Origin of the sequence: Capnocytophaga sp. H4358 (assembly GCF_002302515.1) — a bacterium.
Taxonomy (GTDB): domain Bacteria; phylum Bacteroidota; class Bacteroidia; order Flavobacteriales; family Flavobacteriaceae; genus Capnocytophaga; species Capnocytophaga canis.
Genome location: NZ_CP022380.1, coordinates 1172499 through 1403184, shown reverse-complemented (window position 1 = coordinate 1403184; position 230686 = coordinate 1172499). Strand labels below are relative to the sequence as shown.

190 protein-coding genes, 6 tRNA genes and 2 pseudogenes (2 of these 198 only partly in view) are annotated in these 230686 nt (G+C 36.6%); 92 read left to right on the top strand and 106 right to left on the bottom strand.

Features of this window, described 5'->3' with window-relative positions; genetic code table 11:
* From CGC49_RS06010 to CGC49_RS05970, 9 genes and pseudogenes are all read right to left on the bottom strand, one after another.
* Positions 1–984, bottom strand: partial view of an ISL3 family transposase gene (locus CGC49_RS06010; RefSeq protein WP_095912110.1) — the 5' portion only. Its footprint begins 222 nt before the window's first position; the window shows 984 of its 1206 coding nt (coding positions 1–984); its start codon is at positions 982–984; its stop codon lies beyond the left edge, outside the window.
* Positions 985–1196: 212 nt separating this feature from the next.
* Complete coding sequence (locus CGC49_RS06005) at positions 1197–3497, bottom strand: glycoside hydrolase family 65 protein (protein WP_095912109.1); 2301 nt, start codon at positions 3495–3497, stop codon at positions 1197–1199.
* Positions 3498–3609: 112 nt separating this feature from the next.
* On the bottom strand, positions 3610–4092 hold the full coding sequence (locus CGC49_RS06000; RefSeq protein WP_197721952.1) for a GNAT family N-acetyltransferase: 483 nt from the start codon (positions 4090–4092) through the stop codon (positions 3610–3612).
* 276 nt (positions 4093–4368) lie between these two features.
* A complete protein-coding gene (gene pgmB, locus CGC49_RS05995) occupies positions 4369–4995 on the bottom strand; it encodes a beta-phosphoglucomutase (protein ID WP_095912108.1) in 627 nt (208 codons plus the stop codon).
* A gap of 181 nt (positions 4996–5176) precedes the next feature.
* Positions 5177–6670, bottom strand: a complete 1494-nt coding sequence (locus CGC49_RS05990) for an MFS transporter (RefSeq protein ID WP_041913695.1) — start codon at positions 6668–6670, stop codon at positions 5177–5179.
* Between the two features lie 585 nt (positions 6671–7255).
* Entirely contained in the window at positions 7256–8170 is a 915-nt protein-coding gene (locus CGC49_RS05985; protein WP_095912107.1) for a hypothetical protein, read from the bottom strand.
* A 5-nt stretch (positions 8171–8175) separates the two neighbouring features.
* The gene (locus CGC49_RS05980; protein ID WP_095912106.1) at positions 8176–9018 is read right to left on the bottom strand and encodes a hypothetical protein; all 843 of its coding nucleotides are present in this window, start codon (positions 9016–9018) and stop codon (positions 8176–8178) included.
* Between the two features lie 21 nt (positions 9019–9039).
* Positions 9040–10443, bottom strand: a complete 1404-nt coding sequence (locus CGC49_RS05975) for a TlpA disulfide reductase family protein (RefSeq protein ID WP_095912105.1) — start codon at positions 10441–10443, stop codon at positions 9040–9042.
* Positions 10444–10492: 49 nt separating this feature from the next.
* Positions 10493–11320: pseudogene (locus CGC49_RS05970) on the bottom strand (IS1595 family transposase).
* A gap of 395 nt (positions 11321–11715) precedes the next feature.
* Here CGC49_RS05970 and CGC49_RS05965 point away from each other — a divergent pair.
* The 3 genes from CGC49_RS05965 to CGC49_RS05955 are packed head-to-tail and all read left to right on the top strand — an operon-like array spanning position 11716 to position 17292.
* Positions 11716–14652 (top strand): TonB-dependent receptor, encoded by a 2937-nt coding sequence (locus CGC49_RS05965; RefSeq protein WP_095912104.1) that lies wholly within the window; start codon positions 11716–11718, stop codon positions 14650–14652.
* Positions 14653–14682: 30 nt separating this feature from the next.
* Positions 14683–16263, top strand: a complete 1581-nt coding sequence (locus tag CGC49_RS05960) for a RagB/SusD family nutrient uptake outer membrane protein (RefSeq protein ID WP_095912103.1) — start codon at positions 14683–14685, stop codon at positions 16261–16263.
* Between the two features lie 18 nt (positions 16264–16281).
* The gene (locus CGC49_RS05955) at positions 16282–17292 is read left to right on the top strand and encodes a SusE domain-containing protein (RefSeq protein ID WP_198540619.1); all 1011 of its coding nucleotides are present in this window, start codon (positions 16282–16284) and stop codon (positions 17290–17292) included.
* Positions 17293–17392: 100 nt separating this feature from the next.
* On the opposite strand, the gene CGC49_RS05950 is transcribed toward CGC49_RS05955, so the two are convergent.
* Complete coding sequence (locus CGC49_RS05950; protein WP_095912101.1) at positions 17393–17638, bottom strand: hypothetical protein; 246 nt, start codon at positions 17636–17638, stop codon at positions 17393–17395.
* 131 nt (positions 17639–17769) lie between these two features.
* Here CGC49_RS05950 and CGC49_RS05945 point away from each other — a divergent pair, with 131 nt between their 5' ends.
* The 4 genes from CGC49_RS05945 (at position 17770) to CGC49_RS05925 (ending at position 22860) form a co-directional block, all read left to right on the top strand.
* Positions 17770–18447 carry a DUF6261 family protein gene (locus CGC49_RS05945; protein ID WP_232745154.1) on the top strand — a complete coding sequence of 226 codons (678 nt, stop codon included), beginning with the start codon at positions 17770–17772 and terminating at the stop codon, positions 18445–18447.
* Between the two features lie 248 nt (positions 18448–18695).
* Positions 18696–20108: an alpha-amylase gene (locus tag CGC49_RS05935; RefSeq protein WP_042344035.1), complete on the top strand. Its 1413-nt coding sequence runs from the start codon at positions 18696–18698 to the stop codon at positions 20106–20108.
* 101 nt (positions 20109–20209) lie between these two features.
* The gene (locus tag CGC49_RS05930; RefSeq protein WP_095912100.1) at positions 20210–20572 is read left to right on the top strand and encodes a four helix bundle protein; all 363 of its coding nucleotides are present in this window, start codon (positions 20210–20212) and stop codon (positions 20570–20572) included.
* A gap of 179 nt (positions 20573–20751) precedes the next feature.
* A complete protein-coding gene (locus CGC49_RS05925; RefSeq protein WP_095912099.1) occupies positions 20752–22860 on the top strand; it encodes a glycoside hydrolase family 97 protein in 2109 nt (702 codons plus the stop codon).
* Positions 22861–23169: 309 nt separating this feature from the next.
* Here the strand turns inward: CGC49_RS05925 and recA are convergent, their stop codons facing one another.
* The 3 genes from recA to dut all read right to left on the bottom strand — a co-directional run bounded on the left by recA (position 23170) and on the right by dut (position 25704).
* Positions 23170–24309 carry a recombinase RecA gene (gene recA / locus CGC49_RS05920; protein ID WP_095912098.1) on the bottom strand — a complete coding sequence of 380 codons (1140 nt, stop codon included), beginning with the start codon at positions 24307–24309 and terminating at the stop codon, positions 23170–23172.
* 177 nt (positions 24310–24486) lie between these two features.
* Entirely contained in the window at positions 24487–25263 is a 777-nt protein-coding gene (locus CGC49_RS05915) for a DUF4292 domain-containing protein (RefSeq protein ID WP_095912097.1), read from the bottom strand.
* A 6-nt stretch (positions 25264–25269) separates the two neighbouring features.
* On the bottom strand, positions 25270–25704 hold the full coding sequence (dut, locus tag CGC49_RS05910) for a dUTP diphosphatase (protein ID WP_095912096.1): 435 nt from the start codon (positions 25702–25704) through the stop codon (positions 25270–25272).
* A 239-nt stretch (positions 25705–25943) separates the two neighbouring features.
* On the opposite strand from dut, the gene CGC49_RS05905 reads away from it, so the two are divergent.
* From CGC49_RS05905 to CGC49_RS05830, 16 genes are all read left to right on the top strand, one after another.
* Entirely contained in the window at positions 25944–29069 is a 3126-nt protein-coding gene (locus CGC49_RS05905; protein ID WP_095893693.1) for a SusC/RagA family TonB-linked outer membrane protein, read from the top strand.
* A 19-nt stretch (positions 29070–29088) separates the two neighbouring features.
* Positions 29089–31005, top strand: a complete 1917-nt coding sequence (locus tag CGC49_RS05900; RefSeq protein WP_095912095.1) for a SusD/RagB family nutrient-binding outer membrane lipoprotein — start codon at positions 29089–29091, stop codon at positions 31003–31005.
* A 323-nt stretch (positions 31006–31328) separates the two neighbouring features.
* Positions 31329–33467 carry a prolyl oligopeptidase family protein gene (locus CGC49_RS05895; protein WP_042346642.1) on the top strand — a complete coding sequence of 713 codons (2139 nt, stop codon included), beginning with the start codon at positions 31329–31331 and terminating at the stop codon, positions 33465–33467.
* 388 nt (positions 33468–33855) lie between these two features.
* Entirely contained in the window at positions 33856–35232 is a 1377-nt protein-coding gene (gene gldK / locus CGC49_RS05890; RefSeq protein WP_042344029.1) for a gliding motility lipoprotein GldK, read from the top strand.
* Positions 35233–35286: 54 nt separating this feature from the next.
* Positions 35287–35949, top strand: coding sequence for a gliding motility protein GldL (gene gldL, locus CGC49_RS05885; protein WP_042007222.1), 663 nt, complete (start codon positions 35287–35289; stop codon positions 35947–35949).
* Positions 35950–35981: 32 nt separating this feature from the next.
* Entirely contained in the window at positions 35982–37556 is a 1575-nt protein-coding gene (gene gldM / locus CGC49_RS05880; RefSeq protein ID WP_042007223.1) for a gliding motility protein GldM, read from the top strand.
* An 11-nt stretch (positions 37557–37567) separates the two neighbouring features.
* Positions 37568–38467 (top strand): gliding motility protein GldN, encoded by a 900-nt coding sequence (gldN, locus tag CGC49_RS05875; RefSeq protein WP_042007225.1) that lies wholly within the window; start codon positions 37568–37570, stop codon positions 38465–38467.
* 90 nt (positions 38468–38557) lie between these two features.
* Positions 38558–39607, top strand: a complete 1050-nt coding sequence (locus CGC49_RS05870) for an FAD-binding oxidoreductase (RefSeq protein ID WP_095912094.1) — start codon at positions 38558–38560, stop codon at positions 39605–39607.
* 174 nt (positions 39608–39781) lie between these two features.
* Complete coding sequence (locus tag CGC49_RS05865) at positions 39782–40192, top strand: polymer-forming cytoskeletal protein (RefSeq protein WP_042007230.1); 411 nt, start codon at positions 39782–39784, stop codon at positions 40190–40192.
* A complete protein-coding gene (locus CGC49_RS05860; protein ID WP_095912093.1) occupies positions 40158–40382 on the top strand; it encodes an AtpZ/AtpI family protein in 225 nt (74 codons plus the stop codon). The genes CGC49_RS05865 and CGC49_RS05860 overlap by 35 nt, the downstream gene beginning before the upstream one ends.
* A gap of 66 nt (positions 40383–40448) precedes the next feature.
* On the top strand, positions 40449–40766 hold the full coding sequence (locus tag CGC49_RS05855) for a hypothetical protein (protein ID WP_042007233.1): 318 nt from the start codon (positions 40449–40451) through the stop codon (positions 40764–40766).
* Between the two features lie 97 nt (positions 40767–40863).
* On the top strand, positions 40864–42414 hold the full coding sequence (locus CGC49_RS05850; protein ID WP_232745153.1) for a beta-N-acetylhexosaminidase: 1551 nt from the start codon (positions 40864–40866) through the stop codon (positions 42412–42414).
* Between the two features lie 131 nt (positions 42415–42545).
* On the top strand, positions 42546–43739 hold the full coding sequence (gene kbl, locus CGC49_RS05845) for a glycine C-acetyltransferase (RefSeq protein ID WP_042007234.1): 1194 nt from the start codon (positions 42546–42548) through the stop codon (positions 43737–43739).
* 103 nt (positions 43740–43842) lie between these two features.
* A complete protein-coding gene (locus tag CGC49_RS05840; protein WP_095912091.1) occupies positions 43843–45204 on the top strand; it encodes an OmpA family protein in 1362 nt (453 codons plus the stop codon).
* Between the two features lie 448 nt (positions 45205–45652).
* On the top strand, positions 45653–49315 hold the full coding sequence (purL, locus tag CGC49_RS05835) for a phosphoribosylformylglycinamidine synthase (RefSeq protein ID WP_095912090.1): 3663 nt from the start codon (positions 45653–45655) through the stop codon (positions 49313–49315).
* A 102-nt stretch (positions 49316–49417) separates the two neighbouring features.
* Entirely contained in the window at positions 49418–49933 is a 516-nt protein-coding gene (locus CGC49_RS05830; protein WP_042007237.1) for a DUF4431 domain-containing protein, read from the top strand.
* A gap of 294 nt (positions 49934–50227) precedes the next feature.
* Here CGC49_RS05830 and CGC49_RS05825 read toward each other — a convergent pair whose 3' ends face one another.
* From CGC49_RS05825 to CGC49_RS05785, 9 genes are all read right to left on the bottom strand, one after another.
* Positions 50228–50551, bottom strand: coding sequence for a DUF3784 domain-containing protein (locus CGC49_RS05825; RefSeq protein WP_095893687.1), 324 nt, complete (start codon positions 50549–50551; stop codon positions 50228–50230).
* Positions 50552–50615: 64 nt separating this feature from the next.
* Positions 50616–51806, bottom strand: coding sequence for a glycoside hydrolase family 57 protein (locus CGC49_RS05820; protein WP_095912710.1), 1191 nt, complete (start codon positions 51804–51806; stop codon positions 50616–50618).
* 89 nt (positions 51807–51895) lie between these two features.
* Positions 51896–53188 (bottom strand): glycosyltransferase family 4 protein, encoded by a 1293-nt coding sequence (locus CGC49_RS05815; protein ID WP_095912089.1) that lies wholly within the window; start codon positions 53186–53188, stop codon positions 51896–51898.
* 108 nt (positions 53189–53296) lie between these two features.
* A complete protein-coding gene (locus CGC49_RS05810) occupies positions 53297–54316 on the bottom strand; it encodes a YhcG family protein (RefSeq protein WP_095895986.1) in 1020 nt (339 codons plus the stop codon).
* A gap of 170 nt (positions 54317–54486) precedes the next feature.
* Positions 54487–54798: a hypothetical protein gene (locus tag CGC49_RS05805; RefSeq protein ID WP_013996524.1), complete on the bottom strand. Its 312-nt coding sequence runs from the start codon at positions 54796–54798 to the stop codon at positions 54487–54489.
* Positions 54799–55133: 335 nt separating this feature from the next.
* Positions 55134–56150 (bottom strand): YhcG family protein, encoded by a 1017-nt coding sequence (locus CGC49_RS05800; protein WP_198540618.1) that lies wholly within the window; start codon positions 56148–56150, stop codon positions 55134–55136.
* Between the two features lie 59 nt (positions 56151–56209).
* Positions 56210–58159 carry a glycogen debranching enzyme N-terminal domain-containing protein gene (locus CGC49_RS05795; protein ID WP_095912088.1) on the bottom strand — a complete coding sequence of 650 codons (1950 nt, stop codon included), beginning with the start codon at positions 58157–58159 and terminating at the stop codon, positions 56210–56212.
* A 16-nt stretch (positions 58160–58175) separates the two neighbouring features.
* A complete protein-coding gene (gene rhuM, locus CGC49_RS05790) occupies positions 58176–59162 on the bottom strand; it encodes a RhuM family protein (protein ID WP_095912087.1) in 987 nt (328 codons plus the stop codon).
* A gap of 56 nt (positions 59163–59218) precedes the next feature.
* Entirely contained in the window at positions 59219–61195 is a 1977-nt protein-coding gene (locus tag CGC49_RS05785) for an alpha amylase C-terminal domain-containing protein (RefSeq protein ID WP_095912086.1), read from the bottom strand.
* Positions 61196–61548: 353 nt separating this feature from the next.
* Between CGC49_RS05785 and CGC49_RS05780 the strand changes: the two genes are divergently transcribed.
* The 4 genes from CGC49_RS05780 to CGC49_RS05765 all read left to right on the top strand — a co-directional run bounded on the left by CGC49_RS05780 (position 61549) and on the right by CGC49_RS05765 (position 65102).
* Entirely contained in the window at positions 61549–62334 is a 786-nt protein-coding gene (locus CGC49_RS05780; protein WP_095912085.1) for a DUF3108 domain-containing protein, read from the top strand.
* A gap of 119 nt (positions 62335–62453) precedes the next feature.
* Positions 62454–63266, top strand: coding sequence for an RHS repeat domain-containing protein (locus CGC49_RS05775; protein ID WP_042344016.1), 813 nt, complete (start codon positions 62454–62456; stop codon positions 63264–63266).
* Between the two features lie 22 nt (positions 63267–63288).
* The gene (locus CGC49_RS05770) at positions 63289–63645 is read left to right on the top strand and encodes an SPOR domain-containing protein (RefSeq protein WP_042008335.1); all 357 of its coding nucleotides are present in this window, start codon (positions 63289–63291) and stop codon (positions 63643–63645) included.
* A 17-nt stretch (positions 63646–63662) separates the two neighbouring features.
* Entirely contained in the window at positions 63663–65102 is a 1440-nt protein-coding gene (locus tag CGC49_RS05765; protein ID WP_095912084.1) for a PAS domain-containing sensor histidine kinase, read from the top strand.
* 112 nt (positions 65103–65214) lie between these two features.
* Here the strand turns inward: CGC49_RS05765 and CGC49_RS05760 are convergent, their stop codons facing one another.
* Positions 65215–65796, bottom strand: a complete 582-nt coding sequence (locus CGC49_RS05760; protein WP_369801116.1) for a peptidoglycan-binding protein LysM — start codon at positions 65794–65796, stop codon at positions 65215–65217.
* A 478-nt stretch (positions 65797–66274) separates the two neighbouring features.
* Between CGC49_RS05760 and CGC49_RS05755 the strand changes: the two genes are divergently transcribed.
* The 4 genes from CGC49_RS05755 (at position 66275) to CGC49_RS05740 (ending at position 70613) form a co-directional block, all read left to right on the top strand.
* A complete protein-coding gene (locus CGC49_RS05755) occupies positions 66275–68224 on the top strand; it encodes an OmpA family protein (RefSeq protein WP_095912082.1) in 1950 nt (649 codons plus the stop codon).
* 301 nt (positions 68225–68525) lie between these two features.
* Entirely contained in the window at positions 68526–70313 is a 1788-nt protein-coding gene (argS, locus tag CGC49_RS05750) for an arginine--tRNA ligase (protein WP_095912081.1), read from the top strand.
* Between the two features lie 120 nt (positions 70314–70433).
* Positions 70434–70506 (top strand) — tRNA-Gly (locus tag CGC49_RS05745).
* Positions 70507–70527: 21 nt separating this feature from the next.
* A tRNA-Leu gene (locus CGC49_RS05740) sits at positions 70528–70613 on the top strand.
* Positions 70614–70784: 171 nt separating this feature from the next.
* Here CGC49_RS05740 and CGC49_RS05735 read toward each other — a convergent pair.
* The 7 genes from CGC49_RS05735 to CGC49_RS05705 form a co-directional block, all read right to left on the bottom strand.
* A complete protein-coding gene (locus CGC49_RS05735) occupies positions 70785–70967 on the bottom strand; it encodes a hypothetical protein (RefSeq protein ID WP_095912080.1) in 183 nt (60 codons plus the stop codon).
* Positions 70964–71260, bottom strand: coding sequence for a hypothetical protein (locus tag CGC49_RS05730; RefSeq protein ID WP_095893677.1), 297 nt, complete (start codon positions 71258–71260; stop codon positions 70964–70966). The genes CGC49_RS05735 and CGC49_RS05730 overlap by 4 nt, the downstream gene beginning before the upstream one ends.
* Positions 71261–71490: 230 nt before the next feature.
* The gene (locus CGC49_RS05725; protein ID WP_095893676.1) at positions 71491–71817 is read right to left on the bottom strand and encodes a helix-turn-helix domain-containing protein; all 327 of its coding nucleotides are present in this window, start codon (positions 71815–71817) and stop codon (positions 71491–71493) included.
* 105 nt (positions 71818–71922) lie between these two features.
* Positions 71923–72135, bottom strand: a complete 213-nt coding sequence (locus CGC49_RS05720; RefSeq protein WP_095912079.1) for a DUF6722 family protein — start codon at positions 72133–72135, stop codon at positions 71923–71925.
* Positions 72136–72760: 625 nt separating this feature from the next.
* Entirely contained in the window at positions 72761–74248 is a 1488-nt protein-coding gene (locus CGC49_RS05715; protein WP_095912078.1) for a hypothetical protein, read from the bottom strand.
* A 46-nt stretch (positions 74249–74294) separates the two neighbouring features.
* Positions 74295–74753: a hypothetical protein gene (locus CGC49_RS05710; protein WP_095912077.1), complete on the bottom strand. Its 459-nt coding sequence runs from the start codon at positions 74751–74753 to the stop codon at positions 74295–74297.
* A gap of 210 nt (positions 74754–74963) precedes the next feature.
* Positions 74964–75467 carry a hypothetical protein gene (locus CGC49_RS05705; protein ID WP_095912076.1) on the bottom strand — a complete coding sequence of 168 codons (504 nt, stop codon included), beginning with the start codon at positions 75465–75467 and terminating at the stop codon, positions 74964–74966.
* A 201-nt stretch (positions 75468–75668) separates the two neighbouring features.
* Between CGC49_RS05705 and CGC49_RS05700 the strand changes: the two genes are divergently transcribed.
* Positions 75669–75935: a helix-turn-helix domain-containing protein gene (locus CGC49_RS05700; RefSeq protein ID WP_232745151.1), complete on the top strand. Its 267-nt coding sequence runs from the start codon at positions 75669–75671 to the stop codon at positions 75933–75935.
* A gap of 150 nt (positions 75936–76085) precedes the next feature.
* Here CGC49_RS05700 and CGC49_RS05695 read toward each other — a convergent pair whose 3' ends face one another.
* The 5 genes from CGC49_RS05695 to CGC49_RS05675 all read right to left on the bottom strand — a co-directional run bounded on the left by CGC49_RS05695 (position 76086) and on the right by CGC49_RS05675 (position 80677).
* The gene (locus tag CGC49_RS05695) at positions 76086–76784 is read right to left on the bottom strand and encodes a hypothetical protein (protein WP_095912075.1); all 699 of its coding nucleotides are present in this window, start codon (positions 76782–76784) and stop codon (positions 76086–76088) included.
* A gap of 6 nt (positions 76785–76790) precedes the next feature.
* Complete coding sequence (locus CGC49_RS05690; protein ID WP_369801073.1) at positions 76791–77072, bottom strand: helix-turn-helix domain-containing protein; 282 nt, start codon at positions 77070–77072, stop codon at positions 76791–76793.
* Positions 77073–77171: 99 nt separating this feature from the next.
* The gene (locus tag CGC49_RS05685) at positions 77172–77972 is read right to left on the bottom strand and encodes a hypothetical protein (RefSeq protein WP_095912074.1); all 801 of its coding nucleotides are present in this window, start codon (positions 77970–77972) and stop codon (positions 77172–77174) included.
* Between the two features lie 225 nt (positions 77973–78197).
* Complete coding sequence (locus CGC49_RS05680) at positions 78198–79307, bottom strand: Fic family protein (RefSeq protein WP_042008322.1); 1110 nt, start codon at positions 79305–79307, stop codon at positions 78198–78200.
* A 2-nt stretch (positions 79308–79309) separates the two neighbouring features.
* Positions 79310–80677: a phage integrase SAM-like domain-containing protein gene (locus CGC49_RS05675; protein WP_095912073.1), complete on the bottom strand. Its 1368-nt coding sequence runs from the start codon at positions 80675–80677 to the stop codon at positions 79310–79312.
* Positions 80678–81293: 616 nt separating this feature from the next.
* On the opposite strand from CGC49_RS05675, the gene CGC49_RS05670 reads away from it, so the two are divergent.
* The 4 genes from CGC49_RS05670 to CGC49_RS05655 are packed head-to-tail and all read left to right on the top strand — an operon-like array spanning position 81294 to position 83431.
* Positions 81294–81716 (top strand): SufE family protein, encoded by a 423-nt coding sequence (locus tag CGC49_RS05670; protein WP_095912072.1) that lies wholly within the window; start codon positions 81294–81296, stop codon positions 81714–81716.
* Positions 81717–81718: 2 nt separating this feature from the next.
* Positions 81719–82042: a DUF59 domain-containing protein gene (locus CGC49_RS05665; protein ID WP_042008329.1), complete on the top strand. Its 324-nt coding sequence runs from the start codon at positions 81719–81721 to the stop codon at positions 82040–82042.
* Between the two features lie 3 nt (positions 82043–82045).
* Complete coding sequence (locus CGC49_RS05660) at positions 82046–82558, top strand: DUF2480 family protein (protein WP_095912071.1); 513 nt, start codon at positions 82046–82048, stop codon at positions 82556–82558.
* Positions 82559–82585: 27 nt separating this feature from the next.
* Positions 82586–83431 carry a DUF3078 domain-containing protein gene (locus tag CGC49_RS05655; RefSeq protein WP_042005384.1) on the top strand — a complete coding sequence of 282 codons (846 nt, stop codon included), beginning with the start codon at positions 82586–82588 and terminating at the stop codon, positions 83429–83431.
* A gap of 71 nt (positions 83432–83502) precedes the next feature.
* Here the strand turns inward: CGC49_RS05655 and CGC49_RS05650 are convergent, their stop codons facing one another.
* The 3 genes from CGC49_RS05650 to CGC49_RS05640 all read right to left on the bottom strand — a co-directional run bounded on the left by CGC49_RS05650 (position 83503) and on the right by CGC49_RS05640 (position 86729).
* Positions 83503–84645, bottom strand: a complete 1143-nt coding sequence (locus CGC49_RS05650) for a pyridoxal phosphate-dependent aminotransferase family protein (RefSeq protein ID WP_095912070.1) — start codon at positions 84643–84645, stop codon at positions 83503–83505.
* A 94-nt stretch (positions 84646–84739) separates the two neighbouring features.
* Positions 84740–85276, bottom strand: coding sequence for a vancomycin high temperature exclusion protein (locus tag CGC49_RS05645; protein WP_241694076.1), 537 nt, complete (start codon positions 85274–85276; stop codon positions 84740–84742).
* A gap of 289 nt (positions 85277–85565) precedes the next feature.
* The gene (locus CGC49_RS05640; RefSeq protein WP_042005387.1) at positions 85566–86729 is read right to left on the bottom strand and encodes a sigma-54 dependent transcriptional regulator; all 1164 of its coding nucleotides are present in this window, start codon (positions 86727–86729) and stop codon (positions 85566–85568) included.
* A gap of 209 nt (positions 86730–86938) precedes the next feature.
* On the opposite strand from CGC49_RS05640, the gene CGC49_RS05635 reads away from it, so the two are divergent.
* The 10 genes from CGC49_RS05635 (at position 86939) to ddpX (ending at position 97966) form a co-directional block, all read left to right on the top strand.
* On the top strand, positions 86939–87400 hold the full coding sequence (locus CGC49_RS05635; protein WP_042005388.1) for a septal ring lytic transglycosylase RlpA family protein: 462 nt from the start codon (positions 86939–86941) through the stop codon (positions 87398–87400).
* 92 nt (positions 87401–87492) lie between these two features.
* Positions 87493–89346, top strand: coding sequence for a hypothetical protein (locus CGC49_RS05630; protein WP_095912069.1), 1854 nt, complete (start codon positions 87493–87495; stop codon positions 89344–89346).
* On the top strand, positions 89343–90011 hold the full coding sequence (gene rsmI / locus CGC49_RS05625; RefSeq protein WP_095912068.1) for a 16S rRNA (cytidine(1402)-2'-O)-methyltransferase: 669 nt from the start codon (positions 89343–89345) through the stop codon (positions 90009–90011). The genes CGC49_RS05630 and rsmI overlap by 4 nt, the downstream gene beginning before the upstream one ends.
* A gap of 452 nt (positions 90012–90463) precedes the next feature.
* Entirely contained in the window at positions 90464–91087 is a 624-nt protein-coding gene (gene nrfH, locus CGC49_RS05620) for a cytochrome c nitrite reductase small subunit (RefSeq protein WP_042005392.1), read from the top strand.
* A 20-nt stretch (positions 91088–91107) separates the two neighbouring features.
* Positions 91108–92580: an ammonia-forming cytochrome c nitrite reductase gene (nrfA, locus tag CGC49_RS05615; protein WP_095893661.1), complete on the top strand. Its 1473-nt coding sequence runs from the start codon at positions 91108–91110 to the stop codon at positions 92578–92580.
* 93 nt (positions 92581–92673) lie between these two features.
* On the top strand, positions 92674–93633 hold the full coding sequence (locus CGC49_RS05610; protein WP_095912067.1) for a YheT family hydrolase: 960 nt from the start codon (positions 92674–92676) through the stop codon (positions 93631–93633).
* Between the two features lie 438 nt (positions 93634–94071).
* A tRNA-Asp gene (locus CGC49_RS05605) sits at positions 94072–94145 on the top strand.
* Between the two features lie 453 nt (positions 94146–94598).
* Positions 94599–95948: a lytic transglycosylase domain-containing protein gene (locus CGC49_RS05600; protein WP_095912066.1), complete on the top strand. Its 1350-nt coding sequence runs from the start codon at positions 94599–94601 to the stop codon at positions 95946–95948.
* A gap of 61 nt (positions 95949–96009) precedes the next feature.
* Positions 96010–97122, top strand: coding sequence for a TlpA disulfide reductase family protein (locus CGC49_RS05595; protein ID WP_095912065.1), 1113 nt, complete (start codon positions 96010–96012; stop codon positions 97120–97122).
* A gap of 280 nt (positions 97123–97402) precedes the next feature.
* A complete protein-coding gene (ddpX, locus tag CGC49_RS05590) occupies positions 97403–97966 on the top strand; it encodes a D-alanyl-D-alanine dipeptidase (protein WP_095912706.1) in 564 nt (187 codons plus the stop codon).
* A 325-nt stretch (positions 97967–98291) separates the two neighbouring features.
* Here ddpX and gldC read toward each other — a convergent pair whose 3' ends face one another.
* From gldC to CGC49_RS05575, 3 genes are all read right to left on the bottom strand, one after another.
* Entirely contained in the window at positions 98292–98618 is a 327-nt protein-coding gene (gene gldC / locus CGC49_RS05585) for a gliding motility protein GldC (RefSeq protein ID WP_095912064.1), read from the bottom strand.
* The gene (gene gldB / locus CGC49_RS05580) at positions 98618–99571 is read right to left on the bottom strand and encodes a gliding motility lipoprotein GldB (protein ID WP_095912063.1); all 954 of its coding nucleotides are present in this window, start codon (positions 99569–99571) and stop codon (positions 98618–98620) included. Before gldB ends, gldC begins: the two co-directional genes overlap by 1 nt.
* Positions 99572–99695: 124 nt before the next feature.
* Complete coding sequence (locus CGC49_RS05575; RefSeq protein WP_095912062.1) at positions 99696–100100, bottom strand: hypothetical protein; 405 nt, start codon at positions 100098–100100, stop codon at positions 99696–99698.
* Between the two features lie 371 nt (positions 100101–100471).
* Between CGC49_RS05575 and CGC49_RS11280 the strand changes: the two genes are divergently transcribed.
* Entirely contained in the window at positions 100472–100777 is a 306-nt protein-coding gene (locus CGC49_RS11280; protein ID WP_232745206.1) for a hypothetical protein, read from the top strand.
* Between the two features lie 482 nt (positions 100778–101259).
* Here CGC49_RS11280 and CGC49_RS11275 read toward each other — a convergent pair.
* The 15 genes and pseudogenes from CGC49_RS11275 to CGC49_RS05505 all read right to left on the bottom strand — a co-directional run.
* A pseudogene (locus CGC49_RS11275) lies at positions 101260–101451 on the bottom strand (IS256 family transposase); the annotation flags it as partial.
* Positions 101447–101668, bottom strand: a complete 222-nt coding sequence (locus CGC49_RS05565) for a transposase (protein WP_232745205.1) — start codon at positions 101666–101668, stop codon at positions 101447–101449. The gene CGC49_RS05565 and the pseudogene CGC49_RS11275, both read right to left, overlap by 5 nt.
* A gap of 69 nt (positions 101669–101737) precedes the next feature.
* The gene (locus CGC49_RS11200) at positions 101738–101881 is read right to left on the bottom strand and encodes a hypothetical protein (protein WP_157909006.1); all 144 of its coding nucleotides are present in this window, start codon (positions 101879–101881) and stop codon (positions 101738–101740) included.
* Between the two features lie 201 nt (positions 101882–102082).
* A complete protein-coding gene (locus CGC49_RS05560; RefSeq protein WP_095912061.1) occupies positions 102083–105316 on the bottom strand; it encodes a hypothetical protein in 3234 nt (1077 codons plus the stop codon).
* Positions 105317–105360: 44 nt separating this feature from the next.
* Positions 105361–106281 (bottom strand): hypothetical protein, encoded by a 921-nt coding sequence (locus CGC49_RS05555; protein WP_188111545.1) that lies wholly within the window; start codon positions 106279–106281, stop codon positions 105361–105363.
* A gap of 20 nt (positions 106282–106301) precedes the next feature.
* Positions 106302–107384: a fibronectin type III domain-containing protein gene (locus tag CGC49_RS05550; protein WP_095912060.1), complete on the bottom strand. Its 1083-nt coding sequence runs from the start codon at positions 107382–107384 to the stop codon at positions 106302–106304.
* Positions 107385–107625: 241 nt separating this feature from the next.
* Positions 107626–108801 carry a DUF4856 domain-containing protein gene (locus CGC49_RS05545; RefSeq protein WP_095912704.1) on the bottom strand — a complete coding sequence of 392 codons (1176 nt, stop codon included), beginning with the start codon at positions 108799–108801 and terminating at the stop codon, positions 107626–107628.
* Between the two features lie 49 nt (positions 108802–108850).
* Positions 108851–109444 (bottom strand): hypothetical protein, encoded by a 594-nt coding sequence (locus CGC49_RS05540; protein ID WP_095896743.1) that lies wholly within the window; start codon positions 109442–109444, stop codon positions 108851–108853.
* 393 nt (positions 109445–109837) lie between these two features.
* Positions 109838–110134 (bottom strand): GIY-YIG nuclease family protein, encoded by a 297-nt coding sequence (locus CGC49_RS05535; RefSeq protein ID WP_095912059.1) that lies wholly within the window; start codon positions 110132–110134, stop codon positions 109838–109840.
* 915 nt (positions 110135–111049) lie between these two features.
* Positions 111050–112093, bottom strand: a complete 1044-nt coding sequence (locus CGC49_RS05530) for a DUF4302 domain-containing protein (RefSeq protein WP_095912058.1) — start codon at positions 112091–112093, stop codon at positions 111050–111052.
* 530 nt (positions 112094–112623) lie between these two features.
* The gene (locus CGC49_RS05525; protein ID WP_157909108.1) at positions 112624–113727 is read right to left on the bottom strand and encodes a putative zinc-binding metallopeptidase; all 1104 of its coding nucleotides are present in this window, start codon (positions 113725–113727) and stop codon (positions 112624–112626) included.
* A 57-nt stretch (positions 113728–113784) separates the two neighbouring features.
* Positions 113785–115296, bottom strand: coding sequence for a RagB/SusD family nutrient uptake outer membrane protein (locus CGC49_RS05520; RefSeq protein WP_095912057.1), 1512 nt, complete (start codon positions 115294–115296; stop codon positions 113785–113787).
* Positions 115297–115464: 168 nt separating this feature from the next.
* Positions 115465–118827 (bottom strand): SusC/RagA family TonB-linked outer membrane protein, encoded by a 3363-nt coding sequence (locus tag CGC49_RS05515; protein ID WP_095912056.1) that lies wholly within the window; start codon positions 118825–118827, stop codon positions 115465–115467.
* 628 nt (positions 118828–119455) lie between these two features.
* The gene (locus CGC49_RS05510; RefSeq protein WP_095912055.1) at positions 119456–119782 is read right to left on the bottom strand and encodes a GIY-YIG nuclease family protein; all 327 of its coding nucleotides are present in this window, start codon (positions 119780–119782) and stop codon (positions 119456–119458) included.
* Positions 119783–119936: 154 nt separating this feature from the next.
* Positions 119937–122168 (bottom strand): TonB-dependent receptor domain-containing protein, encoded by a 2232-nt coding sequence (locus tag CGC49_RS05505; protein WP_095912703.1) that lies wholly within the window; start codon positions 122166–122168, stop codon positions 119937–119939.
* Positions 122169–122717: 549 nt separating this feature from the next.
* Between CGC49_RS05505 and CGC49_RS05500 the strand changes: the two genes are divergently transcribed.
* A complete protein-coding gene (locus tag CGC49_RS05500; RefSeq protein WP_232745208.1) occupies positions 122718–123401 on the top strand; it encodes a hypothetical protein in 684 nt (227 codons plus the stop codon).
* A 291-nt stretch (positions 123402–123692) separates the two neighbouring features.
* On the opposite strand, the gene CGC49_RS05495 is transcribed toward CGC49_RS05500, so the two are convergent.
* Complete coding sequence (locus CGC49_RS05495; RefSeq protein ID WP_095912053.1) at positions 123693–126002, bottom strand: TonB-dependent receptor; 2310 nt, start codon at positions 126000–126002, stop codon at positions 123693–123695.
* Positions 126003–126199: 197 nt separating this feature from the next.
* Positions 126200–126898: a DUF4198 domain-containing protein gene (locus tag CGC49_RS05490; RefSeq protein WP_042005419.1), complete on the bottom strand. Its 699-nt coding sequence runs from the start codon at positions 126896–126898 to the stop codon at positions 126200–126202.
* 408 nt (positions 126899–127306) lie between these two features.
* Between CGC49_RS05490 and CGC49_RS05485 the strand changes: the two genes are divergently transcribed.
* Together CGC49_RS05485 and CGC49_RS05480 are read left to right on the top strand one after the other, a co-directional pair.
* Entirely contained in the window at positions 127307–128698 is a 1392-nt protein-coding gene (locus CGC49_RS05485) for an exonuclease domain-containing protein (protein ID WP_095912052.1), read from the top strand.
* Positions 128691–129215, top strand: a complete 525-nt coding sequence (locus CGC49_RS05480) for a hydrolase (protein ID WP_095912051.1) — start codon at positions 128691–128693, stop codon at positions 129213–129215. The genes CGC49_RS05485 and CGC49_RS05480 overlap by 8 nt, the downstream gene beginning before the upstream one ends.
* A 10-nt stretch (positions 129216–129225) precedes the next feature.
* Here CGC49_RS05480 and CGC49_RS05475 read toward each other — a convergent pair whose 3' ends face one another.
* The 4 genes from CGC49_RS05475 to CGC49_RS05460 all read right to left on the bottom strand — a co-directional run bounded on the left by CGC49_RS05475 (position 129226) and on the right by CGC49_RS05460 (position 132594).
* The gene (locus CGC49_RS05475; RefSeq protein WP_095893641.1) at positions 129226–130257 is read right to left on the bottom strand and encodes an RluA family pseudouridine synthase; all 1032 of its coding nucleotides are present in this window, start codon (positions 130255–130257) and stop codon (positions 129226–129228) included.
* Positions 130257–130856: a PASTA domain-containing protein gene (locus CGC49_RS05470; protein ID WP_095912050.1), complete on the bottom strand. Its 600-nt coding sequence runs from the start codon at positions 130854–130856 to the stop codon at positions 130257–130259. Before CGC49_RS05470 ends, CGC49_RS05475 begins: the two co-directional genes overlap by 1 nt.
* Before the next feature lie 73 nt (positions 130857–130929).
* Positions 130930–131283 (bottom strand): phage holin family protein, encoded by a 354-nt coding sequence (locus CGC49_RS05465; RefSeq protein ID WP_095912049.1) that lies wholly within the window; start codon positions 131281–131283, stop codon positions 130930–130932.
* Between the two features lie 60 nt (positions 131284–131343).
* Complete coding sequence (locus tag CGC49_RS05460) at positions 131344–132594, bottom strand: hemolysin family protein (protein ID WP_095912048.1); 1251 nt, start codon at positions 132592–132594, stop codon at positions 131344–131346.
* A gap of 670 nt (positions 132595–133264) precedes the next feature.
* Between CGC49_RS05460 and CGC49_RS05455 the strand changes: the two genes are divergently transcribed.
* Positions 133265–133999, top strand: coding sequence for a TlpA disulfide reductase family protein (locus CGC49_RS05455; RefSeq protein WP_095893637.1), 735 nt, complete (start codon positions 133265–133267; stop codon positions 133997–133999).
* Between the two features lie 303 nt (positions 134000–134302).
* Positions 134303–134635, top strand: a complete 333-nt coding sequence (locus CGC49_RS05450) for a hypothetical protein (RefSeq protein WP_157909005.1) — start codon at positions 134303–134305, stop codon at positions 134633–134635.
* Between the two features lie 23 nt (positions 134636–134658).
* Here CGC49_RS05450 and CGC49_RS05445 read toward each other — a convergent pair whose 3' ends face one another.
* The 6 genes from CGC49_RS05445 to CGC49_RS05420 form a co-directional block, all read right to left on the bottom strand.
* Entirely contained in the window at positions 134659–135861 is a 1203-nt protein-coding gene (locus tag CGC49_RS05445) for an IS256 family transposase (protein ID WP_095893597.1), read from the bottom strand.
* A gap of 316 nt (positions 135862–136177) precedes the next feature.
* The gene (locus CGC49_RS05440; protein ID WP_095912046.1) at positions 136178–140188 is read right to left on the bottom strand and encodes a glycoside hydrolase family 2 TIM barrel-domain containing protein; all 4011 of its coding nucleotides are present in this window, start codon (positions 140186–140188) and stop codon (positions 136178–136180) included.
* Between the two features lie 101 nt (positions 140189–140289).
* The gene (locus tag CGC49_RS05435) at positions 140290–141576 is read right to left on the bottom strand and encodes a M56 family metallopeptidase (RefSeq protein WP_095912045.1); all 1287 of its coding nucleotides are present in this window, start codon (positions 141574–141576) and stop codon (positions 140290–140292) included.
* Complete coding sequence (locus CGC49_RS05430; protein WP_018278204.1) at positions 141576–141947, bottom strand: BlaI/MecI/CopY family transcriptional regulator; 372 nt, start codon at positions 141945–141947, stop codon at positions 141576–141578. The genes CGC49_RS05435 and CGC49_RS05430 overlap by 1 nt, the downstream gene beginning before the upstream one ends.
* Before the next feature lie 165 nt (positions 141948–142112).
* Positions 142113–142976 (bottom strand): pirin family protein, encoded by an 864-nt coding sequence (locus CGC49_RS05425; protein WP_095912044.1) that lies wholly within the window; start codon positions 142974–142976, stop codon positions 142113–142115.
* A gap of 66 nt (positions 142977–143042) precedes the next feature.
* A complete protein-coding gene (locus CGC49_RS05420; protein WP_095912043.1) occupies positions 143043–143438 on the bottom strand; it encodes a hypothetical protein in 396 nt (131 codons plus the stop codon).
* Positions 143439–143631: 193 nt separating this feature from the next.
* Here CGC49_RS05420 and CGC49_RS05415 point away from each other — a divergent pair, with 193 nt between their 5' ends.
* The 4 genes from CGC49_RS05415 to CGC49_RS05400 all read left to right on the top strand — a co-directional run bounded on the left by CGC49_RS05415 (position 143632) and on the right by CGC49_RS05400 (position 153206).
* Positions 143632–143988 (top strand): helix-turn-helix domain-containing protein, encoded by a 357-nt coding sequence (locus tag CGC49_RS05415; RefSeq protein ID WP_042347632.1) that lies wholly within the window; start codon positions 143632–143634, stop codon positions 143986–143988.
* Between the two features lie 341 nt (positions 143989–144329).
* Positions 144330–146024, top strand: coding sequence for a single-stranded-DNA-specific exonuclease RecJ (recJ, locus tag CGC49_RS05410; RefSeq protein WP_095912042.1), 1695 nt, complete (start codon positions 144330–144332; stop codon positions 146022–146024).
* A gap of 302 nt (positions 146025–146326) precedes the next feature.
* The gene (gene glgP, locus CGC49_RS05405; RefSeq protein ID WP_095912041.1) at positions 146327–150577 is read left to right on the top strand and encodes an alpha-glucan family phosphorylase; all 4251 of its coding nucleotides are present in this window, start codon (positions 146327–146329) and stop codon (positions 150575–150577) included.
* Positions 150578–150821: 244 nt separating this feature from the next.
* On the top strand, positions 150822–153206 hold the full coding sequence (locus CGC49_RS05400; protein WP_157909004.1) for a TonB-dependent receptor domain-containing protein: 2385 nt from the start codon (positions 150822–150824) through the stop codon (positions 153204–153206).
* Between the two features lie 582 nt (positions 153207–153788).
* Here CGC49_RS05400 and CGC49_RS05395 read toward each other — a convergent pair.
* The 11 genes from CGC49_RS05395 to CGC49_RS05345 form a co-directional block, all read right to left on the bottom strand.
* Positions 153789–154145, bottom strand: coding sequence for an arsenate reductase family protein (locus CGC49_RS05395; protein WP_095912702.1), 357 nt, complete (start codon positions 154143–154145; stop codon positions 153789–153791).
* Positions 154146–154149: 4 nt separating this feature from the next.
* Positions 154150–155160 carry a 3-oxoacyl-ACP synthase III family protein gene (locus CGC49_RS05390; protein ID WP_095912039.1) on the bottom strand — a complete coding sequence of 337 codons (1011 nt, stop codon included), beginning with the start codon at positions 155158–155160 and terminating at the stop codon, positions 154150–154152.
* 129 nt (positions 155161–155289) lie between these two features.
* Positions 155290–156027 carry a DUF6048 family protein gene (locus CGC49_RS05385; protein WP_042006872.1) on the bottom strand — a complete coding sequence of 246 codons (738 nt, stop codon included), beginning with the start codon at positions 156025–156027 and terminating at the stop codon, positions 155290–155292.
* Positions 155993–156505 carry a DUF6452 family protein gene (locus CGC49_RS05380; protein WP_042006871.1) on the bottom strand — a complete coding sequence of 171 codons (513 nt, stop codon included), beginning with the start codon at positions 156503–156505 and terminating at the stop codon, positions 155993–155995. Before CGC49_RS05380 ends, CGC49_RS05385 begins: the two co-directional genes overlap by 35 nt.
* Positions 156506–156694: 189 nt before the next feature.
* Positions 156695–159259, bottom strand: a complete 2565-nt coding sequence (gene mutS, locus CGC49_RS05375) for a DNA mismatch repair protein MutS (RefSeq protein ID WP_082024926.1) — start codon at positions 159257–159259, stop codon at positions 156695–156697.
* A 37-nt stretch (positions 159260–159296) separates the two neighbouring features.
* A complete protein-coding gene (locus CGC49_RS05370; protein WP_172919731.1) occupies positions 159297–160445 on the bottom strand; it encodes a glycosyltransferase family 4 protein in 1149 nt (382 codons plus the stop codon).
* Positions 160446–160744: 299 nt separating this feature from the next.
* The gene (locus CGC49_RS05365; protein ID WP_095912038.1) at positions 160745–162742 is read right to left on the bottom strand and encodes a family 20 glycosylhydrolase; all 1998 of its coding nucleotides are present in this window, start codon (positions 162740–162742) and stop codon (positions 160745–160747) included.
* A 37-nt stretch (positions 162743–162779) separates the two neighbouring features.
* A complete protein-coding gene (locus CGC49_RS05360; RefSeq protein ID WP_232745204.1) occupies positions 162780–163898 on the bottom strand; it encodes a metallophosphoesterase in 1119 nt (372 codons plus the stop codon).
* Between the two features lie 116 nt (positions 163899–164014).
* Complete coding sequence (locus CGC49_RS05355) at positions 164015–164893, bottom strand: M23 family metallopeptidase (protein ID WP_042006867.1); 879 nt, start codon at positions 164891–164893, stop codon at positions 164015–164017.
* Between the two features lie 87 nt (positions 164894–164980).
* Positions 164981–165220, bottom strand: coding sequence for a NifU family protein (locus CGC49_RS05350; RefSeq protein ID WP_042006893.1), 240 nt, complete (start codon positions 165218–165220; stop codon positions 164981–164983).
* Positions 165221–165336: 116 nt separating this feature from the next.
* A complete protein-coding gene (locus tag CGC49_RS05345; RefSeq protein ID WP_188111525.1) occupies positions 165337–166458 on the bottom strand; it encodes an Mrp/NBP35 family ATP-binding protein in 1122 nt (373 codons plus the stop codon).
* A 337-nt stretch (positions 166459–166795) separates the two neighbouring features.
* Between CGC49_RS05345 and CGC49_RS05340 the strand changes: the two genes are divergently transcribed.
* Positions 166796–167701 (top strand): geranylgeranylglycerol-phosphate geranylgeranyltransferase, encoded by a 906-nt coding sequence (locus tag CGC49_RS05340; protein WP_172914260.1) that lies wholly within the window; start codon positions 166796–166798, stop codon positions 167699–167701.
* A 6-nt stretch (positions 167702–167707) separates the two neighbouring features.
* Here the strand turns inward: CGC49_RS05340 and CGC49_RS05335 are convergent, their stop codons facing one another.
* The 3 genes from CGC49_RS05335 to CGC49_RS05325 form a co-directional block, all read right to left on the bottom strand.
* Positions 167708–168226: a GNAT family N-acetyltransferase gene (locus tag CGC49_RS05335; RefSeq protein ID WP_095912036.1), complete on the bottom strand. Its 519-nt coding sequence runs from the start codon at positions 168224–168226 to the stop codon at positions 167708–167710.
* Between the two features lie 11 nt (positions 168227–168237).
* Complete coding sequence (gene msrB / locus CGC49_RS05330; protein WP_095912035.1) at positions 168238–169206, bottom strand: peptide-methionine (R)-S-oxide reductase MsrB; 969 nt, start codon at positions 169204–169206, stop codon at positions 168238–168240.
* Positions 169207–169355: 149 nt separating this feature from the next.
* A complete protein-coding gene (locus CGC49_RS05325; protein WP_369801113.1) occupies positions 169356–170948 on the bottom strand; it encodes a DNA mismatch repair protein in 1593 nt (530 codons plus the stop codon).
* A gap of 512 nt (positions 170949–171460) precedes the next feature.
* On the opposite strand from CGC49_RS05325, the gene CGC49_RS05320 reads away from it, so the two are divergent.
* Together CGC49_RS05320 and CGC49_RS05315 are read left to right on the top strand one after the other, a co-directional pair.
* The gene (locus tag CGC49_RS05320; protein WP_042347646.1) at positions 171461–172402 is read left to right on the top strand and encodes an NAD-dependent epimerase/dehydratase family protein; all 942 of its coding nucleotides are present in this window, start codon (positions 171461–171463) and stop codon (positions 172400–172402) included.
* Positions 172403–172599: 197 nt separating this feature from the next.
* On the top strand, positions 172600–173679 hold the full coding sequence (locus CGC49_RS05315; RefSeq protein WP_095912700.1) for a DNA replication/repair protein RecF: 1080 nt from the start codon (positions 172600–172602) through the stop codon (positions 173677–173679).
* A 178-nt stretch (positions 173680–173857) separates the two neighbouring features.
* Here CGC49_RS05315 and CGC49_RS05310 read toward each other — a convergent pair whose 3' ends face one another.
* The 6 genes from CGC49_RS05310 to CGC49_RS05285 form a co-directional block, all read right to left on the bottom strand.
* Positions 173858–174181, bottom strand: a complete 324-nt coding sequence (locus CGC49_RS05310; RefSeq protein WP_042006857.1) for an HIRAN domain-containing protein — start codon at positions 174179–174181, stop codon at positions 173858–173860.
* Between the two features lie 97 nt (positions 174182–174278).
* Positions 174279–175292 carry a YafY family protein gene (locus CGC49_RS05305; RefSeq protein ID WP_095912033.1) on the bottom strand — a complete coding sequence of 338 codons (1014 nt, stop codon included), beginning with the start codon at positions 175290–175292 and terminating at the stop codon, positions 174279–174281.
* A 4-nt stretch (positions 175293–175296) separates the two neighbouring features.
* On the bottom strand, positions 175297–175530 hold the full coding sequence (locus CGC49_RS05300; protein WP_095893622.1) for a hypothetical protein: 234 nt from the start codon (positions 175528–175530) through the stop codon (positions 175297–175299).
* A 155-nt stretch (positions 175531–175685) separates the two neighbouring features.
* Complete coding sequence (locus CGC49_RS05295; RefSeq protein WP_042006851.1) at positions 175686–175958, bottom strand: twin-arginine translocase TatA/TatE family subunit; 273 nt, start codon at positions 175956–175958, stop codon at positions 175686–175688.
* 105 nt (positions 175959–176063) lie between these two features.
* Positions 176064–177011 (bottom strand): nitronate monooxygenase family protein, encoded by a 948-nt coding sequence (locus tag CGC49_RS05290; RefSeq protein ID WP_095893621.1) that lies wholly within the window; start codon positions 177009–177011, stop codon positions 176064–176066.
* A 108-nt stretch (positions 177012–177119) separates the two neighbouring features.
* A complete protein-coding gene (locus CGC49_RS05285; protein WP_042347654.1) occupies positions 177120–178085 on the bottom strand; it encodes a phosphoribosylaminoimidazolesuccinocarboxamide synthase in 966 nt (321 codons plus the stop codon).
* A 426-nt stretch (positions 178086–178511) separates the two neighbouring features.
* On the opposite strand from CGC49_RS05285, the gene CGC49_RS05280 reads away from it, so the two are divergent.
* From CGC49_RS05280 to CGC49_RS05260, 5 genes are all read left to right on the top strand, one after another.
* Positions 178512–179990, top strand: coding sequence for a right-handed parallel beta-helix repeat-containing protein (locus CGC49_RS05280; protein ID WP_232745203.1), 1479 nt, complete (start codon positions 178512–178514; stop codon positions 179988–179990).
* Between the two features lie 111 nt (positions 179991–180101).
* The gene (locus tag CGC49_RS05275) at positions 180102–181004 is read left to right on the top strand and encodes a hypothetical protein (protein ID WP_095912032.1); all 903 of its coding nucleotides are present in this window, start codon (positions 180102–180104) and stop codon (positions 181002–181004) included.
* A gap of 18 nt (positions 181005–181022) precedes the next feature.
* A complete protein-coding gene (locus CGC49_RS05270; protein WP_095912031.1) occupies positions 181023–181703 on the top strand; it encodes a hypothetical protein in 681 nt (226 codons plus the stop codon).
* A 29-nt stretch (positions 181704–181732) separates the two neighbouring features.
* Positions 181733–182308 (top strand): hypothetical protein, encoded by a 576-nt coding sequence (locus CGC49_RS05265; RefSeq protein ID WP_042006835.1) that lies wholly within the window; start codon positions 181733–181735, stop codon positions 182306–182308.
* Positions 182309–182365: 57 nt separating this feature from the next.
* Positions 182366–183232: a right-handed parallel beta-helix repeat-containing protein gene (locus CGC49_RS05260; RefSeq protein ID WP_095893618.1), complete on the top strand. Its 867-nt coding sequence runs from the start codon at positions 182366–182368 to the stop codon at positions 183230–183232.
* 195 nt (positions 183233–183427) lie between these two features.
* Here the strand turns inward: CGC49_RS05260 and CGC49_RS05255 are convergent, their stop codons facing one another.
* The 14 genes from CGC49_RS05255 to CGC49_RS05195 all read right to left on the bottom strand — a co-directional run bounded on the left by CGC49_RS05255 (position 183428) and on the right by CGC49_RS05195 (position 196760).
* Positions 183428–184027 carry an SCO family protein gene (locus tag CGC49_RS05255; protein ID WP_231549982.1) on the bottom strand — a complete coding sequence of 200 codons (600 nt, stop codon included), beginning with the start codon at positions 184025–184027 and terminating at the stop codon, positions 183428–183430.
* A gap of 326 nt (positions 184028–184353) precedes the next feature.
* Positions 184354–184731 (bottom strand): methylglyoxal synthase, encoded by a 378-nt coding sequence (locus CGC49_RS05250; RefSeq protein WP_042006831.1) that lies wholly within the window; start codon positions 184729–184731, stop codon positions 184354–184356.
* 117 nt (positions 184732–184848) lie between these two features.
* Positions 184849–186069: a GTPase HflX gene (hflX, locus tag CGC49_RS05245; RefSeq protein WP_042347659.1), complete on the bottom strand. Its 1221-nt coding sequence runs from the start codon at positions 186067–186069 to the stop codon at positions 184849–184851.
* 112 nt (positions 186070–186181) lie between these two features.
* On the bottom strand, positions 186182–187081 hold the full coding sequence (locus tag CGC49_RS05240) for a TIGR01777 family oxidoreductase (RefSeq protein WP_095912030.1): 900 nt from the start codon (positions 187079–187081) through the stop codon (positions 186182–186184).
* Positions 187082–187194: 113 nt separating this feature from the next.
* Positions 187195–187267, bottom strand: a tRNA-Phe gene (locus tag CGC49_RS05235).
* Between the two features lie 133 nt (positions 187268–187400).
* Positions 187401–188030 (bottom strand): TatD family hydrolase, encoded by a 630-nt coding sequence (locus CGC49_RS05230; RefSeq protein WP_095912698.1) that lies wholly within the window; start codon positions 188028–188030, stop codon positions 187401–187403.
* Between the two features lie 36 nt (positions 188031–188066).
* On the bottom strand, positions 188067–188519 hold the full coding sequence (gene dtd / locus CGC49_RS05225) for a D-aminoacyl-tRNA deacylase (RefSeq protein ID WP_042006824.1): 453 nt from the start codon (positions 188517–188519) through the stop codon (positions 188067–188069).
* A 127-nt stretch (positions 188520–188646) separates the two neighbouring features.
* Positions 188647–189207 carry a hypothetical protein gene (locus CGC49_RS05220; protein WP_095912029.1) on the bottom strand — a complete coding sequence of 187 codons (561 nt, stop codon included), beginning with the start codon at positions 189205–189207 and terminating at the stop codon, positions 188647–188649.
* 60 nt (positions 189208–189267) lie between these two features.
* Positions 189268–190521 (bottom strand): TlpA disulfide reductase family protein, encoded by a 1254-nt coding sequence (locus CGC49_RS05215; protein ID WP_198540638.1) that lies wholly within the window; start codon positions 190519–190521, stop codon positions 189268–189270.
* Positions 190522–190622: 101 nt separating this feature from the next.
* On the bottom strand, positions 190623–192371 hold the full coding sequence (gene aspS / locus CGC49_RS05210) for an aspartate--tRNA ligase (protein WP_095912027.1): 1749 nt from the start codon (positions 192369–192371) through the stop codon (positions 190623–190625).
* A 73-nt stretch (positions 192372–192444) separates the two neighbouring features.
* Complete coding sequence (locus CGC49_RS05205) at positions 192445–194184, bottom strand: hypothetical protein (RefSeq protein ID WP_157909003.1); 1740 nt, start codon at positions 194182–194184, stop codon at positions 192445–192447.
* A 281-nt stretch (positions 194185–194465) separates the two neighbouring features.
* Entirely contained in the window at positions 194466–194663 is a 198-nt protein-coding gene (locus tag CGC49_RS11195; protein WP_157909002.1) for a hypothetical protein, read from the bottom strand.
* 5 nt (positions 194664–194668) lie between these two features.
* On the bottom strand, positions 194669–194902 hold the full coding sequence (locus tag CGC49_RS11190; RefSeq protein ID WP_157909001.1) for a hypothetical protein: 234 nt from the start codon (positions 194900–194902) through the stop codon (positions 194669–194671).
* 304 nt (positions 194903–195206) lie between these two features.
* Complete coding sequence (locus CGC49_RS05195) at positions 195207–196760, bottom strand: O-antigen ligase family protein (RefSeq protein ID WP_157909000.1); 1554 nt, start codon at positions 196758–196760, stop codon at positions 195207–195209.
* Positions 196761–197144: 384 nt separating this feature from the next.
* Here CGC49_RS05195 and CGC49_RS05190 point away from each other — a divergent pair, with 384 nt between their 5' ends.
* The 7 genes from CGC49_RS05190 to CGC49_RS05160 all read left to right on the top strand — a co-directional run bounded on the left by CGC49_RS05190 (position 197145) and on the right by CGC49_RS05160 (position 202908).
* On the top strand, positions 197145–197993 hold the full coding sequence (locus CGC49_RS05190; protein WP_095912025.1) for a mechanosensitive ion channel family protein: 849 nt from the start codon (positions 197145–197147) through the stop codon (positions 197991–197993).
* 177 nt (positions 197994–198170) lie between these two features.
* A complete protein-coding gene (galE, locus tag CGC49_RS05185; RefSeq protein ID WP_042006809.1) occupies positions 198171–199193 on the top strand; it encodes a UDP-glucose 4-epimerase GalE in 1023 nt (340 codons plus the stop codon).
* Positions 199194–199484: 291 nt separating this feature from the next.
* Positions 199485–200441: a type IX secretion system membrane protein PorP/SprF gene (locus tag CGC49_RS05180; RefSeq protein ID WP_042343096.1), complete on the top strand. Its 957-nt coding sequence runs from the start codon at positions 199485–199487 to the stop codon at positions 200439–200441.
* 4 nt (positions 200442–200445) lie between these two features.
* Entirely contained in the window at positions 200446–200808 is a 363-nt protein-coding gene (gene folB / locus CGC49_RS05175) for a dihydroneopterin aldolase (protein WP_042343064.1), read from the top strand.
* A 40-nt stretch (positions 200809–200848) separates the two neighbouring features.
* Positions 200849–200919: transfer RNA gene (locus tag CGC49_RS05170), tRNA-Cys, on the top strand.
* 47 nt (positions 200920–200966) lie between these two features.
* Complete coding sequence (locus tag CGC49_RS05165) at positions 200967–201347, top strand: hypothetical protein (protein WP_042006804.1); 381 nt, start codon at positions 200967–200969, stop codon at positions 201345–201347.
* Positions 201348–201645: 298 nt separating this feature from the next.
* Positions 201646–202908, top strand: a complete 1263-nt coding sequence (locus CGC49_RS05160; protein ID WP_095912024.1) for a hypothetical protein — start codon at positions 201646–201648, stop codon at positions 202906–202908.
* A 167-nt stretch (positions 202909–203075) separates the two neighbouring features.
* Here CGC49_RS05160 and CGC49_RS05155 read toward each other — a convergent pair whose 3' ends face one another.
* A complete protein-coding gene (locus CGC49_RS05155; RefSeq protein WP_095912023.1) occupies positions 203076–204704 on the bottom strand; it encodes an acyl-CoA carboxylase subunit beta in 1629 nt (542 codons plus the stop codon).
* A 164-nt stretch (positions 204705–204868) separates the two neighbouring features.
* Between CGC49_RS05155 and CGC49_RS05150 the strand changes: the two genes are divergently transcribed.
* From CGC49_RS05150 to pdxA, 4 genes are all read left to right on the top strand, one after another.
* Positions 204869–206554, top strand: coding sequence for a glutamine--tRNA ligase/YqeY domain fusion protein (locus CGC49_RS05150; protein WP_095912022.1), 1686 nt, complete (start codon positions 204869–204871; stop codon positions 206552–206554).
* Positions 206555–206684: 130 nt separating this feature from the next.
* Positions 206685–207983 carry an erythromycin esterase family protein gene (locus CGC49_RS05145; protein WP_095912021.1) on the top strand — a complete coding sequence of 433 codons (1299 nt, stop codon included), beginning with the start codon at positions 206685–206687 and terminating at the stop codon, positions 207981–207983.
* Positions 207980–208210, top strand: a complete 231-nt coding sequence (locus tag CGC49_RS05140; protein ID WP_095912020.1) for a hypothetical protein — start codon at positions 207980–207982, stop codon at positions 208208–208210. Before CGC49_RS05145 ends, CGC49_RS05140 begins: the two co-directional genes overlap by 4 nt.
* Before the next feature lie 156 nt (positions 208211–208366).
* A complete protein-coding gene (pdxA, locus tag CGC49_RS05135; protein ID WP_095893606.1) occupies positions 208367–209416 on the top strand; it encodes a 4-hydroxythreonine-4-phosphate dehydrogenase PdxA in 1050 nt (349 codons plus the stop codon).
* A 117-nt stretch (positions 209417–209533) separates the two neighbouring features.
* Here the strand turns inward: pdxA and CGC49_RS05130 are convergent, their stop codons facing one another.
* Complete coding sequence (locus CGC49_RS05130; RefSeq protein WP_095912019.1) at positions 209534–209989, bottom strand: hypothetical protein; 456 nt, start codon at positions 209987–209989, stop codon at positions 209534–209536.
* A gap of 461 nt (positions 209990–210450) precedes the next feature.
* On the opposite strand from CGC49_RS05130, the gene atpB reads away from it, so the two are divergent.
* The 16 genes from atpB (at position 210451) to CGC49_RS05050 (ending at position 225018) form a co-directional block, all read left to right on the top strand.
* The gene (atpB, locus tag CGC49_RS05125; RefSeq protein ID WP_042006782.1) at positions 210451–211527 is read left to right on the top strand and encodes a F0F1 ATP synthase subunit A; all 1077 of its coding nucleotides are present in this window, start codon (positions 210451–210453) and stop codon (positions 211525–211527) included.
* Between the two features lie 79 nt (positions 211528–211606).
* A complete protein-coding gene (gene atpE / locus CGC49_RS05120; protein ID WP_042347689.1) occupies positions 211607–211807 on the top strand; it encodes an ATP synthase F0 subunit C in 201 nt (66 codons plus the stop codon).
* Positions 211808–211897: 90 nt separating this feature from the next.
* Positions 211898–212389 carry a F0F1 ATP synthase subunit B gene (locus CGC49_RS05115; RefSeq protein WP_042008542.1) on the top strand — a complete coding sequence of 164 codons (492 nt, stop codon included), beginning with the start codon at positions 211898–211900 and terminating at the stop codon, positions 212387–212389.
* Between the two features lie 6 nt (positions 212390–212395).
* On the top strand, positions 212396–212944 hold the full coding sequence (gene atpH, locus CGC49_RS05110) for an ATP synthase F1 subunit delta (RefSeq protein WP_095912018.1): 549 nt from the start codon (positions 212396–212398) through the stop codon (positions 212942–212944).
* 53 nt (positions 212945–212997) lie between these two features.
* Complete coding sequence (locus CGC49_RS05105; RefSeq protein ID WP_095912017.1) at positions 212998–214266, top strand: C10 family peptidase; 1269 nt, start codon at positions 212998–213000, stop codon at positions 214264–214266.
* Positions 214267–214268: 2 nt separating this feature from the next.
* Complete coding sequence (locus CGC49_RS05100) at positions 214269–214775, top strand: hypothetical protein (RefSeq protein ID WP_042008536.1); 507 nt, start codon at positions 214269–214271, stop codon at positions 214773–214775.
* 44 nt (positions 214776–214819) lie between these two features.
* Entirely contained in the window at positions 214820–216400 is a 1581-nt protein-coding gene (atpA, locus tag CGC49_RS05095; RefSeq protein ID WP_095912016.1) for a F0F1 ATP synthase subunit alpha, read from the top strand.
* An 88-nt stretch (positions 216401–216488) separates the two neighbouring features.
* On the top strand, positions 216489–216893 hold the full coding sequence (locus CGC49_RS05090) for a hypothetical protein (RefSeq protein ID WP_095912015.1): 405 nt from the start codon (positions 216489–216491) through the stop codon (positions 216891–216893).
* 39 nt (positions 216894–216932) lie between these two features.
* On the top strand, positions 216933–217787 hold the full coding sequence (atpG, locus tag CGC49_RS05085) for an ATP synthase F1 subunit gamma (protein WP_095912014.1): 855 nt from the start codon (positions 216933–216935) through the stop codon (positions 217785–217787).
* A 125-nt stretch (positions 217788–217912) separates the two neighbouring features.
* Positions 217913–217986, top strand: a tRNA-Asp gene (locus CGC49_RS05080).
* Positions 217987–218318: 332 nt separating this feature from the next.
* On the top strand, positions 218319–219167 hold the full coding sequence (locus tag CGC49_RS05075; RefSeq protein ID WP_095912697.1) for a metallophosphoesterase: 849 nt from the start codon (positions 218319–218321) through the stop codon (positions 219165–219167).
* 76 nt (positions 219168–219243) lie between these two features.
* Positions 219244–219924 carry a hypothetical protein gene (locus CGC49_RS05070; RefSeq protein WP_095912696.1) on the top strand — a complete coding sequence of 227 codons (681 nt, stop codon included), beginning with the start codon at positions 219244–219246 and terminating at the stop codon, positions 219922–219924.
* Between the two features lie 224 nt (positions 219925–220148).
* Positions 220149–221657, top strand: coding sequence for a F0F1 ATP synthase subunit beta (atpD, locus tag CGC49_RS05065; RefSeq protein ID WP_042008529.1), 1509 nt, complete (start codon positions 220149–220151; stop codon positions 221655–221657).
* 21 nt (positions 221658–221678) lie between these two features.
* Positions 221679–221960 carry a F0F1 ATP synthase subunit epsilon gene (locus CGC49_RS05060; RefSeq protein WP_042008526.1) on the top strand — a complete coding sequence of 94 codons (282 nt, stop codon included), beginning with the start codon at positions 221679–221681 and terminating at the stop codon, positions 221958–221960.
* A 375-nt stretch (positions 221961–222335) separates the two neighbouring features.
* Positions 222336–222716: a fluoride efflux transporter CrcB gene (crcB, locus tag CGC49_RS05055; protein ID WP_095912013.1), complete on the top strand. Its 381-nt coding sequence runs from the start codon at positions 222336–222338 to the stop codon at positions 222714–222716.
* Between the two features lie 25 nt (positions 222717–222741).
* On the top strand, positions 222742–225018 hold the full coding sequence (locus CGC49_RS05050; protein ID WP_095912012.1) for a GH92 family glycosyl hydrolase: 2277 nt from the start codon (positions 222742–222744) through the stop codon (positions 225016–225018).
* 105 nt (positions 225019–225123) lie between these two features.
* Here CGC49_RS05050 and CGC49_RS05045 read toward each other — a convergent pair whose 3' ends face one another.
* Together CGC49_RS05045 and CGC49_RS05040 are read right to left on the bottom strand one after the other, a co-directional pair.
* Positions 225124–226326 carry an IS256 family transposase gene (locus tag CGC49_RS05045; RefSeq protein ID WP_095893597.1) on the bottom strand — a complete coding sequence of 401 codons (1203 nt, stop codon included), beginning with the start codon at positions 226324–226326 and terminating at the stop codon, positions 225124–225126.
* Positions 226327–226901: 575 nt separating this feature from the next.
* Positions 226902–229286 carry an outer membrane beta-barrel family protein gene (locus CGC49_RS05040; protein ID WP_095912011.1) on the bottom strand — a complete coding sequence of 795 codons (2385 nt, stop codon included), beginning with the start codon at positions 229284–229286 and terminating at the stop codon, positions 226902–226904.
* A gap of 703 nt (positions 229287–229989) precedes the next feature.
* Between CGC49_RS05040 and CGC49_RS05030 the strand changes: the two genes are divergently transcribed.
* Positions 229990–230686, top strand: the 5' portion of a protein-coding gene (locus tag CGC49_RS05030) for a TQO small subunit DoxD (protein ID WP_095912009.1). The gene runs 317 nt beyond the window's last position; 697 of the gene's 1014 nt are visible here — the first part of the coding sequence; it begins with the start codon at positions 229990–229992; the stop codon falls past the right edge of the window.

The window sequence follows — 230686 nt, the reverse complement described above, 5'->3', positions numbered from 1 at the left end:
TTGACTTATTGCATTATTTTTCCATAGCTCGTAATTGATTGCTATACCATCTTTTAAACTAAACAAATACTTGAAATTCTCTCGTATTTGCCACGCCTTTGCCGTAAGTAAATTCTCACTAAGCATTTGCTCAAAGGCTCTTTGTTGCTCTTCTGTGCGATTTTCTTCGTTCTTTAATACGGTGTATTTCTGTCCTTTAAGCAATTCGGTTTCTTTTACCTCTTTTCTCCTGGTCTTGTCAATGGCTTCGGATAACTTCTTGAATAGATGAAACTTATCGTGTACAATCATCGCTTGGGGAGCTATATCCTTAATGGCGTTCATATAAGGTTTCCACATATCCATATTTACCCTTTTCAGGGAGGGCTGTTTTTCTTGTGAATTAACACTGAAAAACAAGGCTTTTACATTTTTTTCTTTTCTACCTTCGATCATTTCTACTACACAATTTTTATCGCTATCAATAAGAATTGTGGCGTATTTATGCCCATAGGTATATGCTTTTTCGTCTAAGCTAATATCTTCTAAATCATTTACTTCACCTCGTTCCAAAAGTGCTTTTTCTACGACTGATTCCATAATGCTTCTTATTACATATGGGGTGGTGTGCATCAGTTCTGCAACGGTGTTTTGTACCTTTACTTTCTGTAAAGTCTCTATGACTTTGGCGGCGAATAAATGCGTGTATCCCTTGTATTTAGGTGCGAAATGGATGTCGATAACCTTAGGCTTACCATCCTCAGAAAGGTAACGAGGTAGACTGCAAACCAAGTAACACCGATAGTCAAACCAATTTAAATGTTGCCACTCTCGCTCGGGGGTGGTATCATACAGTTTGTAACGCTTTCCTTCTTTAACAAAATGGGTATTAAGGTATTTCAAGTGAATTTTAATGATTTTATTTTCTTCGTCTTTTACTATCGAAGTGATCGCAAAATCATCTGTAATACCTAACATCTCTCTCAAAAAATCTACAAAGTCCATTCTTTTTTCGCAAAGTTAATCATAAAAATTTTACTAATGCCTTAAAATAGAATTAACTATATTTGTGACACTAAAATATAGTTAAAATCTATTTTTATATCATGATAGGGTGAACAATTTTTCAGTCTGTTAGGTTTATGTCTTTTGGTACTTTGCCAAAGTCTTAAAAACTTTGGCAAAGTACTTTTGAAAATAATCTTAGGACGAGACAATCAGTTCTTAATTGTTAATTCATCATTAACAACCACTTCTTTTCCGTTGATGTTCAGTTGTAAAGATGTTCCTTCGAGCGAAAGTTTTGTTTCTTTTGGTGACACTGAAACTTTAAGGATTTGTCCTCGAAAATTCACTTTAAACGAATAACTTTTCCATTGCGATGGAATTTGCGGATTCAGGTGTAACATTCCGTTTCGCATACGCAAACCGCCAAAACCTTCCACGATACTCATCCACGTTCCTGCCATCGAGGTAATATGCAATCCTTCGTGAACTTCTTTGTTGTAATCGTCCAAATCGAGGCGAGAAGTACGCAAATAGAACGTGTAAGCGTGTTCCATTCTTCCTAGTGAAGCTGCCAAAATGCTATGTACACACGGAGAAAGTGACGATTCGTGTACCGTGAAAGGTTCGTAAAAATCGTAATGACGAGCCAATTCTTCCTTCGTAAAATGGTCTTCGAAGAAATAGAAACCTTGCAATGTATCCGCTTGTTTGATGTAAGGCGAACGCAAAATCCTGTCCCACGACCAATGCTGATTGATAGGACGTTCTTTTTTATCCAACTCTGCCACTGTGATGAGTTCCTTATCTAAAAAGCCATCTTGTTGCAGATAAATATTCAATTCTTCCGAATACGGATAATACATATTTTCAGCAACCGCTAACCATTGCTCTATTTCGTTTTCGGAAAGATTGGTTTTCTTCCAAACTCGCTCAAAATCATCACTATAAGAAGTTTTCACTTTATCCAAACATTCCTTAGCATATTTGATACACCACTGAGCGATGTAGTTCGTATAGAAATTGTTATTGATATTATTTTCGTATTCGTTAGGACCTGTTACTCCGAGAATTACGTATTTATTCTTATCCTTTGAAAAAGTCGCTCTTTGATGCCAAAAACGTGCAATTCCGATGAGCACCTCCAAGCCCATTTCAGGAACGTACGCAAAATCATTCGTGTAACGCACATAATTGTAAATCGCAAACGCAATAGCTCCGTTACGGTGAATTTCCTCAAAGGTAATTTCCCATTCGTTGTGGCATTCCTCGCCGTTCATCGTTACCATCGGGTAGAGTGCTGCCCCGTTTTTAAAGCCTAATTTTTCGGCATTTTCGATGGCTTTCCCGAGTTGGTTGTATCGGTATTTCAGCAGGTTACGAGCTACTTGGGCATTTTTGGTTGCCATATAGAACGGCAAGCAATAGGCTTCGGTATCCCAATAGGTACTTCCGCCATATTTTTCACCTGTAAATCCCTTCGGACCAATATTCAAACGAGCATCTTTACCCGAATACGTTTGATTGAGTTGGAAAATATTAAAACGAATTGCTTGTTGTGCTTTGACATCACCTTCGATAGTGATATCCGCCATTTGCCAAACCTCAGCCCAATCTTCTTTCTGTTTTTTCAATAATTCGTTGAAGCCCAAAGCAGTAATTTTCAGCAATAATTGCTCCGTTTCTTCAATCAATTTTTCTTTCGGGTGATTGAATGAAGTTACATATCCTGCGTACTTTTCAAATTGAGCGGTTTGATTCTTCTCTGCCGAAGTTTCATATACGAAACCGATGTAGTTCTCTTTTTGATTTACCTTTTGAATGTTAGAAACTACGCCATTTACTTCCAACCGATTTTCCATAAAGGTACAAACACGAAAGGCTGTCTTCTTGGTTTCCGCTACGATAAAACCTCTGTTTCCTACTTGCTTGACATCGAGTGTATTCCAGAATTTTTCTTCCCAGTTTGTATCGTGATTTTCAATAGAGCTATCCAAATACGACTCAAACGTAATAGTAGCTTTTTCGGTAAGAGAAGTAACCTCATAACGAATTACACCCACTTCATCGTATTGCAATGAAAGAAAACGAGTTACGTTGACCTGAATTTCCATTCCGCTTGGGAGTGTCGCCACAAACGAACGCGTGTAAACACCCTCTTTCATATTTAGTACGCGTTTGAAATTTCTGACCGATTTGCACGTATTCAAATCCAATTCTTCTCCATTGACTTTCACACGGATACCTATCCAACTTGGAGCGTTTAACACTTTGGCAAAATACTCCGGATAGCCGTTTTTCCACCAACCTACTTTGGTTTTGTCGGGATAATAGACCCCTCCGATATAACTTCCTTGAAAGGTTTTTCCTGAGTAATGTTCCTCGAAATTAGCACGTTGCCCCATCGCTCCGTTACCCAAACTGAACAAACTCTCGGACTGCATTACGCGGTCTTTTTCAAATCCTTCTTCTATGATGCACCAATTATCCGGCACGATATAATCTTGATTCATTCTATGTATGATTTTATTTTTTTAATATTGTAAAAAAGATGACTATAATTTATTATTTTCCACTACTTCTATCAATTATGGAATGATAATTTTTTGAGAAATAAATCTGTGTTTATCCCAAATCAAATACCATAATGTATTCCTCCTCGTTTTCTTTAACAATACGAAAACCCATTTTTAAGTACATTTGGGAGGCATAATTAGCCTTTTGTACCGAAAGAGAGGCTTTCTTGTAACCTTCGTTTGCGAGTTTATCCAACAAATATCTAAACAATTTTGTTCCAATTCCTTGACTTCGATATTCCGAATAAAGCGAAATAGAAAGTGAGGGAGTTTGGTCGTCAATATGTCCGTAATCGTTGATAATTCTTGCCCACGCTGCACCAATTATCCGTTCCGAAGCTGTCGCTACTACGGCTACATCACCTTTTTGTGAGCCAAAATCAGCAAAATAGATGCGTAGTTCGGGGTGAAAGACAATGTCACGCGGTGGCGGTGCAACGCCTTCAGGTAAAAATATGGCTTCGTACAAAAAATCCTGCAATAACGAATACTCGCTCGGAAATATTTCCCGTATATTTATTACTTCTTCCATAAAAATAAGTATTTTGTTATTTTCCATTTAGAAATAATCATCACGAACGTACATTCACAAAATTTCTAAACAAAACTCATTAAGCACGATGTTATTTTTTATCAGTTATGAAGTCATAATTTGTTAAACGATGTTACTTTCTATCAATTATGAACTCATAACTTACCAAACGATGCGACTTTCTATCTGTTATGAACTCATAATTTGCTAAACGACGTTACTTTCTACCGATTATGAAATCATTATTTAGCACAAGGAAAAGAAACTTACATTTCCTTATTGATTTAAAATCGCATCAAAACCGGAAAAAACCTCATCGGCTTGATGTAGCACGTCTGCACTTCCAATTCCGATAGCTTTCATTCCTGCCGTTTTGGCTGCTTGAACTCCTGCTTCCGAATCTTCAAAAACCACGCAATCTTCATTTTGAACACCTAATTTTTGAGCTGCAATCACAAAAACTTCGGGGTCGGGTTTGGCTTTGCTAACGTCATTTCCATCAACAATGGCATCAAAATACGAAATAATTCCGAGTTTTTGCAAAATCGGACGAGCATTTTTACTTGCCGAACCCAAAGCAATCTTTATATTTTTTTGCTTTGCCTGTTCCAAAAATGTTTTTACCCCAGGTAAGATATCGTTTTCGTTCATTTGAGCCACATAGCTTAAATAATCTTCATTTTTACGTGTTGCTAACTCGTTAAATTTTTCTTCGGAAACAGAAACACCTGCCCAATTCAATATTTTTTGAAGCGAATCAACACGGCTTACGCCCTTAAGCTGTTCGTTGAGTTCGTGTGTAAGTTCAAACCCAAATTCTTGTCCAATTTTCTTCCACGCTATAAAGTGAAATTTTGCTGTATCGACGATAACGCCATCTAAATCAAATATGTATGCTTTCATTTTAAGTATAAATTTAAAAGTTTTAAGAAACAAATACCAAGTTGCAAGGATAAAGGATAAAGTAAAAAGGAACAAGTTACAAGTACCAAGCTACAAGGATAGGATAAAGTACAAAAAAACAAGTTACAAGTACCAAGTTGCAAGTGCTAACCACTAATTACTAATCCCTATTTTCTATTACCTACTTTATAGAATCTTTCACTCCAAGAGTCAAAAATCCTGATAAAATCATCGCTACACCTCCTACAACTAACGCATATACAGGTTCGTTGTTAAACAAATTGTGTACGAGAACTCCCAAAATTGTTGCGGCAACTATCTGTGGAAGTACAATAAAGAAGTTAAATACGCCCATATAATAACCCATTTTATCCGAAGGCAATGCCCCAGAAAGAATTGCGTACGGCATCGAAAGGATACTCGCCCAAGCAATTCCTACACCAACCATCGAAACGATAAGCATATTCGGGTCACTTATAAAATATACCGAAATAAGCCCTAATCCTCCCAATAACAAACAGATAAAGTGAGTAACCTTACGGCTAGTAGCTTTTGCCAAAACAGGAAGCAAGAATGCCACCAATGCTGCTACCCCATTGTACACAGCGAAAAGCAATGTAACCCAATCTGCTCCCTCGTTATACAAAGGAGAGGAAGTATCCGTAGTTCCATAGATACGTCCCGTTACCGTTGCCGTAGTGTAAATCCACATTGCAAAAAGCGAAAACCACGAAAAGAACTGAACCAAAGCCAATTGCTTCATAGTTTTGGGCATATAAAGCATATCGGTAGTGATAGAAATAAAGCCATTCTCTTTCACTTTTCTTTTATGCAGATAAGACGTAAACAAGAACGAAAATCCTAACATTGCCAGTCCGATAGCCAAAATGTACAACTCTTTTTCCATTTTGAAAAAATAAAGAAAAACTGTTGAAATAACCCCCACAACAGCAAAAATTGCTCCGTAAAAGTTTAGTTTTTTTGCTTTTTCTTCGGAAGAAACTTCGTTTTTGTAGGTATTGACATCTTTCTTTTCAAAGGCTTCCAACTCGGCAGGAGAATATTCTTTGGAAGAGAAAACCGTCCATAGTACAGCTACCAGAAAAACGATAGCTCCTGCATAGAATGACCATTTTACCGAATCGGGAATGACCCCTTCGGGAGCTGTATTGCTGATTCCCAGATAATTCGTATAAATATAAGGCAAGGCTGAACCTACCACCGCTCCCACTCCGATGAAGAAACTTTGCATTGCAAATCCAGTAGTACGTTGTTCATCGGGCAGATTATCACCTACGAAAGCACGGAAAGGTTCCATTGAAATATTGATGGAGGCATCCATAATCCAGAGTGTTCCAGCGGCAATCCACAGTGAAGGTGAATTCGGCATAATACACAATGCGATAGAAGAGAGAATCGCACCGATTAAAAAATACGGACGACGGCGACCCAATCGCGTCCACGTTCGGTCGCTCATATATCCAATAATAGGCTGAATAATTAGCCCAGTAACAGGAGCAGCAATCCACAGAATTGGGATATCTTCAACTTTGGCTCCTAATGTTTCAAAAATACGAGATGTATTGGCATTCTGCAAGGCAAAACCAAATTGGATACCCAAAAAACCAAAACTCATATTCCATATTTCCCAAAAACTTAATCTTCGTTTTTCCATTGTGAAAAAAATGTTTACTTATGAAGTCAATTACGGAGATAATTACAAATTACGAATTTAAAATTACGATTTACGAATATTTCCCGTAATTTGTAATTAAACTCTTACAGAGTCAATTACGAATTTGAAATTACGATTTACAAACATCTCTCGTAATTCGTAATTAATCATCGTAATTTGTAATTAAACTCTTACAGAGTCAATTACGAATTTAAAATTACGATTTACGAACATTCCCCGTAATTCGTAATTAATCATCGTAATTTGTAATTAAACTCTTACAGAGTCAATTACGAATTTGAAATTACGATTTACAAACATCTCTCGTAATTCGTAATTAATCATCGTAATTTGTAATTAAACTCTAATATAGTTTTTTTGAGAAGTATGAATTGTTGAGGCAAATGTAATGTTTTTTTATGGATACACAAAAATAAACCACATTTTTTCTTTCAAAAGTTGTATTTCACTAATGTGCCTATTTTTTTCGTTTAAAAAGAATGATTATTCGGTGTAATTTTTCAGAAAGTATAGCACTACATCTTGTTTATAAAAAGGGAATTTTGACATTTGATTTTATACGGTTTAATCTTGATATTCTACTTCAATTCCAAAGTTAAAGCATTGTTCACGGATTTCGCTATAAAACATCTCTCTCCACGTATTACAATATTTGTCGAAATCATAACTGTATTCACGAAATTTAGATGATTTTCTAATAGCAACCGCATCAAATCGTGGAGGGTTCATTCGTTTTGCTATATAAAATTCGGTAGCATAGACCGAAACCATCACACAAATTCCTTCATCTGGAAATTCGACAACCATTGATTTATCCACTTCAATTTCAACTCGTTCACCAACTCGTTTACCTACCACCCAATCTTCTGTTCGGATTTTTTCATTTGGTAGATTAGCTATTGTATCATAACTCATTAAATTAACACGAAATGGAATATATAGCGTATCTCCTTCTATTTGTTTATCACGAGATTCTAAAATAATTTTTTTTATAAAGGCTTTTTTATTAGGTTTTTCATTTGGTATATATACAGCTTTCGATTCATATACAGTAGGAGAAAGTGCATATTGCATTCTATTTGCTCCGTTAGTATAAATAAGCTGTATATCTGATTTTTCCATTATTAAATTAAAAAGGGATTTTTCAGGTAACAATGTCTTTCGCTTTCGCTTTTTTGGACTTGAAACTTCCACTTCACTCAATTCAAAAGTATTCTCTTCTAATACGATTTGTTTATTTTCTGGGAGTTCATTTCTTTTTATGGTTTTTGTTTGAAAAGAAATATGCTGAATTTCTAATTTTTCAAATGGTTTTTGTGGTATATTAAACTTCCCTTTTTCATCTGAATAAGCAAAAAATATATCATCTAAGAATAAATGAGCATAAGAAACAGCAATCCCTTGTTTGTCCAAAAGCGTGTATTCTTGTGAAAAACTGATGTTTACGAAAATTAAAAACAAAAGATAGATTTTTTTCATACGGTTTATTTTTCGGTTTCTATATCCATACAGAAAATGTAAGGTTGTTTTTCCCAACGTACCTTGCTATGGATATTCCTGCTTAGGAATGATTTTTTTCCACCTTTGGAAGGTTCCATTTTTAGTGTTGGTACAGGCTCTATTACCGAACCGCTACGGGTGTAATACAAATTTTTGTCATAATATGATTTGTCCAAAGTTTCCAAAACCACATAAAATCCCTCTTTTGGCATTGTGATGTTTTCGTTGCTAATGTCAATAACTGTCCATTTTTTGTTATCTTTCCTACGGATGACCTCACTTTGGAAAATGACTTTATCGGGCAAACTCGTTAGCGTATCTACTGAATGTAAATTGGCTTTAAAAGGTTGATATTTTAATCCTTTAACTCCATTAAAATCAGCTAATCTGTATTTTAATTTTGTGATTTTCTTTCTTTTATTTTTAAAGGTCGCAGGAATGAACGTTACCGCATAGCTATTCATGTTGAGGTTTGTGCGAAATCCAAATGGTAGCCATTCTTTTTTTTCTTTGTGAGTTACCGTAACATCATCTAATTTGTAAACTTTTCTTTCCAAAAAATATTTCTTTTTTGACACATTTTCGGTTTGAAAATCAATATACCCTAAATGGGTGAAAATCAACTTGGTTTTGGATAAACTACTTGGAATCTGCAAGTTAAAATATCCATTTTCATCGGTTTTGGTGGTGGCGATGTTTTTTCCATCGACTTGAAGCAATACATAAGTATCGGCTATTGGTTGCCCATTTTCCTTGTCCAACACTTGAGTTTGAGCGTTAATATTTGGAAAAATAGCGATTAGAAAAATTGTTAATATATATTTCATTGTTAAACTTCTTATTTTTACTTATTCCAACAATTCCTCCAACTCTTTTTGAATTTCTTGTGAATCAGGTTGTGGAGCGTTTTTGTGTACTAACTTTCCTTGTTTGTCGAAAAGCAAATAACGTGGTATGGAACGCAGATTCAACTCTTTATAAAAATTTGCTTTTGGATAATTCACTGCAAACAGATTATTTCCGTCTATTGCCAATTGTTCTTGGGCTACTGCTTTTTGCCATTTGTCAAAATCTGTGTCAATGGAAATGTAAACAAAAACCACTTTATCACCATATTTGTGATGCAATTTTTTAGAAAAAGGCATTTGTTTTCGACAGGGGATACACCAACTCGCCCAAAAATCCACGTACACTACTTTCCCTTGATTGGCTTCTAAAAGTTTAGATAGAGTGGTTGTTTGTTTTTGATAATCAATGAAATGTATGTTATTTTTATCTGTAATTAACTCATCAAAATCAAGTAAAAAACTATTTTTTAATTCTGTGATTAGCAACGAATCTTTTGTGACCTTATTGAATTTATCCAATCGAAGTTTAACGTCAGTAAATGAGGTTTTATGTTGCATATTTTTTAAAGACTCATAAAGCAAAAACTCTTTTACGTTTTCTCCATAGAAATTAGAATCGTAAACCGCATCAAACATAGACAAAGGTTCATAGAACACTTCATAATCACTTGATGTGAGTTTAATGGTAAATTTCTTTGCTGTAAAAGATTTTACATAAGATTGGTAAGCTCTAATTCCTATAATTGAATCGTGTTTTAGATGACTTTCATCATTGATGTCAATATTTTTTGTTTTACGTGAATAGAAATAAGACAATTTTCTTGCATCATAAATAAAAGAGGTTACCAGATTTTGAGCAAATAAAGAATCTAATTTTCGTTCGTTTTCTACTAAGCGTAAACTATCCTTTAAGTGATTTGCTTTTCTTTGTTGTTTATCATTTGAAAACATTACTTGTATGTCAATAGAATCTTTAACATAAATCGGTTCTATATCACCTTGTAAGGCATTTTTGCTTTGATAATATTCCTTGATGTTACGTAAATCTGAAAAATCAACAACAAGTGTATCTCCTGCTTTTAAGTAATAGGTATTACTTATAAAAGGTGAATGTGTTACCTTAGCAATCATTACTTTACTTTCGTTAGTTATTGATATTGTATCTGAATTACCTTTAAAATTTGTATATTTTTGCCTGATAAATGAATTAGGATTAATCACTTCAACAGGAGCATCCAAAGTCAATGTGTAATGGTATTTACTAAAATAATATTTTTCTGTTGGATGAAATTTTTTTAGAATTAAAACTGAACTATTTGTTTTAATTTGTTCCGCAATGGAATTGTTTTGATCACTACAAGAAATTAATATTATTAACGAAATAAATACAATAAATTTTTTCATAAATATAAATTTTAGGAAAAAGCTATTTATATTTTTTTGAGTTCCATACTTAACTACATATCAAATTTCTATGATAGACAGGCTCGGTGTCAATCATTCGTTTGATGAGGTTGTTGAATATATTATTTTTGGATTCAGAACGATTAATTTGGTATGAAAATTCAGTCAAATATCTACTCATATTGAAATCTGAAACTCGGCAATAAATGGCTCTCAACCAACTTTTTACTTGGTATATTATGGTATGTAAAATCGGGAAATTCATCCCTTTATTACTCGGTATTTGTTTGATATTGAAATCTTTAATAGGTCTGTAACCTTTCCAATCATCAGTGGTTACTTGGGCTGATTTGTCAATATATTTATTAAAAATAGTTCGCAATAATTTAGCAGAATAATCTTCTATTTTGTTGGCATATAATCGTTTAACCTTTCTGTCATCGGTCAGTTCGATCCCACAAACTATCTTCTTTTTCTTTGAGTCGTAGCTTTGTCCTTGTTTGCCTTCTTCTTTTCCTCCACTTGAACTTTACGTTTCATTTTATGTAATTCATTGGATTTCATCGATTCACGAACTTTGTGCATAAACAATTGAGCCGTATATTCGGTAATTGCGTAACGAACAGACATTTGTAAGACAGTGGTTGCACACATTTGACTTCGTCGAATCTTCGATTTCAAAACAAATAAAAAAAGCATTACGAGGTTCGAATTTTACTTTGTGAAAAAGTGTTCCTGCCGTAGGGCTTTCTGTATCAGAACAAATGTTACAAGTTCTTGAAAAATCCTTACGAATTTAGCTTTTTGTATGCCCACATCTGCGACATACGAAGCCTTTTTCTCACTTGCAATGAGCTAAATATTTTTCACAATCCAAGTCAGTTTTGAAGCGTTAAGGGAATTCTAAAAGATTTTGACCTTTAAAAATTTCCATAACTAACTGATTTTATGAGTTACAAAAATATGAAAATATAGAGGAACTCAAAAAGTTTTTTGAAAAAAACCTTAAATTTGATTGTCCAAGAAACATTTCAAATTAAAAAGCGAAATCCTTGTTGAGTTTATTTTGAGAAAATAAAAACAAAATATTTCCATAAAAAACATCTGATTTTACTGACTTTTGTCAGTAAATTTCGAAAAGTTATCCACACTCCATCGTTTTCGTTTCGGTTTATTTCGTCAAGAAATTTTTCGTAACAAAAAAAGTTGTAGTTTTACAGCCGAGAAGTAAAAATTGTTATATAAAATCGTTTAACTATTAAAGAAATATTTATGAAATCGTTAAAACTACGTATTTTGCTTTTGTTTCTTTTCGTTTCTGTAGGGATGTATGCTCAACAAATCGTAAAAGGAACTGTCAAAGACGCAACCACAGGCGATCCGCTGTTGGGAGTTACGGTAGTCGTTAAAGGGACTTCACGTGGAACAGCTACCGACTTTGACGGAAATTATGAATTGAAAGCCGATCGTGGCGAAGTATTGGTCTTCTCCTCCATAGGTTTTAGAAGTCGAGAAATTACCGTGAACGGAACTGTTTTAAACGTAACGCTCCAAGAAGATGCTCAACAACTCGATGACGTTGTAGTTATTGGTTACGGTGTTGCTAAGAAAAAAGATGTTACCGGTTCGGTAAATTTGGTAAATGAGAAAGATTTTAACAAAGCACCGGCGGTAAATGCCGATCAATTGTTGCAGGGTAAAGTAGCAGGAGTACAGATGACCTCAGCAGGGGGTGCTGTAGGTGAGGGGCAAACCATCCGTGTACGTGGTAATGGTTCGTTATCCTTATCTTCAAATCCGCTTATTGTAATTGATGGTGTGCCTATGAACGACGGAGGCGTTGGAGGATCACGTAGTATCTTTAATTTGGTAAACCCTGAAGATATCGAAAGTATGACGGTACTTAAAGACGCTTCATCAACAGCTATTTTCGGATCACGTGCTGCCAATGGGGTAATTATGATTACCACCAAAAAAGGAAAAGCGGGTCAGGATATGAAAATCAATTTCAATACGAGCTTATCTTTACAAAACGTAAGTGATTATGTAGATGTGATGAGCGCTTCTCAGTACAGAGACCTCATTACAAGCACCGGAAAAGCCAATCTGATAGCTCGTTTAGGAACGGCTGATACCCATTGGCAAAAACAAATCTATCAGACAGCACCAATGAGTAACAGCACATTGAGTGTTTCAGCAGGTGGGGTAGTGCCTTACCGTGTTTCTGTTGGGCATTCGTATGCCGATGGTGTACTTCGTACCGATAACTTCCAACGTACTACTGCCAAAGTAACATTGACGCCAAGTTTGTTGGACAATCACCTAAAATTAGAGCTGAATGCTAACGGAACATTTATGAAAAACCGCTTTGCTGAAAAGGGTGCTATTGGTGCAGCCGTAGGCTATGACCCAACCAAACCGGTTTATGACCCAACTTCACGTTATGCAGGTTATAGTGCGTGGTCAGACTCGGCAACAGGGCTTCTCGGAGGTTTAGCCCCGCTTAACCCAATGGCGATGTTATTCCTTACTGATGACAACTCCAAAGTGTATAACTTCATCGGAAATTTAAAAGCCGATTACAAATTACCTTTCTTTCCTGAGGTAATCGCTACGGTGAATGTAGGGTTAGACCACAGTAATGGTAAAGGAGATAGAATTATCGACCCTCGCTACCCCAATTCGTCAAGCAACTTTGCAGGAAATCATAAAGTTTATGATAACAAAACCACTAACAAGTTATTCGATGCTTACTTGAATTACAACAAGGAGGTAAACAATCACAACATCGGTTTGATGGTAGGGCATTCTTACCAATCTTTTGAATTTGACAATCACGAAACCTTTTATGAAACCTTTATAAATCCGGGGGATAATAAAGAAACACCAAAAATTGATAAAAGCAAAAACGTGTTGATGTCTTTCTTTGGTCGTGCCAATTACAGCTACAAAGATAAATATTTGCTCACAGCAACACTTCGTGCTGATGCCTCATCTAAATTAGCAAAAGAGCATCGTTGGGGATATTTCCCATCGGTAGCATTGGCGTGGAACATCGCTAATGAGAATTTCCTAAAAGAAAATGAAACGGTTAATGAGTTGAAATTACGTTTAGGATATGGTGAAGTGGGTAACGTTAACGGATTAGGAGATTATATTTTCTTAACCAACTATACACGTAGTACAAACGGAGCTTCTTATCAGTTTGGCGATAGTTTCTACCAAACTTACCGACCAAGTGTAGTAAACACCGACTTGCGTTGGGAAATCGGTAATACGATCAATGCAGGTATTGATTTTGGTTTTTGGCAAAATCGCTTAACAGGAACTATTGATGTATATCGTAAACTAACCAAAGATTTGATTGCACCAAGCACTGTGGATACCTTTACCAACTTTGGTAATGAAGTAAATGCTAATATTGGTAATATGGAAAACAGAGGTATTGAGTTCGGACTTAGTTACACTCCTTTCCGTACCGATGATTTCCGTTGGACAATCAATTACAATGTTGCCTACAACGAAAATAAATTGACGAAACTTCCGAAAGTACAAGATGTAGGAGGCATTGGAGGTGGTACGGGTAACAATATACAACGCCACCAAGAGGGTCAAATTCCGTTTGCGTTCTTCGTATTCCAACAAGTGTATGATGCTAATGGTAAGCCTATTGAAAACGTATTCGTTGATAGAAACAGCGATGGAGTTATCAATGACGACGACCGCTACTTCTACAAATCACCATTTGCTCCTGTAACAATGGGATTAACGATGGATTTCAACTACAAAAATTGGGATTTGAACATTATTACACGTGCCAATATCGGTAATTATGTGTACAACAACACGCAATCTTCTTTAAGTCAGTTTGAAACAGCTGTTGATGGACAATACTTGCGTAACTTAATATCAAATTATAACGACACCAAGTTCACAAAACTTAGCGGATTGGGCGTAATAAGTGATTATTTTGTAGAGAATGCTTCCTTCTTTAAGTTGGATAACATCACCTTAGGATATACATTCCCAACTACAAAATACAATATTCGCCTGTACGGAACAATGCAAAATGTATTGACCCTTACTAAGTACAAAGGCTTAGACCCTGAGGTTCTTGTACCTGATATTATAGGAGTTAAGCACGGTATTGATACAAACTTCTATCCTCGTCCGAAAACCTATTTGGTAGGTTTGAGCGTGAATTTTTAGTCAAAATACAACGAATAAAATTTTTGAAAAATGAAAAGATATACCACATATAAGATATTCGGATTAGCTTTAGCCTTGTCGCTAACGGGCTGTATGAAAGACCTTGATCAGTCGCCTATTGACCCCGATAGCTTTACACAAGTGCAAGTGTTTGCCAACCCAACAGAAGCCAAAAGTGCTTTGGCTAAGGTCTATGCTTCCTATGCCTTAACCGGACAACAAGGACCTCAAGGACAGAGTGATATAACAGGAATAGATGAAGGATATTCACAATTTTCTCGGCTTTATTTCGCCGCTCAAGAGCTTACCACAGAAACCGCTTTAGTAGGGTGGGCTGACCAAACCATTAAGGATTTCCACGCGTTATCTTGGTCTTCTTCCGATGTGTTTCTTAACGGATTGTACAACCGCTTGGGGCAACAAATTTCCTTTGCCAATTCATTTATCACCAATGCAGAAGCGTTAAGCTCCGATGCTCAGGTGAGAACATTCATTGCTGAGGCTCGTTTCTTACGTGCCTATTCGTACTATTGCTTGATGGATTTGTTTGCCAACGTGCCATTAGCTACCAAAGTACAAGCTACTTTACCTACGCAAAGCAACCGTCAGGAAATATTCCAATTTGTAGAAAGCGAATTGAAAGCCATTGAGGGCGAGTTGAAAGCTGCCAAATCCAACGAGTACGGTCGTGTAGATGCTGCCGCTGCACAAGCACTATTGAGCCGTTTGTATCTGAATGCAAAAACGTGGGTAGGCACCGAGCGTTATGCTGATTGTGTGGCGTATGCCGAAAAAGTAATCAACTCAGGATATGCCTTGCATAATGATTACAGACAATTGTTTATGGCAGATAATGATACCAACGGAGCTCAAAACGAATTTATTTTTGTGTTGAACTACGATGGCATCCAAGCCAATACGTGGGGAGGTGTTACTAACTTGTTGCTTGGGTCTATCGGAGGCTCAATGAAACCGGAGAATTACGGAGTTGTCGAGGGTTGGTACGGATACAGAACAACCAAAGAATTTGTATCTAAATTCGAGACCAAAACTACCAATGCTAACGGAGAGCCAACAGCGTGGAACGACCAACGAGCAATGTTTTATACCGATGGACAGTCCTACGAAATCAACAATATTAGTGAATTCACCGAAGGCTATGCACTGCCTAAGTTTACCAATCGTACTTCAAAAGGAGGCAAAGGAAAAGACCCGTCAGGGAAACACCCTGATACAGATTTGCCTATCATTCGTTTGGCAGAGATTTATTTGAACTATGCTGAGGCTGTAGTACGTGGCGGAGGTGGAAGCAAAGCAACTGCGGTAGGTTATGTAAATCAACTACGCACACGTGCAGGAGCAACCCCTATTACCGAAGCAGAACTTACCGCCGATTTTATCTTAGATGAACGTGCTCGTGAGTTGTATTGGGAAGGATTGCGTCGTACTGATTTGATTCGCTACGGAAAATTCACCACAGCCGACTATCTATGGACATTCAAAGGAGGTGCCATCACAGGGGTAGGTACAAGTGAGCACAGAAATATCTTCCCCATACCGGCAAGTGTACTATTGGCAAATCCGAACTTAAAACAAAACACGGGATATTAATTGTAAAAATAAATGGGTATGAAAAATATATTCAAAGCAGGGACATTATTCGGGCTGCTATTTGTCGCCACATCGTGTGAGAAAGATGAAGAGAAAGCGGTGCTTAATGCCGAAGCTAAAATAGAAATGAGCTTGTCTGCCAATACGTTGGCTTTGGACAAAGAGAAAGGAAGTGAAACAGCACTTAGCGTTTCGTGGGAAACGCAACAGCTGAACCTAAATTTGGGGCATTCGTACAGCATTTTGTTGGAAAGCAACGGAAAAAGCAAAGAGGTATCCGTAACCAAATCGCCATATAGTTTTTCTCACGTTGAACTTAACAAAATTTTACTTGCCAACTTAGAGCTTGCCGCAGGAACAGAGGCAGAAGTAAAAGTAACGCTTAAAGATGCCGTTAGTAGTACGTATAGTATTCCTACCCAAGCAAAAACCATTAAAATAACACCTTATGCTGACCTTATCGAGCCCACTGAATGGGGTATTGTAGGACACGCAACACCTAATGGGTGGGACGGTCCCGATCTTCCATTTTGGAAAAACCCCACCAATAGCAATGAAAGGATAGCTTATGTGGCTTTGAAAGACGGCGAAATCAAATTCCGTAAAAACAATGCTTGGGCAGAAAATTATGGTGATGACGGGAAAAATGGAAGTCTTGAAAACGGAGGGGCTAACATTCCTGTTACGGCAGGGATATACAAAATCGTTTGGAACATTAACGAAAACACCTACACCATTGAGAAATACTCGTGGAGCATCATTGGAGATGGAGCTAAAGGATGGGGAGATAATGATGATATTCTATTAGAGTATGATGGGCCTACCAATACTTGGAAAGCCACAGGCGTTAACTTGAAAAACGGAGGTATCAAATTCCGATTCAACAAGGCTTGGGCAGTCAGTTGGGGAGATAAAAATGCGGACGGTGTGTTAGACCAAGAAGATGATAATAACATTCCCGTTACCGCAGGAACATATACCATTACGGTTGATTTCTCAGTAACACCGCCTACATATTCCATCAAATAGGTTTTATAATGACAAACTTCGACTCTTAGGCTAAGCAATTTTGTTAATACGCAGGGCAGAGAGTCGAAGTTTTTTTATACGATGAGGAAGAGGTAATATGTTAAAAATCAGGTAAATGTTTGCTTTGTGTTTTAAAAATATGTAACTTCGGGGTCTGTATGTAATGTTTATGTCTTTCTAAATCCTGAGTTTTTATCCTCTTGTAAGGATACAAATCTATAAAATCAGACAGATTTGCATTTTTGTAAGGGTACAAAAGCACAAAATCGGTGGGTTTTACTCTGTTGTAAGCCAACAAGGATATAAAATCGGGCAGATTTCCACTTTTGTAAGGGTACAAAAACATAAAATCGGTGGGTTTTGTACTATTGTAATAAATAAAAAGAGAAAAATTACTTTAAAAAGAACAGAAGTAGAAGACAAATTATATAAACTTACCTATAAACATCAAGTAAAAACATAAAAAAATATAAAAATATGATTTCGAAGCATAATTTATCAAGAGTTCGCCTGATGGAATTTGCCCAAGTGATGGCGAATGTAAAAAACTTTTTAGAGAAAGAAGATCTTGCTAATTTGGAACTTACGGCTATTAAAACGGATTTTGACCGAGATTTTAATGCCTTTGAAGCCTCGTTAAAGCCCGTACGAAAGAGCGAGTACACGCAACGAATCACCGAATTGGACAATCAGCGCGATATACTACTGATGGGCTACATTGGGCATTGTAAGTTATTTGTGAATTTTCCGGTGAAAGAGAAAGCTGAAGCTGCTAAAAAATTGGTACTAATCAACGAAAAATATGGTAAATCACCACAGAAGCAATCCTTCCGTGAAGAAACGGCTATCATTCGTAATCTGCTCGATGATTTAGCCGCTACTCAAGTAAAAGCTATGGTAACGCTCATCGGAGCCGAGCAATGGATTGAGCAACTTGCACAAGTTAATGAAGCCTTTGCTTCACTTCACACCGACCGCACCCAAGAGCAAGGAGCCGTTGAGGTGGGCAAAACTCAAACCACTCGTGCCCAAATGCAAACAACATTTACCAAACTTATTACTCTAATCAATGGTTTGACCATCGTAAAAGGAATACAAGCATATCAAAATTTGGTAAATTCTATCAATGAAGAGATAAAAAAAGTAACTCAATAGTCAAGGGAAAAGTTTCAAGAATCAAGGATAAAGGATAAAGGATAAAGGATAAAGTTTCAAGTTCCAAGTTTCAAGTTTCAAGAAACAAGGATAAAGTAACAAGGGGCAAGAACCGTAATTCGTAATTTGTAACTCGTAATTGATTCTCGTAATTCGTAATTGATTCCGTAATTCGTAATTTGTAACTCGTAATTCGTAACTCGTAATTCGTAATTTGTAACTCGTAATTCGTAATTGATTTCATACTTATGAAAAAAAATATTTTAACAATGGTTTTCGTTAGTCTGCTACTGTTTCAATGCGGTAAAAAGGATAATAACGATGCTCCCACACCGCCACAGGAGGTTACTCCGCTGAATCTCTCGGCAATGGATAACGGCAATCGGGTAATGATGCAGACTTTTTATTGGGATGTAGAACCTCGTGGCGATTGGTGGAATTTGACAGCTACCAAACTCACCGATTGGAAAGCTAATGGCGTAAACCGAATTTGGTTGCCACCTGCCACCAAGGGGCAATCAGGAGGGTATTCAATGGGGTATGACCCGTCGGATTACTTTGATTTTGGCGAATATAACCAACACGGCACCGTAGAGACCCGTTTTGGCTCGCGTGCCGAATTGGAAAATCTAATAAAAAAAGCCCACGACAACGGCTTAGAAGTTATCGCCGATATGGTATTGGGGCACAATTCGGGGGGTGGATTGGAACATAACATCACGCGTGGGAAAGACACTTACACGATGTTCAACGAGCAACACGGCAATGCTTCGGGAAAATTCAACCGCAGTCATTTGGACTTCCATCCGAATGATTACCATTGTTGTGATGAAGCTGCTGATTTCTTTTCAGAACAAGACCTCTGCCATCATAAGGAATATGTACAGAATTGGCTTTGGAAATCGGATGAGTCTGTAGCCAAATATTACAAAAACACAATGAAATTTGACGGATGGCGTTTCGATTATGTCAAAAGTTTTGGCGCTTGGGTAGTGAAAGATTGGATGGCTTCGGTAGGGGGCTTTGCCGTAGGAGAATATTGGGACGGCGATGCTCAAAAGCTCAAAAATTGGGTAGATGAAAGCGGAGGAGTTCCGGCTTTTGACTTTGCGTGTTTCTATAAATTGGAACAGGCTTTGGACAAAAATGATATGCGACACTTAATGGGCAACCAAATGCTTCGAACCATCTATCCTGATAAGGCGGTTACTTTCGTTGCTAATCACGATACCGAGAAAGACAAAAATCTTGATAATGTAATCAGTAAAGAACGAAAACTCTTGGCGTATGCCTATATGCTCACCCATAGCGGCTACCCAACTATTTTTATTTCGGATTACGAAAATGATGAATTCAAAGCCAAAATACAGAATCTGTTACTCATTCACCGTAGTTTAGCCGTAGGCGAGGAGAAATTCTATTTGGCTTCCGATACCGAATTTATTGATTTTCGTTTAGGCGATGAAAACAGCCCCGGATTGATGCTTTTCCTCAACAGTGGAAATGCCCCTGCTACGCGTACCATTCCTACACATTGGAAAAACAAAACTTTGATAGATTATACCCAACAGAGTGCCACACGTCCTGTCACCGATGCTAACGGAAAGGTAACCATCACGGTGGGAGCAAATAGCTATGGGGTTTGGTCAATTTCAAAATAATTACGAATTTCGATTTTTAAATTACAAATTTCGAATTACAAATTACGAAAGTTAGAGCCGTAATTCGTAATTGATTCTCGTAATTGATTTTAAGTGTTAAGATGAGGAAAGACAATATCATTCAAGAGAAAACATTTGCTTTTGCAGTTCGGATTGTGAATGTATATCGTTATATAGTTTCAGAGTATAACGAACGGGTTTTGTCGAAGCAGTTGCTGAGGTGTGGCACATCAATTGGGGCAAATGTTGAAGAAGCTATTGGAGCACAATCGGATAAAGATTTTTTATCAAAGGTAAGTATTGCTTATAAAGAAACTCGAGAAACGATATATTGGCTACGATTATTAGAAGCAACCGATTTTCTCACAGAAGAACAAAGTATCAGTTTGCTAAACGACGCCAAAGAAATAGCTAAAATCATTGGAAAAATACAAATAACAATCAAAAATAAACTAAAAACATAATAATGAATTGCGAATTTTAAATTACGAATTACAAATTACGGAAATTAGAGCCGTAATTCGTAATTGAATCTCGTAATTCGTAATTGGTTCCGTAATTCGTAATTGATTCTGTAATTCGTAATTGATTCTGTAATTCGTAATTAAATCTCGTAATTCGTAATTAAATAAAAAAAGTTGTAATGAAAAAAATATCGATTATTCTTTGTTGCCTTTTGGGGTGGCAATCTCAAGCACAAAACACACAAATTTCGCCTGATGGTAATGTAAAAGTTACCTTTGAGCTAAATCCGTCAGGAAAACCTTTTTATAAGGTTTGGTACAAGAATCAGGAAGTAATCAAGCAAAGTTATATGGGCTTGGAACTTAAAAATACTACTGATTTAATTGCTGATTTTAAAGTTATTAAGGAAGAAAAATCTACTTTTGATGAAACATGGCAACCTGTTTGGGGCGAAGAAAGCCATATTCGTAATCATTATAACGAGCTTTTGGTGTCGCTTCATCAAAAGACTTCAGATCGTTTTATGAATATTCGTTTTCGAGTGTATAATGATGGTGTAGGTTTCCGTTATGAGTTTCCTGAGCAGAAGCATCTGACCTATTTTACGGTGGTAGAGGAATGGACGGAGTTTGCAATGACGGGCGACCACACAGCGTGGTGGATAGTAGGTGACTACGATACCCAAGAGTACGACTATACCGAGTCAAAACTCTCTCAGATACGCCTATTAAATCAAGGAGCCATCAATCATAACGCCTCACAAACACCGTTTTCACGCACAGGAGTGCAAACTTCTCTAATGATGAAAACTGATAGCGGACTTTATATCAATCTACACGAAGCAGCTTTGGTAGATTACTCGTGTATGCACTTGAACCTCAATGATTCTAATTTCGTGTTCCAATCGCATTTGACTCCCGATGCTACGGGCGATAAAGCGCATCTACAAGCTCCTTGCCACACCCCTTGGCGTACCATTATGGTTAGTGATGATGCTCGTAATATTTTGGCTTCACGACTGATTTTGAATCTAAATGACCCTTGTGCGTACGAAGACACTTCGTGGATAAAACCTGTGAAATACATCGGTGTTTGGTGGGAAATGATTTCAGGAAAATCTTCGTGGGCATACACCGATGAGTTACCTTCTATTCAACTTGATAAAGTAGATTATACAAAATTAAAGACTAACGGAAAACACGCCGCAAATAACCAAAACGTACGTAAGTACATCGACTTTGCAGCACAACACGGCTTCGACCAAGTGTTAGTAGAAGGTTGGAATGTAGGTTGGGAAGATTGGTTTGGACATAAAAAGGATTATGTGTTTGATTTTGTAACTCCTTATCCTGATTTTGACCTCAAAGCCTTGAACGAATATGCCCATTCCAAAGGAGTAAAACTGATGATGCATCACGAAACCTCTTCTTCTGTAAGAAATTACGAACGACATATGCATAAAGCGTATCAGCTTATGAATGACTACGGTTATAATGCTGTAAAGAGTGGCTATGTAGGTGATATTGTGCCACGAGGCGAACATCATTATGGGCAATGGCTTGTAAATCATTATTTGTATGCCGTAACCGAGGCAGCTAAATACAAAATTATGGTTAATGCACACGAGGCAGTGCGTCCTACGGGGCTTTGTCGTACCTATCCGAACCTTATCGGAAATGAGTCGGCTCGTGGAACCGAATTTGAATCTTTCGGAGGAAATAAACCCTTCCATACCACCGTACTTCCGTTTACACGTTTGCAAGGCGGGCCAATGGATTACACTCCAGGAATTTTTGAAACCCAAATTTGGAACGTAAATCCTGACAACGGAAGCTATGCACGTAGTACCTTGGCAAAGCAATTGGCTCTATACCTCACAATGTATAGTCCGTTACAAATGGCAGCTGATTTGCCTGAAAATTACAGTAAATATTTAGATGCCTTTCAATTTATTAAAGACGTTCCTGTAGATTGGCAAAAAAGTATCTATTTAGAGGCAGAACCTGGCAGATATATTACCGTGGCTCGTAAAGATAAGCATAGTAACGATTGGTATATCGGTTGCACAGCCAATGAAAACGGACATACATCGAAACTAAAACTCAATTTCTTAGATAAAAACAAGAAATATGAAGCCACCATCTATGCCGATGCCAAAAACGCACACTATAAAAACAATCCTAAAGCGTACACTATTACCAAAAGAAAAGTAGATGCCAACACCACTCTTACCCTCGTAGCTAAAGAAGGCGGTGGGTATGCTGTGAGTATCAAGGAAATCAAATAGACTTACTACCAAGTATGAATTACGAATTTCAAATTACGAATTAGAAAGACGTGATGACATAAAAAACAATCGGGGCAATATAATTCTGCTGAATGTAAAATCCATAGAATTGTAGGTTGTGTTATAAAAAGTATGATGGTAGTTTTGATTGTCAGGCTGAGCGTAGTCGAAGCCTCGTAATTACAGGGCTTCGACTACGCTCAGCCTGACAGAAATATCCACTTTATTAAAGGTATCATACTTTTCACAACACTTCCGAATTGTATTGTCCCGATTGTATATAAAAGAACGTAAGTTGTTTAAAATCAACTATTCTTCTTCGTTTAATTCATCTTCATCAAAAGAGTCATCATCGGAGTTTTGAGTTTCTATATCTGCTTTTGATTTCCCCTTTTTTCCTTTTTTAGGAGTGGTATCATCATCGTTGTTTTTTAGGAACTCCTTGATTTTATTCTCCAGTTCTTCGGTAAGTTCAGGATTATCTTTCAATAGAGCTTTTACGGTATCTCGTCCTTGTCCAAGTTTCGTTCCCTGGTAACTGAACCACGACCCGCTTTTGGTGATGATGTCAGCATCTACACCAATATCAATAATTTCCCCTATTTTCGAAATACCTTCGCCGAAAATGATGTCAAATTCTGCGGACTTAAATGGAGGAGCAACTTTGTTTTTAACTACCTTAACGCGGGTACGATTCCCGATAACCTCACCACTTGAATCCTTGATACTTCCCCCACCTGCTTTACGGATGTCCAAACGAACAGAAGCATAAAACTTCAATGCATTACCTCCTGTGGTGGTTTCTGGGTTTCCGAATGTGATTCCAATTTTGTCACGTAATTGATTGATAAATATTACAATACAATTTGCTTTATTAATACTTCCTGTAATTTTTCGCAATGCCTGTGACATCAATCGAGCGTGAACTCCCATCTTAGAGTCTCCCATATCGCCTTCGATCTCACTTTTCGGTGTTAAAGCAGCGACTGAATCCACTACGATCAGGTCTACCGCATTCGAACGAATTAACGCATCGGCTATTTCCAAAGCCTGTTCACCGTGGTCAGGCTGTGAAACAATCAGATTATTGATGTCTACTCCCAATTTCTGAGCGTAAATACGATCAAAAGCGTGTTCTGCATCAATAAATGCAGCTGTTCCCCCAGCTTTCTGTACTTCTGCAATAGCGTGTAGGGTTAAGGTTGTTTTACCAGATGATTCGGGCCCGAAAATTTCAATGACCCTTCCTTTTGGATATCCTCCAACACCTAAAGCAACATCCAAACCTACAGATCCTGTAGAGAAAGTTTCAATTTCTTCAATTGGAGCATTTCCCAATTGCATTACAGCTCCTTTACCGAAGGTTTTATCTAATTTTTCGAGTGTCAGTTTCAAAGCATTTGCTTTTGCTTCTGCTGCACTCAATTCCTTTGTATCTTTCTTTGCCATATTTATATATTTTCTTACAAACTGCTAATATACGTTTTATTTTTATTACGCAAAAACATATTAAAAAAAATTACGAATTTCAAATTACGAATTACAAATTATGAAAGCTATAAGCGTAATTCGTAATTTAGAATTATTTCCTCAAGAGTATTCGTAATTTGAAATTGGTAATTTTATTTACAAGATTGATTTCGTTCCTGATGGAATTTTAAAAGGAAAATTTACTTTTTCATTCAAACGAATGCTTTTGAATGATAATTCTATTTCGGTTTTTTGTAATTCTCCATCCACCATTCTTTGTACATTGATTTTAATAGTATCAGGAAACAAGACATTGTCTACTTTCTGATATGTATAAGTCACTTCAGATTTTTCTTTTGGATTCTCAGTATTTGTAATTTCAAGGAAACCAATGCGATATGTTTTCGGAGTGATTCCGTAAATGGTTTTTAGGGTGTTTATGTTTTCGGACTGTAAAATATAGTTTTGAGAATCAATAAGTATTATTTTAGTGTTTGAAGTATCTTGATCATAGATATATTGTCCCAATAGCAATCGTTGTAAGTTTTCAAAATTCACTTCAAAACCTAACAAATCGCTGATATGTGAAAAATCGCCATCAAAGTGTGTATTTTCTAAGCGGTTGTAGTAACTCGCTTTTTCGGGAGTGACAAAAACTTTAGCAACTCCCAAAGGAGCTGAAAACCAAATAGCTTTATCTTTTTGCATACGAAAACTCAAAGCGGGGAGCGATGACATATTTCCTTCACTACCGTGAGCCAAAGAAATACTGCCGTTCACTGTAACGAATTTAGGAAAGGCATTACTATGATGTTGAATCAGGGTTCCGACCTTCATTTTTCGGTCAACTTCACCTGCTGAAACGGTACTTTTCTTTGATTTACAAGCAAAAGTCAATAGACCTAATGCTACTAAAAAAACTATTTTTCTCATTCGTATTTATTTTTTACCGGTACTTCCGAAGCCTCCTGTACCACGAATTGTTTCCGAAAGTTCTTGAACCTGAGTAAGTGTTGCTTTTTCATATTTAGCAAAAACCATTTGTGCAATGCGTTCGCCGTTTTCAATTACGAAAGGCTCATTGGAAAGATTTACCAAGATAACTCCAATTTCTCCTCGATAATCTGAATCAATGGTTCCTGGAGCGTTCAAAACCGTGATACCGTGTTTGGCGGCAAGTCCGCTTCGTGGCCTTATTTGTGCCTCGTATCCTTTTGGAAGCTCCAAAAATAAACCTGTTTTTACAATCACTCTTTCCAGTGGAAGTATTGTGATAGGAGTGGTTACAAAAGCGTGAATGTCCATTCCTGCAGCTTCTTCCGTCTGATAATTTGGCAATGGATTGTTTGATATGTTTTTTATGTTTACATTCATGTGGTTTAATGTTTTAAACTAAAGGCAAAGGTACAGTTTTATTTTGATTACTCATACAAAGAATCGTTACTAAAAACACATACTTTGTTAAAAACGCGTATTTCTTTCGATTCATAATCAACAGATATTCTATTTTTTATAGATAATTTTGGAATAAAAGAAAAAAAGGGAAATAGTTTTGTATCAAAACGAAAAAAGTTGTACCTTTACGCCTCGAATTATAATTAATCAAACAGCTTATGAAATTAAAATTTTTAACATTGTTCGCGTTTGTGTTCAGTTGGTGTTTAACACTTTCTGCACAAATGGTGTCAGTAAAAGGAACCGTTACTGACGAGGGTAAAGTGCCACTACCAGGCGTAAGTGTTTTGATCAAAAACACTACTCGTGGAGTAGCTACCGATTTTGATGGTAAGTACGAAATCAAAGCAAATCGAGGAGATGTGCTTGTATTCAGTTACTTAGGCTTCGTAACACAAGAAAAAATTATAGGGGGGGGTAATTCTCTGACAATCAATGTTTTACTTGTTGAAGAAGCAGAGCAGCTTGGCGAAGTTGTAGTTACAGCGTTGGGAATAAAAAGAGAGAAAAAATCTCTGGGATACGCTTTACAGGAAGTGAAAGGAGACGCCTTAGTAGAAGCAAAAGAAACGAACTTAGCTAATGCTTTTTCTGGTAAAGTAGCAGGTTTACAGATTGTTAGAGGAAGTAACGGACCTGCTGCATCTTCTAAAATAGTACTTCGTGGTAACAACTCTTTGACAGGTGATAACCAGCCGTTGATTGTTGTTGACGGTGTGCCGATGGATAACTTTACAGGGGCTTCAAACAACGACTTTTGGAATCCAACCAATGACATGGGAAATGGTTTGGGTGATTTGAATCCAAACGACATTGAAAGTATGTCAGTTTTGAAAGGACCTGCCGCTGCTGCTTTGTATGGTTCACGAGCAGGTAACGGGGTAATCTTGATTACTACCAAATCAGGGAAAGCCCGTGAAGGGTTAGGAATTACCTATTCTTCTTCAATTGGTTTTGAAAATGTATTTATGAAACCCGATGTTCAAAATGTTTTTGGTCAAGGAGCTGACGGAAACTATGATCCACTTTCAGCTTCAAGCTGGGGGCCAAAAATTGAAGGACAAATGGTAGAAGATTGGAAAGGAGCTCGTATTCCGTTAAGAGTACATGATAATGTAGAAGGATTTTTAAACACGGGTGTGGATGTTCAACATTCAGTGTCTTTCCAACAACAGGTTACCAATGGAACGTCTATCTATTCTTCATTAACGCACGTTGATAATCAAAGTAGTATTCCTGGGGCTACATTGGAGCGTTTAAATTTAATCAGTAGAGCGATTTCTCGTTTTGGAAAAGATGAAAAATGGACAACTGACTTCAAGGTGCAATATATCAACTCGAAAGTTAAAAACCGCCCAATCGGAGGACAACGAGATATAAATGTCTTCAATTCTATGTTAAATCTTCCTGTAACAGTTGATGTCACAGAATTTTCAAGGGCTATAGATGATTACGGCAACCACATTTGGTATAACACAAGTGGTTTGAATCCTTTTTGGTTGGCAAAATACAATACCAATGAGGATTCTCGAGATCGTTTTATGATGAACGGTTCGGTTAAATATCAGTTTACCGATTGGTTAAATGCTGAGGTAAAAGGAGGTACGGATTTATACACTACAAACGTAGAAAATAAAACCTATGGAAAAAGCTCATTAACGACAACAGGTCGTTACAGTTTAGGAAAAGATACTTTTAATGAGACAAACTTAAGTTTCTTGTTTAGTGCTCAAAAGAACGACTTGTTTGGGAAAGTAGGTATGGCTGCAACTTTTGGAGGTAATTTGATGAAACGTCATAGTTCAGGGTTATCCATTGATGCTGGAGAGCTTGAAGTGCCAAATTTGTTTGTAGTAACTAACTCTAAAGGAAATCCCGGAGTGAGCCAACATTACAGAATGCACAAAATCAATTCATTCTATGGAACATACCAAATCAATTACAATCAATATGCATTCTTAGATATCACAGGGCGTAACGATTGGTCTTCTACTTTGAGCAAAGCAAATCGTTCATTCTTCTATCCTTCGGTGAGTACTTCCTTAGTATTTTCTGAAATGCTTGAAAAAGAGTACGATATTAAACCAGAATGGTTTAACTATGGTAAGATAAGAGCATCTTACGCAGTGGTAGGGAATGATATGGGGCCTTACCAATTGTATAACTTTTACAAAATAGGTAAAGATCCTAATGGAAATACTACAGCAACTACCAACGATGTTCTATATAACTCAAACGTAAAAAATGAGTTGATCAAGTCATGGGAGATCGGTGTGGATGCTAAATTCTTTAACAATCGTTTAGGGATTGATCTTTCATTCTATAAATCAAACGCAACCAATCAGTTGTTGAATATTCCATTGAACTCCATGAGTGGTTACAAAGCCATGAAAGTAAATGCTGGAGACATTGAAAATAAAGGTTTTGAGTTAATGCTTACAGGTCAACCAATCCGTGGTGAAAAATTCTCTTGGGACATGGTTGTGAATGCTTCAAAAAATATCAATACCGTTAATTCTTTAGTAGAGGGTTCTGAACCTGTAACCCAGTATGGATTAGGTACTTTTGATAATATTCAAATTTTGGCAATGTCAGGTGAGCGTTATGGAGTAATTTACGGAACTAAATTTGTTAGAGTTGAAGACATAGCGAGCCCTCATTACGGACGTATCATTGTGGATGAACACGGTGCTCCTAAAGGAACTGGAGAAAAATATATCTTAGGAAATCAACAACCGGATTTCTTGTTAGGTTTTACAAATACTTTCACATACAAGAACCTATCATTAAGTATCCTTGTTGATGGTCGTTTTGGAGGAAAAATATTCTCAGGAACTAACCATGGTTTAAAAACAAGCGGACGTTCAGCGGCTACTGTAGTAAATGGAGAGCGTGCTGACATTGTCTATAATGGTGTTGTAGAAAGCGGAAATGGTTATCAAGAAAACACCAAAGCGATTTCGCCTCAAGATTTTTGGGTAAATCGTATGGCATCAAGAACAGGAAACTTAGGTATTACAGAAGAAAACTTGTTTGATGCAACAAATATTCGTATCCGTAATCTACAATTGAATTATCGTTTACCTGATGATTGGGTGAAAGGATTAGGAGCCCAAAGTGCAAAGGTTGGAATGTCTGTAAATAACGTAGTGATGCTAAAAAGTTACTTGAACGGTGTTGACCCAGAGTCTGTGTTTGCTACGGGAACTAATGCAGTTGGATATGAAAACTTCTCTTCTCCAACAATGCGTTCTTATTATTTCAATGTAACGGTAAGTTTTTAATATAAAAATAAGGGATAAAATGAAAAATAAATATATTTTAATTGGATTGTTGGGAGCGTTTTCCTTGTCTTCTTGTGATGATTTTGAAGAAATTAACGTGGATCCAACAGCTGTTGGGGTGGAGCAAGTACAGGTGGAGTATCTAATTAACAATTCCATCATAGGAGCTCAGCAAAATCCTCACGTATCGGAAAGGGCATTTGTTCTGTATTGGAAAGCAGCAGGTCGTATGGACAGAATTAGTGGATTGCCAACAGGTTCATACAATAATGATTGGTCAACTGATTATTATAATTCTTTGTCTGATTGGTTAAAAAATATCAATACAGCGATACAAGTAGCCGAAGAGAAGAAAGCATTAGGCAAAAATGAACCTTATTCTGATAACTTGCTTCAAGTAGCTCGTATTTGGAGAGTTTATTTGATGAGTGAGGCTACCGATAATTTTGGTCCAATGCCCCTAAAAGGATTCCAAGGGGTAAATCCTGATTTCAATAGCGTTGAGGAAATTTATGGATTTATGCTCAAGGAATTAGAAGAGGCAACTGCGAAATTAAACATGGGTGTAACAGGATTATCTCAAAACGTTAAAAAGCAAGACCCTGCGTACAAATATGACTTTGCAAAATGGAAAAAATACGGAAATTCAATGCGTATGCGTTTATCAATGAGATTGTCGGAAGTAGCACCATCGGTAGCAAAAGTTGAATTTGAAAAAGCTGTTAAAGAGGGTTATATCGCTGAGTTAAGCGAAGACTTTGAAGTACAAGAGCAGCCTGGTTGGAATGATTTAACAGGAGTAATGACTCGTGAGTGGAATATGCAGTACATATCCACTACACTAAATAACTTGTATGTTGGTTTAGGAGGTGTAAAGTCATCTGTTCAGTTGGCTGAAAAACCAAAGGCTCTTGCTAAAATCAAACCAGCAGACTGGTTAGGAGTTCATTACGAGCATCATATCGCAACGAAGACTAATAACCCTGTAGCAGGTTATTGGTTTGACGGATTGCCTCATGCAATTGATCCACGAGCTTATGCTTTGTATCCAATTCCAGGAGATTTAGATAATCCCCAGTATAATTTATATCCCTCTTGGTCAGTGGATGTTGTAAAGACATTTGAACGTAAGTTGATGCCAAAAAAAGACCATGTAGCGGATACTATTACCATCAATGGAGCCTATACTTGGAATGCTCATTCATTGGGTGAATGGGGAGATAAAGGAAGTTTGAATCAAGTATATTCTTGGCCAGGTATGACCCCTCGTTTGCGTAACAATTTACGCAATAGTACAGCGAAACGCTTGTTTTTTGGTGCTTGGGAGTCTTACTTTTTGATAGCCGAAGCTGCTGTAAGGGGCTGGAACGTACCAATGTCTGCTCAGGAAGCATATGAAAAAGGTATTAAAATGAGTTTTGATTATTGGGGAGTCTCTAATCATTACAATGCTTATATTTCTTCAGAAGAGTACAATCGCGTGGGAACTTCTGTAAAATGGTCACATACGGTGGAACCTACATCCGTTACTATGAAATACAAAAACGGATATACAGGAGCTGAATCAACTGTATCGTACAATTATCCTGTAAATAATTTATATCAAAACGGAACTGTGAAAAATGATGCTTTGACAAAAATTATCACCCAGAAATTTATCGCACAAGTGCCTTGGCTTCCGTTAGAAGGATGGAGTGACCATCGTCGTTTAGGGCTTCCGTTCTTCGAGAATCCAGCAATAGAAAAACCTTTAGAAAAAATGCCTGCATTAACCGATGCAAACTATATGGAAAGCAAAGTAGCATTTTTCCCACAACGTTTGCCTTATCCTGCTAACTTACAAGCAAATGTAAAAGAAGGATATCAACAAGCGGTTCGCCATTTGGGAGGTGAAGATACCGTTTTTACACCTCTTTGGTGGGCTAAAAAACAATAATTTTTTGGTCGTGTTGTAAAAAGTATGATGGAAGTTCTGATTGTCAGGCTGAGCGAAGTCGAAGCCTTATCATTACAGGGCTTCGACTTCGCTCAGCCTGACAGAAATGTCCTCTTTTTTTAAGGTATCATACTTTTTACATCACTTCCAATTTTTTAAAACATAATTGCAAAAAACTGTCCGATTTTTTCGGACAGTTTTTTTGTTGGGCAATAATGACACAAACCAAATCAAAAACGTTAAAAATTGGCTTTGCAGAAAAAAATTTGGAAGAAAACGAAAAAATAACTACCTTTCGCCTGTCTATTAGTAAATTCAAAAATATGTATAAAAGAATCATTCCCTTAGGATGTGTGCTTTTGGCAGTATCTTGTTCTGAAAAGGTTAAAGAACAAGAAGTTAAGATTAACTATCCACAAACCAAAAAGGTAGATACCGTTGATGTTTATTTCGATACAAAAATTGAGGATCCTTACCGTTGGCTCGAAGATGATCGCAGTGAAGAGACTGCCAATTGGGTAAAGGCTCAGAATGAGGTTACCTTTGGTTATTTAGAGAAAATACCATATAGAAAAACGATTAAGCAACGTTTAGAAAAACTTTGGAACTATGAGAAAGTTGGAGCTCCGTTCCAAGAGGGAGATTATATCTATTACTACAAAAATGACGGACTTCAAAACCAAAGTGTTCTTTATCGCAAGGATAAAGACGGCAAAGAAGAAGTTTTCTTGAATCCTAATGAGTTTTCAAAAGATGGAACAACTTCTTTGGCAAATCTTAGTTTTACTGAAGATGGAACACTTCTAGCGTACCAAATTTCCGAAGGAGGTAGTGATTGGCGAAAACTTATCGTCATGAATGCTGTAACTCGGGAAATTATTGGTGACACCTTGGTGGATGTAAAATTCAGTGGCATTTCTTGGAATGGAAAAGAGGGATTCTATTATTCAAGTTATGACAAACCCAAAGGAAGTGAGCTCTCAGCGAAGACCGATACACATAAACTGTTTTACCATAAACTAAATACACCACAAAAGGAAGATAAACTTATTTTTGGTGGCACTGCAGACCAAAAATACCGTTATATTTCTGGCTATGTGTCTGATGATGGGAACTATTTGTTCGTGTCTGGAGCAAATTCAACTTCAGGGAACAAATTGTTTGTTAAAGATTTAAAAAATCCAAAATCGACTTTTGTAGCAATTACTGAAAATTTCGATAATGATACCCAAGTAATTAACAACAAGGGTTCAAAACTTTATTTGGTTACAAACTTAAATGCTCCTAACAAACGTTTGGTAAGTGTGGATATTTCTGATCCAAAACCTGAGAATTGGAAAGATATCATCCCAGAAATTGATAATGTACTATCAGTTTCATTAGCAGGAGATTATATCTTCGCTCGTTATATTGTAGATGCAGTTTCTAAAGTAAAACAATATGATTATGAAGGAAAACTTATCCGTGAGATAAAATTGCCAGGTGTGGGTTCAGCAGGAGGATTCAACGCTAAAAAAGATGAAAAAGAAACTTATTTTTCTTTCACAAACTACAACACACCAGGTAAAATTTATAAAATGAATTTAGATTCAGGAGATTATCAATTATACTGGGAGCCTAAAATAGACTTTAATTCCGATAATTTCGAATCCAAGCAAGTGTTTTATATCTCCAAAGATGGTACAAAAGTTCCGATGATTATCACCTATAAGAAAGGAATCAAACTTGACGGGAAAAATCCTACCATACTGTACGGTTACGGAGGATTCAATGTAAGTTTAACACCTAATTTCAATATTTCCAATGCCGTATGGCTTGAAAATGGAGGAGTTTATGCTGTTGCCAATTTGCGTGGAGGTGGTGAATATGGAAAAAAATGGCATGATGCAGGAACCAAAATGCAGAAACAAAATGTGTTTGACGATTTTATAGCTGCAGCTAACTATTTAATTACCGAGCAGTATACATCAGCTAATCATTTAGCAATCAGTGGAGGTTCAAACGGAGGGTTGCTAGTAGGAGCAACCATGACTCAACGTCCAGATTTGTTTCGAGTAGCATTACCAGCGGTAGGTGTGTTAGATATGTTGCGTTACCATACCTTTACTGCAGGGGCAGGTTGGGCATATGATTATGGAACAGCAAATGACAGCAAAGAAATGTTTGATTATTTAAGAAGCTATTCACCAGTGCATAACGTTAAATCAGGAGTGGAATATCCAGCCACTATGGTCACTACCGGTGATCATGATGATCGCGTGGTACCAGCACACAGCTACAAGTTCGCAGCAGAGCTACAAGCTAAACAAAAAGGGACAAACCCGGTACTTATTCGCATTGAAACCAACGCAGGACATGGTGCGGGAACTCCTGTTAGTAAAATCATTGAACAAGCAGCTGATGTACAGTCGTTCATTCTGTGGAATGTTGGAGTGAAAGATATTAAATCAGTGGGGAATTAACTCTAAATATAATACTAGAGAACCATAAAACTTCCTCTTTAGGATCGTTTTTAGAAGATTTTTTTCTGAAAAGGGAGTTTTATCCTAATGGATAAATAGTTAAAAAACAATTTTTGAATCTGTAAAAATAACGTATTTTTTTCGTATAAATACAATATAAAAAAAATATATTTTTTTTGAAAATAGATATTATAATTGGTGATTTGACTAAAGAAAATATGATATTTCTTAAATAAATACTTTTTTTTGATGTAAAGTAGAAATTACTAAACATTTGTAAATATAGTGTTAAACTTCAAATTCAACATTCAATAAACTAGAAATAATGTTGTGAGTTTGAAAATTATTGTCTACGTTTGCAGTCCAAACTGTAAAGTTAATTTAAACAATGTTTATGGCAAGAAGATTATTAATAATGTTAACGATACTCACCTTAGTCTATTCCTGCAAACGTGGGGGAGGAGATCATAAAGGGGAGCTTGTTGGCGTTAAAGGAAAAAGTTGGAAACAACCGAGACCTTATGGAATGACCTTGGTTCCAAGTGGTTCTTTTATTATGGGTAGCTCTGACGATGATAAAACAGGTAGTCTAAATGCACCTGTTAAGACTGTGAGTGTTGGGTCTTTCTATATGGACGAAACTGAGATTACAAATAGTGAATATCGTCAGTTTGTCAATTGGGTTCGCGATTCTATCATTAGAACAAATCTCGCCGAATTAGCAGATCAAGTAGGTCAAACGCAAGGTAATGGGGGTGTTGGTGAGTACGCATATCTAAATACAAATACAGAAAACATGAATGCGTATCAGCAATATATGTATAACACATATGGAGACCAGCAGACAAAGAAACTTAATAGAAAAGTACAATTGATTTGGGATACAAACAAGTTTCCCGATGAGTACTATTCAGAAGTTATGGATAAAATGTACCTCCCGATAGAGGAGTCTTATAACGGAAAGCGTATCATGGATGTTGAGAAATTCGTATTCAAATATCAATGGTTGGATATGGAAAAATCAGCTCGTGCAAAAGGAAATCGTAAAGATTTTGTCAAGGAAGAACTAGTCAAGGTATATCCTGACACAACAGTTTGGATTCGAGACTTTGCGTACTCTTATAATGAACCAATGCACAATCAATATTTTTGGCATGAAGCCTACGGAGAATATCCAGTTGTTGGGGTTACATGGATGCAAGCAAAGGCTTTTTGCGAATGGAGAACCCTTAATAAAAACTCATATTTAAAAGCTAAAGGAGATGATGAGATAAATTCATTTCGTTTACCCATTGAGTCAGAGTGGGAATACGCTGCTCGTGGAGGTCTGGAAGGAGCTACTTATCCTTGGGGAGGTCCTTATACAACGGACGATAGAGCATGTTTCTTAGCGAACTTTAAGCCATTACGAGGTGACTATGCATCCGATAACGCACTTTATACAGTCGAGGCAAGGTCATATGAGCCTAATGGATACAATCTCTACAACATGGCAGGAAACGTTTCGGAGTGGACAAACACCACTTATGATCCCAATTCCTATGAGTATATGTCAACCATGAACCCCAACGTAATTGATGAGAAGAATAGACGTAAAGTTATCAGAGGAGGTTCTTGGAAAGATACTGCCTACATGTTGCAAGTAAACACACGCGATTTTGAATATCAAGATTCTGCTCGTAGTTACATAGGTTTCAGAACAGTGCAGGATTTTATGGGTGTTTCTGAAGGGCAACAAGCTAAAACAGCTCGTGGATTTAGATAGGAATCAATAAATTATCAATAAAACAAACTAATCAACATTTAAAAATTTTATCTTATGGCAAAAGGAAATTCAACTAGAAAAAAAATCTTTAATATGGTTTACAGCTTAGGTGCTGCTGTCGTGATCATCGGAGCGTTGTTTAAGTTGACACACTGGACGATAGGTCCACTTAATGGTACCATATTATTGGCACTTGGATTAGGTACAGAGGCTTTAATTTTCTTCATAGCGGCATTTGAGCCTGTTGAGGAGGAGGTGGATTGGTCTTTGGTTTATCCTGAATTGTCAGGGGGAGCTCCTCGTCAAAACTTAGCTACTGCTCAAGTAGTCACTAAAGAAGATAAGGCTTTGAAAGAATCTCTTTCTGAGAAACTAGATGGTATTTTGGCAGAGGCTAAAATTGATGCGAATTTGATGCAATCATTAGGTAAATCAATTGAAAATTTCGCGGGTGCAGCTAAAGAAATAGCTCCTGTAACTACTTCAATGACAGCTACTCATAAATATGGTGAAGAGCTTTCAATTGCTGCATCTCATTTGGAATCATTAAACAGTTTATACAAATTACAATTAGAAAGAACAGAGAATCAGGTAGCAGCTCAGGCTGGTGTTGTTGATAATCTCAATTCATTGAATCAACAAATGGTATCATTCCAAGATAATTTGAAATCCTTGAATAAAGTTTATGGAGGAATGTTATCTGCTATGGGTAAATAATTGTTAACTAACTAATTAAAAATTAATAACTTATGGCAGGAGGAAAATTAACCCCCAGACAAAGGATGATTAACCTTATGTATTTAGTTTTCATAGCTATGTTGGCATTGAACATGGGTAAGGAAGTTTTAAATGCATTTGGATTAGTTAACGAGAAATTTGAGGCATCGAATGTTAGAGCAAATGCAGCCAATATTGCAGCTATAGAGACGCTAGGAAATAGTGCAAGAGAAAATCCTGAGCAGTACGGAGAAGTGTACGAAAAAGCAAAACAAATGCGTGAATTGTCTGACGAATTGTACAGTTTTGTTCAAGAAATTAAAGACGGATTGAACAAAGAGATTGGACAAGAGGACAAGGGTGTTATGGAGAAAGATTATCAAGCAATGGATAAATCCGAGTACACGGACGATTTGTTTTTCAAAGGCGAGGGTTATAATGCTAAGGGACAGGAATTTGTTGATAAAATTGACAGTTACAGAGAAAAAGCCTTGGCTCTTTTAGGAGATGATCCTCGATACGCTGAACTTGTTGCAAAAATTAAAGCAAATTTTAATACCGAAAGCGTTAAAAAAGCAGATGGAACGATAGAAAAATGGTTGGATTACCATTATAAAGGGTTTCCTTATATCGCAACATTAGCAAAACTTTCGATGATGCAATCTGATATCAGATCTAATGGACAAGAGTTCTATGGTATGATGTTAGAAGGTAATTTGAAAGCTCAGATTTCGATGACTAACTATACCACTTTACTGGAACAAGGAAAAGGGGCGTACTATCAAGGAGAAACTTTTGATGGAGCTATTGTTTTGGGAAGAAAAGATGCTTCAACAAAGCCAAATGAAGTAGAGTTGTCATTGGATGGTAGAAAATTATCAGCAAATGAGTTTGATATTCAGGATGGAAAAGTGAAGTTGAAAGTGAATGCAGGAAATGCTGGAGAACATAGAATTACAGGTAATTTACACTTTGATCAAGATGGAAAACGTATTTCTGTTCCTGTAGATCAAACATTTTCAACAATTCCAAAACCTAATGCAGCTGTAATTTCTGCTGATAAGATGAACGTAGTGTATCGTCCGTTGGAGAATCCAATTACAATTTCAATGCCTGGGGTTGCTGATAACAAAGTTACGGCTTCGGCACCTGGATTATCTAGAAAGTCAGGTACAAGTTACGTTTTGAAACCAGGACAAGGACGGGAGGTAACAATTAATGTAGTAGGAGAAATAGATGGACAAAAATTCTCTTCATCACGTCAGTTCAGAATTAAAGACGTTCCTCGTGCGGTAACCGTACTTGCTGGACAATCAGGAACTGTTAAAATGCCTAAGGCGAACTTAGCAGCAATGCCTGTGGGAGCAACCATTGAGGATTTTGATTTTGAATTGAAGTATACGGTTACGTCATTTAAAGTTTCTGTTCCAGGACAACCTTCTGTTCAAGTGAATGGAGATAGAATGAATGAACAAGCTAGGGCTGCAATCGGTAGAGCAAGAAAAGGAGATATTATTCAAATTTTTGATGTTAAGGCAAATATTCAAGGTGCAGCTGGATATGTACCACGACCACCAGCTCCGATTTCAGTTGAAATAACAAACTAAAATAACAATTAATGAAATTTCAATCAAAAAACGTAGTTCTTTTTGTAGCGTTTGTTTTAATTGCTAATCTTTCTTCAGCTCAGGCGAATTTGCTTAATGCTAAAAAGGTGGAAGATATTGGTAAGAAAACAGAAGCTCAAATTGATGCAGACAATGATAAACCATTACCTTACGGGTATGTCGATGAGAGAGATATTCTTTGGTCTGTGGAAACTTGGGAAATTATAGACCTGAACGAACGAGTAAATTTTCCGTTACTTTTCCCAATAGATACCTTGGATGTAAGTACTTATCGCCGTCCGTTGTTTGATGTTATTATGAAAAACGTTAAGAATGGTAAGTTAGACATCTACAGAGATTCTCATTTTGCTGAGAGGATAACCTTAGAGAGTATCAAAGCCAGTTTAACTAAAGAGGATTTGATGGATGCGGGTTACGACCAATTGAACGCAGGTGAACAGGTTTCTGAGGAGTATAAAATTCGTCGTGATTTAACTGCGGGTGATATTGCTCAATACCGCGTGAGAGGTTGGTGGTACTTTGACAAACGTCAAGGAGAGCTCAAATATCGGATTTTAGCAATTGCACCAGTGGCTCCGGATGTCAACTTTATTGATTCAGAAGATGCTCAGGCTTCTTTGATTGAATTGTTTTGGATATTCTACCCACAAGCAAGAGAGATTCTGCATGAGGCTAAGACTTTCAACAGAAAGAATGATGCTAAACCAATTTCCTTTGATCATTTGCTAAATGCAAGAATGTTTAGCGGAGTTATTTATAAGGAAGCAAACGTTTATGGTGACAGACCAATCAACGAGTATTTACCGGGTAATTCGTTATTCCAGCTCTTAGAATCTGATAAAATAAAAGAGAAAATCAGAAGTAGAGAGCACGATATGTGGGCAAATTAATATTAAAAAATAAATTTTATAAAAAACTGTTTTGAAGCACTGAGTTGTTTCGGAACAGTTTTTTCTATTGAGGATAAATTCGATTATTGTATGTTTGATTTTATTATTGTTGGAGCTGGGTTGGCAGGTGTTTCTTTTGCCCATATGTTAGAAAATGAGAACAAGACGTTTTGTATTATCAACAATCATTCACAATTGGCGAGTTTGGTGGCAGCAGGGGTGTATAATCCAGTTGTTTTAAAGCGCTTTACTCCTATATGGAAAGCCGATGAACAGGTAGATTTGTTACATAACTTTTATGACCAAATGGAACAAAAATTGAGCAAAAAAATACGTATTGAGCAATCTATACTTAGAAAATTTAATTCAATTGAAGAACAAAATAATTGGTTTCACGCTTCTGATAAACCAATTTTGTCAAGATATTTGAATCCAAGTATTTTACCAGAGAATAATACACATATTAAAGCTCCCTTTGGGTTTGGAAAGGTTCAATACACGGGAAGGCTTGATGTGAAAACATATTTGACTGAATCTATCAATCGATGGAGGGATGAAAATATATATCATCATAGAAATTTTTTCTATGAGGATTTACATATTGAGGACGATGTTGTTTACTATCAAACCATTTCGGCAAGGCATATTGTTTTTTGTGAGGGTTATGGAGTACTTAAAAATCCGTTTTTTCAATATTTACCTATGAAACCATGTAAAGGAGAAACTTTGACTTTTTACGCCCCTGATTTGGATTTGAATGAAATTCTAAAAGGAGATGGTGTAATTATACCAATGGGGGAGGGGGTCTACAAAATAGGAGCTACATACGAATGGGATGACCTGAGTGATACTATCACTGAAAAAGGTCGTAAGGAATTGGTTGATAAATTAGAAAAACTGATTTCGTGTAGTTATGAAATTATTGAACAGGAAGCCTCCGTACGTCCGACAGTTTCGGACAGAAGACCTTTAGTAGGAAAGCATCCAAAGTATGACAATATGTGGATTCTCAATGGACTTGGCACACGCGGAGTAATGAACGCTCCGTATGTAGCGAAAGCACTTTATCAAACCGTTTTTGAACAAACTGAATTGCTCAAAGAAATGGACGTAGTCCGTTATCGGAAGTTTTGGAAATAAATAATTAAAAATCAAATATTTATCTATATCAATACTTTTGATAAAATAAGAACTTCTTTTTTTGAGCAATTTTCTTGAGCCTATGACTTAAAAAATTGAGTAAAACATTTTGTATGTAATAAAAAAGCATTAACTTTGGGAAGTGATTTTTTAATCTTTTAAAAGAAATAGATTATGTTCAAAGAAAATAAGAAGGTTATGGCAGAGAATACAGCAGCAAGTAGTAACAGAATAGTTACGGATACAAAATTTAAAGGAGAGATAGTATCTAAAACCGATTTTAGAATTGACGGGGAGGTGGAAGGAAATTTCCAAACCAGTGGAAAATTGGTAGTAGGAAAAACGGGAATAATCAAAGGTACAGTGATTTGTGAAAATGCAGATGTTGAGGGAAGAATAGAAGGAACGCTTCGAGTGAATAGTGTTTTAACTTTAAAATCAACTGCTGTTATTGAAGGAGATGTAACCGTTGACAAACTTTCCATAGAGCCTGGAGCAGTGTTTAATGTATCATGCACCATGAAAGGAAGTAATAGACCAACTAGTTTAAATGAAAAACCGACTACCGACAAAGCAATTAAATAAGTGGATACGATTCTCCCAAATGGGGTTGCAAATGGCAGTAACTATTGTTGCTTGTTGTTTTTTAGGAGTTTGGTTGGATGAAAAGTACGTGAGTTTACAACCTCTTTTTACTGTGTTTTTCTCTCTTTTGGGAGTTTTTGTTGCTATTTATTCTGTGATTAGGCAAGTGAAGAATTTTTCTGAAGACTAACCTATGAAGAATTTTGTACGTTTTTTTCTGACAGTCTGTGTAGTAATCGCACTGACCCAGTTTCTTATGGATTTACTGATCAAGCAGTATGCTTTGAATCTTTTTTCTTCTGTTGAGAAAATTTGTTTGTTTCATTTGATATTATCATTAGGGGTATTAACCATTATTTATACTGTACACAGGCTACGTCCAAAATATACTTCTTTTGCTTTTTTGGGGACAGCTTTTCTGCGTATGGGAACCATGGTTGTTTTCGTATTACCTTTAGCTAAAGCTGTGGAGCAAACTCCAATCACAGATGTTATATTTCTTATGGTACCATATTTTATTCTAACCACCATTGAAGCTATTTTTACCGTAAAACTTATTCGAAACGCAACCTAAAATAGTTGTAATAAATTCATAAAGTAAAATAACGAAGTTGTCACTTGTTTTTATAAAACTGATAATCAGAGTATTGTATATGAAAAATATCTATATAATGAAGTTATTTGGTCTATTCTTTTTTGTATTTATGGCAGGAGCAAATGCTCAACAGATTTCAGTAGTTCCCCAACCAAACGAGGTTTTTTTTCGAAAAGAGAAGTGTCGTTTGGATAGGACTGTCATTTTTGAAATCGACAAGGCTTTTGATTCATTACAAGAAGAACTATCTCTTCTTTTCCCAACAGATGATAATTCTTCTAAATCTACTCTAAAAATTTCTGTTAAGCAAGATCATTCTATCAACAATCAAGAAGGTTATATTCTTGATATTCAACCTAAAGTGATTATTATTAAGTCCAAAGAAAAGGCAGGTGCTTTCTATGCAATTCAGACTTTGAAGCAATTGGTAGCACAGTCAAAATACAATTGGTCAAATTTCATAACCTGTATGAAAATCAATGACGCACCTCGTTTTGCTTATCGAGCATTGATGGTTGATCCTGCACGACATTATTGGAAGATGGAAGATCTGAAAAAATACATTGATGCAATGGCTCAATACAAATTTAATTTTCTGCATTTACATCTTACGGATGATCAAGGGTGGCGTATTGAAATTAAAAAATATCCGAAATTGACAGAGATTGGATCTAAAAGAACAGATTTCGAGGGAGATAAACGCAATAACGAAGGGTATTACACACAAGATCAAATGAGAGAATTAGTGCAATATGCATTGCAACGCAATGTTCAAATTATCCCAGAATTTGACGTTCCAGGTCATAGTGATGCCGCTATTGCAGCCTATCCGGAGTTAAGCTGTAATGATACGATCATTAAAGTACGTAACGTTGCAGGGGTTTCTAAAAATCTGCTTTGTGTGTCCAAAGAAAACGTTTTTAGGTTTATTGATGATGTGATTACGGAACTTTCGGATGTGTTTCCGTGTCCGTATTTCCACATTGGAGGGGATGAAGCACCGCTTGATAAATGGATTGAAACCCCATCGGTACAAGAGTTAAAGAAAAGATTACAAGTTACAGATAACCACCAATTGGTTAGCTATTTCTTTTCAAGAGTCAATGAGTCATTAGTCAAAAATGAAAAACAACCTTTAGTATGGTTAGAGTTAGAAATACCTGAATATCCAAAAAACAGCATTATGTATTTATGGCGTTATAACACAACACCTGAAGTTTTAGAAAGAGCTAAAAAAGATGGCTTCAAAGTCATTTGCTCCCCTGGTGAATATGCATATTTCGATTATCCACAATGGAAAAATGACCTGCCTAATGTTGGTTGGATGCCTACTTTGACTTTGCAACGCGTATATGAGTTCAATCCGTCATTTTCTTTAAATAAAGAGGAAGAAAAGCAGTACATCTTTGGTGTGGAAGCCACCCTTTGGGGAGAAAGTGTAAAGGATTTGTTCAGAGCGTTTTATATGACATTCCCCCGAGCATTTGCTATGGCAGAAGCAGGTTGGACAGAAATGCCAAATCGTAGCTGGGAAAATTTTGTCAAAAAATTAGATTTTCAACTGGACTATCTGTTGAAGCAAGGAGTGAATTATCGTCCCCCTGTGGAATTGTATAAAGATAGGTAGTGATACAAAGAGAATAAAAACCATAATTTCATGACACAATCTGCCCACGTATTTTTACAAGAATATTTTTGTAGTCAATGAATAAATAACTACCTTTGTAGTCTAAAGAACAATCAAACCATTTTTCAATTATGTACGGAGAAATAAAAAAGCATTTACAAGCTGAAATAGAATCAATTAAAGAAGCGGGTCTTTACAAGAAAGAACGCATTATTACATCAAAACAAGGTGCTGAAATCAAGATTTCAACGGGAGAGGAAGTGATTAACTTTTGTGCTAATAACTATTTAGGACTTTCCTCACATCCCGAAGTAATTCAAGCTGCCAAAGATGCTTTAGATTCACATGGCTTTGGTATGTCTTCCGTCCGTTTCATTTGTGGAACTCAGGATATCCACAAAGAATTAGAAAAAAAAATAGCAGACTTTTACGGAACTGAAGATACCATATTGTATGCTGCAGCTTTCGATGCTAACGGGGGGGTGTTTGAACCCTTATTCACCGAAGAAGATGCAATTATTTCCGATGCCTTAAATCACGCATCTATCATTGATGGTGTTCGCTTGTGCAAAGCAAAACGTTTCCGTTACGAAAATAGTAACATGCAAGATTTAGAAGCTAAACTTCAGGAAGCAAATGCAGCAGGAGCGAGATTTAAAATTATAGTTACCGATGGGGTTTTTTCGATGGATGGTGTGGTTGCACCTCTAAATGAGATTTGTGATTTGGCTGATAAATACGATGCTTTGGTAATGGTAGATGAATGTCATGCAGCAGGTTTTATCGGAGCTACAGGGAAAGGAACTATGGAAGCTAAAAACGCTTTAGGTAGAGTGGATATTATTACAGGTACGTTAGGAAAAGCCTTAGGCGGTGCGATGGGAGGTTACACCACAGGTAAAAAAGAAATTATTGAAATTTTACGTCAACGTTCGCGTCCGTATTTATTTTCCAACTCATTAGCACCAGCTATTGTGGGAGCTTCTATCAAGGTTTTTGATTTGATTTCTAAAGATACATCGCTTCGCGATAAGTTGGAATGGAATACTAACTATTTCAAAAAAGGGATGAAAGCAGCAGGATTCGACATTGTGGAAGGCGACAGTGCAATAGTACCAGTGATGCTTTACGATGCTCAAGTGTCTCAAATTATGGCAGATGAATTGCTAAAAAAAGGAATTTATGTGATTGGATTTTTCTATCCGGTAGTTCCAAAAGGAAAGGCTCGTATACGTGTACAACTCTCAGCAGCACACTCTAAATCACACTTAGACAAAGCAATAGAGGCCTTTACAGAGGTAGGGAAGTCTTTGGGAGTAATTTAAATATCGAAAAAAGCAAAAAAAATTCGTGAAAAGCATAAAAAATAAAAAAATATAGTTATATTTGCACCCAAAATAAAGTAGTAATCAAAATTCATTTTTAAGTATGAAGAAAATCAAAGTAACTTTAATTGCCTTAGCAGCTGTTTTTTCGGTAGGTGTTCAGGCACAAGATGAAAGCAATCCTTGGCAAATAGGATTTGGAGTTAACTCAGTAGATATCCGTACACCAAGTACTTTTGGAGAACTATTGAAAGATTGGGCAGGACCAAGCGACATCAACGTTCTTCCAGCTGTATCTCGCCTTTCAGTAGGTAGATATATCGGAAGTGGTGTTTCTGTTGAAGTTTCAGGATCTTTGAACAAAATCGAAAAAGGTTTCGGATATCACAAAGGAGGACAAAAAGTAGACAAGTCTTTCTGGGCTATCGACGCAAGAGGTAAATATCACATAAATACGTTGTGGGAAGGAGCAAGATGGTTTGATCCTTATGCACAAGTAGGGGTAGGTTACGCTAACATCGACAAAGAAGGAGAATTCAAATTTTTAGGAGGTGCTGGAGCTAACTTCTGGTTTACTCAAAATATCGGTTTGAATGCTCAGACTACTTACAACCACATGCCAAAAGGTGAAGTAGGTTTAGACTATGCTCAACACTCTTTAGGTGTTACTATCAAATTTGGTAGCAAAGACACTGACGGAGACGGAATCATTGATGAGAAAGATGAGTGTCCAGAAGTAGCTGGTCCAAAAGAATTAAACGGATGTCCTGATTCAGACGGAGACGGAATCGCTGATAAAGATGACGCTTGTCCAAACGATGCAGGTTCAAAAGATTTCAATGGATGTCCTGATTCAGACGGAGACGGAATCGCCGATAAAGATGACGCTTGTCCAAATCAAGCTGGTCCAAGATCATTGAACGGATGTCCTGACTCAGACGGGGATGGTGTAGCTGATAAAGATGACGCTTGTCCAAAAGTAGCTGGTCCAAAAGAAAACAAAGGTTGTCCTTGGCCAGACACTGATAAAGATGGTGTTTATGACAAAGATGATGAGTGTCCGCAAGTAGCTGGTCCTGCATCTAACAAAGGTTGCCCAGAGGTTACTGAAGAAGTACAAAAAACATTGAATGAGTATGCTAAAACTATCTTGTTCGAAACAGGTAAAGCTTCTATCAAACCTCAGTCAGCTGCAGTATTAGAGCAAATCGTTAGCGTATTGAATCAATATCCTAACTCTAAATTTACAATTGAAGGACATACTGACAGTACAGGTAACAAAGCTAAAAACCTTACACTTTCACAAGAAAGAGCTGATTCAGTAAAACTTTACTTGGTTCAAAGAGGTATTTCTGATACACGTTTATCTTCAAAAGGATACGGAGTTGAGAAACCAATCGCAAGCAACAAAAATGCTAAAGGAAGAGCTTTAAACCGTCGTGTTGAAATCAACTTAGTAAAATAATTTGATAAAATAGACTATAAAAAAGGTTGCCAAATGGCAGCCTTTTTTGTTTCTTTATAGGAAGGTTGGTTATCAGGTAGAAACTTCGGAAATTAGTATTAAAACATATCTCCGTTTAATAATACGTTTGATAGAAATATTAAAAATACCACTTCCTAAGCTTTTTGGTTCAACATTTTCCGACGTTATAAAAATCGAATAAATAAACAATTGTTTTGAGCTATATTTTAATAAAACAACTCTTATTACACCAGGCAAATATTTTGATTAACTTTTGGTTTTAAAAACGATTCTGTAATTTACTTCTAAAAAGATCACCTATCACAAATTTTTAACAGAAGTATTTCTTTGTAATGTGAATTACGAATATTGGCACAAATTTTTCATTCTCCCTCGTTTCGCAATTCGTTTTTTTTGTCTAAATTTGTCGCTTAAATCCATAAATCAAATGATACATTTCTTTAAAAATCCGAAGCAGAATTTATATGTGGTGCAAACTACCGAAAACTTATCCGAACAAACGATTTCTAAACTAAATTGGCTTTTTGGTGGAGCTAAGAAAATTGAGCAGGAAGTTCTTAAAGGATTTTTTGTAGGTCCTCGTGCAGCAATGATTACCCCTTGGAGTACAAACGCTGTCGAAATTACCCAAAATATGGATATCCAAGGAATTATTCGTATAGAAGAATTTAACGAAGTATCCAAGGATTTTACTGATTTTGACCCAATGCTATTTCAGAAATACAATGGGCTGTATCAAGATATTTTTACCATAAATATTACACCCGAACCTGTTTTAGAAATTGATGATATTGAGGAATATAATCAAAAAGAAGGCTTATCATTAAGCGTCGAGGAAGTAGAATATCTTAACAATTTATCAAAGAAGTTAGATAGAAAACTCACTGATTCTGAGGTTTTTGGATTTTCTCAAATCAACTCGGAACATTGTCGCCATAAGATTTTTAACGGAACTTTTATCATTGATGGTGAAGAAAAACCAAGTTCTCTTTTCAAGCTAATTAAGAAAACTTCTGAAACAAATCCTAACGAAATTGTTTCTGCTTACAAAGATAATGTTGCTTTCATTCAAGGTCCTGTGGTAGAGCAATTTGCTCCCAAAACTGCTGATAAACCTGACTTTTTTGAAACTAAAAAATTTGAGTCTGTTATTTCGCTCAAAGCAGAAACGCATAATTTTCCAACGACCGTTGAACCCTTTAATGGAGCTGCGACAGGTTCTGGTGGGGAAATTCGCGACCGATTGGCAGGAGGGCAAGGCTCATTGCCACTTGCAGGAACAGCGGTGTATATGACTTCGTATTCTCGATTGGAAGAAAATCGCCCGTGGGAAAAGGCGATGGATGAACGAAAATGGCTGTATCAAACTCCGATGGATATTCTTATCAAAGCTTCAAACGGAGCTTCAGATTTTGGAAATAAATTCGGACAGCCACTCATCGCAGGTTCGCTCCTAACCTTTGAACACGAGGAAGATGCGAAAAAGTTGGGATTTGATAAGGTAATTATGTTAGCCGGTGGTGTGGGATATGGAAAGAAATCACAAGCTATAAAACATCAGCCAAAAGAAGGAGATAAAATCGTAATTTTAGGTGGAGAAAACTATCGTATTGGTATGGGAGGGGCCGCTGTTTCAAGTGCTGATACAGGAGCGTTTGGCTCTGGAATTGAACTAAATGCAATTCAGCGTTCCAATCCTGAAATGCAAAAACGAGCCGCCAATGCTATCCGAGCAATGGTAGAGGCTGATGAAAATCCGATTGTTTCTATTCACGACCACGGGGCAGGTGGACATCTGAATTGCCTTTCTGAGCTTATTGAAGAAACAGGTGGAAAAATTAATTTGGACAAACTTCCTGTGGGCGACCCAACGCTTTCTGATAAGGAAATCATCGGGAACGAATCGCAGGAACGTATGGGGTTGGTTATTGGAAACAAGCATATTGAAAAATTAAAAACCATAGCCGAACGTGAACGAAGCCCGATGTATGAGGTAGGAGAGGTAACTTCTGATAAGCGTTTTTCAATAACTTCTAAAAAGAAAAACACGAAGCCTTTGGATTTTCATCTGTCGGATATGTTTGGAAGTTCTCCAAAAACCATAATGGAGGACACTTCTGTCAAAACAGAATATGAAGATTTAGTGTACTATCAAAGTAATATAAAGTCATATTTAGAACAAGTTTTACAACTTGAAGCTGTTGCTTGTAAAGATTGGCTTACTAATAAAGTTGACCGATGCGTGGGCGGACGTGTAGCGAAGCAACAATGTGTAGGGGCTTTGCAGTTACCACTTAATAATGTGGGAGTTATGGCTCTTGATTATCAAGGCAAAGAGGGGATTGCGACAACCATAGGGCATTCGCCTCTTACAGCATTGATTGACCCTGTTGCAGGAAGCCGAAATGCAGTTGCGGAGGCTCTGTCTAATATTGTGTGGGCACCGCTTAAAAGCGGAATCAAAGGAGTTTCACTTTCAGCCAATTGGATGTGGGCTTGTAAAAATAAGGGAGAAGACGCTCGTCTGTACGAAGCTGTAAAGGGCTGTTCGGATTTTGCTATTGAATTGGAAATCAATATTCCAACAGGAAAAGATTCTCTCTCAATGAAGCAAAAATATCCTGATGGAGACGTGATTGCCCCTGGTACGGTAATCATTTCATCTGTTGCGAATTGCACGGATATTACCAAAGTAGTAGAGCCTGTTTTAAAGCGAAACGGCGGAGCGATTTATTATATCAATCTCTCACGAGATAAATTCAAATTAGGAGGTTCTTCATTTGCTCAAATTTTAAATAAAATTGGAAAAGAAGCTCCGACTATTAAAGATGCTGAATATTTCAAAAAGGCATTCAGTGCTATTCAATATCTTGTAAATCAGGGTAAAATACAAGCGGGACACGATATAGGAAGTGGCGGACTCATTACTACTCTGTTAGAAATGTGTTTTGCTGAAAATGATTTGGGAGCTGATTTTGATTTTTCAGTTTTTAAAGAAGAAGACACAGCGAAATTATTATTTAATGAAAATATTGGTCTTGTTTTTCAGGCAAATACAGAAGCAGAAAATTATCTGAAATCAGAAGGGATTGAAGTTTTCAAAATTGGAACAGTAACAAATTCTGATATCCTGAATATTAAGAATTTTGATACAGAATTGACATTTAATATTTCGGAATTACGTGATATTTGGTTTTTAACTTCTTATTTGTTAGACAAAAAACAAACTAAAAACGATAAAGCAACAGAAAGATATCAAAATTACTCGGAGCAACCGTTAAATTTTGTATTTCCGAAGCATTTTACAGGTCAAAAACCTAAACTTTCGAGTGGAAAACGACCAAAAGCGGCTGTAATTCGTGAAAAAGGAAGTAATTCCGAACGTGAAATGGCAAATGCGATGTATTTAGCAGGTTTTGATGTGAAAGATGTGCATATGACTGACCTTATTTCAGGAAGAGAAACGTTGGAAGATGTGCAATTCATCGGAGCTGTAGGTGGATTTTCAAATTCGGACGTGTTGGGAAGTGCCAAAGGTTGGACAGGAGCTTTTCTCTATAACGAAAAAGCAAAAACGGCTTTGGAGAATTTCTTCAAGAGAGAAGATACGCTTTCGGTAGGAATTTGTAATGGTTGTCAGTTGTTTATGGAGTTAGAAGTGATTAATCCTGAGCACGAAATACACGGAAAAATGTTACACAATGATAGCGGAAAACACGAAAGTGGGTTTACTTCGGTAACTGTTCAGAAAAATAATTCGGTGATGCTTTCTTCATTGGAAGGAGCAACATTAGGCGTTTGGATTTCTCACGGGGAAGGAAAATTCCACCTGCCAATGGCTGAAAATGAATATAATATCGTTGCAAAATACGCTTATGAAGGTTATCCTGCCAATCCTAATGGCTCAGATTATAATACGGCAATGCTTTGTGATAAAACGGGTCGCCATTTGGTAATGATGCCACATATCGAACGTTCTATTTTTCAATGGAATTGGGCAAATTACCCCGAAAATCGACACGATGAAGTTTCACCTTGGTTAGAGGCTTTTGTAAATGCACGAAATTGGATTGAGGAAAGGAGTAAATAATGTTTTAAGGTGCGTAAACACGCACCTTTTTTCATATTTTCAACTTAATAATTATTTTGTAACTTTGTGCTGATTTTCAGCAAAAACTAAAAATATTGTATTATGAAAAGTAATAATCTAATTTTTCTGGGACTTATCGGACTGGTGCTTTCCTTTGTAGGTTGTAAAGACAACTCGAAGCAACAAGCTACCCAACAGAATGTACAAAGCAATATTGCATCCGACTTTCATAAACCGGATGAAAATATCAAAAAAAATGCGGAAGGTTACAAGGAATATTTCTATGAACCCTCTATATCGGTAATTTCTGGTATTATAAAGATCAAAACATTTTTCGGACCTCCGGGGTATGGTGAAAGTCCAGAGGTAGATGCAAAGGAGGAGGTATTTATATTAGAACTCAGAAACCCTATAAATCTTGTTGCAGACGAAGAAGATGACGGGTTTAATCCTGCACAAACTAATATTTTAGAAGTTCAATTAACCTCAACTTCGGATATTAAATTTACAAATTATATTGACAAAAACGTCCGCTTGACGGGAAGTTTCTTCGGAGCACATACAGGACATCATTTCACTGATGTTTTGATGGATGTTGCACAAATTAAGAAAGAATAGATTGATTTATAAAAAATACTTCAAATAAAGTTGTTTGTCATTTTGTTTTTAGAAGTAAAAATGGAACGTCTAAATTTTATTTTTGTCAGCAAAATAAAATTGCTAATTATTAAATAAAATCTTAATATTCTCAAAAAATAGACAGCGAAAACGTTTATCAGGTAATAAACTTTTGTTAAAGTTGAAATTAACTATTGTGTATTGAAAATTATTTGTACCTTTGCAATGCAATGAGGGTGGTAGCTCATTGCAAAACTTCAAATAATAGTTTTCATAATTTAAAGTTTTGGTTGGTTAATGGAAAAGTCCGGTATTATTATCGGACTTTTTTCCTTTCCAAATAAAATAAGGGTAAATGACAAGAGGGTAAAATACAGTGAAAAGGACACCCCAATGTTCGTTTATAAAATAAAGAATCATTGTTCCACCAATGAACGATGAAATTCCCAAAAACAGATGAAATCTCTTAAAAAATGGAATATAAGTCCTTATATCCACTCTTTTGCGTTCTTCTTCTGACATTGTATTGTAGCCTGAAAGGGTTTGTTCAGCATTCTTTTCTGTAACTAAAAAAGCTACGACAATATAGCATAAACTTAAAATAACTATCGCGATCATTAGTATATAAATTTATTGTAAAAAAAAACTGCCATAGCGTTCACAACCACAGCAGTTCATTATATTACTTTTCTTCCAAACGTACCTCAAAATCACTCAAAACGTTCATATAGTTGATAAACGCCTCGTAAGGAGAATCATACGGAGTGAAATACTTATGATAATCCGAAGTAGAGAAGAGTTTAGTCCGCATATGATAGAAATGTTCACTACCTTGCAAACGGCTGTAATCATCTGAAAGTTCGGAATTTTTTTTCTTTTTAACCAAGGGCTGAATTTTAAATAGCTGATTGAATGCTTCTTGCTGCAATTCGTTTCCGAGCCAAGAGGTGGTGTCGCGTTCTTCGTCCGTCCACGAAATTGGGTAAGGAACGTACAATACATCTTTCGGGCTGTGTTTTTTTACGACTTCTTTCGGAAGAAGAAACTGATAATCATCATCTTCCATCATATTTTTTACGAAATGTTCCAAAAAGTCGAAAATGCCACTTTCTTTGCGATTATAATGACCGATTACGTCGTAATTCATAAACAAATTGACCACTTCGGTTTCTGCCAAACTGTGTTTTACCCACGAAGCGTATTTCTCGGACGTAAGCGGATATTCGCCCCATTGTGTGTTGGAAAACCGAATGGCGATATCGTCGCTTAACTTGCTGTTTTTGAGTAGTAAGTTTAAGTTTTCGTCCACAGGATTTTTATACACGAAGTTCGGGCTTTTCCATCCCAAGACGTGTTTTGCTCCGTCGGTAAGCATTGTTTTGAAGCCAAGTTTAGCCACTCGCTCCCCGATTTTGTCAGAATAAATCAAAGACGTATTGCGGAAAGTTACAGGCTTCTTCCCGAAAAGACTTTTCACCGTGTTTACGTGGCGTTTCACTTGTTGTTCAAACTCGTCCGAATCCTCTGAAAGAGAAGCCAAAGAATGCGAATAGGTTTCCGCCAAGAATTCCACATTGCCCGTCTCGGCAAGCTCTTGGAACGAACGGATTACCTCAGGGGTGTGCATATTTAATTGGTCGATTGCCGAACCCGAAATCGAGAAAGCCACCTTGAACTTTCCGTTGTACTTCTTAATCAAATCCAACAACAGTGCGTTGGCAGGGAGATAACAATTTTCGGCAAGGTCTTCTAATTCAGAACGATTGGCGTAATTATCAAAATAGTTATGTTTCTTTCCTATATCAAAGAAATGATATTTTCTAAGTCGTTCGGGGTGGTGTATTTGAAAATAAATACAAACTGATTTCTTCATATCGTTATCTGTTTTTATGTTGATATTTCTTGATTCTTTTTTATTTTCTGCCATCTTATAGTTTTTATAATTTACTGATTGGTCATTCTTTACTTACTCACAAGCATCTCATAAATGGTTTTGAGCTTTAAGGAAGCATTTTCCCATTTGAGTTGATTTACCTCGTCGTAGCCTTCCCGCGACATAAATTCGGCGAGCGTAGGGTAGGAGAGAATGCCGTGAATAGCGTCAGCCAGTGCGTCAATGTCCCAATAATCAACTTTAATGGCGTGATTCAATACTTCGGCTACGCCCGACTGTTTTGAAATGATGGTAGGCACGCCCGAACGCATCGCTTCCAAAGGCGAAATCCCGAAAGGCTCCGAAACCGAAGGCATTACATACACATCGCTATAACGGAACATCCGTTGCACTTCGCCTCCTTTGAGGAAGCCCGTGAAATGAAATTTCGTTCCGATACCCAATTGTGCCACACGTCGCACCAACGGATTCATCTTCTCGCCACTTCCTGCCATTACAAAACGAACGTTGGGAGTCCGTTTGAGTACCTTAGCTGCGGCTTCAACAAAGTATTCCGGACCTTTTTGCAGGGTAATTCTTCCTAAGAAAGTTACGATTTTCTCCTTAACGCCTCGTTCTTCCTTTTCGGTAGTGTCAGCAGAAAAATCAACCGCATTATGCACCGTGATAACCTTTTCCGGATTGATGCCGTACTTCTCCACCACGATGTTACGCGTCCAATTACTCACTGTAACCACAACGTCAGCAGCTTCCATTCCGCGTTTTTCGATATCGTACACCAATGTATTACGATTGTGTTCCCCGCCTCGGTCGTACTCGGTAGCGTGTACGTGAACCACCAATGGTTTTCCCGATAGTTTCTTGGCAACAATTCCTGCACTGTACGTGAGCCAATCGTGGGCGTGGATAACATCAAATTGGTGATTTTTAGCCACCGTTCCGGCAACCAACGCATATCGATACACTTCCTCCATCAGATTGGCACCATACTTGCCCGAAAATTGGAATTTATTTCTGAAAGAAATGGTTTCTTTGTTTTCGCCCGTTTTCAGATAGGCTTCGCGTTCACGAGCAAAAGTTTCGGGGTCTAAATACGGAACTAAATTCGAACCGATTTCCATAAAGTTGATGTTCTTCCAAAACTCCTCAATATTTTCCATATTTTGGAGCATTTCCACATCACTTGCGTTTATAATCTGTGCGACGGAACTATCCTCATCACCCCCTGCTTTTGGCATCACGAACAAAACATTTACGTTGTGCTTTGCTAATCCTTTGGTGATTCCATAACAGGCTGTGCCAAGCCCTCCACTGATGTGGGGCGGAAACTCCCAACCGAACATTAGTACTTTTACACTCATATCATTCTTACTTATTTGGCGTTTCTATTTAAAATTCTATTGATTTTGCTAATTTTCTCTATTTTCAAGCTGAATTAATCTGTTTTTATTGTTTATGATGAAAGATTTTTATTGTACTTCATCAGGTTTTTCATCTTCTTCATTTATTTCAAAATTTTCAATTTCTTTACGTATTTCATCTAAAAGTTGTTTTTCTGTTGGCAAATACAATTGGTATTTACTTGTTATAATATGCTTTTGATTCTCAGGAAGGGTATATTTTACCACAGCGTCATTTTTGTCGGCACAGAGCAAAATACCAATGGTTGGGTTTTCGTGGCTGAGTTTCTGTGTGCGGTCATAATAATTGACGTACATTTGTAGCTGCCCTATATCCTGATGGGTAAGTTTATCGGTTTTGATTTCGATAATCACAAAACTTTGCAATAAACGATTGTAAAACACTAAATCTACAAAAAACTCATCTCCCTCAATATGAATGCGTTTTTGCCGAGCTACAAACGAAAATCCGTTGCCTAATTCCAACAAAAATTCTTGTAAATGAGAAAGCATTTTAGTTTCTAAATCCTTTTCATAATAGGTACTTTGTTGTTTCAAACCCAAAAATTCCAAAACCATAGGGTCTTTGATTATTTCCTTTGGGTCAGAAGGTTGCCTTTCATTTCGAGCAACGGCAAGCACGCTTTCTTTATCGTTCGAAAGCAAAAGTCTTTCGTACAAAGAAGCGTTTATTTGTCGTTCCAACTGCCGAGAAGTCCAATTATTTTTTGTTGTTTCGGCGATGTAAAACTCTCGTTTATGTTGGTCATCTATTCGCATAAGTATCTTATACTGAGTCCAATTCAATTGTGAATGCAGTGCGTTCACAATTGGGAAAGTTTTGTAAAATTGCCTATATAAGTTCAGTTGTCGAAATGAACAAAGACTCCCGAAGTCGGGTTCTAACTTGGCAGAAAGCTCCTTAATGAGGTAACTTCCGTAATCTGCTCGTTTTTTACCTTGCTGTTCTTCCTCAAAAATACGTTTACCAATATGCCAATACATCAGCGTACGTGCGTTATTGACTGAGCGTACCGCCTTTTCACGAGCCTGTAAAATAATGTCTTTTATATCGGTAAATAACTTCATTGTTTAATAACTTCATCTTATTGAATTTCAGTGCTATTACTGAAAATACCTATTACTTGTGATTCATTTCGAAAATATTACAATAACAACTTCACACACGCCCTCACATTGATACGTTTCGTAACTGCGGAAGGGATATATCCCCTCCCTACATTGTGCAATCTTACCGCCTATCGTTTATCCTCAAAACCAAATTCTCGCCAACGTTCTTGCGGTTCGCCCATTTTGATGTATTTTTTCAAAAAGGCATATACCTCTTCCGTTTCGGCAATATGTTTTTCTAACTCGGCGGTTTTTTCTTTGAGTTGGGCTTTGAGTTTTTCCTGTTCTACATTGACTTCTGCTGCTTTTTGGTAGGCAGTGTTTAGTTTGTCACGCATTTGAGCGGTAACACCCACAGGCAAATTTTCACCTCGTTCGGTGAGGGCTTTTACTAATAGTTGTGCCGATGTGATGATTTCGGCAAATGACCTTTTTCTCATCTTAATTTGTCTTTTATATTATAAAAATAGTTATTCTTATTGATTTTACAATAAAACAGATGTAGAATTAAAATCTTCTTTAGTAGAACTTTTATATTCTAATGAAGAATTAAATAATTCATCAGTAGCATTATATTATCCATAAGAAGAAACATTTTCTTCATCAGAAGATTTTGTTTCTTCACGTGTAGAAGTATTTTCTTCTTATGAAGATAAAGATTCTACGTTTTATCTGTTTTATTCTTTATTATTATCATTTATATTTACTTATAAAAAGGTTTTCTTTTGAACATTTACACGCTTTTTCGTAACGTACATATTCACCGATTTCGTTTTTATTTATTCAATAACCCCTTGTTTTCAAACTGCTCACGTGCTTCAATGAAGGCTTCGTGTAATTTTTTTTCCAATTGTTTTTTAGGAGGTAACTCTGTCCAATACTCGGCAACCATAATACCATCTTTATGAATTTCCAAAAGCTCTACTTGTTCCTTGCTATTTTCAGCACACAAAATCAGTCCGATAGGAGCTTCTTCGCCCTCCTGACGTTCGTATTTATTTAACCATTTGAGGTAAAGTTCCATTTGTCCTTTGTGTTTGGCTTGGAATTTACCGATTTTTAGCTCAATGGCAATCAATCGCTTTAATTTTCTATGGAAAAACAAAAGGTCTAAATAGAAATCTTCTCCATCAATAATCATTCGTTTTTGGCGTTCTACAAAGGCAAATCCTCTTCCAAGTTCTAAAATAAAGGACTCTAATTTATGTAAAATAGCCGTTTCAATGTCTTTTTCCAAATAATCACTTCGAAGTCCTAAAAAATCCAATAGATAGGGGTCTTTGAAAGTATTTATAGGAATAATTTCCGATTGTTGAACCTGTAAATTAGCAATTTGCATTCTCTCAAAGGCTTTGGTAGTGATTTGCTTACGAAGTTCTCGTTTTCCTAAATTTTCAGATACTGCCAACTCAGCATAAAACATTCTTGCTTCGTGATTTTTAAGGGGGATAAGTATCAAAAAATGCGACCAACTCAATTGTCGTGCCAGTGGAACGACAATTTGAAAATCAGGAAATACCTCTGCAAACTGCATCATTCTTCGGATATTTTTTTCCGTAAAATTACGTCCGTATTTAGATTCCAACTCATTGGCAATCATTGGTACAATCCGTTTTCCGTAAGTAGCTCGTTCATTATTTAATACATCTTCATTGATACGCTTTCCAACCTGCCAAAAGACAAGGGTAAGGGTGCTGTTGGCATAAAAAACTATCTGTTGCTGACCGTTTTCTATTAAGACGGAAAGCTCCGAAAGTAAATTTTTGTTCAATGGTCTCGTATCTTTTTTCATTTCTAATCGTTTATGGATTGTATTTTCCGCAGGGACGAAAAATATTTCACCCTTACATTTTACAACTCATAACTCATTGTCAGTTGTTTGGCTCGAAGGATTTCGGCTACATTTCGGGCTTTGGAAATGCAACCTCGCGAACGAAATGGCGGATTTCCGTCATAAATAGCCGAAATGGTACTTACGCCGTGTCCGCTTAATTCTTCCTCGAAATCAGCTAAAATTGCTTCTGCATCAGGGATATAGGTTTTTCCGTAAATTTTTAAATGAGCTTCTATATAAAATCCTATAAACCAAGGATGTACCGACCCGTTAAACGTAGCTCGGTCGCGGTCGTACACGTTGCCAATACTTACGCTTTCGTAACTTTTATTTTTAGGTGACAACGAACGTAATCCTCTTGGAGTGAGCAATTCTTGTCTGACAATGTCCAAAACGCGTTTCTTACTTCGCTCATCAAGAGGAGAATATGCCAACGCACAAGGTATCAACTGATTGGGGCGAACATCCCGATTTTGATGAGCATAATTCACATAATCTGCCAAGTATTTTTTGTCAGCAATCCAAAAGGTTTGATTGAAATTTTCAGCAATCATCGTAGGTAAATCGCTCCATTCTTTCAGAAAATCTTTATCCTTTGAGGCTTCTGCCAAAGCAAGTGCATAACATACAGCATTGTACCACAACGCATTAACTTCCACCACATAACCATTTCGCGGAACAATGGCTCCGCCATCAAATTGAGCATCGACCCACGTTAACGGACGGCTAATATCTTCCGACCAAATCAATCCGTTGTTATCCATTCGTATGGATTTATGCTGTCCGTTTTTGTAAGTTTCCAAAATGGTTCGCATCATTTCACCAAATTCTTTCCAAAGCTGTTTTGGCGTCTTTTTGGTGTATTTTTCATATTGCTGAATTGTCCAAAAAAACCAAAGTGAGGTGTCGGCATCGTATTGAGGTTCAGCTACGTGCGTACTTACTGTTTTTTCAAAAAGCCCATTGGAAAAATATTTTTTAACTGATGTAAGTACCTCATCGAACGTCTTTTGAGTATTTTCTGCCAAAGCAATTCCCGGCAAGGCGATGAACGTATCCCTTGTATTGCTATTGTACCAATGATAACCTTCTTTCACGCGAATTTCTCCTGCTTTCTGAATTAAAAATTGTGTAGCAGAATAGTTAAGGCATTCCTCAAACGAGTTTCGCTCGCGACGCTGATTGATAAGTCGGGTGAATTTCTGCTTGAGTTGTTTGCTGTTGTTTTCCTCTGTACTTGCCGAAAATACAACGCTTTCGCCTTTTTTGATATTCAATTCGAAATAACCAAGCGTGAGCAAATCTTCCGTATAATCGTATCCGCGTTCTTTTTCTTTTTTATAAAATATATTACAATTCCAATTGGGTTGGTATTCAAAATCAGTATCTTGGCTTAATTGCAAATGCAAATACGGAAAATCAGGATAGAGTTTGGTTTTGATTCCGCCTTCAATTTTCTCAATATTTTTGTTTGCTAAATCATTGACTTTACTTAACGAATGAATATCACGAAATGCCAATAACGGATTCAACCTCAACTTAGTAGGGGAGTGGGCTTCGAGCAAGGTGTAACGCACCAAAACCTGAGGTTCGTTATGCACCATCAGAATTTCTTTTTTGAGCGTTACGCCTCCTACCTGATAGATAACGGTAAAGGCTTTTTCGTAGGAAACGTCCACAATGTATTTATGTCCGCGAGGTTCGTACGTTTCGGGATATTGATGCACGGCAAAGTTGAAATCGCGTCCGTGTTGAATGATGGTTTCATCGAGCGAAGAGAGCAAAACGTGATTCAATCCTCTGCAATTTTCAAGCGGAACGACTAAAAGTCCGTGATATTTTCGTGTATTGCAAAAAACAAGGGTAGAAGAGCTGTATCCGCCCCCGCGATTGGTGCCAAGAAACTCTCTGTCAAGAGAATATTCCAAATTGATTAATTCTTTCTTTTTGAATGTTAAATAACTCATTATCTTATTTTTTTATTCAGACGTTAATGAAATGTTCTGTTAAACGTATTATTAATTCTTTTTGTTCAGGTTTACTTTCAGCAACTAATAAAGCTAAAGCAACCAATGTATTGTCGTTGATTAAGTTTTCCACAGGTTTTTGCAAAAGATGTTGATTGATACGCAAATACCACAAAAACAAAAATGCTCCCGTACGTTTGTTTCCATCGGCAAACGGATGATTTTTTATGATGAAATAGAGTAAATGGGCCGCTCTACTTGCTACATTGGGGTAAAAATATTCCTCACCGAAACCTTGCTCAATGGTAGCCAATGCTGACTCAAGTCCGCTACTGCGCATTTGTCCGAAAAGTTCACTAGCCTCACCCTTTTCAACGAGTGATTTTTTGAGTTGGTCAATGGCTTTTAAAACGTCTTCATACGGCAAAGCGTTCATTTCTTGGTTCTTTAAAGAACTTTTAGGTAGGCTCTGTTGGTCGTAAGCTTGTAATAAACTCCAACTTTTTGCATATTCTTGCACAACTTTCAGTACCGCAATACCTTCATCGTTTATCAAAGTTTGATTTTCCAAAGTGGAACTCAACAACGAAAGGACCTCATTAAATTCGATACCTCGCTCTTTTAAGCGTTGCTCATTAATGGTATAACCTTGAACCAAGTGTTGTTTTAGGGTTTGTGTCGCCCATTTGCGGAATTGAGTTGCTCTCTTAGAGCTAACTCTATATCCGACAGACAAAATTGCGTCAAGATTATAATGTTTTAATGTTCTCTTAACCTGCCTTTTTCCTTCTTGACGAACTACCGAGAAATCCTCGGTAGTTGAAAATTCATCTAATTCCTCTTCTAAAAAAATATTCTTTAAATGCAAACCGATATTGTCCGTACTTGTATCAAATAAAAAAGACATTTGCAACTGCGTAAGCCACACTGTTTCCTTTTCCAAGGAAACCTGCAATGAAATTTTTTCGTCGTCAGTGGTAAATATTTTTATTTCATTTATCATTTAATTTTGATTATTCATTATCTTTTTAATTGTATAATAACTCTACAATTAAAAAACTACTCATTCATTTTCAAAACAATAGCTAACCTTGACGGAATATACAAACTGATTAAATTCTTCTCGTGTTTGTACTGCGTAAAATGCTCGACATTTTCATCGATACGATTTTGACCTCCAAAGTTCGGATTGTCCGAATTTAAAACATAGGTGTATTTTCCTGCTTCTACCTCAAATTCATAATTATTGAACGACTCGGACGGATTGAAATTAAACACAAACAAAAATCCACCTCGCTCAAAAGCTAAAATCTGACGTTCGTTATCGCGAACCAAAACGTTAGGTATTTCTTCGAGTAAATTGTTCTTTTTCACAAAATGAATCATCTCCCTATCAAAATTATTCAAGTATTTGAAATTCAGGTTTTCATCATCAAGCAAACTCCACAAACGACGAGCGTGGTTGTAGCTCCAACCATTTCCTTCACGCGGAAAATCAATCCATTCAGGGTGTCCCCATTCGTTCCCCATAAATGCCAAATAGCCATTTCCTGCTGTGGCAATGGTTACCAAACGAATCATTTTATGTAAAGCGATGGCTCTGTCAATCACCAAATTTTGGTCGAAAACGCTCATTCCTGAATAAATTTCCTTATCCGCCAAACGGAAGAAAATCGTTTTATCGCCTACTAAGGCTTGATCGTGGCTTTCGGCGTAACTGATAGTTTTTTCTTCTAAACGTTTGTTAGTCAGTTCGTAATAAATGTCTCCCACGTGCCAATCTTCATCTTTGTAATCTTCCAAAAGTTTAATCCAATAATCGGGAACGCCCATATGCATTTTATAATCAAAGCCCATTCCGCCTCCTTCAATAGGAAACGCCAAACCTGGGATTCCGCTCATTTCTTCGGCAACTGTGATGGCCTGTGGATATACTTCGTGAATTACCCGATTTGCCAACGTAAGATAGGTTATCGCATCAACATCTTGATTTCCATCGTAATATAAAGAATATTCGGTAAAAGCCTTGCCCAATCCGTGGTCGAGGTAAATCATACTGGTAACGCCATCAAATCGGAAGCCGTCAAACTGAAATTCTTCCAACCAATATTTGCAGTTAGAAAGCAGAAAATTAAGTACTTGCGGTTTTCCATAGTCGAACAAACGCGAATCCCACTGCGGATGTTTTCCTCTTTCTCCCGAATGAAAATACAGATAATCCGTGCCGTCGAAAAAGCCCAATCCTTCGGCTTCGTTGCTCACCGAATGAGAATGCACGATGTCCAAAATTACTTTTATGCCCAATCCGTGAGCCGTGTCTATCAGCTCTTTAAGTTCTTCGGGCGTTCCAAAACGAGAACTCACCGCGAAAAAATTCGCCACCTGATAACCGAACGAACCGTAATACGGATGCTCCTGAATTGCCATTAGCTGAATGGTGTTGTAGCCCAACTCGGCGATGCGAGGCAGTACAAACAATCGGAATTCGGTAAAGGTAGCCACTTTGCGAAGTTCAGACGACATACCGATATGAGCTTCATAAATCAAGGGCGGTTGGTTATGGCTCGGACGGGTATTTTTCCATTTATAAGGAGTTGGTTTCCATATTTGTGCCGAAAAAACTTTGGTGTATTCGTCCTGAACCACACGTCGCACGTGCGAAGGAAGCCTTTCCGCTCCACCACCCTGCCACTGCACATATAATTTGTACAAATTACCGTGCGAAAGTTCTGATTTTGGCAAACGAATTTCCCAATTTTCGTGGTCTATTTTTGTAAAAGCATATTTTTCAGTTGGTTGCCAATCGTTTTTGTCAAAAAGTAGATATATTTTTGTGGCATTCGGAGCCCATTCTCTTAAAATCCATTCATTTTCCGTAAAATGCAATCCGTAAAACAAGTGAGAATTTATATTATCAGACAAGCGGACGCAATTTCCTCGCATTTTTTGGCAAATTTTCAAAAAATATGAATGTCGAGCTTGAATTTTGTCGGCAAATCGTTGTAACAAAGAGTCTGTTTTTAGGATCGGAAGCATAGGCGGTTAATGGGTTAATATTTATTCTATGTTTGTTGGTTTTCAATGTTTTAAATAAAAAACACTTTCGCGGATAAAATTAATATTTTTTTAGGAAAAAAGCAATTATTTTATAATAAAAATAACGATGAATTTCAAAACCTTCATTGAAAAGAGATAAAATTCTTCCAAAATTTACGTATTATAAAGGATTTCGTAAGCTAAATGGGACTAAAAGTTTTTTGCTTATCAGGGGGTACGTGGTGAGTTAATATATTTTTCTATCTTTGCAAATGAAGTAATTTATGGCATAATGATTGTTAAAGGTTCATGAGTCGAGAATAAATTTACATAAAACTAAAAAAACATACAATATGAAAAGAATAATTTTATATATCCTTTTTTTATTTCCTGTTTTTGGAACACAGGTGATTGCACAAGATAATGATTTGCCTTTCAAAGGAGGTGAATGGCTAAAATTTAAGGTGAAATACGGAATTTTTAACGCCAGTGAGGCTACTCTGTTGCTTAAAGAAGCTGATTACAACGGAGAAAAGGTATTTCATTCTGTAGGGAAAGGAGCTACAACGGGTTTGGCAAGAGTGTTTTTTAAGGTTGATGATACCTACGAAAGCTATTTTGGTATCAGTGATGGAAAACCTCGTCATTTCATTCGTAATATTTATGAAGGAGGGTACACTAAGCACCTAAAAATGGATTTTAATCACGATGTTAATAAAGTGAAAATCAAAAATATGGAGAATGGAGAATTGTCTGAAATTTTAGTTCCAATACATATTCAAGATGTTATTTCAGCTTTTTATCAGTTGCGAAGTAATCCAAAGATTAGTAATATCCAAAAGGGAGAGGAAATTGCGATGGATTTGATTTTTGATGATGATGAGGTGTTCAAATTCAAGTTACGTTACTTAGGTAAAGAAAAGATAAAAACTAAATTTGGAACTCAAAATACTATGATTTTTAGACCGTTAGTTCAAGATGGGCGTGTGTTTAAAGAAGAAGAGAGTATCACAATGTGGATTTCGGATGACAAAAATCGCGTTCCATTGCGCATCAAAGCTACTTTACGTGTAGGATCTTTAGTGGCTGATTTAGATTCTTTTAACGGGTTGAAACATCCACACCAATTGGAAAAATAGAGAATTAAAATTTCATTTGCTTAATGAAATTTTAAGAATATTTATTCTCTGAAGATTTATAAAAAAACAATCTCAAATTTGAAAATAATTTGTATTTTTGCCTAAAATACTAAAAAACTATGAAAAAAATCACGCTTCTATTGGTGTTTCTCGTCAACGGAATTGCTTTAGCGTTAGCACAACCTAAAGAAACTCATTGGCAGACTGCGAAACTTAAAGGTAAAGTGAAATCGGTTATTTCCATTGAACGTTCTATAGAAAACAGTCAGGCTTCTTCTTCGTTCAAAACATCATTCACAAACGAGGGTTTTGTGACGGAAATTAATGCATTTGACGCACAAAATAAACAGATGATGCGAGTAGAGTTTGATTATGATTCGAAAAAGAATCAGACTGAAATTCGCAGTTTTTCCGAAGAAGGAAAAATGTACATGAAGTTAGTTGCTGTGTTTGACGCCAAAGGAAACAAGATTGAAGATACTACTTTTGAAGGAGAACAGCCTGTACAATATGGCAAATACCTGTATGATGAAAAGAGAAATTTGGTAGAGAAAAATTTATGTCTAACAGATGAAATGTGTGTTGAAAAACAAACATATGTGTACGATTCTAAAGGAAACAAAACCGAAGAAATTATTTTAAATCCTGAAGGAGATATAGTGTACAAAACACTATTTTCTTACGATAAAAAAGGAAATGTTACTGAGGTACGTCAATTCGAAGGAGGAAGTAAATTTGTTGCTAAGATAAACTACACCTATGACAAACATGATAACCCAACGTCCTCTTTGTCTTATGATGCTGAAAATAAATTGGTTGAGCAGACAAACTCTTCCTATATTTATGACAAAAAAGGAAATTGGATAAAGAAAACTATCTCGAAAGAGGGACGTGAAATTTACGTATCAGAACAAAAAATTGAATATTACTAGAGGAAAATATATTACAGAAATTATGAATCAGAAAAGAAATATTTTAGGGTTTGTTTTTGCATTTTTTGTATCGTTTGCTTATTCGCAAGTAGTTGTAAATCAAAATGATAATATTACTGAAATAATGGAATTGAAAAAAGACGTCGCAAAAAACGAAGTTCTTTTCCAAATTCAAATCTATAACGGCACTATTTCAGGAGCTAACGAAACGATGAAGTCCGCTAAAGAGCAATACAAGATGCCACTTTTCTTAGTTTTTGAAACTCCAAACTACAAAGTACGTTTAGGAAGTTTCAGAACTCGTTTAGAAGCAGAAAAAAACTTAATTGAGATAAGGAAGGTATATCCCGCAGCCTTTGTTATGTCTCCTAAAAAATAGGTAACTCCTTTTTAGGCATGTTAAAAAAAGATTCGCTTCGATTTCGTATATTTTTGAGTATGACCTTTTTGGTTGTAATTGCTTTTGCTGCCATTGCGGTTGTAATGGTGTTCCAATACCGAAAACAGGCGGAAGAATATCATATTGAGCGGCTTATAGACAAAGAAAATCAAATTAAAACGCAAATCCAATATGTACTTTCACAAACCACTTATCCGGTGGAAACAGCTTATGTTCCGTTGATTTTTAGGGAATCTATATACAACATTGCCAATATTTTAAATGTTAATTTTGACTTATACGACCTTAATGGAAGTCTTTTGAAAAGTTCCCGTGCTGTAATTGATAGTAAGGATACGCTCATTATTCCCACTCCTGTTTTGAAACAGTTAGCCTCCACTTTGAATAAACGACTTTCCGAACATCATTATCTTGAAGATGGGAGGGGATACCAAAATTCCTACACCTATGTAACGGATCTCCAATTCAAACCCATTGCAGTACTCAGCATTCCTCATTTTGAAGACGACACCTTTAATGAAAAAGCTCTCCAAGGCTCACTTTATAATATATCTTTAGTCTATTTTTCTTTATTGGTGTTAGCTTTGGGATTTGCTTATTTCATTTCGAGTTATATTACCAAATCCCTAAAAACGATTGAGAATCGTTTGGAGAAGACTCGATTACTGGAGCGTAATGAAAAAATCATACTGAAATCACCGAGTACTGAAATTGGACAGTTGGTGGGGGCTTATAATAGTATGATTGACGAAATTGAACGTAGTAAGGTATTGTTGGCAAAATCCGAACGGGAACAAGCATGGCGTGAAATGGCGAAACAGGTTGCCCACGAAATCAAGAATCCGCTGACTCCCATGCGACTCTCCGTACAGAGTTTTCAACGTCGATTTGATCCTAATGACCCCGAAGTAAGGGATAAAACCAATGAGTTTTGCGAATCACTCGTTCAACAAGTTGATATTCTGAGTAATATTTCTTCGGCATTTTCAGCCTTAACTAATATGCCTGCGAAGCAAGAGGAGTTTTTCAATGCTGTTCCTGTGGTAAAACGAACCTTAGATATTTTTGATTCGAAACATATTTCTTTCATTACCACCGATGAGCATATTTCTTTATTATTTGATAAAGATCAATTGGTTCGTGTGGTAACTAATTTAGTCAAAAATGCTATTCAAGCTACTGAAAACAAAGAAAATCCAAGGATTGTTGTTTCTCTGAGTAAAAAAGAATTTCAAGTAGAACTTACGGTGAGTGACAATGGTGTAGGCATTCCAACCGCTGACCAAGAAAAAATTTTTGAACCTCAATTTACTACCAAAACAGGAGGTACAGGTTTAGGCTTAGCCATGGTCAAAAGTATCATCACAGCTGCAAATGGCTCTATCAAAATTCAATCACAGGTAGGTAAGGGGAGTACGTTTATTGTTCATCTTTAAGTGTTTTCTTGTACCTTATGTTGTTTTTATAAATGGTTGTAACTCAACTTCAAATTGATATAATTACTATTGAACCCTAAAATAGGATGGTTCTATTTTTAGCAGACATGTATCAGAATCTGGGTCTTTCCTCTGGAATTATATCTGTCACATCATAATCGGCAAAATTTCGTAAATAGTTTTGTAGCGTTGTACCGTTAGCATCGGCGAAGGAGTAATTACCTTTACGTTTAAAGTATTGTTTCACACTTTGCGCTCCTGCTAAATGGGCAGCCGCTAAAATCCCAGATTCTGTGATGTTTATCCCATTTATTTTCTTACCCACAAAAAGATCTATTTCTTCGCGTAAAACCCATTTGTTTCTTTTTATACTCAATGTGAACAATCGTTCTTGTTGCTCAGGAGAATTCAAAAACTCATAAGTATCTGTAACTCCGTAGAATCGTAATGCAGATTTCCCGAATTGGTATTTACCCATATACCCAAACGGATTTACTACAAAATAATTGCCTCTTGACTCTCTGTAAGCTAAAGCCTCTTTGAATCCGACAAATGTTCTACCAATGAAAGGAGGGTTTACTTGCTCTTTGAGCTCCGACTCAGGGGGAATAACAACCAATAAAGGTTCTTTCACTATAAAATCCTTGTGGATACTAATTTTTTTAGTACTAACTTCTATGATGGTGAGGGTCATTAGTAAAACGCTCAACATCCCCAATAACATAAATAAATACTTCTTTTTACTTTGTATCATTCTGTCTATTTTATTTAAGACTTATCGTGAATTTGTAGTAAAATTACACTGCTTAAAATTTTCAGGCGGCAAAATTACATCTTTTGTATTGATACACAAGTTTATATGTTATCGAAAAGTTAAACTAAAAAGAAAACGATAACAAACTTTAACACGCTTATTCAGCTACCAAGCATAATTTTATACGTCTGTTAAGATTTCTGACACTGAATGTTAATTTATTTTCTGAGCAATCTCAGTAAATAGGGGCAGTTTCTTGTGTTTTTAGCATACTTAGTAGTCATTTGTATGTAAAAAATCGTATATTTGCGGGTGATTCTCAAGTTACTTAATGCGAGAGTTGGGAGAAGATAAAGAATAGCATTACATATCCATTGCTATTTCCTGAGAGTTATGGAATAAATTTGTGAGGAGTACTATGAAGATGAAATTTTTAAAAACCCTTTTGGTGTTTTTTGGTGCACTGTTTTTTGGGTTTTCGCAGACAAAAGAGTTAATAAAAGCTCATAAACTCTATAAAAACTATGATTACGTAGGAGCGATAAAGGCATATGAAAGCATTGCTAAAAAGGGGTTTGTCAACCAAGATTTATTACAAAATTTAGGCAATTCTTACTACTATAATGCTGATTATGAGAGTGCTAATATTTGGTATGAACAACTTTTCTCTAAGGAGGAATATAAGAAATCATCGGAATATTATTATCGATATGCCCAAACACTAAAGTCTGTTGGAAAGTTAGAAGATTCGGACAAGATAATGGATAAATTTGTAGCTATGGTTGGTAAAAGTGACGCTAGAGCTGTCATTTTTAACAAAAATAGGAGCTATCGAAAAGACATAGAGCTTAACTCTAATCGACTCGAATTACAACCATTGAAAATAAATTCCCCAAATTCAGAATATGGAACGGCTTTCTACGGTAAGAAGATTGTATTTTCAAAAAGTTCAGGCCTTTTCAAAGGAAAATCGACATGGACGGGTGATGCTTACTACGATTTATATGAGGCCAAGAGGGATTGTATGAATGTTTCCAAGGTTTCAAAAATGAACAAAATAAACACCCGATTCAATGAATCTACAGCCGTTTTTACCAAAGATGGAAATACAATCTATTTCACACGAAACAACTTCCTCAACAACAAGATAAAAACCAACGGCGATGATACGGTCTTACTCAAAATCTTCAAATCCACAAAAGACAAAAACGGAAAATGGAGTAAGGAAAAGGAAATGCCATTCAACAGCAATATTCACAATGTAGCACATCCTGCATTGAGTCCTGATGAGAAATATCTCTATTTTGCTTCGGATATGCGAGGTTCGTTCGGCGCTTCGGATATCTACCGAGTAGAACGCCTTGAAAAAGGAGGCTATGGAAAACCTGAAAATTTAGGCAATGTAGTAAACACTGCTGGTCGGGAATCCTTTCCTTTTGTAAGTAAGGATAACATTCTTTATTATTCATCTGATGGATATCCTGGATTAGGAGGGTTAGACATCTTTGCTGTAAAAATAAACGAAGATGGGTCTTTTTCAAAACCCGTAAACATAGGTGCACCAGCAAATAGCTCTAAGGATGATTTCTGTTTTGTTATTGATAGTGATACAAAAGTGGGATTCTTGACATCCAATCGGGTAGGAGGGAAAGGAAAAGATGATATTTATGCTTTTCAAGAACATAGACCTGTGTCTTTCAGTTGCACAAAAAATATTTCAGGAATCGTAAGAAATGCTACTACACGTGAAATTATCAAAGATGCAGGGCTAGTTTTACGAAATGCTGATGGTAAACCGATTGAAACTAAGCTTTCTGATGTTGACGGGAATTTCTCTTTTGCATATGAGATTGATTGTACAAATGGAAGTACGTTTAATATAAACGCTGAAAAACAAGGTTTTATACCTAAGAAACAGGAAGTTATCATTAAGGAAAAAGACGAGCTATTCTACGAAATTGCATTAACACCTATTGAACGCCGAAAAATAGAAAAAGGAACAGACTTGGCAAAAGTTTTGAAGATTGACAATATTTACTTCAATTACGATAAAGCAGATATTCGCCCCGATGCTGCAGAACAATTGGCAAAAATCGTGGATGTAATGAAGGAGTATCCTACGATGAAAATTGATGTTCGTTTGCATACGGATAGTCGTGGTTCAGATAAGTATAATTTGGCACTCTCCGACCGACGAGCCAAATCAACCATCAAATGGTTGGTGAAGCACGGTATCAAAAAATCACGTATAACTGGTAAAGGCTATGGAGAAACTCAATTGACCAATCACTGTGGTAATGGTGTTAAATGTTCAGAAGAAGAACATCAGGCAAACCGAAGAAGTGAATTTATTATCATTTCAATGTAATAATAGAGAAGAAAAAAATATATGATTATTAATTCATTGTGTTTGTAGTGATTTAAACACCTGTTACTTTTATACGGAGTTATCTATGCGTTTTGGAATATACAGAATTTTAAAAATTCCGTATCTTAGTTTCTTCGTTTAAGCATCCAAAATATACAAAAATGATCCTTGTCAGTCAGAAATAGTGAAAAAAATGCTTTTGAGCATTCAGTCTACCGATTGTAATTTTTATAAATATGGCAAAGCATCATATCTTAAAAATCATTACCTTTGCCTCCATAATTAATTTTTGTTTACACCCATGCTAGATCTACAAGATATTTTAAAACAACATACACAAAAGGCTGTTGAGCAACTTTTTAGTGTTCAACTCGAAAACATTGAACTTCAACAGACTAAAAAAGAGTTTGAGGGAGACATTACCGTTGTAATTTTCCCGATGTTACGTCAGATTAAAGGAAATCCTGAACAAATTGGACAACAAATCGGAACTTTTTTACAAGAAAAAGTAAAAGAGGTAGAGAGCTTCAATGTAATCAAAGGATTTTTGAATTTAGTAATTTCGGATTCTTATTACATTGATTTTCTGAAAAGTATAGAAAATGAAACCAATTTTGGTTTGGCTCAGCCCAATTCCAAAAAGACCATAATGGTTGAATATTCGTCGCCTAACACCAACAAACCCTTGCACTTAGGGCATATTCGCAACAACTTGTTAGGATATTCAGTCGCCGAAATTCTAAAAGCAGCGGGACATAAAGTATATAAAACTCAGATAATCAACGACCGAGGAATACACATCTGCAAGTCAATGATTGCTTGGCAACGTTTTGGCAATGGCGAAACACCTGAAAATTCAGGACTTAAAGGCGATAAACTTGTCGGGAATTACTATGTAGCTTTCGATAAAGCGTATAAATCTGAAATTGAGCAACTTATTTCAGAAGGAAAAACCAAAGAAGAAGCTGAAAAACAAGCTCCTATATTTTTGGAAGCACAAGAAATGCTTCGAAAATGGGAGGCCGGAGACGAGCAAGTTATTTCCCTTTGGAAAGAAATGAATCAGTGGGTTTACAACGGATTTTCAACTACTTACAAAAATTTAGGTGTCGATTTCGATTCATACTACTACGAAAGTGATACGTATTTATTAGGAAAAGACATCATCGAAGAAGGCTTACAAAAAGGCGTTTTCTTCAAGAAAGAAGACGGCTCGGTTTGGTGTGATTTAACCGCTGATGGTTTGGACGAAAAATTAGTACTTCGCTCCGACGGAACTTCCGTGTATATTACCCAAGATATTGGTACCGCAACGCAACGTGTGAAAGATTATCCTGACGTAAAAGGAATGGTTTATACCGTTGGAAATGAGCAAGATTATCATTTCAAGGTTTTGTTTTTAATTCTGAAAAAATTAGGTTTTGATTGGGCTGAAAATCTATATCATTTAAGTTATGGAATGGTAGATTTACCGAGCGGAAAGATGAAAAGTCGTGAAGGAACTGTGGTCGATGCCGACGATTTAATTGCCGAAATGGAGCAAACAGCTGAAGAAATTTCGCAAGAATTAGGCAAATTGGACGGATACGATGATAATCAGAAAAAGGAATTGTATCACACCATCGGTTTGGGAGCTTTGAAGTACTATATTTTGAAAGTTGACCCCAAAAAACGTATTCTTTTTGATCCGAAAGAATCTATTGACTTCCAAGGGAATACAGGTCCTTTTGTGCAATACACTTATGCACGAATTAAATCTATCTTACGAAAATACAACGAAATAGAAATCTCAAAATCAGAAAATCTTTCAATTTCAGAATTACACCCTAAGGAGAAAACACTTCTTAAAAATGTGGCACTTTTCCCCGAAGTGGTGCAAAACGCAGCAGATTCGTACAGCCCTGCGGTCATTGCCAATTATGTGTATGATTTGGTAAAAGATTTCAATTCTTTCTATCAGAATGTATCCATTTTGGGAGAGGAAAATGTAGCAAAAAGAGAGCTTCGGGTGTTGCTTTGTAAAAAAATAAGTGAGATTATTGCATCGGCTTTTGCAATGCTCGGGATACAAGTTCCTGAGAGAATGTAAAATGCTTTTCAGACAGAAAAATATTTTTCAAAAAAAAGAAAAAATATTTGCCAAGTAAAAAAATGTTATTATCTTTGCACTCGCAATCGGTTAGGGGTTGCTTTTGGAAAATATTGTTTTGCGAAAATAGCTCAGTTGGTAGAGCGCAACCTTGCCAAGGTTGAGGTCGCGGGTTCGAACCCCGTTTTTCGCTCTTTTATTGCCTTAATAAAGGGCTCGGATGGTGGAATCGGTAGACACGCTGGACTTAAAATCCAGTGGGCAGCAATGCCTGTGCGGGTTCAAGTCCCGCTCCGAGTACAACAAAAAATCGTAATGCTTTTATAGTGAAAGTGTTGCGATTTTTTATTTTGTGATTTAGCCGACATTTAGCCGACATTTTCAAAAATGCTATTTTGTCAGGTGTTTTTTTTAGGTGTTGGAGCATATAAAAAAAGCCCCCTGTTTTGGGGCTTCCTGCCGGTCAAAAAATTATCTTTTGATATAGTCAGGTTGTACTTGTTCTCTTTTGTCGATTACTTCTATTCGCAACGACGGTAAATGTATTTTTTGCTCTAATTCTTTCAAATTTTCGGGGCTTATGTATCCCTGTTTTAAAATTTTCAAAAGTAATATTTTGGCTTCCTTGTCTAATGGCTTTGCTTCGTTATTCATTCCTTTAAAATATTTTCAGTTAGGTTTTCAATAATCAAATTTAAACTATCATCTGAAAGGGCTTCTAATTCAATATTAGCCCCAAAGGTTTGCATTTTTGGCAAGGTATATTGTAAAAGCCTTTCAAATGCTTGTATGCGTTCTTTTGGTTCAAGTGCCTTAAAATCTTTTTCAATCTGCTCCTGATTTTGGTCTAAAAACGACCTCAACCATTTACGCATATCGTTTGTGGCTTTGTTAGGTGTGCCTTTTTGCCGTCCTCCTGTTTTTGTTGTTCCTTTGGGTCGTGCCATTATATTTTTTTTGCAAACATACAAAATATTTCTATTTCAATCTATTATAGATATAAATTTAAAGTAATAGTTTAATTTTATGTATGATTATTTTTACCGAAGTTTACCCACCCTTTACCGAAGTTTACAAAACAAAATAGAGTGTGTGTTTTAGGGCCTTTTTTTGTCGGGATTTTATGCAATTTGTGCATTTTCAAAAACAATAAAGGGACTGAATTAGCCCCTTTTGTTTACTGATACATTAACCCAAACTTCAACCCCAACGCCTCTGCAATACTTATGAAAGTGGATAACTGCATATCGGTTTCCCCACGTTCAAGGCTTGCGATGTATTCCCGTTTTTTGCCTATCTTTTCGGCTAATTCTTTTTGTGTTATCTTGCGTTGTTTGCGTTCCTCTTTCAGAAGTTCAGCAAAATACCACGCCTTTGCTTTGGCGGTAAACTCCTTGCGGGTGGGTGTACCGACTGCTCCGTACATTTCGGCTAACAATTCCCGCCCCGTTGTGAGTTTTGCGATTTTTTCGGGGTCTATTTTTGTGCGGTCTATCTTATTCATTGTCGTGCGTGTGTTTTTGTTTTTTATCACGAATGTAAAAATAAAAATAACCTACCACCGCAACAAGTGAAATATAAATCATCATATAAATTGCTCCACTCATATTTATTTTCGTTTTTTAGGTTTATTTTTTTGCGTTCTCTCTTCTTTTGGGTCTCTTACAAGTAATAGACCGAAAATAAGCAATATTGTTGTTGTAATACTTGCGGTTATGTACAGTTCCAATCCTTCAACCTCTGTAAAAATATCCGAAACTATAACCGCCGTAACTACATACTTCACTATGTCAAGTAATAATTTTCCTAATTCTTTTCTCATTGATTAAAACTAAAAAATTATCATTCTGCAAAGGTAAGATATTTATATCAAACTAACAACAAAAAAATGTATTTTTTTTCGTACTTTCAAAGGTCGGTAAAGTAGTAACATTATTTGCCCGTGTGGTGGTTGTTTTTTTTGGTTATATCTTGGTTATCTTCGGTTATCTTCGGTTATCTTTGCTCTAAATACTGCCACAAATACTAAAATTTTTTAAGCATTTATTTTAGGGCTGATGAGGTTTTCCATAATTTTATGGAATACCAAAAACTTCAAACATCGAATTTAAGGCGGTTTTTTGCCTGTTTTACGTGGGTTTTATGGTGTCTGCTTGTGTTTGTATAGTTGAGGTCTTTTTAATCGGTTTTTGTCTATTAAAAATCGTTTTTAAGGGTTCGGGGTTTAAAATTCAACGTTTGAAGGCGTTTTTTCGGGGTTTCTTTGCTTCGGGTGGGTGTTTATAACCTCAACGGCAAAAACACAAAAAAACACCCTTTGTTGAGGTTTAGGGGCGTTTGGTTGCTTGGTTCTTGCTTTCTTGCTTTCTTGAAACTTGGTACTTGGTTTTTGATACTTGGTTTTTGATACTTGGTTCTTTGAAACTTTAAACTTTAAACTTTGAACTTTAAAACAATTCCAACTGATTTTTAAAATACTTCTGCAAAGGCGGTTTATTTGGCTTTTTGTCCCTGTTCGGGTTGTTGTATCGGTTTCTAACTTGCTTACACAAGTGCATAATGATATTTTTTTCTCGTACGGGTTGGTATCCAGTATTGGGCAAAAGATACGAACAAAGTAAAATATATTTTTCGGGGTCGTGTTCTTTCAAGTACAAAAAAGTTGCAGTCCTGATGTATTTTGCACCCTCCTTTTCGTGGGTCAATTCTATACCCGTAACCGCACAAACTTTTTTAGTTTTTTTGCCCTCATTTTTTGATGAGTTTTCAACTTCATTTTTTAATCCAAAATCAGTACTTTTTTTGGCTAAATTTTCAACCTCGTTTTTTGCATTTTCAGAGACTAAATTTTTGCCTTTTTCTGAAAGGGCGTTTTGTAACCAGTTTACCCTATACTTAAAGTGTAAAGTAGTATACATTTGCCCTTTTTCGGAGGTCGGTAAAGTAGTATACATTTCTGTATTTTCAGGGTCGGTAAAGTTGTGTACATTTTTACCACTTTCAAGGGTCGGTAAAGTAGTATACATTTCTGTATTTTCAGTGCCTAAAACTTGCTTAAAAACTTCGTTCATTTTTGACTGAATTTGCCCTTTTAAATTTTCCGAAAATTCAAGTACCATTTTTTCTAATTGCTTTCTTTTTCTGCCTCTTTGTATCTTATTTAAACCCCTCCAATATTCTTTATTTTGGAATAGTACCGCCTTTGCTTGGCCTTTGTCGTTGAGGTCGTGCGTGCGGGTGGTCTTGTCAAAGTATACCAACTCTTCAAACTCCTTGTAAAGCACTTCAAAGGTTTGCGACAACGTAAGGGAGTTTATATCCTCCAACGTCTTTAATTCAATTCCTGCCGTGTGTAGTTTTTGCATTTTACGAACCTTTATCTCTACACGGATAACGTGTGTATCCATTTGATACTGACGGCTTTTGTTGTAGAGTTTTAAATAATATTGGTTGTGGTCAAACTGCACGTAATTACCCTCGTGTTTTACGATATAATCGTAATTGTTGCGGTGGTATAATATGCCCGTTAAAAACTCCTTTGGGTCAAAGGAAACGGGGTTATTCAGCCCGATTTCGATGTTTTGCAACTTACACACGGAGGGGCAAACGTCCAACGCCTCGCAAAGGGTGTCAATGGTTTGCGTAATTTCGTCCAATGTAAACAAGTCGCCGTTAAACCCGCCGTGCTTTGCGATTTGCTCGGGGGTTGCGATATTGTGTATTTGACTTCGGAACTTATGCAAACTTCCATAGAGTAAAACCCCGCCCGTTTGCGGTTCAATGACCATATTTTTAAATAAATACGTCTCTTTGGTAACCTCCGCCGTTGCGGTTTCTGTTTCGGTGGTCGCAACTGCAAAAGTGCCGTTATTTACCAGTTCTTTAAACTTGGCGGGGTTGGAGTAACTGATACGGGTTTTAAAATAATCTACCATAGTTTTATTGCTTTATGTTTTATGCCTTATGCTTATGGCTTACAACCTATTGCAATCCAAAATATCTTTTTATTTGAACTGAAATCATAGTTATTGCTAATGTTGTATCCATTGGGTAATAATTCGGATACTCCAAAATTGCCAATTTGGTGCGGTCGGTATTGAATACGAAAAATAACAAGGTATGTTTTTTGTAACGCCCGTAATGGTCTTTGCTCGATATATCGCCGTAATAGATTTGCGGGTGTGCGGTTCTGAAAAGCCCCGTGAGTACTTCGCCCCACTTGGCACGTGTGCCGTCTGCTTTACGTGGTGCGGGTTTGTACCAAAAGGCTACGTTTTCCGAACGATTGAAGTTGCGTTGTACAGATATATTGGCAAAGTCCAAAATATACGGGCTTTGGGCGGTTTGATGTATCTTTTCAAAGTGCGTAACTTCTTTGTATTTGTCTGATGTTTCTATTTTGGCAAACTGATGTATGTTTGCTCCGTTTAGGTTATTCATATTTATTTAATGATTAAAAGATTAAAAAAATTACTTGGATTTTGTTACTTGTTACTTGGTTCTTTGAACTTTATACTTTATCCTTGTTCCTTTTTTTAAGACAAAAGACCCCCACGCCCCTAAACTTGGGGGCTTTGCCTACTTGTTATTTTTTGAATGATTATTTAACGAATTAGGGGCGGTAATTTTGTAACATTTTGCCCTTTGTGGTTACTTGGTGGGGTGCTGTTCTTTGAACTTTTGTATAAATTCGGTATAGGTTATTTCATCGTTCATAAATGAATAGTTGAGGTGTGCGTATTCGTCTGTAGGGTCTTTAAACCAACCTAATAAATAGCAATCTAACTCATAATCAGGTGTGAAGTACAAATCGTCGTGTACGTAATAAAACGGCTCAGAAAGTTTGTACAATTGCTTAGCCACTTCAAAATATTGCTTTTGGTCGTCTTCTGTAAAGTCTTTGCCACTTTCTAATATCGAAGCCAAAAGGCGGTAAAAAATGCCTGTATCAATTGGCTTTCTGTCAAACTCTTTCAGGAAAAGGTTAAGGCGGTTCGTGACTTCGATAGCATCTAATGCCAATAACGAATATTTGAGGGCGTCTTTTTGGGTATGCATTCCAAAATCATTCATAGGTATAAACGTACCGAATTCCTCATTTGTTTTGCCGTTGCGGTCTTTGATTGTCAAGGTTTGTCTTTCTAAAACTCTCATATTATTATTTTTAAATAGTTACTTAATTACTTTGGTTCTGAAACTTTGTATAACGTCAAACTATTATTTTATATTTATAATGCAAATATAAAATTATATTTTTATATACGCAAATATTTTTTCAAATTATTTTTTTATTTTTTTACTCATTTATAAAACTATAATTTTATTTTATTATCTTTGCCTAAAATATCTTGGATTATGGTAAGAATTAAAGAAATTGCAAAAAGTAAAGGTGTTTCATTAACTGAATTAGCCCAAAAGTTAGGCATTACTTATCAGGCTTTAAATGCCCGTATAATTGGAAACCCCTCTTTAAAGGCGTTAATTGAAATCGCCAATGTTTTAGAAGTTGATGTAAGGGACTTAATCGAACCCACGACCTCAACGGCAACCACGCCACTATATATCAAAGACGATAACGGCAACTTAGTTGAAGTGGGAAGTCTTAACAAGGATAAAGAGTAAAGGATAAAGTAACAAGTAATCAAAATCCAAGTAACAAGAACTTGAAACCTTGAACCTTGTAACTTTGAACTTTATACTTTTTTTCGTATCTTTGTCACGTTCGTACGCAAAAAACTTTTCTAAAACACTTGGGGGCTTTTGCCCTCTTTTTTATGCTTTATTGTAGTTTTCAATCACTTTTAACAACTGACTTTCAGAGGTAATCAATTTTTGTTCAATCACTTGGGTTACAAACTTTTCAATATCTGAAATACGTTGTAGTTGTCCACGTGTGGCAGTGTCTCTAATACCTTTTTCGTGTCTTCCAAATACTTTATTATTGATTTCACGGCTGTACAAGGCATAATTAGGCTCTTCGATAATAGTTGCGATTGCTCTATTCATCGGGGCAAACTCCGAACCTGCCAATATGCGGTTAAAAATAAGGCTGTCGGTTAGCCAAATTACCACCTTTGCGTAAATCAACGGGTTTAATTCCATTGCTAAAAGTACCCATATATAAGGGTCGGCATAGGTAGATTTGTTTTCGCCCCTGCCTGTAGTTTTCCAAACTTTAAGACCTTTGAGGGTTTTTATAACACCTTCTTTTTCAATAAACTGCATAAAACTGATTATATTCATTTTTATGATACCTCTCTCATTTAAAAGATGATATACTCTTTCTTGAAAAGGTTTGGTTTTTACTATATCTTCTACTTGTCTATTAGACCACCCGTACTCAAATCTTGCTGTTTCATAGGCTTTCATCAGGTCGGTAACGGATAGGCTTTGCCCGTGCTTTGTGTTTTGCTTGATAATCACGCCGAATAAATTGCGGTCGGCACTTTTCATTATTACATTTGTTTTCATAATTCATTAGTTTTTAAGTTCAATAACGGCACTTTCTACCTCGTGGCGTTTGTAGTACACACGTCCACCAATTCCGTATGATTTTAGTATGCCTTTGCGTGTCCAATTGTTTAGGGTGGTAAGGTTCACGCCTAACAAGTTAGCCACTTCACGACGGGTTAAATACTCGGTTGGGGCTTTAGGCTGAAAATGTTTTTTGAGTTCGTTAATTTGGGATTGTACCACCTGCGAAAATTGCTCTTTGAGTTGCTCAGGGGTAATCTGAATAAATTGTACTGCTTCCATCATTGAATAATTTTAAATATTTCGATGGTGCAAAGGAAGTGTGTGTAAGATGTATGAGTAAAAAGTGTGTAAAGAAAACTCTACACACTTTTTATTTTGAAGTTATTTAAAGGGGTATTTATTTACGAAGTCTTTTATTTCTTCTTCGTTTGTTTTGGTCTTATATTGTCCTGTCATTATTAGTCTTGCGTTGGTTTCATTGCACCCTAATACAAGGGCTAACAACTTGTAACGTTCTTTTTCCGAAACGTTTAGTGCGTATAATGCTTTTTCAAGGTTTAGGGTTTTATCAGCAATTAGGTAACGTTCTAATAAATTGGGTGTGCGTCCGTTAATAAGTATGGTTTTTGATTGTTTGGGGTTTTCGGGTTGCGGTTCTTCTGAAACAATGGGGGCGGGTTCTAATTTTTGTCTATATTTTTCGGGTAACATTACACTGAAAGCCTGATAATTTGAGTTTTTGAGTTCGGGGCGTAGTTCCTTTATCTTCTCAACTACCAATTTTTTAAACCTATAAACGTCATAAAATTCATAAGGAAATAATAGAGCCTCCATATCTACTATGGGTTCAAAGTTGTATCCTTTGGCTTTCATTTTATCCCTATGAGCCTTGCCTTTTTCTGTTAATTTTTCATACGGAGTTGGGTATATGTAAGGTACTTTCAACCCTCTTTTTTCTCTTTCTTCGATTGCATTAAATACATCTTCGGGGGTAAAATTTGTCTCGTATTCTTCTTTTTCCTGAAACAAATAAAACCCTATATCGTAGCATAAACGTTTTAACAAATCAATATCATAATTTTCAGTGTATTTTTTTATAATTTTAAGCATATCCGTTTCGCCCATATCATTTTCACGAATGTAATCGCATATATCATAACAATTTAAGTGTTCTATATCCATACCTCAACTTTTCTAAAACATTCTTATTTTCAAAGGATTTACCTTAACTTATTGGTTTTTACGCCCTAAAATCATCGGAGGGCGGTTTTTTAAGGAGTTTCCGTAACAGAAACCTCGTTAATGTTGCATTTATGTAGTCATTTATACTTTCATTTATACGAAATGCCGTTTTTGTATAAACGTGGTTACGAACGTGGTAAATTTTAGCCTTTTTTTTCCACGTGGTTACGAACGTGGTAAAAATTCAGTATTTTTTTCCACGTTGTTTTTTTCCCTCATCAGCACACTTATTAACGTTTCATTGATGTAATAGTTTGATTTTCCTATTTTTATTTTAGTCATAAATCCTGCCTGTGAAATCGTATCTAAATAGTTCAACGCTGTACGTTTGGAAACCCCTAAATCATTTTGCAAAAACTCTATTTTGGTATATGGGTTTTTGAATAGGTTATTTAATAAATCTTGGCTGTATAGTTTTGGAAATTCGGTGCGTAGCCGTTGTTTGGTGCTTTGCATTACTTGTTTTATTTCCTGTACTAATTCAATGGTTTGTATGGCTGTAACCTCAACGCCTTTAAGCAAATACATTACGAGGCTTTCCCAATCATTACGGGTGCGTACCCCTTGCAATACTTGGTAATATTGTGTTTTGTTCTGAATGATGTAACGACTTAAGTACAATACGGGCAAATCCAAAAGCCCTTGTAATACCAAATACAAAATATTGATAATTCGCCCCGTACGCCCGTTGCCGTCATAAAAAGGGTGTATACTTTCAAACTGATAATGTATAACCGCCATTTTAGTAAGGGGGTCAAGTTCCGAAAATTCATCATCATTGACAAACCTTTCAAGGTTCGCCATTAGGTTTAAAATTTCGTCCTTGTCTTGCGGTGGGGTGTAGATAGTTTCGCCGAGTGAGTTCATTAATTTTGTACCCGCCTGCGTTCTGAACCCTGCCTTGTTTTGCTCTAATGTTTCCTGAATTTGTAAAATATGTTTGTTAAGTAGTAGTTTTTCAGTTCGTACGATTTGAAACCCCAATTTTAACCCTTGTGCGTAATTAACCACCTCTTTGCTGGCGGGGTTTTTGGTTTCAATCAAAATATTTTCCTTATATAAATCGTCGTGTGTGGTTACGATATTTTCTATTTCACTACTGCTCTTGGCTTCTTGTAGAGCAAGGGTGTTTATTAAAATTTGCTCGTTCGGAATGGTTTTTACCACGCCTTTAAGTTCTGCCAAGTGGCGGTGTGATTTTGCCAATTGTCGTAATACTGAGGCGGTTTCTATTTCGGTTGCTGGAGGTAAAAATGGTATTTTGAAGTTATTCATAACTATTTAATATTCAATTTATTCAGTTCTTGGATTAGTTCGGGTTTGGAAGTTAAGAAATCGACCATTTGTAAGGCAGTTTCGGCTTCATTTTTACCGATGTATTTTAGTAACATTACTTCGGTGGAATGCCCCGTAACGTTCTTAATTATCGTAGTGGGTAATTTTCCGTATAGGTTGGTCGCAAACGACCGCCTACATACGTGCGAGGTTATAAACTCGTATTTTGGTAAGGTTACTTTTATGGTTCGTTTGTTGCCTTTGCCCTCGTAATTACCTTTATCGTCTTTCTCTATGGCGTTGCCGTTGCGGTCAATCAGCACCGACCTTGTGTGTGTTATTGGAATATCAATACCCGCCAACTTACATACTTCTTTAATGTATTCGTTAAGACGTTGGATACTGATAGGATAAGGAAGCCCCGCATTTTTTATTTCTAATATTTCAGAGTTAAGCCCCTCGATGATAGGAACGATAACTATTTTGCCTGTTTTTTGTTGTCTTATCCTAACTGCAGGAGTACCATTGTCCAAATAGGCAAAGTTTGAAAGGTCTATTTTTAAAAGGTCGCCCCCACGTTGTCCCAAATGACAACCCAACAAAAGCCACTTACGGGCGTTGTGCAGTTGTAAGTTTGTTATTTTGCAGTCTCTTATTTGTTGGAGTTCCTGAGGATTGAGGTATATAGGTAACTCTTTTTCGGGTGTCCCTTTGGCTAATTTAGGCAGTTGGGGGCTTGTCTCAATGCCTAATGTATTTGCTTCGTTGCATACGGCTTTGAGGTTGTCCATTAGTTTGAGGGCGTAACTATCTTTATGCTGTCTCGTATTTATTAGCCAATCCAAAAAAAAGCGTTCAAACTTTAAATCTATATCCTTTGCCTTGTAATGTTTTCGGGTTTTGGATTGATAGGCGTTGAAAATAGTTTTTAATGTTTGATAAGATTTTACCCTACTTTGAGAAAGTCCCAATGTACCCCGTCCGTTTTTGCGTGTGTGTGCGGTTTGTATGATGTAATCGATAAGGTCAAGGATAAACGCACTTTGCCCCGTGTTGGGGTCGTCTATTCGTTTGAAAAAAATATCGATTTGCGTTTGTAGCCAATCGGCATTGATAGGGTTGCCGTCCCTTTCAGCAATATTTACACTTTCACGAATGAATGCCCGTAGTTGTTCAAGGGTTACAATGGTGTTTTTGTTTTCGGGGTTGTTGGCTTTGGGTAGCCCCTTTGTTTTGTTCCAATATTCGGAATTGACAAAAAGCCCTGTTTTGCGTTTTATATCTTTGCCTTTACCTCGACCTAAAACCATTCGTAGGTAAATAGGGATATTTTCCCCTTGACTTTGGAGTATAAAATTTAACGTTGCCATTATGTTACTTTTCTAAAACAAAGCAAAGGTACGAAAAAAAATACACCCTAAAAATTTAGCCGACATTTAGCCGACATTTTCTGTTTTGCTTTCAACTTTATTGTATTGTTTTGTATTATTTGCAACAAATTTTTTAAGGCTAATTAGTTGAATTACAGAACAATAATGCTGATTTTAAAGAGAATACGAAAAGAGTTAAAATACAGGTGTCTTGTCCCGCTCCGAGTACATCAAAAAATCGTAATACTTTTATAGTGAAAGTGTTGCGATTTTTTTATTTTCATTTTTGCTGATATCCATCAAAAAATCAATCATTAAATTTGTAGAACAAGTGAAACAGGGGATGTTTACCAATCCTTGTAAGACGTGATTTATCATTAGTAAAGATGAATCAGAACTTCAAGATATAACTATAATGATTCATAATTTGTTTTTCAAAATCACCAACATAAAAAGTAAAAAATGCTTTAATCTTGAATATTATAAAAAGATTTTTATTGCAGTAAATTAAAAAACAAATGGGTATTACTTACAATTTCTGTATGAAAAGAAAAAATTAAGATTTTTTTAGAATAAAATAAAGATACATTTCTTACATTTGCCCAAATTTTAAAATATGACGATTCAGCAAGTTCAGAATGAGATTATAGAAGAATTTTCATTTTTCGATGATTGGATGCAACGTTATGAATATATGATTGAGCTTGGAAAGTCGCTCCCTTTAATTGATGAGAAATATAAAACGGATGATTATCTGATTAAAGGATGTCAAAGCAAAGTGTGGCTGTTTGCTGATTTTGAGGATAGTAAAGTAAAATTCACAGCCGACAGTGATGCAATCATTACTAAAGGAATCATAGCATTGTTAATACGTGTTCTTTCAAATCAGAAACCGAAAGATATTGTTGAGGCTCCGTTGGATTTTATTGAAAAAATTGGATTAAAAGAGCATCTTTCGCCAACACGAGCTAATGGATTGGTTAGTATGCTTGAGCAAATGAAACGATATGCTTTTGTATATCAACTAAAAGAATCATAATTATGTCAAATACTATAAATACCGAAGACTTAGGCGAAAAAATCGTTGATATGCTCAAAACGATTTATGATCCAGAGATTCCTGTTGATATCTATGAATTGGGACTCATATATGACGTTTTTGTCAATGAGAATTACGATGTAAAAATATTGATGACCCTCACGACTCCTAATTGTCCTGTGGCAGAAGTATTACCTCAGGAGGTACAAGAAAAAGTTAAGAGTATAGATGAAATCAATGAGGTGGAGGTGGAAATTACTTTTGATCCACCTTGGCATCAGGATATGATGAGTGAGGTTGCAAAATTAGAACTAGGATTTTTGTAAGATTTGACACAAGAAATCGTAAATAGAGTAACTAAAAGTGCGTTGGAAATCTTCGACTTGGAAGATTATTACCCAAATGAAAGACGTTTACTGCTTGACATTAAGGAATTCCTTCATGAGGGATTTATTCTCAGAGAAAAGGAATTTAGAGAGGCTTTGGACAACTACTCGTGGGAAACGTATGAAAACGCTTATGTAGCGATATATTGCTCCACCGAAGCTATTTTACCGGCGTGGACGTTTATCCTTATCGCATCAAAGTTACAGCCTTATGCAAAGAAAATTGTACAAGGTGATTTGCAGAGTTTGGAGGTAGCTATTTTTCAGGATATTATAGCAGGGGTGGATATCTCCTATTTAATCGACAAGCCTGTGATAGTGAAGGGTTGTTCAAAAAAACCTATCCCCGAAGAGGCATATGTCATGGCGGTGCAACGTATTCAGCCCATAGCTCGAAGCGTCATGTTCGGGGAAGCGTGTTCAGCAGTGCCTATTTACAAGAGAAAAAATATGTAACATTTTTAAAATTAATTATAACAAACAATGAAAAAACTTTTATTATCGGTTTTATGCTTATCTTCATTAAGCATTTTTGCACAAAACGAAGAGTCAAATTGGAAAAGGGGAGGTAATGCTTCTTTGATGTTTAACCAAGCTGCATTCAATAACGAATGGACAGGAGGAGGAACAAGCAACGTTGCGGCAAATTTGGCTATCAGCTATGCTGTTAACTACAAAAAAGATGCATGGACATGGGATAACAACTTCTTCATTGACTACGGTATCACAAAGTTGAAAAATGATGAATTTGCAAGAAAAATCAATGACCGTTTTGAAATTAATTCATTATTAGGTAGACAAGCATCAGAGTTTTGGTATTATTCACTTTTTATGAATTTTAAAACACAGTTGAGTAATGGATATAAGTATTCTGCTTCTGACAAAACACTTATAAACAGATTTTTATCTCCTGGTTACTTCCAGTTAGGGCCTGGTATGTTGTGGAAAAAAAGCGATAATTTAAAAGTGAATCTTGCTCCTGCAACATTAAAAGTGACTTCTGCAAGAAAGCAATTTACAAATTATGTTGATAGTTTTTACGGGGTGAAAAGAGGTAAAAATTTCAATTACGAGCTGGGTCTTGCTGTTGGAGGATATGCTAAATTCAATTTAATGGATAACGTTTCTATGGAGAATATCTTGAATTTGTATAGCAACTATTTAGACAAACCACAAAATATAGACATAGACTACACTGCTAATTTGGTGATGACTATTAATAAATATTTATCGGCGAACTTTACTTTCCAAGCGATTTATGATGATAACGCTGTAAAAGGATTCCAAGTTCGTGAAGTATTAGGTTTAGGAGTTAACTACAAGTTATAATATTCTATTAAAAGATTTGCAAAATGAGGCACTCGAATTCGATTTGCCTCATTTTCATTTTACTAGGAACCCTAACACGATTCATTTAAGTATAAGATGTTGTTTACGAGATTCAGAATTTGTTCCTCTGTGTTAAAACTATGTAGGCAAATTCGTAGGCGTTCCTCTCCTTTTGGAATGGTAGGGGAGAGTATAGGCATCACGCCAAAACCTTTATTTTGAAGTTGTTCAGCTACCGATTTCACAAAATCATTCCCTGATACAATCATCGCTTGGATTGAAGAATTAGAATGAATAAATGAATAATTTTTTTTGTGTTTTTCCAAGGTATTTTTGAAAAGAGAAATGTTTTCCTGTAATTTTTTAATATGTGTTGTTTTTTTTAATTGCCTATATCCTGCTACAATATGAGCAACACTCTGTGGAGGCATTGCTGTAGTATAAATCAGTGAACGGGCGAAATTTATTAAATAATCTTTTACCACCCCAGAGGAAAGTATAGCAGCTCCGTGACATCCTAAGGCTTTTCCATAGGTTACAATACGAGCGAATACTCGATTCTCCAACCCCAGATGTTGTACCAAGCCACAACCAAATTGACCGAAAACTCCTAAAGCATGAGCCTCATCCACAATTAGGAAGGCTCCATACTGCTCACATAGTTCTGTCATTTTTAATAAATCAGGAGAATCTCCATCCATTGAAAAAACAGATTCGGTGGCTACAAAAGTAGTTTGTTTGGAAGAAGAAAATTTCTTGAGGAGTTTTTCCAAATCGGATAAATCATTATGTTTAAATTTGTATGATTTTGTCAATCCCAACGAAATTCCATCACGAATGGAAGCGTGTATATAACTGTCATACAACATAATATCATTCCGTTGAGGAATACATGAGAAAAAACCAACATTAGCATCATAACCCGAATTAAATAACAAAGCACTTTCCGAATTGTGAAATTTAGTAATCTCATTTTCAGCAACTTCATACAATGAATGATTCCCTGACAGTAAGCGAGACCCTGTTGCCCCGTGTTGCCATTTTTGTTCAGCTAATATTTTTTCTACTTCGGCATGAATTGCTTTTGACGAGGCAAAGCCAATGTAGTCATTGGAGAAAAAATCTATTGTGAACAAATTGTTTTTAAGTGTCCGAAAGGCATTATCTGCTTTTCTATCCGCTATTTTTTTATGTATATGCTCAGGAATACGCATCTAATTAAGTTGAATATGAATGTAACACCATTAATTTTTGAATGGACAACAAAAGTAAGCGAAAAGTTTAATTTCTACAATTGCTTGTAAATTTTTATGGTATTTCAATTTTTTCTCCTAAAAATTTTGGTGTAACACCAAACAAAAGATCTATGAAGAGTTTTGTTCTGGCTAAATATTCACGAATTTGGGTTTTAAAGCCTAAATGTGTAGGCAAATCTTTGGCATTAAATCCAATGGCATCTATATTATTTTTCAGAGCGATATAAATAGCCCGTTCATTATGAAATTTTTGTGAAATAATGGTAATTTTTTCTTGTCCAAAGATAATCTTGGCTCTTACTACTGAATCTAAGGTTCTGAAACCAGCATAATCCAAAAAAATACGTTCTTCGGGAATTCCTCTTTTAATCAATGCTTCTTTAAAAGCCTGTGGTTCATTGTAATTACTATTGTTGTTATCACCACTTACCAAGACATAATCAATTTTCTTAGCTTCAAATAAGGCTAGTGTAGCGTCAATCCGATATGTAAAATAAGGGTTCTCGGCTCCGTTAGAAAGTTTTGGGATTGTTCCTAAAACTAACCCTACTTTATTGTGTGGAATCTCATCTAAGTTATTGTATGTCATGTTTTTAGTTCTTTTTACAATAGTTGTATTACACATGAGAATACCTAAAAAAAGTAGTAAAGCTGAAAAAACAACCCATTCGAGTACTTTTTTTATTTTGAAAGAAGAAAAGTATGTAGAAAATGTTTTTTTCATGATTGATAGACGTTTTATCATAGGCGTTCCTACACTAATGATTCAAAAAATACAATTCACCTACAGCCAGATATAACTCAACTGTTAACATCTATGAAGATTAGAGATAACGGATCACATCATCAACTTAGATTCTCTTATATTGGGTTTGTTGCTACTTTCCTGCAAAAATTTTGACATCCGTTTCTGAGATTTCTTTGCCTCCTAAAATAATAAGTCGTTCTACCACATTTCTCAATTCACGTATGTTTCCTGTCCAATCTTGTTCTTTGAGTAAATTGATGGCTTTTGTACTGAATTTTTTAGGTGAAATTCCCTGTTCTTCGGCAATTTTTTGAGAAAAATGCTCTACCAGCAGAGGGATGTCATCACGACGTTCGTTCAATGACGGTACTCTGATCAGGATTACTGCCAATCGATGGTACAAATCCTCGCGGAAGCGACCTTCGGCAATTTCTTTTTTCAAATCTTTGTTTGTGGCAGCAATGATACGAACATCCACATTGATATCCTTGTCGCTCCCCACGCGTGAAATTTTGTTTTCTTGCAATGCACGTAGCACTTTTGCTTGAGCTGAAAGACTCATATCACCAATTTCATCTAGAAAAATAGTTCCATTATGGGCAGCCTCAAATTTTCCAGCACGATCCTTTACCGCAGATGTGAAAGCTCCCTTTATATGTCCAAAAAGTTCACTTTCAATAAGTTCTGAAGGTATGGCAGCGCAGTTTACTTCCACCATTGGCGCTTCGCTTCTTTCGCTTTTTTCATGTAGAGCATGAGCTACAAGTTCTTTTCCTGTTCCGTTGGATCCAGTGATCAGAACCCGAGCTTCAGTGGGTGCTACCTTGTCGATAATCTGGCGGATTTGTTCTAAGGCATCACTCTTGCCAATCATCTCGTAGTTTTTATTAATTTTTTTCTTCAGGCGTTTGTTTTCAATTACTAACTCCTTTTTGTCTAAAGCATTTCGAACAGTGTTAAGTAGGCGATTTAAATCGGGAGGCTTGGAAATATAGTCATAAGCCCCCAACTTCATTGCATTTACGGCGGTTTCCAAATCTCCATGGCCTGAAATCATTACAAAAGGGATTTCAGGTTTTATTTTTTTAGCTTCGGTCAGCACCTCCATACCATCGAATTTTGGCATCTTAATGTCGCATAAGACCAAATCAAAATCGTCTTTTTTTATTTTTTCAAGTCCTTCCAATCCGTCGGGAGCTTCTTCAATTTCATAGTCTTTACTTTCCTCCATGAGTATTTTTCCAAGCACTCGACGGATGGCAGCTTCATCTTCAATGATTAATATTTTAGACATAAGGTCAATATTTTTTGCGAAAGATACGTTTTTATTCGTAAAAAGCAACGGTTTTTAGAATTTTTAATATTCGTAAAAAGGAAAATTGGAAAATAATATAAGTTTGTTTTTCAGTGAAATATGTATAATAAACAGATGTTTTATTGATTTTTATTTATGATAAATTTAGTATTTTCTTATCTTTGCGATAATAATCAAATTAATCAATAATGAAAAATAAACGTATTTTAGTTATTTTAGGCAGTTTACTTCTAGTGGCCTTTTTGTTTCAATCTTGTGGAGGAACCAAGAGAGCTAAGCACTCGTCTCATGCATCACAACGTAAAACAATTTCGCACACTCCAAAGTCAAAAACTTCTGTGGAGACAGGAATTTACAAACGGAATGTGGTGGCTGCATACTATCACGACAAGTTCAATGGTCGAAAAACAGCAAGTGGAGCTATTTTTGACAATAATAAACAAACTACAGCACATCGAAATTTGCCTTTTGGGACGCAATTGAAAGTTACCAATCGAGTGAATGGAAAATGGGTGTATGTAGTAGTTAATGACCGAGGTCCTTTTACAAAAGGAAGAGAACTTGATATGTCAAAAAAGGCGTGGATGAGTATTACACATGACACAAAAATAGGATTATTAGATGTTGATATAGAGATAGTTAAAAATTGATTAACGGACATTTAAGAATATATTATTTGATAATGACACATATTATTTGTACCTTTGAAGCAAGTTTTTTAAATTGATCAAAAATATACGCCATGAAGGAGCAATTAGAAAGAGAGATACGCATACTCGCTCAAAATATCGTTAATTCCGTGGGAAGTTGGGATTTAGTTTTTTTAAAGAAAGAAGCTGAGAAGTTGCATGAAAAGATAACGATATTGAGTTTTGTTGAAAAATATTACGTTACCTTAGGTGTTACAGAAGGTAGAATGGATTATACGATGCGAAAAGTCGCTAATTTCATTGAGGAACACCAAGATGACGAAGATATTTTCGCTGTTCCTCCTCAATATTCTGAGCCTATAGCTACTCCTGCTTCATCGAAAGTGGAGAGAACTCAACCCACCGAAGACCCCGTTCAAGTTCAGTCTGATTCTACCGTGACAGAACATGCCATACAACCTCAAGAAAATAAATTTGCAGAACCTGTTTGGAGTAAGAATCTTGAGTGGGCGAAACCTGAACCAAATGAACAACCCGCAGAGAATCAATCGTACGCTACCGAAATAGTACAATCATCTGAAAAACAAGAGGTTCTTCCAGAGGAATCTGTTAAAGATCATTATGCAGATTGGACAAAACGCTTTCAAGAAGACGAACCTACGAATGTTCAATCACATGAGACTGAGACAGTGCAACCTGTTCAAACACAAGAGATTCTTCCCGAGGAGCCTGTACGTGATCATTATGCAGATTGGGGAAAACGTTTTCAAGAGGACGAACCTAAGGACGCTCACCCTCATGAAACAGAGGTAGTAGAGCCTGTTGAATCACAAGAAGTTCTTCCAGAGGAACCTGTACGGGATCATTATGCGGATTGGGGAAAACGCTTTCAAGAGGACGAACCTACACATGTTCAATCGCACGTGACAGAGGCACCACAGCCTGTTGAGAAACAAGAATTTGCTCCTGAAGAGCCTGTACGTGATCATTATGCAGATTGGGGAAAACGCTTTCAAGAAGATGAGTCTACGGATGTTCAGTCACATATGACAGAGGTGCCACAGCCTGTTGAAAAACAGGAGTTTACTCCTGAAGAACCTGTGCGAGACCATCATATCGAATGGGCACCCCCCCCACAATTGCAACAATCCGTTGAGGAAGAAGAGCAGTATACAGGATTTCAATCGCAGTTTCCTGAAACAGAATCCGTTGCCGAAACAAAAGAAGTTCCTTCGGAAGAGCCTGTACGAGATCATTATTCTGATTGGGCAAAACCCGTAGAAACAGCACAACAATCAGATGTTCAGCTGAATCCTACAACGATGGAGCAATCAACAGAAGTTCCGTTTGAAGAATCTCCACAGGATTACCATATTGAATGGGCAACACCAGCGCAGGAAGAACAACAGGTTGATTTTCAGTCCTATTTTGTGCAACAAGAGCAACAGGAGCGACAAGAGGAAATTCAGCAAATTTTAGAAACTCCTGTGGTGCAAGAGCCTGTATTACCAACAGTGAATGAAACGAACGAGAGTAAAAACGAGTCTGTCATAGATTCCATATTCTCTCAAACTCAACAATTAGAATTTGAGAAAAAGGAAGAAAAACCGCGAGAATTGATATTCGAAACACCACCTACGCAATCATTTGTTGTTGAAAAACGAGAGGATACAGAGGCAAAAACTCCGCCATCGTTGAATGACCATCTCGGAAAGAATATGCCAATCGGTTTAAACGACCGCCTAGCATTTATCCGCTATTTGTTTTTAGGCAGTGAAAGTGAGTACAATGCTGTTTTGCAACGATTGAATGAAATGAATAGTATGTCAGAGATCGTACTCTATTTAGAGCAAAATGTCAAACCAATTTACAATCATTGGAAGGGTAAGGATGAGTATGAAGAGCGATTCTTGAAATTGATTCTTAAACGGTTCGAAATCCAATGAGTAAACTATATCTGATTCCTACGCCTATCGGAAATTTGGAGGACATTACTTTACGTGCATTGCGATTACTCAAAGAGGTTGATATGATTTTAGCAGAGGATACTCGTACGAGTTCTAAACTGTTAAAACACTATGATATAGCAACTCCAATGCAGAGCTATCACATGCATAATGAACACAAAGTGGTAGACTATTGGGTACAGCGAATCAAAAACGGCGAAATAGTAGGCCTCATCACTGACGCTGGAACGCCAGGGATTTCTGATCCGGGTTTTCTCCTGACAAGGGCTTGTTTGGAGCAGTGTATTGAAGTTGAATGTTTACCGGGAGCTACAGCTTTTGTCCCTGCTTTGGTTAATAGCGGATTACCGAACGATCGTTTTATTTTTGAAGGGTTTCTGCCCGATAAAAAAGGAAGACAAACTCGATTACAAGCACTTATAGAAGAGAAAAGAACTATGGTCTTCTACGTATCTCCGCATAAGTTATTGAAAACCATTGATGACTTTATTTCTGTTTTCGGAGAAAGTCGAAAGGCAAGTATTTCGAGGGAACTAACTAAATTACATGAGGAGACTCAACGAGGCACTTTGTCAGAATTGAAATCGTACTACGAGAAGAAATCTCCAAAAGGTGAAATCGTGATGATTGTTCAAGGGAAATAGAATTTTATAGACAACGAAAGTTCACAACCACATCTATTTGATAATGGATGTGGTTTTTTGTTTTTCATAGGATTTGGAACATGATTTATTCCCTTTTTTAAAATATATCTTATACCAATGAGTTAAATAAATATAAAAATATTGTTAAATGGATGTTTTTCATGTTTTGAAAATATTAAACAGGATTTTTTTTGTTTTAAAATGATTTTATTAGTGAAATAATCATGCTGTTTTGCTTTAAAGTGTATGAAATTCTATGAAGTAAAAAATCATGGAAAACTATTCTTACTGATAAAAGTCAGTTTTTTGTCATATACGCAAAACTACAACGTTTTCGTTTAACATATGTATATTTAGATTGGGTATAAATTGATTATTTAATACAAAAAGCTCTTTTTTATTACGAGTTAATGTTGTAATTTAGTCCTCGAAAAACAAGATAATGTAGTGATATGGCAACTGGAAGTAAAGAAAAAAAGAAGTTTTCGCTAATCCCACCACCCCAGTGGCGATTGCCAGCATTGATTGTTATAGGAGCGATGTTTGGTTTAGGGTTCTATGCATTGTATCTCAGTAGGGCTACATCCTATATGTCAGATGATCCCAAAGCCTGTATCAACTGCCATGTGATGACACCTCATTATATGACTTGGAATAAAAGTTCTCACCGAGAAGTAGCTAGTTGCAACGATTGTCATGTTCCGCAAGACAATATGTTTAGCAAATACTACTTTAAAGCAAAAGATGGGCTTTGGCACTCTTATGTCTTTACAACGAGAAACGAACCAGAGGTCATTCGAGCTAAAGATGCTTCAGTGGAGGTTATTCATCAGAATTGTGTGCGTTGTCACATTGATCAAGTAACCGATGCTAAGCTGGAAAGCGATGTAGCTAATCATATTCACAGTCGCACTGACCGACTCTGTTGGGAGTGCCATCGTGAAGTGCCTCACGGAGCAGTCAAAAGTCTGTCGTCCATTGGATTTCAGATTGAACCTACTCAGTTTGATAACGGAAGAGATAGTGTTCGCGTGATGGAGTGGATTAAAAAGAGTAACGAAAGTAAAAGCAAATAAACATTTTAAAACTGACAACAATGAAAAATTGGGTATTTTTTATCGTAACAATAATTGTAGTGTTTGGACTGGGATGGTTAATCTCAAACATCACTGACAGAAAGGCAGAGGCAAAGTTTGCCTATAAGCCAAAAGTAGAAATTAGAACGGACAAAATTGAGCCACGAGACTCTATTTGGGGATTGAATTATCCACGCCAGTATCAATCATATATGAAAACAGCAGATACTACCTATAGAAGTCCATTCCGTTCAAGTGGTCATTTAGATGCACTTGAACACGAACCAGATTTGGTGATTCTTTGGGCAGGATATGCGTTTAGTAAAGACTATAATCAACCTCGTGGACATGCTTATGCAATTCAAGATTTAAGAAAAACCTTGCGTACGGCTTCTCCTAAATTTGATGGAGATGGTCCGATGCCTTCAGCTTGTTGGGATTGTAAAGGGCCAGATGTGCCTCGTATGATGCAAGAGCTTGGTCTACCAGAATATTACAGCAAAAAATGGTCTGATTTGGGTAGTGAAATGGTTAACTCTATAGGTTGTGCAGATTGTCACGATCCTAAAACAATGAATTTGACGATTACCCGTCCAGCGTTGGTGGAAGCGTTCAAAGTGCAGGGATTTGACATCAACAAACAATCTCATCAAGAGATGCGTAATTTAGTGTGTGCTCAATGCCACGTAGAGTATTATTTCGATAAGAATAAGGTGGAAGGCTCTATGTTTGTGGTGTTCCCTTGGCACAATGGTATGACAATGGAAGGAGCTGAAGAGTATTATGACAAAATCGGTTTCTATGATTGGGTTCACCCGCTGAGCAAAGCTAAAATGTTAAAAGCTCAACATCCTGATTATGAAATATATAAGACAAGTGTTCACGCAAAACGTGGGGTTTCTTGTGCCGACTGTCATATGCCTTACAAATCAGAAGGAGGACAAAAATTTACAGATCACCATATAGGTTCACCGTTGGCTAATGTTGAAAATTCTTGTTTTGTTTGTCACAGAGAGAATGCCAATGATTTGATAGGAGATGTTTATGAGCGTCAAGCAAAAGTACAAGAAGGAACGTCACAATTAGCTCGTCAAGTGGCAATCGCTCATATTGAAGCTAAAAAAGCATGGGATTTGGGTGCAACAGAGGCACAAATGGCTCCAATTTTAGCCAATATCCGTAAAGCACAATGGCGTTGGGATTATTCAGTAGCTTCGCATGGAGGTTCTTTCCACGCTCCTGTGGAAACACAACGTATTGTAAATAGTGGTTTAGGATATGCCCGTGATGCCCGTTTAGGACTTTCTAAAGTGCTTTCTAAGCTTGGATTTGAAGGCGAGGTGCCTCTACCTGAATTCAAAAAAGAAGTACTACAGGCTTACATCGGGTTGGATATGGAAAAAGAACGTGCTAATAAAAAAGAATTCTTGAATACTTTAGTTCCTGAGTGGATCAAAAAAGCTAAAGAAAGAGAAGCTAAAATGAGTAATTAATTTTGTTAGGACTCCATAGCTGGACTATCCGTAGGATTGCGTATCTTTGCTCCTTGTCAGCGAAATAGGTAATTTTACGGATAGTTTTTTAGTATGCCTCTCATCACATCAGTTTATAATCCTCCTTTGTTATTCCGTCAAGCGGATATTTCAACGATTTATTCGGGCAAAATACGCCAAGTAAAAGGCGTTTTTCAGTCCAGAGAGCGTATCGAACTTCCCGATGGTGATTTTTTAGATTTGGATTGGAGCTATGCCTTTGAAAAAACTAATCGGTGTATTGTTATCCTTCACGGATTGGAGGGTTCAGCAAAGCGTCCTTACGTTTTAGCAACAGCTAAGTTATTCAATCAAAATGGATATGATGCCTGTGCGATGAATTTTCGCGGGTGCGGTGGCGAACCTAATCGTTTGTTTTCAACGTATCATTCAGGAAAAACAGATGATTTAGAAGCAGTCATACTAAAAGTACTTCAACTCGGATACTCCCAAGTTGTCATAAAAGGATTCAGTATGGGAGGAAATATTGCATTGAAATATGCAGGAACGCATTCGCTTCCGACGGAGGTAAAAGCCGTTGTTGGGGTGTCCGTGCCTTGTGACTTGAAAGGGGCTTCGCTTAGGTTGTTAAGTAGTCGTAATTGGCTTTATGCCAATCGGTTTCTTAGGACACTTATTGTAAAAATTAAAGAAAAACAACAGCGATTCCCTACAAGAATAACCCTTGATGAAATACAATCTATCAGAAATTTACGAGATTTTGACAATGTGTATACTTCAAAAGCCCATGGTTTTAAGGATGCGGATGATTATTACGAACAATGTAGTTCTTTACCTAATTTAGGAAACATTCAAGTACCTACGTTGTTGCTTAACGCTAAAAATGATTCGTTTCTTTCGCTAAGTTGTTTTCCATACGATATTGCTAAAAATCATCAATTTTTGTGTTTAGAGACTCCAAATTACGGAGGGCATGTGGCTTTTTATGACGCTCAGAACATCTATTATAATGAGAAAAAAGCGTTACAATTTTGTGAAAGTCATTGTTCCTAAAACGACAAAACGTGTATTCATTCCAAATTCGACTTGATAACATTTGTTACAAATCGGAGATTCGCTATAGAGATAATTTTTTATGTTTAGTTCTGATGATCATAGTTCAAGTAAGGCGTTTTGCAATATAATACCCATATTTAGGGGGAGTATTGACACTTACAATATCATGTCATTTGAATGGTTAATACATTCAAAATAGGATGCACTAAACGTGGTGTTTCTCAATTCAGTACCACATCGAAATGACATGACTAATAACAATTGCTGCTAGTTTTTTTATCGAAATATCTTTACAGTAATAGCTATTTAATTTCCTTGATTATCAGTAATTTAACTTTGTATCTAAACAAAATAAATGGTATGTTTACTTGTTTTTTTATAGAAAACTTGCATGATAAAAAAAATATACATACATTTGCAACGCATTCACATTAAGGTTTGGTAGTTCAGTTGGTTAGAATACCTGCCTGTCACGCAGGGGGTCGCGGGTTCGAGTCCCGTCCAGACCGCAATTAAAATTTAGTTGTGTTGTTTTGTGTAAAAACTTTTTACACAGGTTTATGGTAATAAACCAATGGAGGCTTTCCTAGTTTAGGAAGGCTTTTTTTGTGATATGAAACACCTTTTCTTTTAAAAATCAAAGATTTAAAAGTAAATCACATAACGCGCTACATAGTTTTTCTACACATCTATCGTGATTTTTTGCTTAACTCTTCACAGATCAGTAATTATGGATAATGAATGTAAATTCTGATTAAAAACGAAAAATTGACGTTTTTAAGTTTTATGTACTTCTTACTCATAATGGATTTTGATATACATGAATCTTCTCAACATACGACTGTTTAGGAGTGCTACGTTTTTTGTTTTTATACTTCTTTTAACATCAGAAATTTGTTTCTTTTCATGTAAATATAGATTTTTGTAGCTTGAAATGGTATGCGTATTAAAAATATAAATTTATGAAGAGATATAGCTTAAGTGTTTTATTTGGTCTGTTAGTAGGAAATCTGGAGGCTCAAACACCTCAAAACGTGCCGAATGACACTATCAACAAAATAGAACAAAAATCTGATGAGATTTTTGACAATTCGCAAGAAACCCCCATCTACATACGTGAAGAAACAACAACTCTTAAAGATCATCCGAAGGCCGAAAGTTATGACAAAAAATGGTTGAAAGAGCTATCTAATTCCGATCTCTTTTTTCAGATGAGCGAGGTCATTCACAATGAACCTATTGAAGATGTGATGTTCGAGGAACTTTCTACCGAAGTATTGAAACAACGCTTAGAAAAACTTAATCAGAAAACGCCTTTTAACGTGGAATACAATCCTATTTTGGAACGAGTTATTAAATCATTCCTAAAAAATAGACGCAGTTCGTTGGAGCGATTAATGAGTTTGAGTGACTACTACTTTCCTATGTTTGAACAGGAAATGAGTAACCACAAAATCCCTTTGGAAATGAAATACTTGGCAATTGTAGAGTCGGCGTTAAATCCTAAAGCACGTTCCCGAATGGGAGCGACTGGTTTGTGGCAATTCATGTTTACAACGGGAAAAGTATATGGTTTGGAAGTGAGCAACTATGTGGATGAGCGTAGTGACCCAGTACGTTCCACCAAAGCGGCAGCTCGTTTCTTGAGCGAACTCTACAAGATTTTTGGTGATTGGGATTTGGTGTTGGCGGCATACAATTCGGGGCCAGGCAACGTAACCAAAGCAATGCGACGCTCAGGAGGCAAGAAAAATTATTGGAATTTACGTCCTTATCTGCCACAGGAAACCGCTGGTTATGTACCCGCATTTTTGGCGACACTATATATTTTTGAGTACGCCAAAGAACACGGATTCAGACCACAAAAACGGGCAAACCATCATTTTGTGACAGATACTGTGCGAGTGAAACAGGCTGTTCCGTTCAAAAATATCGCTGAATTGACAGGAATGGACATCCAAGAGATTCAATTTTTCAACCCTTCTTATCAATTAGATGTGGTGCCGTATGTGGAAGGTCGAAATTATGCGTTGCGTTTGCCAATTGAAGAAATAGGTAAATTCGTAGCAAATGAGGATATGATCTATTCCTACATCAGTGAGGAAATTTCCAAACGTGAAAAACCGCTTCCCGCATTGTTGAAAGGGGATTACGTACGTGGAGGTAAAAAAACGACCTATATAGTCAAAAAAGGAGATGTGTTAGGGAAAATTGCATCCCGACACGGTGTTACAGTTTCAAACCTTAAAAATTGGAATAAAATTAAGGGAAATAACATCAGAGTAGGGCAAAAATTAGTGATTTACAAGTAGTTTAGGAAATCGTTTGTTTTGGTAAGCTTTTTGATAAGCTATTTGAATTAAAATATTTTTTATGAAACGATTGTTTTTCACTTGTGCGTTTTTTATATATTTGTTAGGCTCTGCTCAGATGACTTTCTCGGAACGAGTTGAGTATTCTGAATTAGCTACTTCGAAGGACAAACAACTTTTTTTTGTTGATTTTTGGGCGACATGGTGTGTGCCATGCATTCATGTGTCTACCTATTTGAATACTGTACAAGAACAATTTCGCGAAGAGCTTTACATTGTTTCTGTTACTCAGGAAAATTCAGATGTTGTACGTCCGTTTTTGATAAAGCATCCGACAAAATTGGCGGTAAGTATTGATTATGATGGTCAGAATTTTAAAAAACACAATGTTCGTGCGTTGCCTTACGGGGTGTTGTTCAATGCTGAAGGAAAAATCTTATGGAAGGGAAATCCCGCTGATTTCACTCCCAAAATAATCCGTGAACAATTGGCAAAAAACAAGAAAACTACTCCGATTTATGATTTCCTAAAGTACGCTTCTTATCAAAATGAAGTAGAAACAACGCTTGATTTTAACGGAGATTACAAGATCCAACGAGCAAATAACCCGTGGGGGTCGTCGCCCGTAGTGGAACGTAATGGAGATATTACAATAATCAAAGGCTCTATCACTCAAATCATAGGATATTTGCTTAAAGTTAGTAGTCGCCAAGTGACGATGAAAGGTGAAAATGCCCAATATGAGCTATTGATAAAGAAAACAGTAAACAAAGCAAGGCAAGAAAGGCAGATAGCCGAGTCTATCGTCAAAGAATTGGGGTATAAACTTCGAAAGGAAGAGCGGTCGGGACAAATTTTAGAAGTGCGTTTGCCCGAATCTACCGCCAACTATTGGAATACTGACCAGATTGATTGGGGAACAAAAAATTCTAAATTTTTAGTGGATGATAATCAGTTTTCTGCTGATAATATCTCAGTATATGATTTTCTGTATAAATTGTCGGAAGTGGTGGGTAAACCCATCTCAGTCAAAAATTCACATTACGCAAATGACCAGTTGTTTGACTGGCAAATGCATTATTGGTTTCGAGATTTAATGGTTGACAATCTATCTCAATTGGGAATCCAAGCTCAAGAGACATCTGGAAATTTTACGAGATATTTTTTGGAGTAAATTACGGTTTTATAATTCACCAATTTTAAGGCATATAATCAATATGAAGCATTCAAAACAAAAAATCACGGTTCTTTTGCAATTGTTTTTTATAGGATTCGGACTTGTTTCATGTAAAAACAATCAACATCCCGAAAAAAATACAATCGTCTTCGAACAGAAAGTGCTTTCTGCTCCTGAGGAGGTTGCAAAAACAGAGGGTATTGAAGACAATAGATTTGATATTGTCGAAGTAAAAACCACTCCAGAGGGTGTTACCACTGAAAAAGACTCTTTAGAAATAGAAAAACAAGCTATTTACGATGATTTTATAAACATCAAAAGCCTCTCTGGAGATTTTGTTTTAGATATAAAATATGCTACTGAGGATAATTTTTTAGGACAAGCCGTATACGATTGCCCTGAGTGTTTTCTACGTAGAGCAACAGCTCAGTCGTTACACAATGCTAATGAAGAGTTTAAAACTTTGGGCTATCGTATTAAAATCTTCGATTGTTACCGACCTCTTTCTGTTCAAAAAAAAATGTGGAACATACTTCCTGGAACGAACTATGTTGCTAATCCAGCAAAGGGTTCAAAACACAATCGAGGAGCAGCAGTGGATCTGACATTGGTTGACAGTGAGGGCAATGAACTGGATATGGGTACACCTTTTGACTTCTTTGGAAAAGAAGCACATCACACCTATACTAAGCTCCCGAAAGAAGTTTTACAAAATCGTAACTTACTAAAAACCACGCTTAATAAACACAACTTCAAGTCTATTTCCTCCGAATGGTGGCACTATGAATATCGTCCTGAAATGGAATCAAAAGTAGAAGATTTCGTGTGGGAATGCAATTAGCCCCATTCGTAAAGCATTCGGTTTTTCCAAAGGTTAAATTTTGCTTTCCTAAAACCTAAATGAGCCAATGGGTTTTATCCAATAAAGAGTCCGATGAATACTTTTTAAATAGCTTTAGAAAAAATTCCTCTTGAAAATTTCAAATTTTCCTCAGGAAAGGCTAAAAAATAGTTTGTCAGGTCGAGACTTTTGTGTTTATAGCAATTAATACTTTTAATATAAACTCTTTATTTTGATATTTTCACCAAATATTGAGGCTTGTTTATAGTCAGCGTACGAACTACTTATTTGAAATAAAAATAGTTTAGAAGTTTTATTAAAGTACTTATTTGAGTTCCATTTTTTCGGCAAAATACTCACAAAAATCGCGTATCGTATCACGCATTTTTTCATCTTCCGTAGCACGGTAAAACGTTTCGGCCATCGATGAAAGCGTTTGATAAAAGAAAAGTTTCATTTCATCAACAGGCATTTCTTTCGTCCATAAATCAATGCGTAGTGCTTCTTTATTTTTAGAATCCCAAACCGACAAGAAGATGGCTTTTGCCTCCTCATTGTAAATTCCTCCATCTTGAGCATTCCAAAAAAGTTTTTCGGGAATTTTATTTTCGTCCAACGCTACGGTTAATTCAATTTTTGATGTGTTTGCCATTATTTTTTAGGTTTATAAAATGATTGTTTAAAAATTTCATCTGCATCCATTGCTAATAGCTCAATGAGCGATTTACCGTTATTTTTTTGAGCATAACTTTTTACGATTTGCAACCCGATGTATCGTCCGATTTGACCCGGGGATTCATTGTCAAGCTCTAAATAGAATTTGGAGAATGGAGCTGGATAAATGAATCGGTTGAGTAGCTGTTTGTTAGTTTGGTAAAGCAATTCGTTTTCAATGAAGTAACGCCATATTTGACTTTCATTTTCTGTAGCCCATTTTGTTTTTTCCGAATCGTACTTCAACAAATCACCATCCGATTTCTTTGGGAGTAATTGTGATAGTAAGTAGAGCTTCTTACCTTCGTAAATCATATGATCTAAAAAAGAAAGGTGTTGATTCCGAGGGACTAATTTTTCAGCGAAAGTTTCGGCTATATCTGTAACAATATGTTCTTTTTTGAGCTCCGAACGTATGTATTTCTGAATATTTTCGTAAAAATAGTGTTCTTCGCCTAAATAGTTATCCAGCTGAATAAATAAAAGAGAATCGGCATAAATGACTCTGGAGTGATAGTCCACCTCCGATGTCACTGTAATTACCTTAGGAGCTACAAACTTCGGAAAATAGTATTTTACGTGTTGGAACAGGTGTTTTATTGCTGTTTTTTCATTGGAGAAATTACCAAAAATCTTGTTGATTTCTCTTACAATCTCTTGATTAAGAGTGTCTTTTTGGTATTCTTCCCATTTTTCGTCCTCTGTATAGGCAGAAAACAAATAAGGGTATTCTTTTTTTAATTCGGATAATTTCCCAACGGGTGATAAAAAGAACAAAGAATCGAAGCGGATGGTTTCAAACTCCATAGGAATCTGAGCGATTTCTCGTTCTTTTTTATCACCGCAGGAAATAAAAAATAAAATAACGACAGCGAATAAGATTTTTTTCATGGAGGATACCTTTTGTTCGTGCAAAGATATATTTTTTAGGAAATAAACGCAAAAGAAATGCACTCACTAATAGAACTATAACTAAAGTAGCTCAAGAAAAAGTTCCTGTCATGATAATAAAATCCTAAATTGCATCATTTTTTGGGAAAGCTACGATATAATTCCCTTTCTCTCTGAAAGCTAACTCTACGTCATTAAAGTAAATTTCTTTCAGTTTTCCCACAAAACCACAATGATTTTCAATATAACCTTTAATTCTCAAAGTGTCTGTCTTTTCAGCTTGTCTGATTAAAAAACGCACTTCTTTCCCTGTGTATATATATTCCACTACATTTTTTTCCCAAGCAAATACCACTATATTACCTTTATAAAGAGCTACCTCTGCAATATCTTTGATAAGAAGACTGTCTTTTTGAAGAAAAATCGAAATATCCTTCTCAAAATTACTATGGGCAAGGTCATAAAAGCTGGAAGGAAGGTTTTCATTTTCTTGGATGATTAGTCTCAAGTCAGCAGGAGGGGGGAACATCTTTTCTTTTTCTCTTCGAGAGAAGAATCTTTCTTACAGGCAACAAAGCCAATTAAAGCTAAAAAAATATATAATTTTGATTTCATATGTTTGTATTTAAATGTTAAATAGTTCATTGAGAATCAACGATTATAAAGAAATATTCTTTACCATACGTTTTAATAGAAGTAATTATTACTCTTTTTATTTTTGTTCTTATTGTATCCCTTTGATAATAGCCAGATCAGTATCAAATTTCATACTATACATACTGGAAGGTTCTTTCTCACTGCCTGGCTATTGTATGCGATGGAAGGAAGGGGCTTATTCAATCATTTAACGGAATTCCAGTTCAGATGTGCCAATTTAGCTCATTAGATTTTTATTTTTTTATGGAATTCGCTGATTTAAAAATTCATCAGTCAGCTATTATAAGAAGATATTTGACCAAAAAGCCAAAATTACAAACAGCAAAGGAACTAATGAAAGTAGTTGATTTGATGATAATTACTGATAAAGAATCTTTTGAAGGGGCTTTGAGTTTATGGCTTGAAAAGTGGGAAGATTTTCTAAATGAAAGAACTATTAATCCTTTGACAAACAAAAGTTTCTATACATATAAAAAACTCAGAAGTGCTTACAGAAGTTTAAAAACAATCTGCCTTGGTTGTTTACTTGGTATGATAATTATGAATTAGGTATTCCCAATACAACTAATGCTATTGACGGTCATTTTGCTGATTTAAAGAATAAATTACGCAATCATAATGGATTGTCCTTAAAGCGTAAAATGAGGTTTATAGATGAGTTTTTAAAGGCATAGAAGCTCTCTAAAAATATCAATCAGACAAAGAAAATGCTATTTAAATTCAAATCAAAATTTAGAATCTATCTCTACTTATTTAAAAAAAATAATCATTAAAAAGTAAATAAAATTAAATATAATGATTCTTTCGTTAAAAATCCATAAAAAGATTTATGCAAGAGATTTAACTTAATGAATTTCATATTTTTGGTACTTTGCCAAAGTCTTAAAAACTTTGGCAAAGTGCTTTGAGATAGTAATTTAAGCAAAATAAAAAGTCAAGACGAGTTCTTAGTAAAAAATTAGAGCCTAAAAAATGTCCATTAGAAACAATCGTCTAAAAAACAGCCTAATTTTTGTCCATTATACCAGTTTTTATAACTTGAGCCTTTCTGCAAATATAAGCATAAATTGGTTTAAAACAATACCCCAATTTTGGATAGGCATACTCCATTTTTTGGTAGCTTCCCTCAGTGCTAAGAAAACCGACTTTTGAACGGCTTCATCTGTTGGGAAAGACGGCTTGTTTTTGGTGTATTTTCTAATCTAACCATTCAGATTCTCAATAGCCTTGATGAATGATGATCCTATGTTTTTCCAACTGATGATTGATTTCAGAAAGCAAAGAATCAAAGGCATTCTTTTCGGTAAGCTCGGTGCGAAATTGACTTAAAACACTGTAGCTCGGTACAGAATCTTCCAACTGCATACCGCAGAATTTCATCGCCGATAGGCTATCATTTACATGCTCTTCTACCTTGACATCCGAGAGGTTGTTCCACATCCCGATAAGTAGCATTTTGAACAGCAAGAGTCCATCGTAAGGTTTTTCACCCGAGGCGGAAAGTCCTTTTTAATAGTGTTCGTCGATGATAGCGGAAATAGGTTTCCAATCGATAATGGTATCGACTTGTGCATAAAAAGAGCCTTTTCGGGTGCGTCTTTCTACATCGTAAGCAGCAAAGGACATAGCGGATAGGGTTTTGGTGCGTTTCATGAAGCAAATATATAAAATAATCAACTAAGAATCAATTGGTTAAATGATTTCTTCTCATTTTTTACCGTGCAAAGGGCTCGATTTTTTATAGTATCATACTTTTTGCTGAACGATCAAAAACTTTAGGAAAACCACCAAATAAAAAGGGAAGCTGTCCGAAAAGGCAGCTTCCTCTTTTCAGTATTTTTACGATTAAAATTCCTAATCAAAATCTTCTATGATTTTAACGGTCAGAACGTCAGATTTGCCACTATGTTTATCTTTTATGGTAACCTGGGTTTCTCCAAGCTCAAGAGCTGTAATATAAAGATATATAACTCCATTTACATCCAATTCTTCAGTTCTTGTAAAATTAATTTTTCCTGGTTCTGAAACAGTAATCTCAAAATCACCACTTCCTTGTATTTCCACGGAAGAGTTTTCGCCTTTAAACATTATTAATCTTGTCAAATCCAAATTGAAATCAGGTAGCTTTTTTACTTCTACGTCAACCTGATGAGAAGTAATACCATCAGAAATGGTAACATTCGTTCTACCAACATTTACAGCTTTTATATATATTGTTTCGGATTCTTCTACTCTGTCGAATACAGCAATATTTGGATCTTCCGAAACACAGTGTTCCTTAATAGGCATCCCCTTAAGGAGAGCCGTAGTTCCGTATTTACCAACAAATACGCTTATTTTTGTACGACCTATTTCTAATACTTCTGCTTTCTTAACTTTTACACTAATTGTCTTATTTTTATTAGATTGCGTGTCAGTTACAGTGATAACTGCATCTCCTTCTGAAACTCCGTTGATGGTTAATGTTGTGCCCGAAACATTTACAGTTGCCACACTTTCTGCATTAGAAGTGACTGTAAATTCTCCAGAGCCTCCGGTGATAGTAACTTGCTGATTTTGATTTTCATTAAGTGTAACATTACTTGTAGATAACTGGAAGTCAGTATTTTTCTCTCTTACAGTAACCTGTATCACTCCTGAACTTTTTGTTACATTATCTGTTATTGTAACTTGAGTTGTCCCTGCTTTTTTACCCTCAATACCAAAAAAGTAAGTATCGCCTCCTCCATAATTATTAGGTTCTGAAACTGTTACAAGATCAGAATTTTGAATACTTATGGAAAAATTACCACTTCCTTGTACTCCTGCACCAATGGAGGATTTACCCTCTTTTATGTCTATTATATTTTTAAGTAATTTGAATTCAGGTACCTTAGTTACTATCGCCGTAACCTGAAACGAGGTTACACCATCAGAAATCGTTACTTTTGTAGTCCCTTTACCTACTCCTCTTATGTAGGCATAAGTCTCCCCAAACGTATTGGTTTCTACTCGGTCAAACACCGCTATACTCGGATTTTCTGACGTACAATGTTCCTTCACAGGCATTCCACTAATAACCTGCGTATCTCCAAAACCTCCTACAATCAGCTCAACTCTTTTTCGAACTATGTCCAATTTTCCAGTTGCTGCCTTAACTTTCACATTGATGGTTTTAGTTTTGTTAGATTGTGTGTCAGTTACGGTAATAACAGCATCTCCTCCTGAGGCTCCATTAATAGTCAATGTCGTTCCCGAAACATTTACAGTTGCCACACTTTCTGCATTAGAAGTGGCTGAAAATTTCCCAGAACCTCCAGTGATTGCAACTTGTTGATTTTGATTTACACTAAGCGTAGCTTCATTTGTAGATAGTTTAAAATCAGCGTACTGTGAAGTTACTGAGATTTTTACCGATTTTCCTGTCTGTGGATTGCTAATCGTAATTTCAGATTTTCCTCCTTTTTTAGCCTCAATTCTTATATTTTGATTTTCTAAAGTAGCTGTAATAAAGTCATTATTTACAGATAATTGGAAAGGACCCTCGCCAGAAGTAATTACAACATTTGTAACTTCTCCTATATTCAAAGAAATCGCTTCTTTGCTTACCTCAATATTTTCTAAAGCTGTTACTTCCACCTCAAGATTTGTTGACTTTTTAGAAACCGCATCCGTTACAGTAATTGTTGATTTTCCTGCTTTTACACCTGTGATTTTTATGGTTTTTCCTTCCAGCATAACTGTAACATTTTGATTATCAGAAGATATATCAAATTTATTTCCTTCAGAAGTTATATTCACAGAAGTGGTCGCTTTTTCTTTCAAAACTACTTTATTTTGGGATAAATTTACGAATGTAAATACTAATACATTGATAACTGATTTTTCTTGTGTTTTTACATCAGTAACCGTAATTTGAGTTCTACCTGTTTTTTTTGCAGAAATTTTAATCCCTTTTCCATTAGATGTAGCAGTTGCTATTTCAGTATTTTCCGAACTTGCCATAAAAGGTCCTACCCCCGAAATAGCAAGAATAGTGTGTTCCGCATTAGGATGTAACTCTATATCCGTTTTTTCCAATTGCAGAGACTCATTAACAACGACCTCAACAGCAAAAGTGCGATTTGTTTTAGTATCTAAAACTGTAATGATGGATTTACCACCTTTCAACGCACTTATTTTTACATTGGTTTCCTTTACAGTAGCACGTACCACATCGTTGCTTGATGTTACCTCATAAGGACCTTCTCCTTGTGAAATAGCGATGTTTTTTTCTTCTCCCTTTTTCATCTGTACCTTATCTGTTTCCACTTCAATTGACTTGAAAACAGTAATTTCAACAGTTGCTGTCTGATTGGTTTTTGTGTCAATAACGCTAACAACAGACTTGCCAGGTTTCAATGCGGTTATTTTCAGCTCTTTATCTTCTTCAAATGCTTTTACCCCATCATTATCTGTCTCAATATTGAAAGGACCTTCTCCTGTCAAAAGTTTTATAACCTCTTCTTCGTTTACGCGAAGTTCTATTTTATTTTTTTCTAAAGAGACTGTTTTATAAACGGTTACATCAACTTTTGTTGAGCGGTTGATCTTGGTATTAGTTACCGAAACAATTGTTTTCCCTGCCTTTTTTCCTGTTATTTTGATGGTTTTTCCCTCCAAAGTGGCGGTCGCTATCTCTTCATTTTCAACATCTACGGAAAAAGTGCTTTCGTCAGCTATGGTTACCATTGTTTCAGAATTCTCTCCTAAACCGACCTCGTTTTCTGACAGGTTTACTGCCTGAGAAACCGTTAGCTCCACAGTCGTTTTTTTATGTTGAGCATCGGTCAAAGTTATCACAGTTTTCCCTGATTTTAAAACATTTATGGTGATTAAATTTTCATTAACAGAAACTTTAGCAACCCCCACATCAGAGGATTGTACTTTATATTTTCCGTTTCCTGTAAGAATTTTTAAGGTTTTATTATCTCCCTCAAATAAGGAAAGCATTTTCTCCTCCAGGGTAAGCTCTACTGGAATATTGGACATTTTATCGTCTTTCTCACAAGACCACAAAAATGCTAATCCAAAGACGATTAGCCCTAAAATAAAAGGTATTTTTTTCATTTCGATATTATTTTAATATTATAAAGTGATTGTTTTATATTTTATTACTCTTTAGGAATCACCAACTTAAACCCTTTCCCGCGAAGTAAGATACTTTCTCCGCGAACTTTCTCAACATATAGTCGGTTTGTTCCGTTGGTTATTCCAAAATAACTGCTCTCCACAGGATATATTTCCATCTGAACATCAATATGTCGCCCTTGTTTCGGATTCAGAATAGATGAAATTTTCAAAGCTCGTTGAGTGGATTGTGGCTGTACCTCTCCGTACGGATTAACTCCTGTTGCCATCCACACCCCTACTCCTTTGCGTTTGACTATCATTTTGGGAGTAATTTGGCGAGAAAGCGTTCGCCTTGTATTGTCATAATACCCATAAACTCGTGAATCTCCATCGGACTTGACAATTACTTTTAACTGCTTAGTTTCAACTCCTTGGGCAGAAATCCGAACAACGGCTTCCCCTTCATAATGGGCGAACAACTCCAAAATTTTGGTATTTCCGTTCCATTTGTAAAGCAAAATTCCGTCGGGGTCATCAACTTCCAACGTAGGTTCATCACCCCCACCGTCTATACTCACAAACTTGCTTTCTTCATTGGGGTAAATTCGAACCACCTCCTGACTAATACTCACCTGAGGGGGAACTACATTGATTTTCAAATGTGCTTTCTTGTCGTGCGAAATTACCGTTGCAAAGGTTTCTCCCTCAAACAACCCTTTGATTTTGAGCGTATCCTGATGTACGGAGGCTTGTGCCACTTTGGAATTTTCGATGTTCACGGCAAACTTCTCATTTCCGCCCGAAAGCAAAATATATCGCGTGGTTTGTTTATTGACCGAAACCTCACGGAGCGACTGCTCGTCCTGCCCTATTTTTATTTCAGGAATTGCATTGTGATTTTCCTTCTCGCACGAAGCAAAAAGACTTAAAATGGCAATACTTATGATAATCGTATATTTCATAACTCTCTTATTTTCATTTATTACTGAACTTCCAAATCATATTCTATTTCCCATTGACGGTCAACGGCTTCAATTATAATGATTTTCAACTTCTGTTTTCCTTTTTGGGGGAAGGTAAGCTGGTCGCCGTTGGGTTGTACTTCTTTTCCGTTTACAAAATAGGTAATTCTGGCAGAAGCATCAGCCAAATCATTGTAAAACAAATCAATCGTTTGCTTACAAATACCATCATCGTTAAGCGTACGCAAGTGCGGAACACGCCTAATGTCATTGATACCGTACTGCATTGATTGTGTTCCTTTGGTAATGTGGTTGGTATATTCGGACGCATTGGCTCCCTTCACAGCTCTTACTTTGAACGTGTAGTTGGTTTCTGGTTCCAAACCTCTTACTAAAAACGAATTGGTAACGACACGTTGCGGAGCTTGTGCATCTACCACAACTTCCCATTGCAATTGGGGGTCAGCTTCCTTATCCCACGACAGAAGAGCTTCCCGCTGGAAGGTCTGAACCTGAAAACGAGTTGGAGCGGATAATTGCGTATTTCCTCCTCCTGCCTCGCCCTTATATACCAACGATACATCATCAATCAGAATGTAACCGCTTCCACTGGAACGACTCATTACAAAAGCCACTCCCATTTTGGTAATCCCAATAGGTACAGTAAGTTCCACCTCGCGTTTTGTCCATTCTGAGGCTTTGGGAGTTACTTTTCCTTTGGAATCTCTTTTTATAGGAGAAGCACTGGAACTGTTATACCAACTTACTACAAGTTCCATATTCTCACGATTTATTGTGCCTTTGTACCAATACGTTAGCAGATAAGTTGCTCCCTCTTGAACATCAATCGCTGCCGAACTGTAATTGTCATCAATCACATAAAATTGACCTGCATTGGCATACAATTTAGGACAATACTGCCCCGAACGAGCTTGTTCATTCCCAAAATCATCATTTCTAAAAAATATATTGTTTGAAAAACTCCAATTTTTGGGTTTTTTCCCCGGAGTATATTCCTCAAATCCTCCGTTAGGGATTAAATTTTCCTGTGCTTGGGCAATCCACGAAAGCCCCAAAAGCAATGTTATAAGTATTCGTTTCATATTTATCGTATTTCTGTAATTTCTGTTACACGTCACTTCGAGTGAATTTTATCGCAGTGCCAACGAAGATAAAGTTTGTATCGAGAAGTGATTTTATTCCCTGAAAGTTCTCGATACATTTTTCTTTCGCTAACGCTACAGAAAAACACTCGAACTGACGAGCCACGTCCTAACTGATTATCAATCAGTTATAATACCTATACTAATTTACCTTACAAATCATTTGAATTTACACTATCTTTTACCTCTTAATCTGCTCAATTGAAATGCCAAAAGGTTTGCCCACTTCCGTAGCGATGTGCTTTAACGAGCCTTGTGTTTGAGCGTTAGAAAGTAAACGCTGTTTGTCCCACAATCCGTTTCCGAGTAGAAACTGTTGCAAAAGTTGTTGCACCTGTTCTCGCGAAAAATAAGGTTTTCCTTCAGGATTTCGGGTGAATTGCAAAGCGTAAATCAGTCCGTAAGCTCGCGAAATAAACGGAAAAGCATATCCCCCGCTTTCGTCTAAATTGGCAATTGTGTTTTCTCCAATCAAAATATTCATCGTGCGAATAGCAATGGCTCGCGAGAGTTCTTCTCGAATGATATGAAGATGCTGTTTCATATCCTCATAACGGTATCGCTCCAATTCAATGCGTCCCTGTACAAAGGCATTAAAAATACGTACTTCGCTGTTTTTGAGCAAGGGAATTCCTTCGGCTCGCACCAACGGACGCAAAAAGGTGTAATATCCGTACGCCAAATCCCAATGATGCTCCAACTCAGTGTAATTTCGCCCAGGAGGAAGCACAACATCTTCGTGTTTCTTGCGAAGCGTCTCATCGCTGAGAAAACTTTCATTAAGATGATAATTTAGCACCTTATCCAAATAAATTGCCCCAAAAACGGCATAACGAAACGCTTCCGCCACCACAATTCCTTTTTCATCGGCAAAAGCTAAGTTTACATCGCCGATATTGTTGCCAATGTAGCCCGTTCGCCCTTGTCGCAATGCTTGTCGCCGAATATCAGAAGGATTTTCTGTGCCGTAGCCCCCGATTCGGGCAGAAGTTTCGATAAAATCGGTCAAATCTTTTTGAATCGCTTCCCGATTGGCTCGATGCAATTCCGATTTGGCAACTTCCTCTTTGGGTTTTAAATGGCTGTAAATCCCGTCGTTATAGTATCTGAAAACTACTTGATAATCTACCTGATTCATTATTCTTGCTTCTTTCAAATAACTGTTGTACAACACGTCCAACGGTTCTTTAAGCAAACTGCATTCAAGCAAATCCACACTGCTACTTCCGTTACGGGAAAAGCTGTATTTATATTCAGGCGGAAGCGGTTCCAAATATGCCGATTCCACCGTTTCGCCTTCGCCCTTATTACAAGCGACGAGCATCAAAAGCATTGTAAATAATGTATATTTTCGCATTTCGTTTTGTTTTTCCTCCGTTACACAAATCAAACTAAAAATCAATCAACTACGGCAGAATAATATACTCGCAATAAGGTTGCGGAATTCTGTTAGGTCCTTCGCTATTTTGGTTCTGTTCAACGCTTAACACAGGAACGACCACCAATCCGTCATCAGAAACCGCCGTAATACTGGCGTTTACCCCCGACCCTCTGTCGCCAATCCCATTCACCGAAAGATACATCGGAAAACCAGACTTCACTTTGTAAGTAAACACAAATTCTTTATCTTTTTCCATAGTGAAATTCAACGAGTTATCAGAAGCATCACTCCCAACGGTTTGTATGCTTTTATCCGCTGCAACAAACCGCACCACGTAACGCGATTTTGTAGCAGCCCGTTCTTCACGATACCTGCATTTGAGGGTAATTTCGTACTCCCGCTGATTTTCAAGCGTTACCCCTGGATATCGGTAATTTTGCAATGCCTCATCAGGATTGCAAATGCGTATCCTCATATCTTCATAGGCGTTTTCGGGCTTTTCAATGGGTTTGAGGGGAAACAACTTTTCGTAATCCTCCTCCACAGGGTCACTGTCTTTTACGTTACAGGAAAAAAATCCGAGTAAACCTGCCAACAATACATATTTTACATTTTTCATTTATCTAAAAATTTCTTTTTTTTGGTGTAATATTCATTTTAAGTTGATTCCGTCACTTCGAGTGAATTTTATCGTAATGTAATGGAGATAAAATTTGTATCGAGAAGTGGTTTTACCCTTCTAAAAGTTCTCGATACGATTTGCTCCGCTCCGCAAATCACTCGAACTGACAAACTCAATACTACTTCATTTTTTACATAAATATACTTTTAAATCCGTCATTTATACTTGCTCTCCGTCACTTCAAGTGAATTTTATCGCAATGTAATGGAGATAAAATTTGTATCGAGAAGTAATTACACTTCCAAAAGTTCTCTATACGATTTGCTACGTTACACTTCGCAAATCACTCGAACTGACAAGCTCGATTCTATCACTCTGTCAATACAAAACCTAATTTTCTTTATTAAAATTTTTCTTGGCTAAATTAGGTAAATCTTCATAATTTCCTTCTATCAATGCTTGTTTTTTCTTTTGCGACCATTTCTTAATTTTCTTTTCAAATTCAATAGCTTGATTTATATCCGTAAAAGTTGCATAGTAAACCAATTCTACGGGTAATCTGCTTGCCGTGTACGAATTAGGATACTTACCCGATTGATGCTCTTTTAACCTTTCACCCAAATTGGAAGTAACTCCCGTATAAAAAGTTTTATCCGAACATAATAAAATGTACACAAACGACTCCATATTTTACCAATTTTAAAAGTTCTTAAACCGACATCATTTACACCTACTCTCCGTCACTTCGAGTGAATTTTATCGCAATGCAATGGAGATAAAATTTGTGTCGAGAAACGATTTCCTATATCCTAAAAAGTTCTCGATACGATTTGCTACGCTACGCTTCGCAAATCACTCGAACTGACGAGTTACATTCTGCTTTACTTTTTTTATACATTCTCCATAAATGTATTTCTTTATTTGAATCAACAATGTATTTAACTAATTATTCTATACTCTTACTTCCGTCACTTCGAGTGAATTTTATCGCAATGCAATGGAGATAAAATTTGTGTCGAGAAACGATTTCCTATATCCTAAAAAGTTCTCGATACGATTTGCTACGCTACGCTTCGCAAATCACTCGAACTGACGAGTTACATTCTGCTTTACTTTTTTTATACATTCTCCATAAATGTATTTCTTTATTTGAATCAACAATGTATTTAACTAATTATTCTATACTCTTACTTCCGTCACTTCGAGTGAATTTTATCGCAATGCAATGGAGATAAAATTTGTGTCGAGAAACGATTTCCTATATCCTAAAAAGTTCTCGATACGATTTGCTACGCTACGCTTCGCAAATCACTCGAACTGACGAGTTACATTCTGCTTTACTTTTTTTATACATTCTCCATAAATGTATTTCTTTATTTGAATCAACAATGTATTTAACTAATTATTCTATACTCTTACTTCCGTCACTTCGAGTGAATTTTATCGTAATGCAATGGAGATAAAATTTGTGTCGAGAAACGATTTCCTATATCCTAAAAAGTTCTCGATACGATTTGCTACGTTCCACTCCGCAAATCACTCGAACTGACGAGCAGTATTCTACTTTTCCTTTACAGTACCTCTTTATTTTTCCAAACACCCCTACATTCCTTCATCGGTGATTTCCGCTATAAAATAGGTGGGTTCGCCATCGGGATAAAGATGTTTGCTCACATACATTTCCCGTTTAAGAATCGCGTCATACACTTTCACCAATTCGCATACAAATTTATCACCCCGACGTTCAAAATCGCGAAAAATATACTTCTCCGTATAACGAAGCCCCGTGCGGAAGGTCAGCCCCTGCTCCGTTCCCACGTATCCCGACCCTAATCCGGTACTTTCTTTGGCTATTCGCGGATTTACAAGGTCTGGTTTTTTATTGAAGCGAAACAAATAGTACCGTTTTTCGATGATTTCTCTCAGAAATTGGTTATACTGAGGCGTTCCACGTGTACTACGAACAATCATATCGCTTTGAAAGAAAATACGACTTCCTTTGCGGATTACCACCTGCGGATTTTTCATCTGTTCGAAAATCTTTCGGTTTTTGTAAGATTCCGTAAGTGCATTATCGGTTGTATTGCGAGTATCTTCCCAATCAATTGGCGACTTCAATTTTTCAAAAACGACATACTCCCGAGCTGGTTCAATGTACGAAGCTGTTTTGAAAACCAAATTATTTTCAAAATCTCTTCCTGCGTACATAAAATCAGAATTTCCTGAAAATCGGTCGTTTACCAATCGATGAATGTAATTAAAGGTGGTGAAACTAAGCTGTGTAAAGGTGTTTTGCTTGATTTCAAACTCACTTTCTTTGGTTTCCACCATTGATTTACTGTCATAATCGGCACGCATTTGCACGGTTCCTTTATCATCAAATTTCATCAGGAAATAAAATCCGCCATAGCCGTAACGCTCACGAAACAAAGGGTCTTTTTCCAAAATTTCATCTTTGTTAGCAAACAACAGCGAATCGGTTTTCGGAAAATAAAGCACCTTCCAACCATACGGAGCTTCGGTCAGTTCTTTACGTAACGCCTTGATGTTCTGCAAATTTCTGTCAGAAGGCGATACTTCCGAAGGCTCCTCTTTCTTACAGGAAATCATTCCCACCAAAACTATCAAAAATAAATATCTTTTCATTAAAACTTAACTTTAAAATTCAATAAACATTTTCAGGTTGTGTTATAAAAAGTATGATGCTGGTTTTGATTGTCAGGCTGAGCAAAGTCAGCGAAGACTTGGAGCTGAGTATGTGCATTGAAGCCCTGTAATGATAAGGCTTCGTCACATACTCCGTTTTCACGGACTTTGCTCAGCCTGACAAAAACACTTCTTTTTTTAAGGGCATCATACTTTTTACATCACCTTCCATTTTCAAATCCTCAAAAAACGTCATACTATTTATTTTTTATTCCATACGGTCGCCTTTTTACTCCGTACTGACTTCTTTTTGCTTCGTACCGACATCTTTTTACTTCATACGGTCGCCTTTTTACTCCGTACCGACATCTTTTTACTCCGTACCGACTTCTTTTTGCTTCGTACCGACATCTTTTTACTTCATACGGTCGCCTTTTTACTCCGTACCGACTTCTTTTTGCTTCGTACCGACATCTTTTTACTTCATACGGTCGCTTTTTTACTTCCTTTCTTTCAAAAATATCAAAAAATTATCTGTTTACGAATGATTTGATACGTTGTACACTCAAAAGCTGCATCCGTTTGAGGTTGATTTTTACTTCTTTTTTAAAATATTCCTCTACAAACGCCTGTTTTTTAAGCAATTGTTCTTTGGCTACACGAACCTCTTGCTCTTCGTCTGCCGTACCACTAATGGAAGTACCTCCGAGAGTAATGGCATCGGTAATTTCCTTAGAACTATGTGTGAGATAAGCACTTACAATTTCAGCAAAATCATCTTCGGGGGAAAGCATTGAGTGAATGGTAAAAAATCCGCGGCGATTGGCTATTGCTCCTTCGGTTAGGATAACATCGGAAGTACGTGCCACCTCACAATCAGAGCTATACAACTTTTCGTTGGTTCGGATGGATTTCCCTACGCTGAAAAACCCCAAACGTGCTTGTTGGTAATCCTGCTCGGACGAAATCACGTAAGTGAACCCTGTATTGTCTTTATCACGACTACAATCGGATATTTTTTTGATATACCTTCCGATAGGCTCTTTACTTGGAAGATCCTTGGAATCAGACACATATCCACTGCTAATCAATGCGAACTTATCCCGCTCATACGGAAGCAATTCCATCAATCGTTTGGCAAACTGATGATGTACGCTACGCATCAGCACATACACTTTTTCGTAATCCTTCGGGTCGAAATCATTGACGTTGTACAGAAACATCTCGGCGGTAGTACCCGTGTGATTCGCAAGTAGTTCCACACCGTGAGCGTCCAAATTTTTTCCGCCGTACATATAAATCTTAATCGGGTTTTTCTCCTTCATAAAATGGCTTCCTCCCACATTGTTGAGCGTGTAGGTTTCGAGCCACAAAAACTTAATGGCTTCCAACATCTTTTGAACATTTTCAGCCTCAGGCGGATAGGTATAACTTCCTTTCTGAGCAGTGTTTCCGTTCCATCGATAATCCACCTCAATGCCATACGGTAGCGTGAGTTCATTGCGTATCCACGTATCCAATTCGGTGTAGTTGCGTTGCACAATATTGGCTTCCACCACACTTTGGTCGGAAAGTTTTTCTTGGGAACACCCCAACAACGCCATTGATATTACGATATATATTTTTTTCATCATATGTTTGTTATTCATTTATGTTTTCAAACGGAAAAGATATATCTTTTCCCTACAATATTATCTTGGATTGGGCTCTAACCCTCGATTGATGGCTTCGGCAGGGATTTGCAACAATTTACGCGGGTCTTCCTTTTCAAGCGGACGATATATTGCGTTTTTACTACTTCGGCTCACGGGAATGTAAAACCTGCGAATATCGAACCAACGCAACCCCTCGTGCAGAAACTCCTTCTGACGGAAATCCACAATGATTTTGATCAGTGCCAATTGTTTTAGCGTCATACCATAAAAAGGCGTGTAAGTCTCGTAATATTTACTATCTACGGTAGTGTAAGCATCTCTGGGACAGGACAAAGACGCTCCCCCGTATTTCCCTCTCCAATAGTCGAGCAGGTCATCTATGGATTTGTCGTACTCGCGTTTCATTGCGTAGGCCTCCATTCGGTTTAGTAACACTTCATCGGTGGAAAACAGCACGTTAGTTACGTACAATCCTTTCGGACGCGTTCCCGTGCTTCCGAACAATGACAATTCATCAAACTTAGCGATGTACAATCCGTTAGTAATGGCATCTTCCGACGATGAAAATAAATACGTAGTTATAAGATTCAGGTTTTTACCCGCCTCACCACAACCGTCAATTCCTTTGGAATAGAAAATATTACGTACCGTAGCTCCTGTTACTCCGTATTTTTCGTTTAATATATTGCGTTGTATTCTTGATTCGGTAGCGGTAAGCAACAGATTGGCAGGGTCTTCCGTGTGCGTGTATTCTTTGTAGAGTGCCTTGCGATTGAATCGTATTTTTCGCTCATAAGCTGCCCAATTACGAAGCACCTGCTTGGAGTCGGCACCCAGCACATAGTTAGCGTATTCGATGACCAAATCCCATTCTCCCTTTATCAGATAAAACCTTGAAGCAAAGGCATATGCTGCTTTTTTATTAAAGTGAAATTTCGGATTTTTGTAATAATCGTCATTGACCAACGATACGCCCAATTTCAAATCTTTCTCGATTTTTTCATATACCTCAGCCACCGTGCCTCGTTTGTAATCCACCAAAGCGTGTTTTTCGGGTTTGGTCAAATACGGAATACCAGGACTTTGCTGTGCTTTCTGCGTTCCGTAGGGTTCTGCCCAGATATTGACCAACATAAAATGCAAGTACGCCCGAAGCAAAAACGCCTCTCCGTACAAAGCCTTTACCCTTTCTGTTTTGGGGTACGAAGCCAACAATTCCAGAGCCTTGTTCGCCTGTGCAATCCCTGCGTAACAAGCATTCCAGTAGTTCAGAGGCGTGTCCAAATCTTCTTGGTCATAATCTTCCCAAAAATACATCGCTTCATTCAGTCGAGAATGTACACCATTGACGCGTTCTGCCACATTGTCGGTTCGGGCTTCGAGGAAAGCAAAATAACTTGCCTCAGGATAAGCCCCCGCCAACAATTCGGCAATTTTCTCCTCCGAATCAATAGCCACATTGAGCGACGAATCGGGGTCTTTGTCCAAAAAACCCTGACACGATGCCAAAAGCATACTTACTAATGTTATTTTTATGATTGATTTCATAGTATTGTTTTTATTTTTATCGAAATAATTATTTCACTTCATTAATATGCCCCGATTGTCAGGCTGAGCGAAGTCGAAGCCTCCCAACAGGGCTTCGACTTCGCTCAGCCTGACAGAAATGTTCTCTTTTTTAAGGCATCATACTTTCTTCTTTTTATATCAATCCTCCTAAAACCCAACATTCACCGTTAGGGTAAATTGTTTGGGAGTGGGGAGCGACACCCCGCCTGAACGATAATACTCGGGGTCTTGTCCTTTGAGGCGACTATCCGAATATATCAAAAACGGATTGGTTATCTGTCCGCGAACGTTCAGCGACTTCATTTTGTAACGCTTGACAGCACTTTCAGGCACGTTATACCCCAGCGAAATGTTTTTCATACGTACAAAACTTCCGTCGGCTACTCGGTTTTGCGAATAATTATACGTATTATACGCCTTTTCGATATTTTCCTGACCAATAAGTCGGATTAAATCCTGCGAAGGCAAAGCAGGAACTTCGGTTCGCCATTCGTCGCCAGGGGCTATCCATCGGTCGTAATATTCGGTTGAAAATACGTTCAAATCCGCAAAAGCAGGGTCAAATGACGGATTCAAACGGATTTTATTCCCCGCCTGTGCCGTTACGAAAAACGAAAACTCCCAATTCTTGTAACTGAATGTATTGGACAATCCTCCATTGACATTCGGCTCAATCGACCCGTGATAAATCAGATACGATTTGGAATATTGAGCGTCTAAAAAGTCCGCCCCTGCAATGTTTCCGTAAGCTCTGTCATTGAGCGGATACAAACCGAAATCAAACGTTGGCAATCCGTAATTGTTCAAGCCTTGATAGTTGAACGAAAAGAGCGACCCTTTCGGGAAACCAACGATGTTTCCGCGTCCTGCTCCTGCCACCATATCGAACGTATTGGGCGTGTTCAAAAGCCTTGTAATCTTCTGATTCATATAACTTATGGTGAAGTTGGTCGTCCATTTGAAATCATCGGTCAAGATGTTTTTAGAGTTGAGAGCCAATTCCACGCCTCGCGTACGCATATCGCCAAAGTTGGCATATTTGTAATACTGCCCACCCACGCCCGAAGTTCGGATAAGGTCAATCAAATCAAACGAATTTCGTTGATAAATATCAATGGTAGCATTGAGACGATTGTTGAAAAATCCGGCATCAATACCCAAATTCAGTTCATACATTTTCTCCCAAGTAAGGTCGCGGTTCTCCAAGTGCAAAATACGCAACGCATTCTCGCGGTCTTTGAAATGAAAACGATTCAGAATCACGTTTTTATATACCGCATTGGAGTTAATTGCCTGTTCGTTCATCTTGGCGGTAAGCCCGTAACTAAGTCGGAAAGCGAGGGTTGAAAAGTACTTTTGGTCTTTCATAAAATCCTCTTGGTCAATGTTCCATTTTCCGCCGACATTCCACGTAGGTAGCCAACGCGAACGGCTGTTTTTTCCTGCCGTATTCGACCCCTCGTAGTTAAGCACCGTATTGAAAATATACTTGCCCTTGTATCCGTAAGTGCCACTGAGTGAAAACGTAAGCCCTCGGTCGTAACGCTCCAACCACGCAAAATAATCATTGCCTTCATCAATCAATTTTTGAAAAATCAACGGATTGGTAAATATCTGATTTCCTTTGTCGTACTGAATCCCATATCCTTGAAAAGGATTCACGGTGCGGTCGGCGTAACGCATTTCGGCAAATCCGAAGGCTTTAATGTCGTGTTCGCCCAACGATTTGTTATAATCCAACGCCATACGAGCCTGATAGCTTTTCAGCGTGGTTTCGGTTTTGTTGAAAATTCCTCCGTGTGTAAGTCCTATTTTAGGTTGCGACAGCGGATTGTCTTTATCTTTTATCAAATAGATGTTTTGCTGAGCCACCCAAGGAGTTTCGTTGGCACGGAATGCCTGTACCACGTTGGAAGGTTCTTTGATGAAATGTGCCGAACTTGTCGAAGCCTGACGCGTGGAAAGCAACGCCGTAGCTTCCAAATCTTTGTTGATTTTGTAAGAAGCCTCTGCCTGTATTTTGAAGTCCAACAGATTGATGTCAAGATAATTGTTTTCGTATTCGTTTAAAATATTAAACGCAGCCCAGTTATTGCGATAATATTCCAACTTGCCATCGTTTGTGCGTGGTCGTAAGGTTCTCGAAGTTCCCAAAGCGTACGAAAACGGATTGATGTCGAAATCTCGCTCGAACGAACCTATGGTCGTGTTTTTGCGTTGGGTAAAAGTCCCAGGAGCTTTTTGGTTTCGCATATTTCCTTGTACGGAAAGCGTAGTTTTGAAATCGTCCGTGATGAAAAACGTACTTTTGAGATTGGCGGTGATACGCTGTACGCGGTCGATAATCGTCCAACCTTTGTCGTTAAACAATCCTAATGAAGCGTAAGTAGTCGTATTTTTTCCTCCGCCTGAAAAAGTCAAAGTGTGTTGCTGAATGGGGTTAATTGTGAATAGATGATTGAACCAATTCGTATTGACGTATTCGCGTTCTTTGAAGAAAGCCCGTTTGGCGTCTTCGGTATTTTCATAATAATAGGTTCCTGTATTAGGGTTAATCGTGCTGATGCCTTTGTACCATTGATAATAAATGCCACTGCGTCTGCCATAAAGGGCATCTCGCAAACTGAAATAGCCTTTGTTTGCCAATTCCTGATATACCGACATTGTTTCCTGTGAGTTGAGCAAATCGTAATCCTTGTAAGAAGGTATCTGACGGAAACTCTGTTCGTACGAATAGGTTATTCGGTTGGGCGTATCGCGTTTGGCGGTTTTGGTGGTAACGACAATCACGCCGTTCAAGGCTCTTGCCCCATACACCGAAGTCGCCGAAGCATCTTTCAGCACCTGAATATCTTCAATATCAGCCGCATTAAGCCCTGCAATGGCGGAACTGATAAGCGTAACGGCATCACCCGACACCAATTGGTCGAGCGTTAATGAAACCAAATCTTCATATACCGCTCCGTCAATGACCCACAGCGGTTGCACATTTCCGATGATGGAAGCCCCCCCACGAATGTTAATACGCGGAGCGGAACCAAAGGTTCCCGTTACGTTCTGAATGGAAAGCCCTGCTACGCGACCTTCAAGCATACGCGACACGTCCGCCACGCCGTCCATTTTCACTTGTTCCATCTTTACCGATGCCGAAGCCCCTGTAAAGACACGGCTTTTTATCTTCTGATAGCCCGTAACCACTACGGCATCAAGCTCCTGCACGTCCTCTTTTAGTACGATATGCATTGTGGAAGCGGTAATTTTTACGCGTTGGGTCTGAAACCCGATGTAACTTACCACTAAGGTTTGTCCGTTTTCGGCTTTTGTGGTGAATTTCCCGTCGATATCGGTGGTTACCCCTACGTTTCTTTCCTTTACGATGACGGTCGCCCCCAATAGTGGCATTCCCTGATTGTCCACCACAGTACCCGTTACTTCTTGTTGTGCTATTGCCCATTGCGAGCAAAGTAAAAATATAGTGTATAATAGTTTCTTTATCATTGATTGATTCATAAATGATAATTTTTGTTGTTTATTATTTGATATTATCGAATTTATATTTAAGTCGTGTTATAAAAAGTATGATGGTAGTTCCGATTTGTCAGACTGACAGCCTCAACCTTTTCTATCTTAAAACCTCCCGCCTGTCATTTCGAGCGAAGTCGAGAAATTATCGTTATAAAACTTATACGTTATATAGGCTTCGATTTCGCTCAGCCTGACAGAACCAACCTTGTCTATCTTAAAATCTCTCGCCTGTCATTTCGAGCGAAGTCGAGAAACTATCGTTACAAAACTTAATACGTTATATAGGCTTCGACTTCGCTCAGCCTGACACTCAATACTTTATTCATCTTGAAAACACTCTGTCTTATTCCTATCTGTCATTTCGAGCGAAGTTGAGAAACCTTTGTTGTAAGCAGGGTTCCGTTACATACTTAACTCTAAGGCTTCGACTTCGCTCAGCCTGACACTCAATACTTTATTCATCTTGAAAACACTCTGTCTTATTCCTATCTGTCATTTCGAGCGAAGTCGAGAAACCTTTGTTGTAAGTAGGGTTTCGTTACATACTTAACTCTAAGGCTTCGACTTCGCCCAGTCTGACAAAAATCTCTCCTTTTTTAAGACGTTATACTTTTTAAATCATTTCCCTATTTTCTTTATTACTAAAATGAGTTTCATTTCTGCATATAGCTAACTCCTTTAATCGCTCCCAATTGTTACTAATGAGAGCTTCTTTCTTCTTTCTGCTCCAACCTTTAATTTGCTTTTCAAATGAAATCGCTTGTTTTACATCATTAAAGGAGGTGTAATACACTAACTCCACAGGACGACGAGAAAATGTATAAGCATTTATATCGTACCCATTTTGATGTTGAACAAAACGTTCCTCCACATTGCTAGTTATTCCCGTGTAATAGGAATTGTCAGCACATTTTAATATGTAAACAAAATATAAATTCATTTGTGTTACTTCATATTTGATAGCTTCTCTATCATTTCGAGCGAAGTCGAGAAACTATCGTTACAAAACTTATACGTTATATAGGCTTCGACTTCGCTCAGCCTGACACTATTTCGCCCAACCTGACAGACTCAATATCAATCAGCCTTACAAACTAAAACTTCACATTCACTCCTGAATACACTCCAAAGGGATGACCAGGACGCAAGCCTGCGGGATGTCGCGATACCAAATAGGTTTTATTGGTGATATTCACAGCATTTACCGTCAATGTCAAATACTTATTGATACGAGCCTTTGCCGAAGCATCGATAATGGTATGTGCAGGGACTGTGTTTCGCTCTGCAAGTGCCCCTTGACCTGGTGTGGTTCGCATATCGCCGTTGTAACGCACCCCTATGTGTAATTCAAAGCCCTTGTATTCAGCCCCCAAGCTGGCGTTAAAGCTGTGTTTGTTGATGTATGGGATTTCATCGCCGACAAATACACGTCCCCAAGTGTTTTCCTCAAACGAGTTCAACATTTCCGTATCCGTATAAGTGTATGAAAGCTGCAACGGAAGCCTCAATTTGTATTCTTTTGGAATGGGTTGGAAGTGCAACATCGCTTCCGCACCTTTCACAAGTGCTTCTCCCACATCAAATTGCTCCAACGTACCACTACCACCCGCCGCCGCAAGGTCGCTTCCCAACATATTGCTATATTTATTGCGGAAAAAGATGGCTTCGGCAGTTAATTGACCTACGGAAAGACGTGTTCCCACCTCCACATTGATACTATTTTCAGGTTTTTGGTTCATTCCTGCACTTGGAGGCGAAAAACCTTTGTGAATTCCCGAGAAAACTGACCAAGCGGGGACAATTCGGTAATGTAATCCCAAACTCGGAATAAAAACACGAGCCGGATTACTCACTTCACGACGAATTTTACCCGAACGGCGTACGTCGTTTTTGGTAAAGTCTTTCTTATGCAAATGTATATCCTCGTAACGCAAACCCGCCGACAGGGTCAGTCCGCGATACGTCAATTTGGACAAAAAATAGGTAGCCAAAGCCGTTGCCGAAGTGATTCGGTTTGCTTGCGAGCCGTGAATGGCAGGCAGGAAGAGTTTCATTTTTCCGTTTTCGATGGCATAGCTATCATCCCACTGAAATCGGTCTTCGGCATCGCCGTGATAACGCAATCCCGCCTCTACGTCCATAAAAATATCGTTAATATAGAAATGATAATCGAATTTGGTTTGCAAACCACGCGAATAATAATCACGATTGTTGGCTCTTACAATCAGCCCTTCGCCGTTGTAATCGGTTTTTCCTGTCAGAATATCGAAATACAGATGATTTGTTTCGGGGTCATCCAAAACGGCATTGATAGAACGCTTTTCGGCAGACGTTATCCCTGCTTTTATATCATTGAGCTTGTACCAATTACGATGGAAAGTGTTGTAATAAGCGTTCGTGGTGATTTTCATTCGCGGAGAAATACTAATCAAGTAGGTAGCAACCCATTGGGTATGCTTGGTGGTGATATTGTCCATTTGAGAGCCAGCGTATCGGAGGAAAGGCGTCTTTTTGAAATCGGCTTCGGACAATCCGACGTACGTTTCATCGGAATCTTCATCGGCATAACCGAATTTTACTTCAAAGGAATGGTTTACGCCTTCTTCTTTATCGGATTTTGCTATTACTTTGGCAATAAAATCATTACGTTTGATAGCTGCTTTTTGATTGTCGGGCAATTTTTTAAATCCATCGGACTGAAAACGCAAATACTCTACCAAATATCCGAAATTTTTATGACTATTCCCGAAGTTGAAATGCGTTTTAAAGGTTTGATTTGTTCCGTAAGAGGCGTTTAATTTTCCTGCCAACTTTGAGGGAATGGGCGTGGACACCATATTAATAGCCCCACCTGTGGTAAAAGGTCCGTACTGCACTTGGCTACTTCCTTTGAGGACTTCCACGGCACTCATTCGGGCTGCGTTTGGGAAATAATATGCCGCAGGAGCCGAATAGGGGGCGGGAGCTGCTAAAATTCCGTCTTCCATCAGGGTAATTTTTTCGCTGCGTTCGGCTTTTGTCCCGCGAAGACTGATGTTGGGGCGGAGTCCGTAACCGTCTTCCTCATAGACGTTTACCCCAGGTACGGCTTTGAGCATTCGGTTAATGTCAGTATATCCCATTTTTTGGATTTCCGCCGGTGCGATGTAATAAGCTGACCCAGTGCGGTTTCGAGCTTGGAATTTATTTCCTAAGATTTGATTAGCAGTAACTATGACTTCTTGTAATTCCTGAATGGAATCTTTCTTTTGCTGCTGAGCCTCTTGTGCAAAAATGCTACCAAACACAGACAAAAACAGAAAGAAACTTATCTTATAACGGTACATATAGTGCATACGTTTAACTTAGATTAAATTTTCAGGCGCAAAAGTAAAATTAATTTAGGATAAATCCAAATAAAAAGTTAAAAAGATTAACACCTCAAAATAAGTACCCTTAGGGATATGTTGTCGTACAAGTTTGTTGGTATTTTCATTGAATCCTCGCTCTCAAGAACAATACGGATTGGCAAAATAAAAAACAGGCTTAATGGACATTTTTTAGGCTGCAAACTCTGGAATCCCTTATTGTTACTACCTTTGTAGGCTATCAAAGGTTATGAATAAAAAAAGTGCTTTTACTATGGTAAGAATTTTACCAAGAAAAATGGACTAGTTAAAGGAGTCCAATTGTATAAATGCCAACATTGTGGCAAATAATTTTTAGGCGGAAATAGAATAAATAATAAGCTATTATGGGAAGAATATACCGTTGGAAAACAAACCTATTCTCAACTCGCCAAGAAATATAATTGTTCAATAAAAACCATTCAGAGACGAATTGATAAGGTCAAAATCAGTGTAGAAAAACCTATTGCAAGAAAGGTTATCGTTTTGATGGATACTACCTATTGGGGCAGAAACTTTGGTGTAACTCTTTTCAAAGATGCTATTACCAAAGAGAACTTACTGAAATACTATGTTCGAAATGAAACCAATGCTATTTATACACAAGGAATTGAAAAATTGAAGGCGTTAGGTTTTCAAATCCAAGCTATTGTATGCGATGGAAGGAAGGGGCTTATTCAATCATTTAACGGAATTCCAGTTCAGATGTGCCAATTTAGCTCATTAGATTTTTATTTTTTTATGGAATTCGCTGATTTAAAAATTCATCAGTCAGCTATTATAAGAAGATATTTGACCAAAAAGCCAAAATTAGAAGCAGCAAAGGAATTAATGAAAATAGTTGATTTGATGGTTATTACTGATAAAGAATCTTTTGAAGGGGCTTTGAGTTTATGGTTTGAAAAGTGGGAAGATTTTCTAAATGAAAGAACTGTTAATATTTTGACAAACAAGAGTTTCTATACACATAAAAAACTTAGAAGTGCTTACAGAAGTTTAAAAAACAATCTGCCTTGGTTGTTTACTTGGTATGATAATTATGAATTAGGCATTCCCAATACAACTAATGCTATTGACGGTCATTTTGCTGATTTAAAGAATAAATTACGCAGTCATAATGGATTGTCCTTAAAGCGTAAAATGAGGTTTATAGATGAGTTTTTAAAGGCATAGAAGCTCTCTAAAAATATCAATCAGACAAAGAAAATGCTATTTAAATTCAAATCAAAATTTAGTAAAAAATTAGAGCCTAAAAAATGTCCATTAGAAACAATCGTCTAAAAAACAGCCTAATTTTTGTCCATTATACCAAAAAACAAGAAACCGAAAAATTTTAACATATATCCTTACTTCACTGTAAAGGGTTAGTATATAGGTTACTACACGGTTTATGGCTGATTTTCGTAATAAAAAAGAGGCTGCCCTAAATTTTTAAGACAGCCTGATTATGGTATGTTATTTTTACTACATTTTGATTTTTACACCCGCAAAAATAGTTCTTGGCAATGCTGGGCCATAAATGTACGTTGGGTCACGTTCCACGCCTTTGTCGAAATCTTTTTGATATTCATTAAAGATGTTTTTTACTCCTGCACTTAGCTCCATATCAAAAAAGTCATTGAAAGAAAGATTGTAAACGGTGTTAAGACCAAAATCGAACATTCCTTTAGAAGTTTTTAATGCGTTTTCACCTTCGTGGAATAGTTCCATAGCTCCTGTGTAAACGCTTGTTAAATTCAGAGTCCATTTTTCTGTAGGTCTGTACGAAGCGGTTAAGTTTCCATAGATGGATGGCGAACGCAATATTTTATCGGTTTCCGCTATAACGGTTCCATCTTCTTCTTCAGCAACAACTTGAGATTTGCTAAATCTTGAACTTTGGAAAGTACTTCCCAATTGGAAAGCAAATTTGGAGTTAGGAGCATATTTGAATTCCACATTAATTCCTTTTACAGTAGCTCTATTACCATTTTGTTTCTGTTTTACTAAAAGTTCATCCTCATCCTCTCCTTCTATCGCAACATAATGGAATGGATTATCCAAATTGGTGTAGAAAGCTTCAAGCATCGCTACTATTTGGTGTCCATCATGCGAATGGTTATATTCTAACGAAGCCGAGAAGCTATCAGAAGTTTCTTTTTTCAGATCCGAAGCAAGTTCCACACGGCGTACATCTCCTGTAATCAATTCAGAGTGAACGTCTTCCGAATAGAATAACGGAGCTCTAAACCCTCGTGAGTATGTTCCTCGTGCAATTACCTCTTTGGTGATATTGTAAAGTAAACTTGCTCTTGGATTCAAAGCCGATACTGATTTTGCTAATAAATTAGAATTGATATTATCCAAACGCAATCCTGCTAAAACCTTAAATTTCGGTGTGATTTTCCAATCCACTTGTGAATACACGCCTAAAATATGCTGATCTTGATTTACCCCTAAGATTTCAGGATTACGACGATTTTCTGCGATTTCATCATATTTATACTCTGCACCTGAAGTCCATTGTAAACTATTTTCATTTACATAGAATTGAGCGGTATGTTGTCCACCTAACACCCAAATGTTTTCACGGGTAATTCCGTAGTTAAGCCCTTCCAAATCATAGGCATCATTTTCAACGTCGTATGCTCCGTAGTAATTGTTTGCTCTTGTGCGTTGTCCACTAATGAATGCCGACCATTTGTTGTTGTACGTTGGTGAATAATAGTCATACGTAGCATTTCCTCCGATGTTGTTAGTTCTGATGGATTCAGCGATGTCCGCCATATGTTCGGGCATGTCGAATTTATTTCCTCCACGACGATCTTCATTCCCGATGTTTAACTCTCCAACTAATTTTTTTCTTTCAGAAATATTATTAAAAAATTTGGCTCCTACGTTCAGATTTCTCAAGCGTGTTAATTCCGAAAAACCATCGTCATTAGCATCGTAAGGTTGTCTCCAACGATTTACCCCATAGAAAGAAATTCCTCTTTGCAAATCATCGCTCACTAAGGAAGCATTGAATGATGCTACTAAATCTTCTGACTTTCCTGCAATCAATGAAGAGGTAATTCCTGCTTGCATCGAATTTTCAGTTGGATTTTTAGTAATAATATTGATTGTTCCTGCAACTGCACTTGCCCCGAACAAAGCCGACCCTCCTCCACGAATTACTTCAATGCGTTCAATCATACTTGTTGGAATTTGCTCCAAACCATAAACTCCGTTTAACGAACCAAAAATCGGGCGACTGTCAATCAAAATTTGTGAATAAGCCCCTTCCATTCCGTTGATTCTTACCTGTGAAAATCCACAATTTTGACAATTAACCTCAGTTCGCAATCCAGGCTGAAATACCAAACCTTCCATCAGCGTGGTAGCACGTACTTTTACTAAATCCTTTTGGCTGGTAACACTCACTAAAACAGGAGCTTCTTTACGATTTAGATGAGTTCTTGTTGCTGAAACAACTACCTCTTCAATCCCTAAAACATCTTCCTGTAATTGGATGTTTTTTTCAACAACTTTGTTTGAGGCAATATGAATTTTTTCAGAAAAAGGCACAAATCCTAATGAGTTGATTTTGAGTGTGTAATCGCCATTAGGAACTGAGAGTTTGAAAGCACCATTTTTGTCAGAAGTCGTCCATTTTTTCTGATTTGCACTTTCCAATACCACCGTTACGGATTCTAACCGAGCTTTGTTGGAGGAAACGACTCCTTTTAAAACACCTTCTTGGGCATATATTATTAAGGAAAAAAGAAATAAAATAAGCGTAGAAAATACTTTCATAAATCTATTTTTTATTTGTTAAACTAAAATTTTCGGCAAAGCTAAAAAATATATTTGATATGCACAAAATAAAATTAGAATTATTTTAGATAAGATTTTTTATGTGCGATTTTTACTTTTGAAACAACCAAGAAAGGCTGTTCGAAAAAGTTTCCAACAGCCTTCTAATCATGGTATTTCTAAAATCATAATGGATACTACTTAGCGTAGATTACATACGTAATTGTTTGATAATCCGATTTGTAATCAGCTCCGTTATGCGTTCCTGTCTCCTTTTTAGAGTATGAATATTCTACAATGTACTTTCCTTTCCAAGGTAATGTGAATGAAATTTCACCTTTGTTATTGGAACGAAATGATTGTCCCCAACCATTTTCATACGAAATGTTCACTCGCTCTTTTTCTGCCACATTTCCTTCTTTCAAGATTTTGATTTTATTTTTTTGTCCAACTTTAAAATCCGTATTTTCAGCCGATAGCTGTACAGGCAGATTTCCAAATTGTAAATCCTTTTTTTCCTTAGAATTTACATTTACAAAAGCTACCGATTGATAAGTGATTTTCATCTCGCGAAATACATCTTTCACCAAATGAGCCACACTCACAGTATATGTCCCTTTTTCAGTAGGAGTAAAAAACGCAACATAATGACTTTCACGTTTCGTTTTTTGTAAACTTTCAACTTTGCCTGACGGATAAGTAACTTTCACATCAATATCTCTGATATCAGAGAACCACTTTTCACTAAATGTTGGACTCTCTAATTCTCCAAAAAAGATTTTTACTTCGTGTTGTTTGTTGAGTTTTCCTGAAGTGTTGGTTTCCAACCAAACGGTATGTGCTTTAGCAGTGATTGCCAAGCAGAATAAAACGATAAAACTGATTGTTTTCTTCATCATAATATGTATTAAAGTTAATAAGTTACTTATATAAAAAACGTTTGCTTTTCTGAGGAATCTATCACTACAGCATCTTTCAGAGATATAAAGATTTAGATAACATGTAGCCAGCCAATCCTCTCGAGTTAAACTGAGAAAATAATACCTAAGATAGATGTTTTTTCTATGTGTATCTTCTCAATGAACTGATTTTAAACAAATGAAATTCATAAATAGGAGGCAAATATAACAAATTATTTTTATTTAGAACAAATGTAGATAAAATTAATGTTATTTTCAGGTATTCTTTTTACTCATCTGAAATCGGTTAAGATTAGTTGTATGCCATATTTTTTGGAAAAATTCATATATTTGCACTCAGATATAAACTTAATTTATCTATTCTAACATAAATAAAGCATTCTCTTGTACGCAATTCTTGACATTGAGACCACGGGCGGGAAATTTAATGAAGAAGGCATCACTGAAATTGCCATCTATCGTTTTGACGGGCATGAGGTTGTTGATCAATTCATAACCCTTATTAATCCTGAACGTGAAATACAAGATTTTGTAGTGAAATTGACGGGCATTAACAACAAAATGCTACGAAATGCCCCCAAATTTTATGAAGTTGCCAAACGAATTATCGAAATTACGCAGGATTGTGTCATTGTTGCTCATAATGCGAGTTTTGATTATCGCATTTTGCGAACCGAATACCGCCGTTTGGGATACGAATTTTCTCGCACCACTCTCTGCACGGTTGAGTTGGCACAACGATTAATTCCGGGTAAAGAATCTTATAGTTTAGGTAAGTTAGCACGTTCTTTGGGAATTCCAGTTAGTGAGCGACATAGAGCTTGTGGTGATGCACTTGCCACAGTCAAACTCTTTAAATATCTCTTAGAAAAAGACAGCAAAAAAGAGATTATCACTACGTATTTGAAAAGCAACGCTCCTACAATAAATGTCCGCCATATTCGTATGCTGGATGAGTTACCCGAACGTTTGGGAGTGTACTATATGTACAATGAAGCGGGAGAAATCATCTACATCGGAAAGAATAAGAATATCAAAAAACGAGTGACGCAACATTTTTCCTCACCCTTGAAGCGAGATGTTTTATTGCAAAAACAAACATATAAAATTACATACGAAGAAACAGGAAATGAACTCATTACACGATTGAAGGAGCTACACGAGTTGGAGCATAACAACCCCAAATACAACAAAAATAATAAGTCAAATACAACAAAAATCAACTATGTTTTGACTTCGCACTTTAATCGCAGTGGATATCTTTGTTTTTCAACCGAGATGTTTCAAACACAAAAAACATCGTTCATAACTACTTTTGAAACAATTCACCAGGCTCAAAATTTTCTGTATCAGATTACAGAAGAATTTGGATTATGCCCCAAACTGCAGCGGCTTTCGGAGGCTAAAAAAAATTGTCATAACTACACTATCAAAAAATGTAATGGAGCGTGTATTGATGAAGAAGCTGTGGAAATTTACAACCAACGTGCCGAGCAGGTAATAAAAAAGTATGGCTTTGTAAATCAAACCATTGCTATCATTGACAAAGGACGTACATTTGATGAGAAGAGTGTGATTTTGGTCGTGAACGGAATCGTCAAAGGTTACGGATTTTTTAATTTGAATTATCAACTATCACAGGTAGAAATCTTGGAGAATTTGATCACGCCTTTGCCTAATTCATTAAAAAACAGACATATCATACAATCGTACGTTCGAAATCATAAAGTAAAAATAATACCAATAAACACACAAAATTCAATATCTTATGAATAAGCAAACCTTACTTGTAATTTTACTACTTATCTCATTGGGAATAAATGTTTTCTTCCTATTCCGTGCGGAAAGAAACGAAATCGAATTTGCTGAGGTTCCCAAAGTGGACTCTGAACAGGTTGCTACAGCCGATGGTGACCGACAATCATTGTTGGACTCAATCCGTTCATTAGTGATTAAAAATAGTGATTTGCAATATTTTGATTTACAATACAATAACACTGCAAAGGATTATTTTATTGAACAAGGAATTGATAATCCTGAGGAGTTAGTGATGAATCAAATTTTGAAAACCAATACTGTGAAAGGAAAACACCCATTGATTCGTTTTGCACCTAAAAATGAGAGTTTCCAAACTAATAAAATCAAAATCTTAAACCACAAATGGGCAATTTGTGATTTTTCTGATGGCAGACTTTGGGGGGAATTACTTATAAAATATTACATCAACGAAGACAAAACAGTAGAATTGACTGTGATGGATGATTTGCTTTATCCCGAAGAAGGCAGAGATTAGCGTCTGATAATCATTCTCCCACAAACTGACGATATGTTCTCCACTTTTCGATACAATCAACCATATCCTGAGGCAGTTCCGAATCAAAACGTAAAATATCGCCTGTCACGGGATGCTCAAAGCCTAAGGTCTTTGCGTGTAATGCCTGACGGGGCAACACTTGGAAGCAATTCTCAACAAATTGTTTGTATTTAGCAAAAGTAGTACCTTTCAAAATTTTATCACCTCCATAGCGTTCGTCATTGAAAAGAGTGTGACCTAAATGCTTGAGGTGTACGCGAATTTGGTGTGTACGTCCAGTTTCTAACCTGCAAGAAATCAGGGTTACATATCCAAAGCGTTCCAAAACTTTGTAATGTGTGATAGCCTCTTTACCGTGGCTTCCATCTGGGAAAACAGCCATTTGCAATCGGTCTTTTAGGTGTCGTCCGATGTGTCCTTCTATCGTTCCTTCATCGTCTTTAACGTCACCCCATACCAAAGCAACATACTCACGTTCAGTTGTTTTGTGAAAAAATTGTTGAGCCAGATGTACCATCGCTGTTTCTGTTTTAGCGATGACTAAAAGTCCGCTGGTGTCTTTGTCAATACGATGCACCAGCCCTGGTCTATTGCTGCTGTTATTTGGCAGATTATCAAAATGATATACGAGAGCATTGATGAGTGTTCCGCTATAATTTCCATGCCCTGGATGCACGACCATTCCCGCGGGTTTGTTAACGACTAATAGCTGATCGTCTTCAAACAGAATGTCGATTGGGATATTTTCTGGGGTAAGTAGCTCCTCATGTGGAGGGTGTGCAAACATGACTTTAACCTCGTCGTTAGCTTTAACCCGATAATTCGATTTGACAGCGATTCCATTAACGAATATATTTCCTTGTTTTGCAGCCTGTTGTACCTTGTTTCGGGTAGCATTTTCTACAAAATTCATCAAGAACTTATCCACTCGTAAAGGTTCCTGCCCTTTACCAGCCTTGAAACTGTAATGTTCGTAAAGCTCATCGCCTTTTTCAATATCTTCTTCCTCAAATGTAACCATTATTCCAATTCTTCCAAAGGTATAACAATCTCTTCAACCGCTGTAGAGTCAATAGGTTGTCCTGTAAATCCATTGCCACATGTCAAATCTATCTTTGAAGTTTTAATGAGTTGTTCCCCAGGCTCTACTTTTTGTCCGTTATGCGAAAGTTCTAACACCATGTCTTTACCAATGTCATCGACATAGGTGACTTTTCCAATTTCTAACCCAACCGATTTTAGTATGGCTTCAGCACTTCGTCTCGTAATTTGAATTACTTTTGGAATGGTTACTTTACGGTAGCCAGATGGATTAATCGTCAGGTAGATTTTACGCCCCTCTTTCACATGCTCCGTGGCTTCAGGATTTTGGCTGATTACCGAATATTTTGGAAATTTAGGATCATAGGTAGCCGAGTCAAGTACCTCGTAACGTAGATCAATTTCTTTAAGCATAAAATCAACTTCGGTCAGCGTTTTCTTAGATAGGTCAGGTACAACCACATACTCTCCATGATTGGTCCACACTTTCAGTATAGATAAAAATGCAAATCCTAAAACGACTAACAAAATACAGGCTAAAACAACGTGTATGGCTATTTTTTTAATATATTTTTTCATTTTATTACTTTTATTCTAATTTTTTTTAGGAATAGGGATTTGTTATTTCATATTCCCTAAGTTCGATATTCGATTATCTCCTTTGCCCTTCCTTATCTAACAGATTTTGAGCTACGGATTGTACTAAGGAGAGACATAAACTGAATAATAAAGCTCCAAAAAATCCGTTTACTTTGAAGCCTTCAACCAATTGAGCTGCCAATAGAATAATCACGGCGTTAATCACGAACATAAACAATCCTAAGGTAAGAATGGTTATAGGAATGGAAATGATTGCTAACACTGGTTTTACTAAAACATTAAGAATTGACAAAACAAAAGCCACTAAAACAGCTGAAAAATAGTCAGTTATATGAACCCCTGGCAATATATTCCCCAAAAGAAATATGATAACTGATGTGATTAATAAACTTACGATATATTTCATTTTAGCTATGAATTTACAATTACAGATAATAGAAAAGCCCTTTCTCGAGATTTTTATTTCCTATCGCTCTTGAATTAAAACACGCACACGCTCAATTTTGTTTGCTGAGCATTCTTCAACAACAAATTCAAACGGTACAATTTCCACGATTTCTCCTTGTGAGGGAATCCCTTCGTTGGAGGAGACAATTAATCCGCCCAGTGTTTCATATTCCTCACTCTCAGGCAAATTCAGTTTATACGCCTGGTTGATATACTCCACTTCCAAACGTGCAGAAAACACAAATTCACTCTCCGAAATTTTTTCTTCCACAAAAACATCTTTGTCGTGTTCATCTTCAATTTCCCCGAAAAGCTCCTCAACAATATCCTCCAAAGTAAGCATTCCCGAAGTGCCTCCGTATTCATCTAAAACCACAACCATACTTTTCCGTTTTCGCGTGAGCATGTTCAGAATTTCGTTAATTAGCATTGTTTCAGGAATATACGGAATGGGAATCAAAATACTTTTAATGTCCTTAGGTTTTTTGAACATGTCGAAAGTGTGTACATATCCAACAATATCATCAATATTCTCGTTGTAAACCAATATTTTAGAAAACCCAGAGGACACAAATGTATCAATCAGCACTTCTGGTTTTTCATTGATTTCAACTGCCACAATTTCCGTTCGAGGAACCATAATTTCACGTGCTTTTACCCCCGAAAACTCCAATGCATTTTGAAAAATCTGTACCTCAGCATCAACTTCTTGTTTCTCTGGAACGTTTTCCATCTGTTCGGAAATATAGTCCACAAGTTCTAATTTTGTGAACGATAACGGCACATAATCGCCCTTAGTTTTAAAGAATGTTTTCAGTATAAAATCTGAAATCCAAATGACAAAATTCGATATTGGAGAAAACAACCAATAGAAAAAATATGCGGGAATAGCCAATATTTTTAATAATTGATTAGCGTAAATTTGAAAAAAAACTTTCGGCATGAACTCTGCCGTGATAAGAATAATCAAGGTCGAGATTACGGTATGCCACAACACATTTTGAAAAAAAGGAGGTAACGTAGCTGTCATCACCCGCCCCATCTCAAATCCGTATAGTACCAATGTAATGTTATTGCCCACCAACATAGTTGTAATCAACTTCGAAGGTTTACGCGTTATTTTGGTCAACACATCGGCCAGTAATCCTCCTTGCTTCTTTTGGATTTCGATATGCACTTTATTGGAAGATACGTATGCAATCTCGAAACCTGAAAAAAAGGCAGATAAGATTAAGCATATGATTATTATGATGATAGAAACTGGTTCCATTGTTTCAAAATGATAGTGTTACCCAAATTAGTTGCAAAACTAAAAAAAACTTTGCTAAAATCTTAGTTTTTAGTAAAGTTTTTAGGCAAAACGCATAATATTTTTATTTCTGTAAGCTGTATAAGGGTTGCATAATCAGCTTTTTAGTTATTAAAATAAACTCTCAAATGAAGCATTTAAAAAAATCATTGTGAGGTGACTTAAAAAATGAACTTTTAGCACTATCAAAAAAAAGTATCTTTCGTAGCACAAGGGGTAAGCGAAAAGAAAATAAACACTACTCAACAGACGAGTTTAATTTTTTCGATATGTAAAATCAACTCTTTCAGGCACTTTGATAATTTGTTATTAAGAAAGTGTACATTTTTTGTAACTTTTTCTTCTTTCATTCGTCTCAAGAGTAGAAATCAATATTATATGAAAACCATATTACCGTTTTTATACCTAATTTTTGATACGACTCTTTACTCTCAAGATGCCCCTTCTTTCAGGAGAAGTAAAAAATCAGTAACGAAAACTCGATGAATTTGTAAATGTTACCTAAAGAAACATGATAAACCAGTGCTATGTACACTTACCAATTCCTGAATTACCTATATTTGACTGCTAATGCTGAAAATACGCATATTTCACATATTTATAAACACTAATAAAATTATCACAAAAAACCATGAAAAAATTAACATTGCTATTAATTCTTCTTTTTGTTTCAGTAGTTTCCTATTCTCAAACTAAATACTATAGTACGGACGGAAAAAATAGGCTGACCGAAACCGAATTAAAAGAAGTTATTTCCATTTTGGAAGATAAGATGACAAAAGCATTTAGCAGAAAAATGAACGCTAGCTTAGTAGTAAAGGAAACACTGATAAAAGAAGATTCAACCATCGTCATGGTCTCATTTGATATGTGTGGTAAAGAACAGAACGAACTTTTTAAATCAGGACCTCTTTCCGAACATAAAAATAAAGAACTTCCTAAATTCAGTTTGAACACCTTGAATGGCGTAAAATTCAATTCGGAGCAACTAAAAGGAAAGCCTACAATGATAAATTTTTGGTTTACCAAATGTGCTCCTTGTATCGACGAAATGCCTGTTTTAAATAAAATCAAGGAGAAATACAAAAATGATTTTAACTTTATAGCAGTTACCTATGAGAAGAAAGAAACCGTCGAAAATTTCCTAAAATCACACTCTTTTGATTTTGAACATTTAATTGATGCTAAAGATTTAATAAACCAATTAGGAATAAAGTCGTTTCCTCTAAATTTATTTTTGGACAAAAATGGTGTTTTACAATATGTAGAAGGAGGAATTCCATATAATTTTATTGACGAAAAAGAAAAGAAAATTGGAGAAGGAGATGAATTTATAAAAATTATCGAAAAACTAAAATCACTTTGATTAACAAAGCTTTACTTAACAAGTTAATTTATATTAATATGTTAGGGTAATTTTAATACTCCCGACAACTTTTTAGTAAGTAAAATATGAAAACACCTCTATCCCTTTCCTTATAGTTGTTTTTGCTCCTCTTCAAATAAAAAATGATATAAACCATTAAATAACAAATACTTAAAAAAGCATCATTAAAAATGAATTTTATATATCCTATTCTTTTTTATTCTATTATTTATAGCTTTGTATTGGATTCAAAATGCTATATATGACAGAACGGCAAGAAAAAAACTAAACAAAATAAAAGACTTGGGCTTAAAACTAAATTATACTCTTTATTCGGTAAAATGCGAAACATTCATAAGTGGTGGAGGGGCAGGAAGAGGTCAGCATAAATATCGTTTCAGACTTGCTGATTTGTATTTTTACGAAAATGCTCTGGTTATAGCTGGATATTTTAAAATCGGAAAATATAAATCTTATAAAACCGTCCTATTTCTATCTAACGACAACAAACTGATACTTAATCGTCATAACATTGAAGTAAAAACACCTAAAAAAGTGAATTTAAATTCCTTTAACAGTGATGTCTATATTGAATTTATCATTTCAAATTTCGACACTATCCCTCTAAGTGTGTAAGTTAAAAAGTTGGGGTTAAGTTTTTATAGTTTGAGTCTTTGTGCAAATATAAGCATAAATTGGTTCAAGACAATCCCCCAATTTTGGATAGGCATACTCCACTTTTTGGTAGCTTCTCTCAAAGCCAAGAAAACGGACTTTTGCACAGCTTCGTCTGTTGGGAAAGACAGCTTGTTTTTGGTGTATTTCCGAATCTTACCATTCAGATTCTCAATAAGATTGGTTGTGTAAATAATTTTTCTTATCTCTAACGGAAAATCGAAAAATACGGTCAATTCGTCCCAATTGTCATACCAAGATTTGATAGCATAGCCGTATTTTGACTCCCATTTTTGGGCAAAATCTTCCAAAGCAACCTTGGCAGCTTCCTTGTTAGGGGCAGTATAGATGTGTTTCATATCGGCTGTAAATTCTTTTCTGTCTTTGTAAACCACATACTTACAAGCATTCCTAATCTGATGAACCACACATATTTGCGTTTGTGATTGGGGAAAAACCGTGCGAATGGTTTGCGTAAATCCGTTTAAATTATCGGTGGCAGTAATGAGAATATCTTCCACTCCACGAGCCTTTAAATCAGTGAGAACGCTCATCCAAAAGGCGGAACTTTCATTCTTTCCGAGCCACATTCCTAAAACTTCCTTTTTTCCCTCTCGATTCAAGCCCACAGCAAGGTAAATGGTTTTGTTGACAACTTTTGAGTTCTCACGAACTTTAAAAACGATGCCGTCCATCCAAACAATCAGATACAGCTCGTCCAACGGGCGGTTCTGCCAAGCGACCATTTCATTGGTAACCGCATTGGTAATCCTTGATATTGTGGAAGTTGATACTTCAAAGCCGTACATTTCTTGGATTTGTTCTTCGATGTCGCTCACGCTCATTCCTTTGGCATAGAACGATACGATGATGTTTTCCAAACCATCGATAACGTTCTTGCGTTTAGGGACTAACATTGGGTTAAAACTACCGTCTCTATCCCTAGGAACTTGGATTTGTTCTTCGCCAAAGGAAGTTTTTATCTTCTTGGAAGTGTGTCCGTTACGATAATTTCCATCTTTAGTTTTGTCGTGTTTTTCGTTGTCCAAGTGAACGTCGAGTTCGGCATTGAGCATATGTTCCACCGCTTTTTTGTGGAGCTCTTTAAAGAAACCTGTCAAGTCCTCAGCAGTCTTAAATGACTTGTAAAATTCTTTGCTGTTGAGCAATTCTTCCTTGTTAATCATATCTGTTTAAATTATGGGTCAAAAATAGTTAAAAAGTTATTTCCGAAATTTTTTTTGAGCTTTTAAGGGCTCAAAAAATTTCAGAATAACTTTTCAACTTACACAGATTATGGGATACTCCTCAAATTTCATAGAAACAATTGTGGAAATTCGTTTAAAACATTTAAGCGAAGAAGAAAAAAAGCAAATCAGGATTACTACTCCTAACACACCTCCTTTTTCTTTTTCTTGACAATAGAGTTCTTTATTCCACTAAATAACACAAAAGAAGCTGTCCGAAAAGGTCAGCTTCTTTTAGTTTAATTCTTAAAAGCTCCTATTCTTCCAACACTGAAAACTCGGCTCCCGAAGCGAAATCCTGATTGTAATGCTGGCTCAATGCCGTAAACCGTACATAACGGGTTTTCAGGGTTTTATCAAAAAGTATGCGTTTTAGCTCTGCACTGGTGTCAAAAGTTCCTTTTTGGATTTCCGTCCAATTTTTTCCGTCGGGACTTACTGAAAAGCTGTATTCTTTCACTTTGCTACTCCAACTATCGTGAGGCAAATACGTGAATCCCTTGATGTTACGCAATTCATTCATATCAAAATCTATCCAATGCGGATATTTCGCCACCGTAACGGAGTACATCGTGTGCCAAATGGTACTGGGGTTGCCATCAATCAAGTTTTGTGCATCGCCACTGCCTGATTCTTCGCTACTTGCAGAAATTACCCGCACAGGCACGTTCTCCAAACGGTCAAAAGTCATCGTTACTTGGGAGTTGGGTTTGCCTTCAAACCAAGCCGTTATTTTTCCGCCTTTTCTAAACGGAATGGGCAAGCTATATTTTGATGGTTTCTTTTGATTATCAATTGTATATACAATTTTAGCAAACCTATCTGCCGATGAAATACTTACATTTCCGAAGTAATCGCGTGAAATGGCAAGTGGAATTTCACCCGCAGGTCTTACCATCGTCTCCGCCTCAATGTTCCCATTACGAACGGGACGAATCATAAAGCCCATTACGTGCGAACCTCCTGCGAAAATGCGGTCTTTCGGAAGTGGTGCTCCCTGTCCGCAACTATTCCCACCTAAGCCTGTTACGCCCAAATCCAAATGCAGATACGTATCCTTAGCCTTAGGCAATTCGTGCGGATGTCCTGCCAAAATCATATCCTTTGCCGTGTACTGCAATGCCGAAGCTGCCATCGGTTCATTAGGAATGAAAACCGCTCCATTCCCCTGATTATCAGTAAGTGAAATCCACCTGACTTCTTCGTGATTGCCCATATCCTGCGGTTTGGGGAAGTGTACAAATTCATCTTTTACCTTACCCGAAAATTTTTCAATAAAAGCCCCCGTTTTGCGGTCGTTGTAATTGTCGTGTTTTCCGCGTCCGTAATAGGTCAGGTTTTCGTATTTCTGCGGAATGGTCATCACATATCCCAATCGCGGAAGTATCAGCCACAAATCGTTGGAAGTGATGGCGGCTTGTAGTTCTACGCTTCCGTCTGGATAAACGGTATATATCTGATTAGTAATGAATTTAAAATCGTTTTTACCAAATTTTTGGTCGGTAAGCTCTTCGATTTTGTTTTTGCCCGAACTGGTGCCTCCGTGAATTTTCGCCGCATTCGGAGCTTGTGAAACTACCGTGAAATACACTGAAACCGAACCATTTTTATTTTCAACCACTTTGTTGGAAACGGCTTTGTGTTTCAAGTTATGAAGTCCTTTCTCAAACCATTTTTGGTAAAACCAATTATCGTTATTTACGAAAGCCCGTAACGCATTGATTTTAGGTCCGTTCCCGTTTTCGATAATTACTTCGTTCCCATATTGCAGATTGAAAATAGTTCCTGTTTTTGTGTCAAATTTTGCCGTAAAATCGTTGTTTTTCAATACTTTTAGGTTTCCTTCATCTGAAAGTTGAATTTTCCCGCCTTTGGCTATTTCCAAAACGGAAGGTTTTTGCGAAGGCGATTTCAGCAAAAATTGTTCTTCTGCCTGAACATAACCTCTTGAAGCCCAAGGTTTATCTTCTTTCAGTTTGAACTGAATTTTCAAAAAATATTCCGAAGTAGGTTTTAAAAGCGATTGATTATAAGGCACTTTCACCGTTTTTCTATTTCGAGCTGGAATGTTGCCAACGGCTAAACTTCCTTTTTCGATTGATTTTCCGTCTTCAAACAAAAACCATTCCACCTCGTAATCCGATAAGTCCTTGAAATAGTTCTTGTTAAAGATTTCAATCTCATTGCCTAAGTTTTTCATTCCAACGTACTGATACACTTTTTTCACCTCGTAATATTGCGGTTTGGGGGTCATATCGGCAAAGATAATCCCGTTCATAACAAACTGACCGTCATTAGGAAAGTCGCCAAAATCACCTCCATAAGCAAAGTAGCGTTTGCCTTCTTTGGTGTAATTGTACATCGCTTGGTCAATCCAATCCCAAATCGCACCTCCACAAATAAAGTTGCTCGACTCGATGGCTTCCCAATAATCTATCAAATTCCCCACCGCATTTCCCATAGAATGAGCATATTCCGAAATGTGGAACGGATATTTGATATTGTGCGTTCCTGCCGCAGCCCCTTTCATCCAAGCGATGGACGGATATTGGTTTGAACCCATATCCACAATGTCGTTATTTCGCTCATACTGAACGGGGCGCGATGGGTCGAACTTTTTAAGAGCGTTGTAAGCCGTTACGAAGTTTTCGCCCGGTCCTGCCTCATTTCCAAGCGACCAAATCACAATCGAAGGGCTATTTACCGTAGCGTGAGCCATTTCCATTACCCGTGCCACGTGGGCTTTTTCCCATTCTTTGGGGTGCGAAAGCGATTCTTTTCCGTAGTAATACTGATGCGATTCGATGTTGGCTTCATCTTCCAAATAAATGCCGTATTTATCGCACAAATAGTACCAATATGGGTCGTCAGGGTAGTGTGAATTTCGCACGTGGTTGATGTTGGCTCGTTGCATCAATTTTATTTCGTCTTCCATCTGTTGGCGAGTGATGGCGTGTCCGCGTTCGGGATTGGTTTCGTGCCGATTTACTCCTTTGAATTTGACGGTTTTGCCGTTTACGTAAAAATATCGTCCCGCTTTGCCAAATTCGTCGTCTTCGGCTTTGGTGTCTTTAATTTCCACTTTACGGAAGCCCGTGTAGGCGGAAACAGTTTCTATCACGTTGTTTTTCTTGTCTTTAAGCTGAGCCACCAATACATAACGATGCGGAAATTCGCTCGACCATTTTTTAGGATTTTCTAACGGAAATTTGGTTTTTACTACCGATGAATTTTGTGAAGAAACATCAAAGGAAGTCGAAAAAATGGGCTTTCCAACTTCTTTATTTTCATCGGAATAGAGTTTCGTTTCGTAAAGTGAATATTCTATTTTGTAGCCTTGTGCTTGTTTTTTATCCAGATTTCGGATTTCTGCCGAAATAGTGAGTTCTCCGTTTTGGTAATTGTTGTCCAAATCAGGAATCACTTGCAAATCACGGATTTGTACTTTTGGAACGGAAGTTAAAGCCACCGTACGGAAAATTCCCGCCAAACGGAACATATCCTGAGCTTCAAGGAACGAACCATCGGAATTTCGGTACACTTCCACCGCCACCGTATTTTTTCCTTTTTGCAGATATTTGGTGATGTTGAACGCCGCCAAATTGCGGGAGTTTTTTGAAAAACCGACATATTTTCCGTTTATCCACAGATAGAAAAAGGAATCCACGCCATCGAAATTGATAAACACTTCGCGATTTTTCCAATCTTGCGGAATAGTAAAATCTCTGCGGTACGACCCGACTTCGTTTCTATAAACATAAGTTGTCCAAGTAGTTGGCGGCGTACGCATTACACCTTTTCGCCAATCGTCCACTTTACGTTCGTGGTAGAAAATCACAGGCTGATTGACGTAAATCGGTACGCCATATTTTAGGGTTCCATCTTTTTGAATGCCGTAGATATTCCAATTGGAAGGCACAGGAATTTCCTCCCACGCAGTTACGTCATAGCTCGGTTTGAAGAAATCTTTCGGACGCTCATCAGGTGTTTTTACCCAATGAAATTTCCAATTTCCGTTGAGCGATTGCCAATATTTGGAATTTTCGGGCAATACTTTTCGTGCTGACTGCTTATCAGCAAACGAGAAAAAATAGGCTTTGGGCTGCTCTTTGTTAAGCGAAAGTTCCTCCACCGATTCCCATTCCTTGCCTGTGGGAGCTTGTTGGTCGCCATAAGCATAGCCAAGGAGAGGCTGCTGTTGAGCGAAAATAAAATTGGAAAACACCAATCCTACAATCAAACTTACTTTGTTAATGTGTTGTATCATAATTTTAGTTGAAAAAACAATTCGCACAAAGGTAATGAAAAAATTGACGGTTTCCAATGAAAAAAAGACAAAGCCCAAAAAAAATGGGCTTTGTCAAAATCCTATTTACCTAATTTAAAACTTATTGGATAAACGAAATTTACTGCAATATTTTTACCTTTGTGTTTTGCTGGAATAAGTTCAGGTAGCATTTCTATGAGACGTTTTGCTTCTTCTTGAAGTAGCTTATCGCCTCCTTTTAACGATTTTACAACAACCTTTCCTTCAGCGCCTATGACAAAAACCACGGTTACCTTACCTTGTAGATTATTTTTTAAAGCAGCCTCTGGATATTTGAAATTACGTGCTATGTGTGCATCCATTTTTTTTCTGAAGCAATCTAAATTTTCACTTTCAGAAACATTCTCACACTCCTTAAAGCGAGGTGTTTTATCTACTTTCGTAAAGGGAAGTGTGTCATTCACAACTTGATTGTTTGTAAGTTGAGCTTCAGCCACTGAAATTTTTGGAAGGCTTTCCGATAGATTGTTTTGCGGAGCATTACCTGCCGAAAGCATCAGCACTGAAACTGCCAATGCGGGGATTGCCAATAAGTATTTTGACATCCCTTTTGTCGATTTTTGTTTTTGTTGTAACATACTTAGTCTTCGTTTAATAAGTTTGGGAGCAGACCAATAACTGGTAAGCAAATCAATCTTGGTTCCCAAAGCTTGGTTAATAAGTGTTTGATAATAATAGTTTTGAAACTTAGGGTAGGTTTGCCTATCGGCTTCAAATTCGTGTGCTTCTACCAATCGTTTCTGATAGAAATACAACAATGGATTAAACCAAAAAACAATCTTCATCAGTTCCAAAAACAACAAATCAAGCGAGTGCCACTGCTTTTGATGCACTTTTTCGTGTTCAATAACACAGGTTTCTTCCGCTTGTTCTTTGCCTACATAAATGTTATTCATAAATGTAAAGGCTTGGGTCAAATCCTCTAATAGGAAAATACGAGTTCCGTTCAGAACCACCCGTTGTGAACGGTTCAATAGGCGGTTCAACCGTATTATTTTTATGATGAAAAGCAATCCGAAGCATACTGCCCCGATACCATAAATCATTTCATACCAATTGATAGCATTCGTGTTGGAGGCTATAACCATATTTTCTGAAGTTGTATTGGCATAGGCGACAAATTCTTCCAAACGGATAGCCGCTGTAATATTATCGTTTGCCAAAGAAACCGGGAAAAAAGGCAATGTTAATGAAAGTGCAATTCCCGATAGCAGGAAAAAGCGATTTATCCTAAAATAAGGCTCGTTTTTGAAAAACGCTTCGTAAAGCAATAAAAACAAAAGCTGTACGAACATCGTTTTAACTGAATATATTAAAAAGTTTTCCATCACTTTTCCTTTTTAAGTTTTTGCAATAGGTCTTCTACATCTTTTAAGTCGATGTCCTTTTTTTCAACAAAGAAGGAAAGCATCGATTTAAAAGAACCTTTAAAATAATTTTCAGCCAAGTCTTTAAGTGATTTGTGACTGTAAATTTCCTTCGATACTATTGGAAAATAGATAAATCCTCTACCTTGTGGCTCGTGACTGACAAATCCTTTATTTTCCAATATCCGAACCACTGTTGATACCGTGTTATACGCAGGTTTGGGGTCATTCAGTTGTGCAATGATATCATTGACTGTGCCTTTACCCAATTGCCACAATACTTGCATAATTTCTTCTTCGGCTTTAGTAAGCGTTTTTATAGATTGAGACATTAACTTATTATTTTTATACGGCAAATATACAAACTATTTTTTTAGTTACAACTATTTTTTTAGTTTTATTTTATAAAAAACTTGAATTAAGCACAAAAAAAACACATAATAAAAAGAAAATCAATTTATTAAGTGTTTATTATTTTGTTAGGTTTCACATTTTCGTTACTTCAACTCTCCAAACTTGCCTTGTTCAAAATCTTGGAAGGCTTGTATGAGTTCTTGGCGGGTATTCATCACAAACGGACCATAAGCGGCAATGGGTTCGGCAATGGGTTCTCCACTAAGTACTAATATCAAGGCATCAGAAGTGGCTTCCACAGTGAAATTTTCACCATCGTTTTTGAACAAAACAAAGTGGTCAGCAGCGATTTCCTCCTGTTCGTTTACGCGGATACTTCCCTCCACCGTTACCAAAGTCGTGGTGTAATGTTTTGGGAAAGAAAGTGTGGTTTTTCCTCCTCTTTGCAAACGCAAATTATACATATGGATAGGGCTAAAAGTAGAAGCCGCACCTTTCACGCCGTTGTATTCCCCTGCAATCACCGCTACTTCGCCATCGGCTATCGGAACTTTGGGGATATCCGCATTTTTTATTGCCTGATACTTAGGCCGAGTGGTTTTGTACTTTGCCGGAAGATTTACCCACAGCTGCATCATATGAAAAAGTCCGCCTGATTTACTCCACTCGGTTTCGTGAAATTCTTTGTGCAAAATGCCATTTCCAGCGGTCATCCATTGTACATCGCCCTCTCCGATTACTCCGCCTCCACCTGCACTATCTGCGTGTTCTACCTTGCCTTTGTAAGCGATGGTTACGGTTTCAAAACCTTTGTGCGGATGCACATCTACCCCTTTCGGAATTTCACTCGGTGGGAAAACATACGGGGCATTGTAATCCATCATTATAAAGGGGTCCATACGCTCCATAGAAGAAGTTCCAGGAATGAAATTATGTACGCGAAATCCGTCTCCCACAAAATGCGGTGTGCCAGGACGAACGATTTTTTCTATATGTTTAGTGTTCATAGTCTCTTTTTTAAATTTGTTATTTATTGTTTTACAAGATATTATCTACAAGAAAAATTATTCTAACTAATCGTTTTTCTTAAAAATATTGGTTTTATCCAAGTTCAGAAAAGGATTATTCAAATTCGGATTATCTTCAAAAGTATAATTCGACATTCTTCTTCTAAATAATTCATTACGAAGATTGATGACTACTTTTTCCAAATCTGTCATATTTTTGAAATCTGCTTTTTCAAATATAATCTCCGAATCTAAAATTCCTGCGATTTTCTTTATTTTGAGGATTTCTTGTTCTTCAATGGTTGCATCTGCCAATATTGCTCCCACAGCAAAGAGATTCAATTTTTCAATGGCTTGTTCGGCATTATCCGCAAATTCAAACACAACTGAAGTATATACTTTTGCCAACTCTCTGATGAAAGTTTCTTCTTTAGAAACAATCAAAACAACATTTTTTTTCATTGTTTAATCTCCTTTTATTTTTCTGATACAAAGATACGACTTTTTGCAATACATTTTTCAGTAATAGCATATTATCAAGCTAATATACTTTTATATAGTAATTGATTTTTAAATGTTTATTTTGAAAAATGTAGGTATTCAATATTTTTCTATTTGCCAATATTGTCTATTTTTGCAATTTCAAAAACATCTGATGAAAGAAAACAACGAAAATAAATACACGGAAATACAATCGGTTTTAGATGCGATTGAAGTCATTGGCGGAAAGTGGAAATTTCCTATTATTTACAGTCTCTGCGACCATACCAAGCGGTTCAAAGAATTGGAAAACGAACTGAAAGGTATTTCACCCAAAGCCCTTTCCAACGCATTGAAAGATTTGGAAATGAATGGACTAATACATCGAGAAGTGTTTCCTACCGTTCCCGTTACGGTAGAATACAGCCTTACGCCCTACGGCAAAGACCTAAAGCCTGTACTTTCTGCCCTACAAGAATGGGGCAAAAAACACCGTGAAAAAATCGTGGAATCTTGTAAGAAGGAGGAGTAAGGATTATTTTGTATTTCTAAATCACTCATTGACGGAATGTTAGTAAAAAAAACATCTATCAGGTAAATGTTCCCCGAAATGAGAGCGATTATATCTGTAACAAATTGATCAAAATAGAGTCACAGATAGAAGTGTTTTAAAACCTGTTTTTTTATATTTGCCTAAAGTTACTGAAATATAATGCTTTATATTTGTGTAAAGTACTGTTTTTCACGCAAAACATTATTTTGAAATAATTTGAACAGGACATTATTTAAAGAGTAGCTCCTACAAATAATTGTTTTAGGAAAATATCAAAAACTAAAAAAGGAAAGCAATAATCCATTAGCAAGAACTTAAACATGAATTACAATTGGGTTTTCAAACAATCACCTCAAAAAGAAATAGTAGCTTCACTCCAAAAAGAACTCAATGTCAGTGAAACAATAGCTACGTTATTGGCTCAGCGAGGAATCACTGATTTTGATAAATCAAAACGCTTTTTCCGTCCGTCATTGGATGATTTACATTCTCCTTACCTGATGAAAGATATGGAAAAGGCAGTATCGCGCATTCATAAAGCTATTGAAAATCAAGAAAATATACTCATATATGGTGATTACGACGTAGATGGAACTACCGCCGTGGCACTAATGTATTTATTTCTACAACAATTCACCCATAATATTGATTTTTATATCCCCGACCGATATAGCGAAGGCTACGGCATTTCTTTTCAAGGAATTGACTACGCTTCCGATAATGACTTTTCGTTAATTATTGCTTTGGATTGTGGTATTAAGGCAGTTGATAAAGTAGCATATGCCAATGAAAAAGGAATTGATTTCATTATTTGCGATCACCACCGTCCGTCTGATATTGTACCCGATGCATTGGCCATTCTGAACCCCAAACAAGTCGATTGTTTGTATCCTTACAAAGAGTTATGTGGCTGTGGGGTAGGGTTTAAACTCATTCAAGCACTCAACGAACATTGGGGATATCCTTTTGAGGAAATCCTACCATTTTTGGATTTAGTAGCTACTGCCATTGCTGCTGACATTGTTCCTATTACGGACGAAAATCGGGTGTTAATGTATTTTGGTCTGCAAGTGTTGAACCAAAACCCGAGAGTAGGATTGAAGGCTTTGTTGGAAGTGGACAAACCTGTGAAGACTTCCAATGTAGTGTTCCGATTAGCGCCCCGTATCAATGCCGCGGGGCGTATTGAACACGGCAAATTTGCAGTAAAATTGCTTACGGAAAACGATGAAAATAGAGCCATTGAAAAGGCTAAAATCATTGAAGAGTTCAATACGGAACGCAGAGATTTAGACCAAAATATTGCCAATGAAGCCTTAGCACAAATTCAAGAGAATAAGGAACAACATCGTTTTTCGACTGTGGTTTACGCACCATCATGGCACAAAGGCGTGATAGGGATTGTAGCTTCTCGTCTTATTGAGACGTACCACCGTCCTACGCTTGTATTTACTAAAAGTGGAGAAAAGTATGCAGCTTCCGCACGTTCCGTTTCTGGTTTTGATGTATACGAAGCCTTGGAACAATGTTCCGAGTATATTGAGCAATTCGGAGGACATAAATATGCTGCAGGACTCACTCTTTTGCCTGAGAAATACAGCCTTTTCAAAGAAAAATTTGAAGAAATTGTTTCTAAAACCATCACAAAGGAATTGTTACAGCCCAAAATAACGATAGACACCATGTTTCCATTGGAACAGATTACGGATAATATGTTTCGCATTATAAGTCAGTTTGAACCCTTTGGGCCACACAATATGACACCTATTTTTTACGCTGAAAATGTGATAGATACAGGCGTAGCAAAAGCTATCGGCAAGAATGGAGAGCATTTACGATTAACTTTGAAGGAATGCGGAGGAAATCGATTTTTTACCGCCACTGCTTTCAATATGGCTCATATGTTACCAACTATCAAACAAGGTAATGTTTTCAAAATTGCCTATTCACTTGAGGAAAATTTTTGGAACGGGAAAAGATACCTACAATTGATGATTAGAGATATAAAGTTTTGATTTTTATTAAATTAGCATCTTTTTTTGAATTAGTATCTACTTTTTTCTTAATTAAATTTATCATCTAATAAAATATTGAAAATCAATCAATTGTATAGCAGAATTAATAACTTACCGAACGAAAAAAACTATGGATAATGAAAACTATTGTTCCAAAATAAAAAAAAGCAGTTAGCACGAGTTGAGTGTGGCTCAAAACAAAACATCTTTCTCTCTTGCAAAAAATAATATTTATTTGTACCTTTACCTCTTGAAAATTTAACTTAAAAATAACAACATACGATAAATATTTAGATTACATCATTATGCCAACAAAGAAAATGACATTAAATCCTGACTACATCTTCGAAACAAGTTGGGAAGTGTGCAACAAGGTAGGTGGTATTCACACCGTTATCTCAACCAAAGCGTTGAGCATTACTAAAAAATTCAAAAATAAATACATCCTCATTGGGCCAGACATCTGGCAACACGCTGAAAACAAGGAATTTATTGAAAATAAAGAACTTTTCAAATCGTGGAAAACCAAAGCAGGAAGCGAAGGGCTTCGAGTGCGTGTAGGAAATTGGAATGTGGCAGGAAATCCGATTGTGATTTTAGTTGATTTTTCGAGCTACATCAGCAACAAAAATGAGATTCTACGCTACTATTGGGATACATACAAACTTGACTCATTAAACAGCTCATGGGATTACATCGAATCAGTACTTTTTGGATACGCTGCAGCCAAGGTTATTGAGAGCTTTGTGAAATTCAACACCGCTTCACGCGAAAATGTACTGTGTCATTTCCACGAATGGATGACAGGTAGTGGTTTGCTCTACATCGAAGACAAAATGCCAAAAGTAGGTTCTGTTTTCACTACACACGCCACCGTTGTAGGTCGTTCAATTGCAGGAAATGGTTATCCGCTCTATGACAATATGAAAGGTTACAATCCTGAGGAAATGGCATATCGATTTGGAGTGCAACACAAGCATTTCTTGGAGAAAACTGCTGCCAAAGTAACGGATTGTTTCACTACGGTAAGCGAACTAACGGCTCAAGAATCGCTTCATTTCTTAGGACGTAAAACCGATATGATTACTCCAAACGGATTTGAAGACAGCATTGTTCCTCCATCCAAAACCTTTGATAAAAAACGTAAGGAAGCTAAAAAACAACTCCATAAAGTAGCTCAAGCTCTAGTTGGGCATACGCTTAGTGAGGATACTAAGATGTTGGCTATCAGCGGAAGATATGAATTCAGAAATAAGGGTATTGACGCTTTCATTGATGCTTTAGGCACGTTGAACCGCAATCTGAAAAATAAAAAAGAGGTAATTGCTTTCTTGCTAGTTCCTACGGCTCATGAGGGCGTAAACCATGGGTTACAACATAATTTGGACTATCCGCAACAAGCGGGAAATAATGACCAAAAACATTTAACGCACTATTTATCAGACCCTAATAATGACCAAATTCTACGCAGAATCTATGAACAACAACTTTTCAACCGCAAGGAAGATAAAGTGAAAGTAGTGTTTTGCCCTAGCTATCTGAACGGCAATGACGGTATATTCAATTTGTCGTACTACGATGTACTTATTGGAATTGACGGCACTGTATTCCCTTCATATTATGAGCCTTGGGGGTATACGCCATTGGAAAGTTTAGCTTTCAATGTGCCGACAATCACGACTTCTTTGGCTGGATTTGGAAAATGGGTAGAAAATTATTATCCTGAAAAACAGAAATCTATTGAGGTTATCAAGCGTACTGACAGCAATTATGGTGATGTAGTTAGTGAAATCACTAAAAACATATCGTCACTACTTCTGATGAAAGATTCTGACTTTGAATTAATTAGAGAAGAAGCAGGTAAAGTGGCCGAAATTGCCCTATGGAAGAACTTAAGTAAAAATTACTTTAAAGCTTACGAACTGACTTTAGAAAATATTGAAGAACGAATAATTAGTCTGCCTAACATTGACACAGACGCAGCTTCTGTATTAGAAAAAAGTAAAATAGTGAATACTCCTATTTGGCGTAATATTATCATTCACAGAGCGATACCAGAAGCACTACAACCTTTGGAAGAATTGGCAAAAAACCTTTGGTGGTGTTGGAATGACGATGCTTCGGATTTATTTCACAGCATTGACCCTCAAAAATGGCTTGATTCTCGCAAAAATCCAATAGAATTGTTGGATATGATTTCGCTTTCAAGGTATAAAGAGCTTGAGAAAGATAGTGCTTTTATGAAACAACTGTCAAACGTATATAACAAATTCCAAAATTACATGGCTAAAAAAGTAGACATGGTAAGCCCATCGGTTGCTTATTTTAGCATGGAATATGGGTTACATTCTTCTTTAAAAATATATTCGGGAGGATTGGGAATTTTGGCAGGAGACTACTTGAAAGAAGCTAGTGATAAGGCTACAAAAATTACTGGTGTAGGGCTACTTTATCGTTATGGATATTTTACTCAAAAATTATCTTCCGCAGGAAATCAAGAGGCTGATTATGAAGCACAAGATTTCTCAAAAATTCCAGTCACCCCAGTGATTGACACCAATGGAAAATGGATGGTCGTGGCAGTGGATTTACCTGGAAGAACATTGTACGCGCGTGTTTGGCGAGTGGATGTAGGACGCATTGAGTTATATCTATTAGATACTGATTTTGAAGACAATAGAGAAGACGACCGCTTTGTAACCCACCATCTTTATGGGGGAGATTGGGAAAACCGTCTGAAACAAGAAATGCTTTTAGGATTAGGAGGCATCAAAATGTTGCGTAAGTTAGGAATTGATGCTGAGGTATATCACTGCAATGAAGGACACGCGGCATTTATTGGACTGGAACGACTTAGTGAATACATCCAAAATGACAATTTGTCTTTCTCCGAGGCTATGGAGGTAGTACGAGCTTCATCTTTGTTTACTACGCACACACCAGTACCAGCAGGACACGATTTCTTTGAAGAAGGTATGCTAAGAGCTCATATTGAGAATTATACCGATAAACTACACGTAAGTTGGGAACAAATTCTATCCTTAGGAAAAATTAACTTGAACAATCCAAGAGAGAAATTCTCAATGAGTAATTTGGCGGCTAATCTATCACAGGAAGTAAATGGAGTGAGTTGGCTACATGGAGAAGTTAGTAAGGATATCTTCAAAAATCTATGGCCAGGTTATATGCCAGAAGAGTCACACATCAGCTACGTTACCAATGGGGTACATAAACCAACATGGACAGCTACCTTATGGAAAGAAATTGAAGATGAGGTGTTTGGTGAAGATTTCAAAAAGAATCAATTTGACCCTAAAGGTTTTGAAGGGATTTATAAAGTGTCCGACAAACGTATTTGGGAAGTCAAAACAGAATTACGAGCAAAATTATTACGTCGTGTGGAGCAAAAGTTACGTTTGGAAAAAAATACACCGTATTTCTCACCTAAACAGTTAATTGAAATCAAAGAGAATTTAAGAAAAGATATTCTTACTATTGGTTTTGCACGTCGTTTTGCGACTTACAAACGAGCCCACTTATTATTCACTAATATTGAGCGTTTGGATAAAATAGTAAACAATCCAGAGCGACCAGTACAGTTCATTTTTGCAGGAAAAGCACACCCTGCCGATAAAGCAGGTCAGGATTTGATTAAACACATCGTTGAAATCTCGAAAATGCCACAGTTTTTAGGTAAAATTCTTTTCATTCCTAACTACGACATGGAGTTAGCTCGTCATATGGTACAAGGAGTGGATGTTTGGATGAACACTCCAACGCGTCCGCAAGAGGCTTCTGGAACCAGTGGAGAAAAGGCTGCAATGAACGGAGTGATGCACTTTAGCGTACTCGACGGTTGGTGGGTAGAGGGCTATCGCGAAGATGCTGGTTGGGCTTTACCAATGGAACGAGCTTACGAAAATCAAGAGTATCAAAATGAAATGGATGCCGAAATGATATACAACATCATTGAGGATGAAATTGCTCCTACATTCTACGAAAAAGATAAAGACGGCATTTCACAATCTTGGTGTGCGTTAATTAAAAATACTATTGCTAAAGTGGCAGTAAATTTCACAACAACACGTATGCTTACGGATTACGAAAATCAATATTACTTCCCTATGAGCGAACGTGCTGCGAGTTTGAAACAGGATAATTTTGCCTTAGCAATTCAAATTTCGGACTGGAAACGCAAGGTAAATCAAGAGTGGGATAACGTAAAAATAGTAAATACTGAAATTCCGAACAAGAACAAACAATTGATTTCCATAGGAAATAACTACCAAGCAAAAATAACTTTGGACATTGGAGGGCTGAACATGAATGACATTGGTTTGGAATTGGTCATCGCACGTGAGGACAAGGAAGGAAAAACAAAAGTAATGGACAAAAAAGAATTTACACCAGCTTCACAAGAAGGTAGTAAAGCTGTTTATACCTTAGAGGTGGTTACCGAGTATCCAGGCTCATTACAACTGGGCCTTCGAGTGTTCCCGAAAAATGATTTGTTACCACACCGCCAAGATTTTGCATTAGTGAAGTGGTTCTAATAGGTAGGTACTGATAAGTATTTGGAATTTTACCATAATAAGTTCAATGCCTAATAGTTTTCTCATTCAAAACTTTGTCAGAGTTTAAACTTTGGCAAAGTTTTTTTATAATGTATTAAATTCATTGGGCAATCATCGTAACGATTAATCGAAAAAGATACTCTTTTCAAGGAAAAGAGTATCTTTTTTGTAACTTTTTCTGTTTTTATGCATCTTTAAGGTGGAAATCAAAAACAGAGTTGCCATGAAAACCATATTTTCTTTTTTGTTTTTACTATGGGCAATAAGTCTTTCCGCCCAAGAAGTCACCCTTTCGGGAGAAGTGAAAAATCAACAACAAAAACCTGCCGAATTTGTAAATGTCATCTTGAAAAAAGACGACAAAGCCGTACAGGGAGCCATCACCAATGCTTCGGGAAAATTTTCTGTAAAAATCCCGAAAGGCGATTACACCCTCATTTTGGAACAATTCGGCACCGAATTTCTTTCCAAAAACATTTCCGTTTCCCAAAATACCGATTTGGGCGTTATGCAAATCAATCAAGCCATTGAAATAGAAGCCGTAACCGTTGAAGGCAGGAAAAAACTCGTGGAACAAAAAGTGGACAGACTTGTATTCAACGTGGAAAACTCCGTGCAGGCAAGCGGTGGCGATGCCCTCGATGTGCTAAAATCCACACCGGGAGTGCAGGTTCATAATGAGGATATTTCCATCGTTGGGAAAAGTGGCGTTCGGGTGATGGTCAACGATAAAATAATGCAACTTTCAGGGGAAGAACTTACCAACTTCCTGAAATCCATAGCGTCCGACAATATCCAAAAGATTGAAGTCATCACCACACCGCCTTCCAAATACGACGCCGAAGGTAATGCAGGGCTCATCAATATCGTACTGAAAAAAGCCAAAGAAAATAATTGGAACACCACTCTGCGGACTTCTTACCAACAAGGAATTGAAGGGAAATCACGCAGTGGCGTAAACTTTTCGTACCGAAAAAATAAGTTCTCCGCTTTGGCTGACTTGGGGTATGCAGACGATAAGCAGTACTACGAGAATGATGTACATTTTTGGTATCCGAAAAAATATTGGGTAAATCGGTTGGAAACCAAAAGAAAAGCAAAAACTTGGTCACCCCTTCTGAATTTAAACTACGACCTAACCGAAAAAAGCATACTTGGGGTGCAATTTATGGGAAGTTTTTCAGAAAATATCAGCAATAGCTTGGCGGCAAATCGTGCGTATTTGTATAACAACCCAAAACTAATGAAAGAATATATCACACGTCAAGCCAAACCTGAAAACACACAAAATTTATCCGTAAATGTGAATTTCTTGCAGAAAATCGGAGAGAAAGGAGCCAAACTTACCATCGATGCTGATTATTTCCATTATAAAAAAGATAGAAATGATGATTTAAACACTATTTTCTATAATTATCAACTCAATACGCAACCAAAATTGTTTGGAAATTCTTTTTCTTTGCAACAAATCGATAATTATTCTTTTAAGGCAGATATGGAAACACCTGTTTCGTGGGGAAATCTTTCTTTCGGAGCGAAAATTGCCCGAACACAGACCGACAATATCGCTCAATCCGATTTTCGTGATGAAAATCAAATAGAAACTCTTGCTCACAAAGACCACTTTCTTTATACAGAAGATACCCAAGCCCTGTATGCCGATTGGGCAAAATCTTTCGGAAAGAAATGGAGCGTAAAAGCCGGCGTTCGAGGCGAAAATACACAAACCAAAGGAGTTTCCGTTTTAGCAAATAATGAAACACACAAACGAAATCTCTTTAAACTTTTCCCGACATTATATATTCAATATCAAATTAATGAGAATCACAACATTTCGGCAAATGTAAACCGTCGTATTTTTCGTCCACAGTTTTTTTCACTTAATCCAGGGAGAAACTATCAGAATCCGAAATCATATGTGGTAGGAAATCCGTTCTTGCAACCTTCCTATTCATTAGGAGCTACACTCAACTATTCCTATAAACATTGGCTAACACTTCAATTATCATATACTGACATAGAAGACAGCCGAACTCAAATTACGTATCACAATCCTGATTTGGAAGAAACTCAAATCCGATGGGAGAATTTTGCCCACTCTAATCGATGGAGTGCTTCGATGAATATCAATAAAAGTTTGTTTTGGTGGTGGGAAATTTCTGCGTATATGGGAGCTACTTATGAAGATACAAGACCTTATGTTGCTTTATTCCCCGATAAAATGATAAGCCGAGGAGGTTATCAAAACTTGCAGAATACTTTTATACTGAATGAAAACAAAACTTTACAGGTAAATGTATCTTATTTCTATCAATCTCCGTGGGATAGTGGCACGAGAAGAGTTTCAGAGGCTTCAAGTTTGGATTTAGGTATCAAATATTTAGCTTTCGACAAAAGATTAACTCTTGCCCTTTACGTGAATGATATTTTCAAAACTGAGGCAATGACTTTTACTGCTCATATTGAAAAACAAGATATTAAGGAAAGTTATCGTCAGTACTACGACACGCGTTACGTACGCCTTTCGCTTACCTATAAGTTTGGAAATAGCAAAATTTCGGTACAAAAAAGAGAGGGAGGAAATGCAGAAGAACGTAATAGAAGTTAATACCATTCATTTACTCAATTTTCCATATCTTACAGATTTCTAATTCCTTATAATATCTTTATCTTTACCCTTTGGGAGTGTTTATAAAACACTCCTTTTTTGTTTTATTAATTCGAGTATTTAGGCGAAGACTGAAAACAAACAATTAACGCTTCAACTAATTAGGCGAAAGTAGAAAACGAGCGGTTTGACACTTCAACTAATTAGGCGAAAGCAGAAAACGAGCGGTTGACACTTCAACTAATTAGGCGAAAGCAGAAAACGAGCGGTTGACACTTCAACTAATTAGGCGAAAGCAGAAAACAAGTGGTTGACGCTTCAACTAATTAGGCGAAAGCAGAAAACAAGCGGTTGACACTTCAACTAATTAGGCGAAAGCAGAAAACGAGCGGTTGACGCTTCAACTAATTAGGCGAAAGCAGAAAACAAGTGGTTTGACACTTCGGGCAAATACCCAAATATAAAAAACGAGTGTTTTCTATATATCTACGTAGGATTTTTTGTTAGTTGCTAAATTAGTAATTACAGATAATCAATAATATTTTGAAAGTCTTACAGTTTTTAATGTCTTACCATTAGGAATTATACATTCCCTAAGTACTGCTTTACTACTTGAATCGTTTTTGTTGCATTTCCGACAAAAACTTGTTCATCAACCACGATTACGGGACGAGCCAAAAAGGTGTAATGTTCTAAAATAAGTTGTTTGTACTCATTTTCTGTCAGATTTTGAGCTTTAAGGTTACGACTTTTGTAAAGTTGTGAACGTTTGTTACATAAAACTTCGTAATTCCCAACCTTACTTTTCAAAAAGTCCAAATCAGTTTCCGAAATCGGTATTTTTTTGATGTCTTGCAACTCGAAATCTGTTGGGAGTTGCAAATCATTTAAAATGCGTTTACAGGTGTCACAAGAACTTAAATAATATACTTTTCTCATTGCTTTACCATCGAATAATTGCACTTGCCCATGTGAATCCACTACCAAAGGCAGCCAAAACCACCAAATCACCATCTTTAATTCTTCCTTGCTCAAAAGCCTCCGTTAGAGCAATTGGTATGGAAGCCGCTGTGGTATTTCCGTATTTCATGATGTTATTAAATACTTGATCATCACTTAGTTTAAATTTTTGTTGTATAAACTGAGAAATACGCAAATTGGCTTGATGTGGAATCAGCATGTTAATATCTTCCTTTGACAGTCCGTTATGTTGCAAACCTTCCTGAATAACTTCTGCAAAACGGATTACAGCATTTTTGAAAACATGTTGTCCGTTCATGTATGGAAAATAACTTACATCCGTTGAATCATTTTCAGCAATAATATCTGTAACCCAACGATTTGCAATTCCAGGTGCGATGAGAGCTAACTCCTTAGCGTGAATTCCTTCGCTATGTAGGTGTGTTGACAATATACCCTTTTCTGGATTTTCTTCCCTTGAAATGATAGCAGCTCCCGCTCCATCACCAAAAATAACGGACACGTTGCGTCCTCGTGTGGTAAAATCTAATCCAGGTGATTGCGTTTCAGCCCCAATAATCAAAATATTTTTGTACATACCTGTCTTTATGTACTGATCAGCAATCGAAAGTGCATAAATAAAACCAGAACATTGATTCCGTACGTCCAAAGCTCCTACGGTTTTTAGTCCTAATTCCTTTTGGACTAACACACCTGATCCAGGGAAATAGTAATCAGGGCTTAGAGTTGCGAAAATAATGAAATCAATATCGTTTTTGTCGATTCCTGCATTTTCAATGGCTTTTAAACTTGCCTTAACCCCCATTGAAGTGGTAGTATCTTCGCCTTTTATTACGTGCCTACGCTCTTCGATTCCAGTGCGTTCACGAATCCAAGCGTCATTAGTATCCATCCGCTTGGACAGATCATCATTGGTTACTATATTCGCAGGAACATAGAAACCTAAACCTTTTATTTTTGAACGATATAACATATGAATTATTGTTATCTCAATTTGATTTTCTTAGAGATTTTAGGATAATTATGAAATTATGAATCTTTTTACGCGTTTTAATTTTCTAAAAGCTTTATCTAAAACTTTCTGACGATATTTTGAAAATCATTATTGAGTGGTTGATTTATCTGTTTTTTTCTTTTCTTTTTCTTTTTTATACAGAGGAATCAAGTAGGTGATAGTATAATTGAAATTCGCTCCGAATCGGCTTCCTTCACGGACTCTGTTGAATCCAGGAATCCAATAATTAGGAAAGCTATCCGTAGGATTTGCTATCATAACCCCTAATCGCAAACTTGCTCCAGCAAATAAATTGGTGAATAATTCTACTTTCATCCCTAAAATTACTTCCAGCCAATGAGCAGTTCGACCCTCATAGCTTCGTAACCAATTGGGATTGTTTCCTGTTGTATTTTCCTCCCAGTACGGATTGGTGGTATAAATCATGTAGGAAGTCAATTCCTGAGCAAATCGCGAAAAGGCATATCTTCCTCCCATATAAATCATATTTTCCATTCCATACCAATTATTGTAGGCATTATAATCTATTCCCAATCGGATAAATTGTCCAGTAGTTTTGTATGAAAAAAAATCTTCGTTTTTGGATCTATTTTCAAAACCTACTTCGGCAGCCAAATAATAGTTATAGTTCCACCGATAGTCCCCCACAAATTCCAAACCACTGTAACCTTTTTGGAAAAAGGAACGTATAGGTTTGCTAACGTCCATTCCTACGCGCAATCCATAGCGTTGTTTGTAGGTTGTTTCTTTTGTATCTTCTTGAGCTATAGTAGTTTGATAGAATAAAAAACTAATGATAAAGCTGTATGTGAGCGTTTTTTTCATTTTCTACTTCCGTTTTTGTAACGTTAATTGATTGTATCCAAGTATCATCAGGATTTTCGATGGTAGCACTCACAGTATTGTATGTAGCTTTAAAACCACATGCTCGGCTAACAAACTCTTCCTGTACCTGATATGTAAATGTGATGGTCGTCATATCTCCACCAGTAATTTCTCCCGTTGTGTTATTATAGTTTGCATTGCTTACCATAACATATGAAGTTTTGGGCTCGGCAACTTTCAATGGCAGAGCTATCGAATCGGTTGAAGCGTTGATTAACAAGGTGTTCTTTCCTTCTCCATAGACAATTAAATTTGAGACTTTCTTTTCCTTTTGGGTAGACATATCTCGGAAGCGAATCACTAATTGGGGTGTATTTACCTTTTGATCACATAAATCATCTGATTCACAAGATGTTATCCATAAAAAAGATAGTGCTAATAAAGGGATAACTATATAAAGTTTAGAATATGATTTCATTTAAACGGATTTTAGGTTGTAAAGATAGGAATTTATCATTTAACAAAACAATTCCGACCTGTTTTTTGTGTGAATTGAGGTGTCATTCAAAATCGCAACAGGATAATGTCATAAAAACTTCGTGAAAGTCATCTTTTTTAATAGACAACTTCAGCGAAGTTTTTATACATTTTACTTTAAATCAAATGATTAATTTCCGATTATCCTTTTCAATTCATTGAGTTTCATCAATGCTTCCACAGGAGTAATTGTATTGATGTCGATTTGTGTAATTTCGTTTTTGAGTTCTTCCAACAGAGGATCTTCAATGTTGAAAAAACTTAGTTGCATTTCTTTTTGAGTTGATTTCAAAGTTTCCGAAGTTGTGGAGGAAGAATGAGATTCTTCCAACTTTTTAAGTATTTTATTTGCTTTTTGGATAACGAATTGAGGCATTCCCGCCATTTTAGCTACGTGAATTCCAAAACTGTGTGCCGAACCTCCCGAAACCAATTTGCGTAGAAAAAGAACGCTATCTTTCGTTTCTTTAACCGAGACATTAAAGTTTTTAATACGTTCAAAACTTTCGGTCATTTCGTTCAGTTCGTGGTAATGCGTTGCAAATAATGTTTTAGCTTTGGAAGGATGTTCATGTAGGTATTCAGCAATTGCCCAAGCGATAGAAATCCCGTCGTACGTACTTGTACCACGACCGATTTCGTCCAAAAGCACCAAACTTCGTTCCGATATATTATTCAAAATGAGGGCGGCTTCATTCATTTCAACCATAAAGGTTGATTCGCCCATAGAAATATTATCACTTGCACCAACACGTGTGAAAATCTTATCAACAATCCCGATTTGAGCCGATTCTGCAGGAACAAAGCTTCCGATTTGAGCCAACAGAACAATTAACGCACTTTGTCGCAAAATGGCAGATTTACCTGACATGTTAGGCCCTGTAATCATTATAATTTGCTGAGAATCACGGTCAAGGTATACGTCATTAGCTATGTAGGGAACCCCCACAGGCAACTGTTTTTCAATCACAGGATGACGTCCATTCTTGATATTTAGAACAAATGATGCATCCATTTCAGGGCGACTATAATTATTTTCAATAGCAAGCTGAGCAAATCCACAAAGGCAATCGAGCTGACCTATAAGCGATGCATTTGTTTGAATTTGAGCAATATATTCATTTGTGAAAGATACCAATTCCGAAAAAATACGCTGTTCCAATTGGGATATTTTTTCTTCAGCTCCTAATATTTTAGCTTCGTATTCTTTTAGCTCATCTGTGATATATCGCTCAGCATTGACCAAGGTTTGTTTGCGAATCCACTCAGCAGGAACTTTGTCCCTATGCGTATTTCGAACTTCAATATAATACCCAAAAACGTTATTGCTATCAATTTTCAATGAAGGAATTCCTGTACGTTCTGTTTCACGTTTGAGCATGTCGTCTAAATAGGATTTCCCTGATTGTGAGAGATTTCTTAGCTCATCCAAATCTGCAGAAAATCCTTTGGCAACAACATTTCCTTTAAGGATGTTCACAGGAGCATCATCAAAGAGCGTATTTTTTATTCGTAAACAAAGTTGTTCGCAAGCGTGCATTCTATCTCCCAATGCTTTCAGATGTTCATTGTCTGAAAGTACGCAAAGTTGCTTAATGGGAGGTATCGCCTCCAAAGACATACGTAGTTGTACGACCTCACGAGGGGATATCTTTTCTGTAGCTACTTTTGAAATAAGTCGCTCAATATCACTAATTTTAGCAACTTGCTCTTTAACTTTATGTAGGGTATCAATGTGCTGCATGAAATGTGCTACTACTTCATGTCGTTGCTCTATCTGATTGATTTTTTTCAGTGGGAGCGCCAACCAACGTTTGAGAGTTCTGCTTCCCATTGCCGACGTGGTTTTGTCAATGATATCCAACAGTGTTACGGATTGGCTCGAAGTCCCTGTGTAGAGTTCCAAGTTTCGGATAGTGAATTTATCAAGCCAAACATAGGCATCTTCAACTATACGCTGAATAGAAGTGATGTGCTGTAATTTATTATGCTGTGTTTCAGAAAGATAAAAAAGAATTGATCCTGCTGCTAAAATTGCTTCAGAAAGTTCGTCTACACCAAAACCTTTAAGAGAATTAGTTTGAAAATGCTGTGTAAGTACCTGATTGGCATAATCTTGCTTATATACCCAATCTTCCAAAAAGAAAAGGTGGAAATCCTCTCCAAAGCTGTCAATAAAATCTTTTTTTTGTTTTTTAGCAATAAGAATTTCACTAGGTTTAAAATTTTGTAATAGTTTGTCGATATAAAATCTATCACCTTGTGCTACTAAAAATTCACCTGTGGAAATATCCAGAAAAGCGACCCCATTGGTTGTTTTTCCAAACCAGAGAGATGCTAAGAAATTATTGGACTTAGAGTGAAGTATATCATCATTCAGCGCTACTCCTGGAGTAACCAGTTCGGTAACGCCTCGTTTAACAATTCCTTTGACCGTTTTTGGGTCTTCCAATTGGTCACAAATAGCAACTCGATAACCTGCTTTGACCAATTTGGGTAAATACGTATTTATGGAATGATGCGGAAAACCAGCTAATTCGGTACGTTCGCTACCGTTATTTCTGTTTGTAAGCACAATATCAAGCACTTGAGCAGTTTTGACAGCATCTTCTCCAAAAGTTTCGTAAAAATCTCCCACTCTAAAAAGCAATAGAGCATCAGGATATTTTGACTTTATCTGATTGTATTGCTTCATTAAAGGAGTTTCTTTCGTAGCTTTTTTTGACACGGGGTTATTTTTTGTGTTTGCTTAATCCAGTTTTATTTAGTATTCTTCGTATTTTTTGTTTACTTTTTCGTGTGTTGTAACTTCTATTGAAATAAAACAGAAGTAATGCTAACCCAACGAAAATAGCTGAAAGAAACAAAAACACGTAGGTGGAAGAAAAAATCGTATTTAAATATAGAATTACCACAAGAACAACTAAGTTAATGAAAGCCAAAAACAAACTTGCCTTTCCGTGAGTAAGTCCTGTGTAGTCAATCAGTACATGGTGGATGTGGCTTCTATCGGCTAAGAAAGGTTTCCCATGTCGTACAATACGCGTAACAAAAACACGTGTAGTATCAAAAAAAGGAATAAATATAATAGCCAACACAACCCAAATTTTATTGATTGGTTTTATATGAGCATTTACTAACTCTTCCGGTGACAAGGAAAAAAATTTCAGCACCAAAAATCCGATAATGAAGCCGACAATCATTGAACCTGTGTCACCCATAAATATTTTTTTCTTTTCCGATAGGTTATAGCGTAAAAAAGCTAACAAAAAACCGATACAAAGAGCTGATAGCAAACAATAGTAATAATTTCCAGACAAATAAAATATATATCCGAAACCTCCAAAAATCACAATGCCAACCATTGCCGCCGAGCCATTGATACCATCAATCAAATTGAATGAATTTACAATAGCCATCATGACCATGCAAGAAAGCAACACTGAAATCCAAAAATCAATTTCATGGATAAAAAGAAATCCATCTAATGAACGTACCAAAAGCTGTGTTCCATAAAATAAAATGAGGGTAGAAAGCACTTGACCAATCATTTTGGTTTTGGGCTGCACTCCCACTAAATCATCTTTCAACCCAATGAAAAACAATATACTTACACTTGAAATGATGTTAGTCCCTATATGATCAACATCATAATCACGAATAAAAAATATGGTAAAAATAACACTTATGAAGAAAGCAATTCCTCCCATTGTTGGAGTTTTCTGTGTGTGTGAACTCCTTTCGTTGGGGTCATCCATCAAATTTTTATTTACCACAATGTAAATAATTCTGGGCAAAACAAGGTAGCTCACCACAAAGGAGAGTGTAAAAACCCATATTATCGTTGCCATTAATCCTTGTGAAAGTAGAAGTTCTTTCATAAAAAAATCTCTATTCCGCAAATGTACGCAAATTAAAACGAATATTCAAATTTTTTGCGTGTACTTATAAATTCTTATAAAATAGAGTCGTTATGTCTTTTTATAAATAATTGACATATAGATTTTTATGTGTTTAAAACGTATTTTTACACGAAAATTATTTATTTCAAAATATTCATAATCTTGAATTTTTCGTTTACTAAACGTTTTTATAAATATCGCTTGGAGCATAAAAATCTTTCGTAATATTTCGAAAATTTTGCTCCAAGCGGTTATTTTCAAAAATTGAATAATCCTATTTATATCTTCTGTTCAGGACTGAAAATCAATCCTTCAACGTCTTTTTTGCCATCTAACGTAACAAAAGCAAAATTAAAATGCCATTTCACAAGGCGAACTTCGGGAGTGGAAAATTTTCCAATGGGTAACTTTAACAATATTTTGTTCCAACCTTTTTGTAAAGTTACCGCAATGGGATTTCGTACTTCAAAATTTTCGTTCGTTAGCGGAATTTCATTCGATTTTTCTTTATGAGAAGAAGCCCACACAGGCGGTAAAATTTCCGTTCCGTTAATCCAAATTTTACTTTCTTTGTAATCCCATTTTCCTTGTGGAGGCGGTAAGTCTTTTTCAGAACGGCTGTAATTCTGTGTGGTAGCCCACAACCCAACAGATTGTTTTTTAGGCGAATAGACATACGTATAAGCATACGCCGTGTGGTTGGGCTGTGGATTTTCGTAAAAACTTTTCACAATTTTTCCCCAAACGTGTCGCAAATAAACGCCCGCCCCGATGGCTGTTTTCGTACCATATTTTTTCCCATTGTAAAAATAACTTTCTGCAAAATTTTCTTGCTCGGGAGGGAAAGTTTTTGTTAGATTTCCTTCATTAGGAAAAGCATCGGTAATTTGCCATTTCATATGTGTTTGTTTTACATAAGCAAAAGGTAAATTACTGAAATATAGTTTTTTATGCCATAACATTCGGCGTTCAAAATCGTGAAAAGCAATGAAGTTTTCATCTTTTTCCGAAAATAAATTTGTTCCTTTTACGTCAAAATATTCTGTCCCTCCACCAAGCCAAGAGCGTTCTGCCAAAGCCAACATCGACGGATAAAAATTATTCTGAATGATGATTTCTTTTTCATCAGGAATGAATCGGTCGTGCCAAACCGCAACGATGGCTCCTGCGTGGTTGTCATCTCCTTTTTTTACATTCAGAATACGACTATTGTACAAAGCAATTAAATCGGCAAATGCATCAAAATGATTGATATAATGCAAACGACAATCAATGGCAGGAATGCCTTTTTGTACCTTCCCTCGATAGCTCCACAGTTGCGTCATATCAATTTCCCCTTCTTTATAGTCCCAACCAGGGTTCCAAGAAATCACTTTTTTACCCTTTTTCCGAATGAAACGAACCATTTCGGGGACAAAATCAGGGTTGGTAAACTCTACTTCATCTGTCCCAATATGGAAGTACGGCACATCGAAATAAGGCATCATTTCATCAAGTAATTCTTTGAGAATCAGCATTCCTTTTTCGGTTTGCATATCACATTTAAACGCTTTTTGGAACGCCAAACTATGCCCCGGCATATCAATTTCAGGAATTAAAAGCACATTGTGTTGCTTACAGAAATCGACAAGTTCCTTAGCTTGCTCCAAAGTGTAGAATTTGGCGTGCATTCGCTCGTAACTCGAACTATCATTCAAAATCGGATATCGCTTGCTTTCCAATCTCCAACCTTGATTTTCAGTTAGATGCCAATGAAAAACATTGATTTTATATTGCGAAAGAATTTTGATTTCTTGCTTTAATTCTTCCAATGAAATAAACGTACGCCCCACATCTTGCATAAATCCGCGAATACGAAACGCAGGATAATCCACTATGGAACAGCCTTCAAAATAGGTTTTCCCTTTGGGTGATTTTAGTTGCCGAAGCGTTTGCATTGCCCAATAAACGCCTTTTTCGGTTATGGCTTCGATTTGTATTTTTCGTTTGGAAACGATTAATCGGTATGCCTCTTCTTTGTTTAGTTCGGCTTGCGGAATGCTACTAACTAACTTTATTTCAATAGATTGCTTAGCCGAAGATGAAATTTCTCCGCCCATTTCCGAAATAAATTGTCGCCACTGTTCTTGCAAAACCGAAGTTTCCAAACGCACTTTTTTGAAGCAAAAAGTCTCTCCATTAGGCTGAATGTGCTGTGGCTTGGGCAATAAATGGTCAATCCCAGCATAAGATAACGATGTGAAAATCAGTAAAAAGTAGAATAACACGTGTTTCATATGTTTTTAGTTTTTATTGGCATTAAAATGTTTATCCTTATAGTGGTTGTTTATGTCCTGTGGCGTCTACTTTGTATACAAAGCCATTTTCTATCAATAACCCTTGTGTTTTTGGGCTGTATTTTTCGTGTCCGTGCTTTACGTCTATGCGGATAACCTTACCATTATAATCGGTAGAAACAGCATCCACAATCGAATGCCCAACGACTATCTTCTGGACTTGATAGAGGTTTAGCAGTTGTTCCAAATCCTCGGGAGTTGCTTTGTTATAATGTTTGTAATCAGTTACTAAACCTCTATACCAAAAAGGACCTTTTCGTCCGAGTAAAAAATTGGCTGTTGAATCGTTTTCAGGGTTATTATAAAGGTCTTTGTCCCAATTTTTTCGAGTGATTTCGTTCATATCTTGCAAGGTAAGATTTAAGGAAATGATTTCGGAGCTAAGTCCAGCATGGACGAAAAGATAATCTCCTATTTTCACAGAAATGTTTTTGGAACGCAACCATTTACCAATTTCAGATTTTTGGGAATACAAAATTTTATAACTTTCTTTTATTGTCTCTTTGGGTGCTATCAGCTGTGCTAATTTGATGTATTTAGGGTTGGCGTATTTATATTTTCCTTGAAAGTTCATAATTTCATGGTTTCCTAAAACAAAATGAACTTTTCCGCCGTGTTTTTTAGCCTCTTGTTCAAGTTTGTAAATAAGCCATAGGGTAGGAGTCACATGTTCGCCTCTATCGACAAAATCTCCGTTTAGCACTAAGTGACCTTTACCGAAAGTCCAACTAAAACTTTGGTTGATAATTCCGTTTTTTTCAAGAAATCCGCAAAAAGCGTCAAAATTTCCTTCAATATCTGAAATTGCAATCAGTTTTTCAGGCATTGAATAGGCTACAGAATCTTTTTCGAGCTGTTTATTTAGTGAAAAATAAAAAGTACTTTTATCTTTGTTAGGCACTTGCACTCGTAAGCTATCTTTTATTTCGATAGATTTTACAAGGATGTTATTTTCATCTACATAGTACAAGGTGTCATTGATGATATAAGGCCCGTCGATGCCATTTAACTCAAACGGTTTCTTTTCATTGATTTGAAACCGCATATTCTCGCGATCCCATCCGAAAATAATTTCTTCATCGTTTATGTACTTCATATCGAAAAAGAATATTTGAATCAGAAAATAGATAGGAGATAAAATCAATAATGCAAGGATAATTTTTTTGTTCATGGGATTCGGTGTTTAAAATGACTCAAACTGTTGATATTGTTCTATTTGAACTCGATATAGTTTCTCGGATTTGCTGGGTAACCATTGCTCCAAAGTTCAAAATGCAGATGCGTACCTGTCGAAAATTCACCAGTGTTGCCAATGGTTGCAATCACTTCACCTGTTCGCACTTGGTCGCCTTGTTGCTTCACTAAGGTGGCGTTATGTTTATAAACCGAAACCAAATTCTGTTTATGCTCAATGATGATGACATTACCCGTAGCAACAGTCCATTCAGCAAAGATAACTGTCCCGTCAGCGACTGATTTGACTGCTGTACCCTCAGGGGCTGCGATATCAATACCAAAATGACGCTCTTGTGGTTTAAATTCGTTCGATATCACTCCTTTAGAAATTGGAGGAAAAAGTAGAATTTCTTTGTTTTGATATAAGGCCTTTTCGAAAACATTGTAACGATCTTCTTCAGCCACTTCTTGTCGCAATAACGAATCTTGTCGGCTTGGGCTCAAATCAATCGTTTTAGGGTCAATTTTATTGGATTCATAAATAGAATCTTTATTGATTTGGGTATATAGAATATCGCCTGTAAGTACTTTTTTTATAGAGTTTAGGTACAAATCGTTCTTTCGCATTTGGTTTTCCAACGAATCAATTTTAAACGCTAAATTAATGGTTTCTTGTTTGTTATTAACTTCTGAAAAACCTAAGATATATTGACGTAAGGGAGTATAGATGATAAATAGAGTCGTTGCAATGATTAAAAACAGTGAGAAAAGCGTCCCTACCACAAAGATATTCATACGACTTAGCCGTAGCGAAGCCTTTTCTTCATAGGTTTCCTCATCCATAAATACCAACCGGTATTTACTTAGCAACTTACGTCTGATGTATTCTTTTTTATTTTTCTTTTGGGAGCTCATCGTTCTACGTTTTATTCATTGGCATAAACAACCATATCGGACAGTATTCTGCTGCCCGAAATCCTTTACTATCTGATGTTCTTTTGTTTAAAGAATATTTACAACGCTCTCTATTTGAGGAACATATTTCTTTACGGTCATCTCAACACCGCTTTTTAGCGTCATTTGATTTACGCTACACCCCAAACAGTTACCTTCCAGTCTTACTTTAACGATTCTGTCATCTTCAATGTCTACTAAAGTGATGTCACCACCATCGCTTTGCAAAAACGGACGAATTTCGTCCAATGCCCTTAAAACGTTTTCTCTTACTTGTTCTGTTGTCATTTTTTTTGATATTTCTGAGTGAATCATATTGCCTCACTGTTATGTTTTTATTTTCAATTTTATATAGTTTGCCAGAATTTAAGATCAAACTATAAACTCCCGCTTTTTGTCCCTAATTATTTACTGCATCCTGCCATAGTCGTGATTTTAATGGCTTCGGAAGGAGGTAAACTTCTATTGCGTTCTACAACACTTTGCACTACATTTTGTGATAATTGCTTGAATGACAATGCTAAAGGAGTATTTTCTTGTAATGCTGCTGGTCGTCCTACATCGCCTGCCTCACGGATGCTTTGCACCAAAGGTATTTCACCTAAGAATGGAACATTTAAATCTTCGGCCAGGTTTTTAGCTCCTTCTCTTCCGAAGATGTAATATTTGTTATTAGGTAATTCTTCAGGAGTGAAATACGCCATATTTTCTACAATTCCTAATACAGGAACGTTTATTGTGTCTTGTTGGAACATTGCTACACCTTTACGAGCGTCGGCAAGAGCAATTTTTTGTGGAGTACTTACTACTACCGCTCCGGTTACTGGCATAGCCTGCATGATGCTCAAATGAATATCACCCGTTCCAGGAGGTAAATCTAATAGTAAGAAGTCTAATTCGCCCCAATCTGCATCAAAAATCATCTGATTGAGAGCTTTGGCCGCCATTGGACCTCGCCAAATCACAGCTTGATTTGGATTGGTAAAAAAACCAATAGAAAGCATCTTAACTCCGTAATTTTCAATAGGTTTCATTTTTGATTGTCCTTCTACGGTTACTGATTTTGGCTTTTCATCGACCACATCGAACATAATCGGCATTGAAGGTCCATAGATATCAGCGTCCAACAGTCCTACGCTAAATCCCATTTTTGCTAAAGAAACCGCTAAATTGGCTGTTATAGTTGATTTTCCAACACCGCCTTTGCCTGATGCCACGGCAATAATATTTTTTATTCCAGGAATAGGTTTTCCTTTAATTTCTGGTTTCTCAGGAGCAATGACTTTTACATTTACGAACACTTTAGCTTTTTCGTACACCTCACTGTGAATAGCTTTCATGATTTCGACTTCCGTGCGTTTTTTTGCTTGTAAACTCGGATTGTTTATCACCACGTCTACTACAACCTCGTCACCGAAAATTACAATATTTTGAACCGCACCACTATCGACCATATTTTTACCTTCACCTGGGGTGGTAATTTTCGTCAGTGCTGATATTACATCTTTTTTTTCTATTTTTATCATATCTCTATGCTATATTTACGATTGTGTTTTAATAATTTGAAATACTTTTTTTGAGCTTGTATCTTATGTATTGAAAGATACTTGAATATTTTTTTTGAAAAACATTCATTCAATCTGCAAATATACAATTTTTAGGATTTAAATACTAATTTTATTTTTGCTACATTCAACCCCCAAACGCAATTTTTATGCCATGAATTTATGCAATAAAAGTCTTCACCTATGTACTGATATACTGTTGACTGTCAAGAGAATTAAATCTAAAGGACTATAAATTGAATTAAATTTACAGATATATCCAAAAAAATAATACCTTTGTAAATCAGAAAAGAAACTGATGTCACGCCAAAAATTCAGACATACCATTTTAAAGATGCTCGGATTATTCTCTTCCGTAAGGGGCTACAACATCTTGATGGTTTGTATAGCTCAGTACTTGGCAGCGATTTTTATTTTGTCGCAACGTGATTCTGTTCGTGAGGTGGTATTTGATATAAATCTGCTTATACTCGTTGCTGCGGGAGCGTTGGCTATTGCTGGTGGATACATTATTAATGGATTCTATGATAAAGAGAAAGACTTGATTAACAGCCCTTTAAAATCGATGGTTGATCGGTTAGTTGGACAAAACACAAAATTGACGCTTTATTTTCTGTTGAATTTTATTTCTGTAATCGTCGCGAGTTACGTGTCATTTCGAGCAGTAATGTTTTTTTCTGGGTATATCTTTTTAATGTGGTTTTATTCTCATCGGATTAAGAAAATCGTATTTTGGGGAAACCTCACTTCAGCAATATTAGCTATTATTCCTTTTTTCGCTGTTTTTGTATACTATAAAAACGTACATACAGTTATTTTTATTCACGCTCTGTTACTTTTTCTTCTGATACTTATCAAAGAACTTATTAAGGATTTAGAGAATTTGAAAGGTGATTTGGTGCATAATTACCAAACGATCCCTGTCAAATATGGTGAAAATAAGAGTAAAATTGTAATTTCATTGGTAGTTTGCGTGTGTTTTTCACCCATTTACGTACTACTACACCACTTTGATATTGGATGCATGTACATTTATATTATTTTTGTGGCCATCTCTTTGCTTTTTTTCATTATAGCACTATGGAAAAGTAATAAAAATCGTACTTATGTATTGCTTCACAATTTACTCCGTGTGATTTTAACAATTGGTATTTTCAGTATTATGCTCGTGGATATGGATAAATTGACACGTATTCTGTTTTAATGTACTTCAGCGTAGCTCCTTTTCAAATGCTTTTCGGGCAGAACCTCGGAAATAGACTTCTCCACAATACACATACCCCAACGTTTGAATAGTACGAAGCATCGGAATATTGTCGAAATTAGTGTCAATACGAAGGCTAAACGTGTTATTATCAACGCTTAATTCAGCTGCTTTTTGTAACATCCTTTTGCTCAAACCTTTACCTTTTCCTTTAGCGCTCACTGCCATGCGATGTACCACAGCATATGGCTGTTCACTGACCCATTTGCCATCAATAGATTCATATGCAGGTTCAGCACCCAATATAAAAGCAAAATACCCTACTATTTCTGACTGAAATTCAACTACGTATCCATATTTATTTTGAATATCAGCAAATATGGTAGCTTCGTTTGGGTAACCGTCTTGCCATTGAGAGCTACCTTCTTGTTTCCGAATTTCTTTAGCAAAAAGAATAATTTCCCATATGGCTGAAAAATCATCAGTCGTAGCTATACGGAAATGATAATCCGAGAAAGTATTCATAACATAAAGGATTACTCCATAAATAGAAATAAATAAATACCATAACCTTCTTTTTCCATATCCTCTTTTGGAATAAAACGTAAGGACGCACTGTTAATGGAGTAACGCAATCCTCCTTTATGCAGAGGACCATCATTAAAAAGGTGTCCTAAATGGCTATTACTTGTTTTACTCCGCACCTCAACACGGGTTTTTCCTCCTGATTTATGAGGTTTTTCTATGATGAGGCTATCGTCAATGGGACGCGTAAAACTCGGCCAACCAGAACCTGAATCATATTTGTCTGAAGATAGAAATAAGGGTTCTCCTGTGGTAATATCCACATAAATTCCCTTACGATTTTCATTCCAATAAAGGTTATCAAAGGGTTGCTCGGTAGCTTTCTTTTGGGTTACCGCATACTGCAAAGGTGTTAATTTTTTCTTTAAAAAGGATTGGCTTTCTCTTTTATATCTGGGTTTTTTCGGATTCGCCTTGCTGGCGTAAGCAAATAAATGAGGCTCAATATGACAATAGCCATTAGGATTTCTTATCAGATAGTCTCGATGCCAGTCTTCAGCAGGATAAAATACTTCAAGAGGTTTTCTTTCTACAACGATTGGACGAAAATACATTCGTTCGATTTTATTGAAAAAAGCGTCTGTAACAGCCTTATCTTTAGCGTTAGTGTAGTAGACTCCTGTACGATAACGAGTGCCTACGTCGTTACCTTGTTTGTTGAGACTGGTTGGATCAATCGTTTCAAAGAACAATTTAATTAGCAATTCCAGACGAACTTCTTTTGGATCATAGATAACCTTTACCGCTTCAGCATACCCTGTGGTGTCTGTGTTAACCTCTTCATAAATAGGCTTATTCGTATGCCCATTCACATAGCCCGGTTCGGTGGTGATGACCCCCCGAACTTGCTTAAAGAAGTGATCTGTTCCCCAAAAGCATCCTCCTGCAAAATAAATTTCTTTCATTGTTTCTGATTTCATAAAGACCCTTTTTTACCTATTTTCGTTCAAAGAGTTGATTAACCATCAGTTTTTGAACTTTTTACCAAGAATCGCACAAATATAAAAAAACATATTATCTCCGCAAAAAAAACTTTTGCTAAGCCAATGTATCTCTATCCTACTTATTTTTAAATAATTCCCATTTTTTTCATCAAAAAGGTAGCATTTTTGTTTTGGCAAACACCTTCTTTGAGTTTGTAATCAAAATGTAATTCATTGTTAATTATTTCTACTTCAAAGCATTGATTTTTAAGATGATGTGGGTACTCTGATTCTAATTTACACACTTCCAAATCATGTGTAGCGATGATGCCTATAGCATTCAATTCAACCATTTTCTCAATAATTTTCACTGTACCTGATTGTTTATCCTCGGAATTTGTTCCACGCAAAAGTTCGTCTAAAAGTACAAAACATGGTTCTTGTTGAAGAGTTTCCATAATCTGCTTCAATCGATCTATTTCTGCAAAAAAGTAAGATTTCCCATCGTTAAGCGAATCTGACAAACGCATAGAGATGAGTATTTTCATCGGATGTACATTTGCTTTTTTAGCACAAACGGGTAGCCCCATAGAGGTTAAAAGTACATTCACTCCCAGCGTTCGCAGAAAGGTACTCTTTCCGGACATGTTTGAGCCTGTCAGTATCACAAATCGGTTTTCTTTGAATGAAATAGAATTAGTTACGCGTTGATTTTCAGCAATTAAAGGATGTCCTATGTCCACAAAACTTACTTCAAAATGGGCGTTCAGTTCAGGGAAAACAAACTCGGGATGGTTGTATTTAAAGTTTGCTAAACTGCACAAAGCCTCCATTTCGCTAATCACATCCAACCAAGTAGCAACGTGTTCCGCGTTAATTTTCTTCCACAAAATCAGCTTGTTATATTGATGTAGATGATAAAGAGTAAATCCATTTAGTACCCAAGAAAAGATATTCAGCACATTATCCATATTGTCTAGCAAACGAGCTAACGAACGAGTCAACTCACTTGCCCTTTGGTTGTTTTGGATTAACTGTTGTTGTAACTCACAAATTTGTTTTGATTTAAAACTTTCTTTTTCAATAAGTTCTATATTCTTCCTTACGGAATACAAGGTGTCGTAGATCCCTTCAAATCCCTGCTTATTTTTAAGTATATGCCGTAACTCCCATCCAAAAACCATCAAATTGATAACAAATAAGGTATTTGCCCACATCTTCATATCGGCATAATCGAAAATATACCCTAAAATGATAAAACTTAATAATAATAAAGGAGATAGATAGATAAAAACTCGCAAAGGGAATGAAAAAAGAACTTCTTTTCGTTCTTTCCAAGTGCTAATTTTCTCAGCTGTATGTTGATTATCGGGTGCTTGAGAAGCAACAGCCATAAAATCTTGTCTCCATTCCAATTTTTCGGATAATTCTGCAATGGTGGCTTGTTTTTCAGGAATGTACTTATTATCGGTACGCAAGAAATGTGCTGCCAGTTGTTTTTTTCCCGAAAAAGTTACCGCTCTGTTGATATAATGAAACAATGATTTCTCACCAAAAATGTCTAAATCATATGCATATGGATGTTCTTTATCCTGAAAATCAAAGCCATTATCGTAAAAATAGACTCCTTTTTCGAGAAAATCGATTTCCTTTTGATTGATGTCTATTTTTGATTTCTCTATTTTGCGGAGATACGATATTTTTTTATGTTTTACGACTAAAAATAGAAAAAATGTCACGAAAAAAAATATTCCAACAAGGTATAAAAGCGAAAAATTTGTAAAAGATAAATATCCTAAAAACAGAATACTAATTGCTACACATAGCCGTACAGCTCCAATAATATTATAGATTTTTGTATACTTTTGATGTAGATCTTTTGCCTTTTCTAATTGTTTTTTGTATGCAGGAATCATTTCTTTTGATTATAATTTGCGTGAATTTCTATAATAAATTGAAGCCAAACATTTGGACTCCACAAATCTTAGGCAAAGATACAAGAAAATAAGAATTATTTCTTATTTTCAATTAAGAATTATTTCTTATTTTCAATATCATAAATGGGTATCAATACGGGTCATAATTCCCTAAAAAGAAGCAAAAGAGTAATTCTTGGTAAGTACGTATAAGTTTAAATTTTACTTTATAAAAAGTGAATTTTAGGATTCGATTTACCATCTGAAAAATCCTCTGAAAACATTTCTTGATTCCAGAAATAATTCGTACTTTTGTTCGACAAAATTTTTAAAAAATGGCAAAAACAAGAATATTACTAACGGGTGCCGGCGGACAATTGGGTAGTGAACTGACGGAAGCTTTGGCAGAAAAATTCGGAGCTGAGAACATTGTAGCTACCGATATTAATGAAAAAGTTGCTGAAAGATTCTCGTACTGCACTTTTGAAGTATTAGACATCCAAGATGCACAACGGTTAGAACAATTAGTAGATACCTACAAAATCACACAAGTGTATCATTTAGCTGCGCTTCTTTCGGCAGTAGGAGAACGAAATCCCTTATTCACATGGAATTTGAATATGAATGGGTTGTTGAACGTTCTAGAAGTTGCTCGAAAGAAGAATTTAGACAAAGTATATTGGCCTTCATCAATCGCCGCTTTTGGAGTGAATACCCCTAAAGAAAACACTCCACAAGAAACAGTTACGGAACCTAACACAGTTTATGGAATCACCAAAGTAGCAGGTGAGTTGTGGTGTCAGTACTACTTTGAAAAGTTCGGTGTGGACGTTCGAAGTCTTCGCTACCCAGGACTTATCGGCTATAAATCACTTCCTGGAGGAGGAACTACTGATTATGCCGTGGATATCTACCACAAAGCCATTGCAGGTGAAACTTTTTCGTGCTTCTTAAACGAAAACACCTATCTACCAATGATGTATATGCCTGATGCCATCAAAGCAACCATAAACTTGATGGAAGCTCCAAAAGAACAAGTGAAAGTACGAACTTCGTACAACGTATCATCATTATCCTTCTCTCCTAAAGAAATTTATGACAGTATCGTAAAAATAATCCCTGATTTTAAGATTAAGTATGAGCCTGATTTCCGTCAGAATATTGCCGACAGTTGGCCAGATAGTATTGACGACTCAGCAGCTCGAAATGATTGGGGATGGAATCATGATTTTGATTTGGACAAAATGTCGGAAGATATTATCAAAAATTTGAAATAGTTGTAGGATAAAACAGCAACCTAAAGGGCTGTCCGCAGAGGTTTTAGTGATTCTCTTGCCAAGTTTGAATGACAAAAATCGACTCCTCGGACAGTCTTTTTTGTGCTTCTAAAAAAAGAGTATCTTTGCAAAAAATCCATAAACAGTAGTAGCATTTCAGCGGAATAATTCCTAAGAATAGTCTGATGAACACAAATATGTATCTAAAAAAAATAGCAGTTGTAAATTACAGAAATATCTCCACAAAAAATCTTCTGTTTGAATCGGGAATCAATTGTTTTGTTGGGAATAATGGTGTGGGCAAAACCAATCTGTTGGACGCTATCTACCATTTGGGAGTCGGAAAGAGTTACTTCAATCCATCGGCATCGCAAAATATTCGTCATGGCGAAGAGTTTTATATGATTGAAGGACTTTTTGAACGAGAAAATCGGGAGGAACAGATTGTATGTAGCATTAAAAAAGGGCAAAAGAAAATTATCAAGTGCAATGGGAAAAATTACGATCGGATTACGGAACATATAGGGAAATACCCCATGGTGATCATATCTCCTGCTGACACAGACCTCATCGTAGATGGAAGCGAGGTGCGACGAAGATTTTTAGACAATGTTATTTCCCAATCCGATACTGCTTATCTGGATACGCTCATTCGTTATAACCGAGTGTTACTGCAACGAAATACGATACTTAAACAATTTGCAGTAAATCAGTATGTTGATTTACTGACTCTTGGGATTTATGACAAGCAATTGGCTGAACTGGGACAGCATATCTACCAAAAAAGAACCCAGTTTATGGAAGCCTTTTTACCTGTTTTTCAGTATCAATATGAATATCTATCCGAAGGCAAAGAGCAAGTAAGCCTAAGTTATGAAAGTGCTTTGCATACAACCTCTTTATCCGAGTTATTGAAACAGAATTTCGAGAAAGATCGCATATTGCAATACACCTCGCAAGGCATTCATAAAGATGACTTGCTCTTTGAAATTGATGGATTTTCGATGAAAAAATACGGAAGCCAAGGACAACAAAAATCCTTTCTGATTGCATTAAAACTATCTCAATTTGAAGTTATTAAACAACAGTTGAGAGTAACCCCAATATTCTTGTTGGACGATATTTTTGATAAATTAGACGATAAGCGAGTAGAAAAATTGGTCTCGTTGGTGACACAGCAACATTTTGGACAGTTATTTATCACCGACACTCATTATGACCGTACAGAATCGGTGGTAAAAAAAAGAGGAGTGCCGTATCAAATTTTTAAAATATAGTTATAAAAAAGGAAAAGCCATCCGAAAAGTTTTATTTTTAAGCTAACGCGCTTCTTGTTGTTCTGAGATTTACCATATGGTGCTTATTAACACACGTTATGGATTTAAAACAAAACTTTTCGGACAGCCTCCCCACAAGAGAGATGATAAAAATGTTTGAATTGTTCCTGAATGATATTTACTTTTTGGGGTTAATACGAACTGTTACTTGTATCTGATTTTCAGGATTATAATTCATGTCAATCCGGCTTATTTTCGCAGAAAACAAATCGGTGTGTCCCAATTGCAAAAACTTAGTAATATCCTTATTATCAGTACGAGGAATGTACCCCAACATTGTATTTCCATAAAGAATTTTCACCGCATTAGCATCATACCCATTAGTAGGTTCTGCCTCAAGCTGAAGTACTGTACCTACTTTTAATTCATCAATCACATCAACTCCATCCCAATAGGTGAACCCCGCGATGTTAAATGTAGTATAAAATTTACTGACTGCCATAACTTATGTTTTTTGGTTTCTGATGCAAAAGTATAACGAATGTATGCAGTACATCTGCATATATTCATTTTGTAAAGAGTAAGTAGCTGTAAAAAAGTTATGAATTTCGGTCAATAGCTTCTTTTATTCGAGATAACATTTTTTCTTTCAGATGATTAGGAGCTATTATTTTAATTTTATCAATATATCCCAACAATAAATTTTCTAATTCATAATTGATGATAAGTTGTAATTCTATTCGAGTTGTTCTCTCATTCTTCTGTTTAATCTTTTGTGAACCGTGCAATGGTTTGGTTATAACATAGGGCATCAGTACGTTGTCAACTTCCAAGATGACAGTTTCCACCTCTTTGTCCAACACAGATACTCCGATAATATCCTCAAAGTGTTCATCAAAATCTATAAATGTATTTTCTACATAAGGCACAGAAACCATTGATATGTGTTCAATTCGGTCAATGGCAAAATTAGTAATCATTCCCTTATCTTTCAGGTGATTACAAAGTCCAAATAAAAACCATCGGTTATTATATTGTTTTAAAAAATAGGGATGGAAAACATATCTTTTTGTTTCATCATTGAATTTTCGATAGTGAAGTTCTACGGTTTGTTTATTAATGATAGCATTAAAAACGTGAGAAAACCAATGAAGTCCTTTGAGGTAAGGGTTATGCTCAAATCCAACTACGCTAACCACGCTTCCTTTTAGCTTAAAGGAATCTTCAAAGCGAGTGAGTATTTCCTCCATCCACCCGAATTGAGGCATTCCTTTGAAGCGGTTTAACATGCAAATAGTCTCTTTCAACTGACGAATTTCAGTTTCATTAAGTAATTGATTGTTAATGGAGTATTGAGTATCCTCATAACGATAAAAAATGCGTCTTCCTTCTCTAATTCTCTCTAAAGCAATACTCCAACCTGCTTCGCTTTCCATAAAAGCAATATCATCCTGTACTTGACGCTTTTTAACTCCTTCAGCTATTCCCGAATATTCATAAATAGCTTGATTACAAGCATCTACTAAGTCTTCAATAAAATATTTTCTGCCAGTGTTTCGGAAGCAACGATCTAAGGCCTGATAACGGATTTGAGCATGTTTGTTGGTTGCCATTTTCTTACAACTGCTTAATCCCTTTGATAAAAATCCATTTCATAAAAAGTTTTTCGCCGGAATCCGCTTGGATGGCTGCAAATCGAGGCGAGAGGAAAAGCGTTACTACCCCCGAAATGATGGATGCAGTTAATCGTTCTAACTCGGGAAAGAAATAATTAATTCCCAATCGGATAGTGATAAAAATCAACCCAAAACAAAGAAAATTGAATAAAAATGCTTTACTTTTTGCTGTCATTTTTTTATTTATATGTTTATAGCTGTACCAACCGAGAGGTTTAACAGATATTCTTCATCAGGAATATCCCTCGGATAGTTTTATGCAGTTTTTTTTTCAGGCAAACAGCCTATTTTTTCTACAAGAAAATAAATTTCTGTACGGAGAGAAAGGAACTACCGTTGTCGTTTTACAGAACCCGTAAGGCTACTGGTAGCTTCTTGGATTTCTTCTTTTACTTTGTCAATTTCGTTCTTAGTGTCTTCAAAAACAGAGGTATCGATATTATTCTGCTCGGCACTTCTTTTTATTTCAGACTTAATCTCGTTGGTAGCGTCACGCAATTGTCGCATACCTTTCCCTAATCCACGAGCAATCTCAGGGATTTTGTCTGCTCCAAAAACGATCAGCACAATGAACAAAATAAAAAATATTTCAGAAAAACTCATTTGTTTAGTTATTAATTATTAGCCATTTAAAAATTAAATGATTGTATTCGAAAAAACTTCGATTTTATTTATTTCCTTAGGGCAAAAAATCCGAGTGGAATCCTATCAAATAATTTGCGAAAGAGATTTCAATGCCTTGTTATACTCATCAATAATTTCTTCAAAAATAGCTTTTACGGGTTTAATTTCGTGAATCAATGAAGCTACTTGTCCAATTTCTAATTCTCCTTCGTCCAAATCACCTTCGAACATGCCTCTTTTAGTACGTCCTTTTCCTAATAAAACTTTTAAATTTTCTGGAGTGGCTTCTTGCCTGTCGTATAAAGCTTTCACTTGCTCGTAAAACTTATTTTTTAACAATCTTACAGGAGCCAACTCTTTCATTGTCAAGATAGTACTTCCTTCATCGGCTGTCAATACCATTTTTTTGAAATTCATATGAGATGAAGCTTCATCAGTGGCGATGAATCGGCTTCCTATCTGAACTCCCTCCGCTCCTAATGCCATAGCGGCCAACATACCTCGACCCGTGGCGATACCCCCAGCTGCAATAATCGGAATATGAATATGTTGCTTGACCGAAGGAATCAGTGTCATCGTTGTAGTTTCTTCGCGTCCGTTGTGTCCACCTGCCTCAAAGCCTTCGGCAACAATAGCATCGACCCCTGCCTCTTGTGCTTTGATAGCAAATTTAGAACTACTGACTACATGAGCTACTTTAACACCCTCTTTTTTAAGTATTTGTGTCCATAAGGTTGGGTTTCCTGCTGAGGTAAATACGATTTCTACTTTTTCCTCCAAAATGATTTCCATCAATTTGTCTATATCGGGATACATGATTGGAATATTCACTCCGAAAGGTTTATTAGTGGCTTTTCTACACTTTTGGATATGTTCACGCAATACTTCTGGGTACATTGACCCTGCTCCGAGTAAGCCTAATCCTCCAGCGTTGCTCACTGCTGACACCAGTCGCCATCCACTTGCCCAGACCATTCCTCCTTGAATAATAGGGTGTTGAATGCCAAAAAGTTCCGTTATTCGATTGGTCATTTGTATAAGTTATTTTTTTCGTGTTATCCCTCTAAGAACATACCTTGCCTATCGTTTTTCAAAAGTACCAATGATTAGAAATTTAACGTTTGCGATGAAAAAAATTCTTTATTTACTCAAAGGATTTGTTGATAAATAGTTCATCACATTGTTAAAAATCCGTTCTTGGATGTTTGACACGTCTGCTTTTACAAACTTCTCACCGATAATATTTTCATACAGTTCAATATAACGCTCAGAAACCGAAAGCACGTACGCATCTGTCATTTCAGGGACTTGTTGTCCTTCTTTTCCTTGAAATCCGTTAGAAATCAACCATTGACGTACAAATTCTTTTGACAATTGCTTTTGTGGTTCTCCCTTTTCTTGTCGTTCATCATAGCCTTCCTTGTAGAAATAACGAGAGGAATCCGGAGTATGTATTTCATCAATAAGCACGATTTGCCCATCTTTAGTTTTTCCAAACTCATATTTTGTATCTACCAAAATAAGTCCGCGTTTTGCTGCAATTTCGCTTCCTCTAGCGAACAAAGCATAGGTATATTTCTCCAATAAAGCGTAATCTTCTTCACTTACAATACCTCTTCGGATGATTTCTTCTTTTGAAATATCCTCATCGTGCTCACCATTTTCAGCCTTGGTAGCTGGTGTTATGATAGGATGTGGAAAAATATCATTCTCTTTCATTCCCTCAGGAAGGGCTACTCCACAAAGAGTTCGTTTCCCAGCTTTATATTCGCGAGATGCATGTCCTGCTAAATAACCACGAATTACCATTTCTACCTTAAAAGGCTCACACAAATGTCCTATAGCAACGTTTGGATCGGGGGTAGCAATCAACCAATTAGGTACAATATCTTCGGTTTGCTGCATAAATTTGGTGGCTATTTGATTCAGAATCTGACCTTTATAAGGAATTCCTTTAGGCATTACCACATCAAAAGCCGAAAGTCGATCAGTAGCTATCATTACCAAAAGGTCGTTTTCAAGATGATAGACTTCCCTTACTTTTCCTCTGTAAACGGATTTTTGACCTGGAAAATTAAATTGAGTTGTTGTAATAGTGTGATTCATAAAAGTACATTTTTATAGTATAGAAACTGTTTTTAAAAGAAAAGACAAAGGTAATGAATTGATTTGAATTGATAAAAAATATGTTTTGGAATTTAAAGTCGTATAAAAGTTGTTCAGGAATATTGCATAGTTGATTTTTAAGTGCTACCTTTGCATAGAAGATTTATGGAATCTTCTATTAAAAAAGAAAATATAAAGAGAATTTTACTAAAAAGAGTTATTGACTCCATAATAGCTAACCCTACTGTTACTGGGTTACTATTAAGGTTTTGATATCTCTAACAGTTTTTCTACAAGAACAACACATGCAACGGGTGTTGCTTATTAAAACTGTAAAACAAGATTACAAGAAATAGCAACAGTTTTGTCTTCAATTGCTGTTTTTTTGGACTTGAAAAAAAAGAAAACTTTTAAATATAAATAATGATGAAAAATTGCATTTATTCTTTGACAATGGTGCTTCTACTGGGAATATTAGTACCTGCACAAGCACAGGTTTTGGATCGTCTGGCTAAAAAAGTTAACAGCAAGATAGACAATCAGGCGAGTAAAACAACTGACAAAAATAGAACTAGTACTACTCCTGGAAAAACCTATTACGTGAGTGCTACTAAGGGTAGCGTACGTGCCGATGGACTTAGTAAAGACAAACCGCTGAAAGACTTACAAAAAGCCATTGATTTGGCTGAGGAAGGCGATGTTATTTTAGTAGCCGAAGGTAATTACTTAGGCAATATGGACAGAGGTTACATCGAATGTGGAAAATTCGGTAACGGTGCCGATAACGGAAAATTCTTGAAGTTCTACGGCGGGTATTCCTCTGATTTTTCTGAGCGTAATCCAGTAAAATATATTACCAAAATTCAGCCCAATGCCTCCATACCCAAAGGAATCGGTTCGGCTTTGTTTCACATTACGGCACGTCGTGCTTATGGCGACAAACGTCCGGCAGGTGAGGTAGTGGTTGACGGATTTACTTTTGACGGAGGTGAGTACATTCTCTACTACAAACCCGATGTAAAAGACCCACGCACCGGAACGCCCAACACCGAAGTAGAAACCGGAATGCTCGTTCACCCTGACGCTTTGGCAGGAAATGCTATGGGCGTAAATAAACACGATTGGCGTGCGCTACATCTTACCGTTGAGGGCAATGTAAAGGTGCAAAACTGTGTGTTTGTCAATTGTCGGAATTTCGGATTGCAAGGCGGAATGGGAGCAGGGCATATTGAAGTGAGTAATAACGTTTTTGTTGCCAATCGTTATGCGGCTTGTGAAATATGGGGAACATTGGCAGCAGGTAGAGAGGGCGAAATTTCGTTTGATTTTCATCATAATACGGTACTTTTCAGTTGGCCTATTACCAAAGAATTCGAAACGATGGGGCAAGGCTTCCGTTTTATGAATGGTATCCGTACTATCAATGTGTATAACAACATTTTTGCTTTCAATTCGCGTTGTGGCGTGGAACGTTGCCGATATGAAAATAAAAAAGAACTCGAAAAACTGAAACAGAGTAATCTTTATGATAATTATTTCTTAGGTAATATGTACGACCTTGAAATATGCGACAGCTCTCGACCTATCAATGTACCTGCATCACGTATTGAAGAGGCGGAAGAAATCGGGCCAAAATACGAAGGTAATAAAGAAATGCCTTTCAATGAGGCTTTTATAGCTGCCATTGATGCGCCATACTTAAAAGGTTTTACAGGACTAAAAATATCAACCACAGAAAGTTATGATGCTAATTCTTCGGCAAATCAATTAAATCGCTTTTTAGGATTAAATCAGCAAGGAACGAGCACTACCCGCGTAACGATGTTTGCTAACAGATATCCGTGGCAAAAAGCCCGAAATTTATTTGGTGTAGTCAAAGGATACGGAGCGCAAGAAATTAAGTAGTAGGTATTAGCAGTTAGCAAATCGCAATTAGCATTTGTATAACTTGGTTCTTGTTTCTTTATCCTTTTGAACTTTATTATTTATTCTTCACATTTTAAAATTTAAGAAAAAATGAAAACGATTAGCTATTTTTTGGTAGCAGTGCTCTTGCTAGGAGCTTGTAAAAATACCAAAAGTAATAACGAAACAGAAAGTGTATCAACAGATGAACAAACACTCATACAAACATTGAAAGAACAGCTCATCGCCTCGGACAATCCTTTGGAGCGTATTAAAATAAATGTGCAGATTGCCGATTTGCAATTTAAAAACGCAAGTGAGGAAGACAAACAAAAGTTGTATTATGATATGACTACGTTTAATTGGGTGGAGTTGGACAGAATCAATGAAAAAGAATCCGAATATTTGGAAAGCTATTACAGTTATCGGTTCAATGATGAAGGCGAAGCCCGAGAGCCTCACGATTCCATCAAACAAAAAGAGAAACCTTATTTGGAGGCAGGTTTGGTGTTTGAAGAGCTTGGAGAGGGGTTGGTAGAGATTGATTTTCCCGAAGATTTTTACAGTAAATATGAGAAACAATTATCGGAGGATTATCAGGAATATTTGCGTTTGGAGCGAGATGCTACAAACATTGCTCCTGATGCGGTTTTGATACTTGCTTGGGAGGATATCGCCGATTTGATTGTGCGTTACGAGGCTTATGCTGAAAAATATCCTCAAAATATTGGTCTTTTCAAAATGTTAGCAGGAAACTATGAGTTTTTGCAACAAGCGTTTGTTACTGGTACCGACAATACCCTGATTGTTGACGAAAACGGACAGCTTCTGTCGGAACTCAAAACCGAATGGTTACGTTTTAGCAAGGCTTACCCCAAAAGTCCTACCACTAAACTCATACAAATTGCTTTGGCAGAAAAGCAATATGCAGAACCGCACATATATACGTTGATAGAAAAAATTAATAAAGCTCAATCGGCTTCCGATGACCCGTATATGAGCAATAAGCAGTAATTTTTAAACCTCTTAAAAATGAAACAAATAGTATTAAAAATCAGCATAATTCTTTTTTCGGTGTTGCTTATTGCTTGTAAAAATCAGAGTGCAAAATCGAAAGATACTTTATCGGCATCAGAGGAGCAAAAAGTATCGCTTCCTGAGTTGAAAGCCGGTGAGGAAAACGTATTTGAAAACAATCTTTTCCGATTGGTCGATGGCGGAACTGTAGAAACTTCGGACGGAATTTATAATACATTGAAAGTACAACCCAAAAATAGTGGTATCGCCACCTTTGAAATAGAAGGAACCGTTTTAACTTTTGAAGGTGTAGTTGGCAGTACTTTATTGGTAAGTGAAGGTACTGGAACCGTGGGGTTACTTACACTTTTCGACCTTACTTCGGGAAAGGAAATCCTTCAAATAGAAAATTTTACAAGTGATGAGCTTTCGGTAGAAAATGACAACGCGTTTTATTACTACGCCTATGATCAAGATTTACCGACAGTGGCGTGGAGTGAAGCCAAAAAGGTTTGGGAGCCTGTAAATAAGGTGCCTAAAACACTTTTAGAAAGTCAAGAGCTTAAAGACGTTGCAGAAAATAACGAAAATCTTTTTGAAGGAATGCCAATGATGGCAAAACAAAAGATACGTGTTGATATTCAGCAGAAAAAAATAATTCCACTGAATGAATATAAATGGCTCTATATTGAATAACAATAATTTTTACTTCTAAATTGAAAAATATGAAACGATTATTGTCAATTTGGATTATGGTGCTGTTCGCTGTGCAACCTATATTCGGACAAGCTACGGCACAAAAGTTCAAGAAAACATATAAAAATCAGAATGAAAGCAATGTAGCTTGGTTTGCCACTTATGTAGATGACCCTGACACTAATGGTACAAATTTACGAGAAACACCCGGCGGAAAGGTAGGTAAAGTGATTCATCCGAGTTTGGAAGAATCAAGGGTTTTTACCGTATCCTTGTTGGAGTCGTGGGAAGGGTGGTTTCGCATTGGTCAAGAAATAGAAATTTTGGACGAAGATACCCTTGTGTTGGGCAAATCTCTGTGGATTCACGGTTCATTACTGAAAGCAAGTACCACCAATTACGATGGAGAAGTACTTTCATTTTACCAAAAACCCGACCGTAAAAGTAAGGTGGTTTTTACAGTCAATACCGAAGTTAGTGTGTCCTTTGTTGCAATTGAACAAGGTTGGGCGAAAGTAAAATACGTTTCACCAACCCAAAAGGTGTACGTTGGGTGGATTCCCATAGAACAATTATGTGGCAACTTTGTAACGAATTGCTCGTAATGTGAAAAAGATTACTTATTTAACTTGCGAAATTAACCATTTAAAAAATAGATAACGATGAAAACCTTATTTTATATTTTTATTTCCATTTTAATGATTTCATTTTCAGGGTGTGGACAAAAAAAGACTCAAAAACAAGATACCGAAGAGATGAGTGCTGATGAAAATGCAACTATTGAAATGAAAGTTGTTCGGGTGAGCAACGCCAAAGAGTTTGTTAATGCATTGGCGTCCCACACTGAAATTATCATCGCCGAAGGTAGCCATATCGACCTTACTCAATATATTGAAGCAGTTGTTGACGGCTCCGAGCAGCTGAATTATCGTGAACAAGAAAGTAGCTATTTCGAAATTGAAGAAATTGGTGATGGGCATCAGTTGGTAATTTATGATATGGAAAACTTAATCATCAGAGGAGAAGGGAAAACGCCTATTCCTGTACAAGTTGCGCCAATGTATAGCTTTGTGTTTTCTTTTAAGGGAGGAACTAATATTCACATTGAAAACCTTGATGCCGGACATACCGAAGGCGGATACTGCGATGGTGGTGTTTTTCAATTTGTGAATTGTAGTAATGTCACCATTCATAAAACGATTATGTACGGAAGCGGAACCGAAGGTATTCAAGCGATAGACTCGTACGATTTGAAATGCACCGAATCTGTTATTAAAGAATGCACTTACAGTATTATGACTTTGGATAATATTTTCAATGCTGTTTTTGAAGATTGTAAGTTTCATAATAACAAAGAATTCACCTTGGTAAATGTTCGAAATTCTAATAACGTACAGTTTAATCGTTGCCATTTCTATGATAATGAAGGTACTTTGTTCGATTTGGGCAACCAAATAACACTGAAAGATTGCCAAATTGACCATCCCAAATCAAAATTAGGTGATATGGGAAGCTGTATTGTAGAGTGATAAGATATATTGCTTAGTAGCAACATTCCATAAAGAGGCAAATGAACTATAATTAACAAAAGGCTTCAACAAAATTTTAGTAAATTGTTGAAGCCTCTATTGGCTAAAAATCGAAAAGTAATTCATAATCACGAGAAATACGATTTTTAGTTTAGTTCTAAAAGTAGTATGTAAGAAGAAATTAATTTCGTTAAGCTATTCAATAAGGGATTTGATATCCTCAATAAGCATTTTAACTTGACTATCATTCAACCCGTTGTAGTAAATAATAGGCTTTCCATCCTTTCCTTTTCTTGAAACAATATTCCCATGCTGATCAATCAAAGCAAATAATCCTGAATGCTCAAAACGGTGGATATCCCCTGCCACTTCTTCAACATGCAAGTTGAAACCTTTGTTTGACAAGTCATAAATAGCATCTACTTCACCTGTAAGAAAATGCCAATTTGCACTGGTAGCACCTTTCTTTTGGGCGTATGCTTTTAACACCTCTGGCGTGTCCTCTTCTGGATTAATTGAAAAGGAAGCAAATCCAACGTTTTTATCTTTTAACTCATTTTGAATTTTAACCATATTGTTTGTCATTACAGGACATATGGTTGGGCAATCGGTAAAGAAAAAATCGACGACATAAACCATTCCTGCGTAGGTTTCGTTGTTAATAGTTTGGTTGTTTTGATTAGTAAATGTAAAACTAGGAGCCTTTCCAATAGTTACAATTTCTGGTTTTTCTTTTGTTTGGCAAGCAATCATCCCTAACAGAAGAAATAAAGCATAGATTCCTCTCATTTTCATAAATACGTCTATAATTGTTTTATTCTATTTCTCTTACAGATGGAAAAAGTGTAAGTTCGTGCAAAGGTACGAAAAATATCTGGTTTTGATTATAAAATTTGCGGTAATTTTTGCCCATCATATTCAATTGGTAAGTGCGATTTTATTGTTGTATTTTTTGGATGAGCTTTACCGCAGTACTATTCTCCTTATTTTCATATAGTTCTGCGGTAGCTATCCGTGGACAGGAATCTTTTTCAGAAGTTTGAAAGAAGTTTTAATTATGGTTCCATTCCTACTGTTCATTCACTTTGTATTCTTCTGGGAAGCGGTATATTACCTTTTGCCTATTCGCTCTTTTCGGCCAATCCTTTAAGAACCAGTTCAGCAGTGGCAGGATTCGTTGCAATTGGAATATTGTGAACATCGCAAATACGCATTAGCATCAAAATGTCGGGTTCGTGTGGATGTTTATCCAAAGGGTCGCGGAAGAAGAATACTCCCTGTACCTTACCTTCCACAATTTGAGCAGCGATTTGAGCATCTCCTCCCTTGGGGCCAGAGAGTACTTTTTCTACCTGTAATCCTGCATTTTGAGCATGTTGCCCTGTAGTTCCTGTAGCAATGATTTGAATGTTTGCTGAGTGCAAGGTTGTTAAATTTTTCATCAAAAAGGACACCATTTCGGCCTTTTTCCCATCGTGTGCAATGACTGCTAATTTCATATAGTTATGTTTTAAACGTTAAACATCGTATTTAATGGAGAACTTTTCAATAATCAAGATTTCCAACGTTCACTACTGCAAATAATAGCGAAAATACATATCCATTTTTTTCGTAGTTTATTCATCTTCAGAAATTTCTACAAATTCAGGATATAAAAAGTTGTTGTAAGGAAAACGCGTAATGTGGATTTCTCGCACTTTAGCATATACTTTTTCCCTAAATTCAGCCAAATTATCCTTGTTTAGAGCAGAAATGAACAGCACATCGTCACCTACTTTGTTCATCCATGTCTGTTTCCAGTCCTCCAAGGTGAAATGTTTTTTGGTGAATTCCGTGGTTAGGTCATCATCAGCAATACTTTCATGCGTGTAAGCATCTATTTTATTAAAGACCATGATAGTAGGTTTATCAGCACTTTCAATTTCCGTCAAAATTTGATTTACAGACTGTATGTGTTCCTCAAAATTAGGATGTGAAATATCCACAATATGTAACAACAAATCTGCTTCACGTACTTCATCTAAGGTACTTTTGAACGATTCAATGAGTTGCGTTGGCAATTTGCGAATAAATCCAACAGTATCGCTCAATAAGAAAGGTAAGTTACCAATCACCACCTTACGGACAGTGGTATCCAAGGTTGCAAACAATTTATTTTCTGCAAAAACTTCACTTTTGCTAATCACATTCATCAAAGTTGATTTTCCAACATTGGTATATCCAATCAACGCCACACGAACCAATGCTCCACGATTGCTACGTTGCACAGCCATTTGACGATCTATAGATGACAGCTTTTTCTTCAAAAGAGCAATCCTGTCTCGTACTATACGGCGGTCTGTTTCAATTTCCGTTTCTCCTGGTCCACGCATCCCGATACCTCCTCTCTGACGTTCCAAGTGCGTCCAAAGACCTGTTAGTCGTGGTAAAAGATATTGATATTGAGCAAGTTCTACTTGAGTTCGTGAATAACTTGTTTGAGCCCGTTGTGCGAAAATATCCAAAATAAGCCCAGTACGGTCTAATATTTTTGCTTTCAGAATACGCTCAATATTTTTCTGTTGTGCAGGAGAAAGTTCGTCGTCAAAAATAACGGTTCCTACTCCGTTTTCTTCAACAAATAACTGCACTTCTTCCATTTTTCCTGTTCCGATAAACGTCTTAGGATTTGGTACATCCAAGCGTTGAGTGAATCGTTTTAGCACCTCGCCTCCAGCTGTATAGGTCAAAAACTCCAACTCATCCAAATATTCTTTTGATTTCTCTTCGTCCTGCGTTTGATTAATAATACCCACCAACACTACCTTTTCGTAGTTTAGGTTCATTTGTTCCAACATATCGTTTTAGTATCGAATTTTCTGCAAAAATAGGAAGAATATTTTTTAAAAAAACCGATTTTATTGAAAAATCGGAGAAATAAGCGTAGGGAAACATTTATAAGCTAGATTTCTAGCTCAAATTATGTTTTAAAGAAGCTAGTAATGTTTTAAACTGAAAATCATAGCCTAATTTTTCAAGCCTTTCGGCACGAATCCGACTTCCTTGAAGTAACAAGACGGAGGCTTCTCCAAACAAACACTGAATCAAGTATTTAGGTAAAGGAGGAAATATAATTTTACGACCAACGACCGTTGCTAATGAGTGCGTAAAATTCTTATTACTAATATGTTCGGGAGCAACAATATTAAAAACACCAGAAGCGTTTTTTTCTTCCAATAGAAATTGAGTAACATCCACTAAATCAGCAATATCAATCCAAGGAATGTATTGTTTACCATTGCCCAATACAGCCCCTAAACCTATTTTGGTTATGGGTAACATTTTCGATAAAATTCCACCATTTTTGCTGATAATCACACCTAACCTCAACTTTAAAACTCTGTCAGACAATATGTTAAATCTATCAGCCACTGCTTCCCATTGCTGACAGACATCACTGAGGAAATCATTTCCTTTTGGGCTGTTTTCTGTGTATATATTTTCTGTGGTTTTTGTACCGTAATAGCCTACTGCAGAGGCAGAAATGAACGTTTTCAGTCGTATGCGATGTTTCTTAAGAGCGTTTAAAAGAATTTCAGCTGATTGAACTCGGCTGTCCAATATCTCTTGCTTACGGCTTTTTGTCCATCGTTTTTCTCCAATAGAAGCACCTGCCAAATGGACGATATGTTGCACCCCGTCAAACGCCCTTTCATCGATAAAACCTGAAGAAATATCCCAACGATAATGGTTCGGTTTATTTGCTTTCCGACTGAGAAAACGAACTTCATAACTCATTTTCAAAACCTTACAAAGTTCTTTGGCAAACATTCCGTTACCTCCCGTGATTAAAATAAGTTCTTTGGACATAAAAGAGACGTTTTTGCGGTTTGTGTAAAAACAAAAACCACAGTTTAAACTGTGGTTTTTGCAATTCCTAATCCTTAAAAATATGAAAAATTTCCTCTATGAAGAAGATCTCGTGGTACCTCCAGGAATCGAACCAGGGACACAAGGATTTTCAGTCCTTTGCTCTACCAACTGAGCTAAGGTACCAGTTGTTTTTCTTTTGCGTTGCAAATATAGAACCTTTTTTCAAACTGACAAAATATTTATTAAAAATATTTTGTTTTTTTTATACTTTCTTATATAATAGCATGAAAAACAAGTGTTTGTAAAAAAATATTTTTTACATCATAATTCCTATCTTCGGATAATCAAACTGAATTTGAACCAAACCTCGCAGTTGTTTTGCCTTTTGATATATTTCAGCGATATCCAACCCTGAGTCGTCGGTTTCAAGAAAATAACTACTTTCGGGAATAGATTTGAATACTTCCTGAACAGTAATATTAGTCAATAAGGATTTTCCAAATGAAAGTTTGATATTTTCGTTAATTAAAGTTGTAGCAACAGCTTGATTTTTGTTGAAACCGTGCAAAATCCATGGTTGCTTTGGTTGATATTTCTTTTTTAAGGAAATCAACTCACTATACGCTTTCACGCAGTGAATGATGAGTGGTTTTTTAACCTCTTCCGAAAGGAGTATATGTCGTTCAAAAATAGTTTGTTGCAGAGACAAAGGATATTTGACATTTCGGTCTAATCCACATTCTCCAATTGCTGCACAATGTTCATACTTCACTTTTTTGGTTACCGTTTCCCATTGCGATTGCCAGTCATCTTCCGAAAAATACCACGGATGTATGCCTACGGAGAAAAAACCTTCTTTGTTTATTGAAAACGGTAATTCGTTACGAATCACGATATTCCCAGAAGAGGATTCGTTATGAGTGTGTATGTCAAATAAAAGATTCAAAGTTTTAGAATTTAAAAGTTGCACTAATTGCCTTTTTTACTCTTTATTCTTCGTATCAACAATAATTGTGACAGGTCCATCATTGCATAGACTCACTTGCATATCGGCTCCAAAAACACCTGTGCCTATAGTTTTCCCTAAATCCGATGTAAGTTGTTCAACAAATTGTTCATAAAGAGGCACAGAGATTATAGGTTTTGCAGCTTTGATATAGCTTGGTCGGTTGCCTTTTTTAGTAGAAGCATGTAGCGTGAATTGTGAAACTGTAATAATTTCACCATCAATATCTTTTACCGACAGGTTCATCACCCCATTTTGGTCATCGAAAATACGCATATTGACAATTTTTGCCGAAAGCCATTGCACATCCTCCAAGGTGTCGCTATCTTCAATACCTACTAAAATCAATAACCCTTGTCCAATAGATGAAACGGACTGATTACTAACGCTTACGGATGCGTTAGATACACGTTGAATAACTGCTCTCATAACTGCCTTTTAGAAGATTTTAATTTTTTGGAAAATAAGTTCTCAAGACGATAAGGATCATAACTCACACACCAATAATTAGTTAACATTTTTCCACCTATTTTTATCAGTAAAAAATAAAGTTTCACTACAAATTATAATTTACTCCAAAGGATAAGCTCATCAAATCGGGGTAACCAGGCACAAAGGACGTCGTCAAATCGAATCGCTCATTTAAAGCGTACTTGTATTCAAATTCTCCACCATACCACAAAAACAAATATTGCCAACGACTTTCCTTGCTTCCTTTAAATACGTTCGGATTATGATAGCCCTCTAATTTTTGCCAATTCTTACGAAATACTAAAGTAGGACCTAAACCTCCTGATAATTTGTGTCTTTGAATTTCAAAAATCCTAAAGCGAATTCCAATATGCGAAAACCCACCGAACTGAACCGCACAATCAGCATAAACCCCTTGTGCAAATTTGATACTTATACCCTCATAAACAAATTTTTCAGCAGAAATAATCGCCCCCAAATTCAGAACAAAATAGGCATTCCTATCCAATTTATTAGGCATTAAATGAGCATTTTGCCTTTCTCCCAACGGATGAAAACTCAAACCAAAGAATTTTATTCCAATATTATCCTGTCCTAAACATCGAGATGAAATTAATATTACTAAAATTAAAAGATATTTTTTCATTTCAACCTGATATGCAACTCCTCAAGTTATGCGGAGTCAATCTTTACTCCGACAGTTGCTTTAATTTTTATCTAATCGCTTTTCTAATTCTTTTCTAACTTCTTCGGCTGTAGGGTCAATTGCAATGATTGTTCCTTTTTCGTCAATGAGAAAAACACCACCCGCTTTATTTTGCATTCCGTACTTCTGCCAAATTTTATTTTGCTTGTCTAACTCAACCAATTGTAACCAATCCCATTTTTCTTTCTCTAAAAATTGAGTTAACCTATCCGTATTTTTAAACTCTCCGGCAACTCCCACCATTGTGAAACCCTTGTCTTTGTATGCTTCATAAATGGGAATCATCATACGAGTAGTAGCAATACAAGGTCCGCACCAAGTAGCCCAAAAATCTAATAGTGTTATTTTTCCTTGAATAACTTTTGATAGTTGTACTTGCTTTCCATTTAGGTCAGGAGCTGTAAAATCAACGAATTTTTGCCCAACTTTAATATTTTCAAGAGAGGCAACCAATTCGGCAACCAATTTATTATATGGATGGTTCGGATTGGCTTTTGCTAGTTTTTTTGCAACTCTTTTGCTATAAGAAATATCCATTTGCTCCCTTTTATACATTAAGTCTTTCAAAAGAAATGAGTAAGCAATCAAGTTCGGGTTTTTCTCAATATACTCCTGACGATATGCTTTAGCTTCCTCATTTAGAGGTTTTAACCTATCATTAAGCTTTTTAGCCTCAGGGCTAAGATGTTTATCAGCTTTTGTTAAGGCTTCAATTTTTTCGTAGATAAGTTTTTTCTCAACACCTGTTTTATCGTCTAATTGCTTGTACAACTCTTCCACCTCTTTACTATGATACAAATCATTTTCATATAAAACATCCAAACTATCTATAATCGGTTGGAAGAGATGTTCAAACTTACGATTGAAATCATCCGTATACTTTTTATGCTCAGCATTCAACTTGCCTCCTTTTACAATGTTCTTGTTAAATTCTTCTTCATCATAAAGCGTGAGATGTATCTCCTCATTTTCCAAAAACAATTCCATAATACTTCCACTTCCTTTTTTACGAATCTCACTGAAATAAAGTTCTACAGCTTCTGGAAATTCTAATTGAGATTCATAATAAAACTTCCCATTCTTTACAGGAATTTCTATAACAGCATCTGTAAATACAGATTGTGTGGGTTTTGCTAACAAAATAGATTCAGTTTCTGCCCCAACAACTTCTCCCGAAAGCTTTAACTTTTTCTGTGCATACATTTCTTTGAAAGAAAATAAAGTTGTCAGCACAATGAATAGTAATGTTCTCATTTTTATCATAGTTTTAAGATGTTAGCAAATCTAATAATTTTTCTCAAAAAAAGAAAAACATTGCTAAAAATTCTTCTATCTTTCAGCAATGTTTTTTTATATTAATTATTCAACCTGATATGCAATTCGTCAAGCTGTGTGGAGTCAATCGGTGAAGGTGCGTCAATCATTACATCGCGTCCCGAATTGTTTTTCGGGAAGGCTATAAAATCGCGGATAGTTTCTTGTCCGCCCAAAATGGCAACCAATCTATCAAACCCAAAAGCCAAGCCTCCGTGTGGCGGTGCTCCGTATTTAAAGGCGTTCATCAAGAAGCCAAATTGAGCCTCTGCTTGTTCAGATGTAAAGCCCAACAACTCAAACATCTTCGCCTGTAATTCTTTATTGAAAATTCGGATAGAACCACCTCCTATTTCGTTTCCGTTCAGCACCAAATCGTAGGCATTGGCACGTACCGCAGCCGGATTGGTATCAAGCAAGGGAATATCTTCCGGTTTTGGAGATGTGAACGGGTGATGCATTGCAAAAAATCGATTCTCTTCTTCATTGAACTCCAATAATGGGAAGTCCACCACCCATAACGGAGCAAATTCGTCCGCTTTGCGTAAGCCCAAACGCTCAGCAAGTTCCATACGCAAGGCTGAAAGTTGCCCACGCACCTTGTCCGCTTTTCCGGAGAGGATACAAATCAGGTCGCCTGCCTTGGCTTCGGTACGTTCTGCCCATTTTTTGAGGTCTTCTTCCGTGTAGAATTTATCCACAGACGATTTGAAGCTGCCATCTTCGTTGCATTTAACATACACCATTCCTGATGCACCCACTTGCGGGCGTTTTACCCATTCGATTAGGGCGTCAATCTCCTTGCGTGTGTAGCTGTTAGCCCCCGGAACGGCAATTCCTACCACCAATTCCGCTTCGTTAAATACTTTAAAATCTTTATGTTGTGCAATATCGTTAAGCTCACCGAACTTCATTCCAAAACGGATATCGGGTTTGTCGTTTCCGTAGGTTTTCATCGCTTCGGCGTAGGTCATTCGTGGGAATTTCTCAATAGAAATACCTTTTACTTCCTTCAACAGATGTTTGGTAAGTCCCTCAAAGGTGTTGATGATATCTTCTTGCTCCACGAACGACATTTCGCAGTCGATTTGGGTAAATTCTGGCTGTCTGTCAGCACGTAAATCCTCATCGCGGAAGCATTTTACTATCTGAAAATATTTGTCTAATCCGCCGACCATCAAAAGTTGCTTGAACGTTTGTGGCGACTGCGGAAGGGCGTAAAATTCTCCCTCGTTCATACGACTTGGCACCACAAAATCCCTCGCTCCCTCAGGGGTTGATTTTATCAGCACGGGTGTTTCCACCTCAATAAATCCTTCTTTGGAAAGATAATTCCTCACTTGCATCGCTACCTCGTGACGGAAAATCAAATTGTTGCGAACTGGCGTACGACGAATATCCAAATATCTGTATTTCATACGAATATCCTCCCCGCCATCAGTATTATCTTCAATGGTAAAAGGAGGAAGTTCGGATTTGTTCAATACGACCAATTCCGAAACCAAAATTTCGATTTCTCCGGTGGGAATATGATTGTTTTTTGCCTCACGTTCAATGACTTTTCCCGTTACCTGAATTACGTCTTCGCGAGAGAGTGTTGTAGCCAATTCCAACACGTTTTTGCTGGTGCGTTCTTCGTCAAAAATAAGTTGAGTGATGCCATATCGGTCGCGGATATCCACCCAAACCATAAAACCTTTATTGCGGATTTTTTGTACCCAACCACTGAGGGTAATTTCTTTATTTACATCGGAAAGGCGAAGTTCGCCACAAGTATGTGTTCTGTACATAACTTACTTTTTTTTGCAAAAATAAGTATTTGTCGGGAATATAAGCTATGAATTTTACAAATTTCTTTTACCTTTATTTATGATACTCTTCAAATATGGGAAAAACTTGTCTGTCATTTTCATATGTAAAAATTTGTTCTTCACTACCTCTTGTTTTGTTTTTTAGCCATAACACTGCATTTTTCGGAGCTTCAAATTTTAATTTTCCTTTTTCTGTGCCTGTTTGTTCTCCTAATGAAATCCAACCGTTTTCTCCTGCGTTGTAAAAAAGCTCGTAAACATCGCCGTTTCTGATGAAGTTATCATCATTACGTGGAATAAGTTGTGCCTTTTTGACTTGTTTAGGAATGTTTGATTTAAAGAAAATACTTGTGCCTAATTCGCTTGCGTGAAAAAATGATATAGGATTGTTATCAAAAGCGTTTTTAAGTTGGTATAAAGCAACATCTTTCCAAGGTTTCCCATTGGAATAGATGGTGTCAAACACAATTTGTTTGTTTTCTGTGTCAAAAAAATGAATTTCTGCAATCGAAAGTTCAGTTTCTTTGGGAACTTCATACTGAAAATAGCAAAAAGATTTTGAATTTACGATATCAATGTTTATCACATTATTTGCAGGAAGCGTGTCCATTTTAAAAAGCAATTCACTATTTGTGAAATTAGCATTTGTACTTCCTTTGATTTGTATGCCTTTTAGCCAATTTTTATATTTTACAACCGTTGTTTTTCGTAAAGGATATTTTCGTGTTAAAGTGATGTTATGTTGTTCTTTTTCAGGATAAAATATATGCAGTCCTTCCTTTTTTAACATAAATGGATATGCAATAGGAATGAGTTCATTATTTTGATACGTCAATGGTTGATATATTACAAAAGGTTCGATATTTTCAAAAATCAAACTGTCTTTTTTAACATCGCCTTTTCCGATAGCAAGCCAACCGTTTCGTGCTGTAAAAACTCCAATGAATGCGTTTTTAACTTGATTTTTTATTGGAATAGCCATACGGTTTTTGCCAAAGTATTCATCTGTTACATCTTTTAGGAAAGGATTTTGTAAGGAAGCAGGTAAATTTTTGAGTTCCTCCAAATTTTGTTGGACTCCGTAAGTCATTCTAAAAACTTTCCCTTTTTTGCGTTGGTCTGTGAAATTATCATCACGAACGGCGTTAAATTGTTCATACCAAAAAGGTAAGTATTTCCCTGTGGTATCTCGCACCACATTCCATTGGTGGTCTATTCGATACTCAGGGGAATAAGGATATATATCCGTAGTTACAGGAATTCCAACGGAACGCATTACGTAAATTGCTATATCACAAGCCTCTCGGCAAGTTCCTATTCGGTTGTTTAATTGAAAGTCAGCATCTTGCCTTGGCGTTGGAAAATCTATGAAATAATAAAAACCTTCGGTTTTCATATAATCAGAAAGGATATTGCAGGCTTCAACAACGTCTGTTCCTTTGTAAAGAGAATCTAAAATAGGATTGTATTTTTCGTAATAGGCTTTACAGCAATTTGTTAAAGGCTCTTCCGCAATACAATAAGGTAAAATTAACTCGCAAAAATCGTCAAATGAAAGGTGTTTGTTCCAAGGTTTTTCTTGCCAAACTTTGAAGGCATAATCAATGTTTTCGATAAGCATTTCTGCTTTGATTTCTTTAATATCTTGCTTGATGATAGGTTGTGAAGTTTGTAGAAACCGAATACCTTTCTGACGTTCTTTTTCTGTTAGATTTCTTTTTTGAAAGATGTTTGAAAGTAAAATTTTGACACTATTGATTTCAGCACTCACTTGATAGTGATAATACGGCATATTTTCAATCAAAAACACCACAGATTTATATTTTAAACTGTCATTTTCATAGTGACTCAGCACTTTTTCAAGTTCTACGCGGTTGTTTTTGGCTTGTTGTAAAGCAAGGTCTAATTTTGTGGGATAGTATCTAAAATCATTATTTTAACGAAAAGAAGAGGCTGTCCGAAAAGTCAAATTTTAAGATTTTCACAAAGATTAAGTTACTGAAAATCAGGGTTTTATTTTTGGTGTTTTGCCCAAACTGAATCTTTTCGGACAGTCTCCTCTTGCTTTTTGAGCTATTTTTTTACCTTGTAATTTTCATAAATCACAACCCCAACCACACAAAGAAATCCAAAGATGGTTACGGGAATAGAGAAAGCTAAGGTCTCCTTATCAAAAAAAGGTAATTTCTGTTGGACAGAAAAAAACAAATTCATCAAAGGAAAAAAAAATAGCACGTATCCAATCGAATATAGTAGAATTTTCTTTTTCATAACAACTAACAATTACTGCTTCTATAATATGCCCAAGCGGAGGCAGCTCCTGATTCAATAGCGACACCTATCAAAGCAGGTATAGCCAGTGTTCCTCCTGAACCAACAGCTACTCCTGCACTTATAATAAAACCAACTGATGCAGACATTCCATCCGCTTCGAGTACATCAGATAGACATCTTCTCCATTTGTCATCATCTCCTGCCGATTCTGAATTTGAGTTTTCTGAATTTGACATATAAACTATTCTTTTTAAAGTGTTTTTATAATACGCATACTGTCCCTGTCCGCCCAATTTTTTAAAACTATTATCTTGTTGCAAACCAAGACAAATAGTATTTTTTCTTTTCACTGATTTTGCCGTATAAGGAAACAACCTAACAGTTCGACTGTCTATTTTCATTCATCCCAAATGAAAATATAAATCCTTCCTTATGTTATGTGTCTTTGATTAGTTCGTTTTGAAATCCACTACAAAGTTCTTTCGAAAATTTTAAAAAGTCAATATTGTTTTTTCGAAAAGTTTTTATTAATTTCGCATTTCATTGATTTAATAGCGTTTTCATTTCTTCTTGCATTTCAAAAATCGCCATAGAAGGTATTTTTATAGGTTTTTGCAATAAAATATTAGCTTGTTGTTTTGCTTTTTCCAAATCGCCTTTCTCTTCATACATTTTCGCTAACAGATAAACGGGATAAAATCGGTTTGGGGTCATATAACCTACTTGTTTGTAATGCTTTTCTGCTTTGTCATAGTTTTTTAGCATTTTATAATTATCCCCCAATGCAATTTGAATAACCGTGTTGTTTAAATATTTTTCTGATTGATGTAAAATCACTATTGACTGCTCAAATTGCTCAGCTACACTCAATGTTTTTCCATAATGCATTAAAAACTCTCCTTCTGTTTTCAGATATGGGTAGGCTTTTTCAAAATGAACAATGCTTTCTTCAAAATCATTTGAGAAAAAGTTGTTTAATCCCTTTTTCCAATGTGAATATCCTAAATGTAAACGATGTATGTTGTTGATTTGAAGATAAATAAACCCTAATAGAAAAATCGTCGTTATCGCTCGTAAGGTTTTACTTAAACTCACTTTCAGTAAAATATCCTTTTGAAAAGAGCAAAAAACAATTCCTAAAACGCCTATAATCTTTAATGGGAGTATCTGTAATGGATATGAAAAACAAGCAAATACAAGCAAAACAATCAAAATTGCAAACCCTATTTTTGTGATTATATCTTGTCTATTTTTCACCAATAAAATCAACAGAAATAAGAATGAAAACAATCCGATGAACCCTTGTTCTATGGTGAATTGCAGAAAATCATTAAACGCATAGACCACATTGTCAGATAGTATAATTTCGTTTTGATTTTCATTTTGAGAAAAGTACGCCGCTTGGTAATTCATATAATGCGTTTTAAAAGCGTCTAATCCAACACCAGTTAGCGGGTAATCTTTAACAATTTCAGAGCTCACTTTCCATACTAAAAGTCTTCCGTCAGCTGAACTTCTTCGCAATGAATAGAAGAAAAACAAAAATATTACAACCCCCAAAGCAATACTAAAATACAACCATTTTTTAGCAAATGAAGAAATTTTACTTTTCAAATGAACGAACAACAAAAAGGTCATTCCAATTAAAACAGCAAACCACGACGCTCTTGATTTTAATAAAATCAATAAAACCGCATTGAGAGAAAAAATTAGTAAACTTCCGTAAAAAAGCGTGTGAGTTATTCTTTTCTTAGATTTTATTTCACTAAAACAAGGATAAAAATGTTTTCTATACAAAAAAATAGCAAATGACAGCACACAACCAATAGCAATTAAACCTGAAAAAGGGGCAGGATTGAAAAAATTTCCAGTGATAGAAAAATCAGCGTGAAACGATTTAAAAATACTGAAATATTGACCAAAACCATAAAGCGTATTTATAAAAATAGCTAATGACAAACCTAAAATGATCCAAAGAATTATTTTTTGATTTTTTAAAAATAAACGCAGGAAAACATACCAAAGAAACAACGAAAGCAAATCATAAAAACGAAGTGAAAAAGAGATGTTATCTCTGAAAATAGTGTTTATCAAAATGTAAAAAAATAACAAGTAAACTTCTATATCTATGCTTGTTATCTGTGTTTGTTTATTTTTTAGTAATTTCCATAAAATGTAAAAGGTTAATCCTATTGATAAAACATTAAAAATTAAGGTTTTATAAAAGAATGTAGTGTTTTGATAGTCATCAAAATTCAATATGGTAACACAAGTAAATAAAACCATTATAAAAATCCCTGAGAAGAGATGTTTTTGCACACTTTTCATCGAAATACGTATTAAAAACTTCATACAAAAATACAAAATAAATAATCTGTTCAAAAGTAAAAAACACAAAAAAATCCCCATTCTTATTACAGAAATCCTCAATTTTTACTACTTTTGTAAACTGAAAAATACACACTAAACTAACAAACAATGGAACACTTCACAGCACAAGATTTTGAAAAATTACTAAAAGAATGGATTACCAGTTTAATTGATTTCATCCCTACGTTGATAGGAGCAATTGTCTTTTTTATTGTTGGAAAATACGCTATAAGACTAATAATGAAGCTACTAAAACGGGTGATGGAACGTAGAGAATTGGACTCCTCCCTTCAAATTTTCCTTACCCAGTTAGTGCGTTGGGTGTCGTATATTGCTTTGTTTCTCATTATAATACAAATAATAGGAATCCCAGCCACACAGTTTTTTGCTATTCTGGCGAGTGCGGGGGTTGCTATTGGTTTAGCACTACAAGGTTCTTTGTCAAATTTCGCGGGGGGAATCATGATTCTGATTTTGAAACCTTTTCGCATAGGGGATAACATTGAAGCCAAAAATGAACGAGGCACTGTAAAAAGTATAGGACTTTTCTATACAACGCTTAATAAATTTAATAATGAAGAAGTTATTATTCCCAATGGACCTTTGTTTGGCGATAGCATTATCAATTTCAGTCGAGAGGACAAACGACGTGTAAAGGTAATGGTAGGTATTGGATATGATTCTGATTTACAAAAAGCTAAGAAAATTTTGCTAAACATAGCTTCCCAAGACAAACGTGCATTTGACACCCCAGCTCCCGTAGTTTTTGTGGAGGAACTGGCTGATAGCTCTGTGAATATCTCTCTACGATACTGGTGTAATAACGATGATTATTGGAACTGTTACTTTGAAACAATCGAACAAATTAAGCTCCGCTTTGATGAAGAAGGTATCGAAATTCCGTTCCCACAACGAGTCTTAAATATCAGAAACGAAGGGAATGGTCAAAATCTATAATTTTTCGGCGTAAAATTTCTAAAAAAACTGTACCTTTGTTGAACGTTTGTAAAGTGATTCGAAATCAGGGAACAATCTGAGGAAGCGGACATATTAGCTACTACGTGTAATACGGTAGAAATAATTAGGAATTCTATAAGAACAGAAGAATATAAACATAAAAAATGTAAAAAATATATGAAAATCGTAGTAACAGGCGGACTTGGATTCATCGGTTCGCATACAGTTGTAGAGTTGCAAAATTCGGGTTTTGAAGTGGTTATTATTGATAATTTATCAAATTCATCGGAAGACGTACTTCCACGAATCGTAAATATCACAGGTAAAAAGCCTATTTTTGAAAAATTTGACCTACGAGATAAAAACGCTGTGATTGATTTCTTTAAGCGTCATCAAGATGTGTCTGGGATGATTCACTTTGCAGCATCCAAGGCGGTGGGCGAAAGTGTTGAAAATCCGTTGTTGTACTATGAAAACAATTTGAGTACGCTTGTGTATTTACTACAAGAGTTAACCAAACTCAAAAAAGCACATTTCATATTCAGTTCATCTTGTACCGTTTACGGTCAAGCTGATGAGCTTCCGATTACTGAAAATGCCCCTGTAAAAAAAGCAGAATCACCTTACGGGAACACCAAACAAATTGGAGAAGAAATCATTTCCGACACATGCAAAGTTACCCCAAATCTACACGCTATTTCGTTGCGTTATTTCAACCCCATAGGAGCTCACCCATCAGCTGAAATAGGAGAACTACCTATTGGTGTGCCACAAAACTTAGTTCCTTTTATTACACAAACAGGTATTGGCCTTCGTGAAAAACTATCTGTTTTTGGTGACGATTATCCAACTCCAGATGGTACTTGCATACGCGATTACATCCACGTGGTAGACTTAGCAAAAGCTCACGTGGTGGCTCTACAACGCTTGTTGGAAGGCAAAAACACTGAAAATTACGAAGTTTTCAACGTTGGAACAGGAACAGGAAGCAGCGTTTTGGAAGTAATCAATAGTTTTGAGCGAGTTTCAGGCGAGAAACTGAATTATCAAATCGTGGGCAGACGTGCAGGTGATATCACCGCTGCTTACGCCAATACCGATAAGGCAAACAATATATTAGGCTGGAAATCAAAATCTACATTAGACGAAGCTATGGCTTCTGCTTGGAAATGGGAAAAGAAAGTTAGAGGAAAAGAATAAAATCCTTTTAAATAAAAAATAGAAAAAAATAGGAAAAGGAGCCTCTTTTCCTATTTTTTAGTTTAAATAATTGACAATCAATATTTTAATACATAATTTTATTCTAACATAAAACCTTTTTAAAATGTTAAAATAGAGATGATATGTTAAATATATGCATTAAAATGAAAAAAAAATAGGATAAGAAAAAAAAAGTAAAGATATTTGTCCAAAATTCTAATTTCTATAATTAGAAACACATCCCTATCTTAAGTTATATGGATGCAATTGTATTTTAAATTTTTATCAGCAATGAAAAAAATCCTATTATTTGTTTTTATGGTTATTGCTACGGGAGGGAAAATCCTTTCACAGGAGTTGCACCTGCCTCAAATGAACCAATATTTAGCAGACAGTGAGTTTTTAGTTACATCAACCTATGCAGGGATTGGCGACTTTATTAAGTTGCGTTTCAGTGGTGTTTCTCAATGGGTAGGAGTAAAAAATGCACCTGATTATCAATCGCTTTCTGGAGATCTTCGTATTGGAGAGCGAAGCGGAGCAGGTTTAATTCTCTATAACGACAAAAACGGGAATACACGCCAAATGGGAGCAAAAGGGAGTTTTGCTCATCACCTAACATTGGATCGCTACGAGAATCATTTCATTTCATTTGGTATATCCTATGCCTTGAACTCTTTCCGCATTGATATTGACAAGTTTGATACAACAAGTGGTATCGACCCGTCGGTAACAAATAATCGTTCACGAATCAATCACAACTTTGACGTTGGGGTCTTATATCGTTACAAAGGGTGGTTTGCAAGTTTGAATGCATTGAATATCTTAAACAAAGATGTTGATATTTTTGCTACCAATGAACCAAAAGGATTGCGTAACTACACAGTTTACGCAGGATATTTGTATAAAATGGAAAGAAATGGCTCTTTTGAAATCGAGCCATCAACGTTCATTCAATACTATGAAAGTGACGGACGTTCATCAACCGATTTGAATCTCAAACTTCGTTGGAGAAATATGGAAGACTACTATTGGGTGGGTGCGAACTATCGTTTCTTGAATGATCAGATTCTGGCTCCTCTCAACGTAGGACCTATGGCAGGTTTAAAAAGAGGATATTTCTATTTCGCTTATTCTTACCAAGTGACTTTAAATGAGTTAATTAAATATAATTCTGGGACGCATGTATTGACCATTGGTCTTGACTTATTCCAAGGAATTAGTAACTGTAAGTGTACGCATCGATAAACCAATGGGACAAATCATATTAAAAAACATTCGTGTTTTTGCTAATCATGGTTGTTTAACCGAAGAAGGCTTAATAGGAAGTGATTACCGGGTGGATTTGAAAGTATCCTTAAACTTACAAAAGTCAATAGAAAGTGATGAACTTGCAGACACGATAAACTATGTTAGGTTGAACAGCATAGTTATGGAAGAAATGGCAATTCGTTCGAAGCTTTTGGAACATGTAGCTGGGCGAATTTCAGATAGAATTTTTTTAGAACTTGCTGATTCAAAAAAAATTACATTAAAAATATCAAAACTAAACCCTCCTATTGGAGGCGATGTTGAATCGGTTAGCATAAAAATAAAACGCAAAAGAGTTTGCTAATATTAATAAAAAGTTTTATATTTGCAACCTAAAATTTAATGGCATCGTGGCCGAGTGGCTAGGCAGAGGTCTGCAAAACCTTGTACAGCGGTTCGAATCCGCTCGATGCCTCTTAGTTTAAACAATAAATATTTAATCAATAATAAAATTTATAAAAGATGACAAACGTATTAGACAAATTCATTCAGGATATGAAAAACAACGTTCCTGGATTTATAGCTGTATCTGTTACAGAGGTAAGATCTGGAGTTTCTTACGGAGCTGAAACTGTTAATCCTAATTTTGATCCAACGTTGGCTTCTGCTTATAACCTTGAGGTAGTAAAAGCAAAACAAAACGCTCTTCAAGTTTTAGGTTTAACTCCAAAAGAAAGAATTGAGGACATTTTGATTACTTTAACCGATCAGATTCATATCATTGACATCTCAGCAAGTGGAGCTTACTTTATTTACTTAGCTGTTGATTCAACAAGAGCGAATCTTGGTCTAACGAGAGCTTTATTATCTAAATACAAAAAAGATTTAGCTGCGATTTTCTAAGAAAAAATCATACCATAAAAAAGAGGTTATTCGAACGAGTAACCTCTTTTTTTGTTTTAAAAGTTAATCGAAAATTTGGGTCTGATATGTTTTGAAATAATTTTAAACCTTGAAAGAATCATGAAAATCAACATCTTCGTGAGATAAAAGGTTTGATACAGATACCAAAAATAATAACTATCCGAAACTTTAATAAACCTAAATTCTCACTTAAATTTTGCACAGAAAGATTGGTTAGATTTAAAAAAAAACGTACCTTTACGTGCAAATTTCAAAGAGATAACATAAAATCATAGTGATGAAGACAAAGGATATTTTTATTGCTCTAGTAGTTTTATTTTCAGTGAATTCTTATGCTCAATTACTGAAACATACTTTTGACGAAAAAGGAGAAACTTACATTCAAGCGGGTGTTAGAGGTCAATTTTGGGGAAGGTATGTGGCTACCAATCCTGGTACAACTATCAATAAAGAACCAGTCAGCGAAACTTTTGATTTTTCAGTACGACGCTATCGTATTTCTTTCCAAGCACAAATCAAGAAGAATCTGTTTTTTTACATGCAATTAGGCAATAACAACATCAATCAGAAGACCATTCGTTCAAGCGATGTAAGGCTTTTAGATATGTTGGGAGAGTACACTTTTAGTAATAAATTCAAACTCGGAGTAGGAAAACTATCTTTCACTGGAGCTGGACGCTTTGTCGATATTGCAAATGGATCAATGCTGAACTTAGACCCCTCGGTACATCAGTTATTTACGCTGAATCAATTGGACGACACGGGGCGCAATATTGGGATGTATGCAAAAGGGCAATTAGGTAAGTTTGATTATAATGTGTCAATTCATTCAATGGCAATTCCTACCGATGCCCAAGTTACAGATTTTAATTATTCACGGAAATATACAAGTTTGGGTTATTCTACCTACGTGAAATATGAATTTCTTGAAGACGAAAGTAACAGAACTCCTTACAGTGGAGGTGTGGGGACATATATCGGAAAGAAAAAAATACTAAACATTGGGGTTGGATATGGTTATAAATCCAAAATGTTTGAAAGAACTGTAGGAGCCAATAAAACATATGATGATCATCGGAATTTAGGTATCGACTTCTTTATGGATATGCCGATTTCAGCAAAAAATAATGCTATTACTGCCTATTTGGGTTATAATAATCTCTTTTTTGGAGAGGATTATGTTCGAAATATAGGTGTGAACAGTATTTTTGACTCTTCTGGGACCTCATTTAATGGCGGAGGCAATGCTTTTCCTGTGATTGGAACAGGAAATACTCTATTACTTCAATTAGGATATTTACTGTCAAAGTCTGAGAAAAATAACACTCGTTATCAACCTTATTTTGGATGGAAATTAGCTGATTTTGAAGGTCTTAATCAAAGTGTGAATTCTTATGCTTTAGGTCTTAATGTTTATTTTAACGGACATAGAAGTAAATTAACATTTGGTTACCACAATCGTCCTATATTCGATGCTACCACCAAAAAAGTGGATTCCCGAAAGGGAACTTATGTCATTCAGTATCAAATAGAAATTTAATTAAAATATTGAGAAATAGTATTGTAAAGATAATATGGTGTAAAATCGAAGATTTTGGACAGAATCTGATACAAGCTATTGTGTTGAAAACTGCTAAGAATTATTTATCAAAATATTTTTAGCAGTTTTTTTGTTTACTATTGCTTGTGCGGGTTTGTCATCTTTTCTCAAACTTGTAAGACCCCCAAGCTAAAAGACTTTTCAATAGGAGCATGATTAGCGGCTTCAATACCCATTGAAATCCATTTTCGGGTTTCCAAAGGGTCAATAATGGCATCTGTCCACAAGCGAGCTGCGGCGTAGTAGGGAGAAATCTGTTCGTCGTATTTTGATTTTATTTGGTTAAACAACTCTTCTTCTTTTTCTTTAGAAATCTCTTCGCCTTTCTTTTTCAGGGATGCTGTTTCAATTTGTAAAAGTACTTTGGCAGCTTGAGCTCCACCCATTACGGCAATATTTCCACTTGGCCATGAGACAATAAACCGTGGGTCATACGCCTTGCCACACATCGCATAATTTCCTGCACCATACGAATTTCCGATAACTATTGTAAACTTAGGTACTACCGAATTTCCCACCGCATTTACCATTTTAGCACCGTCTTTGATAATTCCACCGTGTTCGGATTTTGAACCTACCATAAAGCCTGTGACATCTTGTAAAAATAACAAAGGGATTTTCTTCTGATTGCAATTAGCGATAAATCGCGTAGCCTTGTCGGCACTGTCCGAATAGATAACTCCTCCGAATTGTAATTCACCTTTTTTGTTTTTTACTACCTTACGTTGATTAGCAACAATACCCACAGCCCAGCCATCAATACGGGCATAACCCGTTATGAGCGTTTGTCCATAACCCTCTTTGTATTCGTCAAATTCTGAATTGTCCACTAAACGTAGGATAATTTCCTTCATGTCGAATTGTTCAGTGCGTGAAATGGGTAAGATTCCGTAGATTTCTTTCGGATCTTTGAGTGGCTTTTGTGGTGTTTCACGGTTGAATCCTGCTTTTTCGTAATCGCCTATTTTCGACATTGTTCGCTTTACTCGATCCAAAGCATCTTTATCGTCCTTAGCCTTATAGTCGGTAACACCGCTTATTTCGCAGTGCGTAGTTGCTCCACCAAGAGTTTCATTATCAATATCTTCTCCTATGGCAGCTTTTACTAAATAGCTTCCTGCTAAAAAGATACTTCCCGTTTTATCCACGATCATAGCTTCATCGCTCATTATTGGCAGATAGGCTCCACCCGCCACACAACTTCCCATCACAACAGCGATTTGGGTGATTCCCATACTGCTCATTACCGCATTATTACGAAAAATGCGTCCAAAGTGTTCCTTATCAGGAAAAATTTCGTCTTGCATTGGCAAATACACTCCCGCACTATCCACCAAATAGATGATAGGCAATCGGTTTTCGATGGCTATTTCCTGAGCTCGTAGGTTTTTCTTTCCAGTGATTGGAAACCATGCTCCAGCCTTTACAGAAGCATCATTAGCTACCACAACACATTGTTTCCCAGAAACATATCCAACAACTACGATCACACCTCCAGAAGGACAACCTCCGTGCTCAACATACATTCCCTCACCAACAAATGCTCCGATTTCAATAAAATCACGGTCTTTATCCAGCAAATAGTCGATGCGTTCACGAGCCGAGAGCTTACCTTGATCGTGTAACCGTTGGATACTTTTCTCTCCGCCTCCTTTTCTGACTTTGGCTAATCGTTTGTGTAAATCACTTACTGACAGTTTATTAAAATCTTCGTTTTTGTTGAATTGAATATCCATATTCTATTCTTTTGAAATAGTGTTTGTTCTTAAATATTGCTTTTTCGTTGCGTTTTTAACGCTTTTCAAATGTCTAAATTTCGGCTAAAATACGAAGAAAGTTTTAAATGACTATATAAGCAATCAAAAAATCCTTATTTTTGCATTTTAAAATTTGAAGTACGATGTCAGAAGAACAAAAATCAAATAATTTTATTGAAAATATTATTGAAGAAGATTTAGCAAATGGATTTTCTTCCAGCAAGTTGCGTTTTCGTTTCCCACCAGAGCCTAATGGCTATTTGCACATTGGTCACGCTAGTTCAATATGTTTGAATTTCGGGTTGGGGTTGCGTTATCAATCGCCTGTAAATCTGCGGTTTGACGATACCAATCCGTCTAAAGAAGAACAAGAATATGTTGATGCCATCAAACGCGATGTGGAATGGCTCGGATTTGAGTGGGACAGAGAGTGTTACGCTTCCGATTACTTCCAAGAACTGTACGATTGGGCGGTGCAGCTCATCAAACAAGGAAAAGCCTATGTAGATGGACAAACTTCCGAGGAAATCGCCAAACAAAAAGGAACGCCTACCCAAGCGGGTACTGAAAGTCCGTATCGAAATACTTCCGTTGAGGAAAATTTGCAACTTTTCGAGCGAATGAAAAACGGCGAATTTGAAAACGGAAAATATGTGCTTCGTGCCAAAATCGATATGGCGTCGCCTAATATGTTGATGCGTGACCCGATCATCTACCGAATTATGCATTCAAGTCACCATCGTACTGGAAATCAGTGGTGTATCTACCCTATGTACGACTGGGCTCACGGCGAAAGCGATTATTTGGAGCAAATTTCGCACTCGATTTGTACGCTTGAATTTTTACCACACCGCGAATTGTACGACTGGTTTTTAGACCAAATTATTGACAAAGACAAAGTCCGCCCCAAACAGCGTGAGTTTGCTCGTCGGAACCTATCGCATACCGTTGTGAGCAAACGAAAATTGTTGCAATTGGTCAACGAAAAACACGTTTCAGGTTGGGACGACCCGCGTATGCCTACCATATCAGGTTTACGTAGAAGGGGTTACACACCCGAGTCTATCCGAAAATTTGCTGACACTATCGGAATTGCCAAACGCGAAAACTTGATAGATGTTTCATTATTAGAGTTTTGTATCCGTGAGGATTTGAACAAAAAAGCCAATCGCGTAATGGCAGTGCTTGACCCTATTAAAGTGGTGATTACCAATTATCCCGAAGGAAAAGAAGAATGGTTAGATGCTGAAAATAATCCCGAAGAAGAGGTATTAACCTTCCGAAAAGTGCCTTTTTCGAGAGAAATTTATATCGAAAGAGAAGATTTCAGAGAAGAAGCCAATAACAAATTTTTCCGATTGAAATTAGGCGGTGAAGTTCGCTTAAAAAATGCGTATATCATTAAGGCAGAAAGTGTTGTAAAAGATGAAAACGGAAATATTACCGAAATTCATTGTACATATGACCCCGATAGCCGTAGCGGAAGCGGTACGGAGGCGAGTAAACGCAAAGTGAAAGGTACATTGCATTGGGTATCAGTTCCTCACGCATTGGAGGCGGAGGCACGTATTTACGACCGTTTGTTCACCGTTGCCGAGCCTGACCGTCAAGAAAAAGACTTTTTGGAATACGTAAATCCTGATTCACTTAAAGTGACGACCGCTTACGTGGAACCGAGTTTGAAAGATGCCAAAGTGGGCGAGGGCTTCCAATTCCAACGATTGGGCTATTTCAGTCTCGACCCTGATTCAACCGCTCAAAAATTGGTTTTCAATAAAACCGTTGGGCTAAAAGATACTTGGGCTAAGGTTGAAAATGCTGACATATAATAAAATGAGATAAAAAAGCTGTCTTCAGAAGTTGTAAGGCAGCTTTTTTGGTTTTCAATATCTTTCTGTTAATAGAATTACTCATGATGGCTGTCATTTTGAATTGAAATGTTAATCTAAAAAATAAAAAATGAAAAGAATACTGTCGTTTATCACTCTCGTGTTTTTTGTAACTGCTTCTGCACAAGTACAGACCATTTCAAAATCGGATTATGAAAAAGCCGATTTTACAAACGTAACAACCCTGCAAAACGATTTAAAAAACGTTCGTATTGTAGGGCTTGGTGAATCGAGCCACTATATGGGTGAAACCTATGTGTCTAAAATTAAAATGGTAAAATATCTGCATCAACATTGCGGATTTGACGTAATAGCTATAGAATCACCTTTATATGATTTGAGAAAGTATTATAACGAAACGGTTAAAACCAATCAAGTTAAAACACCTTGGCATTTCACAGAAATTTCCGGTGTTTGGATAACTGATGATATGTACGAGCTTTTTGACTATATTTTAGAAACTCAAAAAACAGACAGACCGCTGATTTACACGGGATTTGATGAGAAATTATTTTACAAATTTGATTATAAACTCAACGATGATTACAATGAGTTTCTCGAAAAACTAAATGCCGAAACGGATTCAAACATCAAAACGGATTCATTGTTTAATAAAGCATTGAATTTTACGGCTGAGAAATGTTATTACTTTGCCAAAGTTCCTCCAAAAGACACACTTGTTCTTCACAATACATTTAATGAAGTAAAGAAAGCTTTGAATAAATTAGAAACCAAAAACGGCTACTATTATTTTTGGGAACGGATGACCGAAAACATAAAGTCGCTATACAGAACTAATTACAAAGGACTATCCCATAGAGATAAACAGATGGCTGAAAATGTGAGTTACTTAGCCAATTACGAATTTCCTGATAAAAAGATTATTTTGTGGGCGGCTTCCATACATCTGATGGATAATATTACCAAAATCAATCAATATGATGAAAAGAGATTTGCAAAGGACTATACTATGGGGCATTTTCTTCGGGAAAAATTCAAAGACCAATACTATGTAATAGGTTTTGTACCTGCCACAGGCATAACCGGTTTTAAAGGATATTTAGGATTAGGAAAATTAAGGGCTAAAGCTAAAAAAGGAAGTATAGAGCGACATATTTTGGATAATTACAACCCTGATTATGCTTTTATTTCACTACGGAATGAACCTTCCCGAAAGGAAATAACAGAAAACAATATTAAAAAATCAAATCTTTTAGGATTGACTCCCTATGAAATGGATATGCTTTCTGTGGTCGATGCATTTTTTTATCTAAAAGAAGAACATTTGGTATCTTTCGAAAAACGAAAAGCGTATTTTAAAAAAGAACGCGAGGATTTGGAAAGAACAGCTGATACCTCAAACAAATGATTTATAAAATTATCTTTTCATTAGTTGTAAGTGTTTCGGTATGTAGTATTTTTACCGTTCTGTTCTACCAATTTTTGCTGTGGTTAAACCCTCCTTATGTAATTGTTGATGGTCAGATACGTTACACAATGCCTTTAGGAACAGTTATTTTTTCTCTGTTGTTTGGTGTAATAGTAGCGATTGTTACCTTTATACTTTGTCTGTGGAAACTAAAAAGACAGAATTGAGTAGATATTTTGAAAGTAGTTAATTTATTTGTAATTTTGGAGACTTAACGAGATGGTAGCGCAGCGTAAAGCTATAATTACCACTGCTTTAACATAGGAAAAGTGATGTTGAAGACAAAAATAACAAATCTAAAAAATATTTTACATAAGACATAAATGAAAGATGAATTAGTTAGAGTAGGTATTTCCATAGGAGATATCAATGGTATTGGAATGGAAGTGATCTTAAAAACTTTTGAAGATCCAAAGATTTTGGAATTATGCACACCTATCATTTTCGGTTCCAATAAAACGGTTTCATTTCAGCGAAAACATTTTGAGTTAAATACCAATTTTCAAGGTATAGACAAGATTGAAGATGCCATTGTAGGGAAGCTCAATGTGTTAAATTGTTGGAAGGATTCCCCCAGCATTGCTTTTGGACAAGTGACAGAAGAAGCTGGAAAGTATGCTTTTTTATCGCTAAAAAGGGCTGTTGAAGCTCTCAAAAAAGGTGATGTAGATGTGTTGGTAACGGCTCCTATCAACAAAAATAACATTCAGTCTGAGGAATTTACATTTCCTGGACATACTGATTATTTAGCCAAAGAACTTAACGGAAAGAGTTTGATGTTCATGGTCAGCGAAGACCTTAAGGTAGGACTTTTCACAGACCATGTTCCGTTAAAAGAGGTTAGCTCACACATTACCGAAAGCCTTATTTTTGAGAAAATCAAAGCGATGAACGAATCGTTGCGTAAAGATTTTCGTTTACATCGACCGAAAATTGCGGTTTTAGGACTCAATCCGCACTGTGGTGACAATGGAGTCATAGGTAACGAAGACGATGAAGTGATTCGACCTGCCCTGAAAAAATTGTTTGAACAAGGAATATTGGTTTTTGGGCCTTTTTCAGCCGATAGCTTTTTCGCTACTCAAAACTATCGCAATTACGATGCAGTCATAGCTCCTTATCACGATCAAGGATTGATTCCTTTCAAAACACTTTCATTCGGAAGTGGCGTAAACTATACAGCAGGATTGAGTAGGGTACGCACCTCTCCCGATCATGGTACAGCTTATGAAATTGCAGGAAAAGGTATAGCCGATGCGGATTCGTTCCGACAAGCTGTTTTTACAGCGATCGATATTTTCAAAAATAGGATTGAGTACGATGAATTAAATCACAATCCGCTGAAAATAAATGACCTGGAGGCTGAAAAATAGGTATTCTCATTTTTGGGAACAAACTGAAAAGACACGACTGAGCCGTGCCTTTTCAGTTTTTCAAGCCTACCATAATAAAAAAGAACCGAGATAACATTTTTTACGGGGTTTAACTTTTTATTTTACTAAAAAATCGTTTTCAATTTTTACGCCATCGACTCTTATTTCTTTCACTTCAGCAACTGGGCAACATCCATTGCGGCTGACCATAGCTCCTTCTACTTCTATTTTGTACGTTCTTGAAGCGTTTTTGAGATAAAGGATTTCTTTTTTTCCCGTATAAACATCATTTATACGATCAAGATGAGTTCCTACTGAAAGGTAATTTTCCTGCAACAAAGGGGAAACCTCTGCTACTGGGTATTCTTTTTTTACGTTACCGTTCATGCGGTATAAAGAAACATTTTTTGTGTCAAACTTACCTTCTGAGTCCAAAAACTCTTTGTAGGAATCGGAACTTTTGTTTATATATAAATTAAAAATAGGAGGAGGAGAGCAACAAAGTTTCACGTCTTTTTCTTTGCTACAAGCCAATGCTCCCAGAAGTACACTTAAAAATAAAAACTTTTTCATAATATGATATTTTAGTGAATATTTACTGGATAATGTTTAAAATCAAAAATAGCACACAGACTTAGGTTCCGTCTTCTTCCAATTTTCAGAAATAATAGCATAGTTCAAAAAAATAAAAGCGAAAGTTTTAGTAATTTGAAAAAAAACTAAAATTCTGAGTTTTTATGGTTTACATGACACCTAAGAGACTACGAATTTTCAGTTACAAAGGTATTGAAATAAGATGAAGAAATCAAGCAAAAAAATATTTTTAGACAAAATGTTTTTTCCTGCTGGTGTGAGTTTTAGAAATTAAGATAAAAATTTATAAAGACAAAAATAAACTTGATTATCAGTGTTTTATAAAAAAATATAAATTGGACTAAAAAAAAATACTCCAAAAATTTTCTTAATTCCGATTGAAAATGTAAATTTGCCCAAATAAGGAAAAATACAAATTTTATATTTTTTACAAAATAATAATGGTAGCTAAAAACATAATTCAGAAATTCGTTTTATTTTTGTTATTTTTCATTCCGTTTCAGGGATTTTCTTCTGATGCCAATAAAGACAAGGAAGAGGCTTTTGACCCTGTTTCGATGATTATGCACCACATCAGTAACTCGCATGAGTTTCACATTACCGACTTTCAAGGAAAATCTATTTCAATGCCACTTCCTGTAATTCTTTGGACGGATAACGGATTGGTGACTTTTATGTCAAGTGAGTTTCACCATGACAATGATGGAAAGGTAGTGGTTGAGAAGAAGGGAATGAAGTTTGCTCGTTTTCATGAAGTAATTCACTACACAAACCCTGATGGAAGCCTTTCTTTTGACAAAGACGGACATGTGACTAATACTCGTCCGTTGAACTTCTCAATAACGAAAAACGTTTTTTCAATGATTTTAGTGTCGATTTTGTTGTTAGCAATCTTTATTCCAATGGCAAAATCTTACAAAAAGAATCCAAAAGCACCTAAAGGAATGGCAGGTTTCTTAGAGCCGTTGGTATTGTTTGTACGCGATGATATTGCTATTCCACAGATAGGAGAAGAAAAGTATGCTCGTTACATGCCTTATCTTTTGACGATTTTCTTCTTGATTTGGTTCGGAAACCTTTTCGGATTGATTCCGTTTTTCCCATTCGCTAGTACATTGACCAACGATATTTTGTTCACAGGATTTTTAGCGATTATAACATTTTTTGTAACTGTCTTTAGTAGTAACAAAAACTATTGGAAACATATTTTTGCGACTCCAGGAGTGCCGTTTTGGTTATTGCCAATTATGATCCCGGTAGAAATTTTGGGTATGTTTACTAAGCCTTTTGCTTTGATGGTGCGTTTGTTTGCGAATATTACTGCAGGACACATCATTATCTTGAGTTTGATTTCTTTGATATTCATCTTTAAAACAGTATGGGTGTCTCCAGTGTCAATTGCTTTTGCTTTGTTCATTAACGTACTTGAATTGTTGGTAGCAGCTTTACAGGCCTATGTGTTTACTTTGCTATCAGCTTTGTTTATTGGACAAGCCGTGGAAGAACACCATCACTAATATCAAAAAGGCATATCGCAAATATTTGAAATTTAAATATTTAATTATAATTTTTTATTAACACTTAATTTTTTTTATTATGGTTTTAGGAGGAATTGGAGCTGCTATCGCAGCATTGGCAGCAGGTTTCGGCATCGGTAAAATTGGAGCAGCCGCAATGGAAGGTATTGCTCGTCAGCCGGAAGCAGCTTCAAAAATTCAAACTGCAATGATTATTGCAGCGGCACTTATCGAGGGTGTTGCCCTTTTCGCCGTGGTTGTTGCGTTAATCGCAAAATAATTAAGTTAAAATCATCTTACAGCGGTTGGCTGTAAGGTGGTTTTTTCGTAAAAAAGAAAAGTCGAATCATATTTAAATATATTTAGAACAATGAATTTTACAAATCCTGAAAGTTTTCTGTTTTGGGGAACGTTGATTTTTGGAGTTTTACTTTTTTTATTAGCAAAATTTGCTTGGAAACCGATTCTTTCAGCGGTTAAACAGCGCGAAGAGTCTATTAATAATGCTTTGGAAGCAGCAGAGGAGGCACGTAAGCAAATGGCAGATTTGAAAGCTGATAACGAGCGTTTGTTAGCAGAAGCAAAAGCAGAGCGAGATGCTATGTTAAAAGAAGCGAAAGAGTTAAAAGACAAAATCGTTGCTGAAGCTAAAGAAGAGGCTCAAAAAGAAGGACAAAAATTGATTGACCAAGCAAAACAAGCTATTGATAATGAGAAAAAAGTAGCAGTTGCTCAATTGAAAGATAAGGTTGCTTCGTTGTCAATTGAAATAGCTCAAAAAGTCATCAAAAACGAGCTTTCTGACAAGGAGAAGCAAACCACTCTGATTAATGAATATTTGAAAGGAGCTACTTTAAACTAATAAAATATGTACGGATTCAGAGCAGCTAACAGATATGCTAAGGCACTTTTGGAATATGCCCTACAGCGAAACGCTGTGGAGAGTGTTTTCCGTGACATGTCTTTAGTTCATAAAACGATAGAAGCAAATAAAGAGTTGGACAATCTTTTGGTTTCACCCATCGTAAAGACTGTGGTTAAGAAAAATGTATTGGATAAAGTGTTTGTAGGAGTTTCACCAGAGGTACAACGCTTATTCACCTTGCTTATCGAAAATCGACGATTGCCCATCTTGAAGCAAATCGCTGAGAAATTCGTTATTCATTATAATTCATATAAAAATAACGAAACTGCTGAGGTAATCACAGCGGTTCCTCTTACGGAAGAGATGAAAAAACAAGTGTTACAAAAGGTAGAAAGTTTGAAACAAAGCCGAAATATTACCTTAGTGAATAAGGTAGATGAGAGTATCATAGGGGGATTTATATTGCGTATTGGCGATATTCAATACAACGCCAGTGTAGCTTTCAAACTCAATAAATTACGACAAGAGTTCCAAGAAAAGTTATTCGTTTAGTGATTACTATTATTCTAATGATAAAAGTTTAATTAACCAAATATTTTTAAGTCATGAGAAAGATAAATACCTTATTAGTTTCCATAATTATTTTGCTATTTATTGGTTGTAGCCAAGATAGTAATAAAGATTTAGGTTATTTAGAGGTAGAAAACATTGAAGACATCAGAAGACTTAACAATTTGAACTATGTAGATATAGAAGAAATTAAGGGGTTGGCTGATAGTATTTTTACAACGACTAAGACAATGTTTTCAAAAAAAGGTATTAAAAATCAAGTTCGGAACATTTCTCCTATTAAAACTAAAAAAAATCAGCCGTCAATTTATATAGTTAATTATGAAAATGGAGGGTTTCTTATTATGCCAGCAGATAAACGTGCTTTTCCGATATTAGCCTATTCAAATGATAATAATTTTGATTTAAATACTAAGGAAATTCCTCCGTTTTTAATAGAATGGTTGCAGAATCAAAACAGTTATATTGCTGATTTACAACAAGGAAAGATAAAAGATAGTGTTGATTTTTCTAAACATTGGAATGCTAATTTTATAGAAAATTATATAGCAGGTGTAAAACAATCTAAATTAACAGCAAGAGGAACTTACGGAAATAGTCCTGAATTAATTTATAGAAATGGTCCGTTGACAATAACCGAATGGGGACAAGGAGAAGGATATAATAATATGGCACCAAATCTTAATTGTTTATCTCAAAGTAATGGAAGAGCTTTAACAGGTTGTGTAGCAACTGCTATGGCTCAGATTATGAAATTTCATAATCATCCAAATTCATATAATTGGTCTATAATGCCTAATAAGAAGAATGGTAATTCAAACACAAATTCAGGTGGTTTTAATGAGATTTCAAAATTGATGAGGGATGCGGGTAATTCTGTGAATATGAATTATGGCTGTGAGAACTCTGGAGCTATAACATCACATGTAGCAAATGCTCTTAAATCTTCTTTTAGTTATAAATCAGCTATATATACAGAACATGATATCCTGTCCAAAATTGAGAATGAAATTAAAAATGGATATCCTGTTATTTTAAGAGGAGGAGAAGAATTTATTTTTAATGGACAATCTATATATACAGGGGGTCACGCATGGGTATGTGATGGATATCAAGAAGTTATGATTGAAATATGTATAAAAGTTGGTCGCTGGGGCTATGACTGTCATGATAAAATCGTACCTTCATACTATATGAATTTTGGCTGGGATGGACTTTGGAATGGGTGGTATTTATCTCCCTTTAAAGGAGATTATGGAACCTTTGATTACAAAAATGGAATAATTTATAATATACGAAAATAGCTATGAGAAAGAGTTTATTTATTATTATCATGGGAGCATTGTTTTTTTCTTGTAACAAAAATAATGAAAAAATAAACAATGAGGAAAATAGTGAAGTAGGTTGTTGTAAACACTTAAGTAGTAGTGCCTCCTTTTCTGTTGTAGATAATCAAGGGAATGATTTACTAAGTCCTTTTAATGAGAAATTTGACCCTAAAAATATTAAAATATATTACAAGGATAAAAACAATAAATTAGAACTGTTCGACAGACCAAATTTAGCTGAACCTAAGGGCTTTACATTCATAGCCCCAGAAAAAGAGGGTCAGAAGTATCTGATAAACGTGTTTATAAATTCTTTATATATCGAAGATAAAATTTCTCATACAGTTATTGACTTGGGGTATAAAAAATACGAAATCAAATCCGAATTCTCTGTAACCACAAACGCTATCGTATTACAAAAAATATACGTGGATAATAAATTGATGAATTTTCAAAACAATAGGATAGTTACTATTGTTGAGTAGTTATTACAAATAAAGATTTATAAATAAAAAAATATAAACTAAAAATGGCAGAAATAAAAGCGGCTGAAATTTCAGCAATTTTAAAAGAGCAATTAGCTAATTTTGATGCCACAGCTTCTTTGGAAGAAGTGGGGACGGTGTTACAAGTGGGAGACGGTATCGCTCGTATTTTTGGTCTGTCGAATGCGCAATACGGAGAATTGGTAAGGTTCGACAACGGACTTAAAGGTATCGTTTTGAACTTGGAAGAAGATAACGTAGGTATTACTTTATTAGGACCTTCAACAGATATCAAGGAGGGAGATACAGTTAAAAGAACTGGATTGATTGCTTCCATCAATGTAGGGGAAGGTATTGTAGGTCGTGTGGTAAACACTTTGGGTCAGCCAATTGACGGGAAAGGCCCTATCACAGGTCAGTTATACGAGATGCCATTGGAACGTAAAGCACCGGGGGTTATCTTCCGTCAGCCAGTAAATGAGCCGTTGCAAACAGGTATCAAATCCGTAGACGCCATGATTCCTATTGGTCGTGGTCAGCGTGAGTTAGTTATTGGAGACCGTCAAACAGGAAAAACAACGGTTTGTATTGATACCATTCTTAACCAAAAAGAATTTTATGATGCAGGAAAACCTGTGTACTGTATATATGTAGCTATTGGGCAAAAAGCATCGACCGTAGCTGCAATTGCTAAAACATTAGAAGATAATGGAGCTTTGGCTTATACCACTATCGTAGCGGCAAATGCTTCTGATCCAGCACCAATGCAGGTATATGCGCCATTTGCAGGAGCTGCTATCGGGGAATATTTCCGTGACACGGGTCGTCCAGCTTTGATTATCTATGATGATTTGTCGAAACAAGCGGTGGCCTACCGTGAGGTGTCGTTATTGCTCAGAAGACCACCTGGACGTGAGGCTTACCCTGGGGACGTGTTCTACTTGCACTCTCGTTTGCTTGAGAGAGCAGCGAAAGTAATCGCTGACGATAGTATCGCTCGAAAAATGAACGATTTGCCGGATAGCATCAAGCATTTGGTAAAAGGAGGCGGATCGCTTACTGCTTTGCCAATCATTGAAACTCAGGCAGGTGACGTTTCGGCATATATTCCAACGAACGTAATTTCAATTACAGACGGACAGATTTTCTTGGAGTCTGATTTGTTTAACTCTGGTGTACGTCCAGCGATTAACGTAGGAATCTCGGTATCGCGTGTGGGAGGTTCCGCTCAGATTAAATCAATGAAAAAAGTTGCTGGAACATTGAAACTTGACCAAGCTCAATATCGTGAGTTAGAGGCGTTTGCTAAATTTGGTTCGGATTTGGACGCAGCAACAATGAACGTTATCGAAAAAGGTAAACGTAACGTGGAAATTCTAAAACAATCACAGAATGACCCATATACGGTTGAAAATCAAATTGCGATTATCTATGTAGGTTCTAAAAACTTGTTGCGTCAAGTGCCTGTAAATAAAGTGAAGGAATTTGAAAAAGAATATTTGGATTTCTTGAACTTGCAACATCGTGATGTTTTAGATGAGTTGAAAGCAGGTCAGTTCAATGATAAAATCACCGAAACTTTGGAGAAAGTAGCGAAGGAACTTTCTGAGAAATACGTAAAATAATCCTAAATTAAGATTCAATTCTTTGTCAAAAGTGTGAAATTTTGACAAAGAATTGAGAAATTCCTTTGTTTAATCTAAATTTTAAATTATGAAAAGTTTTTTTTGTTCTTTCGGATTTGGAGTATTATTTTTACTGGCTTGTGTGGGAAATAAAGATATTACACAGGAACAAGAGGAACAAATTATTAATAACTTATTTCTTGAAATTATACAGATAGCTTCAAATGAAAGTTGTGAAGATGGTTCTCAATGGGATTTTGCTCCTATAGGAAGCAAGGCTTGTGGAGGTCCAATGGGATATATAGCATATCCTAAAAACATTGATGTAGAGGCGTTTTTAAAGAAAGTAGCGAAATACACACAAAAACAAAGAGAATTTAATCAAAAATGGGGAATAGGAAGCGATTGCTCTATTCCTGCACGACCTAAATCGGTAGATTGTGAAGGAGGAAAACCTATTTTTCGGTATGATGTTACTTCTGTTAAACATTGAAATAGAAAATAAATTACAGCATTTTCAGAGAATAGAAAAATGGCAAATTTAAAAGAAATACGAAGTAGGATTTCATCGGTAAGTTCCACGATGCAAATTACTGGAGCGATGAAAATGGTGTCGGCAGCAAAACTCAAAAAGGCTCAAGATGCCATCATCGCGATGAAACCCTATGCTTATAAGCTAAAACAATTGTTGGAACAACTTAGTTCTGCTTTGGGTAACGACAGTATCTATAACGAACGTCCTCAAGTGGCTAAAAATATATTGATTGTTCCAATCACCTCTAATAGAGGTCTTTGCGGAGCTTTTAACTCTAATATTATCAAAAAATCATTAGAATTAGAAAGTACTGTTTATAAAAATCAAAAGGTGGAGTTTTACACCGTAGGAAAAAAAGGAAACGATGTTTTGAAAAAAACTGACAAAGTTTTCAGATATGAATCCCATATTTTTGATAACCTAAACTACGCGGATGCGGCTGAGTTGGCATCAGAATTGATGGAATTATATACATCAGGTCGATTTGATAAGGTTGTTTTGGTTTACAACAGTTTCAAAAATGCAGCCACACAGATTATTACAGAAGAAACATTCTTACCTATTCAGACTGTTGCAGAGGAACAAGAATCTTCAGTGGATTATATTTATGAGCCTTCCAAAGAAGAAATTGTTAAGGAATTGATTCCTCGTTCATTGAAAACGCAGGTGTTCAAGGCATTACGTGATTCGGTAGCTTCTGAACACGGAGCTCGAATGACAGCAATGCACAAAGCAACGGATAATGCGAGTGAACTTAGAAATCAATTGAAATTGACTTACAACAAAGCTCGTCAAGCAGCGATTACTGGCGAAATATTAGAAATCGTTGGAGGTGCAGAGGCTTTGAATTAGGAAAAAATTTAATATTTGAATTTGATTTTCAGCAACTTATAAATGAAGTTTAAAAAGAGTGCTAAAAAAAATATTTTTTCTTTGGAAAATATAAAGAAAATAGTATCTTTGCACTCGCAAAATGAGGTCTGGTAGTTCAGTTGGTTAGAATACCTGCCTGTCACGCAGGGGGTCGCGGGTTCGAGTCCCGTCCAGACCGCGAAATCAAAAGTGTTGCACATCTAAAAGCCTTTCTGTTAAGAAAGGCTTTTGTTTTTATCAAAGTTTTGATAATCATCTATCTGTATTAATTTACAGACTTTCGAATACAACTTTTTATGATAGCATGAGTAAGAGTCAAGAAAATCGTATCGATATTATAATTGATGTTTTTTGTTAATAATAATCTGGTACAGAGTTTTTTATGTCAAATAACTTTTGCTATATTTCTCTGAATAAATGTATAATTCTTGTAAACATTTCACTTTCTCTTTATGAGTCGTTTTACCGTTCAGTGAGAGAAATGAGTCGGAAGTGAATATATTCAAAAGCATGAAGTCACGAAAAATCATAAAAAAAATCATTTTCATACCAACGGTGATATGTCTTTTTTTGGTTCTATATGCTTGGCAAATAGAGCGTCATTGGGTAGAAGTTGTTTCAATGAAAATGCCTATTGAGCATTTACCAAAACATTTGGAGGGGAAAACCTTGATGCAAATTAGTGACCTCCATACGGGACGTTGGGTAAGTAACGATTATCTGATTTCAACTTTTGAAGAAATGAGAAAATATGATCCTGATTTTGTGGTTTATACAGGCGATTATGTCACTTATAAAAACAAAAAAGTACTGTACGACAAATTGGAAGAGGCTTTGCAACATTGCGTGAAGGGAAGATTAGGAACGATAGCTGTTTTAGGAAATCATGATTACGGAGTGAATTGGCGTGAGCCTAAAGTGGCAGATAGTATTGTTGAGTTGATGCGTTCACACCAAATCGTTGTTTTGAGAAATGAACGTATTCAAATTGAGGGATTGACCTTTATTGGATTAGACGATTTGTGGGCAGGTGAATTCAATGCGAGTAAGGCTTTTGAAAATTATGATGCAGCACAAGCTAATGTAGTTTTGAGTCACAATCCTGACACTTGTGATTTGGAGGTTTGGCAAAATTATCAAGGTTGGATTCTTTCGGGGCATACCCATGGAGGGCAGTGTAAACCTCCTTTTCTTACACCTCCCGTACTTCCCGTAAAAAATAAGGAATATGCGTCAGGAAAAATTGAATTATCCAATCAAAGAACGCTCTATGTCAACCGAGGAATAGGGCATTCCATTCCTGTTCGGTTTAATGTACGCCCTGAAATTACGATTTTTGAGCTGGAAAAGCGAAAATAGCAAGATTATTTGAAATTTCTGAAGACTTTTTTATTTTGAAAAAATGGGTTATATTTGCCACAAAATTGATATGATTATGAAGCAAATCGGTATTTTATTAGGTGTTTTATTCCTGTTTTCGTGCAAAAATAGTGTTGATGAAATCAAGGTTTCAGAAGAAGCTTTGTTAAATACACAACAAGTGGAGGCATTGTTACAAAGTAGCCAAAATTCATCTGTTTTTGATAAAAACTTAGGACTTCTGAATGCAACAGGTGCTTCTCAGTTACCTACCACAGGTTCTTCGGGAGTGACTTTGAATCCTCCGCATGGTGCACCTGGTCATCGTTGTGATATTCCAGTAGGAGCACCGTTACCAAATTCATCAAATATATCACAGAATATTAGCCAACACATTCCAGTTTCGGAAAACGAGGCTTTGCCACAAGTGTCGTCTGAGGGTTTTGCAGTTCCTCAGCCCGCCTCATTATCGGTGGATTCCCGAGGTGTGAAATTAAATCCACCGCATGGTGAACCAGATCATCGTTGTGACATTCCAGTGGGGGCTCCATTAGATTCCAAGCCAATGGGACAAGTGGTTAATCAACAAAATCAAAGTGTTGAACCTCAGGTTGCTCCTCAACAAATAGTTGTAGATCCTCAAAGCACACAGCAAAATGTAGGAGTTACTGCCGAAGGATTTTCAGGAAAACCTAATCCACCACATGGTGAACCAGGACATCGTTGTGACATTGCTGTCGGAGCAATTTTGCCATAGTTTATAACTGAGATGATTTTTCGAGAAAAATATTGTATTTATTTAATACACAATGTGTTGAAAAAAAATAAAATCTGTTTTAGAGGTTTTTAGTGAATAAATTTATACATTTTTTTTTCTTTTATTAAGAAAAATCATATATTTGCAGACAAACATAAAAACACTTTATGTTTTGCGTGAACAAAATATAAATCAAATAATTAAACATAACAATTATACAGAAAATGTCTCAAAAAGGTAAAGTATCACAGGTAATTGGACCAGTAGTGGATGTTGTTTTTGCTGCTGAGAGCGAACTTCCTAGGATTTATGATTCATTGGAAATTATTAAAGCTGATGGTTCAAAATTAGTTTTGGAAGTACAGTCACACATAGGTGAAGATGTTGTTAGAGCGATTTCAATGGACTCAACAGAGGGTTTAAGTCGTGATACAGAAGTAATTGCAACTGGGAATCCAATTCAAATGCCTATCGGGAAAGACATTTATGGGCGTTTATTCAATGTTATTGGAGATGGAATCGATGGTTTAGGAAACCTACCAAAGGAAGGTTCTAATGGACTACCGATTCACCGTGAGGCTCCGAAATTTGAAGATTTATCAACTTCAACAGAGGTGCTTTTCACAGGAATCAAGGTTATCGACCTTATTGAGCCATATGCTAAAGGAGGGAAAATTGGTTTGTTTGGAGGTGCGGGAGTAGGAAAAACCGTTTTGATCCAAGAGCTAATTAACAATATTGCCAAAGGTCACGGAGGACTTTCAGTTTTTGCTGGAGTGGGTGAGCGTACCCGTGAAGGGAATGACCTTTTGAGAGAAATGTTAGAATCTGGAATTATAAAATATGGTGATGAGTTCATGCACTCTATGGAAAATGGAGGATGGGACTTAACCAAAGTTGATAAAAAAGCAATGCAAGACTCTAAGGCGACATTCGTTTTCGGTCAGATGAACGAACCACCAGGAGCTCGTGCTCGTGTGGCACTTTCAGGACTTACCATTGCTGAATATTTCCGTGATGGGGCTGGAGATGGACAAGGAAAAGATGTTTTATTCTTCGTAGATAATATCTTCCGTTTTACCCAAGCAGGTTCTGAGGTATCGGCGTTGTTAGGTCGTATGCCATCAGCAGTAGGTTATCAGCCGACATTGGCAACTGAGATGGGGGCAATGCAAGAGCGTATTACCTCTACAAAGAGAGGTTCAATCACATCCGTGCAAGCAGTTTATGTTCCTGCCGACGACTTGACTGACCCTGCACCAGCGACAACCTTTGCTCACTTGGATGCAACTACCGTATTGTCACGTAAAATCGCTGAGTTGGGTATCTACCCTGCCGTTGACCCATTGGATTCTACTTCAAGAATTTTGACTCCTGAGATCTTAGGAAAAGAACATTACGAATGTGCTCAACGTGTTAAGAAATTATTACAGCACTATAAAGAACTTCAAGATATTATCGCCATCTTAGGTATGGAAGAACTTTCAGAAGAAGATAAATTGGCGGTAGCTCGTGCGCGTCGTGTACAGCGTTTCTTGTCACAGCCTTTCCACGTAGCTGAACAGTTTACAGGTATACCTGGAGTTTTGGTTGATATTAAAGACACGATAAAAGGCTTTAATATGATCATTGATGGAGAGTTAGATCATTTGCCAGAAGCTGCATTCAACTTGAAAGGAACAATTGAGGATGCTATTCTTGCAGGAGAAAAAATGTTAGCTGAGGTTCAATAATATTGAAAATTCAATACGGATATGAAAGTAGAAATTGTCACCCCTGAGGAAATTTTGTTTAACGGAGAAGTGAATGCGGTTTCTGTTCCTGGAGTGAACGGAGAGTTCCAAATGTTGGAAAACCACGCACCTATCGTGTCAGTTTTGACGAAGGGATATGTGAAATTATACGGAAACATTGAACTTCGAGAAAGCGTTGCTTCTCGTTTTGAAAAAGGAGATAAAAAAAATGAATTTTTATTGGCTATCAATGGCGGAACTTTAGAGTTAAATAACAATAGAGTAGTCATTTTAGCGGATTAAGATAGTTTTTTGATTTTAAATTTTATTATTGAATTAAAACGGCTGTAAGGGATTACGGCCGTTTTTTTTATGATATCTGGATACTGCTCAGACTATTAAAATATGCCATTTATGTTTTAAATTTTTTGTTTTAAAAGCATATATATACATCGGTTTTATTTCATTACGAACTCTGAAAAAAACCACAATTCTAAGTATGTCTATAAACTTCTGAGAAGTAGATTGTAATTTTATTCTTCTATATTCGTTGGGATAAAAAATATAATCTGGTTTTAGACTACAATTTATACAACAATCTGTATTTTTTGACTTCCTAACTTCTTTGTTTTTATGATTATTTTTGCTACTTTTGTTGTGTTCGGTTAATCAATAAAAATGATAAGATCAATTATGTACGTAGGGTTAGGCAGTGCCATAGGAGGTATGTTTCGCTTTTTGTGCTATGGACTGATAAGCATACGAATAGTCAAAATGTTTCCTTTTAACACTCTTTTTGTCAACGTATTAGGTAGCTTTTTGATTGGGGCACTGTTTGTATTATTTCAGAAGAAAAACTTTCCTGCGGAATGGTTGTATTTCTTTATTACAGGAGTATTGGGCGGATTTACTACCTTTTCGGCATTTTCCTTAGAAACCTTCCAACTTATCGAACAGAACCAAATTGGAAAAGCCTTTCTTTACGCTTTGTTGAGCGTGTTTTTAGGCTTGTTGGCTTGTTGGGGAGGGTATGTGGTAACATCTTTATTAAGCAAATGAAATTTTAAATAAAATATTTTAAACAATGATAAGAAAATACATTTCATCATTGGCGCTTTTAGGGCTGATGGTGACTTCGTGCCAAGAAGTAAAACAGCCTACAACAGAGCAAGAAACACAGCAAAAACCCCTCACCACTTACGTTGACCCTTTCATCGGTACGGGCGGACACGGACATACCTACCCCGGAGCTACCGTTCCGTTCGGAATGTTGCAAGTGAGTCCTGTGAATGGCATCAGCGGTTGGGATTGGTGTTCGGGTTACCACCACAGCGATACGTTGCTCATCGGTTTTGGGCATTTGTCGCTCAGTGGAACAGGTATTGGTGATTTGAACGATATTTTGCTGATGCCTGTCAATAAAGAGTACGATTTATCGCAGCTTTCTACTGGAAAAAAAGACCAATATCCGAAAGCTGCTTTGGACTTCCGCAATCAAGTCACGTACAAGTCACGTTACTCGCACCAAAACGAAAAAGCAGAACCTGGTTACTATCAAGTTTTCCTTGAAGACCCCAAAATAAATGCAGAACTTACAGCAGACCAATACGTTGCTTACCACAAATACACCTACCAAAAAGGCGATACACAATCCGTTATCTTGAATTTAGGATTTGCCATCAATTGGGATAGCCCTACGGAAATGTTTATCCAACAATCCAATCGAAAGTTGGACGGACAAAACGACGGAAACATCATCACAGGACATCGATTCAGTACAGGTTGGGCGAAAAATCAAAAAGTGTTCTTCGCTATTGCATTTTCTAAACCTATTAAAGATTTACAACTTCAAAATAGTGGAAAACAAATCTCATCAGGGCAATTCTTCTTTGATAATTCCACAGGGGAGGAATTGGTGGTGCGCGTGGCGGTTTCTTCTGTAAGTGAAGAGAATGCGTTGGCGAATTTGGATTTGTATGACAAACGCACCTTTGCCGAAGTACGCCAAAAAGCTCACGACACTTGGGAAAAACATCTTTCTTCTATCGAAATTGAAACGCCTGTCGATTCGCTTAAAACGATTTTCTATACGGCTTTGTATCACACGCAGGTAGCTCCCGTGACGTTTTCTGACAAGAACGGACAATTCCGTCAGCAAAACGATGAAATTTATTCCACCAAGGATTTTACAGCCTATTCTACTTTGTCATTGTGGGACACATTCCGTGCTGAAAATCCGCTAATTACTTTGCTTCAACCTAAAAAATCTTCGGATATTATTAGCTCAATGTTAGCGTATTCCGACGTTATCAATAAACTTCCCGTTTGGACGCTCTACGGCAACGAAACCGATTGTATGACCGGCTATCATTCTATCCCTGTGATTGTTGAGGCTTATCTCAAAGGCGTTCGTTCGTTCGATGCCGAAAAAGCCTTCGAAATGATGAAAAAAACGATGATGGGAGACGAACGCGGACTGAAATTCTACAAGCAATATGGCTACATTCCGTACGACAAATGGGACGAATCGGTAACCATTACGTTGGAATATGCTTACGATGATTGGTGTGTAGCACAAATGGCAAAAGCCTTAGGAAAAACCGATGATTACGAGTTCTTTATGAAACGAAGCGAAGCATACAAACATTTGTTTGACCCCACAACAGGCTTTATGCGAGGCAAATCGGCAAGTGGTAAATGGCGTGAGCCTTTCGACCCGAAACACTCCAATCACCGCGAAGCTACCGATTACACTGAAGGAAATGCTTGGCAACATTCGTGGTTTGTTCCGCAAAATCCGCAAGGGCTTATTGAGGCTTTCGGCGGAAAAGAGAAATTCACAACACATTTGGAAAAACTATTTACCGAAAGTTCTGAAATTACGGGCGATAACGTTTCGGCGGACATTACGGGACTCATTGGGCAGTACGCTCACGGCAACGAACCGAGCCACCATATTGCGTATCTGTTTAACAAAGCGGGAGAGCCACATCGCACACAATATTGGGTAAATGAAATTTTGAAAACGCAATACAACACCACGCCGAACGGATATTCAGGAAATGAAGACTGCGGACAAATGTCGGCTTGGTATGTGTGGAGTTCCATTGGTTTGTATCCGATGAATCCTGTTTCGGGTGAGTATGAAATTGGACGTCCGTTGTTCCCGAAAGCGAAAATCAATCTGCCTAACGGAAAAACCTTTACCATCATTGCTGAAAATGTTTCTGCGGAAAATATGTACATTCAGTCGGCAACGCTTAATGGCAAATCACTTGACCGCACTTTTATCACTGATGAAGAACTTAAAAACGGCGGAGAGTTAAAATTTGTAATGGGGTCAGCACCGATAAACAACTAATTGACAATGTAAGGAGGCTGTCCGAAAAGAGTTGTTTTGAGCAAAATATTAAAAATAAGACACTATCCCTCTAAGTGTGTAAGTTAAAAAGTTGGGGTTAAGTTTTTATAGTTTGAGTCTTTGTGCAAATATAAGCATAAATTGGTTCAAGACAATCCCCCAATTTTGGATAGGCATACTCCACTTTTTGGTAGCTTCTCTCAAAGCCAAGAAAACGGACTTTTGCACAGCTTCGTCTGTTGGGAAAGACAGCTTGTTTTTGGTGTATTTCCGAATCTTACCATTCAGATTCTCAATAAGATTGGTTGTGTAAATAATTTTTCTTATCTCTAACGGAAAATCGAAAAATACGGTCAATTCGTCCCAATTGTCATACCAAGATTTGATAGCATAGCCGTATTTTGACTCCCATTTTTGGGCAAAATCTTCCAAAGCAACCTTGGCAGCTTCCTTGTTAGGGGCAGTATAGATGTGTTTCATATCGGCTGTAAATTCTTTTCTGTCTTTGTAAACCACATACTTACAAGCATTCCTAATCTGATGAACCACACATATTTGCGTTTGTGATTGGGGAAAAACCGTGCGAATGGTTTGCGTAAATCCGTTTAAATTATCGGTGGCAGTAATGAGAATATCTTCCACTCCACGAGCCTTTAAATCAGTGAGAACGCTCATCCAAAAGGCGGAACTTTCATTCTTTCCGAGCCACATTCCTAAAACTTCCTTTTTTCCCTCTCGATTCAAGCCCACAGCAAGGTAAATGGTTTTGTTGACAACTTTTGAGTTCTCACGAACTTTAAAAACGATGCCGTCCATCCAAACAATCAGATACAGCTCGTCCAACGGGCGGTTCTGCCAAGCGACCATTTCATTGGTAACCGCATTGGTAATCCTTGATATTGTGGAAGTTGATACTTCAAAGCCGTACATTTCTTGGATTTGTTCTTCGATGTCGCTCACGCTCATTCCTTTGGCATAGAACGATACGATGATGTTTTCCAAACCATCGATAACGTTCTTGCGTTTAGGGACTAACATTGGGTTAAAACTACCGTCTCTATCCCTAGGAACTTGGATTTGTTCTTCGCCAAAGGAAGTTTTTATCTTCTTGGAAGTGTGTCCGTTACGATAATTTCCATCTTTAGTTTTGTCGTGTTTTTCGTTGTCCAAGTGAACGTCGAGTTCGGCATTGAGCATATGTTCCACCGCTTTTTTGTGGAGCTCTTTAAAGAAACCTGTCAAGTCCTCAGCAGTCTTAAATGACTTGTAAAATTCTTTGCTGTTGAGCAATTCTTCCTTGTTAATCATATCTGTTTAAATTATGGGTCAAAAATAGTTAAAAAGTTATTTCCGAAATTTTTTTTGAGCTTTTAAGGGCTCAAAAAATTTCAGAATAACTTTTCAACTTACACAGATTATGGGATACTCCTAAAAATAAAATGCTTTTATTCAATAGATTAAGTTTTATGAAGTTGCTAAAAATTTGACTTTTCGGACAGTCTCTTTCTTATATCTTTCAGGTTATTATATTGAGTTCAATCTCGACTTTTTATTTTGTTTAAAACTTGTACTCTACGTCTGCTAAGCTCCTTTTTCACATAGTTTTGGTAATGTCTAAATGCAGTTTTTAGCATGAAATAGCTTCTGAAAATAAATGTTAAATAAATTTAAAAACCTTATTAATAGGTAATTAAAGTTTAAATTCTCTTTTCCTTTTAGGTAAATACGAGATAGTTTTTTATTGGCTACTCTTAAACATTTTGTTAGTTCTACCCTATCTTTATACAGTATTACAAACAAGGTTTTAGGTTTTTATGCTTTTACCACAAAAATCATAATCCCTTGTTTGTTTTCAAAAATTTACCTTTATCAATTGAATGTAGCTAACTTCTTCCGCGTTCTTCTGCATTTCCTCCCTCTCTTTTTTGTACTGAAATTTTGCTATTTCCAAATTTATAGGTAAGAGAAAGACGTAGGTAACGCGTATCGTAGTATTGACGATAGCTTTCTGTAATGCCTTGTTGTTTAATTTTTCGGGTATAAGTCATTATATTGGTTTTGAAGATGTCGTTTGTGTTGAGAGCAATAGTTAATTTTTTATCGAAAGCTAAATATTTGATACCTAAATCTAAACTTGAAACCTCCGAACTTTTTGATGTGTCATTATCCCACGGAAACTGATATTCATACGATACACTTGCTTGTAAAGTTTTGTTTTCATTCAGCATAAAAGTATTTCCCAAATATTGATAACCTCCCCAACTTTTCATTGGGTCGGGAAATGCAGCAACATAAGGTTTTGCATTTTCGTAAGTTACAATCATATATGCCGAAAATTCCCACCACCAAAACAAACTTTTATTGACATTTACCGAAGCACTCCACTCATTACTATTAGCAAAATTTTCCCATTGCATTTTAGTTTCCTCCAAAGCAGGATTGTGATACGTAATTTGAGTTCGATTATCCTGTATGTTGGAATATGTTAGCTGGAATGTTAACCAATGTTTATAGGAATAGTTCAGCGTTGCTCCTAATAAATAGGTAGGTTGCAAAAATGGGTTGCCCACTACATACGATTTCGGATTCATATATAATCTTCCTGGGTTAAGTGAAAAGAATTGCGGACGATGAATGCGACGGTTTACATTTGCCGAAATGTTGTGGTTCTCATCAATTTTATATTGAACATATAATGTCGGGAAAAGCTTAAAGAAATTTCGTTTGTGTGTTTCATTATTTGCTAAAACGGAAACTCCTTTGGTCTGTGTATTTTCACCTCGAACACCTGCTTTTACGCTCCATTTCTTTCCGAAAGATTTCGCCCAATCGGCATACAGGGCTTGGGTATCTTCTGTATAAAGAAAGTGATCTTTGTGAGCAAGAGTTTGTATTTGATTTTCATCACGAAAATCGGATTCGGCTATATTATCAGTCTGTGTTCGGGAGATTTTCGCTCCGAAAGAAAGATTTCCCCACGAAACGGGTAGCTCCGCATCAGTTTTAAAGGAATAATTGTCTATTTTTTGTATAGAAAGCGAATTTACATACGACTTTGGTTTTGTGTTCAACTGATAATTATGGAAAATAGTGTTTAAGTTGTCATTTCTATCTTTTTTATAATGGAAATAATCTGCATCAATGGTAAGTTTTGCTCCTTTATCTCCGATTTTTTGTAAGAAATTCACATTGACAGACAAATTTTGAGTGTTTTCAGGTTCAATTTGATAGGTAATATATTCTTTCATCAATTTCGGATTATTGTACATATACGCACGATTTGCTGTCAAGCCATTGTTGATATTATCCGAAAAACTTCCCATAAATTGTACACCAAGCGTACTTTTTTTGGTTACATCGTAGTTCAAATTCACAAGGGGTACCCACGTTTTGCTTTTCCCTTCTATATCCAACCGATTGACCCAATATTCCTGTGGATACCAAAAATGAATGTCGTTTTCGTATTTCGATTTTCCGTCTGTATAGCCCAAATCAGCCAAAGCGGAGAACTTATTTTTTCGATAGGAAAAGTTTATGCCGTTGCGTAATTTCCCAACAATTCCCTGCTGATAGGAAGTTCGAAGTGTAGTGTTCCAATGATCTTCCTTGGCTTTTTTAAGTACGATGTTGATTAGCCCCGCATTGCCTTCGGCGTCGTATTTGGAAGGCGGTGTGGTGATAACTTCAATTTTTTGGATATTGTCGGATGCTATGGATTTCAGATAGTTAGTGAGTTCTTCGCCCGAAAGTTGTATTATTTTATCGTTGACCATTACGCGTAAACCATTTTTGCCAACAATAGAAATATCCTCGTTACGCACCTGAACTCCGGGGGTAGATTTTAGGGCATCAAGGGCGTCTCCACCACTTGCTTGAACAGAATTTTCTACGTTGAAAACAATTCTGTCCACTTTTTGTTCTACAAGTTTTTTACGACCTTCAACAGTTACAGCTTCCATCTGAATAGACTCATCAATTTTTATAACTCCTAAATCAGTATTTTTGGAAAGTGATACATTTTTGCTGAAAAGTTCCGTTCCGAATTGTTCAAAAATGAGCGTGTAATCGCCTTTCGGGATTTTTACAGAAAATTTCCCCGAAGCATCGGTAAGTGTTCCGTGTACGGTTTTTTCGTCTTTTTTTAAGATGACATTCAGAAATTCAGCGGGTTTTTGCTGTTGATTTTTCACCTCTCCCGAAAGGGTGATTTCTTGAGAGTAAAGAACAGTAGCAAAAAGTAAACATAAAAAGGATAACGTGGTTTTCATATGATATTGATTATTGGTTTCTACCCTTAAAGACGCAGAAAAACGGAAAATGTTACAAAAAATCAGAAATTTTATTCAAAAAAAATGTACATTTGCCCAATAACGCATTCTCAAAATCCGTGAAAGAGTTGTTGTTACATATCAAAAAAGTTAAATTCCTTTTTTGGGGAATGTTCATTTTGTTTTCGCTTACGCCCTGTACTGCGAAAGGAATTCTTTTTGATAGTGCTGAAATATCATTTTTTAAACCGCTTCATAAAAATAGAACGACTACCTCCTCATTTCAATGTCAAAATCTCGTCTCTGCGAATAAAAAACTTCGTACGGAATGTGTTCTAAATGTTTTTGATAATCAGGAGAATGATTTGCTTTGTTCTACTGAGATATTTGCTTTTGATGCGAAAATAAAAAAGGTGTATTTTAATCAAAACTCTGCAAATGCTCCTCCTAAATACATTCTTTTCAGGTGTTTAAGAATTCATTTAAGCTAACTTTTGTGAGATGATGTAAAAGTATGATACCTTAAAAAAAGAAGTGTTTTTGTCAGGCTGAGCGTAGTCGAAGCCCTGTAATGATGAGGTGAAGTCGAAGCTCTGTAATTATGAGGCTTCGACTACGCTCAGCCTGACAATCAGAACTACATCATACTTTTTATAACACGACCGTTTTTTGCAATAAAATTTTAATATTAAAAAGAGTTTAAATGAAAAATAATACATATCAGGAGCAATTCTCCTCTTGGGCAGGGTTGTTCACTTTGTCTTTACGTTTGGTTATTGGTTGGACGTACTTTTCTGCCTTTTGGCGACGCGTGGTTTTAGAAGATAAACTTTCTCCGGAAGTGGCAGGTTATGTAGGTGAGAAGTTTAATCATTTTTTACCTAATGCATTGGGAATAAAACCTTTAATTGAATACTTAGTCTCTAATCCCGATAAATTAGAGTTTGCTATGATAGCCTTTACCATAGTGGAAGCGATTGTGGGCTTGTTCATTATGTTAGGGCTATTCACACGCTTGATGAGCGTTGGAGTTTTTTCTTTAGCAATGGGAATTTTGTTAGGGTCAGGATGGTTGGGAACCACTTGTTTAGACGAATGGCAAATCGGCGTTTTGGGCTTGGCAGGAGGTTTTACCATTTTCCTGACGGGTGGTGGATTTTATTCACTTGATGATTTTTTGATGAGTAAAAACTATGCTTTTACCTCCAAAAAGTGGTTTAATTACTTAGGTTCAGGAATTTTGACAATCAAACAATTGAAACCTTTGGTATTGGTATTTTCACTATTTATCTTCGCTATTACGTTATTCACAAATCAGTATTTTCACGGAGGCGTGTTTGGGAAACTTCATAATAAATCGGTAAAACCTAAAGTAGAAATTTCAAATGTGGTGTTAGCTG

Excerpts from the sequence above, each read along its gene's own strand:
- CGC49_RS06005 (WP_095912109.1), bottom strand. The coding sequence starts at position 3,497 with ATGAATCAAGATTATATCGTGCCGGATAATTGGTGCATCATAGAAGAA.
- CGC49_RS06000 (WP_197721952.1), bottom strand. The coding sequence starts at position 4,092 with ATGGAAGAAGTAATAAATATACGGGAAATATTTCCGAGCGAGTATTCG.
- pgmB (WP_095912108.1), bottom strand. The coding sequence starts at position 4,995 with ATGAAAGCATACATATTTGATTTAGATGGCGTTATCGTCGATACAGCA.
- CGC49_RS05990 (WP_041913695.1), bottom strand. The coding sequence starts at position 6,670 with ATGGAAAAACGAAGATTAAGTTTTTGGGAAATATGGAATATGAGTTTT.
- CGC49_RS05985 (WP_095912107.1), bottom strand. The coding sequence starts at position 8,170 with ATGAAAAAAATCTATCTTTTGTTTTTAATTTTCGTAAACATCAGTTTT.
- CGC49_RS05980 (WP_095912106.1), bottom strand. The coding sequence starts at position 9,018 with ATGAAATATATATTAACAATTTTTCTAATCGCTATTTTTCCAAATATT.
- CGC49_RS05975 (WP_095912105.1), bottom strand. The coding sequence starts at position 10,443 with ATGAAAAAATTTATTGTATTTATTTCGTTAATAATATTAATTTCTTGT.
- CGC49_RS05965 (WP_095912104.1), top strand. The coding sequence starts at position 11,716 with ATGAAATCGTTAAAACTACGTATTTTGCTTTTGTTTCTTTTCGTTTCT.
- CGC49_RS05960 (WP_095912103.1), top strand. The coding sequence starts at position 14,683 with ATGAAAAGATATACCACATATAAGATATTCGGATTAGCTTTAGCCTTG.
- CGC49_RS05955 (WP_198540619.1), top strand. The coding sequence starts at position 16,282 with ATGAAAAATATATTCAAAGCAGGGACATTATTCGGGCTGCTATTTGTC.
- CGC49_RS05950 (WP_095912101.1), bottom strand. The coding sequence starts at position 17,638 with ATGTTTTTGTACCCTTACAAAAGTGGAAATCTGCCCGATTTTATATCC.
- CGC49_RS05945 (WP_232745154.1), top strand. The coding sequence starts at position 17,770 with ATGATTTCGAAGCATAATTTATCAAGAGTTCGCCTGATGGAATTTGCC.
- CGC49_RS05935 (WP_042344035.1), top strand. The coding sequence starts at position 18,696 with ATGAAAAAAAATATTTTAACAATGGTTTTCGTTAGTCTGCTACTGTTT.
- CGC49_RS05930 (WP_095912100.1), top strand. The coding sequence starts at position 20,210 with ATGAGGAAAGACAATATCATTCAAGAGAAAACATTTGCTTTTGCAGTT.
- CGC49_RS05925 (WP_095912099.1), top strand. The coding sequence starts at position 20,752 with ATGAAAAAAATATCGATTATTCTTTGTTGCCTTTTGGGGTGGCAATCT.
- recA (WP_095912098.1), bottom strand. The coding sequence starts at position 24,309 with ATGGCAAAGAAAGATACAAAGGAATTGAGTGCAGCAGAAGCAAAAGCA.
- CGC49_RS05915 (WP_095912097.1), bottom strand. The coding sequence starts at position 25,263 with ATGAGAAAAATAGTTTTTTTAGTAGCATTAGGTCTATTGACTTTTGCT.
- dut (WP_095912096.1), bottom strand. The coding sequence starts at position 25,704 with ATGAATGTAAACATAAAAAACATATCAAACAATCCATTGCCAAATTAT.
- CGC49_RS05905 (WP_095893693.1), top strand. The coding sequence starts at position 25,944 with ATGAAATTAAAATTTTTAACATTGTTCGCGTTTGTGTTCAGTTGGTGT.
- CGC49_RS05900 (WP_095912095.1), top strand. The coding sequence starts at position 29,089 with ATGAAAAATAAATATATTTTAATTGGATTGTTGGGAGCGTTTTCCTTG.
- CGC49_RS05895 (WP_042346642.1), top strand. The coding sequence starts at position 31,329 with ATGTATAAAAGAATCATTCCCTTAGGATGTGTGCTTTTGGCAGTATCT.
- gldK (WP_042344029.1), top strand. The coding sequence starts at position 33,856 with ATGTTTATGGCAAGAAGATTATTAATAATGTTAACGATACTCACCTTA.
- gldL (WP_042007222.1), top strand. The coding sequence starts at position 35,287 with ATGGCAAAAGGAAATTCAACTAGAAAAAAAATCTTTAATATGGTTTAC.
- gldM (WP_042007223.1), top strand. The coding sequence starts at position 35,982 with ATGGCAGGAGGAAAATTAACCCCCAGACAAAGGATGATTAACCTTATG.
- gldN (WP_042007225.1), top strand. The coding sequence starts at position 37,568 with ATGAAATTTCAATCAAAAAACGTAGTTCTTTTTGTAGCGTTTGTTTTA.
- CGC49_RS05870 (WP_095912094.1), top strand. The coding sequence starts at position 38,558 with ATGTTTGATTTTATTATTGTTGGAGCTGGGTTGGCAGGTGTTTCTTTT.
- CGC49_RS05865 (WP_042007230.1), top strand. The coding sequence starts at position 39,782 with ATGTTCAAAGAAAATAAGAAGGTTATGGCAGAGAATACAGCAGCAAGT.
- CGC49_RS05860 (WP_095912093.1), top strand. The coding sequence starts at position 40,158 with ATGAAAAACCGACTACCGACAAAGCAATTAAATAAGTGGATACGATTC.
- CGC49_RS05855 (WP_042007233.1), top strand. The coding sequence starts at position 40,449 with ATGGATTTACTGATCAAGCAGTATGCTTTGAATCTTTTTTCTTCTGTT.
- CGC49_RS05850 (WP_232745153.1), top strand. The coding sequence starts at position 40,864 with ATGAAGTTATTTGGTCTATTCTTTTTTGTATTTATGGCAGGAGCAAAT.
- kbl (WP_042007234.1), top strand. The coding sequence starts at position 42,546 with ATGTACGGAGAAATAAAAAAGCATTTACAAGCTGAAATAGAATCAATT.
- CGC49_RS05840 (WP_095912091.1), top strand. The coding sequence starts at position 43,843 with ATGAAGAAAATCAAAGTAACTTTAATTGCCTTAGCAGCTGTTTTTTCG.
- purL (WP_095912090.1), top strand. The coding sequence starts at position 45,653 with ATGATACATTTCTTTAAAAATCCGAAGCAGAATTTATATGTGGTGCAA.
- CGC49_RS05830 (WP_042007237.1), top strand. The coding sequence starts at position 49,418 with ATGAAAAGTAATAATCTAATTTTTCTGGGACTTATCGGACTGGTGCTT.
- CGC49_RS05825 (WP_095893687.1), bottom strand. The coding sequence starts at position 50,551 with ATGATCGCGATAGTTATTTTAAGTTTATGCTATATTGTCGTAGCTTTT.
- CGC49_RS05820 (WP_095912710.1), bottom strand. The coding sequence starts at position 51,806 with ATGAAGAAATCAGTTTGTATTTATTTTCAAATACACCACCCCGAACGA.
- CGC49_RS05815 (WP_095912089.1), bottom strand. The coding sequence starts at position 53,188 with ATGAGTGTAAAAGTACTAATGTTCGGTTGGGAGTTTCCGCCCCACATC.
- CGC49_RS05810 (WP_095895986.1), bottom strand. The coding sequence starts at position 54,316 with ATGAAGTTATTTACCGATATAAAAGACATTATTTTACAGGCTCGTGAA.
- CGC49_RS05805 (WP_013996524.1), bottom strand. The coding sequence starts at position 54,798 with ATGAGAAAAAGGTCATTTGCCGAAATCATCACATCGGCACAACTATTA.
- CGC49_RS05800 (WP_198540618.1), bottom strand. The coding sequence starts at position 56,150 with ATGAAAAAAGATACGAGACCATTGAACAAAAATTTACTTTCGGAGCTT.
- CGC49_RS05795 (WP_095912088.1), bottom strand. The coding sequence starts at position 58,159 with ATGAGTTATTTAACATTCAAAAAGAAAGAATTAATCAATTTGGAATAT.
- rhuM (WP_095912087.1), bottom strand. The coding sequence starts at position 59,162 with ATGATAAATGAAATAAAAATATTTACCACTGACGACGAAAAAATTTCA.
- CGC49_RS05785 (WP_095912086.1), bottom strand. The coding sequence starts at position 61,195 with ATGCTTCCGATCCTAAAAACAGACTCTTTGTTACAACGATTTGCCGAC.
- CGC49_RS05780 (WP_095912085.1), top strand. The coding sequence starts at position 61,549 with ATGAAAAGAATAATTTTATATATCCTTTTTTTATTTCCTGTTTTTGGA.
- CGC49_RS05775 (WP_042344016.1), top strand. The coding sequence starts at position 62,454 with ATGAAAAAAATCACGCTTCTATTGGTGTTTCTCGTCAACGGAATTGCT.
- CGC49_RS05770 (WP_042008335.1), top strand. The coding sequence starts at position 63,289 with ATGAATCAGAAAAGAAATATTTTAGGGTTTGTTTTTGCATTTTTTGTA.
- CGC49_RS05765 (WP_095912084.1), top strand. The coding sequence starts at position 63,663 with ATGTTAAAAAAAGATTCGCTTCGATTTCGTATATTTTTGAGTATGACC.
- CGC49_RS05760 (WP_369801116.1), bottom strand. The coding sequence starts at position 65,796 with ATGACCCTCACCATCATAGAAGTTAGTACTAAAAAAATTAGTATCCAC.
- CGC49_RS05755 (WP_095912082.1), top strand. The coding sequence starts at position 66,275 with ATGAAGATGAAATTTTTAAAAACCCTTTTGGTGTTTTTTGGTGCACTG.
- argS (WP_095912081.1), top strand. The coding sequence starts at position 68,526 with ATGCTAGATCTACAAGATATTTTAAAACAACATACACAAAAGGCTGTT.
- CGC49_RS05735 (WP_095912080.1), bottom strand. The coding sequence starts at position 70,967 with ATGAATAACGAAGCAAAGCCATTAGACAAGGAAGCCAAAATATTACTT.
- CGC49_RS05730 (WP_095893677.1), bottom strand. The coding sequence starts at position 71,260 with ATGGCACGACCCAAAGGAACAACAAAAACAGGAGGACGGCAAAAAGGC.
- CGC49_RS05725 (WP_095893676.1), bottom strand. The coding sequence starts at position 71,817 with ATGAATAAGATAGACCGCACAAAAATAGACCCCGAAAAAATCGCAAAA.
- CGC49_RS05720 (WP_095912079.1), bottom strand. The coding sequence starts at position 72,135 with ATGAGAAAAGAATTAGGAAAATTATTACTTGACATAGTGAAGTATGTA.
- CGC49_RS05715 (WP_095912078.1), bottom strand. The coding sequence starts at position 74,248 with ATGGTAGATTATTTTAAAACCCGTATCAGTTACTCCAACCCCGCCAAG.
- CGC49_RS05710 (WP_095912077.1), bottom strand. The coding sequence starts at position 74,753 with ATGAATAACCTAAACGGAGCAAACATACATCAGTTTGCCAAAATAGAA.
- CGC49_RS05705 (WP_095912076.1), bottom strand. The coding sequence starts at position 75,467 with ATGAGAGTTTTAGAAAGACAAACCTTGACAATCAAAGACCGCAACGGC.
- CGC49_RS05700 (WP_232745151.1), top strand. The coding sequence starts at position 75,669 with ATGGTAAGAATTAAAGAAATTGCAAAAAGTAAAGGTGTTTCATTAACT.
- CGC49_RS05695 (WP_095912075.1), bottom strand. The coding sequence starts at position 76,784 with ATGAAAACAAATGTAATAATGAAAAGTGCCGACCGCAATTTATTCGGC.
- CGC49_RS05690 (WP_369801073.1), bottom strand. The coding sequence starts at position 77,072 with ATGATGGAAGCAGTACAATTTATTCAGATTACCCCTGAGCAACTCAAA.
- CGC49_RS05685 (WP_095912074.1), bottom strand. The coding sequence starts at position 77,972 with ATGGATATAGAACACTTAAATTGTTATGATATATGCGATTACATTCGT.
- CGC49_RS05680 (WP_042008322.1), bottom strand. The coding sequence starts at position 79,307 with ATGAATAACTTCAAAATACCATTTTTACCTCCAGCAACCGAAATAGAA.
- CGC49_RS05675 (WP_095912073.1), bottom strand. The coding sequence starts at position 80,677 with ATGGCAACGTTAAATTTTATACTCCAAAGTCAAGGGGAAAATATCCCT.
- CGC49_RS05670 (WP_095912072.1), top strand. The coding sequence starts at position 81,294 with ATGACGATTCAGCAAGTTCAGAATGAGATTATAGAAGAATTTTCATTT.
- CGC49_RS05665 (WP_042008329.1), top strand. The coding sequence starts at position 81,719 with ATGTCAAATACTATAAATACCGAAGACTTAGGCGAAAAAATCGTTGAT.
- CGC49_RS05655 (WP_042005384.1), top strand. The coding sequence starts at position 82,586 with ATGAAAAAACTTTTATTATCGGTTTTATGCTTATCTTCATTAAGCATT.
- CGC49_RS05650 (WP_095912070.1), bottom strand. The coding sequence starts at position 84,645 with ATGCGTATTCCTGAGCATATACATAAAAAAATAGCGGATAGAAAAGCA.
- CGC49_RS05645 (WP_241694076.1), bottom strand. The coding sequence starts at position 85,276 with ATGACATACAATAACTTAGATGAGATTCCACACAATAAAGTAGGGTTA.
- CGC49_RS05640 (WP_042005387.1), bottom strand. The coding sequence starts at position 86,729 with ATGTCTAAAATATTAATCATTGAAGATGAAGCTGCCATCCGTCGAGTG.
- CGC49_RS05635 (WP_042005388.1), top strand. The coding sequence starts at position 86,939 with ATGAAAAATAAACGTATTTTAGTTATTTTAGGCAGTTTACTTCTAGTG.
- CGC49_RS05630 (WP_095912069.1), top strand. The coding sequence starts at position 87,493 with ATGAAGGAGCAATTAGAAAGAGAGATACGCATACTCGCTCAAAATATC.
- rsmI (WP_095912068.1), top strand. The coding sequence starts at position 89,343 with ATGAGTAAACTATATCTGATTCCTACGCCTATCGGAAATTTGGAGGAC.
- nrfH (WP_042005392.1), top strand. The coding sequence starts at position 90,464 with ATGGCAACTGGAAGTAAAGAAAAAAAGAAGTTTTCGCTAATCCCACCA.
- nrfA (WP_095893661.1), top strand. The coding sequence starts at position 91,108 with ATGAAAAATTGGGTATTTTTTATCGTAACAATAATTGTAGTGTTTGGA.
- CGC49_RS05610 (WP_095912067.1), top strand. The coding sequence starts at position 92,674 with ATGCCTCTCATCACATCAGTTTATAATCCTCCTTTGTTATTCCGTCAA.
- CGC49_RS05600 (WP_095912066.1), top strand. The coding sequence starts at position 94,599 with ATGAAGAGATATAGCTTAAGTGTTTTATTTGGTCTGTTAGTAGGAAAT.
- CGC49_RS05595 (WP_095912065.1), top strand. The coding sequence starts at position 96,010 with ATGAAACGATTGTTTTTCACTTGTGCGTTTTTTATATATTTGTTAGGC.
- gldC (WP_095912064.1), bottom strand. The coding sequence starts at position 98,618 with ATGGCAAACACATCAAAAATTGAATTAACCGTAGCGTTGGACGAAAAT.
- gldB (WP_095912063.1), bottom strand. The coding sequence starts at position 99,571 with ATGAAAAAAATCTTATTCGCTGTCGTTATTTTATTTTTTATTTCCTGC.
- CGC49_RS05575 (WP_095912062.1), bottom strand. The coding sequence starts at position 100,100 with ATGTTCCCCCCTCCTGCTGACTTGAGACTAATCATCCAAGAAAATGAA.
- CGC49_RS11280 (WP_232745206.1), top strand. The coding sequence starts at position 100,472 with ATGGAATTCGCTGATTTAAAAATTCATCAGTCAGCTATTATAAGAAGA.
- CGC49_RS05565 (WP_232745205.1), bottom strand. The coding sequence starts at position 101,668 with ATGTGGAACAACCTCTCGGATGTCAAGGTAGAAGAGCATGTAAATGAT.
- CGC49_RS11200 (WP_157909006.1), bottom strand. The coding sequence starts at position 101,881 with ATGAAACGCACCAAAACCCTATCCGCTATGTCCTTTGCTGCTTACGAT.
- CGC49_RS05560 (WP_095912061.1), bottom strand. The coding sequence starts at position 105,316 with ATGAAAAAAATACCTTTTATTTTAGGGCTAATCGTCTTTGGATTAGCA.
- CGC49_RS05555 (WP_188111545.1), bottom strand. The coding sequence starts at position 106,281 with ATGAAATATACGATTATCATAAGTATTGCCATTTTAAGTCTTTTTGCT.
- CGC49_RS05550 (WP_095912060.1), bottom strand. The coding sequence starts at position 107,384 with ATGAAACGAATACTTATAACATTGCTTTTGGGGCTTTCGTGGATTGCC.
- CGC49_RS05545 (WP_095912704.1), bottom strand. The coding sequence starts at position 108,801 with ATGCGAAAATATACATTATTTACAATGCTTTTGATGCTCGTCGCTTGT.
- CGC49_RS05540 (WP_095896743.1), bottom strand. The coding sequence starts at position 109,444 with ATGAAAAATGTAAAATATGTATTGTTGGCAGGTTTACTCGGATTTTTT.
- CGC49_RS05535 (WP_095912059.1), bottom strand. The coding sequence starts at position 110,134 with ATGGAGTCGTTTGTGTACATTTTATTATGTTCGGATAAAACTTTTTAT.
- CGC49_RS05530 (WP_095912058.1), bottom strand. The coding sequence starts at position 112,093 with ATGAAAAGATATTTATTTTTGATAGTTTTGGTGGGAATGATTTCCTGT.
- CGC49_RS05525 (WP_157909108.1), bottom strand. The coding sequence starts at position 113,727 with ATGATGAAAAAAATATATATCGTAATATCAATGGCGTTGTTGGGGTGT.
- CGC49_RS05520 (WP_095912057.1), bottom strand. The coding sequence starts at position 115,296 with ATGAAATCAATCATAAAAATAACATTAGTAAGTATGCTTTTGGCATCG.
- CGC49_RS05515 (WP_095912056.1), bottom strand. The coding sequence starts at position 118,827 with ATGAATCAATCAATGATAAAGAAACTATTATACACTATATTTTTACTT.
- CGC49_RS05510 (WP_095912055.1), bottom strand. The coding sequence starts at position 119,782 with ATGAATTTATATTTTGTTTACATATTAAAATGTGCTGACAATTCCTAT.
- CGC49_RS05505 (WP_095912703.1), bottom strand. The coding sequence starts at position 122,168 with ATGTACCGTTATAAGATAAGTTTCTTTCTGTTTTTGTCTGTGTTTGGT.
- CGC49_RS05500 (WP_232745208.1), top strand. The coding sequence starts at position 122,718 with ATGGATACTACCTATTGGGGCAGAAACTTTGGTGTAACTCTTTTCAAA.
- CGC49_RS05495 (WP_095912053.1), bottom strand. The coding sequence starts at position 126,002 with ATGAAAGTATTTTCTACGCTTATTTTATTTCTTTTTTCCTTAATAATA.
- CGC49_RS05490 (WP_042005419.1), bottom strand. The coding sequence starts at position 126,898 with ATGAAGAAAACAATCAGTTTTATCGTTTTATTCTGCTTGGCAATCACT.
- CGC49_RS05480 (WP_095912051.1), top strand. The coding sequence starts at position 128,691 with ATGAATAAGCAAACCTTACTTGTAATTTTACTACTTATCTCATTGGGA.
- CGC49_RS05475 (WP_095893641.1), bottom strand. The coding sequence starts at position 130,257 with ATGGTTACATTTGAGGAAGAAGATATTGAAAAAGGCGATGAGCTTTAC.
- CGC49_RS05470 (WP_095912050.1), bottom strand. The coding sequence starts at position 130,856 with ATGAAAAAATATATTAAAAAAATAGCCATACACGTTGTTTTAGCCTGT.
- CGC49_RS05465 (WP_095912049.1), bottom strand. The coding sequence starts at position 131,283 with ATGAAATATATCGTAAGTTTATTAATCACATCAGTTATCATATTTCTT.
- CGC49_RS05460 (WP_095912048.1), bottom strand. The coding sequence starts at position 132,594 with ATGGAACCAGTTTCTATCATCATAATAATCATATGCTTAATCTTATCT.
- CGC49_RS05455 (WP_095893637.1), top strand. The coding sequence starts at position 133,265 with ATGAAAAAATTAACATTGCTATTAATTCTTCTTTTTGTTTCAGTAGTT.
- CGC49_RS05445 (WP_095893597.1), bottom strand. The coding sequence starts at position 135,861 with ATGATTAACAAGGAAGAATTGCTCAACAGCAAAGAATTTTACAAGTCA.
- CGC49_RS05440 (WP_095912046.1), bottom strand. The coding sequence starts at position 140,188 with ATGATACAACACATTAACAAAGTAAGTTTGATTGTAGGATTGGTGTTT.
- CGC49_RS05435 (WP_095912045.1), bottom strand. The coding sequence starts at position 141,576 with ATGGAAAACTTTTTAATATATTCAGTTAAAACGATGTTCGTACAGCTT.
- CGC49_RS05430 (WP_018278204.1), bottom strand. The coding sequence starts at position 141,947 with ATGTCTCAATCTATAAAAACGCTTACTAAAGCCGAAGAAGAAATTATG.
- CGC49_RS05425 (WP_095912044.1), bottom strand. The coding sequence starts at position 142,976 with ATGAACACTAAACATATAGAAAAAATCGTTCGTCCTGGCACACCGCAT.
- CGC49_RS05420 (WP_095912043.1), bottom strand. The coding sequence starts at position 143,438 with ATGAAAAAAAATGTTGTTTTGATTGTTTCTAAAGAAGAAACTTTCATC.
- CGC49_RS05415 (WP_042347632.1), top strand. The coding sequence starts at position 143,632 with ATGAAAGAAAACAACGAAAATAAATACACGGAAATACAATCGGTTTTA.
- recJ (WP_095912042.1), top strand. The coding sequence starts at position 144,330 with ATGAATTACAATTGGGTTTTCAAACAATCACCTCAAAAAGAAATAGTA.
- CGC49_RS05400 (WP_157909004.1), top strand. The coding sequence starts at position 150,822 with ATGAAAACCATATTTTCTTTTTTGTTTTTACTATGGGCAATAAGTCTT.
- CGC49_RS05395 (WP_095912702.1), bottom strand. The coding sequence starts at position 154,145 with ATGAGAAAAGTATATTATTTAAGTTCTTGTGACACCTGTAAACGCATT.
- CGC49_RS05390 (WP_095912039.1), bottom strand. The coding sequence starts at position 155,160 with ATGTTATATCGTTCAAAAATAAAAGGTTTAGGTTTCTATGTTCCTGCG.
- CGC49_RS05385 (WP_042006872.1), bottom strand. The coding sequence starts at position 156,027 with ATGAAAAAAACGCTCACATACAGCTTTATCATTAGTTTTTTATTCTAT.
- CGC49_RS05380 (WP_042006871.1), bottom strand. The coding sequence starts at position 156,505 with ATGAAATCATATTCTAAACTTTATATAGTTATCCCTTTATTAGCACTA.
- mutS (WP_082024926.1), bottom strand. The coding sequence starts at position 159,259 with ATGAAGCAATACAATCAGATAAAGTCAAAATATCCTGATGCTCTATTG.
- CGC49_RS05370 (WP_172919731.1), bottom strand. The coding sequence starts at position 160,445 with ATGAAAGAACTTCTACTTTCACAAGGATTAATGGCAACGATAATATGG.
- CGC49_RS05365 (WP_095912038.1), bottom strand. The coding sequence starts at position 162,742 with ATGAAACACGTGTTATTCTACTTTTTACTGATTTTCACATCGTTATCT.
- CGC49_RS05360 (WP_232745204.1), bottom strand. The coding sequence starts at position 163,898 with ATGAAGTACATAAACGATGAAGAAATTATTTTCGGATGGGATCGCGAG.
- CGC49_RS05355 (WP_042006867.1), bottom strand. The coding sequence starts at position 164,893 with ATGAGCTCCCAAAAGAAAAATAAAAAAGAATACATCAGACGTAAGTTG.
- CGC49_RS05350 (WP_042006893.1), bottom strand. The coding sequence starts at position 165,220 with ATGACAACAGAACAAGTAAGAGAAAACGTTTTAAGGGCATTGGACGAA.
- CGC49_RS05345 (WP_188111525.1), bottom strand. The coding sequence starts at position 166,458 with ATGATAAAAATAGAAAAAAAAGATGTAATATCAGCACTGACGAAAATT.
- CGC49_RS05340 (WP_172914260.1), top strand. The coding sequence starts at position 166,796 with ATGTCACGCCAAAAATTCAGACATACCATTTTAAAGATGCTCGGATTA.
- CGC49_RS05335 (WP_095912036.1), bottom strand. The coding sequence starts at position 168,226 with ATGAATACTTTCTCGGATTATCATTTCCGTATAGCTACGACTGATGAT.
- msrB (WP_095912035.1), bottom strand. The coding sequence starts at position 169,206 with ATGAAATCAGAAACAATGAAAGAAATTTATTTTGCAGGAGGATGCTTT.
- CGC49_RS05320 (WP_042347646.1), top strand. The coding sequence starts at position 171,461 with ATGGCAAAAACAAGAATATTACTAACGGGTGCCGGCGGACAATTGGGT.
- CGC49_RS05315 (WP_095912700.1), top strand. The coding sequence starts at position 172,600 with ATGTATCTAAAAAAAATAGCAGTTGTAAATTACAGAAATATCTCCACA.
- CGC49_RS05310 (WP_042006857.1), bottom strand. The coding sequence starts at position 174,181 with ATGGCAGTCAGTAAATTTTATACTACATTTAACATCGCGGGGTTCACC.
- CGC49_RS05305 (WP_095912033.1), bottom strand. The coding sequence starts at position 175,292 with ATGGCAACCAACAAACATGCTCAAATCCGTTATCAGGCCTTAGATCGT.
- CGC49_RS05300 (WP_095893622.1), bottom strand. The coding sequence starts at position 175,530 with ATGACAGCAAAAAGTAAAGCATTTTTATTCAATTTTCTTTGTTTTGGG.
- CGC49_RS05295 (WP_042006851.1), bottom strand. The coding sequence starts at position 175,958 with ATGAGTTTTTCTGAAATATTTTTTATTTTGTTCATTGTGCTGATCGTT.
- CGC49_RS05290 (WP_095893621.1), bottom strand. The coding sequence starts at position 177,011 with ATGACCAATCGAATAACGGAACTTTTTGGCATTCAACACCCTATTATT.
- CGC49_RS05285 (WP_042347654.1), bottom strand. The coding sequence starts at position 178,085 with ATGAATCACACTATTACAACAACTCAATTTAATTTTCCAGGTCAAAAA.
- CGC49_RS05280 (WP_232745203.1), top strand. The coding sequence starts at position 178,512 with ATGAAAAATTGCATTTATTCTTTGACAATGGTGCTTCTACTGGGAATA.
- CGC49_RS05275 (WP_095912032.1), top strand. The coding sequence starts at position 180,102 with ATGAAAACGATTAGCTATTTTTTGGTAGCAGTGCTCTTGCTAGGAGCT.
- CGC49_RS05270 (WP_095912031.1), top strand. The coding sequence starts at position 181,023 with ATGAAACAAATAGTATTAAAAATCAGCATAATTCTTTTTTCGGTGTTG.
- CGC49_RS05265 (WP_042006835.1), top strand. The coding sequence starts at position 181,733 with ATGAAACGATTATTGTCAATTTGGATTATGGTGCTGTTCGCTGTGCAA.
- CGC49_RS05260 (WP_095893618.1), top strand. The coding sequence starts at position 182,366 with ATGAAAACCTTATTTTATATTTTTATTTCCATTTTAATGATTTCATTT.
- CGC49_RS05255 (WP_231549982.1), bottom strand. The coding sequence starts at position 184,027 with ATGAAAATGAGAGGAATCTATGCTTTATTTCTTCTGTTAGGGATGATT.
- CGC49_RS05250 (WP_042006831.1), bottom strand. The coding sequence starts at position 184,731 with ATGAAATTAGCAGTCATTGCACACGATGGGAAAAAGGCCGAAATGGTG.
- hflX (WP_042347659.1), bottom strand. The coding sequence starts at position 186,069 with ATGTTGGAACAAATGAACCTAAACTACGAAAAGGTAGTGTTGGTGGGT.
- CGC49_RS05240 (WP_095912030.1), bottom strand. The coding sequence starts at position 187,081 with ATGTCCAAAGAACTTATTTTAATCACGGGAGGTAACGGAATGTTTGCC.
- dtd (WP_042006824.1), bottom strand. The coding sequence starts at position 188,519 with ATGAGAGCAGTTATTCAACGTGTATCTAACGCATCCGTAAGCGTTAGT.
- CGC49_RS05220 (WP_095912029.1), bottom strand. The coding sequence starts at position 189,207 with ATGAAAAAATATCTTTTAATTTTAGTAATATTAATTTCATCTCGATGT.
- CGC49_RS05215 (WP_198540638.1), bottom strand. The coding sequence starts at position 190,521 with ATGAGAACATTACTATTCATTGTGCTGACAACTTTATTTTCTTTCAAA.
- aspS (WP_095912027.1), bottom strand. The coding sequence starts at position 192,371 with ATGTACAGAACACATACTTGTGGCGAACTTCGCCTTTCCGATGTAAAT.
- CGC49_RS05205 (WP_157909003.1), bottom strand. The coding sequence starts at position 194,184 with ATGCCGTATTATCACTATCAAGTGAGTGCTGAAATCAATAGTGTCAAA.
- CGC49_RS11195 (WP_157909002.1), bottom strand. The coding sequence starts at position 194,663 with ATGAAAAAGAAAATTCTACTATATTCGATTGGATACGTGCTATTTTTT.
- CGC49_RS11190 (WP_157909001.1), bottom strand. The coding sequence starts at position 194,902 with ATGTCAAATTCAGAAAACTCAAATTCAGAATCGGCAGGAGATGATGAC.
- CGC49_RS05190 (WP_095912025.1), top strand. The coding sequence starts at position 197,145 with ATGGAACACTTCACAGCACAAGATTTTGAAAAATTACTAAAAGAATGG.
- galE (WP_042006809.1), top strand. The coding sequence starts at position 198,171 with ATGAAAATCGTAGTAACAGGCGGACTTGGATTCATCGGTTCGCATACA.
- CGC49_RS05180 (WP_042343096.1), top strand. The coding sequence starts at position 199,485 with ATGAAAAAAATCCTATTATTTGTTTTTATGGTTATTGCTACGGGAGGG.
- folB (WP_042343064.1), top strand. The coding sequence starts at position 200,446 with ATGGGACAAATCATATTAAAAAACATTCGTGTTTTTGCTAATCATGGT.
- CGC49_RS05165 (WP_042006804.1), top strand. The coding sequence starts at position 200,967 with ATGACAAACGTATTAGACAAATTCATTCAGGATATGAAAAACAACGTT.
- CGC49_RS05160 (WP_095912024.1), top strand. The coding sequence starts at position 201,646 with ATGAAGACAAAGGATATTTTTATTGCTCTAGTAGTTTTATTTTCAGTG.
- CGC49_RS05155 (WP_095912023.1), bottom strand. The coding sequence starts at position 204,704 with ATGGATATTCAATTCAACAAAAACGAAGATTTTAATAAACTGTCAGTA.
- CGC49_RS05150 (WP_095912022.1), top strand. The coding sequence starts at position 204,869 with ATGTCAGAAGAACAAAAATCAAATAATTTTATTGAAAATATTATTGAA.
- CGC49_RS05145 (WP_095912021.1), top strand. The coding sequence starts at position 206,685 with ATGAAAAGAATACTGTCGTTTATCACTCTCGTGTTTTTTGTAACTGCT.
- CGC49_RS05140 (WP_095912020.1), top strand. The coding sequence starts at position 207,980 with ATGATTTATAAAATTATCTTTTCATTAGTTGTAAGTGTTTCGGTATGT.
- pdxA (WP_095893606.1), top strand. The coding sequence starts at position 208,367 with ATGAAAGATGAATTAGTTAGAGTAGGTATTTCCATAGGAGATATCAAT.
- CGC49_RS05130 (WP_095912019.1), bottom strand. The coding sequence starts at position 209,989 with ATGAAAAAGTTTTTATTTTTAAGTGTACTTCTGGGAGCATTGGCTTGT.
- atpB (WP_042006782.1), top strand. The coding sequence starts at position 210,451 with ATGGTAGCTAAAAACATAATTCAGAAATTCGTTTTATTTTTGTTATTT.
- atpE (WP_042347689.1), top strand. The coding sequence starts at position 211,607 with ATGGTTTTAGGAGGAATTGGAGCTGCTATCGCAGCATTGGCAGCAGGT.
- CGC49_RS05115 (WP_042008542.1), top strand. The coding sequence starts at position 211,898 with ATGAATTTTACAAATCCTGAAAGTTTTCTGTTTTGGGGAACGTTGATT.
- atpH (WP_095912018.1), top strand. The coding sequence starts at position 212,396 with ATGTACGGATTCAGAGCAGCTAACAGATATGCTAAGGCACTTTTGGAA.
- CGC49_RS05105 (WP_095912017.1), top strand. The coding sequence starts at position 212,998 with ATGAGAAAGATAAATACCTTATTAGTTTCCATAATTATTTTGCTATTT.
- CGC49_RS05100 (WP_042008536.1), top strand. The coding sequence starts at position 214,269 with ATGAGAAAGAGTTTATTTATTATTATCATGGGAGCATTGTTTTTTTCT.
- atpA (WP_095912016.1), top strand. The coding sequence starts at position 214,820 with ATGGCAGAAATAAAAGCGGCTGAAATTTCAGCAATTTTAAAAGAGCAA.
- CGC49_RS05090 (WP_095912015.1), top strand. The coding sequence starts at position 216,489 with ATGAAAAGTTTTTTTTGTTCTTTCGGATTTGGAGTATTATTTTTACTG.
- atpG (WP_095912014.1), top strand. The coding sequence starts at position 216,933 with ATGGCAAATTTAAAAGAAATACGAAGTAGGATTTCATCGGTAAGTTCC.
- CGC49_RS05075 (WP_095912697.1), top strand. The coding sequence starts at position 218,319 with ATGAAGTCACGAAAAATCATAAAAAAAATCATTTTCATACCAACGGTG.
- CGC49_RS05070 (WP_095912696.1), top strand. The coding sequence starts at position 219,244 with ATGAAGCAAATCGGTATTTTATTAGGTGTTTTATTCCTGTTTTCGTGC.
- atpD (WP_042008529.1), top strand. The coding sequence starts at position 220,149 with ATGTCTCAAAAAGGTAAAGTATCACAGGTAATTGGACCAGTAGTGGAT.
- CGC49_RS05060 (WP_042008526.1), top strand. The coding sequence starts at position 221,679 with ATGAAAGTAGAAATTGTCACCCCTGAGGAAATTTTGTTTAACGGAGAA.
- crcB (WP_095912013.1), top strand. The coding sequence starts at position 222,336 with ATGATAAGATCAATTATGTACGTAGGGTTAGGCAGTGCCATAGGAGGT.
- CGC49_RS05050 (WP_095912012.1), top strand. The coding sequence starts at position 222,742 with ATGATAAGAAAATACATTTCATCATTGGCGCTTTTAGGGCTGATGGTG.
- CGC49_RS05045 (WP_095893597.1), bottom strand. The coding sequence starts at position 226,326 with ATGATTAACAAGGAAGAATTGCTCAACAGCAAAGAATTTTACAAGTCA.
- CGC49_RS05040 (WP_095912011.1), bottom strand. The coding sequence starts at position 229,286 with ATGAAAACCACGTTATCCTTTTTATGTTTACTTTTTGCTACTGTTCTT.